The organism is Jejuia sp. G7-7 (assembly GCF_055808955.1).
Genome location: NZ_JBVVSZ010000002.1, coordinates 2,018,500 through 2,222,577, shown reverse-complemented (window position 1 = coordinate 2,222,577; position 204,078 = coordinate 2,018,500). Strand labels below are relative to the sequence as shown.

The window sequence follows — 204,078 nt, the reverse complement described above, 5'->3', positions numbered from 1 at the left end:
GAAAAGTACCCCAACGAAAATCTTGACCAAATTTACTTGACCCATCCCTTCTTACAAATCCAGAAATTAAATACTTCCCTTTATAATTATATTGTAATCTACCCAGAAAACCTACATTCTTCCTCACATAATTAGGGCTAAAACCATTGCCAGTTGCGTTTAAGTTAGAAGATGCGAAAGGATCTTGGGTTGCACCATCAATAACAGATATTTCATTATTAGTAATACCGTTACGAGAAGCTCTGACAGATTGAAATGTACGTTCATCAAAAGACGCACTAGCTACAGCATTAATACTATGATCACCAATTTTCTTTTTATATGTAAAGAATCCATCCCAACTAAAAACATTCAATCTTGAGGCAAAAGTAGAAGCACCACTAAATACAGGGTTCTACATCTATCGCTCCGGTTTCTATATCTAGTAACTCAAATCGCGGTCTAAAAATATTTCTTATTACACTTGAAGTATTTGTTCCTAGTCTAGTAGTAAAGTCTAAATCATCCGTAATTCTTCTCTTTACACTTATACTAACATTAATTTTATCATTTCTCTCATTATCTCTTCGCTTAAGATTTTGTGCTAACTGATTAAGTGGTGTGGTAACACCTCCATTTCCTTCTTCAGACAAAAAGACATCAGAATCAAAGTCAATCAATGGAAAGTAAGGCTTATAACGAATTGCATTTGTAATTAAACCATTAGTCGAGCGTGTTCTATCTTCAATTATAAAACCTATACTTGTATTAATATTCCAATTATCTGTTTTATATGTTGTGGTAGCTCTACCGTTGTATCTTTTAAAATTAGATCCTATTAAAACACCATCAGTATTTATAAGTCCTCCAGAAACATTATAAGTAAACCCCTTATTTCCACCTGACACTCTTATGTTATAACTTTCAGTTTCTGCATCATCAACTAGAACTAAGTCAGTAAACACATTATCATTAGCCAACCATTCTGGTCTATTGGGTCCAGGGCTAAATGCTGTTAAACCAAGGCCTGTTAGATAATCGAAATGTTCTGTTTCAAAATACAATTGCTCTTGAGCATTCATTAATGGAATATTTTGTTGTAAACGTTGTACACCATAAGAATGATCAAATCCTACAACCATTTTACCTTCCTTACCCCTTTTAGTTGTTATTAAAATTACACCAGCAGATCCACGCGTACCATAAACGGCAGCAGACGCTGCATCTTTCAATACATCGATAGTCTCAATCTCATTACTACTTAATCGAGGATCTCCCTCTTGCGGAATACCATCAACTACAAATAGTGGAGTATTAGAGCCTGATAACGAGGTAATACCCCTAATTTGAATGCTAGATTGTTCTCCTGGTTCTCCAGAATTAGCAGTAATATTTACACCCGCAATTTGCCCTTGCATAGCATTAGCTATATCTGGCGTAACAAACTGCTCAATATCATCTGATTTTACCTGAGCTACTGCTCCTGTAATCTCTTTCTTTTTCTGGGTACCATAACCAATTACGACAACTTCTTCAAGATCTTCAAGGTCTGATTCCATTAAAACATTTATTTTACTGTTTGTTACTTTCAGATTTTCATCAACCATACCTAAGTAACTAAACACTAGCACATCGCCAATGTTAGCCTTAATAGTATAATTACCATCAAAATCAGTTACAGCTCCGGTGGATGTGCCTTTGATAATTACCGCGACTCCTGGTATTGGTAATCCATCTTCTGCACCTTTTACGGTTCCGCTTACTGTGGTTTCTTGTGCATTTGCATTAAAACAAAAACTCACAGAAATAATTAAAGTTAAGAGTAAAATTTTACTCCAACTTTGTTTCGTTTTTAATTTGTTTAGTTTCATATAAAAGAGTTTAGATAATTGAACTTGATTTTAAAATCAAGTTGATTTTAGTTTTCATTGAATTTAGTTTAGTTTTTATTATTGGTTGTAGTATTTAAGATTATTCAAAGCTTAAATTGGGTAATGAGTTATCTGTTTTAACAATATTTTCTGGAGCTACATCTCCCATGTAATTGTTATTATTTAATATTATATTTTTTGAAGATTTTATTTTAATTACTGAATTGTTGGGATGTAATTTTGGAAATGTTCCAGAATTGGTGATTGTATTTTCAGTAAATTTTAATCCGTCAGTATTTGAAACTTCTAATATTAGGTTATCAAACTGATTAAAAGTATTGTTAGATATCTCAATATTTTTAAAAGCTATATTTTCATTATCATCATCAGTAACAAAACGAATTACACCTCGATTATGTCCTCCATGTTGATTGTCTTGAAATACGTTATTTCTAATAATAACATTTGCCGCATTTCCAGATTCAAACCAATGCCCGCTTTCAACTGGTATTAATATGGCCTCCATTTCTGTACTAAAAAAATTATCTTCAATAACCGTATTTACAGGATTAGATATTAAAAGACCTCTGGCACGGTTGTTACTTATTTTGCAGTTTTTAACTAATAAATCTGGGTAACCATCAAGGTTTTCAATTAAATCACCTACTCTTAAATTCTCTGGAAGTTTATTATTAATAGTAATAATTTGATACCTACTATTAATATATTGTACGTCTTTTATTGTTGTTTTTTCATAAGGAAAAAAGGAATCTTCTAACCTAACAATGCCTAAAGTCTCATTTGGTTGACCGATTACGAAACCTTTTTGTTGATGATGCATCATTCTCACACCAATTTTGTTATCACCTAAAATATCTACTATTTTTTGATAAGTTCCATGCACATTTGTTGCATCATCTAACTGATTATTGAATGTACAGTTTTTTAAAACTACTTTACCACTACAACCTACAAAATGTGTTGCATCAGCTGTGGTTGAAACCATTCTTCCATTTGAAGGTGTAATATTAAAACTATCTAAAATTATATCTGAAGAATTTTCAGCAATAATACCCATCCCTCCTGCATGATGAACATTGAGGTTTGTTCCATTAAAACCTTTGGTATGTGATACTCTAAAAGCCGGAGCAACTCTATTAAAGCCTTGTTCTCCTTTCATAGAAAGAATCATTCCCAAAGGAGGCATAGCTTTTCTATGATTATGTACTCTTACCAAACCTGGTTTTAATTCTTCTACTCGAATCTTATTCTCAGCACCAATGTCTTTAAACTCTGGTGCTCGTTTGTCATAAGTGTATTTATATTCTATTTTATCAGTATTAAACCTAATCTTATTTTTAGCTTTTGTAGAAATCCCAGTATAAGCCTCTGTATGATATGCAATTGCCTTTCTTTCAGGATCATAAAGAATAGATTGTCCTATGGTATGCTCATAATATGGCTTTATGAAAATTAATTGATCATTACGAATTTCGTAGGGATATTCATCTGAAATTTGCATATCAAACGTTTTATTTTCTTCATCTCGATCTACAATCAAACCTTCACTATGAAATGCATCTGCCCAATCTATTGATAGATTTTTTACCGTAATATTTTCACTTTCACTAATTAAAAATGGTATCATGATGCCGTGAAAAATGAAAGTTGATCCTTGCCCATCAATTGTTAATTTTTTAAAATTATCAATTGGAAACGGAGTATTTACCATTAAATCACAATGATTTGATATGTAAACAAAATTTTCAAATCCTTTATCAGGATAAAAATGATAAGTTCCTTTTTCAAATTTAATTACTGAAATAGGTTTTTCATTAGCCAATAAAACGCGTTGTAAAACAGCAGAAGTAGCATCTTCGGCAATACTAGAATCAAACGTTACAACTTCTCCATCACTCACTTTTGAGAAACAACTTGTGGCAGTTATTATTAATAAACCTGTGAAAAATAAAATAGTTTTTTTGAGTTGATTAAAATTCATAGTTGTAGCCGATTTTAGATAATGTAAATATTGTTATTATTAGCAATTGATATGTGCGCATGCGTAAATTAGATGTCTCTTTTGGTACAAAAGACATATAACTGTTGTTCAAAACACAAATTACTAAAACAAACTAATAGATTACTGTTTTAATAATTTTTGTATGGGATTATGAAATCTCTGCATGATTATATAGAATGTAGAAGATTAAAATTGGATATGATTATTATTTATTTTTCTTCAATGAATTTTTGTAAAGCTTAGTAAATTTTTTATACCCAATTTCTTCTCCAGCCAACATTCTAGTATAGTCTTCAGGATATTCTTTTTTTACAAATTCTACAACTTCAGGACCTTTGGTTATTGTTGGGTCATACTCATTACTAACTGGTGTCATTAAAGCATCATATCTTGCAGTTTCTTTACGTAACTTTTCTAAAACTTGTGAGTAATCTGGATGCGTTGCCAAATTATTTAATTGAAAAGGATCGTCTTTCATATTATACAATTCCTCTTTAGGTTTAGAAGGCTCAAAAAATGGTTTTGATGTTCATTCAACTTTCCTTCTTTATATAATTTTCGCATAACATGAACTGCGGGTCTGTAAAACTCTAGATAAGCTTGGTGTGCATCATAAGATACATCTGGCATATCATTTCTAATATACGCCCAATCTTTTGACACTACTGCTCTTGATTTTTCTTCTATTTCATCCCATAAGTCTCTTGCACCATAAGTATACTCTCTATTAAAATCTTTTGAAAACATAGGCAGTCCAGTCATAAAATCAGGTACATCAATACCTGCAAAATCAATAATTGAAGCTGTAATATCCGTTGCACTAACTACATCTTTTCTAACCTTATCCCCCTTAATATATTTACTTGGTCCATATACAATCAATGGAATTCGTAAGCCTGGATCTTGTAAATATCCTTTTCCACGAATGTTGCAGCGCCCGTTATCTCCAATAAAAATAACAATGGTATTATCTGTCATTCCTTTGTCTTCCAATTCTTTAAAAATCATACCAACTTCATCATCCATATATTCAATTTGGTCTAAATACTTAACCCAATCTAAACGAATCGCTGGATGATCTGCCATGTAAGGAGGCATTTCAACCGTTTTAGGGTTTATAGGATGTTTTGATTTATTTCTAATACCATCCCACCAATCACCACGATGTGTTACTACCAATTGGATTTGAGCAAAAAATGGTTCATCAGTTTTCTCGAAAGCATCAAACTTATCAAATAAACCAAATTTTTCTTTTCCATCCCATTCACCAATAGGTTCATGCTTAAAATTAACATCAATTTTTCGTCCTTTTTTCATTACAGCATGGTTACCTAGGATTGTTGTATAACCGGCATCCCGCAATAATTTTGTAAATGGCTTAAATTGTGAATCTAAAGGAACTTCTCTATTACTTCTATGATGATGTGTATTAGATTTTACCTGATGCACACCAACCATCATAGCAGAACGACTTGGAGAACATATAGGATTGGTTACAAAAGCATTATCAAAACGAATACCTTCTTCAGCCATTTTATTTAAATGTGGGGTTTTAACATTTGGCAGACCATAGCACTCTAAATCTGTACTCATGTCTTCTGCCATTAACCAAATGATATTAGGTCGTTTAGTGTGTGTTTTTGCTTTAGATTTAGCAACATATGATTTCGATGTATCCTTACATGTATGTATAGCTACACTTATCAGTACTATTAAGCTGACTTTTTTTAATAATTGCATTTTTATTGGTTTAACTCGTTTTTGAAAATACCTCCTGAAAACGGATAGTTTTCACTATAAGTACTTTGTTGCTTTAAAACTATGTTTGCTTTCTTAACAATTTCTGGGTGTAATTTAGAAACATCGAATTGCTCATATTTATCTTTAACCAAATCGTATAATTCGGTATGATAATTATCTCCATATCTCACAGCTTTCCAATTTCCAATTCTTGTAGCTTGTCTAAATCCTTTTACTGATCTTCCTTCGTGAATTTCCCAATACAGAAACTCATGCTTTTTTTGAGGTTTCCCTAAAAGTTCTGGAAGTATTGAAATACCATCTGTATTTTTAGGTGCTTTTGTTCCAGCAACCTCAGCTAGCGTAGGCATAATATCATAAAACGTACTTGGGTGATTGCTTACAGAACCTTCTTTGATTTTATTCTTCCAATAAGCAAACATTGGCACTCTGACACCTCCCTCGTAAACATCTCTTTTAAAGCCTTTTAACCCCCCTGAGCTATTGAAAAACTTATAGCTATGAGGCTTCTGATCTGTTGGTCCATTATCGCTTGAAAAAATAATCAGCGTGTTTTCTAACTCTCCTCTAGCTTCTAGTTTAGAGAATAACCTTTTATTTGTGCATCCAACATGGTTATTCTTGCGGCGTGACGACGCTCTATTTCTGGCCATTCTTCAATTTTATCACTATACAAATCTGTTTTACTTAAAAAGTATTCATGTGCATGTGGTATTCTATAAGACATGTACAAAAAGAATGGTTTATCACTCGCCTTTTTATCTAAATAATCTAAAGCAAAATTGGTTCTAAATTCATCTAAACACTTATAATTGTTATAGTTGTAAAAAATTGAATCTTCAGAATTATTAACCCAATGTACACGCTCATCAATCTCATTACCTTTTGCATCTTCTCCCCATTGTTCTTGCACCGCATAATCAAAACCTCTTCCTTTAGCCCATGTCGAAACAGCTTCTGGAATACCCAAATGCCATTTACCAATCATAGCAGTTTGGTAGCCAGCCATCTGCAACACTTCTCCAATTGTAGCTTCTGATTTTTTGAGAGGCACTCTATTCCATTTTCCATTTATAACACCTTTGTTTCCTCGTATGCTAAGATGCCCAGTATGCAATCCTGTCATTAAAACAGCTCTAGATGGAGAACATACTGAAGTTCCTGCATAAAAATCTGTAAAGCGCATCCCTTTTGATGCTAATTCATCTAAAAAAGGAGTTTTAATTATTTCTTGCCCAAAAGATCCCAACTCCCCATAACCCATATCATCAGCCAATAAAAAAATAATATTAGGCTTATCTATGTTTTTAGAGGTGTTTTCTGTGAATACTTTTTTCGTATCATTAGTTTTATCACTACAAGCCAGTAAAATAGTTACAAGTAATATCAATAAAATATTTACAACTTTTTTAATTCTATAGTTATTCATTTTAAAGTAACTTTTTTGAGATTATTTGTAATTCCATTAATTTGAAATTAAAAGTATTCTAGATTCGTGCTTTTTCAAATTGAATGAAACAAAATTATTTTTAAGGTTTACCTCCGTATTATTTACAACATCCCGAACTTTAGCATTTTTACCATACCCAATTTTAGTAATATCGAAATTAAAACCATTCAGTTTATTATCCTTCAAACTTAACACCAACAAAGCCGACTTACCATTTTTTAGCTTCTTATACCAAACTTGAGATAAACCGTCTCTTTTAATAAGTTTTCCTTGTTCAGTTGGATCTTGGTTAATCATTATTAAATCTTTATTCAACAATAAATTCTTTTCAAAATCACTCATATTTCTGGGGTCACTACCTATAAATAATGGAGAAGACATGATACACCATAAACCAAAATGAGAAATTTGCTCTTCTTCATTTAAACCGTTTACTCCAGTAACCATCATATCTGGATCATTCCAATAGCCATTTCCAGCAGCGTCAGCAGCATGATTATTAATTTCAGCAATGTCTAAAACACTAAAGAATCTATGGTTAATGGTATCTTTATGAAAATATGCACCCTTATGAATACGAGATTCAATATCGCCAGTAGTTCTGGCCATGTTACATGTTTCGGGATACCAATCTCTGTAAGAATATGCACTTATACTAAATGCAATATCTCTTCCACAGTTTTCTAATAAATTTTGCCACTTTTTGTATGTAGCCTCAATGGTTTCTTCAGACCAGCCAGATCGGTATTTTGTGCAATCCGTACAGGGATCAAAATGTTGTTTACATAAATCTAGCTTTATAAAATCTAATCCCCATTCTACAAATTGTTTAACATGAGTCTCTTCATTATTAAAACCACCTACAGCATCGCCGCCGCAATCATGAGAACCAGGTACCACATGAACTCCAAATTTTAGGCCTTTAGAGTGAGCATAGTCTGCAAGCGCTTTTATTCCGTTTGGAAATTTCTTTTTATGAACAAGTAATTCTCCTTTTTCACCTAACTCTGTTGATCTCCATCCGCCATCAACAACAACATATTCATAGCCAGCATCTTTAAGTCCTGTTGCTACTATGGCATCAATAGTTTCTCTTACTACAGTTTCGTTAATATTCTTTTTGCCAAACCAATTCCAGCTGTTCCACCCCATTGGCGGTGTTGGTGCAAGATTTAAGATTTTATTAGGTTTGGAAACGTGTTCTAAGTTATGATTTACTTCATTATTTCTATTCTGAAGACAAGAAGTTAATACAAAAGAAAAAAACACTTAAAATAAAAATAGGTTTAGTTAGCTGGAAATTCATTTATTTGTTAAAAAGGTTAGAATTTAAATATACAATTTAATTACAACTACCATCTATAGGTTTTGTTACTTGCGTACAACCTCCAATGGCATTTATAGGAAAAATAAAAAAGTCTTTTTGTTCAAAATCTATATTAGTTTTAGTTATTTTTCCAACAATTACTTCATAGCAACCATCATTAGCACCTGTACAACCTCCTTCAGCAGCAGCATTATCTCTTACTGCTCCAATAGAATGACCTGGAGTACTTTCTCCATCGGGGTTTTGACATTTTAAAATAAGCTCTTTTCTGTCATCACAATCAAAATATTTAAAATCCTTTCCTTTTATTTGAGCTCCTTCTCCTCCTGTTACTTTAATATCTCCAATAAAAGATCTACTATCAAAAGTGCCTTTGTTCTCTATAAGACCTGGTTTGTTTCCAATAAAACCAGCTGCTATTTGAACAGCATGTGTAGAATTAATAGACACAATTCCTTCAATATCCACGCGTCCTTGATCTACACGATGAGGCGACATATTAAAAGCAGCATCCCCACTTCTTGAAGTTATATTTCTTCCAACTACATCGTCTACACTAATTTTATTTACTTGATTTGTAGCTGCCGCCCCAGTTTCAACTCTTAACGTTACACCACCTTGTCCGTCAAGGTTTTGATACAATACACTTTTACCCGATTGCATTTGCACAACACCATACCCTACATGCATTCCAGTCATTACAATATCTTTTACAACACCCTGTCTTGATACTTCATCAACATTATTACTAGCAGGTAAATTAAGAACGATATTAGAAAAACGGGAATAAGAATCTGTTAAACTCATTCCTGAGAACTTAAAATTTTCTACATTACCAAATTCAACAAATCTTACTCCACCATAATCGCCCTCAGGTATATCTGCTTTAAACCAAGTATTGCGATCTTTGTTGTCTTCATCTGTATTTGTAATAGCAACATTTTCTACGTAAAAATCTTCACCCACCAAAAACATACGCAAATTTTTACCAGATGGCCATCCTACTAAATTTGGTTTTATGATTACATCAGCATCTATTTTAAGATGAATATTAGATTTCAATTCTACTTCTGTAAAACAATATGTGCCCTTTGTAATTCTTATAACACCTCCTCCATTATTGGATAATGAAGTTATTTCTTGATTTAAAAGCGCACTATCTTGTGCACTACAGTTACCATTTAAATTAGCAATTACTTCTATTGAAGGAATTTTATTTTCATAGAATCTATCCTCATTATCTGTTAATCTATCTGTCGTTGTTTCTCCATCATAGACTAAACTATTTTCTTCTTCTTTTTTCTCCTCTTCTTGCTCCTCTTCTTGCTCCTCTTCCATTTTTACATCATCATCATTAGATTCTGATGAACATCCAATAAATACAGATAGAAAAAGAATTATTAAACATATTCTAAATAGTTTTAAACTATAACATTTCATATTCATTATTTTATATAAAGATGAATAAATAGAAAAGACAAAATGTTTTCTGGAATAATAAAAATGTAGTTAAGGGTAAATATGAATTCTATCTAAAAATATTTTTTCTTAAAAACGAAGTCCATTACCCTCAATTAAAGTATCAAGTTTTAACTTTAATTCTTGAGCTTTCTCAGGTTTATACTCAATAATATTATTTTGTTCTGCTGGGTCTTCCTTTAAATTATAAAGTTCTGGTGGCGTTTTCTTTTACGCTTTTTTGGTCCTTTAATATACTTCCAATCTCCAACTCTAATAGCACGCCTTGTTCTTGTTTCTTCTAACATATAAGGTAAACCAATTTTATCAGTACCCAAATAAGCTTCTATAGTATTACGACTATCTCTAGCTTCACCATCAGGAATATCTTGATTCAATAGTTTTGAAAAAGAGCCTATTAAATCTATTTGACTCACTAAGGCATTCGATTTTCCTGGACGAATCTTTGCTGGCCATTTAATGATAAAAGGCACTCTTGTTCCGCCTTCGTAAATTTGATATTTCCCTCCTGTGTAAATACCAGAGGCATCATGCCCTCTATCATTTTCACCTTCAGACCTAACAATTGTTGTTCCATCTTCATATCCATCATCATAGGTAGGTCCATTATCACTAGAAAAAATTACAATGGTATTATCTGCTAACCCATTTTCTTCTAGTGTCTTTAAAATTTCTCCAACAGCCCAATCAAACTGCACCATAGCATCACCTCTATAACCTAATATTGTTTTTTCTTGAAAACGTGGATGCGGTGCACGTGGTACATGAATATCTTGTGCTGCATAATACAGCATAAAAGGTTCATCTTTATGATTTCTGATATATGTTTTTGTTCTTTCAACAAAAGTATCTGTCATGGTTTCATCATTCCAAAGTGCAGATCTCCCTCCAGACATATAACCTATCCTTCCAATACCTCCTATAATACTATTATCATGACCGTGAGTGCTTTCATAGTAAGTCATCGCCTCTCTATTGGTTTTACCATCAGGGTATTGCGTACTACCTTCTATTTGTACATCTTTTAATTTTCTGCTTACATAAATAGAATCGTTTGCATCGTAGTTTAATACTTTATGACCATCTAAATAGACACAAGGCACACGATCGTTGGTTGATGGTAACAAGAATGAATAATCAAATCCAATTTCTAAGGGTCCTGGTGATACTTTTCCGTTCCAATCTGTAACTATATTTTTCTCTCCAATGCCTAAGTGCCATTTACCAATAACCCCTGTAGTGTAGCCTGCTTTTTTAAATAGCTTTGGCAACGTATATGCGTCTGTAGAAATGGTTAAAGGTGCATTAGGTGGCAAGATATTTATGTTATCTCTAAATCCATGTATACCTGTTAAAAGTGAATACCTACTTGGAGTACAGGTTGCTGCAGAACAATGTCCGTCTGTAAATTGCATCCCCGCTTTAGCTAACTTATCAATATTAGGTGTTGGAATTAGCTTTGAACCATACACACCTACATCTCCATACCCAACATCATCGCCATAAATAATAACCACATTTGGTAATTTTTCAGGAGTTACTTCCTTTTGTTTTTCTTGAGTTTTACAGTTAAATAATAAAACTGTAAATGCTATTAAAAATATTATTTTCCTCATTGGTTGGTTAGTTATAGTTTTCAAGTTGATTATCTAATTCTTCTACTCTTTTTTGCTCTTTTTTGCTTAATTTTTTACCCGTATCTATTTTAAGATGTAAGCGCTTAAGCTCGTTTAACTCTTGAGTTCTTATTGGAATATTAGGGAATGTTACATTAAAGGTTACATCTATGGTATCCCTTTGTTTAATAGCTCCATTATCTTCTGCTAAAACTTGAAAATCGAACGTTTTTTTAGTTACCAAAACCATATTAGAAATATTCTTTAGGTACAATTCTTTAAACTTGTAATGCATATCTCCTGATAAAGAATCTATCGTGAACATTTGTGCATGAACAGAAGGAATAATTCTGTAAACCAACTGTTGGTCTTCATCTTCATCAGTAGCATTAACCTTTCCGATATGGTATTCTATATCTTGATATTTGTAATCGTAATTAATTACATATTCATCTTGATTAAATTTAGGTTTTTTGTTCTTAGTTCCTAATTCTTCTGGAGTTATGCCATTTTCACTATCAAGTTCCATTAAAAAAGCCATGAGTTCTTTATTTTCTTTTTTGCTTAATGTGTTTACTTTGGTATGGACTTCAGCTAACTCGCCTTCGCCATTATTAAAAACATCATCTAATGTTTCAGCAGACCCATCGTGTAAATACGGTGCACTTTGCCAAATACTAATTAAAGTTGGCGTATCTATACTACTTAGCTTTTTATTGAGCCTATTTCCACTATTCTCCGTAATGGTTCCTACATCGTGCATAACTCCAAAACCACTATCTGTAAATGTTGGTCCAGAATGGCAGGTATAACATTCTAAATCGATAAAATGAGAACGCCCTTTTTTAGCAGCTTTCGTCATAGTGCCATTATCTTTTCGGTATGGACTTTTAGGATAATCTGAAAGAGATGTTACATACTTCGCTAAATTATCTAAACCAACATGAAGCCCAGATTTACTTGGAAATAGAGGTTTGTGTGCTCTTTTACAACATCATAAAGGAATCCTGTACCTTCATTTAAATCTCTAATTTGATTATCAAAATCTTGAACCTCATCAAAATTTGCAGACCAATGTAAGGTACCATGTTTCATACCTTCTTTACCTCTTAAATCGATAGTATTTCTTAAGCCTTCTCCAAGACTTGACAAGTCCCAAACACGTCCATCATGACTGCCATCAATATGGCAACTGCCACAACTCATATAACCTTCTCGAGACAAGTTGCTAATATTTGTTTTATTGAAAATACGCTTTCCATCTAAAACATCTGGATGCATCTTTTCATTAGTTACTGTTCGCCATTTAGTTAAATATTTTAATTCGCCATTCGGCTGAGATTCGAAAACAGCAATACTTCTAGATAATTGATTATGAACATACAAACGTGACCCATTACCATTTGCTACTAAACCTTTAGCACCTTCTCCATAAGTATTAAAAATAGATTGATTATTTGGATTAAATGCATCAACTGAAGTTATGGTTTGGCTTCCGTTAGTAGCCACATATAATATATTACCAAATGCATTGTAAGTTGCGCATGTAGCAAAATCACTATTATCTAAATCTAGACGATTATCGTCAATTTCAGTTTCGTTATCTAGATCAATATTAATTACAGTACTTCTTACAGTATGGTCGAAAATCAAAGGATTACCATCACGTTTTAATCCTCTAAATAAATTATCTTTTTTCGTTGGAATCCATAATGATGTTTGCTGCGGATTTACAGCCATAGCGCCTAAATAGTTTGGATATCCTCTACCATTTGACAAACCATCTTTTAGCATAGTTGGCTTTAATCTATGATTGAATGTAACCTTCCAATTTTTTAAATCTACCCATTGCACACGCCCTCCTTTTTGGTTGGATGCGATAAGTTGATTGGCAACTACAATGTTTTTCTTTGGAATAAAAGATACGTGTCTTAAAGGACCTTCTAATTTGATGTTTCTTAACAATTTATATGTATCCGTATCTATTTCTTGTAAAGTATTAGTTGCTGATAATGCTACATAAGCAAATTTAGATTTGTTATTTACAGTAAGCCCGTAAGGCGCAGACCCATACCCTAACGATACTGTTTTTAGATGTTTTCCCGTTTCTAAATCATGTACAAAAACAGCATCGCTTTCAGCACAACTTATCCATATTTGGTCATCTTGCTTAATTAAAGACGTTGGCTCATTACCTGTTGACTTCTCATAAATGATTTTACCTGTTTTTGGATTGAACGCTGTAAACGAATTATTATCTGGGTTTACCACATAAAAGCGATTATGATCTTCATCTAAAAGCAATGTACTACTTGAAACTGGTAAGCTATTTCCTAATGGAGTATATACCACTTGAACCGCAGAACTTTTTATTAATTTGTCACTACCTTCTTCCTTCGTAGTTAATGTAATACTATAATTCCCTGGTTTAGAAAACACTTTTTTTACAGATGCTTTTGATGAAAATGGTGTGCTTTTACTCCCATCTCCAAAATCCCAAGAATAGCTAATTTTAGACTTTCCTTTATTGCTTATTACAGCTTTAATAGTTAATTCATCGCCTACTTGTTTTGGTTTATCAACTACCACTTGCGAACTGTAATCTACAATTTCTGAACCCGTTGAAAATTGTGTTACCAAGGTATCAGCTTTAAAAGTGTTACCAACTAAATCCATAAGGTTAGTAGTCACATATACTTCGTAACTCGTATTCTTCTTTAAGGGTTTATTTGGAATAGCATGCACAATACCCATACCGTGACTAAAACCACATACTACTATTTTATCTGTACCTTTTTCTTTTACATAAACAGCCCCATTTTCTAAACACTCGTTGTCTATAAAATCTGAAAAAGAAATTCCTATTTTACCTAAAAGCGACACATTTTTTGTTCCGTTTTTTGGATAAACACTTCTAACTTCTGGGTCTTTTAAATCAGGTTCCATTTGATGCACACCAATATTCAATTTACTTTCTACTTCATGATCTGAAGTTACAATTACAAGGTTCCCTAATGGAGAAACAAAGGCATAATCGTTAGCAGGTGGATGTTGCGGTTCTACTCCAATAACAAAAGACGCCTTATCATCTTTTACATCCCATCGTGAAAGTCCAGGATAATGCCCAACAAAAAAATTATCATCTTGAAGGTACATGTATTCTGGTTTAAAAATTTTATCCGTGCTACCTAATTCAATTTCTTTGATATCCAAAGGATCTGTAAAATCATAAGCCAACATTTTCGATATCTTATCTACATTTTTTTCTCCAGAAAACGCACCGTTATAAAAACGGTCTCCATATAAAATACCTTGATACCCTATTTTAATTGGATGATGATTAATCAAATTAGGCTGCTTCGGATCGCTAACATCCATTAAAACCATTTCTCCTTTAGCAGTTGCTACAGCAGCTGGAGAGAGCACCAACATATCGCCAATAGCATGAACAGAACGTATGGTTTGATTGTATAATTCATTTTTTCGTAAATGCGATAATAATTTAGGTTCCTTCAAGTTTTCTGTACTAATGATGAAAAATCCATTCGAACCTGTTGGCGCATATACATATTTTCCACCTACCCATGCAGGCGCAAACGTAAATCCATCATATACTGTAGATTTTTCAACTTCTGGGAATTGATAACGACATACTACTTTTGGTAAAGTTTTTGGATCTTCGTCATACAAAGGACCAATATCTAAAATTAAAAAGCCATTGTGGTTTTTACCTCTATCTGAAAACAACATCATGTCTTTATAATAGTATAAACCATGATGTTCTCCTAAATCGCCTAAATAATGCTCTGTGCCCTCAACATGATATATTTCAGGATAATCTCTGGAATCAAAAATGGAAAAAGGATTTCTGGGATCATCAATATTATATGCAGCAAAAGCACCATCTCCTATACCGCCTCCAAAATCAAAACTCATTGGTGCTACCATTAAACCTTTATGGTAACCAACTGCACTTACCGCTTTCCCACAATCAATCCATGATAGAATTTGACCTAAATCTTCTTTATTATATTTTTTATTGAACGGTGCATGAACTTTGTTTGGTTGTTTCTTTAAGATGTTCTCAACAGTTTCTTGAGGTTCTTTATCTGGATATAAAACAAATGCTGAAAGCACCAATATTCCTAAGCAAATAAGAATTTTTGAATAGATATTAAAAAATATAGCTTTTGTCTTCATAAATTATTTTAGAGTTGATTTAAAAAAATCAACTACTTTATTAAGTTCTTCGTCTTTCTTAAAAAACGCATGTTTTGCACCTTTTACAATTATCAATTCACTCTTCACATTAGCCTTCTTAAGTTTTTTATCAAGTAATACACTCTGATTAAACGGTACTAATTTATCATTATCGCCTTGCATGGTAAGAAACGGTGGGTCATCTTTGGAAATATAATTTATTGGACTTGATTGTTTAGCCAACTCGGGCTTTTCATCGGGAGTACCTCCTAAAAGATTTGTAATGTTTGGCACATCCTTTGTTCCATTTTGTATGTTTAAATCGTTTACGATTTTAATCATATCTGAGGGACCAAAAAAGTTACAAACTGCTTGAACACGACTAGACACATCGGTTACTCCAACATGACCTTCCAACTCTTTTGTGTTTCCTGTAAGACCTGCAAGTGCCACTAAATGTCCTCCTGCAGAAGAACCCCATAGTCCAAAATTATTAGCATCGAAATTATACTTAGCTGCATTTTTCCTTAAGAATCTTATAGCAGATTTTGTATCATGAATTTGGGCAGGAAAAATATCATAACGACTTAAACGATAATTGATTGATGCCATTGCAAAACCATGTTTTAAAAGAATGGAATGCGGTCCAAAATCTTCTTTAGATAACTTATTCCAACCGCCACCATGTACCCAAATTACTAATGGCATTGGTTTATCAGACGTATACTTTTTTGGGAAGTATAAATCTAGTGTTTGCGTTCTATGACCGTTTTCAACGTAAGGGATGTTTTTATATATTTTCACATCCTTTGGAATGAAAGCACGTGTAGCATCAATTCTATTAGCAAATTTATGATACGCTTTAAATTCTTTTTCATTAAGTGCACCGTCTATGTTTTTATCAACATGGTCGACATAATCTAAATTAAACTCGGCTAATTCATTACCTTTTAATTTACCATCGTTATTAAAATCGAAATCAGCAAAATCAGTTTTAGCTTTTTTTATAGATGATTTGACAACTGGCGTTAAAATGATATTTCTATATTTTACAGCAGTATGATCCCCTTGAAAATATATTGGCCCTGGTTTTGTGTCGTCTGCGCTTAAAGCCCCTTTAGTGGCACCTTCTATAGGCAGGTTATCAATAACTTTCTTTCCGTTAAGTATAACTGTTATATGCTGATTTACCAAAGTGATATCATATTGTTGCCATTGACCGCCTTCAATTCCTGCGTTTTCTGACGCTATAATTCGAGCAAAAACAGAACCAACACCTTGATAACCCTGCATACGACTATCTCTATCTACAACTTGAACTTCATATCTTCCTTTTAGATAAATACCACTATTCCCTCCTTTTGGCACGTTAAACTCAAGCTTTAAATTAAAATCCTCGAATTCTTGTTTTGTTCTTAAATTCCCATATTTAGAAAAAGGTTCAAAACTTAATTTTGGTGTTTTATTTACTAACTCTCCATTTTCTGCAACCCAACCGTTTTTCTGATTAGGATTAGTGAGTTCCCAACCTTCTATATTTTTACCATTAAAAAGGTCAATTGGTTTTTCAAACTCAATGTCATCTAAATTTGGTTTGAAAGGTAATGGAGGTAATCGTTTCCCTGTAAAAGATTCTTGTATTTTAGAACCATCTTTTAATTGATAATCTGCAATAATCTGTATCTCATCTCCATAAACAACAGCTCTATTTTGAATAACTACTTTTGCTCCTGTTGGAGAACCACCAACATATTTAGGTTTGCCTACAGAACTTTTACGTTTGAAATAAAGTGTGTCTCCAATTACCTTAATATCAAAAATTTTATTTGGCTGACCAACAGTCCAAATTTCAGCATTAATTTTAGCAATATCACCTTTTACTGAAAACCACGCAGGATGACCGTTAGGTAAATCTAAAGCCCAATTACTAAAAAAATCTGTTGACTTTTTTTATTCTGACATGAAGTTAACACAAAAAAGACTATAGTAAATATTGTAATTTTCAAAACAAATATGCTATTCTTCATAAAAGGGATTTTTTTAATATTTAAAACTATAAGGATGTATTAATCTCTATTTTTGAAGATTTTAATCCCTCAGATGATGCCTTCAAAATAATTTTCCCAGTTTTACCTTTTTTAGACCGAATAATAACAAGAGCTAAACCATTAAAAACTTTACGTTCTTTAGCTTGAAACGATTCATGATTCGTAGGATCTCCATTCCCAATTGCAATGATTTCACCAGGACCTTCAACAGTATACTTCACGCTATTATGAGTCTTTGGTACAGTTGTTCCTTTTTTATCAGCAATTGAAACTGTAACAAAAGATAAATCTTCTCCATCAGCTTGAATACTATTTCTATCAGCTTTTAAAGTAATCTTTGAAGGTTTTTTGGTGGTTTTGACAGTTTGTTCAGCCCATTTTTTTCCATTTTTGTAAGCTACCACTTTTAAAGTACCAGATTTGTACAACACATCTTTCCAGATTAAGCGGTATTGATATTTTTCTTTTTTCTTTTACCTAAGGATTTTCCATTTAAGAATAGTTCAGCTTCATCACCAGAAGTATACACAAATACTGGAGTAACTTTACCTACACGTTCTTGCCAATTCCAATGTGGCAGAATATGTGCCATAGGGAAATCTGGTCGCCATTGTGCTTGATATAAATAGTATCTATCTTTTGGAAAACCACATAAATCTACAATCCCGAAATAAGAACTTCTTGGAGGAATATTACCACCCAGTTTTTCAAGTTCGGCTTTCATTCTTGCTTTTTCTGCTGGGTCAGTAAAGTTTAATAAGTTCGTTTTATCCTTATTGTAAGGCGTTGGTTCACCTATATAATCAAAACCTGTCCAAACAAATTCGCCAATCATAAACGGATATTTTTCTTGAGCTTCAAACTCTCTATCAACTGGATATGCCCAATTTGGAGCCGAATAATCATAACTACTTACTTGAAAATAACCACCGTTACCCTCTTTTTTATTCTCATAATTTACTGGAAAAAAATATTCACCTCTTGAGCTAATTGTTGATGCAGTTTCACTTCCATATAACGGCATATTTGGATTGTTTTTATGAAACTCCTCATACATGTGCGGTTTGTAATTTATACCGTGTACATCAGTTGTTTTCTGAAAACCGTTGGTTTGTCCTTCTGGTCTACTATTTCCAAATGTTGTTGGTCGTGTTGCATCTTCAGATCGGATAATATCTGCTAAAACTAGTGCTATCGGTGCGTCCTGACCTTGACGTAACTCAATCATTTCATTACCTGTACTCCACATAATTACTGAGGGATGGTTACGATCTCTACGAACCATAGCTCTTAAATCTCTCTCATGCCATGCGCCAAATAACGTGCTATAATCGTTGTCTACTTTCTTTTTATTCCAAACATCAAAGGCTTCTACTTGCACTAAAACTCCCATCTTATCACATAAATCTAAAAACTCTGGTGCTGGCGGGTTATGAGCTGTACGAATGGCATTCGTACCAAATTCTTTTAAAATTTCAATTTGACGTTCCATTGCTCTTATATTAATGGCAGCACCCAATGGTCCTAAATCGTGATGTTGACAAACACCATTTAATTGAACACGCTTTCCGTTTAATAAGAAACCATCGTCTGGTGTGAACTCTATTGTTCTAATACCAAATGTTGAATTATAATCATCAACTGCTTCACCATCATGAAAAACAGTTGTTTTTAAGTTATATAAATTTGGCTGTTCTAAATTCCAAAGTTTTGGGTTTGAAACTTCAATATTAGATTCGTTTCCAGCTTTTACTTTTTGTTCTGCTACTTTATTAGAACCAAAAAACACCTCGTGTAAAACCTCAACATTACTATCAGCATTTTTTAAATCTGTTTTAATATTAACAGTAGCTTTATCTGAAGCTATTTTAGGTGTTGTAACAAAAACGCCCCATTGGTCAATATGAATTGGATTGGTTTTTACTAAGCGTACATTTCTGTAAATCCCTCCACCTGGATACCATCTTGATGAGGCTTCTTTATTATCTAATCGGACTGTAATTGTATTATCCTCACCTATTTTTACATAGCGTGAAATATCAAATCTAAAAGACGAATATCCATAAGGCCATTCGCCCACATAACCCCCATTTACCCAAACAGAAGTACCAGACATTGATCCATCGAACTCCACATATACTTTCTTGCCAGCATCTGTAGCAGGAGATTTAAAAACTTTTCTGTACCATCCAATTCCTGCCCAAGGTAATTTACCTGTTTGATTAGGTAAATCAGCTCTAAAAGGACCTTCAATCCCCCAATCGTGTGGTAGATTTAATACACGCCACTCAGAATCATCAAAACTAGGTTCATCTAAATCTTTAGGTTCTTTTTGTATTGAACCATCTGGCATATTTCCAAATCTTGCAAATTTCCAATTATCGTTAAAATCTTTAATTACTCTAGATTGAGAAAACGATATATTAAAGATGAAAAAAACAGCCATCAAACTAAACCATTTTGCAATATACTTTGTTGAAAAATCCATAAATAAACTTGTTTTAATCAGTATTATAATTTTTTACTTAACTCAATATCAATAAACCTAAATCCTCCTAAAGGGATTTCAATATCTAAAGTTGAATCTGAATTTAATTTAAACTCTTCTCCACTTAAAATATCTTTTATTTTTTTAACTTTTATCTTATTGATTTTGACTTTTGCTATTTCTTTATTTGGATTAATATAACCGTTTTCTACAATAGTTAAACGCAATTGTTTTGGCCCTACTTGAGATACTACCCAACCTACATTTCCATCAACATTTACTGGAATTAAAGATGCACTTTTCTTAATATCTTCTTCAATAACTTTATAATAGGCTTCTGGTGTATATGTTTCTTTACCATCAGCAGACATATAATTTTTTCCGTTAGTATGGTATTCTTTCATTTTACCTTTATACCAAGGATGAATATTTTCAGTTAAAGGTTTTCTAACGGCATCTTTATCTGCAAAAACACCATGTTGTGGTGGCGTAATTAATACCATTCCGTTATTATATTTCGGAATAAAATTTAATCGTCTTTCATTTGCACCTGCTGCGTATTTTGAAAAACCCCAGGCTGTTAAAGGTGCCCCAGGCCATGTTCCGTTTAATCTACTAAATGCATAGTCATCTAAATTATCTCCACCTTTCTTGAAAAATGTTAACCATTTTACATTACTAGGCGATTCTGTATAGGTTTCATCTGGATTATTTATACTTAGATGCACTGGTGAAAAACTTAAAATATCTGAACGCTTTGGCACATAAAGTGCACCCTCAGCAATTAGATCCCAAAGCAGGCTCATGTATTCTTGATCTACTGGAAAATTATCAATGTATTGAGCACCGCTAGATATGGTGTAAACCATAGTTCTAAGAAAGTGATTTGGTAATGTTTGGTTTGAATGCTGACGCAAACGATCAAAACTAGCATTATCTCTTGCACATCTTCCTCCCCAACTATCAACTGAACCACTTGCCCAAAGTCCTAACCTTGAGGTAAAGCTTAGTTCCATAGATTTATCTGTAGTTTCTTCCATGGCAGGCACAAAAACATTTGCATATTCTCCATTAACTAAAGGCTTCCACATTGGCGTATAAACATCTGCTTGCCAAAACAAATGCTTGTTACGCATAAATAAATTACCATTTCGTTTAGAAGCATGTTTGGCTAGTGGCCAGTAAAGATTATCCATTACGTAATTAAATTCTTCAGAGGAATCTACTACTTCCGGATAAATAAGTACTGTTTTATTTCCATTACCAATATCCATTCCCTTCATTGTAGTTTCTACTTGAAACATAAATGGATCGTTACCATGTCCTCCCCAATACGAAATTCCTTTTCCATTAGATTTCTCGTGCTTCTTCTTGATTTTTTCTAGAACTTCATCTTGGGTAAGTATGTACTTCATCCTACGATCTCGCTTTTCCTTAAATTTCTCACTAGTCATAGCAGAACGATCCCAATTTTCTTTATCAAAATTTCCACCATTCAAGAAAATAGGATTATCAAATTCAGCTTCAATACGTTCAATATTTTCTTTAGCGTCAGGTTTTTTCTGTTTTCAGACATAAAATAAACATCTGCAGATTCCTTTTGATACTTAGGTTTTTTAAATTTATACAGGTGCTTTTTAATCGTTTTTGTATTAGCTAAAATATCTTGAATCTTCCCTGGAGGATTTAATTTTTTGAATTCTTTTTTCCATGATTTATTATCAAAATCAATAATATGAATAGCGCTACCGCCACTTTGAGCACTTGCTAAAATTAGTTTATTAGAATTTGGATCTTTATATATATCATTGAAAGAAAATCGAGTAGGTATTAACTCAGCATTCATTTCTTTATTTCCAAAATCAGAAATAATAAGATTACTTCCTTGTATTACGATATAAGCTTCTTTACCATTATCATTAACAACTTCAGGCTGAATAACACGATACATACCTCGGTTTAAGGGTTTTTTATCTTTTATCTTATTAATATCAAATACTGATTGACTGTTATTTTTCGTATCAATAATTGAAAAATAATTCCCTTTTGCTTTAGCACCAACGCGTCCCATTAGCACTTCGCTATTACCATCCTTATCTGCATCTACAACTCTTAAATCTCCAAATGGCCCTCTTTTTTTCAATTTAATAGTTTCATAAGGTAATGGCTCTAAAACTTTAAAAAAGTAAACAGAACCCGGACCACTCATACTATTTTGCACACCATGTACAACTAGAATATCTTCTCCATTAGCTAATTTAGCTGGTCTTAAAAAGTTTGTAATATGAAGGTTTTTAGGTGGTAATTTTTTATGATTTGACTTGGGAGCAAATGGTTTTTCAATGGAATAGGTTTTTGATGCCAATTCCTGAATTAATTCTCCTTTGGAAGACACATAATAATAACTATTATCATATCCTCCACAAACAGTATAAGCCTTACCTTCTTTTTTTACGACACATACTGAGTACATTGGCGCTTCATTTTGCTTGAATTTCCAAAGTAGTTCACCTTTATTATTTAAACAATATACTGAACCATCTGCATTAGCAGCTAATATTTCATCTACACCATCCATATCAACATCGCCTGTCCAAATATCATGATTCATGAATCCAGACAGTTTGTTTTTCCAACGAATTTCGCCATCGTATCCTACTGCTAAAATAGTACCCTCGTAGCTTGTACAAGCTACATAAGTCCCTTGTTCGTCTATCGCAGTTCTTACTTTTGTTATGGTATATTTTGTATCGATGCTTTTAATAGCGTTATCAAAATTATTTGTGATAGCAAATAAACTATTGTTTAAAACAACAATTAACAAGCAAATTTTCCCTAGTGCATTAATTTTTATCATCATAAATATTCTTAATTATGCATGCAAATTACACTTCTGATTTCTATAAAGTGTTTTTCTTAGTTCAATTAGTGTATCTATTGGTAAATAGACCGAAGATGTTTAATATGTAATATCTATAAATCTTAGAGAACCAGATGGGACAACTAATTTTAAAGTTTTATTGCTTACATTAAAATTATTATTACTGAGTATATCCTTTACTGATTTTGGTTGCTTATTTTGAAATGTAATTTTTACTTCTGTATCTTGTGGATTTATATAATTTGGGTCAACTAAAATGAGTCTACTATGATTTTCATCTAATTTAATTAAACTCCATGAAGCTCCTAAAATCAAAACTGGTAAGTTTTTTCACCTTCTAGAACAACCTTTTTTATTGTATCTCCAAATTGATTAGCTGGTATAATTTCATCTTCATTAAAGCCCACCTTTCCATTAGACACAAAATATGGCATATCTTTTTTTCTAAAGAAGACTTTAGCTCTACAGGGGCAATTGGCACCATACCATGAGGCATTTTTGGCATGTAATTTAACCACCTGTACTTTACGCCTAATGCCACATTAGAAAAATCATGTTCGGGAATATTAGTACCCGCCCAATGCATTTGACTTACTGAAAAAACGGCATTATCGTCATCCTCATTGTATTGTTTTAAATTATGATGATTATCAACAGTATGCACTAATTTTTCGTCCACATTTTTAATTAAATGCCATGAACTTATTGATTGAATGTCTTCTTTTTCAACAATTGGAAGTACTCCTGATTGCATCATTGCAAACAAAATATTAAGCCCAGGATGTTCAACAAAATCACTTGTGGAAACCACACCATATCTAGCACCATAAGCTGCCATCATAACACCTTGTCTTAGATACGGAGAAACAGAATTTTGACCACCGGGAGATAAAGGTCTCCAACTTGTGGGATTATCATCAATCAGTCGCATTGCAAAATCGTCAACATAACCCGCTGTTCGCATTCCAACGCGCCCTACTAAATTTAAATCTTGAATTCTATTACTGGTATCTTCTGAGGCAGGTACAAGAAAATCGTTATACTTTCCAGAGAAAAACATCTCCTTCCATAAAGGTAAGTGTGAAGTTGCCGCCCAAAACATATTTTTATATCTAAAATATAACTTTGCTCGATTATTTTTTCTGATAGCTTTTGCTAATCTTGGAAGATATTCTTCTACAAAGTGAATGACTCTTGGGTCTTCAACTTTATCCATCTCTGCATAAACAAAACCATAACAAGTATTTGGAGCTACTTCTAAAATTTTTTCTAAAGTTTCTATTTGAATATAAAACGGATCGTTTCCATGACCTGCCCAAAATGTGAAAGGTTGTCCGTTGGCTTCAAAATCTACAGCCATTTTAATAATTTCTTCTCTTGTATCTTGATATTTACCGCGCTTATCCTTTTTTAATGCAATTTTCCCTAATTTTTCTACTAAATGTGAGCGATCAGTTGATTCCTTAGGTGATTTTTGAATTACAAATTTTAATTTCCCGCCATCTAATTTTTTTATTTTAGAGTCAATTTTTTCTTTTGTAATCATTACCCATTCTTTCTCTGATGGTTTTTGATAAGAAGGGGTTTAAAATTTAGTATTTGCTTGTATAACACATTTAAGTTCTGTTCAACCTCAAGCATTCTACCTTGCTTTTCGTGTTTAGTATTCCACCAATTGTTTTCTTTCAAATCATAAAAACAAATGGTATTCCCACCATCAACAGTACCTGCTGCAATTAGTTGATTTGATTTTGAATCTAAAGCAAAATCACTAAATACCATGTTTCCATATCTTGATCCAGTAGACTGAATAAGATTTCCTTTGCTATCTAAAACTAATACTATACCGCCATGTTGTAACATAATTTCTTTTCTACTAGGAATAAATTTTCCTTGAGAATGTGCGTAGCGTTGTGTCTGTTTTTTATTTCCTTGATACTTAGCAAGCACATTAAAATTAGCGTCTAATACAGTAAAAAATGGTTTAAACTTATCATCTCCAAAAAACAAAACATCCTCTTTTTCATCACCATTAATATCAGCAATGTTAATATCTGTTACCATTGCTTTCTTGAGGCTCTTTAGCCTTTCATCTTTATCTTTTACGCTTTTTATTACAGCTTTAGATTTGGGATCAATAAAACCCATAAATTCCCAACGAAATTTATCATGTATGTATGTCATTAAAAATAGTGATTCTTCGTCTTTATCTAAAAAATTACCTACTTCTATCTTCCTAACAACACCTTCAATTTTAGTTTTTGAAACTAGCTCACCATTCCTATTTAGTTCATATAAATAATAATCATTTCCTCCCGCAAAAATTTGAACTTTAGCATTATTCTTAACTACAGCGACTTCAGAAAAACGCACTTTATATTTAGGTTGATACTTCCATAATAGTTTTCCTTCACTATTATAGCAATAGATATTTCCATTAGCGTTTGCAGCTAGCAATTCATCATTACCATCGTTATTAATATCAGAAGCTTCTATCTCAAATAATACAGCAGGTGCATCTGCGTTCTTTCTCCATATCTCCTTTCCATCCATTGTATAACTGGATAAGCTTCCATCCAACTCACCAACAAACAATACACTTTCTCCATTAACTTCCGCAATAATAGTATGACGAATTGCATTTCCTGAGGTAGTAAAATTTTGAGCAGACATACTTGAAATACTCATAACCACAAGAGTTATAATTATTAAAATCATTTTAGAGTAAGCATTATTCATAATAACAGTTGTTATTTTTATTTTTTCATTGTAGACAGATACATTTCTTCTAACCAATTTAGAGCTGCAGTAGTTAATTCAGTTGGTGCTATTTTATGACCAGCTTCATGGCTAAATAATTTGATAATAGCATCATGCTTCTTTAATGTCGTGCTATCTTTTTCAACCCACCTATTCGCACCTTTATCTTTCTCTCCATTTAGCATAGCCACTTTTAATCCGTCTTGATAATCCTTATCTTGATAATTATTACCTCCTAGCCACCCACCATATGCAATGATTCCCTCAAATTCTTCAGACCGTCTTGTTGTTAATTGGTAAGCCCGCATAGCCCCACCTGAAAATCCTGCCAAATATATTCGAGATTTATCATGAGGTATGTTCTTTAAAATATCATTTAGTACTTCATCTTCCATTTCAACTTCTAGTACTTCATCTTTCATGCCGTTTTTCAACTTATCACATCCAACTAAAAGCCACCCTAGTTTTTCTGCACTAGGCTTCATTTTATGTAATATAGAATTACCTCTACCTTGAGGGCTAAAAGCAATAATAATTGGCAACTGCTGTGATAGAGTTAAATTTGAAGGCGTATAAACATGATACATCATTTTCGTAACTCCTTTCGCCTTAAATTTAACTATTGATTTAGGTTTTAGTTGGCTGATATTTTGAAATTCGTCAACATCCAATCTCTTTTGGATTTCAAAAAATGCATTTGCGAAAGCAATCCCTAAAAGTTCTTGCCCTTTTGCATTGTAGTGCACATTATCTGAATGTTTTGGAAAATCACTCCAAGAAGTATCTGTTGATGTTTCAATTAGTTTGGAATAATAATCTTGGTAAGCAAACTGAAACATTTGTTTTCTAACCATTTCCGCACCTCCATCTACTCCATATCTTGAGTTAATTTGACCTAAAACAAAAGGCATTTCAGGGACACCTAAATCTGTTCTGTAAGCCCTTATCAATTTCCTAAGATTATTTTTATAGCTTTTGCTGACTCCTTTAAAATTGCGTCATTTTCACCTTGCATCCAAGCTAATCCAAATATTTCATAGGATTTATTTTGGCTTTTTAAAAGCTCTAAATTCTTATTTATGTCAGAAATATGAAGTTCATATAATTTCAAGTTTTGTTTAAACTCTCCTTTTTCGACAGCTTTTGCTTTTGTTTCTGACCAATCTGGATTCCAAGCACCATAAAGTGCTGTTCCGCCTTGCGAACGTTTTATAAGTAAGAACTCTTGATTTGGATAAGACTCTGCTAATGTTAAACCCAACAATAACTCTGGACCAAAACGTTTTTTGAAATTGTACTTTTTATTTGGTTTATTATCGTAATACGACAAGGTTTTGCAGGTTTCCCATTGAAACTAAGCTGCACTCTGTGTGATACTTTCTCAATTCGTTCTTTAATTGAATCACTTAAATTATCATAATTCCCTCCTCCTGCCATATTTGATTGCCCCGCTAATAGCACAACCTGCATATGGTTATTAGGCTTAAACGAATCTTCATTTTTGTTGATTTTACAAGAAGAATTACATAACACAAAGATTATGATCAATAAAAAAATCTGATTTACTTATCATAAATATAAATTATTTAAACCCTATGTTTTTTTTAATCTTTAACGTTTTTTAGACGATTTATCTGCCTTAGTAAAATTAGTCACATCTCCATCGTAACTATTTTTAGAAAGTTCTATGTTCTTGCAGTTCGTGAATTCAAAAGATAAGTCTCAGGATATTGCGCAGCATTATTTTTGTTTGTTTAATTTTATTTCCTTTAAAAATTAGACCATCTAACCTATCTGCCCATATAATTGTATTGTTGAACCCTTCTATGATATTATTTTCGAAAATAATATTACGGTCATATATTTCTTTTTGGTTAAAGCTTTTATTTAATTTTGGAGACACCCATAGCACACTATGATCAATACCACCATGTGCGCAATCTACAAAGTGGTTATTTCTGATGATTACATCTTCTACAGCTCCAGATTCATACCACTTGAAGGTTTCTCCTCGTAAACCTATTGAGGACATATCAGAAGAAAAATAATTATCCTCTATCACTATTTTAAGCGGGGTTTTAATCATTAAATTTCTAGCTCTGTGCTTTGTAATTCTACAAGCTCCTAATTGTGTAAGTAGGATTCCAAGTTTTATTTTCTAAGATGTCTCCCTTTGATAAATTCTCAGGTAATTTATTTTTGAATTTTAATTCTGAATATTTATCGTTAATAAAGTTTACATGTGCTACTTGATTAACAACACCCCTAGACGGGCTTGGTTTTTGTATAAACCAAACGTCATCACCAGCAGCTGCAAATTCAAAACCAGCTTGTTCAAAATGCTGCAATGCAATTCTAACTGTTTGGTCATCTACTACCTCATCAATAACCACATATGTACCATGAACATTAGTTCCATCATCTAACATTCCTTCAATACGACAGTTTTCAATTAATATATCGCCTTTACAATTGGCAAAATGAGTAGCATCAGCAGTACTAGAAATATATCTATTTGAACCATCTCTTGTATAAACTCCTGAGTTTAATATTTGAATATTATCGGTACGCTCAAATAAAAACGCCATTCCTAAAGCAAAATGTACAACTACATTGTCATAAATTACATTACTACAATTCACAGTTTGAAAAGCAGGTGCATACCTATTCAATTCTTTTCCTCCTTTGGCTGCTACTATAGCTCCAACTGGAGGGTAATGCATCATATTTTGATAAAATCTATAAACACCATTTTCAAGTTTTTTTACTTTTTCGGGGTTAAGATGTAATCCAAAAGCACCATAAAAAGTTGATTTCGTTTTTGGGTCAAAACAATGTGCATGCCCTAGTTCGTGAAAATTGAAACCATCAATATTTGGAAATGAAATTTGATTATTTTTAAAATTCCAAGAGTAGCCATCAGTTGATGGTTTTACATCAAACCATTTTTCGTTTTGGTTAACTTCCAAAACTTCAGCTTCAAAAATAAAAGGAATGTCCCAGTCTATGGACACATTTTTAATATCAATTTTATTACAATGTTCAAATTGAAATGGTGCCATTCTTCCGTGGAAAATAAACTCGGAGTCATTACCTTCAACTTCAACAGAATTAAAATTTTCAAACCTCAATCCAATATGTGTTATAGCCATTGCCGTGATTAGTAATAAATGAAAATTTACTAAGCGCATATTCGGGTAGAAATTTATATATCCTTTTTCAAAAACAAGCTTTATATCTTTTTCTTTTGCATTTTGAATCGCTTTTCTAACAGTTGAAGTAATATCATTTTTACTATGTTTTATATGTATCAGCTCTAAGGCGTTAACTTTTACAATCGTACAAAATATGATTGCAAAAAAGAAAACTCCAGGTTATATTTAATATTCATTTTGAGGTTTTAATTAAAGATTAACACCTGTCCCTTGCATGGAATTATCATGATCCCACATAATGAGCCAAGGGTCTGAAGGTTTCTTTTGAAATTTTTTTAATTTAGCTTTCATCGATTCTAAGACCTTTACATAATTTTTATCTACAGCTTAAATTATTAGTTTCCAATGGGTCATTTTCTAAATTGAACAATTCAAATTCAGGTCTAAACAAGTAATCGTTAACCGTACGAGGCCCAAAGTTTTCTATATCTTTTCTGTAAATTGATTGCCATGTTGAAGCTGCCCATAAATCTGAAGCAAATGGATATTCCAATCGCCATGCTATATTCCAAATCAGTTTATAATTTTTATCAATTGCTACACGCATGGGGTAATACATGGTAATTTCATGAAACGTGTGTGATGCATAAATCTCATCCCATCCTTTTGAGTTTTCATTCTCTATAATATTCTTAATTGACTTTCCATGAAACTTAGTCTTATCGATAGCTCACATTGGCAAAATCTAAAATTGTTGGTGTTAAATCTACCCAAGAAATTTTTGCAGTATTGGTAATTCCTTTTTATTAGACTTTGGGTTTTTAATAATACAAGGTCAATTTTATACCTGGCTCATAAACAGTCGTTTTTGCTCCTGGGAAAGCCATACCATTGTCTGAAATATAAATTACAACAGTATTATCTAATTTCCCTGCATCTTTTAAATGTGCCATAAGCCTACCAAAACCTTGGTCTATTCTTGAAATACTTTGGTAATATTGAGCAATCTCTTCACGGGATTGTTTTGTATCTGGCAAAAATTCTGGAACCAAAACTTCATCAGGACTATAAGTTATTTGTTCTACACCTTTATAGCCTTCTTTTTTATTTCCAAAACTATTGGCGTATCCCATTCTTTTGGTTTGAATGGATGCCCCCTATGTGGATCGTCAGTACAGAAATATAAAAAGAATGGTTTATCAGAATTCAAAATATTTTTTGAAGCATCAGCCATTTCAACTGTATTTCTGGGATCTGCTTCTAAAACTTCATCAAATTTATAAACTGCTTCTGGAGCTACATGATATTTACCTATTCTAGCAGTAACATAACCTGCTTGCGTTAACCTATTGGGTAATGATTTTATATTATCATAGGTACTAAAATGATGATAATCATGTACATGACCATAAGAACCAGTAGCATGCCCATATAGCCCAGAAAGAATTACAGATCTGCTTGCTGCACAACTAGCGCTAGTACAATAGGCATTAGTAAATTTAACACCTTCAGAGGCCAATTTATCTAAGTTTGGCGTTTTTATAATAGGATTACCATAACAACCTAAAGCATCTAGACCATGATCGTCTGACACAAATAAAATAATGTTTGGACCAGAACTTTTTGATACTTCTGGTTTAGTTTCTTTTGAATTTGAACAAGCAAACAGAACACATATAAACAATACACAAGTAATCCTTAATAATTTATTCATCACGACTTTAAAATTTATTATTTGAAATATCTTTAACTTCATTTTTTTGAGAAGTAATGCTTCTCCCATTTCAATCATAAACAATATATTATTATTTAAATTGATTATACTCAGGGTTAATTTCAGCATTTTTAAAACGAGGCCTATCTTTCCACATATCATAAGTTGCTTTAAGTTGTAGTACTTCCTCTGGGTATTGTCCCTTATCATCTGTTTCTTTTATCCAACTTTCTAATACTTCTCGGTGAGTTTTCAAAATTTCATCATAATCAGTATTTCCAGCAAGGTTATTCATTTGATGCGGATCCGCTTTTAAATCGTATAATTCTTCAACAGGGCGAACACCAAACCAATGCTCTGCTTGGTACTCTGTTAATTCCCCTGCTTTGAAAGCTATTTTAAAATCTTTAACTATTGGCTTATTATCTCTATAACCTGCTTGTAACATTGGTCTATTTGGAAAATAATTTCTAATATATCTAAAATCTTTTGATGCTACAGTTCTTATTCTATCTATTGTATAATCACATCTGTCTCTTGCTCCAATGACATAATCAACTTTACTGTAATGATCTGCAAATAAATTTTGACCATCTAAATATTCTGGTAATACTGCACCTCCCATAGCGAGTGTTGTTGCAGAAACATCAAGTAGAGTCACTAAATCGTTTCTGACTTTTCCTGCTTCTAAAGCAGGATGTTTTCCTTTTACCATAAGCGGTATTAACATACCACCTTCATAACAAAATTGTTTGTGACGTAATGATGAGTTACTTCCATGGTCTGAAAAGAAAAATATAATTGTATTTTCTAATTCTCCATCTGCTTGTAGCTGCTTTAGAATTTTTTCTACTGTAACATCAGAACCTCTGTTAGCATTATAATGTTGTGTCCATGCTTTTCTTTGCGAAGGTATATTCGGAAAATAAGGTGGCAATGGCACGTCATTAGTTCCTAATTTTTCACCATCCCTAACATACTTATAATCCTTTTTCCCACCCATTATTTGAACTTGACCGAACCAAGGTTGATTTTTATCTGGTCGCGCACTCCATACATGATTAGTAAAAGACATATATTCATGTGCTTTATTTCCTTGCCAACCGTTCATCCCTGCTTTATAGTTTTCTTCAGTTCCAACATCATATAATGCACGCCTGTCATAATGAAAATTATAATCGTCTTTACCACTATTAAAAGTAAAGTATCCTGCATCTTTCATTAATTCGGGTATTGTTTTTACACCTTCTGGTAATTGTATTCTTAAATCATTTGGTACAACAGTACCATCTGTAAACCTGCTTGATCTGTGATTATGAGTACCTGTTGTGGTTTGATAAATTCCAGTAATTAATGCAGAACGGGCAGCAGAACAAACTGGAGCACTTGCATAGGCTCTTTTAAACAATACGCCTTCACTTGCAAATTTATCTATTACAGGTGTATGTCCTGCGTTTATCGAATCTCCATAACACCCCATGAATGGTGATAAATCTTCAGCTACTATCCAAAGGATATTTGGCTTTTTAAACTCTCTAACTTTATCAGGACAAGAGAACAATAGACATACAAATGCAAGTAATAAAGTTGTTTTTAATATATTCATTTTTAAAGTTTTATAAGTATTTATTATTCTAATAATTTTTTTATTGAAAATCTTATGTTGTTTTCAATAATAGCATTTCGTATTTATTGTAACACATAAGGTTTTGGTAAATTTAAACCTGGCTCATTGTATTTCTTTAGCTGTTTAAACAATTCAGTTTGCATCATTTTAGCAATATCTGAGTAAGCTGGGTCATTGTAGAAATTAATTAATTCGTCTGGATCTTTTTCTAAATCGAATAAATAAGGTGATTCATTTTTATCAATAACCAATTTATATCTATCATTAACACCAGTTACCCACCAACCACCAGATTTGGCGTAATATGTAATTCTATCACTATTAACTTCTTTTATATTATTTATAAAATCTTCTGAAGTATCTAATCCATGAAAAGACGCATTAGTTTTCACATCCATTAAACTCAGAATAGTTGGTACAAAATCAACATTAGTATATGCTGTATTAATTACTTTTCCTGCAGGTATTTTATTAGGGTAGCGAATTACAAATGGAATTCTGGCAGATGCTTCATAAGGCACTCCTTTATTTCTTCTATTATGTTCAAAAAACATATCACCATGATCTGATGTGAATACTACAATGGTGTTTTTAGTAAGCATATTATCTTCTAAAAACTGAAGTATTCTACCAACACTATCGTCAATATGACTTACCATTCCTAAATAATCAACTAAAGCTTTATTATCATTCTCAAAAGATTTTTTACCAATCGTTTCATTTTTAGTTTTATCTGTTGCCCAACTTGGTTTTATTGCCACATACTCTGGCGCCATTGTTTTTGGTGCTTCAAATTTTAAGTCGGCATACATATTATTATAAGGTGGTTTAGCTACATCTGGGGTATGTGGGTCCGGTATAGAAAGCATAACCGCAAATGGTTTATCTTTATCGCGTTCTAAAATCTCTAAAGTTTTATTTGTGAAGAAATCAGTTAAATGAACCACTTCTTCTTTAGGAAATTTGGCGGCCACCTTTTCATTAATTCCTCTGAATTTACCATCTTTAATATGAAAATATGGGGCGTGTCCACCACGCATCATAAAACGATTATCTTCAAAACCTGCCTTATACTTTATTCCAAATGTATATTTATCATGCCCTGCCAAATGCCATTTCCCAACATAAGATGTAGAGTACCCTTGATCTCTTAAAATGGTTGCAAATGTTGGAATATCTTCTCTAAGATGAAGTCCATTTTTAGGTGCCCCAGTAGCTTGCGGATACAAACCCGTAACTAGAGATGCTCTAGAAGGTGTACAAACTGGAGACGATGCATAATAACTGGTACTTATAGCGCCTTCATTTGCTAATTTATCAATATTTGGTGTTTTTGAATTGTTTCCTTTCCCAAACAAAAGCTTGTTCCTCTGCGAGTAATTTTTGATAACAACTTAAAGTTCTGAAGTTATGTTCATCTGTATGGATTACAATTAAATTAGGCTTCCTTATAGATTCTGTAGTTGTAGCTTTACTTTCTGATGAAGATGAAACAGGTTTTGTTTTACAACTTAAAATTAGAATAAAGGAGATGATGATAGTTAATGATAAAATTTTTGTATTCATAATTACTTTTAATTATTATCTGTATATCTATAACTCAAAAACAGAAGTTAATTCTTTTAGAAAAAATCTGAAATTATTTGCTTAGATCCTTTTTCATATTCCCATAAGTACTCTCCAGTTTTATCAACGCATTTTTGTCCATAGTGATGCGGTAATACCGAAACTAAAGGGTATCCTATTTTAGTTTTATACATTTCTAAATGTCTTAAAAACTTTTCCTCTGTAATAGATTTAGTATCATTACCACCTATATGGTCTAAATTAATACCACGTCCTGGTGATGAATTATGAGTTACTTTATAATGTGTTTTCACTCTTGCAGGCCAATCATATTTATCATTCAGCCACACATCATTAGTTCTATTAACGTCAGAATATTTAGTAAAGAATATATCAGGCACATGAAATTCTATTTCTATATGCTCGTCAATAGATTTTGCTGCTTTGTATAAAGCTTTATGAATATGAAGCATATCTGATTTTGTGTTGTATGACATATCAATTTTAAACTTCATAACGCCCATATTATAGAATCTTGATATTACCTCAGAAGCATATTCAAATATATCAGCCTTTGGGTTCAGCCATTGTATATCATCTTTTCTTGAGCCATCAGAACCCTGTTTAAAAGCACCCATTAATTCAGGGTGTTTTTTAGCAGAGATACTATCTTTATGAATTTTAGGAAAACCTATCCACAATCCTGGAGTAAAACCTTTGTTTGCAATCATATCCATAGTCTTACTAAAATCAGGGAATTTTTTGGGATCAGGAAACCAAGACCCAAAACCAGAGTTAATAGTACCCGTGGGAAACATTCCCCAGCCATGATCTAGTGTCATTTTTCCTTTAGGGTAACCAAAAGCAATAATTTTATTTAAATATTCTTTCACAAATTCATGGTTCAATAAATGAAATTGCTCATGCCGTTTAGTTGCCATATACTTTTGCTCAGACCATGTGCAATATTCAACATCTGCCCAAAAATTAGGGTGTTGGATAATGGGTTTAAAACTTAAACGTTCCATCATCACTCTGTTGTAAGCTTTCCAAGCTTCATCTCCATCCCCAGTTTCATCGATAAAAAGTTCTTGCCCTTCAGGCAAACTTACTGTTAAGGTTTCCTTTCCATCAAAACTAAATGTAGAGTTTTCAAAACCTCTAGTTGTTGTAAAACCTATAAACTTACCTTCGGCATCAATTATTAATGGTGAACCAGACATACCAGATGCTGGTATAGTAAATGGGTTATGTACAAATTCATTTGACAAATAATAATATGCGTCTCCCCTTTTTGATTAGGAGTACCAATACTGTTATAGGGGCAAAATAGAGGTGCTTTTACTTTAAAAGTAACTTGATCACCTTTATCATTTTGTGGTGTTTGATTATTGCTCGAAATTATTTGAGAATGAAGCGGTAAACTAGCCATTGCTAATCCACCCAATCCTGCAGTTTTAAAAAATTCTTTTCTTTTCATTCACCTATTTAAATTTCAAGTACTGAATTTGGAGGTAACGGTATATTATTATGTTTTCTCCATTCTACCAATTCTATTCGCATTTTTTCTGCAATCTCTGGCTTTTGTTCAATTAAATTATTACTTTCATTTGAATCTACCTTTAAATTATATAATTCTAATTTACCATTTGCTAAAAACTGAATGAGTTTATAATCGCCTTTACGGATAACTGAACAAGTTCCATGTTTCCATTGACTTGCCAAATGCCAAAATAAAGGTCTGTTTTTAAATAATTCTGTGTCGCTCTGAAATAATTCTGAAATCGAATTCCCATCCAAAATACCATTATAATCTATATTTGCCAAATCCATAAAAGTTGGAAATATATCCAAACAAGTTACCGCAGCTTCTGTACGTCTTGGTTTTACCTTTTCAGGCCAGTTAACTAACATTGGTACTTTTATTCCACCTTCATAAATATGCCCTTTAGAACCTCTAAGCAAATTATTTCTACTTTGTCCTCCATTATAACCATTATCGGAAGTTAAAATGATAATTGTATTTTCTCTTAAACCACTTTTATCTAAAAAGTCTATCAGCTTTTATGTTATCATCAACAGACTCCACCATAGAGGCATACCCCGCATAAATATCTTTTCGTTTTTTATTTTTTGCAATTCCTTGACCTGTTAAGGAATCAACAGGTTTATTTAAATATTTTTGAAATAATTCTTCAGACCTTGCTCTTATTGGCCTATGTACAGCATAGTAATTTAGGTTAATTAAAAAGGTGAATTTTTATTTGAATTCATGAATTCTATAGCCTCATCAGTTAACCTATCTGTTAACCAGTTATCATTTGGCTTTTTATCAATAAACGGATTGCTAAAAGGAGCCCAATATCCACCAGCCACACTATTATAACCACCTTCTTCAAACCCAGGATCACCTCTGAAAGTACCTCCAATATTCTTTATAAAACCACGTCCCTCTGGATAAAACTTCATTATTTCTGGTGTTTTGTGTACTTTAACCCAGGAATAGTCTCCTGGTTCTGGTTGGGTTAATTTTTGTTGTATTGGAAATTGCATCGCTAATTCTTTCTCTGGATAAGGTCCAACGATATGATACTTTCCTATATGAATAGATTTATATCCTGCTTTAGCTAATGGCTCTGCATAAATTGGATGGTCTTCACCAACTGTCCAACGCGAAAAATATTTTCTTCCGCAGTTCCTTTTTCTAATACTGGTACTGTATAAACTCCTGTTCTAAAAGATTGCTGGCCAGTAAAAATTGCCGTTCTAGATGGTGAACATGTTGGATACATATAGGCATTATCCAAAACTAAACTTTCTTTTGATAGAGCATTCATTGCAGGTGTTTCAAAATATTTAGAACCATTGAACCCTACATCTGCATATCCTAAATCATCAACTAAGATAAAAACAATGTTTGGTAAAAGATTATTATTTAACTTTTTACCGCGATTTTCTTTATAATTATCACACCCAAAACAAAAAAGAAGTAACATTAGAAAAGGGGCTATTCTTAAATATATCATTCCTAGCAGTTTTATATATTATTTAATCACTTTCAAGCTTAAGATTATTTCTGTAATCATTAAAAGCATTAACCGTCATAAGGTAAAAGCAACAAAAATGTATCTAATATTTATAAAGCCGAAATAAATATATTTCGGCTTTTACATTCAATTGTAAAACTAATTTACTGTGCTTTCTTTCTCTGTTTCGCCAATTTCCAATCTACATCTTGAGCTAATTCCTCCATTGTAATCTTACCATCATTATTTTTATCAGTCCCTAAAAATTTCAAATCAACATTCTTTGCTGGCTCTCCCGTTTTTTTTGCTTTATCTTCTTGAAATTTAACCCATTCTGCCTTAGTTATAAAATCATTTCGATCTGTATCCATCCAACGAAACTTCTTCTCTACTTGTGATGATGGCGCTTTTTTTACTACTTTTTGTGCCTTTTTAACTTTTTTTAAATCTTTAGACTTTTGTTTGGCCTTTTTCCAATTAATAGGTTTAATAAATTCACTAAGAACAAGTTTACCATCATCATTAGAATCTAAACCTAAGAACATCCCATTAACGTCAAATGACTCACCTTTCTTAGTTGTCTTTCCTTCATGAAATGCTATCATTTCTTCCATTGAAACTTCTTTATTATTATCGGTATCAACTTTAGCAAACTTCTTTTTCATTTTTTCTTCTTTCTGAGCATTTACCTGAATAGCAAAAAACAATATTGAAAAGATTAATACATTTTTTAAAATCTTCATAATGATATTTTTGAATTAATTTATATACCATAAATTTATTATTAAGCTATATAAGTGTTGCATTTCTGAGTAAACCAAATGTATCTCTCAATAATAAATTCATTTTCTTATACTTTCAGAAGGCATAATTAATATCTATACTAATCATAGAATCTTCTTCATTATCAACAAAAAAAGATTAAAAACATATTTGGTAATAAAAAAATAGAGGTTTAAAAGCTATCCATCAAAATAACTTTTAGTTATTTTGAATTTAAGTTATCCTTAAAGACTTTGCTTTTTTTAAAACCTAAACTCAAAAAAATGTAAGCCCGCATAGAGTTTTAAACTAAATGATAAATATATTATTGGTTACCAATATTTTCGTTTTCTCTGTTTATAGAAGTATATTTCCCAGGAGTAACACCAAACTTTTGTCTAAATACCTTTGTGAAATGTGTGCGACTTTTAAATCCTGTCATTTCAAAAGCCTCATTAACTGATACTTGTTTTTGAGATAAAAGATATGCTGCCTTTTTTAACCTATAGTTTTTTAATAATTCGTAAGGGGTTTGGTTTGTTAAAACCTTAACTTTTTGATAAAAATGTGTTCGATTTAAATATAATTCTTTTGCTAAAAAATTGAGATCTAAATCTTGATTATCTAAATTTTCCTCAATCAAACTATACAGTTTTTCTAAAAAAGCATTATCGTTTCTATTATTTTTGTTGTTTTCCTTAGTTAATGGAATACCAACTTGGTAACGCTCTCTTAGTTGTTTACGGTTTCTAAGCAATGCTTCAACTCTAGTAACTAAGCGTTGAATATTAAATGGTTTTTTAATGTATGCATCAGCTCCATCACGAATCCCTTTAAGGTGGTCTTCAATATTTGCCAATGCGGTAAGCAAAATAACAGGGATATGACTGGTTTTTAAATCAGACTTTATTTGAAGACATAAGTCTAAACCATTCATTTCCGGCATTTGAACATCACTTATCAATATATCTGGCCATTCTTCTTCAAAAGCTTCTAAACATTCCTGTCCATTTCTAAAACTTTTCACTTTAAAAAAACCTGAAAGTATTTCTGAAACAAAATTTCTCATTTCTGGATTGTCCTCAGCATAAAAAACTAAAGATTCAGAAAACTCTCCAGTAGTTTTTACATTTGTTATATTGTCTTTCTTAAATAAGTGATTATCTACTTTAATCTCTTTTTCATCTGGTAAATAAATGTCTTTATACGTTTCTTCTTCTAAAAGCTCTTTAACTATTGGTAAACGAACATTTATAGTGGTCCCCTCATCTAACTGACTTTTAGCCTCTATAAACCCATAGTGCATTTCTACTAATCTTTTAGAAAACGTAAGGCCAATTCCAGAACCTGCTGTTAATATATTTTCTTTTTTGTGCGACCTGTAAAACCTCTCAAAAATATGATCTAAATCGATAGCATCAATACCTTTTCCTGTATCAATAATTGATACAACTAAATCTTTTTCATTGGCTTTAAAAACGATCTTAATTGTGTCATCATTTTTAGTATATTTAAAAGCATTACTTAAAAGATTATTGAAAATTTTCTCAAGCTTATCCCTATCGGCCGATACCATCACAACATTATCCTCACCCTCAACTTTTAACACTTTAGAATCATTTTTAGCCATTACACTAAAATCTCCAATAACTTCATCTATAAAGGAATTGAAATTAAACCTAGAGTAATTCATTTTTAAAGCTTTCGCATCAGTTCTCCTAAAATCTTGTACCTGCTCTATAAGTTGATGTATTTTTTTAGATTGTCGTTTCATTAAGCTAAGTTTTTCTCCTATATCAGGATTGCTTCCAAAACGCTCTAACAAAATATTCATAGGGCTTGAAATTAATGATAATGGGGTTTTAATTTCATGAGAAATATTTGAAAAAAACCTCAATTTTTCTTCGTTAATTTCCTTAACATTATCAATCTCCATTTGTTCAATCTCTACTTTATGATTTAAAGCTTGAATTTTCAAAATAACGCGAATAACTAAATAAATAAGAAGAAGACCCAAAAGTATATATAAAAAATATGCTAAATAAGTATTCCAAATAGATGGTATAATTTCTATCTTAAGTTTTTTTGGCTGCGTCCATTCATTCAACGAATTTGATGCCATAACAGTTAGTTCATAATCTCCAGCTTGAAGTCCGCTGTAATAAATAGTTTTTTGACTTGATGGTAGCACTACCCAGTCTTTATTTATTCCGGATAGCTTATATTTTATCAAGTGATTTTTATCATTAGAAAAATGTAAACTAGTTAAATCTACAGAAAACACATTTTCGTTATGCTTTAAAAATATTTCATCTAATACACCTATACTCTTAGGTAATACAACTCTACCATTTAATGTATCACCAGGCATTATCTTTTTATTAAAAATCTTAAAGTTCTCAAATTGTAATTTTGGTAATTGTTCTTTGGCATTAATGTCTTTAGGGTTAAAATAACAAACCCATCTAGACCTGATAAAACCATAGTACCGTTATCTAATTTTTCACTTGCAAACCAAAAATCCTCGAAAGGCAAACCATCAGATTTATTGAATTTTCTAAATTCATTAGTCTTTGTGTCAAATTTATTTAGACCAATGTTGGTAGGTATCCATAGATTAGAGTTTTCATCATATAGTATATTTTTTACCACATTGTTTGACAATCCACTTTTTTCTGCGAATGGTATAAACTTAGGAATTGAATCACTATTAAGGACTTTACAAATACCACCTCCTTCAGTCCCTACCCATAAATCCCCATTTGGCAACCTAACTATTGAAGACACAAAATTACTCGATAAAGAATGTTCATCATTTTTATCATTGACAAAATTATGGATAACAAGTTCTTCAATAGAAGCATCTTTTTTGTTAGTTATTCTGAATAATCCATCAGTATCAGACCCAATCCATATATAATTATATCTACTATCAGAATAAACACGCCTTGGTAAAGCCATTCTATTGTCTTGAAAAAAAGGATTGTTATTTAGATTTTCAACTTTAGTAACATTATTGTAAGCATCTAATGAAATTTTATGAATTTTGCTATTTCCTGCAATCCATATATTACCATATCTATCCTCAGAGAAAGAACGTATACTAAAGTCTGGTGCCTCATTTAGATTACTAAATTCTACTTTTTCATAATTTCTATAGCCTTCCTTAAATCTATACAAACTAGCTTCACGTGAAATGTGTATCCATATATTTTTCCTTGAATCTAAAAAAACACCGCCAACATTTTGCTCTTTATTAATTGGCAAGTCGAAAGGAAGCTCCTCAAATTTTTTGAGTTTACTATTGAAAACTGACACACCACTAAACCTAGCAGATATAAGAGCATGATTTTTACCAAACGAAGTAATGTGAGTAATACTATTAGACCCCAATCCAAAGTCATAATTCATACTTATATCATAACTTCTAAAAGGACTTTCTTTTATATTGAATTTGTAAATACCTTCATTAAATGTTGCATACCAACATATGTTTTGAGATGTTAAAAGAAACCCACTTGAGCGTAATAATTTTAAATTATCACTAAAACCACTAACTTTTAAAGGAAACTCGCTTTCTATTGCATCTATACTATTAACTTGAATAATACCTTCATTTAATTCGCCTAGCCATAATTTACCAGAACCATTTAGCATTATGCTGTTAAACCTATATCTTTGTAATAGTACTTTTTCAAGTTTGAAATTATCATAATTTACTTTATTATAATTAACTAATGCTATTCCTCTAGCTAATGCCACTAAAAGAGTTTCCTGAAGTTTTTAGTATAGCATTTGCATTTGTTACCTGATCCTTTAATATATGCTTGAATTTTTTCAGAAAAATCAAAAAGAAGAAGCCCTTTAGATGTAGTAAAAATATATGACTTTTTTCCTATTGGGACCATATTGAAAAAAGCTATAGCATTTCCAAATTCCCCAACTGGTGGTAAATACTGATTCAAAAAATTAGAATCCTTATCAAAAACTAATACACCATCACCCTCTGTTAAACATAATATTTGATTTGATGATTTATCTCCAAAAATTTTTCTAATTACAGGCCCTTTAAGTGTATTACCTTGCTCTTTATTTGAATATATTTTTGTAAATTCTTCATTTACAAAATTATATACTGTTATGCCTTCATCAGTTCCAATCCAAAGATTATGGTTATTATCCTCATATAAAGCCCTAATCCTATTACTTGTTAATATATTTTTATCTATTGTATTTTTAAAAGTTTGAAAATTATATCCGTCAAACTTATTAAGCCCATCATATGTTCCAAACCACAAAAAACCTCTAGAGTCTTCAAACATCGAAGTAACACCATTATGTGCTAAGCCCTCTGAAATTGTATATTTCTGCGAATACTTAATTATATCATCTTGAGCTGAAACATTTATGCAATAAAAAAGTGAAAAACAAATTATGAGAAAGATTCTATGCATATGGCTAATCTATTCATTTTAATTGAAACTAAATTAGTTTATTTTTTAAAAGGTATGTTTCCCATTCCTTTAAAATTTCTTCATCTGAAGCATCGATACTTAATCCTTTTTTCTTAAAACTTTTTGCCAAATAATCATGAGAACCTTCTTTCGCCTTTTTTGTAGCTTCAACTGACTCAGCAATCATGTTTTTTTCGACTACTTTTAATTTAGAATCTAAAACAGAAAATAATTTCTCTTCTATATTTTTATGTGCTTTAATACCCGAAAGATTATTAAATTCATTTGGATCTTTTGATAAATCATATAATTCAAACTCTGGACGCTTTTCTGCCATAAGTAAATTATAAGGATGTTTCAAATGTCCGTTTTTATGTAAAACTTTATACAACGTGAACGCTGGATATTGTAATTTTTTATAGGAGGTTAATTGCATATATGGCAACTCTGGCATTCTATTCCATATCAACTTATATTTTCCATCTGTTATTGAACGAATATCATCAACCGCATCTCCACATCGTTGTCTGAATCCAAAAACATAATCTCTTTTGTCTCCATCAAAAATATCTTTACCATGCATGTAATCAGGGATATCAAAACCAGCTAACTTTATCGAACTTGCTGTAACATCAACTAAACTAATTAGGTCTTCTCTAACCGTTCCAGCCTTTAAATTTTTAGGATACCTAACAATTAACGGAATAGCTAATCCTCCTTCATACAACCATTGTTTATCTCTTACATGTGGACGTCCATGATCTCCAAATAAAACAACAACAGTATTATCAGTCAACCCTTCTTTTTCTAATCTATCTAATATTTTACCAACTCTTTTATCCCCTATTTGAACGCTTTCAAGGTATTCTGCCCAATCTGCACGAATCAATTCATGATCTGGATAACACTCTGGCAAAGTAACTTCACTTGGGTTAATCGGGTTTGTTTTATCATTAACAAAAACACGATGTGGTTCATGTATTTGAACTTGTGCAAAAAACGGTTGCCCTTCTTTTCTTTGATTCCAATCTGTACCATCAAAAAAATCAGAACCTAAAAAATTATAATCTTCCTTACCCTTTTTAGTCATTTTTTTTGCAGAACCATTTGTACAGAAATAGCCTTTTTTTAAAGATATCCATAACAGGAACAATACCTTCGGGCAAATCAAACATTTCCATTGTTCTATGATTTAATACGTTAATGGCACTTGGATACACTCCAGTAATTTGTGAAGAACGACTTGCTGAACATACTGGTGCATTTGAATAAGCATTAGTATAACGCACACCTTCTTGTGCTAACTTATCCATATTAGGAGTACTCACATCTGGATTACCATAACAACTCAACTCTCTACCTAAATCATCTAAATTTATCCATAAAATGTTAAGTTGTGATTCTGTTTTTTTAGTTACTTCATTTTTACAATTTAATAAACTAATTGAAAACAATAAAAAGATTGAAAACTTCCAGATATTTTTTTTAAGCATATTAGTATTTATTAGTTTTAGTTATTTTGGTCTTTAATGACTTACCATTTTTATTTATAGCTACAATATATTCAGCATCCTTTGGCACTATTATTAGACCGGGGTTTACCTGTTCAACTTTAATAGTTTTTCCCGAAGCTAAAGTCACTTCGTAGCCTGTAATTTTTTCTGGAACAATTATCCTAACAGCAATATTATGATCTCCTTTCACGGCTCCTAAAATATTGAGTTGTTCTGGTGCATTTTCTTCAGTTAAAGTTACCTGAAACTCATCTGACCAAGGACTATATCCTTCTTTAAGTATTCTCCTAACACGACCATAATAAGTACTTCCGTTTTTCAAATCTCTTACACGAATTGCCCCAAGTACAGGTCCTCTTACTGTTTTGTTATACTTTCCAGTTTTACTTCCATATTCAACCTCTAGCCCTTTATCTCCTTTCAAACTTGTAACGCCTAACATAAAACTTCTGTCTAATGGCAATACCTTTCTAACTTCAGGGTTTTTAGCCTCCGGGTATATAGGTAAAGGCAACTTCTCGCCTGTTGCTAGATTAAATTTAGATTCTGCTACTGTATAGCCATTATTAGAAATTAATGAAACCACTAATAGTTTAGTGTTTGAAGCTGTCCATTTTATGGTTTTCCGAATAGCCTCACTATCAGGTTCAATAGCATCAAGCTTATAAATACTTCCGTCTAAAACGTTTCCATTAACGTCTAGAAGTTCGTAAACCCAAGAATAACCTTTAAGGATAAATGCTGGTAACTCATCCCAAGCTCTAGGCTGGATAACTATTTCTGCCTGTTGTTTTTCAATTTTAGCATCCATTGATTTTACTGGTTGTTGAATTCTAGACATTTGATAGTAAAATTTCTTAGGGTTTCTCCATATATCAACAATTCCCCAATCTCTATTTTGACTAGCTGGTGTTCCTTTATGGTAGCTTCTATAGTCATTAAACGTCCAATGAGAAGCACCTATTAAATAAGGTTTTTTCCAAGTTCTTTCCAAAGCGCAGTAAAATCTACGTTATGATTTAATGATTCATCTCTATCTTGTCCAAATTCAGTAAAAAATACTGGTAAATCTGGAATGCTATCATGAATCATTTTTAGTTGCTTTATTTTAGCACCATCTTTACCATACTTGTTGGTAAATAAGATGTCAACACTTTTACTATCCAAAAACTTATAACCTCTAACTGGGTTATTACCAAAAGCTTGATCATGGATATTTGCGTAGTATCTTGTATTGTCTAATTCTTTTGAAAGCGGACGCATTGCTCTTACATAATCATCGGCAGCTTGTCTTAATTCGTTTCCTGGAGACCAACCGATAATAGATGGATGATTCCAATCACGATGTACCATATCTGTAAATATATTTCCAGGATAAACACTTAAAGCTTTATTGGCATCTTCCTTACTGTACATAGGGGCACGATATACCGTTTGCCAAATTGGTATTTCAGACCAAATCATATAACCAACCTTATCGCAATAATCTAATAATTCTGGCGCAGATGGTGCATGCATAATCCTAGAAAAATTGGCTCCAGAACGTTTCATCAGGTCTATATCAGCTTTCACTAAATGCAGCGGTTCTGTATTTCCATAAGCACGGTGGTCGTGTACACGATTGTAACCAAACAAACGCACTTTCTCACCATTTAAATACATGCCATCTGGCTTAATATCTATTTGTCTTAATCCAAAATGTTCCTTTAAAACATCTTTAACTTCACCTTGAAATGAAAGCTTCGTTTCTAAATTATATAGTTGTGGATCATCAAAATGCCACATTCTAGTTTGTTTAGAATTTAAATAAATTTCAGTTGAAAACTTAGATAAACCTTCAGCTTTTGCTTTTCCTGAAATTAAAAAAGCTACATCGTCTAATTCTTTTATGGTCCCTATAATCGATATTTTTTTTGCTTCACTTGTACTATTTTCAACAGTAACATTTAACTTAACATATCCTGTTTTGGTTATAACATCCAAACTAGGTTCTATTTTTTGACGAATAATTCTCAAGTCATTGTAAGCCTCTAAATAAACATCTCTGTTAATACCTCCCCATTGATACCAAGCACCTAATTTATGCTCGTTATTCGCTTTTAATTTTATTGTTGCTTTTTCTCCAGGATACACATATTTACTAATATCAAACTCAAAAGGTAAATAACCGCCAACATGTTGCCCTAAATAATTATTATTCAACCATACATCGGCAATATCATAAACAGCATCAAACTTTAAAAAAATACGTTTACCGTTCCAATTTTTTGGTATTGAAATTTCTTTTTGATACCATGCGTCCCCAATATAATCAGCATATTCAGTATAAGTGTTCCAACTAGCTGGTACTGGTAACATTTTCCAATTGTTCGTTTTTATCTCGGTACTATCAGCAAATTGCCAATCGCCATTAAGAGAAAACCTATCCGCAGAATTAGCTTTGTTTTGCGAATATACAGCAAACGAAAAGGTCAGTAACAATACAATTACTGCACTTGTTAATACCTTAATTTGCTTCTTAAACATCCTTTTAAAATCTCTTATTATTCGTTCCATTTTTTATATGCTTCTTTTAGTTGATAATAAGCTGCCTTTTTATTTCTATTTTCATCTACTATACCCCATTCTCTAAATCCTGATTTAGGTGTGCCCTTATATTTACTTCTATAATCATTATAACTCCAAATAGAAACACCAGTAACAAAAGGCAAATTCCTTAATCCCTCAATATCTTTTACTAACTCATCACTTAGTTTTGCGTCTGGAGCTGTTCCAATTTGCTTTCTTCCTATCTCAGAAATGAATATAGGTTTTTCAGGGAATTTTTCATGAGTAAGTTTTGCCAATTCCACAGCTTCACCATAGGTATTCATGGAAATAAAATCTATTTTTTCATAGGGTTCTTTTCCTATTTCACCCTTTCGATAAGTGGTAATAGTTACATAGGTCTTCAATCTTACAGAATCCAATTCCTCAACATAATCAAGCATAGAATTAACATAACTGTATTGTGCTTTTGTTAATACTTTATCCTTCCATTCTAGTTCTGGATCTCTTAACTCATTACCAACACTCCAAGCTACAATACTAGGATGATTAAAATCTCTTTCAATCATCTTTTTTAACCACGTTTTGGTTACTGGATTATTTGGAAATGATTGTGGGTCGTCTGCTCCCCAAACAGGAATTTCTTCAACTAATAAAAAACCAATACTGTCACAGAATTTTAATATATTTTTTGAAAGTGGCGCGTGCATTAACCTTGAAAAATTACATCCCAAAGATTTAATATCCAACAGGTCTTTTTTAATCAATTCATCTGGCTCTGTATTACCATAAAGCGGATGATCATGAACTCGGTTAACACCATTCATTCTCACCGGATTATTATTAAGATAGAATTGTTCGCCATGTACTTCAAATTTTCTAATACCAATTTTATCTGAAATTGTTTGGTAATCAATACCATCAACTTCAAGGGTACTAGAAACTTGATATAAATTAGGATTATTAAAATCCCAAAGTTTATAATCTGACAGATTTCTTTGAAATGAAATAGTATTTATAGCGTTAGAATTTGCTTCAATTTTGAATGATATAGTATCAACCAATACATTTTCAATTTCTGGTTTAAGTGAAACATATACTGACTTAGCACTATTGTTTTTAACCTTATACTTTATATTGAAATTCACTTTTTTAACTTCAAAATCAGGTTCAGCAGTAATATGTTGATAGATTAAGCTAACATTTTTTTTAGCTTTAAGCGAAACATCTCGACTAATACCTCCCCATGGCCACCAAGCACCTCTTTGGTAAGTGTTGTCAGCCATAACGGTAATAGTATTAGTTTGATTATAATCTACTTTATCAGTAATATTGAATTCAATTGGTAGGTATCCACCAAAGTTTTCTCCCAATAAAGTTCCGTTTAACCAAACTTTAGATGTTTGGTAAATAGCTTCAAAATTTAATAGAATCTGATTTTCGCTCCAATTTTGAGGTATTTCAAACTTTTTTGATAATACCCTTTACCAACATATTTAGAATAGCGTTCTCGGGTATCCCAATTTCCAGGAACAACAATAGTATCCCATTTAATGATTGTATTAAAAAGTTCTTTTTCAGTTAAATCATTAGATGCTAAAAACTGCCAAGTGCCGTTTAAAGAAAACACTTCACTATCTAATGTAAATGAAGTACTCTTGTTGTCACATGACAATAACAACAACGTAATAATTACAATTCCAACGTTTTTCATTTATAATATATTATCAGTATTATTTTAAATTTATTCAGCTTTGAAAGAAATGACTGCGCCTCCGTTTTCAGCTAAATCAATATTTAATCTTGTGTTTTTAGTAGCTTTTGAAGCGCCTTTAGTAAACCTTGTTACAAGATTGTATTGTGGCTCAAATTGTCTTGGGTGTAAACCCATAGTATCAAATTTTTCAGATTCTAAATCATCTTTAAAAATTTCAACATTATAGTTTTGTGCTTCTAAAAATTCACAATCTATTATTACCTGTTTCCCTTTCCCGTTACTCATAACACCTAAATACCAGTCTTTTCCACTTCGTCTTGCTATAATTGCCATTTCTCCAATTTTACTATGAGGAAGCACAATAGACTCCTCCCAAACTGTAGGAATCTCATCTATTAATGGTAGTGCTTGTTTTACTTCCTTAGCTTCTAATAAATAATCCGTTCCTTCCGCAATGCAGTTAAAAGGCGTATAAAAACAAACTAAAGTAGCCAATTGATGCGCCCAAGTTGTTTCGCCTGGATTTGTGAATCCAATAGGTGTATAATCAGCATGCCCTGTTACATATCTAGTAAAAGGCAATGCTGTATTATGAGATGCTGTAATATTTCTTTCGTTTTTTATACCATTAATTTCCATTCCACGAATACCCTCTCTTGTAACTTCATTAGGATAGGTTCTATATTCTCCAGAACTTTGTTGGCAGCCATGGAAATTAACCATCAGCTTACGTTCAGCACATTTTTTTAATAGATTTTCATCAAAGTCAATAAGCTGTTTGGTTTGCCCATTCATGAAATCAACTTTGATACCTAGTGCTCCTGTTGATTTTACACTATCCAGAAAATGGCGCATGACTTCATAGTCATTCTTTGGAAAATTAATTTCTATTGAATGTTTCCAAAGGAAAATACCAATACCTTTATCTTCTGCGGTTTTGCACAATTTAGTTGTCGTTTTCCATTTATCTTCCCATAGTTCCCAGCCTTCATCAACCATAGAATAATCTAAACCTAATTTAACAGCATCATCAACCATTTGCATTTCAGCAAGAAAAGTTGCATGTTTTTTAGACCACCAATGCCATACAGCCGTCCCTGGTTTAATCCAACTTCTATCAGCAAACAATTCTGGGTCTGGTTCTGGATTTAACGCAGGTACCATTACATTGTTAACCAAGGCATTTAAATCATCTGCTATTAAAATACAACGCCATGGTGTTGTAATATCTCCATCAATCTCAAATCCCGCTTCGCCTTCTGTGAAATTACAAGCAAAGGTATTGTTACCTATAGCTTCCAAACGTATACCGCTATAATTATACAACGCAGCCTCAGCCAATAAAGCATAACCACCCTGCGGTAATTCTAAGGTTAAAGTTAATCCTTGAACTGGTCCTTGCTTAGACACCGTTTCCATTTTTGAAATATCTTCTTTAAACCATTCTCCTGCATGAGATTTCAATTTCCAACTGCCTTTTCTTTCAAAATACCATACTTTAGTATCATCAGGAATTTTAAACGAGGTCATTTCTCCTGCTACTTTTTGTACATCCGACCCAGGAACTCTATACCGATAAGCGACTCCCTGATTAGAAACTTGCACATCTAAAAACCATTTAAAACCATCTGCTTCTGTTAATTCAAAAGTTGTTTTATTAGCCTCATAAACGCCTTTGCTTTTCATCCCCAATAACGGAAATTCTTCTTTTACATTTGAAGTTTCTAGTTGTTTTATTTGAGAGTTAACGCCTAACTTTTTTCCGTTAACGGTTATACCAATTGCTGAAGAATCTATAACAACGTTTTCCTTTGAAACTATTTTATAACCAAGTTGACTATCTTGAAATTTGAAAACGTGTACTAAGTTTGTACCACCTGTTAATTCAAATTGATTTTTTGGCGTATTCTCGCAAGATACAAGTATTATGATGAATACTAAAGACCATAGGAATGATGAAATAGCGTATTTTGAAATTAGATTTTTAAATTTAAGAACCACCTTTAATTTATTTAGTTTATGAATATTTATTAACTACAAACAACTTCAAAAATTGATGCTGCTACATGCACAGAAGGATGCTTCGTCTCAATAATTAAACCTTTAGTTTTTATTGGATTTTCAAATGAAAGCGTATTAATTGTTTGATAATTACCTTCTACTTTGAAAAGCACTTTATGGTTACTATCTCTAATAGTGTAATCTCTTAAACAGAAAGGTACAACTTCTTCTGGATGTCCCATTAATGTAGATTCCATCGGGTGGTCGTAATCTGGGTCTAAGAATAATTTAATCTCAGAAACCTCTTTTTCTTCAACCCAATCAATTCTAAGCGTTGGATTATTATCACTTAAATCTGAAACCCAAGCATTAATTTCTGTATTTGGTCTTATATAACCATTACCTATATTTGAACTTTCAAAAGCAGTAATTGCGGGCGTGATTTCCATAGCAATATTGTGACCATTAGGACGACGTTGCGGTATCCAAAATTCAAATTCATCAACGCCAATATTTGCTGGAGGTGTTTGTTTTCCATTATTTGAAACAGCTTTATTTACGCTATTAAACACAGATAATACTCCTGTAAAACGCTTGTTACTATTTTTAAAATTCACTTTAGAATTAGATATGAACGTTACAAATGCATATTGATTTTCTGGAGTTGATGCTTCAAATTCTATAGTAACGAACTGCTCTCCTTTTTCAAGTTGAATTTTTTGCTTTCTAAAACAACTTCTGGTGTGTAATTTTTAGCTTTTTCAGAAGTTCTTAATTGCACTTCAATACTAGTAGCCTCATCAGCTTTTAACTGCACTTTAAATGCGTATTTTTGATTCGCTTTAAATGGTAATAACTGTGCCGCTGATATTGCTAAGTTTGACCATTCGCCATCAAAAGGAATTTTAGATAATTTTAAAGTAGAAGATGCTTTAATCGAAGCCTCGTTAAGTAAATTCGTAGCCTTTTGAATTGGTACATTCGGAATACTTTGTCCTATTAAGTTTAGTTCATTTTGAAGTTCTTTAATTACTCCATTTTCTAAAATTTCAGCAGGATTAATTTTTTTCTCTTTACATAGGTACGCCGCCATACCCAAGGCTTGAGCACATAATCCTGTGGTAGCCATAACTCGAGTTGATCCAAAGGCTACGTGAGTTGCACTTATAATTCTTCCTGCAAATAACAGGTTATCTATATCTTTACTTACAAATGAACGGAACGGAATTTCATAAATACCTTTAGAGTGCCATTGTGTGCACCCTGAAAGCTCACTATATACACCATCTGCTGGATGTAAATCTATAGCCCAACCACCATGCGCAATAGCATCATCAAACTCTTTTTGATTGATAACATCTTGCTGCTTCATCATGTACAAACCTTCAAAACGTCTGCTTTCACGTTTTCCAGGAACAGTTGCCACCCATTCTAATGTCATGTTTTCTACACCTTCAAATTCTCCTGAATTTTTAATATAATCCCAAACACCATAAATAACTTTCCAAAGTTCATATTTAATTTCTTCTGTTTCATGAATTGTGTCATGACGTCCACCATATTCAAACCACCAGAAACGACACCCTTTATCATCTTTGCCAATAGATTTATATCTAGGAATTGTTGTTTCAATATCTTTTATAGCATACGATGGCGCTACATATTTTACAGGTTTGCCTTCATCTTTACTGTAGAAATACATCGAGTGTCCTAGAAGTTCTCCATAAGATTTATCTGGAGCAAAAAGCTCTCCAAATTCTTCTTTAGCTTCTGCACCCATTCTGAAACTAGCACCTGCTTTAAATGAAACGATACCATCTCCTGATGCATCACAAAACAGCGGTGATTTTATATTATACTCTGTTGAATTTTGAGAATTAAATGCTTTAACAGATTCTAGCGTGTTATCATTTTTCTTTTTAACATCATAAACACTTGTATTTAAAAGTAAGGTAATATTGGCTTCGTTTAGTACTTTCTCCAAAAGTACAGTATCAAAAATTACAGCATTTCCTTCTTTATTTCTGTACAAATTCTCAACAAGAATTTCATCCATAACACCACCTTCGCGAGACCAACGATTATTGTTACCCATGTGAGATGTAGCACCTAATATCCAAAGACGAACTTCTGAAGAAGCGTTACCACCTAAAACAGGTCTGTCTTGAACTAAAATCGTTTTTAATCCTTTTCTAGCGGAAGTTATAGCGGCACATACACCTGCAATTCCTCCTCCTATAACAACAAAATCTACATTAATTAATTCAGTCTTGTTATCTCTTAAACTTTTACTAAATGATTCTATAATCATGAATTTTTTCGCTATTAAAATTTAATTTCTTGTTTTATTTATCACATAAAGCCCTAATAATAACACAGCAATTCCCATACTTCCCACAAGTATTTGTGCTGATTCGCCAATAAAAGACAATATTAAAATTAGTAACCCTGTGAATGCAACACCAATACCAATAACACGTGTTCCTTTTTTATTACTACCATCAGCAGCTTCTTCTGGCTCACTTTGCTTAATTAATCTCAGTACTTCATAAGCTTCATATTCGGAAGTGTCGCTTTTTGATTGCTTCAACGCTATTTCAATAATAGCCAATAACACTATTGGTATTCCCATACCAACAACCATTTCCATAGCTCTTCCTAAAGTAACACCTATTAAATCTGGTGCAAAAAATTTAAAGAAAGCATTAATCATTAATGAAATAATAGTAACTGCTAGAACCGTTTTACCTGTTTGTCTTTTAGAGAATAATGCCCATAATGGTGGTAAAAGCATAGCACCTCCTGTTAATGCTGCTAAACTCATAACCACCTCAACAATACCTCCTAATAACGGCACTAATAAGGCGATAATAATAGTTATTATTCCTAGAGAGATTGTTGCAATTCTAGCTATTCTGACTAACTTTTTATCGCTTGTTTTTGGAAATAAGTTTTTATAAATATCGTTTGTTAACACCCCAGCCGAGATGTTTAAAGTAGTATTTACTGAACTAGATGTAGCAAATACCATACCTCCTAACATTAAACCAAGCATCCCAACTGGTAGTACTTCTTTACACATTAGTAAATAAGCACCTTCATCTGCTAATGCTCCTAAATCTGGATTTAGGACTCTGTATATCATAGGTGGAAGCATCCAAACTAGTGGACTAATGGTATATAATGCTCCAAACAACCATCCTACTTTTTTAGCATCTCTTGGTGATGCCACGCTTGTATAACGCTGTACATAAGCCCAGTTTCCTGCTATAAAGAATAAATTATAAAGCCCAAAAGCAAACATAAAAACCCATGAATATTCGTCGTTAGCGAACTCAAAAAAACGTTCTGGAGCTTGTGATACAAAATTATCTATACCTCCAATTTCATCGAATGATAGTGGCACCACAATTAATACCGCGGCTGTTAATACTATAAACTGTAAAACATCTGTAACAATTACCGCCCATAAGCCACCTACTGCAGTATAAACTAAAATAAGAATACCCAATACGATAACGCTAGTAGAAATAGGAATACCTGTTGAAACCTCAACAATTTTTGCTACAGGATACAAAAATGCCCCAGTAGTAAAAATAGATATTAAAAGAAAAATATAGGTATATGTTTTTTGAGTTGATTTCCCGAGTCTATCTGTTATAAATTCAGCAGCGGTTAACGCTTTTGTTTTTTGCCACTTAGGGGCAATAAAAAATCCAATAAGAACACCTGCTATGCACATCGTCCACTCGAATAGTTACAGCTACCCAACCACTTGAATACGCTATTGACCCCCAAACCACAAATGTTCCTGCAGAAAAGAAACTCATAAATAAAGATAAACCACTCATCCACCAAGGTAATGCACCTCCTGCGGCAAAGTAAGATTTCATGTTTTTTCCTGCTTTAGAAAAGCTCATTCCACAGATGAAAACCAAAAGCGTGAAAACTATAATTACAGCAATATCAATATTTGACATAGAAGTTTAGTTTAGTTAGTGTCAGCAAGTAAATCGAAATACTTTAAACTGACAAATAAATACATCAATACAGCTTTGGAAACGTTTCCAATTTTACGGAAACGTTTCCGAAATTAGAGATATTTATTGTATTTTGTGCCATAGTATAACAGTATAAACCGCTAAAAATGAAACATATTACCATTAAAGATGTTGCAAAAAAGTTAAATGTTTCTATTTCTTCAGTATCTAGGGCGTTAAATAATAAGCATGATATAAAAAAAGAAACCCGTGAATTGATATTAAAAACTGCGGATGAAATGGGGTACACGCCTAACTTAATTGCTAAACATTTAAGTGAACAGAAATCTTATATTATTGGTGTTGTGGTTCCTGAATTAATGAGTGACTACTTTTCACAAGTTGTTATTGCTCTTCAAAATTTTTTATCTTCAAAAGGTTATCAATTAATAGTGATGCATTCAGATGAAAATCCAGAATTAGAATTAAAAAATGTAAAAACCTTAATTCGTAATATGGTAGATGGATTAATTATCGCACCAGTAGTTGAAAACACAAATAAGGCTTTTTATTTAGAAAAACTAAAGCAAGATTTTCCTATAATTTTTATGAGTCGAGTAAGCGAAGTATTTCCAGCTTCAAAAGTAATTTTCAACAATGTGAAATGGAGTTTTTTTGCTACTGAGCATTTAATACGCCAGAATTACAAAAGATTTATCATTTATCTGGTTACAAAGAATTAAGCGTGACTAAAGAACGAATTTACGGTTTTGAAAAAGCATTGAAAAAACATAAAATACCTAATGATCGCTATAAAATTATTGAAACAGGTTTAAAAGCTGAGGAAGGCATGGAAATTATTGAAGACCTAATTTTTAATCAAGATTTACCTAATGCCTTTTTTTGTGTAAACGATTTAGTAGCTCTTGGAGCTATAAAAAAATTGAAAGAAAATGGGTATAGAGTTCCAGAAGACATAGCTTTTATGGGGTTTACTGAAACCCGAATGGCTGAGTTAGTAACTCCCCAATTAAGTAGTGTCAAACAACCTACATATAAAATGGCTGAAGCTGCTGGCAAACTGTTATTAGAAATTATAGATAATAATGCAACCGAAATAAAAACTATTGTTTTGAATGGAGAATTGAATATTAGAAGTTCATCTGTTTTATCATAACTGTGTTTCAGCAGAATATTTTATATAAATCTCTAGTTTTGGTTAATACTTTTTATTTTCAATTACTAAAACTATTTAGTTCTTATAACTTAAAGAAAATGTATTACCTAAAAAGTATACTACCATTCAGCAAAACTTCCATCTTCACGTCTCCAAATAGGGTTAGACCAATCATGACCTATTTTTTGTGCTTCTCGTAACCTATCTTCATCTATATCTACACCTAAACCTGATTTTTCAAACAATTCTATATAACCATCTTTAATATCAAACAACTCAGGATTAGTCATATAATCAAGAATATCATAACCTTTGTTATAATGAATACCTATACTACTCTCTTGAATAATTGCGTTTGCTGATACAAAATCAACATGTAAACAAGATGCTAAAGCAACTGGTCCAAGAGGACAGTGAGGAGCTAAAGTAATATCATATGCTTCTGCCATAGTAGCAATACGTCTTACTTCTGAAATACCACCTGCATGGCTTAAATCTGGTTGAATAATATCTACTACACCTTGATGTAATATTTCCTTGAAATCCCATCTTGAAAACATACGTTCACCAGTAGCAATAGGTATACTTGTATATCCATATAAGTGCTTTAAAGCATCATTATTTTCAGTTAAAACAGGCTCCTCAATAAACATAGGTTCATAAGGCGCTAATTCATCAATCAAACGCTTTACCATGGGTTTATGAATTCTACCATGAAAATCTAAACCAATATCTAAATCATAACCAAACTCTTCTCTTAGTAGTTTTATATTATTAGATACTGTTTTAACATCTTTTATAGAAGACACCCAATCCATAGCTCCTGTACAATTCATTTTTACAGCTTTAAAACCAGCTTTTACCTTTTCATGTGCCTGCTCTAAAACTACATCTGGGTTATCACCACCAATCCAACAATACATTTTCATTTTATCACGTACGGCTCCTCCTAAAAGCTCATATACTGGTACATTTAAGTGTTTTCCTTTTATATCCCATAATGCTTGATCTATTCCAGAAATTGCACTCATTAAAATTGCGCCTCCCCTATAGAATCCACCTCTGTATAAAACTTGCCAGATATCTTCAATTTCATTGGCATTTCTACCAATAATAAATTTTTCTAATTCTTTTACACAAGCAGCTACAGAATCTGCTTTACCTTCAACAACAGGTTCTCCCCAACCAATAATTCCTGATTGGGTAGTTATCTTAAGAAATAACCAACGTGGTGGTACTTTGAAAAATTCAATTTTGACAATTTTTAAATCGTTCATATATTTTTATTTGTTATTTTTTGAGCGTTACTAATTTAAGCTTTAAAATCAAATATTGAATATTAAAGACTATTATAAGTATCACAGAGTTTTTTATTTGTTCCCCTGAGTATAAATCATTTGGCCAGTCATAAAAATAAATACGTGTTTGGGATAAATAATATATAGTTTTAGAAAGCTAATAAATTATAATTTGATTTTTATTATGACCAATAAGAAATATTAATTATACTCAGGGGAACAAATAAAAAACTCTAAAACACATAACATAAGTAATGTATTCAGATTTTTACCTAAAACTAATTAATTTCTTATTTTATGAAAACTGTAATGATATTAGGGGGAACAAAAGGGGTCGGTAAAGAGATTCTAAAATCCTGTTTAAAAAAAGGGTATAATGTAGCTTTTTGTGGTAGAAACGTAGAAAGAGGAAATGAAATCATTGAATCTTTAAAAACGGAAGACAAACTATACTTCCATAAATTAGACCTAAATGCCATTGATGAAATTGAAAATTTTGTGATACAAACTATTAAAAGATTTAAAAGCATAGATGCCCTAGTTTTATATGCTGGAATAACTCCTGTTGCTTCTATTATGGAAACTGAAGAAGATATTTATGATAGTGTTTTTAATGTAAATCTTAAAAGTCCTTATTTTTTAATCAAACATGTAATAAAAAATATGAAAGATTTCAACACAGGTTCTATTATATTTTTTGGTTCTGCACACATGGATTATGGGCAAAAAGACAGAACTGCGTACGCACTTACTAAAGGTACACTTTATACGTTATCAAGACACATTGCACATCATTATTCTGAATATGGTATTCGATCAAATTATATAGTAATGGGTTGGACAAGCACTCGAAGGAGAATTAAAATTAAGAGAAAAAGAAGGTGTTAGTGTAGAAGAATTAAAACGTAAAGCAGCCGAAGAACTGCCAATGGGACGTATGTTGTCTCCTTCAGATCCAGTACCCGCGGTAATGTACTTAATTTCTGATGATTCTGCTATGACAACAGGTTCTAAAATAAGAATAACTGGAGGTGAATATATATAAGATTTTTATAATATGATCCCATCCTTAGTTTTTCATTCAGATTCTGAACTTTTAGAAGGTCCTGTTTTTGACAAAAAAATAATCATCTATATTTTGTATCTATATTGGATTGTTTGGTGTATTGTTTTGATCCTAAAACCAAGGAGATTTTAAGTATGAAACTTGATTCTCCTGTTAGTTGTATTTATTTCTTAGAAAGAAAAGTAATTTTAGTTTCTTCAAAAAATGGCTTTTTTAAAGTAGACTTCAATACCCTACAACAAGAGTTTACTTTTCAACTTGATATTGATAAAGCAGTAAGATATAATGACGGAATTGAAGATGCAAATGGAAGAATAATAGTAGGAACCATGGGTTATCCTGAGGTTAAAACAGGAATAGGTAATGTATATTCATACTACAAAGGTAACTCTAAAATAATTATCGCCAACACAACTATTTCAAACGGCTTAGCCTTTTCGCATGATAATAAATCTCTTTATTTTATTGATACACCAACTAAAAAAGTAGCAAAATATAGTTACAATTTAGAAACTGGTAACGTTGAGTTTCAATCTTATATTATAGAATTTAAAGGAGAAAGTTTTCCGGATGGCATGTGTATTGATAAAGATGGGATGCTCTGGATTGCGGAATGGGGAGGCGCGTGTATATCTAAATGGAATCCGTTAAATGGAGAAAGAATAGACGAGATAAAACTACCAAGTAAAAATGTTACTTCATGTTGTTTTGACAATCATTCTAACTTATATATTTCAACCGCAAAGGATGAAGATGGTAATGGTGGAGGATTGTTTTATATTAATTTAAAAAAATAGTTTGGATTAAGCTACGCTTTTTCAATGTAAACATAATATGCTACGTTTTCTTCACCTTTATTATTAAAGAAACTAGCATTCATTTTTGTCTTCCCAGGTAATAAATGCAAATTAAAATCTGCTGATTTTTCAGTTCCTGATACATTTATTGTTTCATTAATTTGATTTTCAATTTTTACAGTTGCCTTTACGTAATTTAGGTTTACACCTTCTGGTAGCCCTTTTTCCATTCCTGGAACATCTTCTATTGTAATTGGAGGAATGGAGGTGTTTATTGATAAATCAGATTCTATTGGGTAACGTCTTAACGAAATTTTATAATCTCCTTCTTCTTTAATATCAATACTCCAATATCCAGAACCTTTTGCACCTTCTCTAATGTAGAACTGATTCCAAGGTTGTTGTCCATTTTCTGCATGCACATCATGAGATGTAAGTGTTATGGGATTCTCTTCTTCAATACCAATTTTGAAATAAATTTCTTTATCAAAATCTACTGAAACTTGTTGCCACCAACTTTCATAAAAATCGCGCATTGCTTTAACTTTATCTGGATTTTGTTCTGCTAAATTATTTTTTTGCCCTTTATCTTCTTTAATATTATATAGTTCTGTGCCATTTACCAGTCGCCATTTATTTTGCATCACAGAAGATTTTCGCCACTTTTCTGGAACCTGTACACGTTGAGAATCGGTAATAAGCATACGGTCGTTTTTTTGTTCAGGGTTTCTTAACATCGAGACTATACTTTGACCATCAATAGGCTTATGATCTTTTGGTAGTTCTATACTACACAATTCTGCTAATGTTGGCAAAATATCAATTTGCGCAGTTAATGTATTAATATCTTTGGCTTCAGCTATATCTCCATTTTTCCAATGGATGAAAAATGGAACGCGATGTCCGCCCTCATATTCACTCCCTTTAGTACCTCGCATTTCTGCATTATAACCTGTTATTCTACCTTTTTTATTATAAAATCCTGAAGAAGTTCCATTATCAGTCATAAAAATTAGTATAGTATTATCAGCAATATTTAATGTTTTTAGTTTTTCTCTTTAATTTTCCAAAATTATCATCCACATTAGTAATCATACCATAAAACCGTTTTTGAGTATCTGCCAAAACTGTGTTACTCAAATCCTTATACATATTATAGTACTCCAAAGGTACATTATATGGTCCATGGGGTGCGTTTGTAGCTATATAACAAAAGAATGGCTTTTCTCTATTACTTTCTATAAAATTGATAGCCTCATCGAAAAACACATCGGTACAATACCCCTCATATTTTTGAGGTTTACCATTATGAAAATAAGTATCATTAAAATAAGTATTTCCCCAATAGTCTGGTGTTTGGTATACACCACCGCCACCATGCATTACAGTTTCTTGAAAACCTCTATCCTCTGGCTTAAATGGGTAATTATCGCCTAAATGCCATTTTCCAAAAGCACCCGTAACATAACCGCCTTCAGCAAACATATTTGCCATTGTTTTTTCTTCTTCTCTTAACAAAGACCAACCACCAACGGTATGCCAAACACCAACACTATTTGCATATCTACCTGTCATTAAAGCAGATCTTGTAGGTGCACATGTGGGTCCAACATGAAAATCTGTAAGGTGGTAACTTTCATTATAAAAACTATCAATATTTGGTGTTTTTATGACTTTATTTCCGTGTGCACCAATATCTCCATAACCTTGGTCATCAGTTAATACTAAAATCACATTTGGTTTTTGTTTGGTTTCGCTTTTTGAAGTTTTTTTATTTGAACAACTTAATAAAAATAGAGATGCTATTAAAAGACTAAAATGTAATTTCATTAACAAGATGTTTTTTGATGAATTAAAGTTTAAAAATACTTAGAATTTAATAAATTTTAGAACCAAACGATTATATTAGGGCAACATATGAATTGGAATTGTAGTTTTTACTCGTTTTATTCATAATATTACGAATATCATTTTTATATTAGTTACTCAAAAAGTTCTTAATCGATAATTTAAATATTGAATTCAAATAACAAAACCAACAGATGGCATCAAAATTTTCATTTCTGCTATTTTTTATAGTAGCACAATTATTTACCTCATGCGATTCTAAAATAGAATCTATCACGCCACCCAATATTGTTTGGATTGTTTCAGAAGACAATTCAAAACACTACATGGATTTGTTTGACGAACATGGTGCTAGCACCCCTAATATTGAAAGACTAGCCAACAATGGTGTAATTTACACACGTGCCTTTTCAAATGCTGCTGTATGTAGTGCAGCTAGATCTACTTTAATTGCTGGTTCTTATGGTCCTAGATTAGCAACGCATTACCACAGAAGGTTAGAGGAAGTGCCGATGCCAAATGGCATTAAAATGCTACCATATTATCTACGAAAATCTGGATATTACACTACCAACAATGCAAAAGAAGATTATAACATTGTAAAATCTGATAGTGTTTGGGATGATTCTTCTAAAAAAGCAACTTGGAAAAACCGTAAGGAAGGACAACCTTTTTTCCATGTATTTAATATTGGCACAACACACGAAGGTAAACTTCATTTCACAGAAGAAGACATGAAGAAACCTACAAAAACAAACCCAGATGCTGTGTTTGTACAACCAAACCATCCGCAAACAGATTTATTTAAATATACCAATGCCTATTACCATGACAAGATTAAAGAAATGGATGTAGAAGTTGGAGAGGTAATTAATGCACTTGAAAAAGATGGATTACTTGAAAACACATTTATCTTTTATTATGGAGACCATGGTGGCGTTTTACCTGGGAGTAAAGGCTATATAAACGAAACGGGAGTTCATGTTCCTTTAGTAGTTTACATTCCTCCTAAATACAAAGATTTAGTTGCTGAAAAACCTAACACAAAAGCTGAAGGGTTTGTAAGCTTTGTGGATTTTGGACCAACAGTTTTAAATTTAGCAGGAGTTGCTATTCCTAGTGGAGTTGATGGTAAACCTTTTCTTGGGAAAAACGTTTCTGCTAAAGAAGTTGCTCAAAGAGACGAAACTTTTAGTTATGCTGATAGATTTGATGAAAAGTACGATATGGTTCGTGCTGTTAGAAAAGGCAAGTTTAAATATGAAAGAAACTATCAAACTTTCAATTATGATGGTTTAATGAATAATTATAGATATAAACAATTAGCATACCAAGAATGGCGACAACTATATGATGATGGCAAATTGAACGACATACAATCTCAGTTTTTAGACCAAAACAACCTGAGCATTTATATAACGTTGAAATAGACCCTTACCAAACAAATAATTTAGCTGATAATCCTGAATATTCTCAAGTTTTAAAAGAACTACGTGAAAATTTAAATACTAGAATTAAGGGAATGCCAGATTTGTCTTTTTATCCAGAGTTTTATTTAATAGAGCATGCTTTTGATAATCCTGTAGCTTTTGGTCAGAAACATAAATCTGATATTGAAAGTTATATTGAAACTGCAAATCTTTCTTTATATGAATTTGATAAAGTTGAAGATAAAATCATAGAAAATTTAAATTCAGATGACCCTTGGCAGCGTTACTGGGCCTTAATTACCTGTAGCAATTTTAATAAGGAAGCGAGTCCACTTACAGCAAAAATTAAAACTATTTCAACATCTGATAAAGAAGCTATCAATAGAGTTCGTGCAGCTGAGTTTTTAGGTTTAATTGGCTCACAAAGTCCTGTTAAAGTGATGACAAATGCACTTTATGATGTTAATGATCCCGCAGAAGCGTTGTTGATTCTAAACTCTATGGCGTTAATGAAGGACAGCCCTTTTAATCATAAATTTGAAATAGATACAAAAAAATAAAAAAGGATGTGCTTAGTGACAAACAAATTAAGAGACGTATTGAGTATTTTAATTAAACGATAGTTGTCAAATTGAGTTCAGTCAAAGTTTTATATTTTGAAAAACCGAAGTATTTTGACTAGACTCAATATAACATTTGGACCTAAAAATTGCGTTTTAAATTTAATTTATTTAAAAGGAAATAACTCAGATTCTGTTCTAGAGCTTTCCATTAAAAGTTTCATCTCTTTTACAATTTCTGGATGAGCATTTGCTATGTTGTGTTCTTCAGCTATATCTTTTGAAAGATCAAATAATTCAAAATCACCTTGATTCTTTTTATTAATAGCGTACCATACGCCTTTCCAATTGCCTTTTCTTATGGATTTCCGTCCTCCTTTATGACTGAACTCCCAATATAAGTACTCATGTTTTTCTTGATTGCTTTCTCCAAATAAGGTGGGTAAAAAAGAAATTCCATCAGTATTTTCAATAGATTCAGAATCCACTATATCTGCAATAGTTGGCATAACATCCCAAAATGCAGAAATATGATTAGATTCGCTACCATTCTTTATTTTACCTGGCCAAGACACAATAAATGGCGCTCTTATTCCTCCTTCATATAAATCTCGTTTTACACCTCTTAAACCTCCAGAGCTGTTAAAAAAATCAGGATCGGCACCGCCTTCAACATGAGGCCCATTGTCGCTTGTAAACATGATAATCGTATTATCTGCAATTCCTAATGCTTCAACTTTTTTCATAATTTGACCAACATAAGCATCTGTTCTACTTATCATGGATGCAAAAACAGCATATGGTGTTTCTTGTGAACAATATCTGCTCAATACCAAATCTGGGCCATAATCAGAAGACTTTTTCAACACGAAATGGTGTTTCTTTAAACTTACCTAAGTATTTTTTTAAAATAGAATCATTTGGAGAGATTAGCTCTGCATGAGGTAAAACAATCGGAACATAAGCGAAAAATGGTTTATCCTTATTTTTTTCAATAAATTGAATTGTTTCTTCTTGAATTTTATCTGGAGCATAAGTTACTGTATTAATCCAGTCATTTCCTTGCAAAGAATCTTTATCTCGATTTCTCCATAAATAAGGCGGATAATATCTGTGTGCCATTCTTTGGCAATTATATCCATAAAACTCATCAAAACCTTGGTTATTTGGATCGCCTTCTGAACCAATAAAACCTAATCCCCATTTGCCAAATGCGCCAGTTGCATAGCCCTGTTTCTTTAATACTTCGGCTATCGTTAGAGAATTAGCTGGTAAAGGTGTCTGCCCTTCATATTTTAATTCTTTATTACCACGTATTGGTGTATGCCCAGTATGTAAACCAGTCATTAATGAAGATCGAGACGGAGCACATACAGTAGATCCACTATAATGTTGTGTAAACTTCATGCCTTGAGAAGCTAGTAAATCTATATTTGGTGTTTCAAACTTCGTTTGACCATAACAACTTAAATCTCCATAACCCAAATCGTCTGCAAGTATGTAAATTATATTAGGTTTTTTTTGGACTATTTCAGATTTAGGCTGTTCTTTATTTTCTTTACAAGACAAAAAAGAAAGTGCAATTAAAATTAGAAATCTTAAGTTTAGCATAATCATTAATTTTATTTAAATGTTTATTCGGAAAGTTCCCTAATATACATAAAAAAACCGCATAATAATTTTATTATCATGCGGTTCAAAATTTTTAAACATATAGTTATTATTTCAATTCTAACTGTTCAATTTTATCGTGACCTTTACCTCGTAAAGTTTCAAAAGTTTTCACCAATTCAGCTAGTTTTTCTGGGTTAGATGCTGCAAGATTATTTTGCTGACCTACATCTTCTTTTAAATTATAAAGTTGAAAATCTTTGTCATTACCTAATTCAATATTAACTTGAGTATTAACCGCAGGTGCATTATAAGGAGGAATCATTAACCAATCACCACTTCTAAGCGCAGTTCGGGAGGTAGCTTCAATTACTAAATTTTCTCTTCCTTTTTCACTTTTACCTAAAAATGCATCCAATAGGTTTTTACTATCGGTTGAATTCTCTTCTGTTCCAATAAGTTCTGCAACTGATGCTAATAGATCCATCTGACACACAATAGCATCCGACACTCCTGGTTTAATTGTACCTTCCCAATACGTTATAAAAGGTACTCTAGTCCCTGCTTCAAAAAGACTATACTTTCCACCTCTTAAACCTCCTTTAGGATCGTGATCGCCAACTTTAGTGTCAGAATCATCAAAATAACCATCATTTAAAACAGGCCCATTATCACTAGAAAAAACAACTAATGTGTTTTCTAAAATCCCTTCTTCTTTTAGAGTTTTCATGAATTCACCAATACACCAATCTGCCTCAAGAATTACATCTCCTCGTGGCCCCATTCCAGATTTACCAACAAATCTAGGGTGTGGTGTTCTAGGTACATGTGGTTGTTGCATTGCATAATATAAAAAGAAAGGCTTGTCTTTATGAGATTTCACATAGTCTTGCGCTCTCACTAAAAAATTATCAGCCATATCAGTATCAGTCCATTTTGCAGCCTCTCCACCTTTCATGTATCCAATTCTTGGAATGCCCTTAACAATACTATTATTATGTCCGTGATGCCATTTCATTGTTAACATTTCAGGATTTGTAATAGCTGTTGGTTCCCCTTCAAAATTATTTTTATAATCAACTTCAATAGGGTCATTTTTATCCAATCCTTCTACATGTCCATCTTTAATATATACCGTTGGAACTCTATCTTGAGTAGCTGCAAGAATATAAGATTTATCAAATCCAACTTCATTTGGACCAGGAGACACACGTTCATTCCAATTTACAACTCCTGTACCTAAACCTAGATGCCATTTACCAACTATAGCGGTTTGATAACCTTCTTTTTTAAGTAGTTTTGGTAGAGTTTTTTGGTCAGTACCAATTAAAAGCGGTGCTGTGCCAGGTAATATTTTAGCATTTTTATTACGCCAAGGATACATTCCTGTAAGCAATGCATATCTACTAGGAGTACATGTTGCAGATGATGCGTAGCCATTTGTAAACTTTACGCCTCCTGATGCTAAAGCATCAATATTTGGAGTTTGTAATTGTGTTGCGCCATAAGAACTTAAATCTCCATAACCTAAATCATCAAGGTAGATAACTACTATGTTTGGCTTTTTAGCAATCTCATTATCAGAAGAGTTTTCTGTTTCTTTTTCTTTTTCTTTACAACTTATTCCAATTACCAAAATTGAAAATAATAGTGCAAAATGTTTAAATTTTCTCATGTTTGTTTAGTCGTTAAATAATAAAATTAAGTGTGTAAAATACGTTAAAAATTTTATTTAGTATACTCTGGAACTGCTTCTTTTTCCCAGTTTAAAATATCACTCTTAAGTCTTGTCTCTATTTCTAAGTCTTGACCTATTAAATTATTTTGTTCACTAATGTCTTCTTCAATATTAAATAATTGAAATTTTCCGCTATGGTATTTAACCAATTTCCAATCTCCAGAGATTACAGCAGCATATTGATCTTCATAACTTCTAAAGAAATAAAGGTTACGCTTATCAAAATCTTTTCCTTTTAAAATTGGTATTAAACTTACACCTTGTATGTTTTCATCTTTATATTCTTTACCTGAAGCTATTTCTATCAAAGTTGGAAATACATCAATAGATTGAACTGGAATTTTAGTTTCTGAATTCGCTTTCGTTATATTGGGATAATTAATCATAAATGGTACTCTTGCCCCTCCTTCTCCTAAAGTATTTCCACCTTTTTTGCCACCACTTAATGGTGCATTTGAATAAGCGCCTCCTTGGTCTGAAAGTACTATCACAACAGTATTATCATCAATTCCTTTTTCTTTTAAAGCTTTCCTAACTCGACCTACAGATTCATCCATAGCTTCAACCATAGCAGCATGGTGTGCATACTTTCCTTTTAATCCTGCATCTTGATATTTCTTCAATAAATCTTTTCTTCCAATTGAAGGACCATGCACAGAATAGTACCAAAATGAGAGCATAAACGGTTGTTGCTTGTCATAATTTGTTATAAAATCTACAGCCCCATCGGTTAGAACATCTGTTAAGTAATCGCCTTCCTTATAATTTTCCATAAAATTATTTGGATCACCTTTTTTGAAAAACGGGTAATAATAACTTTTTGGATGTCCATTGTCTGTTGTTCCAAATTCAGCATCAAAACCTTGATCAGTTGGATATTTGCCTTTGTGACCAAGATGCCACTTACCAACAAACATATTATAATAACCATATTCTTTTAGCTTTTCTGCATAGGTTACTTCTTCTAGTGGCAAATAATTTATAGATGGGCGTTTCATTGGATCTTTTGGCCAAATGTTATACTTTGGACTAATAAAATGCTCTTCTTCTGGAATGTGTCTCGTCATTTCCAACCGTACCGCTTCTTTCCCTGTTAACAAGGATAATCTACTCGGACTACAAGTTGGTGTTGGAATATAAGCTCGTGTAAAATCTAAGCTTTCTTTTTTGAATTGATCTAAGTTTGGCGTATTGAATGTTGAATTTCTATAGCCAATATCAGACCACCCATAATCATCTATAAATAATAAAACGATATTTGGTTTTTCATTCTTTTCTGTTTTTTGAGACAAACTTTTCTCAGATAGTTTTTTCGTTTTTTCTTTACATGAAAAAGATAGTGTTAAAAGAATACTTAAACTGATAAATAATAATTTCTTAGATTTCATTCTATGTTCTTTAATTTAATTTTTATGGTAACTGAATAACTCGTTTAATCCTCAATAATTTCAACAAAATATACTTCTAAAGGTTTTAAAGTAGGTGTTGCACTTACAGTAATTCCTTTTATTAAATCTTTACATTTTATAACATTACCTTCTTTTAATGAAATACTTATTACTGTATCAGACTTTCCAACATTTACAACGGAAAGCACATTGTTCCCAGCTTCATTTTTAACGACTCTCCATATACAACCTTTTGTATCTAATTCATTTTTTTCTGAAATTATAACTTCAGATAAACTATTTCTTTCTTCTAAAAGCGATAGTGCTTTTGATTTTATTTTTGAAACCGAATTTAGCTTTATAAGTGTACCTTTACTCTGGTTTAATACTTCTTTTAAAGGCTCTCCATATTCATTTTTCTGCAAACTCTCTTTATCTACAATTACAACACCTCCTCTATCCAAACACATCTGAATAGCTTGTAGTTCATCAAAAGTTACAAATGGAGTTTTATGTATTATAATGATATCCCAATTATTATCTTGTTTTTTGATGATATTTTCTGTTGCAAAACCTATTGGAGTACCTTCAAAATTTAAGCTTTCATAAAGATGAAATAAATCATCCATATGTGTCTTTTTATTAATGGCTGAAGTTTTAGAGTAAAATATGCGCAACGGTTTTCTTTGACGTTGCATTGCCATAATTTCTTCAGAATTAGAATTCAAATCAATTAATGTTGTTGCAACCTCATTAGTAACTCTTGGTTGTTGGTTATTTGAACCTGCATAACCTTTATCATTTATAGCCTTTTTAGAAATAGAACCATTTACTTCTCTTGGCCAATACCATATTTGACTTGCCGTCATACCATAACTATGCGCTAACCAAAATGCTGCTCTTGCATATTTTGGATTTAAGTACAAATCTCTAGACCTAACCGTTGACAAATAATGTAACTCTGAATTAAAATTGATTTTATTTGGGCTTACTGACTTCATAAAATCATAGCCCATACATAGTTCGCGCCATTCAAAAGCGTAATGTTCTTCCCATTCATGTGGTGGTCCCCACATCCTTTTGTGCTGCGCACCGGAATCGTTTCCTATAATCCCACTCAAATCAGTTAATGCTTCTAAATCAATACCATGAATCCTTTCATTATTTGTCCAAAGATTTGGCATTATTTTCAAATGCACTTTTGCCTCAGGATCATGCTTAGTTACTTCGGATTTTAAGAATGCATACCAATCCGTAACTCTATCCATATTAAACCTAGCCCAATCGTACCAAATTGGTGTACCTCTATGAGCAACACTTAAAGGTATACTAATTGAAATAGCATCAAAATTTGCAAAGTTTGTTTTCCATACTTTATTTAATGCACTTATGGTTTCATGCTTATTTTCTAACCAACTCTTAAACTTGATAATTGTAAATTCTGAAACACCTCCTGATGCCCATGGTAATTTTTCTTTCTTAGGGAATTTATGTGTAAAAAAATGAGGCTCATTACATAGCATATATCCTAATTTGGTATATTTTTTTCCTGCCATTTCTGGTACTAAACCTCCTAATAATTTTTGCTGAAGTTCTCTTGCTCCAGGATTGTCAATATCGTAAGTAGTATAAGTATCCTCTCTCATACTAAAATTTGGCCCAAACTTTTCTTTAGACCATTCTGGAACGCCTTTATGATTCATAAAAATAAAACCTAAGTTACCATCTGGTTTAGATTTTAATGTTTCTAATCTATTTCGGTTAATTGTTCCATCTTCTATGGATACATAAGAAGGAGCAATAAAAAAGCCATCTAGATTACCATGATATTGAGTTAACTTTTTAACTTTTGGCTTCCAAGTATAACTGGCTACAAAAACTGGACGATTGTTAAAGGTTAACTGATCATTATCTACTGTAATTTTTGCCCAATCTACTTTTGGGCTTGGTTTTCTAAATATCTTTTTTCCAATTAATAAATTTAGATTTTCTGTTGCTCCATCTAACATTAAAATAATATCTTCTCTTTCAAAATCGGCTAGATTATTAGCCATTTTAATGGCATCTTTTTTAAAGGATGGCACTTTTTTGAATAGCTTTAAATTTGTTTCAACATTTTTCTCATCCCAATCTGCAAATTCTAAAAATATTTCTGCAGTTCTTATTGTTGTTCTTTCTTTTAAAATATCAATTCCTTTTTTTCTGCTTTTTTAATTAGTTGCTCCAGTTCTTTTATTTTCCTTTTGACTTGACTTTTTAGCGATACCGTATTTGTTGATTTTATTTGTGTTGCAACTTGTATTCTTTTATTACTAAGAAATGCCTTCGCAAAAGCAATTCCTAAACGCTTTTGACCTTCGGTGTTATAATGCAGATTATCAGAATGCTTTGGATAATCAACCCAACTAGGATTTGTAGAAGTTTTAACTATAGACGTAAATGCATCTTCTTTTGAAACATCTTCAATAGCTTTCCTGACTATTGAAGGTCCTTCCTTATACTTTCTAGGAAGCAAATTCACTTGCCCTAAAACCATAGGCAAATTATATATTGACAGCTCTTTTCTATAACTAGCAATCAACTTTTTAAGATTCATTTTATAATTTGATGCTGTAATAGGCTTATTAGTGTCTGATTCTCCTTGCATCCAAAACAAACCAAGAATATTATAATCTATTTTATCTTTTTCTAAACTTTGAAGATGTTGTTTAATATTTTGAATATGAGTACTAAAAAGTTTTAATTTTTTTCTGGTGTCTCCACGTTCAGCAATTTCTGATTTTTCTGCAGACCAATCTGGATTCCAAGCACCATACAAAGATGTGCCTCCAACTGCTTTTTTTATAAATAGAAATTCTTTTTCAGGATAAGCTTCAGCAAATGTTAAACCAATAAAAAGTTCTGGACCAAAATGCTTTTCGAAATTATATTTACCCATTTTAGCAGTATAATACGACAATGGAACAGGTTTTTTTGAGGATTATTCGAAGTACTCAAAAGTACCCGTTTAGATACTCTTTCAATTCTTCTTTTAAAGATTCGTCAAGTTCATCATAATCACCATGACCCGCCATATTAGATTGTCCTGCAAGTAAAACAACTTGAAGAACTTTTTCTGCTTTTTGTTGGCAATTTACAGGTAAACAAATTCCTATTATCAATAAGATTGTAGTTGATATTTGTAATATGTGCAACCTTCTATTCCTTGAGCTTAAATGCATCATTAAAAGTTTATTTTTTTAAATTTTTAAAGCCCTTGTTTCTTTTTATTTTCAAGGTTTTTCTTGAGACCCTATCAGCTTTAAGACTTTTTACACAATTACCTTTATATGAATTTTTATAAATTTCGACATTTATACAATTTTCTAAATCAAACATATGAGCATTAGGGTATTGTCGCTTTTCTGTGGAGGTTTGTATTATTGAGTTGCCTCTAATAATTAAACCATCAACTCTATCAGCCCAAACAATTCTATTATCAAAGGTTTCAATACTATTGTTTTCAAATATAATATTTCTATCATATTGAATGGTTTGATCAAATGTTCTTCCTAAACGTGGCGATACTTTTAAAACGGCATGTTCTGAACCACCGTAAGCACAATGTACAAATTGATTATTTCTAATAATAACATCTTCAACATTCCCAGATTCAAACCAAAAGAATGTTTCTCCTCTCAACATTACAGAAGACATCATAGAGGACAAATAATTATTTTCTATTACTATACGTTTTGGCGTTTTTATAATAATGTTTCTTGCACGATGTTTTTTAATAGTATTTCCACGCATGGTAAATACAGGATTCCATGTTTTATTTTCGAGAATATCACCAGGTTTTAAACCTGAAGGTAAATCATCTACAAAAGTTAAATCGGTAAATTTTTCATTAATTACATTAAGAGATTTCAATTTACCTTCTGAAGCGCGCTGTGGATTTGGGTTTTGTATAAACCAAATTTCATCTCCAGTTCCAGCAAACTGAAAGCCCATTTGCTCAAAATGTTTTAAGGCAACCCTTACTGTTTTACTATCAATAACTTTATCTACCTCAACATAGGTGCCATGAACGTTTGTACCATCATCATACATACCTTCTATTCGGCAATTTTCAATTAAAATATTACCCTTACAGTTTGCAAAATGAGTAGCATCGGCAGTTGCAGAAATCATTCTATCTGAACCTTCTCTTATATAAATTCCAGAGTTTAAAATGTTGATATCTTCTGAACGTTCAAATAAAAACCCCATACCCAAAGCATGGTGAATAATCACATTTTCAAAATCTATATTTTGAGATCTCCTCGTTAAAAAAGCTGGTGCATACCTATCTTTTTCTCTATCTCCTTTGGAGTTTAACACAGCTCCAACTCTTGGAAAATGCTTTAACCCTTTTTGATGCATACGCAAATTACCATTAGGCAATTTTTCAATAAAATTAGGATCTAAGTGCATATCCCAAGCACCGTAATCAACCGCCTTCGTCTCTTTGTTATGAGGCAAAGTGCTCCCTAAACTGGTGTAAACAAAACCACCTATATCAGGGAAAACAATTTTCCCTTTTTTTAATTTCCATGAAAACCCTTTTGTATAAGGCTTTAAATCAATAAAATTTTCTTCCTTATTAACAGCAATAACATCACCTTGAAATGCAAAAGGAATATCCCAATCTATAACTAAACTCTTAACGCTTACTTTTTTACAATCCTCAAAAACAAATGGTGCTAGTGCGCCATGAAAAATAAATTCAGACCCTTGAGCATCTATCTCAACAGAATTAAAGCCTTCAAAATTGAAAATTATCTTCTTGAAACCATTACCGTGATTTGTTATATATAGATATTTCCCAAGTGCATAGTCTGGATTAAAACTATAAATTCCTTTTTCAAAAACTAGTTTTATATCGGTATCAGTAGCATTTTCTATAGCTTCCCGTACTTTGGAAGTCATATCTTCTTTTTGATACTTGAATTCTATTACTTCAATAGCTTGAATAGTTGAAGGTATCCATAGCATTATTAAAACTATAAATTTTAGGAAATTGTTTTTCATAATAAATATGATAAATATGAAATAATTATTTTAGAAATTTTTTAAATTTAAGAATTTAAAATCTGTTAAATAAACACCAGTTTACCCAACTATGTTAATTATTTACCCTTAAATTTTGATTGTTATATAAATATGACATAACTAATTTATATGAAGTTTCTATAAATCTAGTATTCTAGGATCTTTAAATTGTCTCTCTAGATAAATAAGTACGTTTTTAAGAATTTCACTAATTGCCTTTCAATTTAGTGAACCCAACAATTAAATCGCCTTTAGTAGTTTCCCCAATCATTTTAAGTGTAAAATTTCCTTTGTTTAAACCATTTCCAGAACCATCAAATTCAACCATTAGATTGCCCCTTTTACATTTAGTTTTAACAATTTTACAACCTTTACCAAAATTAACTACTTCTGATGCTCCAATCCTAAGCGATTCTAAATCAATATCTTTTTGAGCATCAAATCCATTTTCCGAGAGAATTAAGATTTTTATCTTTTTAGTATCTGCAGTTACTTTTTCTTTATTTAAAAGTTTAATTCTCTTATGAAGCGTTAGTGGAATAACTATGTTTTTTGAACTATGATTATCTCTGGCCAAATCATTAGCTTTTGGCACATCAATAACTGCTAGGGATAAATGTGTTGCTCGACCAAATTCATCCTGAAGAATATGAGGACGCTCTAATTTATACCAATGCGTTCTTGTACCATCTACATATGAAGTATTATCTGGTGTGTAAGCTGTACCTAGATTAAACTTCCAGTTTATGCCATCTGGCGAACGTAAATAAATAGCACGATAATCCCAAAACGCATTTATTATCATATGAAATTGAACGTCATCCTTCCATATAACTGGATCTTCATAATTAGAATTTCTATATTTTTCAGGGATAATTGGGTTGCCTTGAATAGGCTTTGTTAAAATTTTATATGGTCCTAAAGGATTTTTAGTATCACTAATCATCATTGCTCCTGCTTTAGAAACCAACAAAAACCGCCCATCATTTAGTTGTACTCCCGATAAATTTCTATAGTATCTATAATTAAGTTCTGGTTTATCTTGAGATGTTTCTGTATCTACCTTAACAACACCCAAACGTTTCCATGGTCCATTCATAGATTTTGAAGTAAACAAAGTAGCTTCCCAATTGATTAATGAATATAATAAATAAGTACCATCATTTAAAAGGATGATATCTGGGTTATGCCCAAAACCATTTTCATAATTATAAGCAAATTCATCTATAATTTTATACGGCCCTGTTGGTAACTCAGAAACCACATGACTGACAGTTGAATTAGGCCATTCCCAATGTCCTTTTGTAGCATTTGCAGGCCAACGGGTTATACACATATGATATTTACCATCTTTATCTTTTACTGGTCTTCCTCCCCAATAACTCCATTCTGAGTCCTCAATACCATTATCTGCATCACGAGGAATAACTCCTTTTGCACCCCAAACGTTATCAGTTAATTTATTATGAATAGGCATTGGTAAAATTAAGTCACTAAACGACGTTCCAAAAACCGCTTTTACTTTTGCTTTAACCATGCTGGAAGGCTTACTTTTATTACCACTATGGTCATGAGCATAAATTACATATGAATTTTCTACTCCTTTGATTGGTGTAAAATCTACATAAAAATTCTTTTTAACATCATGGGCAATTTCCCGAAGGCCATTACCATTAGCATCTCCTCTATACACAGAATAACTTGCCACGTCATTGGCTTTGCTTTTTGTCCAGCTAATTTTTACTTCAGTTTCAAAAATAGCTGCTTTAGGTTCAGTTGGATGTACTGGCGCAATTTTGTCTGTTTTTTTAATTCTAACTTTATTAGATCCTGATGATTCTTTTATATCGAAACGGGTTACCACATAAGTATATTCAATGCCATTTACTAAATCTTCATCTGTAAAAAACGTTTTTTGAGTTTCCGCTAGTTTAACATAACCTGTTCTTTCATTCTTACAACGATACACATGAAATTTACTCTTTTCATTTGAAAGAATATCATCCCAAGTTAATTGAATACCTTTGTCTGACACTTTAGCTATTAACTTTGGCCCTGATTTTTCAGGAGCAAGGATAGTTATATTCACGTAATGCAGATATACTTTTACATCTTCTCCAGAATAAAAAGTGGCCCGAACAAAAGGTAAGCCAGCTTTTTCATCTTCTTCAGTTAAAGTATAATTACCCTTAAAATGTTCTATTATTTTATCTGAACCTTTTAGTTTTACTTTCTCTGCAAGAATTCTTTCATGTTTACCAAAAACTAGACTTAAGGTAATTGTACCATTACTTATATATTCTAAATCTGCACCAAAACTCCAATTTAAAACGTCTCCTGATTTAGGGTTTTGATATTCTTGATTTGTATTTAACACAACTGATTCTGCGATACCCAATTCATTCATAGAAAATAAAGATCCATTATGCAATCCCATTGGTGCTTTACCTTTAATGATTTTTGTAGTCCAATAAGGCGATTGTTTTTGAGCTCTCCAATATGCCCAAACAGCATTAAAATCTCCATCGTTGATGTTATGGCGTGGCGCATTATCTCCTAAAATTACAATTTGAGAATGTATATTTGAAAATGAAAAAAATAGAAATAAAAGAATTAGAAATCTATTACACATATAGTATAAGTATAAATTCAATATTTAGTTAAAAAGATAAAGGCTTTAATCCTCATAAACGAGAAACTGTTCCACATCAGTTAAAGTGTTCATAAATGCAATTATATCTTGCATATCCTGCTTACTTAGGTTTAAAGATGTATCAGGCAAGGTTTGATTTTTAATAGCAACACCCATTCCTGCTCCACCTCCTCTGTTATAAAACTCTAAAACTTCTTCTAAAGTTTTAAAAGCACCATTATGCATGTATGGTGCAGTTTCAGAAACATTACGGATAGTTACTGTTTTAAAGGAGTTTTCATTATCCTGACTAAGTCCATTATTTATACGACCTAAATCGTCATCCAAAATAGGGTTTAGTGTATCAAAACTTTTAGTTACTCCCAATACCTCAGATTCTGAATCTAAATAAAAAGGTGGGATAGTCCCATTAAATACGGGAGCAAAATGGCAAGTACCACAAGCTGCTTTACCCATAAATAAGTTGAATCCTCTTTTAGCTTCTTCTGGATAAGACTTAACCTCGTTCCGAACATATTTATCAAACTTACTATTAAAGGATTTTAATGAGTTTACATATGCTGCAATAGCATTGCTTATAGAACGTTGATTGATATCTTTCTTGGCAATACCACCGTAAGCATCTTTAAACATCTTTTTGTACTGACTGTCTTTTTCAAGGTTTTTAGCTATGGATTTAAAGTCTGTATTGAACTCTAAATTATTATCAATTACATGCCCTACTTGACGTTCTAAATCATGGGACCGCATGTCCCAAAAATAACGTTTAGAATACCCTATATTGATTAATGTTGGCGAATTTCTTTGAGTAAAAGTACCAGGTTTATTTGTGATACTCTTAGCTAATCCGTCGCTAAATCCACGGTTAGGATTATGACAAGTAACACATGACATTTCATTATTTTGCGATAAACGTTTATCATTAAATAGCTTCTTACCTAATGCAATTGATTTTTTATTATCAAATGACAAATACACAAAAGGAGAGAAAAACTCTCTGTTTAAAAAATTTGAATCGAATAAATTTTTAGCTTTATAATCTTGCGCATGACTTTTAAAATGAAACAAAGGTGTTTCAATTAAATCTTGGTATTCTCCCAATTCTTTGTACAAAGGATTAATAATTCCCTTCAAAAAAGCCATTCTATCAAAGGTCTCAAAATCAGTATTGTTTTTCAAATATTTTTTACCCTTCGCAAATAAACGCTTTATAGCTTTATAGCTTTGTTTGGCTTTTGGTTTGGTTAAATCTTCTAATTCTAGAAATGTTTTTTCCATATTCGAGAAACTAATATAGCTTTCTTCAATGGCATTTACTGACCCAGGAGTATCGAAACCAGTTAGTCCTAAATTAAATATCCGTACCATTCCTGAACGTAAACATTCTATAATTTGACTGGTTTTTAAATGAATTGGAAAATGAACGTTTTCAATAAAATCTACACGTTCTTTTAACTTTTTTGTTAAGAACTGTATATGCTCCAGAGCTTCTTCGGAATAATCATCATATACAGCTTCATCTAAAGCTTGTAAACCACTAGGCTGAATAACTTCTCCAGCTTCATAGTACTCGCTTACTTTAGGTAAAGGTGCACCGTTTATATATGTACTTGCATAGGTTGTTTGGTAATAGTCAAAAATAAATTCGATAGCTTTATAAGCCAGTCTTGTAGATTCTACTTGATTTTTTAGTTTTTTATAATCAAGTTTAGACTCCGCATCCTTTGCAAGTTTACTTAATACATCAACTTCTTCCTTAAATTTTTTAAAATCTTTAGTATGAATTTCTGATATTACTTTTGAAATATTTTTTTCTTGATACGATTGGACACTTACATAAGCGGAAAAAATTAAAACGCAAAATGCTAATGTCAGTAATAGAATGAGGGTTTTCTTCATATTAATGATTTACTCCATAAAATTAAACATTGTTTTTATAAATATTATAAAGTTATTCTCTTTTCTAAATCTTTAGCATAAAAAAACCTCAAAAGTTTTCACTTTTGAGGTTTAAAATTACATACTTACAATATATGCTATTTTTTCTCTATTACAATTCGTTTGGTTTTAAGGATTTTACCTTTGGTATCATTGATACGCAATAAGTATAATCCTTCCGACAATCTATCCAAGTTGATTTCTTGTTTTTTGGCATAATTACCATTTAAATCTATCTTCCTAACTAATTGTCCTACCATATTATATAGTGTTACTCTTGTTTCTTTACCTTGAAGCGCAGTAACATCCAAATAAAGTTTGTCTGAAGCTGGGTTAGGATAAATATTTATTTCTCCAATAACTGTTTCCTCTATACTAGAAATTATTGACTCTTCTTCCAATGGTTTTGATACAGCTGTTTTAGAAGCACCTCCACCAACACAACTTGTAACTAACACATCATCAATAAATATTCTATCACGATTACCAGATGCATCACACCTTAATCTGAATTTAGTGGAGCTAGAGAAAGGTCCAGAAATAGTTTCATTCTCATAATATCTAATATTATTATTAAAATGAGTACCCCTTGCCCAATCACGGATAATAGTATATGATGATCCTCCATTGGTAGAAACTTCCAAGAAGAAATCTTCATTATTTTCCATACTTTCAGGATAGAAAGAGAATTGGAATGACACCTCGTTGTACGAACTTAAATCTAAATTATCAGTTGTCATTGAAGAACTGCTTCCAGAATTATCTCTTATTCTGATACTATAAGTTCCTGAATTTGGATATTGAGAACGTCTTGCACAATCACTTCCACCATCATTCCAGTTTCCAAATCCACTTTCAAAGCCATCAAAAATAATGTCTCCACATGGATCACAAGCTCCTGAATTAGCATCTGGCACACAAGGATCATTATCATCGGCATCTTGTGCTGCACAATAACCATCTCCGTCGTTATCCATGGTTGGTGTTCCACTACATCCACAATTAGCATCGTATGTATCGTTAATTGTACAAGCATCGCCATCATCACATGCAGTCCCTATTAAGGCATCATCTTGTCCTGGACATTGGTCTTCATTATCACAAACACCATCTCCATCACTATCTGCTACTGGTGTTCCTGAACATCCACAATTTGCATCGTAAACGTCATTCTCAGTACATGCGTCACCATCATCACAAGCTGTTCCTATTAAGGCATCATCTTGTCCTGGGCATTGGTCTTCATTATCACAAACACCATCGCCATCACTATCTGCTACTGGTGTTCCTGAACATCCACAATTTGCATCGTAAACGTCATTCTCAGTACAAGCATCGCCATCATCACAAGCAGTTCCTATTAAGGCATCATCTTGACCTGGACATTGGTCCTCAGTATCACAAACACCATCGCCATCGGTATCTGGAAGCGGTGTACCACTACAACCACAATTTGCATCGTAAACGTCATTCTCAGTACAAGCATCGCCATCATCACAAGCAGTTCCTATTAAGGCATCATCTTGACCTGGACATTGATCCTCAGTATCACAAACACCATCGCCATCGGTATCTGGAAGCGGTGTACCACTACAACCACAATTTGCATCGTAAACGTCATTCTCAGTACATGCGTCACCATCATCACAAGAAGTCCCAATTAAAGCATCATCTTGCCCCGGACATTGATCTTCGGTATCACAAACACCATCGCCATCTGAATCAGCAACTGGAGTTCCTGAACATCCACAATTTGCATCGTAAATATCATTCTCGGTACAAGCATCGCCATCATCACAAGCAGTTCCTATTAAGGCATCATCTTGACCTGGACATTGGTCCTCAGTATCACAAACACCATCGCCATCGGTATCTGGAAGCGGTGTACCACTACAACCACAATTTGCATCGTAAACGTCATTCTCAGTACATGCGTCACCATCATCACAAGAAGTCCCAATTAAAGCATCATCTTGCCCCGGACATTGATCTTCGGTATCACAAACACCATCGCCATCTGAATCAGCAACTGGAGTTCCTGAACATCCACAATTTGCATCGTAAATATCATTCTCGGTACAAGCATCGCCATCATCACAAGCAGTTCCTATTAAAGCATCATCTTGACCTGGACATTGATCTTCGGTATCACAAACACCGTCACCATCACTATCAACATCAGGTGTGCCACTACATCCACAATTAGCATCATATACATCATTTATTGTACAATCGTTTCCGTCATCACAAGCAGTTCCAATTAAGGCATCATCTTGTCCTGGACATTGGTCTTCGGTATCACAAACACCATCTCCATCACTATCTGCTACTGGAGTTCCTGAGCAACCACAATTTGCATCGTAAACATCATTCTCAGTACAAGCATCGCCATCATCACAAGAAGTTCCGATTAAAGCATCATCTTGACCTGGACATTGATCTTCGGTATCACAAACACCATCACCATCACTATCTGCTACTGGTGTTCCTGAACATCCACAATTTGCATCATAAACATCATTTTCCGTACAGATGTCTCCATCATCACAAGAAGTTCCTATTAAGGCATCATCTTGACCCGGACATTGGTCTTCAGTATCACAAACACCATCACCATCACTATCTGCTACTGGTGTTCCTGAACATCCACAATTGGCATCGTAAACATCATTTTCTGTACAGGCATCGCCATCATCACATACTGTTCCTATCAATGCATCGTCTTGACCTGGACATTGATCTAATGTATCACAAACTCCATCGCCATCGGTGTCTGGAAGTGGTGTACCACTACATCCACAATTTGAATCGTATGTATCATTCTCTGTACAGGCATCGCCATCATCACAGGCTGTTCCTATTAAGGCATCGTCTTGTCCTGGACATTGATCTTGCTCATCACAAATACCATCGCCATCACTATCTGGTAAAGGAATTCCAGAACACCCACAATCTGTATCATATACATCGTTAGCTGTACAGGCATCTCCATCATCACAGGCTGTTCCTATTAAGGCATCATCTTGTCCTGGACATTGATCTTCAGTATCACAAACACCATCGCCATCACTATCTGCTACTGGTGTTCCTGCACAATCACAATTAGCGTCTAAGACGTCATTTTCTGTACATGCATCACCATCATCACAAGTTGTTCCTGCAGAACATCCTTTTTGAATTGTAAAATAATCAGCTATTGCTCCATTATCTCTTATAAATTTTAAATTTAATTCGTTCCCATCAACTTCAAGTATACATGATCCTAATTGGTTTAGAGATATATTCATAGCATTATGATCTAAACTTCCTCCAGAGGTTTTCCCTGAAGAACCTGCTGTGATATAAACCGCACCTTCTGGATCAGTAGCATCTTTTACATAGGCTCCGCTACCATCAATTCTACCATCTCCATCTCCTGTAGCTCCAACCGTATGAGTATTTGAGTTGAACGATCCTGAATTACCATAATGGCCATTTAAAAGAAAGAACGCTCATAAGAGTGACTATGGCCATTTAAAACTAAATCTACTCCATTAGATTCTAACATTGGTAGAAAGTTTTGTCTCATATCTATAAGGTTAGATTCAGAATCTGAATCATGCGACCCTTTAGTATATGGAGGGTGGTGCCACATAGCAACAATCCACTCTTGAGTTGTATTTTGAATATCACTCTGCGCCCAATTATACATGGCGCCTCCTACAGACCTACTTGTGTCATATGAATCTAGAATGATAAAGTGTACGTTACCATAATCAAATGAATAATACGCCTCGGTTCCAGAAGCTAAACCACCAGATTCTCCAGCGGTAGGAAAAGTAAAAATATCATAATATGGTCCTGTTTGCGAACCCGAATCTGCACTATAACCATCGTGGTTTCCTAAACACGACCATGCAACAGAATTCTTTAATTTATCCTCATACATGTTTTCAAATACGGCGTTCTGATATTCATTATCTGTACCACTATTATAGGCATTATCACCTAAAAACAAAATCCCATCAGTAACATTAGAACCTATATAATTATAGTAAGCATCTCTTACATTTCTCTGGTTACTATTAGCAGTTCCTGGGTCTCCCAATGCCCAAAATGTAAAAGGTTCAGAAGAACCAATTGTTGGATGTGTTTTGAAATATACATCATTAGCGCTAGAAATTAATACTGCACTAGAATTGGCTATTTCATAATAGTAAACTGTATTAGATGTTAGTCCTGTAATTTCAATTTCATGCTCTGTTTTTGGTACTAAATCTGAAGCAGATTGAGTAAGATTTCCTAATGAAGCCCCATAATTAACAACAGACTCGGTTGGAACTTCAGTTCTCCATTTTATAACCATACTCGAAGATGTTCCCTTTTGAAGATAAGGACCTCTTTCAACATTAACAGCTCCCGGAGTTGTAGTTGACCCACTTAACTTGAAATTGAAGCTTATATCTGAACTTGTTGCATTAGTTTGATGAATCTCAACTGCCAAAACATTTGTGCCAACTACTAATGTATTGGCTATAATCTGAGATATCCATGTAGTTTCATCTGCACCTCCTACGGTTGCACTAGCATATGTTTGGTAACCCCAAGAACCTGGCATATTACTAGTCCAAACTAGTGTCCCATTTAGGTATACCGCCATACCATCATCTCGAATGGCTTCCATTTCCAAAAAGTCATATTGACTAGGATCAGTTACTGTAAATGACTTTCTAAAATATGTTGTTGGATATTTATTAGTTGAAGAAGGTCCAAAACTTACTGTTGTTGCTTCTCCATCTCCATAACCTAATTCTGCATTTCCAGAAGCCCAGGAAGAATCGTCAAATCCTGTACCAGACCAAGATGTTCCTTGATTACTACCATCATCTAAATATTTCCATACTTCATCAGCATCTACAATATCATTTGAAACTGGTGGGGCAGAAAATCCAGTCATTGTAAAATTGAAACTAATATCCGAACTATTTATACGCTGTTGATGTATTTCTACCGCAACAATATTATCCCCAGCCACTAAGCTATTAGTAACAGTTTGCGTAATCCAAGTAGATTCTGCAGCGCCAGATATTTCAGGGCTACTTGCAAATGTACTTGAAGTAATAGTACCTGCTGGCATATTATCTCGCCATACCTCAGTACCATTAATATAAACAACTATTCCATCATCTCTTATTGCTTCTAGTTCTAAAAAGTCAAAATTACTTGGATCTGTTACATTAACAGTTTTCCTAAAGTAAGTAGTTATATATTTATTATTGGGGTCTGGTCCAAAACCTAATGTAGTTGCTTCGCCACCATCTCCATAGCCCAATTCTGCGTTTCCAGAAGCCCAAGAGGAATCGTTAAAACCTGAGCCGGTCCAAGCGGTGCCTTGATTACTACCATCATCTAAATATTTCCAAGAATCACCAGCTAAAATAATATCATTCCCACTAGGTGGTGCAGCATCTTGCGCAGTTAATTCAAAATCAAAACTTAAATCTGAACTACTAGCACTACGTTGATGTACCTCAACTGCCAAAACATTAGTTCCTGACACCAATGAATTAGCAATATTTGTAGATACCAAAGCATTATCAGACCCTTGAGTTGGTGTAAACGTATTATATGTAATAGTTCCAGTTGGCATATTTACACGCCATACTTCTGAGCCGTTGAGATATACAATTGCACCATCATCATAAGTAAGGTCTAAATCTAATGATGAAAAAGCAGCAGGGTCAGTTACATTAAATTCATGCCTTACATATACTGTGTATGTATTACTATTAATAACTGTAATCTCATCGCCATCTCCATATCCAAGATGCGCGTTTCCTGATGACCACGATGAATCATCATAATTTAAATCGTTCCAATCATCACCACCTTGATCAGAGGGTTGATTTTGGTTGTCATAGTAAGACCACGAAGAGCCATTGTTAATAAGCGTAGTTTGTCCAAAAACAGACATACTAAAAACACTCAGAAAGAGTATTAAAAGGTTGGTTTTAAAATAGGGTTTCATAATGGTTGGTTGGTTTTAAAAGTGTTATAATTTATTTCATTTTAATAAAATTTCTTTTGCTATTATACCATCTAATAATTTTTTCATAAAAGTGGTGTTTTGTATTCTTAGGGGAGTTTATAAAAATATTCTTTTGCTAAAACAAGACTTTCTTTTGCTTTAACTGTATTATTATCAAGTACATATAATTCACACAACTTAAAATACGCACGTTCTTTTCTGGGAAAAATAGATACTATTCTTTGTTGTACTTCAATAGCCTTTTTATAATCCTTTTGCTTTAAAGCCAAATCAATCAATTTATCCTGCAAACTTACTATACTTCCAAGTTTGATTATACCTGCTTCAATAATTGCTATGGAATTGCTGTATCCCATTTCGAGTGTTTAAATTTTCCCATGCTGTTGCGGCTTCAATGTAGTTCTCTGGAAAAGCCTCCTTAGTATGCTTTAATAAAAATTCAAAAGTAAGTGCAGCGCTATTGAACTGTTTTAATTTCATTAAAGATTTGGCTTTCACTCTAAGCACACGAACATTAGTTGGCTCATAAATCAAAACTTTATTACAATAATTTAAGGAAGCTTCGTAATTATTAAGCCTATAGAAGTTTTTAGAAAACACTAATTGTTGTTCAGAACTTAAAAGTCCTAAATCTTCAGATTTTTTTAAATCGCTAATACTCTTTTGATACTCTTCGTGTTGAAAATAAAGTTTACCTCTTTTGAAATATAGGAAGGAACTGTCAGGGTGAATTTTAATCTCTTTAGAAACCGCAATAATCTTCTCATCTAAATCACCATGAGGGAATACATTTAGACAAATAAGAAAAAAGAATAAAAAAGATACTATTTTTAACATACTGAACTTACCCCCTCAAGTAAGAATGTACAATTTAGATAAAAAAATCTAATTAACAGACTAATTAAGTGAATTATTTTTCTTTCATTATTAAGCATTTAATCGAAATTTCATGTAGAATAACGTATAAAAGTAAAATTAGCTTAATATAGAAAATGTCATAATATACTGATTTTCTGATATTTAAAATAATCACATGTTCTAAATAAATGTATTTCATCGCTTTTTTTGCATTTCATGGAGTTTTTAATTCTAAAATTATATATTTGTCCCAACCGAATTTATAATTTAAATGATATACCTACTAAAATCAACTATAATTTACAGCTGTAATAAAGTCAAAATAATTTTGACAATTCTACTAGTTAAACTCTGTAGTTTCTTTTGCACATGGTGATTTGACTCAACGAATAATTGACAAAACTGCTGAAATTACGGAAACCCCAAATAATGCTGAACTCTACTATGAGCGAGGTTACCTATACCAACAACACAAAGAATTCAGCAATGCATTAGACGATTACATAAAAGCTGAAAAATTTGGGATATCTGGTAAATTAATCTTGTTTAGAAAAGCACAATCCTATTATCATAACAACGAATATAAAGCAGCTTTAGTTGAAATAAATAAATTCACAACTATTGATAATATTGATGTTAAGGCGAAAAAACTTAAGGCGAAAATATTTTTTGAACTTAAAGAATACAATAAAGCAGTAATGTTATATGATTATGTTACTAAAAACATGATTGATTTTAGACCTGAAGATATTGTTGAACATTGTACAATTATACTTGCAGAAGATAATAATAACTACAAAAAGCACTTAATGTTGTTGAATATGGTCTTGATAAATTAGGAGAAGACACTTTAACCTTAAGATTGAAAAAATTGGAGCTTCTAAAAGCTTCAAATAAAACTGAAGAAACTATCCAAGAATATAACTATTTCATTAAAAAATATAACAGAAAGGAATTCTGGTATTACAAAAAAGCAAAATATTTATTGGAAGGCAATAATGTTATCGAAGCTAATATAAATCTACAATTAGCAAAAGTAACTATAGATCAACTAAATGCTAAATTCCAAAAAGTAGCATCTGTATCACAATTAAAAGAACAAATAAAAAATTTAGAAGAAAAAATTAATTCCCTAAAATCATGATAAAAAAACTACCCTTATGTTAATGATGCTGTTTACAGCTATTTCATTTTCGCAGACATTAAACATTCCAATTACAAGTTCTAGCACCGGTTCAGGTGAGGAACGTGTAAGTGATGGAGATGTGAGTACCTCAAGTTCAGATTTAGAATTTTACCACGACGGCTCTACCCAGCAAGTTGTTGGTCTGTATTTTGAAAATGTTACTGTTCCTAAAGGTGCTACCATAACAAATGCCTATATTCAATTTCAAGCCGATCAAGAAGGTTCTGGAAATGTAACAGTAAATATTGAAGGTGATGATAGTGATAATGCTTCAATTATTGATACTAATGATGATTACAATATTTCTGGAAGAACTCCAACAACGGCTGACGAAGATTGGGCAATTGCTAGCTGGGTTGGTGATAAGGATCAGGCTACTGCAGATCAAAGAACACCTGATATTAGTTCAATAGTTTCTGAAATCACCTCACGAAATGGTTGGTCCTCAGGAAATAATATGGCATTTATGTTTACAGGAGTATCAAGATCAAGCGGAGCTTGGAGAGAAGCAGAAAGTGGTTCTTCAACTGGCGAACCTATATTACACATTGAGTATGTTGTTCCTCCTAATGAAATAGATGTAACTGGAAATGGAAATTCTATTACAAATGGTGATACTACTCCAAGCGCTTCAGATAATACTCAGTTTGGCTCTATAGGAACTGGACAAACACTCACTAAAACTTTTTCAATTATAAATGAAGGCGGTTTAGATTTAGATTTATCTGGAAGCCCAATAGTTGCTATTAGTGGAGATTCTCAATTCTCAGTAACTACTCAACCTAGTTCATCAACGCTAGGCAGTTCAGAATCTGTAGATTTTGTAGTTGAATTTGCTCCAACCGCTACAACTACATACAACGCTACCATTTCAATTGAAAATGATGATTCTAATGAAGACCCCTATACTTTTGATATACAAGGAACTGGAGCTACTCCAGTTATAGATTTAGATGTTTTAGGAAATGCTACCTCTATAACTGATGGAGATGACACTCCTAGTGCTTCAGATGATACCGATTTTGGATCTATATATTCTTTTGTAGAAAGAACAAGAACATTTACAATAGAAAATACAGGTAATAGTTTATTAACTATTTTCTTCTGTAGTTAGCAGTAATTCAGATTTTACAATTTCAAGTAATCCTTCTGCAAGTGTTGGAATTGGAGCATCTACAACATTTGATGTTACTTTTGCACCATCTAGCGTTGCAACAATTTCATCTACAATTACAATAAATAGTAACGATCCAGACGAAAGCCCATTTACTTTTGATGTAGAAGGACAATCGACTAATCCACCTACTTTTCCAGCTACTATTAGTGCTGGTAATGATTGGTTTTATTTAGATGATGGTAGTAACCAAGGTACTGCTTGGAGAGCATTATCATATGATCATGCTGGATGGGTTGAAGATGCAACTGAAATAGGTTACGGAGACGGCGGTGAAGCTACAACAGTTGGATTTGGTCCAAATGCAAATAATAAATACCCAACAACATATTTAGAAAATATCTTAACATTGCAGATGCTAGTGTTTTTAATAGTATAGATTTAGAAGCTATTAGAGATGATGGTATGGTAGTATACCTAAATGGTTCTGAAATATGGAGAGATAATATGCCAGCAGGAACTATTAATTATGATACTTACGCTAGTAGCCCTGAAATTTCAGGAGCTGCAGAAACTACTTGGATTACTAATTCTGTTACTTCTACTAGTTTAGTTACCGGTATTAATGTTGTTACTGTAGAGATTCATCAGCAACGTCCTAGTAGTTCAGATATTAGTTTTAATTTTAAATTTACACCAAGTGCCTCAACAGTTCCTTCTTCTATTGTAGAACGAGGTCCATACTTACAGAGTGGTACATCAACTAGTGTAATCGTAAAATGGAGAACCGATAATTCAACTGAATCTGTAGTGAACTATGGTACATCATTAGGTTCGTTATCAATGAATGAAACGGATGCTACATTAAAAACTGAACACGAAATAACCCTTACTGGTTTAACACCTAACACAAAATACTACTTTAATATTGCCAACCTTACTGAGGTAATTTCAGAGAGTGTTAGTGGAGAAATGTATATAATTACTGCTCCAACTATTGGCACAAAACAATTTACTCGTGCTTGGATTTTAGGAGACCCTGGAACAGCTAACACCAACCAGAGAAACGTACGTGATGCTTATTACGACTATGTTGCTGCTGCCACAACAAACACCGGGAAAACTGATATGATGCTGTTCTTAGGTGATAACGCCTACAATAGCGGAACAGATACGGAATATCAAAATGCATTTTTCGATATTTATGATGAAATGCTTCAAAAATCTGTAGCATGGTCTTGTTTAGGAAATCATGATGGTTATACTGCCGATTCTGCAACTCAATCTGGTCCGTATTACGATATCTTTTCATTCCCAACTGCTGCTGAGGCTGGCGGAACTGCATCAGGTACTGAAGCCTATTATTCTTTTGACTATGCAAACATTCACTTTATCATTTTAGATTCATATGAAACTAGTCGTTCAGTTGGAGGAGCTATGTATAATTGGGCTGAAACGGATATCCAAAACACTACTCAAGATTGGATTGTAGTATTATTCCACCACCCTCCATATACTAAGGGTTCACACGATTCAGATACTGAAACTGAACTTATTCAAATGAGGCAAAATTTCATGCCAATGCTTGAAAGCAATGGTGTAGACTTAGTTTTAAATGGTCATAGTCACTCTTACGAGCGTTCTTATTTCCTAAATGGACATCATGGTACATCTGGTACTTTTAACTCTGGTACGCATACCGTTGGTACAACAGGAAGTGGTGACGGAAAAACTGATGGAAATGGTGCTTATGCAAAAACAAATCTTCAAACAGATGGTGCTGTTTATATTACCACAGGTTCAGCTGGAAAAATTACAGGTTCATTAACACAACATAATGCAATTTATGCTGCATTATATCAATTAGGATCATGTATTATGGAAGTTGAAGATGATGGTAGTGGCGGACAAAACTTAACAGTTAAGTTTTTAAGAGATAACGATGTTATTTCAGACTATTTCACGATAAACAAAACAGGTTTAACACTTTCAAATGACGAAACTAAAACTGTTACTAAGAGTTTAACACTTCACCCTGTTCCAACAAAAGACATATTAAACATTAGTATTTCTTCAAAAGAAAGCTTTAAAGGTGCTAAGTTTTATGATGTTCTTGGTAAACTAGTTAAAGAAAGTACAAACCAAACTATTAACGTAAGTAAGTTGAAAGAAGGTATGTATATAGTAGAAATAGCAACCGATCAAAAAACTTACTTCAAATCAATTATAAAGGAGTAAGTCAAAAATTAAACATATCAAAAGAACCTACAATATTTTTATTGTAGGTTTTTTGTTTTTAAATAGCTCATTTCTAGGTTGAAAAAATTTCAAGAATACTTTTAACTATTTATCAAACGTAAACTAAACACCTAAAAATCAATCATATAAATTTAAAAAATGTATTTCATCGATTATTTTTGCGTTTCATGGAGCTAAGTAATATATTTGCTTCAAATAATTAGTCCCAAACTAAAATTTAACCGCTTATGAGACCAACAATTACTCTCAGGAAGTTACTATTCGCTTGCACATTTATGTTTATTTGTATAAGTGGATTTTCGCAAACAATTAGTGTAAACATTACAGATGCTGATGGTGGAGATGATGCAGAAGAAGATATAAGTTCTGGAACAGTAGATTTAACAAGTTCAGATCTAGAATTTTGTAATGATGGATCTGACCAGTTAGTAGGTATTCGATTTCAAAACGTAAATCTACCTCAAGGCGCAACAATTACTAGTGCTTATATACAATTTGATGTTGATGAGGCTGAAACTGGAGCATTAACAATAGACATTGTAGGTATTGATGTTGATAATGCAGCTCAATTTAATACTACAGCTTTCAATATTTCAGACCGAATAGATGGAGATATCTCAAATGGCACCTCAGCTACTCAAACTTGGTCTCCACCAGATTGGGGTACTGTAGGTCTAAATGGAGTTGACCAAAGAACATCCGACTTAAGTGCTATTGTAAAAGAAATAATTGATAGACCTGGATGGGCTTCTGGTAACGATATGGCATTTGTATTTTCACCAAACTCTGGTTCACCTAATATTAGAACAGCAGAAGATGGTGATAGTGGAAGTCACTTTTTACAATTAAATGTAGCTTATACTGTTCCACCTTCAAGAGAAATAAATATATCAGGTAATAATAATACTATTCCAGATGCTAGTACAACCATTTCAACAGTTCTTGATACAGACTATGGCACAGTAGCAATTGGTAGTCCTGTAGCTCATACATTTACCATTCAAAACTTTGGAGGTGCAAATTTAACATTTTCTAATCCTGTAATTACAGGTCATACTAGTGATTTCACCGTAACTGCTAATCCAACATCTCCAGTAGGATCTGGTAGTAATTCAACGTTTACTGTTACATTTAATCCTACTACCGTTGGGACAAGGTCTGCAACTGTTTCAATAGCAAATAATGATTCTGATGAAAACCCATATACTTTTGATATACAAGGCTTAGGTGTAACTCCTGCTCCAGAAATTAATATTACTGGAAATGGGATTGACATAGCTAATGGCAGTACAACGGCGCTAACTAGTGATGACACCAATTTTGGTGCTTTAGATGTTACTACTGGAACAAATACAAATACCTTTACTATTGAAAATACTGGAACTATTGATCTAAATTTAACGGATCCAAGTCCATTTATAACAATTACTGGTGATACTGCAGATTTCACACTTACTGCAAACCCCAGTACTCCTATTGCAGCTTCTGGAAGCACTACTTTTAATATTACTTTTAACCCAACAACTGGAGGAGAAAAAAATGCAACTATCTCTATAGCTAATGACGATTCAGATGAAGATCCATATACTTTTGTGGTGCAAGGTGCTGGAGCATTAGTTACCGCAGGAGGCTCTTGGAGTTATCTAGACAACGGTACAGACCACAACCCTCAATTAACAAATACAGCTTTTAACTATGCTGCTTGGGCAACAGGCAACGCTGAGTTAGGTTATGGTGATGGAGACGAAGCTACCGTTGTTAGTTATGGACCTAGTGCAGGTGCTAAATATCCAACAACATATTTCAGAAAATCATATACTGTTACTGCTGCTGATGTAGCTAACGCCACTTTAGTTATGAATGCTATTAGAGATGATGGTATGGCAGTTTATGTTAACGGAGCATTAGTTTGGGCAGACAACCTTCCCGCTACTTGGGGATATTTAACTTATGCAACCGGTTACTGAGGTTTCTGGTAGCGCAGAAAGCACCTGGATAACAAAAAAATAAACAATCCTTTTTAACCCCAGGAACATATGAAGTTGCTGTGGAGATACACCAACAAAGAGCTAATAGTTCTGATATTAGTTTCAATTTTGAAATGTATACAAATAATGACTATGTTGCTCCAGTAGCTCCAGAAATAAATATAACTGGTAATACTACCAACATTCCTAGTGGAAGCACTATTACATCAGTAGCAAATGATACCGATTTTGGAGGGTTAGATGTTACAACTGGTACAAGCACTCATACTTTCACTATTGAAAATATCGGTACTGCAACCTTAAACCTAACGAATCCAAGTCCGTATATTACCTTAACTGGTGATACTGCTGATTTTACGCTTACTGCTAACCCTAGCACACCAATTGCAGCCTCAGGGAGTACAACTTTTGATATTACTTTTAACCCTACTTCTCCAGGAGGAAAAACTGCAACTATTTCAATTGCTAATGACGACTCAAATGAAAACCCCTATACATTTATTGTTTCAGGAGCGGGAGCAATAATTAGTGCCGGAGGATCGTGGAGCTATCTAGACGATGGCACAGACCATAATCCTCAACTAACAAATACAGCTTTTAACTATGCAGCCTGGGCAACTGGTAATGCAGAATTAGGCTATGGAGATGCTCCTACTACAGTAGTTAGTTATGGGCCAGATGCTAACAATAAATATCCAACAACTTATTTTAGAAAATCATATACAGTTACCGCCATTGATGTAGCAAATTCAACTTTGGTAATGAGAGCTCTAAGAGATGACGGTATGGCTGTTTACGTAAACGGAACATTAGTTTGGACAGATAATATGCCTACTACTTGGACTTATTTAACTTATTTAACAACACACGGCCTTTCTGATGTTTCGGGATCAGAAGAAACTACTTGGATTACAAAAAAGTATCAAACCCTTTTTTCGGTTTACCTACAGGCACTTATGAAATTGCTGTAGAAATTCACCAGCATAGACCTACAAGTTCAGACTTAAGATTTGACTTTGAAATGTATACAAACAACGATTATGTATTTATGCCACCTACTTCTCCAGATAGTGACGGAGATACCGTAGCTGACTATATAGATGCTGATGATGATAATGATGGTGTTCCCGATATTATTGAAGGTTGTCAAAGTAGTCAATTTGAAGATTTAAATTCTGGCGGAGGATCAGAAGAGTCAATATTATCAGATTTTCCTTTTTCTAAAAACCTTGACAATGGTAATCAAATAGACTATAGCATAACAGGTACTTTTAATGATATTACAAGTTATAATGCTGGAGAGCAAGGATGGTCTATCAGAGTTAGTGGTCCTGCTACTTCCGGAACTATGACCATGGATTTCGTAACAGATGTTGATGATTTATTTTTTAAATTGGTAGATTTTGATGAAAATGAGACATGGACTGTTGATGTTTATGACGACACTAATACTTTAATTGACCTAACTGCAATACCAAATATTTATCATTTGGGTTCTAATGTAGCCCATGCTGGCAATACTTTTAGTGATAGTGTAGGCGGAGGAGGTACAAATTATGATGGCGATAGTGTTGCTGATGATGCAAATCACTCTGTATATTTTTACTTCCCTGGCGTTAGCATAAGTAGAATAGTTTTCACAATTGAGCAACCAAATGGCTCAACAATTAGAGTTGCAGGTATGCAATATTGTATTGTGGATACTGACGGAGATGGAATAGACGATACAATTGACCAAGATAGTGATAACGACGGTATACCAGATTTGGTTGAAGCTGGAGGTTACGACACAGTAGGTAATGGTATTGTAAATGTTTTAACTGATACCGATGGTGATGGTTTAGCTGATATTTATGATAATGACTCTGCTAACTATAATACTTTCGAAACCTCAACAATTAATTTTGGAGATTTCGATGGAGACACTATAGAAAATCGAATTGATTTAGATAGTGATAACGATGGTATTTTAGACATTATCGAATCAGGTCAATTTGATACTAATGGAGATGGTCAAATTGATGGATTTACAGATACAAACGATGATGGATACCATGATGCATATGATGGTGCTAGTAGTAGACTTTTAACCGGACCTGATGGAAATGCTGATGGTGTTCCTGATAGTTACCCTAATCACAATACAGATAATACTGGCTACCCTAGTTTTATAGATATTGATTCTGACGATGATGGTATAACTGATAATACCGAAGCGCAAGCAACTGGTTCATACGTTGCCTATGGAACTACTGATACCGATGGAGATGGTATTCCTAACGCATTTGACAATTCAGGAAGCTTTGGAGGAAATGGCTTAACACCTATAGATACTGACCATGATTGTATTCCTGATTATTTAGATACAAATTCTGATGATGACCCTGAAAATGATAGTATTGAAGGACATGATACTAACGGTGATGGTGTAGTAAACGGAAGTGATTCACCAAATGCAGATACTGGTCTCTTTACAGGTACCGATACAGATGGGGATGGTTTAGATGATGGATTTGATAATAATGATGCAACTTTTTTAGCAACAAATTCAAGTCTTCAAGCTACATCTCACCCAATTGCAGATGGCATGCATGACAGAGATTGGAGAGCTTCAAATTCTCCAATAGATTTTGATGGTGCAAATGATTTTATTGACTTTGGAGATAATCATGACTTTACTGGTGCTTTCTCAATAGAGGCATGGGTATTACAAGAAAGTTCATCTGGTTCTGAAGCTACTATTATGTCTAAAAGAGATGCAAAGTCTGGTAACGAAAGAGGTTACCATCTAGTAGTGAACTCAGGAAATTTTGTCAACCTAAAATGGTATGATAATTCAGGTTCAGCATTAATTGATATTACATCGTCTCACGCAATAACAAACAACAAATGGCATCATGTAGCAGCAACTTATGATGGAGGAACAGCAAGAATATATATTGATGGTATTGAACTTGCATCTGGTTCTCCTTCTGGAGCACCTACAAACGGGACTGAAAAGTTTATGATTGGAGGAATGTATGATAGTGATAACCCATGCACAAGTGCAACTAACCATTTTGATGGATTTATTGACGAAGTTCGTATTTGGAATGTAAGTTTATCAGCTACTCAACTTCATGAAATGATGAACCAAGAAATACAAAATAACGGAGGTACTGTTCAAGGAAGTGTCTTAAATAATGATATTTCAGGAAGTTTATCTTGGGCAAGTTTAACAGGATATTATCCTATGAATACTGGAATAGCTGTAGATCAATCGACTGCTGCATCATCTCATGGTTTTCCAAAAACATAACAACAACACAACCACAAACTGCTCCATTACCTTATACAACTGTAAGAGACGGAGAATGGACAGACAATACAGCTACAACACCATGGTCTCAAGGAAACTCAGTTTGGAGTCACCCTGATGCCCTAGGAATAGATGGATCAACAATAATCGATTGGAATATTGTAGTAACTTCTCATGATATTACATCAGGAGATAAAGATATTACAGTTCTTGGTTTAATAGCAGACACCCCAGGTACTACGCTTACAATAGCTGATCCAATAGAGCCACAAGACGAAACTAATTCTGGTCAGAGTTTAAGAGTTACTCATTATCTAGAAATGGATGGTGATATAGATTTAGTTGGTGAATCTCAATTATTGCAAGACGAAGGTAGTGTATTGGCAACAAGTAGTGCTGGTTCTTTACAAAGAGACCAACAAGGAACTCAAGATTTATACACATATAACTATTGGTGTTCTCCAGTTGGACTTAGTAATATTTCTACCAACAATACAGCATTTAATCTCAACAATAATATTCTAAGAAATGGTACTGTAAGCGCAACACCTAATGACATTACCTTTATAACATCAAACTATGATGGAAATATTTCCGGTACAGATATAGATATTGCTGATTTTTGGATATGGAAATATGCTAACTTACAAGCTGATAATTATGCGGCTTGGCAACATATCAGAAGTGGTGGTTTGTTGAATGTTGGCGAAGGATTTACAATGAAAGGTGTAGCAAGTTCAGGAACTTCACATGCATCAACACAAAATTATGTTTTTGAAGGTAAACCCAATAATGGAGATATTACATTACCAATTACAGCAGGAAACGAGTATTTGGTAGGAAACCCTTACCCATCTGCATTAGATGCTGATGAGTTTATTAAAGATAACATTAGTAACTTGGAAACAGATGGAAGAAATTCTAGTGGAAATGTTATTAATGGCGTACTTTACTTCTGGGATCATTTTGCTTCTGGTTCTCATGTTCTAAGTGATTACCAAGGAGGTTATGCAACTTACACCTTAATGGGAGGAGCTGTTGCTATTAGTAATGACATAAGAATTAATAATTCTGGTAGTATCGGTACAAAAACTCCCGGTCGATATGTTCCTGTTGGACAAGGCTTCTTTGTGTCAGCAATTTTAGACATAGACCTTAATAATGATGGAGAAGATCTAGATATGGATATGACTCCAGATCCAGATCCTAACGATCCTGCATTAACTGAAACCATTGATGGTGGAAATTTAATATTTAAAAATAGTCAACGTGTATTCCAAAGAGAAGGAACTGCTGCTTCAATATTTTTAAAATCCGGAAAGACAAAAAACAAGAACCATATTACTAAAAACACTAATAACGATGAAAGGCAAAAAATAAGATTAATGCTCGATTCTCCTAATGGGTATCATCGTCAATTATTGGTTGGTGCCGATGAAAAATGTTCTAATAATTTTGATATGGGCTATGATGCACCACTAATTGAAACCAATAAAGAAGATATGTATTGGGTATTCAATAATTCTAATTTTATAATCCAAGCTGTTAATAATTTTAATCAAGACCAAGTTTTACCTTTAGGTTTAAAAATTGATAAAGCGGGAATAGCGACTATTAAAATTGATGCGCTTGAAAATATAAGTGAAGGAAAAAATTATTATTCATGATAAGGTACTTGGTACTTATAAAGATTTAAGTGAAGGAAAGTTTGAAACTTATTTAGAATCTGGAGAACATAATAATCGTTTTGAGTTAGTATTTGCAAATTCACTTTTACTATCGTCTGAAGATGATGAACTGAGTGATAATTTAAATATTTACTTTACTAATGATACTAAAAATATTGTGATTCTTAACCCTGAATCTTTAAACATAAAAGAAGTAAATCTATACAATATTATTGGTCAGTCAGTAAATAACTTCAAGATTAATTCTGATGAAACAGTAATAGAACACCAAGCAAAACAAATAAAATCTGGTGTTTACATTATAAAGCTTCATACTGAAAATAAAATTATCACAAAGAAAATACTAGTTGATTAGTTATAATTTAAGTACGTAGTAACAACAATAAAAGCAAGTTAATATCTTATAAAAAAAGAGATTAACTTGCTTTTACTATTTAGAACAATATGAAAAAAAGTTGAGTTACTTTTAGTTAGAACAAGCCCAAATCTACCGTTTTCTAAACTCTACTTCAAGGCTCAGAGGGACCCTTCAAGGCTTCCTTACTTCTGAGATTAAAGTTTCAAGTGCTACTTTTTCTTGCTCGCCAGAAACCATTTTTTTAAGTGTATAACTATTTGAGGCTATTTCTTGTTCTCCCACCAAAACAACAAATGGGATATTCCGTTTATTGGCATGGTTCATTTGTTTTTTCATTTTGGCCGCATCTGGATATAATTCAGCATTAATACCTTGAGAACGCAGTTTTTTAATAGCTTTTAAACTGAACAACGCCTCTTTTTCTCCAAAATTGATAAACAGTACATCTATGTTTTTTGAAACCGTTTCTGGAAACAGACCTAATTCTTCCAATACCAGATAAATTCTGTCCAAGCCAAAGCTAATACCAACACCACTCATATCTTTCATTCCGAAGATACCAGTAAGGTCATCATAGCGACCACCACCACCAATAGAAGCCATCTTTACAGTTTCCGGAGCTGCAACTTCAAAAATTGCACCTGTATAGTAGTTTAAACCACGAGCTAGTGTAACATCCAATTGTAATTTGGCTGTTGATAAGCCTAATTCAGAAATAGCGCCATCAATAAAGGCTAATTCTTCAATACCTTTCTTACCTTCTTCGGAAGATGATAAAATAGTTTTTAAGCTTTCTATTTGAGATTCAAAAGAGCCCGATAACGTAAATAATGGTTGTAATTTTATAATACCTTCTTCTGAAATACCTTTAGTACGCATTTCATCTTTTACCTTCTCCTCGCCTATTTTGTCAAGTTTATCAAGAGCAACAGTAAAATCAATTAATTTATCAGAAGCGCCGATAACTTCAGCAATGCCTGATAATATTTTTCTGTTGTTTATTTTAATGGTAACACCCTTCAGTTTTAAAGCAGAAAATACGGTATCATACAATTGAATAAATTCTACCTCCTGCCATAAAGATTTACTTCCTACCACATCCGCATCACATTGGTAAAACTCTCTAAAACGCCCCCTTTGGGGCCTGTCAACACGCCAAACAGGTTGAATTTGATAGCGTTTAAATGGAAATTCTATCTCGTTTTGGTGTTGCACTACGTAACGTGCGAATGGAACGGTTAGGTCGTAACGGAGGGCTTTTTCAGAAATACTCGCTGTTAATTTATTTGAATCCTTTTTGGTATAAGCTTCAGAATTTGCTTTAGATAAATAATCCCCAGAATTCAAAATCTTAAAAATTAACCTATCCCCTTCATCTCCATATTTACCCATTAACGTATCAGAGTTTTCAAAACTTGGTGTTTCAATAGATTGAAATCCGTAGGTTTCAAAAGCTCCACGAATGGTATAAAAAATATAGTTTCGTTTTGCTACCTGTTCTGGATTAAAATCTCTTGTGCCTTTTGGGATGCTTGGTTTTTGAGCCATATTCAATTACCTGCTGGGGCAGGCATTTCTTTTTATTGATTATAGAAAATACTGTTTATTAAAACCTCTCCATACAATAACTAATGGAATAGTGTGATGAGGAGTTGCAAAAATAACAGTTTATATTAAAATAGATTCCTACCTACGCAGGAATGACAGAACTAATTTATGATATCATAAAAATAACTGTACAATTCTCCTTTAGTAATTGAAGCTCCTTGTTCAATCATTTTAAATTTGTCTAAATTTTTATCATCAGTATATGCTTTATCTGCTTGTAAAAATTCAACAGAATCATCCATTAAATTTTCACGTAACCAACCATAACCTTCTTTTGTAGTGATATCAATGTCTTCATTTTTAACATTTACTACAATAGCATGCATGTTTTTTTCATCTAAATGAAATAAATACATATGCTGAGGTGCAAAATGCTCTAAATACTTTGCTTGATTTAGCACACCTTCCCAAATTAAATCGCTGAACACATCCAGCTCCATTTCAGCTAAATCTGGTTTATTAGCTTTTAAATTTGTCCATTCATCAGCAGTTATAGATTGTGTTGCTAAAAAGTTGATAAACTCTTTATGTAATTCTTCAAATTGTTCTTTAGATAATCTGGCGTATTTCATAACCCAAAATTAAGTTTTTTAAATGAGTTTCATAAAAAAACCGTTTAGAAGTACATCCAAACGGTTTTAAGATACTATTGTATTTGAAAATTATGCTTGTGCGATAACTTCAAACGGTAAATCTACAGATACTTCTCTGTGCAATCGAACTACGGCATTATATTTACCTAAACGTTTCACATTTCCACCTGCAACCGAGATGAATTTTTTATCTATAGCGTGTCCTTCTTTTTCTAAAGCTGCAGCTAAATCGATGTTATTTACTGAACCAAATAACTTATCTCCAGACCCTACTTTAGAAGCTATCTTAATTTCTAATGCTTTAAGTGCTTCAGCAGTTTTATTAGCATCATCAACTATTTTCTTTTCTTTAAAAGCGCGTTGCTTTAAGTTTTCTGCTAAAACTTTTTTAGCAGAAGGTGTCGCTAACATAGCTTGACCTTGAGGAATTAAAAAGTTTCTACCATAACCGTTCTTAACTGTTACAACATCGTCTTTAAATCCTAAATTTTCAACGTCTTGTTTTAATATAAGTTCCATTGTTATGATTGTTTTATTTTAATAAATCGCCTACGTAAGGCATTAAAGCTAAGTGACGTGCTCTTTTTACAGCTACAGATACTTTTCTTTGATACTTTAATGATGTACCCGTTAAACGTCTTGGTAAAATTTTACCTTGCTCGTTAACAAAACCTAATAACCAGTCTGCATCTTTATAATCTACATACTTAATACCAGATTTTTTGAAACGACAATACTTTTTTTGCTTGTTTGTCTCTATATTAAGCGGAGTTAAATACCTGATTTCTCCGTCTTTTTTTGCTTTTGCTTGTTGATCTATAGATGCCATACTCATGCTTTTGCTTTAAGTTTTTCTCTTCTTCTCTCTGCCCAAGACACAGCATGCTTGTCTAATGCAACAGTTAAATAACGCATAAAACGCTCATCACGCCTAAACTCTACTTCTAAAGGCTCAATTACCTCTCCAGCAACTTGGTACTCAAATAAGTGGTAAAAGCCACTTTTCTTGTTTTGAATTGGGTAAGCTAACTTTTTAAGCCCCCAATCTTCTTTGGATATCATCTTTGCGCCTTGAGAAACAAGAAAATCTTCGTATTTCTTTACTGTCTCCTTTATCTGATCGTCAGATAAAACGGGATTTAAGATGAAAACAGTTTCATAATGATTCATAAAAATCTATTTATTTATTAAAAATTGGATGCAAAAATACTTATTTTCATCATATTACGCAACAATTTAATTATTAATTATTAGACTTAAATTAGTTTAAAAAATAATCACTTATATTAGAACTAAGCAATTGTTAATATTATGTTAAAATAGACGCTTTAACGATGTTTTTTGGTTTTTAACCGAATTATTCGTACTATTGTCGATATCTTAACCGAAATAATATAAATGTTATGACTTTAAACTGTGTAGTAGTAGACGATTCAGCGATACAACGTCTCTCTATAGTTAAGTTAGTGGAGAATCATCCATCACTAAACTTAATTGCAGAGTACAGTAGCGCTCTCGAAACAAAAAATGGTTTAAATACGCATCAAGTAGACTTAATTTTTTTAGACATTGAAATGCCAGCGCTAAATGGTTTTGAACTTTTAGACGTATTGAACAAAAAACCCCAAATTATCTTTGTAACCGGTAAAACTGAATATGCTTTTAAAGCATTTAATTATGACGCTACCGATTATTTACACAAACCAATTACTAAAGAACGCTTTAACACATCTGTTGAAAAAGCTCTTGAACAACATAAATTAACACTAGATTTCCATGAGGAAGAAGGTGAGCATATTTTTGTAAAGAGTAACCTTAAAAAACGTAAAGTTTATATTAAGGATATCAAATGGATTGAAGCTCTTGGTGATTATGTAAAATTAGTTACTGAAGAAACAAGCTTAGTAGTTTTATCTACAATGAAAGCTTTTGAGGCAGAATTGCCCGAAAACAAATTTTTAAGAATTCACAAATCTTATATTGTTAATCTTGATAAAATAGATAGATTTAACAGTAAGAATGTTGAAGTTGGTGCTTACGAAATTCCTTTAAGTAGAAATAAGAAGACTCAACTAGTTGACGCATTAAATAATATTTAATCTTACAACTAATATTTTAAAACGAGATACTGATTCAAATCAGTTCTAGTTCAATAAAGAAGTTTTTTAATAAATTTCACTAGAAGTTATCGACATTTAAAATTATTTTTAACCGACCGAAAATCTTTAATACTAAAGAAGCTATTGTTAATTTTAATGATAGCTTCTTTTGTTTTTGATAAAGATTGTTGCTTGGGAATTTTGACTAAAATATTTTTATAAAATTGATTACGAATTCTTGATACAGGTGGAGATTCTGGTCCCAATACATTATCATTAAAAACTTGACGCAACGATTTCACCAACCAAATTGAAGCGTTTTCTACCCGATTATAATCTTTATGCTTCAATGTAATTTTTATTTGCTTGTAAACTGGCGGGTATTTATAATTAAACCGTTCATCCATTTGCTCTTTAAACATCAATTTATAACTATTTGAAGATACTTGCTGCAAAATATTATGATATGGATTATAGGTTTGCACCAAAACTTTTCCACGTTTATCGGTTCTCCCTGCCCTACCAGACACTTGCATTATGAGTTGAAAACTACGCTCGTGTGCTCTAAAATCTGGGAAGTTTAGCATATTATCTGCATTCATAACACCTACCAACTTTACATTTCTAAAATCCAAGCCTTTTGTAAGCATTTGCGTACCTACCAAAATATCAACTTCTTGTTGTTCAAAAGCTGTGATTATTTTCTCGTAACCATACTTTCCTCTTGTTGTATCCAGATCCATACGAGCTACTTTATAATCGGGAAATAAAATTTTAACCTCTTCCTCTATTTGCTCAGTACCAAATCCTTTATTATCTAATTCTGGACTACCACAAGCACTACATTTTTTGTGCATTGCAGTATTGTAACCACAATAATGACAACGTAATTGATTTCTATATTGATGAAACGTTAAACTAACATCACAATTTGGACATTGTGGTGCATGTCCGCAAGTATTACATTCAATAATTGGCGAAAAACCACGACGATTTTGGAACAAAATAATTTGATTGTCTTCAGCAAGTGTCTCCTTCATTTCCTCAATAAGCCTATCACTAAAATGCCCTTTCATTAGCTTTCGTTTATGCTTATCTTTAATATCTACAAGTTCAATTTCTGGCATTAAAACATTATTAAATCTGTGGTTTAACTCAACAAAACCATAACGTAACTTTTGAGCATTAAAATAGCTTTCTAAACTAGGTGTTGCAGAACCTAACAATGTTTTTGCATTGTGCATATGTGCTAAAACTATTGCCGTATCTCTGGCGTGGTAACGTGGCGCAGGGTCAAATTGTTTGAAAGATTGTTCGTGTTCTTCATCTACAATAATTAACCCCAAGTTTTTAAAAGGTAAAAATATAGACGAACGCGCTCCTAAAACTATTTGCGCTTTAGCGGAATTTTGTAAAACGTTGTACCAAGCTTCAACACGTTCATGTGATGAATATTTAGAATGAAAAATAGCCACCTTCTCACCAAAATAATTTTGCAAGCGACCGACCAGTTGCGTAGTTAAAGCAATTTCTGGTAATAAATACAAGACTTGTTTTCCAGAATTTAAAACATCTTCAATCAGCTTTACATAAATTTCGGTTTTACCAGATGATGTTACACCATGTAATAATGTAGTATGATGGGTTTCAAACTCAGTTTTTATTTCTAATAATGCGTTTTCTTGATGTTCGTTTAGTTTTTTAGAATCCTCATTGGCTTCTCCAAGAAACTCAACACGATCTGTTTGAATATGATATTCTTCTAAAATAGTTTTATCAATTAATGTTTTTATAATTGAAGATGAAGCAGCACTTTCAGAAATTAAGTCTGATACTTTTACTGGTTTTTTAGTTTTAGAGGACAGCATAAATAACGTCATAACTACCTGTCTTTGCTTATGCGCTCTATCCAAATCACTTAATAATTTTTTAAGATTTTCTTCAGATGAATAATTAGCACTTAATTTCACGTAGCGCACCAATTTTGGTTTGTATTTTTCATAGACTTCTTCTTGAACAGAAATAGCATTTTTATCGATTAGCCTTTTAATTACAGGCAACACCGTCTTTTTATCCAAAATACTCATCACATCTTGGATTTTTAATGACGATTGATGATGTAAAGCCTCATAAACTAAAAACTCATCATCTTTTAAATCTACATCTTTAACTTGGTCATTCGTTTTTGTGATTACCGTTTCACTTTCTAAGATAAAAGCACTTGGTAATGCTGCTCGCATCACATCTCCCATAGTACACATATAATACTTTGAAATCCATTCCCATGATTTAAACTGAATTTCATTCACAAGCGGACTTTCATCTAAAATCTGATGAATATCTTTTGCATCATAAACTAACGGTGCTTCATTATGAATGCGATACACTAAACCTGTATAAATTTTTGATTTTCCGAAAGGTACAGAAACGCGCATGCCTTGCTTTAGATAATCAGCTTCTGCAGCAGTAATACTATATGTAAATAGTTTTTGTAGTGGAATTGGTAATATGACATCTATAAAATACTCCATAAATTACTTTCGCTTTCGTAATTTATTTAAAGATACGTTCAACTCATATCCTAAGAGTAAAATATTGGAATTCATCCACAAATAGAATAGTAATATTAATAACGCTCCAATAGAACCATAAAGTTTATTGTATTGACTAAAATTTTCAATATAAATACCAAATAAATAAGAGGTTAATATGATTAAAAGCGTTGTAAACAAAGCGCCAACTGAGAAAAATTTTGATTGTCTCCCTTCCTTCGTTCCAAAATAATACAATGTTGCAGTTGCCAGATACACCATAATTACAAAAAACACATATTTAGCAATATCAAACCAAAATACACCATCAGCATCTACATCATAACCTCTATTTCTAAAAAACCACAATGCTTCTTCTATCACATAAATTTGAAAATATCCTAAAACAGCTATAGTTAATATCAATAGAAAAGCTAATATTAAAGCGATACCTAGTGCAAAAATATATTGTTTAAAAACGTTACGTGTTAATTGTTCGTGGTATGAATTTTCAAAAGCTGAAAACACCGCATTTACGCCATTTGCCATTAAAGCAATTGACAAAACAAATACAGAAGACAAGAGACCTCCACGTTGCGTTTGTTCTATGTTTCCGAAAATATTCTCAAAGAAAAAACCTGATGTTGTTGGTGGTAAAAACGATTCTAAAAATGCCAAAAACTCTAACTTAAAACCATCAATTGGAATGTAAGGAATCACAATAAGTACAAACAATAAAAAAGGGAATAATGCGGTAAAAAAACTAAATGCGATAGCACTTGCTCTGGCTGTTAGCGCACCTTTAACAATACCTATGGCATACAATTCTAATAAATCATATAACGATAAACCTTCAAGACCAGGTAGTTTAATATTTTCTAAAAGCCTGACTAAAATATTTACTACTGGAATAGTATCTAATCTGTCTCGGATTGGTTTTGCCATTAATTGCTAATAATTTTCAGGTAGAACTTACTATCATGCAAGTTAAAAAATTAGTCGCACTAAAGAAGAAATTGTTTCAGAAATAAAAAAGAATAAAAAGCTATTTAACTGCTTTTAAACTTAAATCCATGTTATGAACAGAATGCGTTAAAGCACCACAAGAAATAAAATCTACACCACACTCAGCATAATGCCTAACAGTAGCTTCATTGATGTTTCCAGAAGATTCTGTAAGGCACTTATCCCCTATCATTTCAACAGCTTTTTTTGTGTCTTCGTAATCAAAATTATCAATCAAAATACGGTATACACCATCGCTTTGTAGAATTTCTTCAACCTCGGTTAAATCTCTAGCTTCAACCATAATTTGAAGATCTTTACCTGTTTCGTTAAGATATTCTTTGGTCATATCAATAGCTTTTGTGATACCTCCTGCAAAATCAATATGATTATCTTTTAGCATAATCATATCATATAAAGCAAACCTATGATTATCTCCTCCTCCAATTTTAACAGCCCATTTTTCTAAAACTCTAATACCAGGAGTAGTTTTACGTGTATCTAAAATTCTTGTTTTTGTACCTTTAAGTAATTCCACGAAACCTCTGGTTTTAGTAGCAATTGCACTCATACGCTGCATTGCGTTTAAAACTGTACGCTCTGCCTTTAAGATTGATTGAGAAGGTCCTTCAACATATAACACAATATCACCAAAAGAAACTGGTGTACCATCTTCAATTTTAACTTCAACCCTTAGCTTTTTGTCTACATATTCAAAAACACGTTTAGCAAAAGCAACGCCTGCAATAACACCTTTGTCTTTTACCAAAAGTTTTGCTCTTCCACGAGCGTTTTCTGGAATACAAGCTAACGAACTGTGATCTCCATCTCCAACGTCTTCTCTAATAGCATTTTCTATAATATATGCTACTTCTTTTTCAAAATACTCTTTGGTTATCATACTAAGGAATTTCAGCAAAAATAATAAACGGAATGTTAAATTACGAATTTTTTAGTTTTAATGCTTTAAAATATAAATTTCGTAAAAAAGTAAATTGTAATTTTGCCCCATGACAATAAAACTTATCGTAATTGGTAAAACTGATAATAAGGAACTTATAGCTTTAATTGACACTTATAAAAACCGATTAAAGCATTACATAAATTTTGATTTAGATATTATTCCGGATCTAAAAAAAACAAAAAACTTAAGCGAGATTGAGCAGAAACAGAAAGAAGGCGAACTTATTTTAAAAAAATTAAACGTTACTGATACTTTGGTACTTCTTGACGAAAACGGAAAACAATTTGACTCTGTAAATTTTTCAGGGTATCTACAGAAATATATGAATTCTGGTATCAAGCAACTAGTTTTTGTTATTGGTGGCCCTTATGGATTTTCAGACGATATCTATAAGAAAGCCAATGGAAAACTCTCTCTTCTAAAATGACATTTTCTCATCAAATGATACGATTATTTTTTATAGAACAGCTGTATCGAGGTTTTACGATTTTAAAAAATGAACCTTACCACCATAGGTAAATAGTTTTCAGTCTCAGTTTACAGTTCTTACTCAAATAAAAAAAGAGAGCTAATTTTTTTTAGCTCTCTTTTTTTCGGTCATTGGTCCCCCTCCTTCTGCCATTTTTTTAATGCGTCTTAAAAACTTCCTTGCGTTTCTTCAATTGTCTTTCTAAATCACTAATGGTTTCTCTTACTGACACTTCAAAATTATGCTCATTGGATGTTGCAAAAATTCTAGGTCCGGGTAAACTTAATTCTATATTACAAATTTTTCCAGCATTGTGTTCTTTTTCATCTTGCTTAAAATAAACCATAGCTCCAATCAAAAACTCATATTTATTAAATAATTTCTCTAATTTTTCTTTTGTGAAATCTGATAATGTTTCACTTACATCTACACCTACATATTGAAAATTTACTGTCATAGTCTTCCTGTTTTAAAATTTTAAATTCTTTACTAAAGATACAATTTATAACAATTATCCTTAATGACTTAAATCATAAAAAAAGTTTAAAATTTTTAAAATTTTGAAAGCCAATTTATATTTATCCGTCTATTATTATAGAAATCAATAAACTATGAACACTCAAACAGCAAAAGATATTATAATTTTTGATGGCGAATGTAATTTATGCAATGGAGTTGTAGGTTGGCTTTTAAAGCTTGCGCCTTCAGAACTATTTCATTTTGTAGCATTTCAATCACCATCAGGTCAAGAACTTTTAAAGATTCACGGTTTTTCAACACAACAATTAGATACAGTAATTTTAATAGACAAAGATGGTTTAAAAACACATTCTGATGGGTTTTTAAAAATAATCTCTAAAATACCAAAATGGCAACGAGTTGCGGCTTTATTAGTCTTTATTCCAAGATTAATTCGCGATTACATATACAAATCAGCTTCTAAAAACCGGATAAAATGGTTTGGAAAGTCTAACACTTGCACTATAAGTTTTTAGCATCAAAGAAATAAAACTATTTTTGATCATTAAAACAATTATCTATGCATTTAGTATTTGCTACTAACAACTTGAATAAACTAAAAGAAGTACAAGCTTTACTTCCACAAAATATTGAATTACTAAGCTTAAAAGATATAGAATGCTTTGAGGATATTCCAGAAACTCAAGATACTATTAAAGGTAATGCCATTCAAAAAGCAGAATATATCAAGTCTAATTACGGATATGATTGTTTTGCAGATGATACAGGTTTAGAAGTTGATGTATTAAACAAAGCTCCCGGAGTTTATTCTGCGCGTTATGCAGGCAAACAGAGAAATGCTAACGATAACATGAATTTACTACTCCAAAATTTAAAAAAAAATCTAATCGAGATGCACAATTTAAAACTGTAATTGCACTTAGCATAAATAATAAAATTGAAACTTTTACAGGAAGTTGTAAAGGTGAAATTACTATATCTAAATCTGGAAATAAAGGTTTTGGTTACGATCCTATTTTTAAACCAAATAACTATGAGCTTACTTTTGCTGACATGGATTTAGAATTGAAAAACAAGATTGGACATCGCGGAAAAGCCACAAAAAAACTTATAGAATTCCTAAATAAAATTTCTTAAAAAAATATAAAATCTGTATTGGCTATTCGCCATGATTATCTTATTTTTATTCGATGTCTGAAGAAGAAATCGAAAAAGAAAACGCAGCCATCGCCAAAGCTTACAAAGAGCTACTCAAAGTAAGCTATACAAACCTGTCTGATGATGATAAAAAGCTCATCCGTAAAGCGTTTGAAATTGCCTTAGATGGTCATAAAACTCAGCGTAGAAAATCTGGAGAAGCTTACATTTTCCATCCTTTAGCTGTTGCAAAAATTGTAGCCCAAGAAATTGGTTTAGACGCTACTTCAATTGCTGCTGCGCTTCTTCATGATGTAGTTGAAGACTGCGAAGACTATTCCATTGATGATATTGAACAATTATTTGGTGAAACTGTTGCCAGAATTGTTGACGGATTAACAAAAATTTCGTCTTTAAGTAAAGAGCAGGATATGGATGTATCCTTACAAGCTGAGAATTTCAGAAAAATGTTATTAACGTTAAATGATGATGTACGGGTTATCATTATAAAAATAGCAGACAGACTTCACAATATGCAAACCATGGATGCTATGCGGCCTGACAAACAGGTAAAAATAGCATCAGAAACCTTATACATTTATGCTCCTTTAGTACATAGAATAGGGCTTTACAACATAAAAACTGAACTTGAAGATTTAGCACTTAAATATACTGAACCTGAAGTCTATAATGATATTCTTCATAAAATAAAAGAGAGTAAAGAAGAACAGGATAAATATATTGAACAATTTAGTTCGGTTATTCAAAAATCTTTAGACAAAGAGGACTTTGATTACACCATAAAGGGCGACCCAAATCCATTTTTTCAATTCGACGAAAAATGGTAAAACAAGGTGTTTCGTTTGATGAAGTATATGATAAATTTGCCATTAGAATTATCTATAAATGTGAAGAAGAAAACGAAAAATTTTTAGCATGGAAAATATATTCCATAGTCACCGATCATTTTAGACCCAACCCAATCCGACTAAGAGTTGGATTTCTCTAAAAGGAACAGGTTACGAAGCTTTACACATTACCGTTATGGGCCCCAAAGGTAATTGGGCTGTACAGATACGTAGTGAGCGTATGAACGAAATTGCAGAAAAAGGCTATGCTGCTCATTATAAGTATAAACAACAAGGCGAAAAAGGAAGATAATTTAGAAAGCTGGATTAGTAGGCTACAAGAAGCATTAGAAAACCCCGATATGAATGCTGTAGATTTTGTAGAGCAATTTAAACTAAATCTTTATGCCCAAAGAAATATTCGTTTTTACACCAAATGGGGAATTAAAATCACTTCCTACAGGAGCAACATCGCTAGATTTTGCATTTCATATACATACAGAGGTTGGTATGAATACACGAGGTGCTAGAGTAAATGGCAAACTAGTGCCTTTAAGTCATGAACTAAAAAGCGGAGATCAAGTAGAGATCATTACTTCAAAAACTTCAAAACCAAACGCCAACTGGCTAAACTATGCAACGACAGCAAGAGCAAGGTCAAAAATTAAATCTGCTCTGAGAGAAGACCGAAAAACAATAGGAGAAGAAGGCAAGGAAATTTTAAGACGTAAATTAAAACAACTAAAAATTACACTCAACGAATCTTCTGTCAATGATTTAGTGCGTCATTTTAACTTAAAAACAAGTTTAGATTTATTTTATCGTGTTGGAATTGGTTCCATAGATAATACAATGCTTAAGGATTTTGCTTCCTCTAGAAGTAATGTTTTAATGAGTTTTATTAAAAACAAAATTTCCAGAAAGCAAACTATTTCTAAAGATCAACTAGAAAAAGAAGAAGTAACTTCTAATTATGATTCTTTAGTTTTTGGTAAGGAAGAAGAAAAAATTAGATTATAAATTATCAAATTGTTGCAACCCAATACCAGGCGATACAGTTTTTGGTTTTTTAACAGTTTCTGAAGGTATTAAAGTTCACAAAAAGAATTGCCCGAATGCGCTCAACCTACAATCCAATTATGCATATCGTATTATGGGTGCTAAATGGATAGATTCTACTCAACAAGAATATGCTACTGAGATTACCATTTCTGGAATTGACCATCTTGGATTGGTTAACGATATCACAAAAGTTATTTCAGACAATATGCATATAAATATGAAAAGTTTGAGTTTTGAAACAGATGATGGTTTATTTTCTGGAAAAATTAAGGTTGTAGTAAAAAATAAAGCTTTACTTAGAAAAATTTTAGAAAAACTTAAAAAAATTAATGGTATTGATAAGGTATCAAGAGTATAAAAAGTGTAAATTTGCGTCGCAATTATGAGTTCAAATACAGATAGCAAAAACCAAGAGATTGTAAAAAGTGTTTTTACCAGCTTTCTTGAATCCAACGGGCATAGAAAAACGCCCGAACGATATGCTATACTTTCAAGAAATTTATGATAGTACTGAGCATTTTGATATTGAGTCACTTTATCTCAATATGAAAAACAAAAAGTATAGAGTATCTCGCGCTACACTTTACAATACTATTGAATTACTTTTAGAGTGCAAATTGGTTAGAAAACACCAATTTGGTCAAAACCAAGCTCATTACGAAAAATCGTATTTTGATAGACAGCACGATCATGTTATTTTAACTGATACAGGTGAAGTCATCGAGTTTTGCGACCCTAGAATTCAATCAATTAAAAACTATAGAAGAAGTATTCGATATAAAGATTACTAATCACTCAATTTATTTTTACGGAAACCGAAAAACTCCTGAAACTGATCAGGAAAACTAACTGACTTAATTTTTACAATGGCAGTAGATTTACTACTAGGACTACAATGGGGAGACGAAGGCAAGGGAAAAATTGTTGACGTATTAACTAAAAATTACAATATTATAGCTCGCTTTCAAGGTGGCCCAAATGTAGGGCACACTTTAGTATTCAATGGAAAAAAGCATGTTTTACATACAATCCCTTCAGGATTTTTCATGACGATGCAACTAATTTAGTTGGTAATGGTGTTGTTATAGATCCTGTTATTTTTAAAAAAGAATTAGACAAACTTGAAGAGCAAAGATATTGATTACAGAAAATCATTGCTGATTTCAAGAAAAGCGCATATCATATTACCAACACATCGTTTGTTAGATGCAGCAAGTGAAGCTTCAAAAGGAAAAAGCTAAAATTGGCTCTACTTTAAAAGGTATAGGCCCAACTTACATGGATAAAACTGGTAGAAACGGTATTCGTGTTGGCGATTTAGAATTAAGCGATTGGAAAGAACGCTATAGAGCATTAGCCGATAAGCACGAATCTATGATTGCTTATTACAATGTTGAAATCGAATATGATTTAGCAGATTTAGAAGCAGAATTTTTTGAAGCTGTTAAAGTATTGAAGTCGTTGAAGTTTATAGATTCAGAAGAATTTGTTTATCAAGCTCAAAGAAATGGTAAAACAATTCTTGCTGAAGGCGCACAAGGCTCTTTATTAGATATTGATTTTGGAACATATCCGTTTGTAACTTCAAGCAACACAACTGCAGCTGGAGCATGTACAGGATTAGGAGTTGCTCCTAATCAAATTGGGGATGTTTTTGGGATATTTGAAGCTTATACAACCCGTGTAGGTTCTGGACCATTTCCAACAGAATTATTTGATGAAGATGGTGAAACTATGGCACGAGTTGGTCATGAATTTGGTGCAACTACAGGACGTCCAAGACGTTGTGGTTGGTTAGATTTAGTGGCATTAAAATATGCTTGCCAAGTTAATGGTGTTACAAAATTAACATGATGAAGGGTGATGTACTTTCTGGCTTTAAAACCGTATGTACAGCTTATAAATATAAAGGTGAAGTGATTAAGCACTTACCTTATAATATTGAACCAGAAAATGTAGAACCTATCTATACAGAGTTTAAAGGTTGGAGCGAAGATTTAACAGAAATGTCAGAAGCGTCCCAATTACCAAAAGAATTAAACGATTACATAGACTTTTTAGAAAAAGAACTAGAAACACCAATTACTATTGTTTCTGTTGGTCCTGATAGAAAGCAGACTATTTTTAAGAATTAAAAGTCTTAAAATATAAAACGCTCCAAAATTAAAACTTTTGGAGCGTTTTTTCTAAATCTTTCCTTGAGTAAATACCAAAACATAAATGCTCCATAAGCAAATATTAAGAAAAGCCTTTAAACCTACTAATCTGCATGCGTCTTGGCAAAAATATAAGCGGAATCAATACCGCAGCGAACCCTAACATCCAAAAAATATCGTTAGATAATATTTGAGGTTCGGTTACTTCTATTGGCTTTATTAGAGATGTTAATCCTAATACAGATGCAATATTAAAAATATTAGAACCTATTAAGTTACCCAGAGAAATTGCTTTTTCCTGTCTTGCCGCTGCAATAACAGAAGCCGCTAATTCAGGAACACTAGTACCAATCGCTATTAAAGACACACCTATTACAGCTTCAACTAACGCCAATGGATCTTGCAATTTCCTTTGAGCCTTCTACAAGCCATTCACTACCAAAATAAGGTGCTAACGCCCCTATTAATAACCAAATAATTATTTTAAAACTTGAAACAGTAGATAGCTTATCATCCACATCTTCAACAACTGTATCCTTTTTAGCGCTTCTTATTAAAACGAATAAAAAAATAATGAGCGCTATAAATAGTGTTGCGCCTTCATAGGCAGTTAATACATTATCGTTCTTTAAAAAGTAATACAAGGCTAATGAAAATAACATCATTACTGGCCAGTTCAGTTTATAGAATGACTTGTCTACTGCAATTGACCCAACCATAGCGGTAACACCTAACACTAAGCCAATATTAGCAATATTAGAACCTACTACGTTATTAATTGCTATTGCTGGAGAATCTGTTAAAGCAGCTTGGAGACTTACTAATAACTCTGGTGCTGATGTTGCAAATGACACCCACCGTCATCCCAATTACCATTTTTGAAATTTTGAATTTAAAAGATAACGCCACAGAAGAACGCACTAGATACTCACCTCCTACTACTAATAATATAAACCCAAAGATTACCCAAAGCAAACTCATAAATTATTTTTTAGCGAAGATAATATAACCTTTAAGTATTTACGATTTTTGATTTACGATTTTTAAACAATAACAGAAAATAAAAAAAACAGTTCCATGCTTGTTTTGCATTGGAGATTGAGACATTTGTTGAAACTACTTTTGTATTGCTGCATCTATACAACACAAAAAAGCGATTACCTAAATAGTTATACTCATGAGTTCATTAATTTAATATATAAATCAACGAATAAAGCTCGGCCCTTTTGTTATCGCCCAAATTACAAATAAATAGTTGTTATTTAAGAACTGCAAGTAGCTATTATTAAGTAAGTATAAATTAAAAAACAATTACAAATAAGAATTATTTTCTCTTATAATAAGATGAAATGGAGAAAAAACACCTTTTTTCTATAAAAACCCCCTAGGCTTTTAAAAAAACATCTAAAAACCACCTACAATTGTTTTAAATTAAAACACAAATAAACATTTTAAATATCATTTAAAAACAAAACTCAAGGCAGTCACATAAATACCGAAATCAATTACTCTTTTTTACTTACAAATACACATTCAAATGCATCGATTTTCATAAAAATATTTGGTGACCATATTGGTAAATATATATATTGAAAAAACATTGATAATATTAACCCTTAAAACCTAAAAATATGATAACACTTGCCAAATTTGTAATTGATATAATTCTAGTAATTATTTCAATGTTCTAAACCAAAAAACATGTAAAACTTAGTCTAGAATAAGTTTTACTATTTTTACAAAAAAAGATTTAACAAATTCATGAAAAAGCAAGTTTTTAAATTTTTAGCAAAGGTTAATGAAAGCATCCTCACCAAGTTATTCCAAACAAAAACTAGATTTAGCTAATGCCAATAAACTACAAATGGCTATAATTGGTTGGAGATGGTTTATTACTAAAAATACCTTAAACTAAAAATTTTTAGTAATTTAACACAACCATACTCAACATTTAATTTGTTCTATTTTTATAGGTATATTTGAGGCACTATTTTCTTTATAAATATATCTCCCCTTTGAACTTAAAAAAGCATTACAATAGTGTGTTTGTTTCATAGTCTTTTTATGCGGACTATTTAATATTAATTCTCAGGTCTTGCAAAATGATGTAATCTTTGAGCGTTTAGGAACATCAAACGGTTTATCACAAAATGATGTAAATTGCATCTATCAAGACAATCATAGGGTTTATGTGGTTTTGGAACTCATGACGGACTTAATAAATATGATGGTTATAATTTCACAGTATATAACCCAGATCCAAACAATCCAAAAAGTATAAATAGTAATTTAATATTTGCTCTAACAGGAGACATTAAAGGGAACTTATGGATTGGAACTTCAGGTGAAGGACTAAGTTATTTTAACAGAAAAACTGAAACTTTCACACAATACTTATACAACCCTGAAGACCCAAACAGTTTAAACGGAAATAATGTTCAAAACATCTTAGTTGATTCTAAAAATAGACTATGGGTAATTACAACTCAAGGATTAAACGTTGCTGAAATAAAAAAAAATGAACCTGTTTCATTTAAGCGTTTTAGTTTAAAAAATTCTAAACCTAAACCAACCAATGTATTATGCATTTTTGAAGACAGTAAAGGTAAAATATGGATAGGCACCAATAGAGGGTTATTTTCACTAATTGAAAATACAAATGGTTTACTCGATTCTTTTGAATTAAAAAGCGCAAACAATATTTTAATTAGAAGCATAAGTGAAATTAAAAATGGTGTTTTACTACTGGGAATTTACAATGGTTTTTTTTCTTATAACATTGAAGCAAGCCAACTAAAACGTATTTTTAACAGTAATACCTACATACCCTTTAATAGCGTTCTTATTGATAATAATACCATTTGGGCTGGTTCTGATAGAGGTTTATTCAAATTTCAAACGACCGACTCTTTAAAAAACCTTAATCTAGTAAGCCAGTATGTATATCATCCTCAAGAAGAAAATTCATTAAGTAAAAACATCATAAAATCACTATTTAAAGATAAAACGGGAATCATATGGATTGGCACTAATGGTGGTGGCATCAATAAACTTGATCCAACAAAAAACCCTTTTTACATATAAAAAGCAGCTTAAATCCACAGAGTTTAAGTTATGATAAAATTAGATCGATTTATGAAGACAGCTATAACAATTTATGGATAGGTACAGAAGGAGGTGACTTAAACATGCTTCCAAAAGAGATGGTAGTACTTCTTATTTGGGGTTTCAAAAATTCTCTGATATCCAAAAAGCCTTTACCATTACAGAAGTTCAAAAAAATGATAAAAAAATCCTTCTGGTTGGAGGAGAAAATTATAGCTCTCTTTACAGTTAGATATAACCGATGTAAACAATATTAAGCAAACAAATTATTTTGATTTTAGTGCGTTACCAGGCAGTATTTTTTCAATTTTTGAAGACAGCAATAATAATCTTTGGGTAGGAACTATATAATGGTATAAATAGATGGCTCTATGATGAGATTTCTAATACTTACAAAAAGGTTATTTATCTTACAATGAAAGAGATTATTTAAGTATTCCCAGTAATATCATAAGAAATATTCTGGAAGACAAAAATGGTAATATGTGGTTTGCAACAGGAAAAGGACTATCTATGTTACCTAAAGATGAAATTTCTAAAGAAAATCCAAAGTTTAAAATTTTTAAGCATTCTCTAGATGATAAAAACAGTATTAGCCACGTGACTATATTTTAGAATTATTTGAAGATAGTAAAGGTACACTTTGGATTGGTACTTTTGGAGGAGGGCTGAATAAATATATTCCTCCAACTGAAAATATACCTTCCAAATTTATAAGTTATAAGGAAAAGGATGGCTTACCTAATAATGTAATAAAAGGTATTCTTGAAGACGACAATACAAACCTTTGGATTTCTACCAATAAAGGGCTTTCTAAATTTAATCCAGAAAATGAAACTTTTAAAAATTATGATGTAAATGATGGTTTACAGGATAATGAATTTCAAGAGTTAGCTAGATTAAAACGTAAAAATGGCGATTTAATTTTTGGAGGAACAAATGGTTTTAATGTGTTTAACCCTGAAGACATTAATGACAACACCTTAGAGGCAGAAACAATAATTACTGGCTTTTCTGTATTTAACAAAGCTGTTAATGTAGGTGATACAATAAATAACAGAATTTTATTAAAACAACCAATTAGCCAAACAGATCATATAGAACTTAAATATAAAGAGAATAATTTTTCTTTTGAATTTGCAGGTTTACATTATTCTGCTCCAGAAAAAAACAATTTCCTATACATGTTAGAAGGTTTTGACAAAGATTGGATCTATACTAATTCTAAAAAAAGATTTGCTACATACACCAATTTATCTCCTGCAACGTATACTCTTAAAGTTAAAGCATCTAACAATGATAATGTTTGGGATTCTACACCTTCCACATTAAAAATTACTGTAGCCCCACCCTATTACCTAACCAAATTAGCTTTTTTGATTTATGGGTTAATTTTAGTAGGTCTTTTATTGTTATACCGAAGGTTTACAATAATAAAAACCTCTAAAAAACATGCCATGGAACTTGAGCATATTGAAAAAGAGAAAAATGATGAACTCCAGAAAATTAAACTAGAGTTTTTTACCAATATTACTCATGAATTCACAACACCTTTGACGCTAATTAAAGGGCCCTTGAAATTTTTGCAAAAACAAGGCAATAAACTAGACAATGAGGTTAAACAAGAGCAATACAAACTCATGCAAAAAAATACTGATTATCTCTTGAGGCTAATTTCCCAACTATTAGATTTCAGAAAAATTAATCAAGGAAAAATGCGTCTAGTGATGCGAAATAGTAATATAGCTAACTTCATAAAAGAAGTTAGTGAACCTTTTCAGTTTATGGCTAGAAAGCAACAAATTGCTTTTTAAAATAGAAACAGCAAACAAAAACATCAAAGCTTGGTTTGATCATGATGCTGTTGAAAAAATTATGAATAATCTATTATCTAATGCCTTCAAATTTACTCCAGAAAACGGTATTATAAATGTTAGTGTGTCTGAAATAAATGGTTCTGAAAAATCGAATTTAAATAGTGGTTTAAACTACATAGAAATAAAGGTGAGAGATACTGGAGCTGGGATGGATGAGGCTAAAGTTGCTAATATTTTTAAGCGTTTTTTCTCAGAAAAAAATAAAGATAAAAAAAATTCAGATGGTATGGGAATTGGCCTGGCTTTCACTAAAAGTTTAACAAAACTGCATCAGGGCTCTATTATTGTTGATAGTAAAATTAATGAAGGCACTACTTTTATAGTAAGACTACCCAAAGATAAAAAAGCATACATAGATATACCAGAAATTACCTGTAAAGATATAACAGAAAGTGATTTTCATGTGCGCTCTTCAGAATCTGATTCCATAGCAATAAGTATTAACGACGAAATTGTTGACGAAAGCCTTTCTAAAGATAATAATGAAAACCCAACCTTATTGGTTGTGGATGATAATGAAGATATTAGAACATTTATTAAACAAGCTCTCAAAACAAAGTATTCAATCTATACTGCTGAAAATGGTGCCGATGCTATAGAGCTATTACAAAACATTAGCCCCAAAATTATAATTACTGATGTTATGATGCCAATTATGGATGGTATTGAGTTTTGTAAACACATAAAAAGCAAAAAAGAAACTAGTCACATTCCTGTAGTAATGCTTACAGCAAAATTATCTCAAGAAAACGAAATAATAGGCTTAAAAACTGGCGCCGATGCTTATATAAGAAAACCTTTTGATATTGAATTATTAGAACTTAAGCTATCAAATATTTTAAAACACCGTGAAGAATTGAGAAGTAAATTCAATCTTGACATAACTCTACAACCTAAAGAAATTACAGTAACTTCTGTTGATGAACGTTTTTTGAATCAAGCTATTGAAATTGTGGAAAAACATATGATGAATACCGATTTCAATGTTGAAATGATGGTAAAGGAAATGGGCTATAGTAGAACAAATCTATATAAAAAATTCAAAGAAATAACAGGTTTATCATCGAGTGAATTTATCAGAAATATTAGATTAAAACGTGCAGTTCAGCTCTTTGAACAAAGTGACTTATCAGTAAAAGAAATTATGTACATGACAGGGTTCAACACCTCATCATACTTTGCTAAATGCTTTAAAAAACAATTTGGTGTAAAGCCTAGTGAATATATTAAACAGAATAAAAATAAAAATCAATAAATACCAGTTTTAGTTTTACTATCTCTAGTTTTATTATATTTTTCAAACAGGCTTTTTACTTTATTTTTGTATAAAGCATTTTCAACCAAATTATTGATTTCTTTCTCTTGAGGGTTTTCATTTAAATTGAATAGAGCTATTGGTGTTCTAATAGAGTCTGTTTTATCTTTTTTATCAAATTTAATAATGAGTTTCCAACCATCTTCTGTAATCATTGCTTCCTTTCCAGTACCACCTTGCGTTATTAAAAAATCATGAGGTTGTGATGATTTTTGTTCCAACAAAATTGGTAATAAGCTTGAAGAATCCATAGCATTATTTGCTTCAATTTTTTGATGGGTAATATCTGCTAAAGTTGCCATAATGTCTATCCCCAATACTTGAGCATTGGAAACAATATTTCCTTTTATTTTACTTGGCCACCATGCGATTAGAGGAACTCTAGTTCCTCCTTCATAAGGCTGGTTTTTACCTCCTCTGTAGATACTAGATGACTTATGTCCAGAATTAAGGGTTTGCTTAATCTGTAATCCACCATTATCTGATGTAAAAACAATTAACGTATTATCATAAACGCCTTGTTTTTTTAATGTTTGAATTAGCATTTCCATCTGAACATCCAACTCTTTAACCATATCTAAATGATTTGAAGGTGTTGTACCAGCAATTTTAGTTCCATTTATTTTTTTTGAAGGTGTATGAGGTTTATGTACCGCTTGTGAGCAATAGTAAATAAAAAATGGTTGTTCCTTTTTACTATTTCTTGCAATAAAACCAACTGCTTTATTAATCAATAATTTACCTGCATTAAAAGGATTCCAATTACTATCCCCCAAACCTTCTTTTTTATCTAATCTAAATCCATGATTTTTTGCATACTCCTGTGTAATGAGTATTATTTCTGAATCTTCTTGAAAAGGTTCCATAATACCATTTTCATATGCAGCATAAGGTTCAGCTTGAATTCCTGCAGGGTACATATAGCTATAATCAAAACCGTTTTGTACTGGGCCTTTGTCAATAACTTTAGAAATATCAACATCTAATTCATGCTTAAGCCTGGGGCTTCTGTAAACTTCGTCTGGATTATCTTTTCTTCCAAAATCCATCCCAAAGCCCCATTTTCCAAAAAATGAAGTTTTATAGCCTGCATTTTTCATAAGTTTTCCCAAAGTAAGTTGATTTGTTTCAATTGGCGATGGTTGGTAAGATCCCCAAACTCCCCAAAGGTGCATAGCTTCTATAACAATGGTTACCCGTCATGATTGCATAACGTGTTGGTGCACATAATGCAGCCGGAGAATGAGCATCAGTAAACATCATCCCTTCTTTTGCCAATTTATCAAGAGTAGGTGTTTCAACAATTATTTTACTTGAGTGTAATTTTCTGTAATGTGATATATCTCCTGTACCAATATCATCAGCAAGTATAACAATAATATTAGGCCGTTCTTGACCGAAACTTAAAATGACATTAAATCCTACTAAAAAATAAACTAATAATTTCATACTAATCTTTTAAAATTAACCAATTGAGATTTACAATTTTTGTTGCTCCCCATTCTGATTTAAAAACGACAACTATGTCTTTAATTCCAGTTACTTTTCCTTTAATATCTGTTTCAATTGTTTTCCAATTGTTCCAACCACCAGTAAACTCAACTGGAAACTCTGCTATTAATTTTCCTTTTGGATTACTCAGTCTAACTTCAAAACTTCCAATCCTTTGTCCACAAGCAACTCTAGCCTTTATAGTTTTTGCGTCTCCATTTCCAAAATCTACACCGCTAAATCTTACATTACTCATCATTTTTGTATCACATACCATCCAACCTCTAGGTTCATTACCACCAACAAAAGCTGTTTTTGCACCAGAAATTTCATTATACCTATCAATTTGTATAGTATCATTTATCTTCGGATTTAATATACCTCTTAATGTTGGTTTTACTTTTTTTATACTACCATCCTTTTTAAACTCCATATAATCAGCACGAATAGAACGCAACTTATTATACCCACTTACATCCCACCAATGATAAAATAAAACCCATTTATTATTATATTTTACAACAGAATGATGATTTGTTCCATTATCAATATTATCCATTATTTTTCCTGAATATTCGAATGGTCCTAACGGACTATCACTTGTGGCATAAGCAATGGTGTAACCTTCGTCTGGAAAAACATGTGCGAAAGTTAGATAGTATTTATCATTATACTTTAAGGGAAATGGACCTTCCATATAACCTTTAGGCAAACCTTGAAGTTGGATAACTTCTCCATCAATCTCTTTCATGTTGTCCTTTAGCTTGACAACTTGGAGCGTTTTACCGCTAGCAACATACATATAAGCTTTTCCATCATCGTCTATTAAAAGCCCAGGATCAATTCCACTTACTCCTCTTATATAATTATTTTCCCATTTAAATGGCCCTGTAGGTTTTTTAGAAGTCCCTACACCTATTCTTCTAAATGCAGATTCGTCTTTTGGAGCAGCAGGATAATAATAGTAATAAGTATCCCCTTTTTTTATGCAATCTGGTGCCCACATACCATAAGAATTTTTTTCCCCAAGGCACTTCATTTTGATCTAAAATCACCCCATAATCCTTCCAGGTATTACCATTTTCTAAAGAAAACATATGATAATCTGGCATACAGAAACGAGGTGCTTTAACATCTTTATCAGGTACAATATCATGAGATGGATAGATGTATAATTTCCCATCGAAAACACGAGCAGTAGGATCTGCTGTATAAATATGTGTTACCAAAGGGTTTTGAGCATTTACTTTAATTAGACTAAAGCAAAAAATTACTAGAATTACTATTTTTCTCATCTCTATAATAGTTAATTAATGTATTATCAGTTTTAAATAAATAATTAAAAAATTAATTTTATTTACTCCGTTATAAAACTAAAAACTTGTGATTTAGAGTTGTTGTCAGCATCATCTTTAGTAATTACTCTCCAATAATATGTAGTGTTTGCGGTTAACGAAATATTACTGATTTTGTTGGTGGTTACATTTTCCTGTTGTACTTGTGCTGGAGGGTTTACGGTATCTAAATACACATCATATGCTGCAATATCATTATCTATATCGCTACCAGTCCATTCTAGTGTTACGGTTATAGTTGTTGTTGCGCCTGCATTTGGACTTACAACCTCTGCTGGAAAAGGAGCATAATTGCTAATACCTTCTCCTGCATTGTAAAATTTCCATGTTTCACTTGTGGCAGTTGTAGTAGTTTTGTTTGATTTTGATACCACATGCCATGAATAAGGTACACCTCTTAATAGTTTCACACTTGTAACAGTGTTATTAGTAGTGCTTTCTTGCGTGGTATTTGTATTCAGGTTTTTTATAACTACAGTATAGCTTGTTGCATTATTCGCCTTAGACCATTCAAACCTTACATTGCTTTCGGTAGCCGAAACTATATTGCCTTGGTTGCATTCTTCATTTTTTGTTGGAGACAACAAACTTGTAGCTTCTGGAGGCACAATTTTATCTCCATCATTACCATCTCCTGGAGAATCACTTCCGCCACAATTAAATAGTATTAAGGTTAATGCTAGAATTCCTGTGTATATATAATGTCTTGACATAGTTTTTTATTTTGAAATTTTTATGGCTTTTATTTTTTTAGAAACATCTTTGGTTTCTACTAAAATGATATACATTCCTTCATTTAAAAAGCTTGTATCCAATTCTATTATATGATTGGTAGGACTATGTGTTTTATCGTAAACCAAAGCACCTAAAGTATTATATATTTTTAGCGATGCTTTATCCTCTAAACCTAAATCGATGTTTAAATGATGCGTAAAAGGATTTGGAGATGCCACAATCTCATTAAAGAAAAGAGTGTCTTCAAATTTACCTTGGCAATCTTTTTCTCCTTTTATTTTAATGCTATTACTACCTGATTGTAAATAGAGTTCTATAGATGTATCTGTAGTGGTAAATTGCTCTCCATTAAAATTGATTATGTAACTATCACTACCATTTAAATTGTATGTAACACTTTTGTTATTTGTGTTTAGTTTGCTGGTTACTGATAAAGCTTCTGGCTCAGAAATAGACACCTCATATTCTGTTTTAATATCTGGGTTCGTTTGAGAACTGATTACAATAGTATACGTCCCTGAAGCTAACCCTGTAATATTATAACTACTTGAAAAACTATTAGAATCATTTAAGCCGTTACCAGTTATGGTAACATCAAAAGGTCCAACAGCTAATGGATTTAATGTAATTATACCGTTTGTTTGATTTGGACATGAGTTACTAGTACTTTGAACAGAAGCCAAAGCTCCAGTATCTGGAGTGTTATCATAAAGTTCTACTGATAATATCAAAGAACTTACCCTTCCTCCAGAGTCAGGAAAAGTAATGCTCACAGTATTTGATGCTTGTAAAAGTGTTGCCGAAAATGGAATTTCTATCATTCCGAAGAAGTCATCTCTGTTAGCTTGATTGTAACCCTTATAATTGTCTGGAACATCGATAGTATTACCATTTACTTTTATAATTGGTTTCTTGGAAACATTGTGTTTTCTACCAATACCCATACGAAGTTTAGCAAAACCGTTACCAATTGCAACATTATCAAAATTATAAAGTAGTTCTGAGTTAGCTACTATAGGCTGCAAATGTACCTTTGTATAGTACTTTACTTGTCTTAGTGCATTGTCAAAAGCTATTGGATTACTAAATGTATATTCCAATATTGCCGTTTCTCCTTTAATTAAAGATATAGTATTAGGTGCTGCTGTAACAGTTTCAATAGACATTTCTGGCATTGTCTGAGGATAAATTTTAAGTGCTTTAATCTTCACATCAACTAAACCAGCTATACTCGATAACATATTTAAATTTGCAGTCTGTGTATTATCATCTAAATTATTTAAAGCTAAAAACATCTTATTGTTATCCACAAAAGCTTGCACCTGTATATCAGGATTATCGCTTTGAATCATAACACGTTTTCCTTTTACATCTTTCCAAAGTTCGTAAAAGTGAATTCTAGGTGTATATTCCCAACCTGCAGGAGTTGGCTCTCCGATATTTGTAGGTTTGAAAAGCACAGCCTGATAAGGTTGATAATTATTTGCTGCTGTAATATGCCAAGTGGCTTTTCCTGTGATAAAAGGTATAGAATTCACCAATTTATCTTCTCTTTCAAATAGGTTAAAAAGAAGATGATTAATAGATTGCACGGTTTGGACACTTGCAATATCACTATAGTCATCGCCGTAGCCTTGCTCAATAGCTCCATATTCCGTAATTGCATGTGGCTTAATGGCATCCCATTTTACATAACTATAGTTTTCGATTAAATCGAGAATAGCTTCTGAATTACTTCCCGAACGTTTAGAATCTTGACCTGTTACATTAATGCCATCATATAAATGTGTAGAAAAAGCAAACATATTTTCTCCAGCTGTATCCATGAACATTTTCATATTATCTTCCCAATGTCCAAAATCATTTAATTCCATAGATGGCCATGCACTAGAATAGCCTATAACTTTCATATTATCTAACGCTGGGGTTTCATGAATTCGTTTTGCAACCTCATTATACAATAGTGCCATTTGAAGTTTTATTCTATCATTTTCAGAAATACTCCAAGGGCCTGAATAAAAATCTTTTGCGTGCACAAACGGCTCATTCATTAGTTCAAAAAATTCATTTCTACCACTCTGATCAACAAAATCCTTAAAGTATTCTACAGCCCAATTACCCGCATTTGAAATATTTATATTATCTACAAAAACATTTCTTGGGTGTTCTGTCGCTACAAAACCTTTTTTCACTTCTCTTAAATCATCATTTCCAATTTTTTCAACTGGATAAACACCAACAGACCCTGTTTTGTTTTTAGCAAAATTATAAGGTCCCCAAAAACCACGACCACCAGTAACATTGTATTCTGTTTTAAATGTAGTATGTTCAACATCTGAACTGGAGCTATGCATTGAAAAATATTTAGCCCTATCCAACTCAGAGATATTACCAACAAAGCGTTGACATTTAGGGTCTATTTTTATTGTTACATCTTGCGCTAATGACATAAGCCCATGCAATAAAAAAATAAAAATGAAACATATTTCTTTTGAAAAGTGTAGATATTTTATCATAAAAAATTTAAGTTAAGTTCTCTAATATGTAAAATTAATTACAACAAATAATGAAACCTCAAACAAATGTTTTTAGTTAGACCACTAATGGTTAGATTACATATCTATCTTAAGTATTTATTATTTCATACTTTGATAAAATTTGATTTAATGAAGAATACTTTATTTTACTTAATGTATAAAATAGGTTGTCATAAAATAAAAAAAGCCTGTTTGAGAACAAACAGGCTTTTTCCTTTAAATAAATCTTAATTATGGTCGTTCGTCTACATATAGTACGCGAATATCATCAAAATAAATAATACCTCCTCGGTTGTATCTAATATAAATTTCATAATCATCTCCAGTAGCTGGAGCAGCCCATTTTTTACCCCTCTGTGAGTAGTCCATTCACCAAGATTTGAATTTCCATTATTACCTACATTAGTCCAAAACTGTGTTTGAGTTTCTCCTGCTCTTTGAATCCAAGGGCCAAACATTACAAAATTACCAACTTCCTTATAGAATTTAAATTCTAACTGCACTTCCCTACCTGCTTCTAAAGAATATTGATCTACTAAGTTTTGAAATGCAGACCAATTACCATCAGCAGTTCCTTCAAGTTTTAAGCTATACATTCCGCTAGCGGCTTGTTCAGTTGAAGGTGTAATTGTTGTAGTTGATAAATTACCTGGATGCGCAGTCCAATTAACCCCTCCATCTTCAAAATCATAAACTACTGCTTCATGCTGAAACATGTTAACAGTTTCGTTAAATGGCTCTGGGCTTCTAGTATCTGTAGATAACAGAGTTCCAGTGCCTGTATATTCTATATTAATAACATCATCTCTATAGATAGTCTCATTAAACATCAAATCTAATATCGTTGCATCTTCTGCATTAATTGATAAAATAAAATTTGTGGTTGGTATACCATTCAATGTAACCGTAAAATACTGTTCTTGACCTGTAAAAGGAGCAAACTCTCCGTTAAATGGAATTTGAATTAACTGATTCTCCAATTCAGTAATCGCACCAAACAACTGAAATGGTTGAGAAGATGGTATTACTTTTATTGGCGCAGGAATATTATATATATCCCAATCTGCAGGAATATTGTTCCCTGCTCTTCTCATTTGTACTTTGTTATTTGCAAAAACGCCTAGTTTTTTCATAACAATTGATGGGTTTTGTTCCTCAGTTAATGAACCTCCAACATTCCATTCCCAAGTATCAGGTCTTCCTTGTGTAGTTACATCGAAAAACTCTAAAGAATCTCCTGCTTCAACATAAATTGTATCATTGCTTTGGTGGTTAACTACAGCACCCTTTTGCTCTACTCTAATAATAGGTACAATAGTATCATAGACATCTACTACAAATGTTTTTTCAATTACCCATTTATCAATAACTTGCTTAGCCTCTATTCTAAGACCATTTGGCCCTCTAAAAGTTACTTTTTCAGAGAAAATATTAATAAGCTTTACATGGTTATAACCAGAGTTTCTAAACCAAACACTAACTGTTTTATCATCTATTACGCCTGAACCAATTATTTTATCATCAAATATTGAATCTTGACGTTGAATTGGATGATTCAAATAATAATTACCAGACTCTATCTCCCATTGATGACTTAGTGCATTTTGCGATAAATCAGCGAATGTGATGTAATCATCCTTATTTGTTAAAAGAGTATCCGGCCAATTACTATTTGGGGAATTAATAAACCAACCTACATCAGAGAATGAATTAGGAGCTTCATATTCATCATCTTTATTACAGCCTGTAAAAATGGCAATCATAAAAAGTGAAAATACCAACAGGTTTAACTTTAAATTATATTTTTTCATATTTTAAATTCTTAAATTTTTAATTGTACCAATCTACTTCTAGTTAGCATCATAAATTTTAGGGTTAGCCGTTTCTTCACTATTGGGAATTGGCCAATAAGCATGTGCACTTTCAATATAATTTGCAGAAGCTTCTACAAATTCTGTCCACTTATCAGTCCATGGTTGACCATTATCTTGTGCTGTTGGCTCGTCACTTAAGATTGAGCTCCATCTCCATCCACTCTTGCCATCTTCTTGCTCAAACCTGTAATGATCTCGATAGTATTTTCGCTGTGATAAATCTTCAAACCTTTGCTTTGTAATACCCCAACGACGTAAATCTATTGTTCTGATGGCATGTCCTTCTGCAGATAATTCTAATGGTCTCTCTACGTACATCAAATGATCCATTAAACTAGATGCTGAATATTGAATATCATCATGATCATTAAGCGGATATTCTCCTGTACCACTCAATCCAAGTAGTCTTACTCCTGAACGTCTTCTTACTCTGTTAATATAAACCAATGCTTCATTAACACCTCCATCATTAGTTCCTCCTTGAATTAAAGACTCAGCATACATCAAATATATATCAGCCAGTCTTATTAATCTCACATTAACACCAGATCTAGGCGTTACATCAGAAATATCTCTTTCGTTTTCTGCAATATCCCAATTTGTGAATTTTCTCCAATAAGAATGTTCTGCATTATTATATCTCGCTCCTTGTGCTGAAGTAAGCAAATAATACTCAGAATCTAAATCGTCAACTAAAGCAATTGAGGCTGATGTTCTTAAAGAGAAAACTCTTGGAACAGTTTCCATAACTTCCTCGCCATTTTCGTCTAATTGAGGTAACCCATTATTCTGTCTAGCAACTCTTGTTACAGTATTTCTAGGGTCTTGCATATCTAAGGGGTCATTTCTATATTCTAAATTCAACCAAAGTGCAGGATATACACTTCTCCATCCACCCACGGGACTGAAGGAAAAATTTAATCCACTTGAGTTTTGTTGCTCTCCCCAAGGGCTTGGTTCATTATTTTTAAATCCAAGCGAGTACCCTATTTCTAAAATAGATTCTTCGTTAAATTCATCTCTAGTAGTAAAGTTACTTGCTATATCAGGAGTTAATGAATATGGATAATCATCAATAATTGTTTTAAAATACTGAGCTGCCATTGTATAGTTTCCATCATATAAATAACTTTTACCTAACAACGCTACAGCTGCACCAGCAGTAAATCTTCCTTCCTGTCCATTAACTGGTTTAAGTCCTGCCAAATTATTCATTGCAAACTCCAAATCAGCTCTAAAGAATTCTTGAACCGTTGCTGATGGTTGTACTGATTGATAGTATTCCTCAGTATCCTGAGGTACAAAATCAAAAATTGGAATTGAACCATTATTGAAACTTGAATGTAAATAAAAATAAAACAGTCCTCTTAATCCTCGTGCTTGAGCAATAAGAAGATCTGCCTCTTCTTTTGTTGCTGCATCAAAATCCGGATACAAATTTTCAGCTGCTTCTAAAACCTGATTAGCTCTAAATATCCCCTTGTAAAGTGATGACCACTTTGAATTTGGTGCTCCAGATGAATTATTAAATGTTTGTAGCCAATATACATTACTTGTATTTGGACGACCCCATCCTGGAAAAGTCATGTCAGACCTATTTAACTCATCTACAATTCTTAAATTACTTTCATCTTTAAATCCATTATATACGGCATTAAGTCCTACATTAAGGTCATTAAATGTTTTCCAAAAACTATTTGTGGAAAGTTCTACTGGGTTAGTTTCTTCTAAAAAATCTTCGGCACAGCCGAACATAATTACTGAAGTTACTAACAAAAAAGCTATTTTTTTAAAGTTATCTTTTTCATAATTTCGAGTATTTGTTAGTATTATTTTTTGAGTTTTTCATAAAATTACATTTTTTTTGATTAAAAGCCAAGTTGTACACCGAATCTAAAACTAGAACTAATTGGGTAACTACCTCTATCTAAACCTCTGGTACTAAATCCATTATTACCAACCTCAGGATCAAAACCTGTATAATTAGTTATAGTAATAGGGTTCTGTGCAGACAAGTATACTCTAATGTTTGAGATACCATGTTTTTCAATTGCATCTTTAGGTATTGTATATCCTATTGCAATGTTTCTTAACCTTGCAAAAGAACCATCCTCTAACCAAAAATCTGTGTAACCTCTAAAATTCTCGTGATCTCTACCTCTATCAGAAGGAATAAGTGATGTCGTGTTTTCTGATGACCATTGGTATACCAAATCTTGATGTGTTCCTGCTTTATAAGCATAAGCTCTACTACCATTCATAATATCACCTCCAATAGCAGCATACCATTGCATAGCAAAATCAAAACTCTTGTATCTTGCGCTGAAATTTAATCCTATTTCATAATCTGGCAAACCATTACCAGTAAACTTTCTATCATCTAAATTAATAGTACCGTCACCCATATCTGGTATGCCATCACCATCAGAATCTACTGTTGGCGAATCAACATATCTTAAATCACCCAAATTAGCTGTACCTCCCACAAGAGGGTTATAGGCATCTAACTCTTCTTGAGTAGTAATAATTCCATCTGTTTCAATTAAAAAGAAAGATGCTGCAGGGAAACCTTCAGCAACAACAGAAACTAAATCTTCATTAGGAACACCCTGAACTACTTGAGAATTATTTAGATAAACTATTTTATTAGAACCACTCATTCTTGTAACTAAATTATCATTATTAGTATATGTTGCTCCTAAATTCCAAGAAAACTTTCCTTTATGCTTATAATTTAAACTCCATTCCATTCCTTTATTAACCATATCACCAACGTTTACAACTACGGTAGAATTTCCACCAGTTCCAACACCAGTTGTTGGAGGTACGATTAGAGGAAGTAATAAATTTTCTTTATTTTCCTTATAAAAATCTGCAGAGATATTTATTTTATTCTTAAATAACCCCAGTTCAAAACCTGCATTTCTAGAAATAGAGGTTTCCCACTCGCACATTTGGGTTTGCAAAACGTTCTTGAATTGCTCCTAAAAGAATATTATCTGTACCCTCTGCACCAAAAACAGCATCTCTATCAATACCAATTGTAGCTTGATTGCTGTATGGTTCAAAACCATCATTACCTACTTGACCATAACCTGCTCTAAGTTTAAGTGAGGTAGCTACTCTTTTTAGTGGTTGCCAAAATGACTCATCAGACACATTCCAACCTATAGAAGCAGATGGAAAAGCCCCCCATCTATTAGCATCACCAAACTGTGATGAACCATCACGTCTAACTGCTGCACTTAATAAATATTTTCCTTTGTAGTTATATTGTAGTCTTGTCATAAAACCTATTAAATTTATGGTTCTATTATTCCAACGACCTCCATTATTACCAACATCTGCTCCACCAATTGCTCCACCTAACTCAGTTATTTCATTACTTAATAAATCTCTTCTATCTGCGAAAGTACTTTTAGCAAATGAAGACTCTGATGAAAATAATCCTGTTAAATTAAAGTTATGATTACCAAAACTCTTTTTATAATTTAAAATGTTTTCCATAGTGTGTTTAGACCTTCTAGTGTAGGTTTCTCTAACACCCGATAATTGTGACGGTGGAATTAACTCACCTTCTTCATCATATCTATTAAACTCTGGATTAATCAAAACTCTAGTACTATTAGAGTAATTCATACCAACTCGTAAAGTATATGAAAAATTATCTGTAATGTTATATTTGGCTCTTAAATTAGCATCGAAACTATCTACATTATCTCTATCTGATTGTAAAAGACGTAATAAGTTATTTGAAATAAAGCCTGCATCATTAGAATTTGCAGGTCCTGGGAAAAATATCTCAGTTGTATTAGGATCAAGCTCCTGATTGTAAGGATTATACCTGTACGATTGCAAAAGTAATTGCCAAGGTTCTCTATCTCTTTCTTCAACCCTGAAGCCCATACCAGTAGCTATATTCCATTTACCCTTTCTATATTGTGTATTAGCCCTGATATTAAATCTTTCATATTTGGAATTAATTAACATTCCATCTTGCTTAAAGATTGAAGCATTAATATTGTATGTTAACCCATCTTTTCCTCCAGAAATACTTAAATTATGATTTTGAATTGGCGAACTATCGTTTTCAACAACCTCAGTTAAATTCGTATTGTTTGTTAAATTATGCGGAGCCTGAGTTATAGGCGTCCATGTATTTCCAAAAAACGTACCGTTAAGAGAATTTCGTCTTAAGTGAAAAGCATATAAAAAATCTTCGGTTCCCATTATAGGTAAACCAGAAGTGATTGACTGCACACCATACCAAGTATGAAGATTCACTTTCATAATACCTTCTTTACCTTTCTTAGTAGTAATTAAAATCACACCATTAGCTCCCCTTGTACCGTAAACTGCTGTAGATGCAGCATCCTTAAGAACATCAACAGTTTCAATTTCATCAATACTCAATTTAGGATCACCATCAAAAGGGATACCATCTACAACGTATAAAGGTGTGTTAACACCAAAAACAGATCCAATACCACGAATAAGAATGTTAGACTCTGCACCAGGTTGACCACTTGAAGCAGTAACATTAACACCTGCTATTTGTCCTTGTAATGCAGTACCAATATCAGCGGTAGCATTAAGAGCAAGAGCTTCTTTTTTAACCTGACCTACAGCACCTGTAATTTCTTTTCGTTTCTGTGTACCATATCCTACTACCACAACCTCATCGAGTGCTGCAGCATCTTCTCTCATGGAAACATTAATTTGGGTTTGCCCACCCACTTTAACATCTTCATTTACATAGCCTAGATAACTAAAACGTAATGTTCTATCAGTATCAGCGGTTATTTCATAATTACCATCAAAATCCGTAACAGCGCCTTTGTTAGTACCAATCACAATTACACTAGCTCCAGCTAGCGGTACTCCATCACCTGTTACTTGACCTTTAATAGTTACAGTTTGTGCTTGAAGCGCATTTATACTCAATGAGAGAAAGAACGCAATTAAACAAGCCTTGATTTGCCATGTTGAAACAGGCTTTTTTTCAAGTAGTTTGATTTTCATATTTATTTAGTTAAAGTTTAGTTACAAATATTGTGAAATGCTTAGATACTTAAGGAAACTTATGTGTTTATAAATGAAACATATGTTCATCTCCTTAACATTTTATTAACAATCATTATTTTTAAATTACTGAAAAACAGATATTTATGAATTTTGTTTAACTATGATTTGATTATATTAGACATGATTTTTGTTAATTTTTTAAGAAAAAATCTCTTGAAAGATTTAATATTCAATTACCAAAATTTAAGCTATTAGTTTAAGAGTCGTCTATTCAAAACCATTTGACATTAAACATGTAAAACTTGATTGTTAATATTGTGTTAAATATATGTATATTTTATTAATATCATAAAATTGTTCTTAAAAAATTTATAAAATCAAAAAATATAAAATTTCATGATACGTCTCTATATAGTTTTTTTATTTATTGGTGTCTATTGTTATTCTCAAAATACACCTCCAAATATTATATTAATAGAATCTGATGACCAAAGTAATGTTGCTGTTGGCGCATATGGCTTTGGCACTATTAAAACACCAAACATAGACCAAATTGCAGATTCAGGAGTTTACTTTACCAACGCATATAATATGGGGTGTTGGTCGCCTGCTGTATGCATCCCTAGTAGAACAATGCTTTTTAATGGGACTTATTTATGGGAAGCTTCCAAGATTACTAAAAATAAAACACCTGGATTATCATTAACTGAACGATTAAAAAATTCTGGATATACTACTTATTTTACAGGAAAGTGGCATGCCTTAGGAAAAAGTCCTAAAAATCAATTTGACCATTTCGGAACTATTTTACCAGGACAATTAAAAACTTATAACTCTCCAATAGGTCATTATACAGATGTTGTTGGTAATGAAGCTGTTTCATTTATAAACGAAGCTTCAGAAGAAAAAGAACCATTTTTTTTATATGTAGCATTTAATGCGCCACATGTGCCAAGACAAACTGAACAGAAATATTATGATTTATATCCTTCTAAAGACATTGAGTTACCCCCAAGCGTGAAGGAAGGGCCTCTCCATCCTCATATAAAATATAATTATACCTCAGCACCGCTAAATCCTAAAACAATGCAGAAACGTTATCAGCAAAATAATGCTATGGTAACACATATGGATGATCGGATTGGAGACATTTTAAACACTTTAAAAGATAAAGGACTTTATGAAAACTCTATCATAATTTTTATGTCTGATCACGGTATCAGTTTTGGCGAAAACGGTGTAGCTGGTAAAGTCTGCTTGTATGACATTAGTGCAAAAGCGCCTTTAATAGTAATGGGGCCTGGAATTTCAAAAATAAAAAAATCAATCAACGCTTATATCTTCAGGATATTTATCCCACTATATTGGATTTGATTGACGCCGAAATTCCAAATTATATTGATTTTAAATCTTTAAAGTCAAAACTACAAACTGAAAATTCAGAAGAACTATACGAATCTATTTACTTAGCTATGTTTAATGACCAACGTGCCATTATTAAAGAAGATTTTAAACTTATTTTATATCCAGTTGCTAAATCTGCAGAATTATACGATTTAAGTAAAGACCCTTGGGAAACTAATAACTTAATTAAAAAGAAGTCTCTTAGTTCAAAAATTAAATTACTAACCAAAGAAATGGTAAACTGGCAAGAAAAAACTGGTGACACAATAAATATTAAGCAGATATATTCGAAACAATTTTAAATATAAATACATGAAGAAGAAACTATTGAAACTATCTATAATTCCAGTATTGATGGTATCGAATTTGATGACGTCGCAAGATATTGTTGATATAAATTTTGATATTGAACACACCGTTAACGGTGTTTCTGAATTTGATAGAGCAAAATATATGATACTTCACGCAGGTGTTGACGATAACGAATGGCCAAACGATCAAATAAAAGATCAATTTTTAATAGACTATGATGTTTACTTAGGAAGAAATAATGGCTCTCTACCATGGTTTTTGTCACAAACGGAAGAAGACCCAGACAAACCTGGTTGGCCTAGTGTAGTTGATTTAGAACAAGAAGGACAACGTATAAAAACTAACTACATAAATAATACTAGCATTCATAAATACGAAAATAGGACAGCACGTTATATGATGGGTGGTCAAGAAGTTATGTATCCTAACGGAAGTAGACAAATTGGACCTAATGGAAAAAAATGGACCATGATTAAAGATGGCTATAAGCCTATTGCTGAATATTACGCTCAATATTTTAAAAACTTCTTTGGGAACGGGGGTACAACAGGACAACCTTTACCAACATATATTGAAGTATCTAACGAACCTTTTGTGAAGGCTAATAGTTTAGGTACCACCCGTGCAAACATTACAGAAATGCACAAAGTTATTGCTAAGCGCATAAAAGAATTAAATCCACAGGCAAAAATTGGAGGTTATAGTGCAGCTCACCCAGCTTATGAAGCTAATAATTTTGGACATTGGGAAGCTAACTGGAAACTTTTTATAGACAATGCTGGAGAGGAAATGGACTTTTTCTCACTTCATTTATATGATAATGTGCAGGATAATAAGGGAGGAGGGCAATATAGAGCAGGCAGTAATGTAGAAGCTATTTTAGACATGGTAGAACATTATCAAGTTATAAAATTAGGGCAACGTAAACCTTTTTGTTTATCTGAATATGGCTGTTTAAATACTGAGGGAGAATTGTACACCAAAGAACGTGACTGGGCGAATTTACGCGCATTTAATGCCATGATAATGCAGTTTTTAGAGAGACCTGACATTATTGAACAAGCATTGCCTTTTATGATTTTACAAGCCAATTGGTGGTCGCCAAACACCAATAATGGCCAACATCCAGATGCTAAATATGCCCACCGTTTATTTAGACAAAAGAAGGAACTCGCAGGAGAAATAGGAGATGAATATGTATACACAGAGCTCGTAAAGTTTTACCAACTATGGGCAAAAGTAAAAGGTAGGCGTATCGATACAAAATCAAGTAATCTTGATACTCAAATAGATAGTTATGTTGATGATAAAAAAGCCTATGTTATTATTAATAATATGCACCAAGAAGCAAGAACCATAGATTTAGCAGTTAACGGATTTGGAGATGCAAATATTGAATCTATTTTAGTTAAGCATCTTCATGCTGAAAATGCTGGAATTCCAGCTTTAGATGAAACAACCTTGACAGCTGCAATTGACAGAATTGATATTGGAAAACAAGCAACAATAATTTTAGAATATACGTTTGATAAAGCTTTAGTAATCCCTGATGCATCTGAAGAAAAAAATATTTTGCCACAACCTATAATCAAACTATTAGTGCAAATCAAAATGTAAATTTTGCATTAAACAATGTTGATGTTAGCAGTACATATGGCGAAGCTATTTTGAGATTAGGCATGGGAAGAGTTCATGGCAAATCTTTAAAACCAATTTTAATTGTTAATGGCACAACAGTTGAAGTTCCTGATAATTGGCGCGGTAATGACCAAAATGGCAGAGACCTGTTTTTTGGAGTTTTAGAAATTGAAATTCCTTATAACTTATTACAATCAAATAACACTATTACACTTAACTATCCAGATTCTGGTGGACGAGTTAGTAGTATTGCCCTACAAGTACAAAGTTTTAGTAAACAAATTACCCGTAGCCAAGAAATTTTTAAACTTGCTCAAAACAATTTCACTATTCAAACCAATGGAGAAACTTGTTTTAATATGAATAACGGTATGCTTAGTATTTCTGCTTTAAAAAACATTAATTATGAAGCTTCGTTAACAGGGATTAATACGAATAACACGTTTACTCAAAATACTTCATTCGAAAGTCTAGCTCCTGGAAATTACGAGTTATGTATTACAATACCTTCGGAACAAAACTACCAACAATGCTATGACATAAATATTCCTGAAGTTGAATCGCTATCAGTAACCAGCAAACTAAACACAAATAACAAAAGTGTTACATACAATTTAAATGGTAGTGATAGTTACATAATCAATTTTAATGGAGAGCAATTTACCACTACAGATACATCTATAGAACTCTATTTACAATCAGGTAGTAATAGCATTAAAATAAAAGGAGAAAAAGATTGCCAAGGTAAATTTGAAGACACTCTTTTCTTTAATGAGATTGTGGCATCTCCAAATCCTTTTACGCATCATTTAAACATCGATTTAGGTTTAGAGGATAAAGCATCGCTAAAAATATATAATACTTTAGGTGCTTTGGTTTACGATAAAACACATAGTCCTACCAATCATATAATAGAATTGGATACAAGCTTTTTAAATGAAGGAATGTATATCATTTTAGTAGAAACCAAAGATGTTTCTAAAAAAATAAAAGCCATAAAAATTTCAAAATAAAAAACTATGTCAAGACATTATATATACACAGGAATTCTAGCATTAACCTTAATACTATTTAATTGTGGCGGAAGTGATTCTCCAGGAGATGGTAATGATGGAGATAAAATTGTGCCTCCAGAAGCTACAAGTTTGTTGTCTCCAACAAAAAATGAAGAATGCAACCAAGGCAATATAGTTTCGGCTACCGAAAGTAATGTAAGGTTTGAATGGTCTAAAGCCGATAATGCAACAAGCTATACTGTAGTTATAAAAAACCTGAATACAAATACCACGCAAGAAAGCACTACTAATAACGCTGTTACAAGTGTGAAACTATTAAGAGGTGTACCTTATTCATGGCATGTGGTATCAAAATCAAACAAAACTACTACAACTGCCACAAGTGAAACATGGAAATTTTACAATGCAGGAGAAGGTATTAGCAATTATGCTCCTTTTCCAGCAGAGGTTGTAAGTCCAAATGCAGGCGCAACAACAACTATAACCGTAACACTAGAATGGACTGGTAGCGATATAGATAATGATATTGCAGCATATGATGTGTATTTAGATACCGTAAACCCTCCAGCACAAGTACAACAGGAAAATGTAACCACCAACAAAATCAGTAATATTTCGTTAACCGCAAACACTACATATTATTGGAGAGTAATTACTAAAGATGATGCTGACAACAACTCTAAATCACAAGTTTTTAGTTTTATAACGGAGTAAATAATTTTTTGTAGAAATTTTGAATAAATAAAAAAGTGAGTTAATACATATTGACTCGCTTTTTTGTGACCATAACAAGATTGAATATCCTTAAAAAGCTCCGCTTTTAAAATAAAAAAACTCCACTTACAAACTCAAGCAAGCTTGGTTTGACGTGAAGTCTTAATTATTTATTCGTGACCATGGCAGGATTCAAACCTGCAACCTCTTGAGCCGTAATCAAGTGCGCTATTCAGTTGCGCCACATGGCCTTTTTAAGTGGCTGCAAATATACATTTTTTATTAAAACTCCACCAAATTTTATTTCAAATTTATAAATCATTATTTTTGGATATGACTCCAAGCCTTCTACACGAAAAATTCCATACAATATTAGATGATACTCTAATAAAAGAAATAGCAACTATTGGCAAAATAGCTCATTTTAAAGCCAACGATATAATCATAGATATCAATCAACCCTTAAAATTCATTCCACTATTAATAGAAGGCAACATCAAAATACTTCGTGAAGATCAAGAAGGTAACGAACTCCTTATTTATTTTTTAGAAGCTGGAGAAACCTGTACTATGTCACTTACCTGCTGCATGGGTACTACAAAAAGTAAAATACGAGCCGTAGCCGAGAAAGACTCCACACTCATAATGATTCCTGTTCAAAACATGCAAAAATGGTTTCACGAAAATACAAGTTGGAGAAACTTCATCCTAGAAAGTTACCAAACCCGTTTTGACGAAATGCTTGAAACCATAGACAACCTAGCTTTCATAAAAATGGACAAACGTCTTCACAAATATCTCATCAACAAAACAACGCTTCACAACTCAAAAATAATCCATATTAATCACCAAAATATTGCCGAAGATTTACATACTTCACGCGTTGTAATTTCCAGACTTTTAAAACAACTCGAAAACGAAAACAAAATAAAACTCAGCAGAAGTAAAATAGAAGTACTTTAAATAATTTGGGCGCTACCACAAGGGTCGGGCTTTCCGTTACAAGTCCTCGCGCCTCCTGCGTCGTGCTGTGGGCTTTCCTATGCAATCCCTAGCGCACCTATCCGTCTAAGTCTGTTCATATTTTATTACCTTTTACATGTTGTTAAGTAACATTTATTACAATAAAAAATAAACCTTCAATATAAATTCGCGTTAAAATTAATAACTATGGAATACATTTTAAATCCATGGCCTTGGTATATATCAGGCCCATTAATAGCCATTGTTATGGCACTCTTACTCTATTTTGGCAAAACCTTTGGTATGTCATCAAATTTACGAACCATGTGTACAATTGCTGGTGCAGGGAAATTTACCGATTTCTTTAATTTTAAATGGAAAGATCAACTCTGGAATCTTACTGTAGTTTTAGGAGCAGTAATTGGAGGATTTATAGCAGTTCAATACTTATCAAATGATAGCGGTACTGATTTAAATCCAGCTACAGTTACCGAACTTCAAAACATGGGTTTCAACAATCCTGGACAAACATTAGTTCCAAACGAAATGTATAGTTTAGAGGTATTAGCATCACCAAAAGCAATAATACTTTTAGTAATTGGAGGTTTATTAGTAGGCTTCGGAACACGCTACGCAGGTGGTTGTACATCTGGACATGCCATTACTGGACTAAGTAGTTTACAAAAACCATCTTTAATAGCTGTAATTGGATTTTTTATTGGAGGACTCATTATGACTAACTTTATTTTACCATTAATTTTTTAAAAGCATGAAAGCATTAAAATTCTTATTAGTAGGTATATTTTTCGGTATTGTTTTGGTAAAATCTGAAGCTGTTTCTTGGTATCGTATTTACGAGATGTTCCGTTTTCAATCCTTTCATATGTATGGCATTATTGGTACAGCTATAGCATCAGGAATTCTCTTTTTACAGATTTCAAAAAGAGGCTATATAAAAAGCATAAAAGGTGCAGATATTTATGTACCAAAAAAAGAAAACGGATTAGTGCGTTACATAGCTGGAGGCATCATTTTCGGGTTTGGCTGGGCGCTAATAGGTGCTTGTCCTGGCCCAATGTACATCCTTTTAGGCTCAGGTGTTTGGAGTATGCTCATCGTAATTGCGGCAGCCGTTTTCGGAACATTCATTTATGGACTTTTAAAAAACAAATTACCTCACTAAATGGATACCACGCAAGTGTTTGGTTATATAGGTGCTCTAATAGTAGGCTTAGTACTTGGGTTAATTGGTGGTGGCGGTTCTATTTTAACTGTACCATTATTAGTTTACTTATTGGGTTATAATCCAGTAGTTGCAACAGCATACTCTTTATTTGTTGTTGGCACTTCATCAATGGTTGGTACATACCAAAAATACAAAGAGGGTTTAGTGGATTTCAAAACAGGTTTAGCATTTTCATTTCCATCATTTGTCGCCGTTTACTTCTCTAGACGTTATTTAGTTCCTAACATTCCAGAATCGCTTTTTACAGTAGGTAATTTTAGTTTAACGAAAAGTATGGGCATCATGATTTTTTTGCAATTATCATGATCATTGCATCATATTCAATGATAAAGAAAGACAAACCAAATGAATTACTTTCTGCAAAACAACCTTATTACAAAACTTTCATCCAAGGTTTAATCATAGGAACTATTACAGGTGTTATTGGGGCTGGTGGCGGTTTTTTATATGTTCCTGCATTAGTACTTTGGGCAAAAATACCGATGAAAAAAGCAGTTGGCACATCATTAATAATTGTGACCATAAACTCATTAATTGGGTTTACTGGAGATGTACAAACTTTAGATATAGAATGGGTATTTCTACTTATGTTTACAGGAATTTCTATTACAGGAATTATTTTAGGAGTATTCCTTTCAAAGTTTATAAGTGGAAAAAAGCTTAAAAAGAGTTTTGGTTATTTTGTTTTAATGATGGCTACCTACATTATTTACAAAGAGTTAAAATAATTTTAAATGTGATATTAGTTACAAACTGGATTACTTAGGTTTTGTAATTTTGAATTAATAAAAAATCAGAGAATGAAAATTGAACAAATATATACAGGGTGCTTAGCTCAAGGTGCATATTACATTGAATCTAATGGAGAAGTTGCTATTATTGACCCATTAAGAGAAACACAACAATATGTCGATAAGGCTGAAAAAGAAAATGCCAAAATTAAATACATTTTTGAAACTCATTTTCATGCAGATTTTGTTTCTGGACATATAGATTTAGCAAAAAAAACTGGTGCTACTATTGTATTTGGTCCAGGTGCTGAGACAGAATATGAAATTTATACTGCAAAAGACAATGAGACATTTACACTTGGAAATATAACCATTAAAGTATTACACACTCCAGGACACACCTTGGAATCTGCAACATACCTTTTGATAGATAAAAACGGAAAGGAACATGCTATTTTTTCAGGCGATACGCTTTTTTTAGGTGATGTTGGTAGACCAGATTTAGCTATTAAATCTGATTTAACTAAAGAGGATTTAGCTGCAATGCTGTATGACTCTTTAAGAAAAAAGATAATGATACTTCCAGATGAAACCATTGTATATCCAGCTCATGGCGCTGGTTCAGCTTGTGGTAAAAATTTAAGTAAGGAAACTGTTGGTATTTTAGGAGAACAAAAGAAAACCAATTATGCACTAAGAGCAGATATGACTAAAGATGAATTTGTAAAAGAAGTGCTTAAAGGCATTGCTCCTCCTCCACAATATTTTGAAAAAAATGCCATGATGAATAAAACAGGATATGATACTTTTGAGGATGTTTTAAATCAAGGAAATACATCTTTAAATCCTGAAGATTTTGAAGTTATTGCAAATAGAGAGGGTGCTTTAGTTCTAGATGTAAGGACTGAACAAGAATTTGCTCAAGGACATATCCCTAATTCAATATTTATTGGTTTAAACGGTGGTTTTGCACCATGGGTTGGTGCATTAATTACAGATTTAAAACAACCTATTTTGCTGGTAACTCCCGAAAGTAGAGCCAAAGAAACTGTAACAAGATTATCTCGAGTTGGTTATGATAATACATTAGGCTATTTAGAAGGAGGTATTGATGCTTGGAAAGCATCAGGAAGAGACATTGAGACGATTACATCTATTTCTGTTGAAACATTTGAAAATGATTTTAAAACTAAAAACATAAATATTTTAGACGTTAGAAAAGATGGCGAATATAAATCTGAACATTTAGAAGGAAACAATGTACAGCATTTTGCTCTAGATTTTATTAATAACAACATGAACTCTATCAACAAGAACAAAAAATACTATTTACATTGTGCTGGTGGTTACCGTTCTATTATAGCAGCTTCTATTTTAAAAGCAAGAGGATTTAATAATTTAGTGGATATATCTGGTGGTTTTGGGGCTATAAAAAATACGGATTTACCAACTACTGATTATGTTTGTCCGTCTGAGTTATAATTTATCTAAAAAACATAAAAAAGACCTGATAGCTTAAAAAAATATCAGGTCTAATTAATAATTTATAATTTAATCTCTTTAAACTATTTCTGCACTTAACCCTGCTTCAAGAAGCATAGAACAGCGTGGTTTCAAATCGTCATACAAACCTGTTTTAACAGTACATTTTCCTTTATAATGGACCAATAAAGAACATTGCTCTGCTTGTTCTGAAGTATGGTCGCAAGCATAAATAAGTGTTTCTATAACGTGGTCAAAAGTATTAACGTCATCGTTATACAAGACTATTTCATTTTGAATTTTCACTTCTTCTTCAAGTAATAATTCTTCTGATATTTTTTCTTTTGTACTCATAATTTCAATCTTTTTGGGGAAAAATCTTGTACTAATTTAAAAATTTTAATGATACCCAATTGTTTCTTTCCAATTTTTCTTCAAATTTTAACAGATGTTTTTCACATTCTGCTTTAATCATCGGAATATCATCATTATAAAATCCGCTTAAAAACAATGTTCCGTTTTTATTTAAACAAGAGACATAAGTTGCCATATCCTGCATTAAAATATTACGGTTTATGTTGGCTATAATAATGTCGTATTTATTTTTAATGGCTGATGCATCTCCTTCTATAACTGTAATATTTTTACAATTATTGCGCTCCACGTTTTCGAGACTATTTAAATAACACCAATTATCATAATCTATAGCATCAATGGGTTTTGCGCCTTTTAGCTCAGCTAAAATTGCTAAAACACCTGTACCACACCCCATATCCAAAACCGATTTCCCTTCAAAATCGTTTTTTAAAATATGCTGGATCATCATGTGTGTAGTTTCATGATGCCCTGTACCAAAACTCATTTTTGGCTCAATTATTATATCGTATTCTGTATCGAATTTATCGTGAAATGGGGCGCGTACTGCACATATATTATCAACTACAATAGGATTGAAATTCTTTTCCCATTCTTGGTTCCAGTTGGTTTGTTCTATGTCTTCAAAAGTGAATGAAATTTCAAATTCATCAGAGCTTAGAATGTTAATATTTTCTAAAATATTCTTATTCCACTCTTCTTTTTGAATGTATGCTGTTACACCATCTTCGTACTCTACAAAGCTTTCAAAACCTGCATAACCTAATTCGGCAATCAAAATTTCTACGGCGGGAACTAATGGAGTTACTTTAAAGTAATAACCGATATAAACAGCGTTAGACATTTTATTATTAAGCTAATTTGGCGGATAAGCCCGCGTTGGCGATTGTGGAGTAAAGCCCACAGCCCAATCCCGATAGCTATCGGGAGAGGTGCGAAGGCTTGTAAAAAACATTTATGCTCATGAATTCCTAAGTTTCAAATAGAAATGCATGAGTAAAAGCTCAATCTTTATTGGGGTAACGCCCTAATTATTTTTTTATTTAAAACGCACTTACAATTGCAAAGAAATCTTCAGCATTTAATGCAGCTCCACCAATAAGTCCACCATCTACGTCTGGCTTTCCAAAAATTTCTTGAGCGTTTGCTGGTTTAACGCTTCCGCCGTAAAGGATGGAAACATTGTTTGCAACATCAGCACCATATTTATCTGTTAACGTTTTTCTGATAAAGGCATGCATATCTTGCGCTTGCTCTGGACTTGCAGTTTCACCAGTACCAATGGCCCAAACTGGCTCGTATGCTAATACTATATTTTTGAATGCAGAAGCTTCTAAATGAAACAAAGCGTTCTTGATTTGTGACTCTACTACTTGTTCTTGATTTCCAGATTTTCGGTCTTCCAAAACTTCGCCAAAACAGAAAATAACATCCATTTTATTTTCTAAAGCAGCATCTACTTTTTTTGCTAATAAAGCATCGTTTTCTCCAAAATATTCTCTGCGCTCTGAGTGGCCTAAAATAACCGTTTTTACACCTATGGCCTTTAACATTTTTGGAGCTATTTCTCCTGTGAATGCTCCACTTTCTGCAAAATGCATGTTTTGAGCAGCTACTTTAACTTTAGATTTTTTAGTTTCTTTTACTACGCGTTCTAAATTTACAAACGTTGGTGCTATGATAACTTTGGTACCTTTTACTTTGTTTTTCTTAACTAGTTTAGCAACTTGTTTTGCCAGCTTTTTAGATGCTGATAAATCATTGTTCATTTTCCAGTTTCCTGCTACGATGTTTTTTCTCATGGTATTGATTTAAATTTCTTGTAAGAAAGTATTTTAGATTCTTTTATTTATACTATTTCAAACAAAAATACTTAATTTTTCAGAGCTTTTAGCAACTTATCATCATCAGCTTCAATAACATCAAATACAACGATTTCGCCAGCTTTATTCAATACCATATATCGAGGAATCCAACTAATATTTACAAAATCGCCAAATGCACTTTTTTTACCAGATTGCATATAATAGTGTTCGCCTTTTACATTGTATTTTTTTATACCTCTTTTCCAAGCTTTCTCTCCTCTATCTAAAGAAAAGAATAAATAAACAACATCTTTGTTATCATCTTGAAGCGCTTTTACTTTTGGCATGCCTTTAATACAATCGCCACACCAAGATGCCCAAATATCAACAACTATGGTTTTGCCTTTGTGTTTTTCTAAAATGGATTTTATAGTTATTTGATTACCTTCTAAAGTTGTAAAAGTATCGTTTAATACTGCTTCTGTAAATTTTGTTGGCTTTTCTGTGTTACAGCTTAGTAAGCCTATTAACAGCAACAGTAAATAACTTATTTTTTTCATAACATTCTAAATTCTTATTCTAATTTCACTTTTGGATCTAACCAAACATAAATTAAGTCGACTAAAATATTAATCATTACAAATAATGTTGCAATTACTAAAACAGCACCCATAATTACTGGTAAATCTAAAGTATTTAATGAGTTTACAATTTCTTTCCCAAGTCCGTTCCATCCAAAAATATACTCTACAAATACAGCTCCTGCTAGCATAGATGCAAACCAACCTGAAATTGCTGTAACAACTGGATTTAACGCATTTTTTACAGCGTGCTTTTTTATAATTTGAAACTCGCTTAAGCCTTTTGCTCTTGCTGTTCTTATATAATCTTGATTAAAAACTTCTAATAATGAATTACGCATTAATTGAATAACTACTGCCAAAGGACGAATCCCTAAAACAATAGCTGGTAGTATTAAGTTTTTCCATTTAACGTGCATGTCTTCTCCAAAATCGTCTAATTCATAAAGGCTTCCTGTCATTTCTAAATTGGTATACTCATGTAAAATATAACCGAAAAACCAGGCGAATAAAATGGCACTAAAAAAAGAGGGCACACTCATCCCCAAAGTACTTAAAATTTGTATGATTTTATCGAGCCATTTGTCTTTATACAATGCTGAAATAATTCCTAAAAAAACACCAATAATTATAGCTATGATTATTGCAGAAACTGCTAAAACAAATGTATTTGGTAATGTTTCTGCTAAAACTTGGGTTACTTTTTTCCCTTGTTTGGTAAAGGATTCTCTCAGGTAGGGAAACTTTAAAACCGTTGTTGTATTTCCTATTGAAAATAATTTTGTAGCAGTATATTTATTCTGACTTAAAAATGTGTAATCATCTTCATTTTTTGAATGAAACGATAGTGGTAATAAATCATTTATATAATAAGCGTATTGCGTACCGATTGGTTTATCGAATCCGTACTTTGCTTTTACTATGGCAAGTTGCTCGCTATCTTCATTTTGCCCCATCATCATTTGCGCCGGGTCTCCAGGTAGTATATTGAATAAAAAGAAAATGACAGTAACTACTCCAAATAATGTGAGTATGGCGTAGAAGATTTTATTTATGAGATATCTAATCAGTTGTAGTTATTAATTATAGTTGATGATAATTATTTTTCATTCGACTTAAGGCAACTCCAAATTCTCCAAATCATTCCAATGTACTTTTTGTTTCACAGTTCCTTTATCTAATTCTATAATTCCAGGATTAGAGCGCACAACTGTTTTAAGTGCTTTTTCATCACATAAATACCATTCAAAATCTAAATTATAAGTTTTATTCACATATTGTTTAGTCTCATTGCCCGAAGCTGTTAAACCAATAATCTTATAATTATTTTTTCTAGCTTCATCTTGTAAAATTTTTAACTTATAAGCGCCATCTTTCTCAATTTTTTCTAAGCTATAAGATACTACAACTATTAAGTTTTCTTCATTTAAATAGTACTCGGTAAAGTCCTCATCATCACCTTCAATAGAAAAATCTACAACTGGAGGCGTATAGCCTTCTTGGATCACTTTAGTATCCACACTTATAAAATCGCCTTCAACTGATGGATAAGAACCATTGGTTGTAATCACTTTTTCTTCGCCATTTATATTGAATTTCCAAGCATATTCTTGAATTGGTTTTGGTGCATCTTCGGGAATCATCATGCCTTCTTTTATATTCTTTCCAATGGCATAAGCTCTAAAATCAATAGCTGGTAAATGCATTAAAACATGGTAGCCAAACCATAAACTCACTATAAAACCTAGTAATGCTAAAATGGTTGTTTGCAGCTTTCCAAAAACTGGATTTATATATTTTACACCAATAAAAAGCACTATAATTAAAACCAAAAGCACTACATCTTTCCCAAAGGATTCCCAAGGATCAAGTTTTAAAAAATCTCCAAAACAGCCGCAGTCTTTCACTTTTTCAAAATAAGCTGCATAAAAAGTTAAAAATGTGAAGAAAACAATCATTAAAAGCAGACTCCATACTGTAAATTTGGGTTTGTAGCCTATCAAAAGAAACACACCTAAAACAACTTCAAACACAACAACGAAAACCGAAATCAGTAACGCATAAGGTTCTAAAGATGGAATATTCAGTACATCAGGACTAAAATATTCCTGCAGTTTATAGGAAAATCCTAAAGGATCGTTCAACTTTATAAATCCTGAGAATATAAACAATACGCCTACTAATATTCTTGATATACTTACTAATGCTCTCATGCGTTTGCTTCGTTTAAATGAATCATTGCAAAAATTGCATAATTAATCATATCTTGATAATTCGCGTCAATACCTTCACTTACCAACGTTTTACCTTGATTGTCTTCAATTTGTTTTACACGCAATAACTTTTGTAAAATCAAATCTGTCAAGCTACTTACTCTCATGTCTCGCCAAGCCTCGCCATAATCATGGTTTTTATCTTCCATGAGCTTTTTGGTTGTAGCTACTTGTTTTTCGTATAAATCTTTTGCTACCCCAACCGACATATCAGGTTGTTCAACAACGCCTTTTTCTAGTTGAATCAACGCCATAATGCAATAATTTATAATACCAATAAATTCGCTTTCTTGTCCTTCGTCAACTTTCTGTACATCATTTTGTTGCAAACCTCTAATGCGCTGTGCTTTAATAAAAATTTGGTCTGTAAGTGATGGTAATCTCAAAATCCGCCATGCGCTCCCATAATCACTCATTTTTTTACAAATAAATTTTTGCAGGTATCTATTACGGCATCATATTGTTTTGAAGTATCTTGCATAAATAATATTGATTTTGCGTAAATTTCGCATAAATAATTAAAACCTTCAAAGTTTAAGGTTTAAAGTTTTAAACTATATACAAACACTCTAGCTAATTGTATTAATGACCATAAATTGTAAAGGACAGCTTATAGATTTATCAACCCCTAAAGTCATGGGTGTTTTAAACGTTACACCAGATTCTTTTTACGATGGAGGCGCTTATAAAGATGAATCTTCCATTTTAAATCAAGTAGAAACTATGCTAACTGAAGGCGCCACTTTTATTGATGTTGGAGCATACAGTTCTAGACCAAATGCAGACCATGTTAGTGAAACCGAGGAGTTACAACGTATTCTACCAATTGTAAAATTAATTATTAAGCAATTTCCTGATACTTTTTTATCTGTAGACACTTTTAGAAGTGAGGTCGCTAAACAATGCGTACATTCTGGAGCTGCCTTAGTTAATGATATTTCAGCAGGAAAACTTGATAACGAGATGCTAAAAACTATTGCAGAATTACAATTGCCTTATATTATGATGCACATGAGAGGTACGCCACAAACCATGCAACAATTTACCGTTTATGATGATTTAGTAAAAGATATTTTATTCTATTTCTCTGAAAGAATTTCAGCTGTTAGAGATTATGGAATTGTTGATGTTATTATAGATCCTGGTTTTGGATTTGCAAAAAACCTACAACAAAATTTTGAATTATTAAACAAACTGGAATTATTCAAAATGATTAAAAAACCTTTACTAGTTGGCGTTTCAAGAAAGTCAATGATTTATAAAACTTTAGAAACTTCTGCTCAAGAAGCTTTAAATGGTACAACAGTTTTAAATACTATTGGCTTACAAAAAGGTGCTTCTATTTTGCGGGTTCATGATGTTAAGGAAGCTATGGAATGTGTTAAGTTGGTTCAATCTTTAAATTCTTAAAATGAAACAAATACTATTTTTATTTTTAGTGGTTTTTTGTTTTTCCTGCGGAAATAAAAAGGTCTTACAATTACCAGAAATTAATCATTCTGAAATTACAGATATTAAAGATGTGTCTCATGCATATTTGTTTTATGACGAAACACAACCTGATAGCGTAAAACTCAATAGAAAAAATTTAATAAGCACTACAAACTGGTTAATAAATGTAGATAAACGCCTGACTTTAAAACAGGCTATTCCGCATATCAAATTTTTGCAAGACAAAAAGAAATCTTCCAGTCATAAAAATGAAAAGGCTAAAAATTATTTTACTTGTCATGATTTGAGTCAGAATAATTTGGGTTTTTTAGAGTTTTCGGATATAGCCTATGAAGATTACGGATTCAATCATATTTTAAAAAATACTAAGGAGCGCAATTGGACACCAATAATTGTTCACGTTGAAAGTGCAGATAAGATATTCTTCTTATTTATTGCAAAGGATAAAAACCCTAAAACCAATACTTTAAATCTTAAAAATGATATTGAAAATATATTAAAACGTAGCACAGGAATGATGAAAATCATCCTCAGCATTAACAAAAATATATCCTTTCAAGATTATATTAGCATTAAAACTCAGTTAACAGAATTAAAAACAGAAAACTTGGAAATTTTAGAACAGGAAAGAATTTATTAACTCTAATTTCTTAAATTTACAAAAACCCACAAACCTATTGAACATTTTTGAAGACATCTTAAACTTACGTCCTGTGGACTACATAGATCTAGTTCTTGTTGCTTTACTGCTCTATTATGTTTACAAATTAGTTAAAGGTACAGTTGCTATCAATATTTTTATTGGTATCATTATTATTTATGGTGCTTGGAAACTGACTGAATTCCTGGATATGCAATTGCTCACAGGTATTTTTGGCGGTTTTATGAAAGTAGGTATTATTGCCCTAATCGTAGTTTTTCAACCTGAAATACGGAAGTTTCTGCTCATGGTAGGTTCTACTAATTTTAGCAGACGTCGTAAATTTTTACAGCAATTAAAGTTCTTAAAAACTGAGGGCACTAATGAAACCGATGTAGATGCTATTATATCGGCATGCAGTAAAATGTCAATGTCCAAAACAGGCGCTTTAATTGTTTTTGAACGCAATAACAATCTTGATTTCTTATCAGAATCTGGTGATGAAATGAATATTAAAGTCACACAGCCTATTATAGAAAGTATTTTTTTAAGAACAGTCCGTTACACGATGGCGCCATCGTTATCAGCAATAATGTTGTAAAAGCTACTCGTGTTATTTTACCTGTAAATAATGAAAAACACATACCACAACGCTTTGGTTTACGTCATCGTGCCGCCATTGGTGTTACTGAAAAAACGGATGCACTAGCATTGGCTGTAAGTGAAGAAACAGGGCATATTTCCTATTTTAAAGATGGAGAATTTGTAGTTTTTGAAGATACTACCGAGCTCAATAAAATGATTAAGAAAGACTTAGCCTAAACTTAGCATAATTTAAGCCACAGCCTCTTTCAAAAACTGAACTTCATAAAGATTTCTGTAATACCCATTTTCTTTTTTAAGAAGTTCTTTGTGTGTGCCTTGCTCTACAATTTCGCCGGCATCCATAACCAATATTTTATCAGCTTTTTTTATGGTTGCTAAACGGTGTGCAATCACTATTGAAGTTCTTCCTTTTGTAATTTTATCAGTAGCATTCTGAATGAGTTGTTCAGAATAAGAATCTACAGAAGATGTAGCTTCATCTAACACCAAAATACTGGGGTTAGTAACATAAGCTCTTAAAAACGAAATCAATTGGCGTTGGCCAGAAGATAACATCACACCACGTTCCTTTACATTATATTGATAACCACCAGGAAGCGAATTTATAAACTCATGCACACCAATTGATTTTGCGGCATCAATAACTTGTTGCTCAGTTACATCAGGGTTGTGAAGTGTAATATTATTCATGATTGTATCTGCAAATAAAAACACATCTTGCAATACCACAGCTATTTGCGTTCTTAAAGAAGATAATGTCACATCTTTAATGTCTAAATCATCAATAGCAATTACACCATCTTTAATTTCATAAAAACGATTTAATAAATTAATAATTGTAGATTTTCCTGCACCAGTAGCTCCAACAATAGCAACAGTTTGTCCTGCTTTAACACCAAAAGAAATACCTTTCAAAACAGGTTCATCTTCAACATAGTTAAAAATTACATTTTTAAATGCTATATCACCTTTAAAATGTGCAGCTTCATGAGTACCGCTATCATCAATTTGTGATGTTGTGTCTAAAACCTTAAACACTCTAGTTGCGGCAACCATTCCCATTTGAAGCGTGTTAAACTTATCTGCTATTTGTCGTAGTGGCCTAAATAGTTTTGGAATAAATAAAATAAATGCAAACAACACCCCTTGAGATGCTGTACTTTCTAAAGCATAACTCAACCCTCCAAAATACACCACTAAACCAATAGTAATGGACGATGATAATTCAGCAATTGGAAAAAATATAGAGTTATACCAAATGGTTTTTAACCAGCCTTTTTTATGACGTTCGTTAATGGCTCTGAATTTCTCATTCTCTATAGCTTCTCGAGCAAATAGTTGTAAAATTTTCATACCAGTTAAACGCTCTTGTACAAAAGAATTCAAATTAGAAACTTCTGTACGTACTTCTTCAAAAGCCTTTTTCATATACTTCTGAAACAATCGTGTAGCGTATAGTACTATTGGTAACATTGCAAATACAATCAAACTCAAACGCCAATTCATGTAAAACATGGCTCCAGAAACGACAACCATTGTCAGTAAATCTTTAAAAATCTGGAATAATCCTTGACCAAAAATATCTGCAATACGTTCCATATCGGTAACAGAACGAGTAATTAAAACTCCAACTGAAGAATTATCATAGTACTTCATTTTAAAACGAAGCAAATGATTAAACAATTTTACACGCACATCTTTAACTACATGCTGCCCTAACCAACCCGAATAATAAATAAAAACTAACGTAAACAGAAACTCTAAAAACAAGAGCACTACCATAATAATTACAAACCATAAAAAGCCTTCAGCTACCTTATTGGTCAAATTCTCATCAATAGCCTGCTGCAATAAATAAGGTGTTGCAACACCTAAAACTGCTATAATTAAAACAGAAGTAAACACCGTTGCAAACACCGTCTTATAAGGTTTAATAAACTTAAATAAACGTTTAAACAGCGTTACATCAAATATTTGTTCTTTTTGTTTCGTCATTTATAATTTAATAGTTTCAGGATAGCTAACCTTGGTTATATACAAGCCGTGTGCAGGTACGGAATATCCAGCTTCGCTCCTATCCTTAGATTTTATAATGCTGTGCAACTGGTCAATCTCTAGTTTCCCTAAACCAATGTTTATAAGTGTCCCCACAATAGCTCGCACCATATTACGCAAAAAGCGGTCGGCAGTAATTTCAAAATGCAATTCATCATTTTTAGCAAACCACGCTGCGTGTTTAATATCACAATTATACGTTTTTACATCGGTATTCGACTTAGAAAAGCATTGAAAATCTTGATACTCCAATAAGATTTTCGCAGCGATATTCATTTTCGCCACATCCAAATCCTGCTTTAAATAATAAGTATTTTCAAATGTAAAAACGTTTTTTCTAATACTTATCCGGTATAAATAACTCCGTTCGGTAGCATGAAACCGCGCATGTGTATTAGGCTTCACTTCAAAAACTGAAGTAACAGCAATATCCTTCGGTAAAAAAGAATTCAGTCTATACACCAAATCTTCAGTATTCAAAACAGTTTCCGTATCAAAATGCGCAAACATTTGTCTGGCATGCACACCAGTATCCGTTCTGCCGGCCCCCATAACACCTATGGTTTCGTTGAGCAACGTAGACAATCCTTTTTCTAAAACTTCCTGAATCGAAATCGCCGTAGGCTGAATTTGCCACCCATGATACGCGCCGCCGTTATATGAAAGTTCTATAAAATATCGCAATGTGTGTTAACCCTTTTATGAAATAACAAAGATAGATAGTTTTAATAGTCCTACATCAACCTTAATCTTAATTAAATATTAAAAAATAGAATACCAAGACATACATTATTGAAAGTTTCAATAATGTATGTCTTGGTATTTAAAAGTGAATAAAAAAATTATTCTTCATTTTTATTTAATGGAGAGTGGTGTTCATGAACTATTCTCCAACCTTTTTTTGTTTTCAAAAACAGCAAGGTCATTTGCTCACTAATTTCAGCAAGGTCTTCTCCAAATTTTAAATGAAAATTAGTGTGTAATGTAACATTAGCAACATCGCCATAAACTACTATTTTTACATCATTAAAATCAAGTTTTAATATCTCTGTAACAGAACCAAATACACCTCTTTCAAATTTTTCGTTTTCTTCTCCACCGTTTCTTAATTCTCCGTTTTTAAACTCCGTAAATTTTGGACCATAGGCATGATAAGAAATGAGCTTGTCTAAATCTCCATCTTTCACACTTTTCCCTATACTATCTAATGTTAATTTTACTTCTTGTATAGCTTCAGGAAATTCATTGTTTAATAAATCAATTTTCACTTCTACTGCTTCTTTTTTTCTTCTTGTTGTTTACATCCTGTGATTAGAACTCCAAAAATCACAAAAAACATTAAAGTTAATTTAGTTTTCATAATACTTTATTTAATTGGTTAATAGCCTTTTAGAAAGGTACAACATTTATACTGAAGCAATGATTGGACATATATAGGCTCTTTAAATAATTTCCAAAATTTTAGACCAATTATCAATAACTTTACAAACAAAAGTTTAACTTAGGTAAACTGAAATAAATTCAGAACAAGTGACCAAAATACTCCTGCTTTCAGATACACACGGTTATATAGACAATGACATCTTAAAGTACGTTAAACAAGCTGATGAAGTATGGCATGCTGGCGACATTGGCTCTCTAAAAGTTACCGATTTTATTAAAGATTTAAAACCACTACGTGGTGTTTATGGCAATATTGATAGTGCCGATGTTAGAGTTGAATTTCCAGAACATAATCGATTCATATGCGAAGATGTTGATGTTTGGATCACACATATTGGCGGCTATCCACCAAAATACAATATGCGTGTTGCAGAAACAATTAAACAAAATCCGCCACGATTGTTTATTTGTGGACATTCACATATTCTTAAAGTAATGCCCGATAAAAAATTAAATCTCATCCACATGAATCCTGGTGCGGTTGGCAAACATGGTTTTCATAAAGTTAGAACTATGTTACGTTTTACTATTGATGGTAAAAAAATCGATGATTTAGAGGTTATTGAATTCCCTGTTAGACATCCTAAAACTAACAGTCCCTCCTAAATCCTCCCCAAACAAAGTGTAATTGCTTACAGTTACAGCATATCTTTATTGAAAATAATTTGTATACTTTTTATTTAACTGAAAAACTCCTTCCCTATAGGAAGGTTGGGAAGAGCTTTTTGTTTCCCTTATTCGAAGGGATTAAGAGAGGCTTTTTCACCCAATTAGTTGTAAATTTGCAAACTTATTTAAAAACAGAAAAATAGTATTAGATATGAGTCAAGTAAAAGAAAATGATACAGTAAAAGTACATTACACAGGAAAATTAAGCAACGGTCAAGTTTTTGATAGTTCCTTAGAAGGAGAACCATTAGAGGTTACTCTAGGACAGGGGATGCTCATTCCTGGTTTTGAAAAAGGTATCGTTGATATGAAAGTAAATGAAAAGAAAACAATTAATATTCCTGTGGCTGAGGCTTATGGCGATGTGCAAAAAGAATTGTTTTATGAAGTAAAAAGAGAACAATTACCACAAGATATGTCTCCAGAGGTTGGTATGGGACTTGCTTCTAAAGATCAAGAAGGTAGAGAAGTACAATTTAGAATTTCTAAGGTTAATGAAGACCATATTATTGCTGATGCTAACCACCCATTAGCTGGACATGATTTAACATTCGATTTAGAACTTGTTGAGATAAAATAACAACAAGTTTTTAGTACTTATTTAAAAGCCTGAATTTATTTTTAGGCTTTTTTATACCCAAAAAAGCAGGAGGCAGTTTTGCGCCTTCGGAGTAATTAAGTGGAAAAACACAAAGATTGAAACTTGAATTTGGTGGATGGGTGCGTTAGGTAATAGAGTTGCATCCTTTTTTGAGGCACGAGAAAAAGATATTGAGGAAAGTCCGACTCTTTTTAGGTGTAACGCCATAAAAAAGCCCAAGATCTTCACCTTGGGCTCACGCACTAATACTACTAAGATGTTAGGTTTAACGTAATCGATCTACAGATTTTACGAGATCTTCATCCTTCTTAATGGCCTTATTGGCTAATGCCAAAAACACGATAGAAATAATAGGAAGAAACATCCCAATACCTTTCTCTGAAACTACTGTTTCTCCAGATAAATTTAGAGATAGATAAACGAAAAATCCTAGTAAAAAAAAGTTTAATATGATGTTAAGTCGCCCCAATACGAACTGAAGCTTCCTGTTTTTAAACATAAATACGGTAATTAACGATAGTACTCCTGATACTATGAACGCTGCAAAATATGGCAATTCGTCTTTAGCAAAAACCGTAGTACCATCATTTGTAATCCATAAATGAACCACAAAGATAAGACCTAGCGAACTTATAGCTGCTAATAATAAATAAACACTTTGTATACGTTGTAACATTTAAATACAAAAATAATTGATGGCAAAAATAATAGTTTCTTTATTAATTTGGGAGATTAAATTAAAATAAAGTTGTATAATTGCAGTAATAATTCACAACAATCGGTATAACAGATTGTTAATTCTTCAGAATAAAATTCATTTTTTTCAGAAAAACTCAAGTTTATATTCAATATAATAGCACCCAATTAAACATTTATGTTTGAAATTTCACAATTAAAAGAAAAGAAACTCGCTGAATTACAGGAGATTGCAAAGAAATTGAACGTTCCAAAATATCGTTCTCTAAAAAAATTAGATTTAGTTTATCAAATTCTAGATCAACAGGCTGCCGACCCTAAAGCTGTAAAAGCTGTTGTTGCGCCACAAGCTACATCTGAAACAAAAGCAGAAACTTCTGCTGAAAAACCTGCTAGAAAACCTAGGCAACGCGTTCAGAAACCTGCAAAAAACGATCAACAACAAAACAACGATCAGGCTGCAGATCAAAAACCTGAAGTTGAAGTTACACAGAAAGCTGAAACTCCTCAAAAGAGAGAAGATAAGAAACCTGTGCACAAGCCAAACCCAAGACCACAAAACGATAATCATAAAAAACCAAACCCTAGGTCTAATAATCATCAAAACAAAAATCAAAATAGAAATCAAAAAAACGGAAATATCGATAAGGGTAATAAAGATAATAGAAACCGTTACCGCGAGCCTGATTTTGAATTTGACGCAATTATTGAAAGTGAAGGTGTTTTAGACATCATGCAAGATGGTTATGGATTTTTAAGATCTTCGGATTATAATTACTTGTCGTCTCCTGATGATATTTATGTATCGCAATCGCAAATTAGATTGTTTGGTCTTAAAAAAGGAGATACTGTTTTAGGACATGTACGTCCACCAAAAGAAGGCGAAAAATATTTCCCACTTATTAAGGTTAGTAAAATTAACGGGCAAGACCCTAATGTGGTAAGAGACCGTGTAGCTTTTGAGCATTTAACACCATTGTTTCCTCAAGAAAAATTCAATTTAGCAGAACGCCAAAGTACCATTTCTACAAGAATTATGGACTTGTTTGCACCTATTGGAAAAGGACAACGTGGTATGATTGTATCGCAGCCTAAAACTGGTAAAACCATGTTATTAAAGGATGTGGCAAATGCAATTGCGGCTAATCATCCTGAGGTATATCAAATGATATTATTAATTGATGAGCGACCTGAAGAGGTAACTGATATGCAACGTAATGTTCGTGGAGAAGTTATTGCTTCTACTTTCGATAAGGAAGCTCATGAGCATGTAAAAATTGCCGACATTGTACTTGAAAAAGCAAAACGTTTAGTTGAATGTGGACATGATGTTGTAATTCTTTTAGATTCTATTACACGTTTGGCAAGAGCTTACAATACTGTGCAACCTGCTTCTGGTAAAATATTAAGTGGTGGTGTTGATGCTAATGCGTTACACAAACCAAAACGTTTCTTTGGTGCAGCTCGTAACATTGAAAATGGTGGTTCTTTAACCATTATTGCTACGGCACTTACCGAAACTGGTTCTAAAATGGACGAAGTTATCTTTGAAGAATTTAAAGGAACTGGTAATATGGAATTACAATTAGATAGAAAAATATCTAATCGTAGAATTTTCCCTGCTATCGATTTAACATCTTCAAGTACGCGTCGTGATGATATATTATTAGATGATAACACCATTCAACGTATGTGGGTAATGCGCAAGTATCTTGCAGATATGAACCCTGTTGAAGCTATGGAATTTATTAACGATAGGTTTAAACAAACTAGAAATAATGAAGAGTTTTTGATATCCATGAATGGGTAACAAGAAAACTAACTAATTAAACTATGCCTCAACAGAAATGTTGAGGTTTTTTTGCTTAATACTTTACCAAAAATTAGAAGTTTTTTATATTAGTCCTTAATATTTAATAGTATTTAAACTTAAAATGAACCAAGAAAAAAATCAAAAAATAAAGGAAAAACAATAGGGTTAATTATTGGAGTCCTCGCTTTTGCAATAACATATTTTGGAGTAAAACGACTATTCAAAAAAGATTTAGCAGATGAGTTAAAAATAGCCGCAATTGAGTTGAACAAGCAAACACCAATGGAAATTGATGCATATACCAGATTAGATAGTGCCACAACCATAGGCAAAACCAATTTCATCTACCATTATACTTTAAGAGATCTTGTAAAATCTGATGTAAATTTAGAAGAAGTAAAAAATTATATAGAACCAAGCGTAATTCAGAACGTAAAAATCAGTCCTGATTTAAAAGTGTATCGCGACAATAATGTTACTATGAATTTTAAATACTATGATAAAAATGGTGTTTTTTTTACAGAGATATCTGTAACACCAGAATTATACAATAGTAAATAAAATCAGATACTTTCTTTCACATGTTTAGCTTTTTAAAAATTATTAAAGGATTGTATAAGCATTACATATCTCTGATTTTTGAATAAAACAGTTATGCAAACTATGTACAAAACATATGCAAACGTGGTATATTATGTGCAAAACAACTAATTCCTATAAAATGACCTAAACACACGCTCATAATTTTACTATTAATTCTATATTTGAAACTTACCCAAGAATACAATAATGAGCAAAATTTTTATTAGAACACTTTTTACCATTTTTTTATTAATCCCATTTATTTCTATTGCTCAATCTGAGGAAAAAGAAAGTATAAAATTATTTGTAGAATGTAACTGCGATAAAAACTATATAAGACAAGAGATTAAAAATATTAGTCATGTGCGAGATCAGGGTTTGGCAAATGTGCAAGTTTTTATTTATGATATTGGTAATGCTAGTGGTGGAAGAACGTATAGACTTGAGTTTACAGGTACGTCGTCATTTGAAGGTATAACTAATGAATTATCATTTGATTCTAATGCAAACATGACGTCAGATGATGTTAGAAAAAGATTGGTATGGCGTATAAAAAAAGGATTGTTAAAGTATATTTTAGAATCTGATATTGCCAATAGAGTTACATACCGTATTAAAGGAAAAGCCGAACCCAAAGAAGAGGAATATTATGACCCGTGGCACAACTGGATTTTTGAAATTTACGGTGAAGGAAAATTTGACAAAGAAGCAAGTCGTAAAAGATTTGAGTACAAAGTAGGTTTTGAAAGCGATCATGTAACGGATAAATGGCGTATAAGAGGCGATTTTCAAATAAGCCAAAACAATAGTGAGTTTATTAGAAACGATCAAGAATTCACAAGTAAACGAGAGCGCTATTTTGTTGCGGGAAGTGTTGTTCGTAGTCTATCGGACCATTGGTCTGCAGGTATATTTTTAAACGCAAGAAACAACACGTTTACTAATATAAATTTAGCAGGAGCGTTTTCTCCAGCCATAGAATATAATATTTTCCCATATAGTGAAGTACTTAAAAGAGAAATCGTTTTCGCCTATAAAATTGGATATATACATAATGATTACATAGAAACCACAATTTTTGGCAAAAATCATGAAGTAATCTTCAATCACTCATTTGATATTCAATTACGTTACAGACAGCCTTGGGGGAATATATATTCCAGAATTAGAGCATCTACATTTTTAGAGGATTTCTCTAAAAACAGACTTCAAGTTAATAGTAATTTATCGGTTAGAGTATTTAAAGGTTTTTCGGTAAGATTTTCCAGTAATCTGGAGTTTATAAGAGACCAGATTAATCTTCCAGCAGGCGATGCTTCATTAGAAGATGTATTATTACAACAAAAGCAAATTGCTACTGATTTTGAGTTAGGTTTTTCGGTAGGAGTCACCTACACCTTTGGTTCTGCATTTAATAATATAATAAATACTAGGCTTTAAATATTTTTGGGCGTTACCACAGGGGTCGGTCGGGCTTTCACTACTCTCCCGATTATTATCGGGATCAAATATGCCGTTCAATCCCTAACGCAAATTGTAACTAAAAATTAAATTTAATAACTATTCAACAAATCTCTGTACTCTTTTAAGTCAGCAATATTAGATTTGTTGTTTAAATTTCTAATGAGTGAAATTAAATATTTAAGACTTTCAACTGGGTTAGTATCAGCCTCTATAACAACTCCTTCTTCCTCAATAGGTTCATCTCCAAGAATAGGTATTAAAAACGACTCGTTAGCTTCAATATGCTCGTAAGTAAGTCTCAATACTTTAACAACTAAAGGTATTTGAGCTTCTAAAGCATATCCTCTTAATTCTTTTAAATCTTCAATTAATACATCTGTATTAATTCCAGACTTATCTAAATTTTTAAGAATTTTATCTATTAATTTAATTGCTTTTTTATTTTCCAAAAGAGTTTTGTGTTATGAGTTATAGATTTTACAAATTTAATTTTTTAAAAAACTTTTCACACTATAAGAAGGCTAAAAAAATTAATAAAAAAAGTTTTTATTTAAGAGGCATTTTCAATATTAAAAATGATATTACTTTTCTAAACTTAACAACTCAACTTCACTAAAAACTGATCCATCTTTCGGTTTTAAATTGCGTAATAACTTTATTTTATCAAGTTCTACCTTTTTAGAATCGCCAGCAAAAGCACTTTTAACATATTGAACTATATTAAGTATATCTTGATCTGTAAAATCAGGGTTATTAGCAAGTCCGGGCATTGTAGTGTTCAATTCGTATAATTCTCCATTTACATGAATTGGCCCTGATAAACCATGTAAGATTACCAAAGCCAATCTATCAGTAGAGGTTTTTATATATTCAGAGTTTTTTAATGGAGGTGCTAAATTAGCAATACCTTCTCCTTCAATACCGTGACATGTAGCGCAGAGGTTTCTATATATTTTATACCCCGCAGTTCTTATATCAGTACCAACATGTTTTTTAGTATAAATAAAATTCTTTTTGTTGTTTTTTATATTTGAGATTGTTGAAAGTAAAGTGGAGATGGAGGTACTATCAATCTGTTTGCCTTTTAAAAGCATTTTATAGATTTCTTCTTTACCTCTAAGGCTATTTACCAATGCTTCTTGATATATCAAATCGTTTTTATGTTTATTTGACAATTCATATACTATTGGAAATATTTCTTCTGATGAAAACTGCATCCAATTTCCTAAAGAACTTAAAATATAAAAGTCTATCTCTGGATTGTTACTAAAAATTAATTTTTTAATTATTTTTAGAATTGAATCTAAATGGTGAGTACTAGCAAATTGTTCAATTAAAATAAGTCCATGACTTATTACTTTGCTATCACTATCAGAGTCTAGTAGTTTCTCTAAAACCGAAAAATCTAAAGCATCTAAACCGTTTAAAGTATGTAATGTATGTATTTGTGAAATAGGAGCTTCTGTATTTTGAAGCATTTCTTTCAATATAGGAATTACTTGTTTTTCATTTTTAAAAATCAATAATTGTTGTGCTCTATCTCTTAACCATCCATTTGGGCTACTCAATAATTCAACAAGTTCAGAACTATTAGCTTCTTCTAAATTCACTAATTTACTTGAAGTGTTATTTTTTGGTACAACTCTTAAAATTCGCCCCATACCTATTATCGTATCGAGTTGTTTTTGCCTCATATGTTTTAACAAATAAGGTGTCATAAAAGCTTTGTCTTGTATGATACCACGATGCATATCAACAACATACAAATTTCCGTCTGGACCATTATGTAAGTTTACAGGTCTAAAACCTTCATCTGTAGATGCAATAAATTCTTTATTCTTTATGGCTTGTTTTGCGCTAACAGTAATACCATCAAACTTTAAAACATTTCGCTTTACAAGATTTGCTTCAGGAGCACAAACAAAAGCATTTTCTATATAATCTTGAGGAAATTTATTGCCTCTATACACCAATGGACCACATGCCGAAGTCACATTTACCAATAAACTATCTTTGTCTAAAACCCCTTTTCTATAGCCTCTATTTACAGAAGTTGGGTGTAATGGGTATACTTTTTGGTCTGGTGTTAGCTTTTTTCCAATAGCAGATTTTGGTCTCAAATATTCATTTTTAATAAGTGTATTTGGTAATACATAATCCCCAATTAATTGGGTTGAATTTGTATTGTAATAAAGTCGTCCAAAATTATCTTTAGTAATTCCCCATTGACCCCGCATAGTTGTAGGTTCCTTTAACCATACTTTTCCTTTTCTCTTATATCGAAAATTAGACTTTGCACTATATATCCAATTATCAATATGTAATAACAATCCATTTGGTTGATGCTCTACATTTCCACCATCAGAATATAAAGAATCCACTAATACTCTGTTAATAGGTTTATCATCTTTTATATCTACAAACCAAAGATTTGGGGGTTCAGCATACAGAAGTCCTCCATATACATGAGCAATTGCTCTAGGTAAGATAAGACTATCTAAAAATATTTTTGAATGATCTGTTATCCCATTATTATCTAGATCTTCCATTATAGAAATAACACCGTTGGGTATATCAGTTCCTGTACCTTCAAGGTTTTGCATGTATCCTTTCATCTCTACAATCCACATACGCCCTTTATTATCAAAATCCATAGCCACAGGTGCTTCAATAAAAGGTTCTGAAGCAGCAACATCTAGTTTAAATCCAGCTTCTATTTGATAGTTTTCGAGATTAATTTTTGGCTCTTCATAAGTTTTGGACTTGCAAGAATTTATTGAAAGCGCAAAAACAAATAATGCAAATAAATTAAGATTATATTTTAAAAAGATATTTAAATGAAGATGCATTAATAAGGCTTTTAGAAAATTATATACTTTCTTTTGTAAAATTGAGAAATTAATATCTAAATTAAGGACACTTTTAATCATAGTTCTACATATATATTCAAAAAAACTTATGTAACAAAAAAAACCACTCTGAAAAGAGTGGTTTTTAATATTGTATGTTTTCTAACTTATTAAAGTGCAGCAACATGTTTTGCTAAACCAGACTTCAAGTTAGCCGCTTTGTTAGCATGAATTACATTTTTCTTAGCTAATTTATCTAACATAGAAACTATTGAAGGAAACATTTTTTCTGCTTCTTTCTTATCAGTTAACTCTTTCAATTTTTTAATTGCATTACGAGTCGTTTTATGCTGATACTTGTTAGTTAAACGTTTTGCTTCGTTACTTCTAATTCTTTTTAATGCTGACTTGTGATTTGCCATTTTGTTTTTTCTTAATTTTTTAATTGTAGCCCGTAGGGGAATCGAACCCCTCTTACCAGGATGAAAACCTGGCGTCCTAGCCGATAGACGAACGGGCCATTTGTTTTAAAGTCCGCAAATTTAACTATAAAATTAAACTTGCATTAATCTTTCAAATAACATACAATGTTTCCATTGCGGATGCAAAAATACAACTATTTTTAAATGTTGCAACAGTTGACTAAACTTTTTTAAAAAAATTAATCAATACGCTTTGGCAAACAAAACACGCTTGTTTGAAGGTGCTCCAGAATACACGCAAACCCCTTCTTCTTCCTTGGAATCTAGAGGTATACAACGTATTGTGGCTTTAGTTAATTCTTTTATTTTATCTTCAGTTTCAATTGAACCATCCCAATGTGCAGAAATAAATCCACCTTTTGTTTCTATTATTTCTTTAAATTCTTCAAAAGTATCTACTGATGTTATGTGTTCTTCTCTAAAATTTAAAGCTTTGGTAAATAACGATTTTTGAATTTCTTCTAATAAATCTTCAATTACAACACTAACTCTATCCAATATAACTGTTTCCTTACTTAATGTATCTCGTCTGGCAACTTCAACAGTTTCATTCTCTAAGTCTTTTGGTCCAATAGCAATTCTAACTGGAACGCCTTGTAATTCATGCTGTGCAAATTTTGCTCCGGGTCTTAAAGTATCACGTTTGTCAAACTTAACAGAGATATTTCTATCTTTTAAATCACTAATAATATCTTCAGCAACCTTTCTAATAGCTTCAAACTGTTCTTCATTTTTATAAATAGGAACAATAACTACTTGATATGGTGCCAAATTAGGTGGTAATACTAAACCATTGTCATCACTATGTGTCATAATTAAAGCACCCATCAAACGTGTAGAAACACCCCAAGATGTTGCCCAGACATAATCTTGTTTACCTTCTTTGTTGGCAAATTTCACATCAAAAGCTTTTGCGAAATTTTGGCCTAAAAAGTGAGATGTTCCTGCTTGTAGCGCTTTCCCATCTTGCATTAATGCTTCGATACAATAGGTATCTTCTGCTCCTGCAAAACGTTCACTTTCAGATTTTACACCTTGAACCACAGGAATAGCCATAAAGTTTTCAGCAAACTGAGCATAAACGCTATTCATTAATTTGGTTTCTTCAAGAGCTTCAGCTTTGGTTGCATGAGCTGTATGTCCTTCTTGCCATAAAAACTCAGCTGTACGCAAAAACAAACGTGTGCGCATTTCCCAACGCACCACATTAGCCCATTGATTGATCAACAAAGGTAAATCTCTATAAGATTGAATCCATCCTCTATATGTATTCCAAATAATAGCTTCACTAGTTGGACGAACTACTAACTCTTCTTCTAATTTTGCTTTAGGGTCAACACGTAACTTGCCTTCATTATCAGGATCGTTTTGCAACCTGTAATGTGTTACTACAGCACACTCTTTTGCAAAACCTTCGGCATTTTTTTCTTCAGCTTCAAACAAACTTTTAGGTACAAATAATGGGAAATAAGCATTTTCATGACCTGTTTCTTTAAACATTTTGTCCAATTCTGCTTGCATTTTTTCCCAAATCGCATAACCGTAGGGTTTGATAACCATACATCCTCGAACTGCAGAATTCTCCGCTAGGTCTGCCTTGACAACCAATTCGTTATACCATTTTGAATAATCTTCTGCCCTACTAGTAAGTTTTTTGCTCATATTATGTTTTTGGCACAAATATTGTGATTATGTTAAATAAAAAAATAGTAGCGCAAAACTAACTATTTTTGTTATGTTCAACAATTAAATTCAAGAGATATGCAAATTAATAACTACTTAAAATCAAAAATGCAATTCGCAGCAGTCCTAGGGTTGTTTTTCGGATTAGCATCTTGTGGTTCTTATCAATACGTTGGTGTTGATAGTGATGGTATTTACGGAGACACTAATAATAATAATAATACGCAAAATCCAGAAAATGTTGTTGTAACAAAAAATGGTAACGCTAGTGATTATTACCAAAACTATTTTAAAAACAAAGCTCAAGAATATGAAATCGCTACGGATAATGGTGCCATATTTACTGATATTGATAGTTATAGTAGCGAACAAGATTACGCTGTAAATGATACTATATATAATGATTACCAAGGTAATGCTGGTTGGGGACAAACCAACAGCAATGTGGTAATTAATTTCCATGACAACGGTTGGAACAACTGGGGTTGGGGATGGAATGATCCTTGGATTAACGGTGGTTTTGGCTGGGGAGGCTGGAACAACTGGGGATGGAATAACTGGGGTTGGAACCGATGGAACCGTTGGGGCTGGAATACTGGCTTTGGCTGGGGAGGCGGTTGGAACAACTGGGGATGGAACAATTGGGGCTGGAATGCTTGGTGTCCTCCTGGAGGGTTTTACGGAAATAATTTTTACGCAGGTGTAAACAATAGATTTTATAATAGAGGTGTTGCTTTTAATAATAGTAGAAGAAGTAGAAGCTCGTTAATTGGAAGAAACTCAAATAGTACTTTAAGTAGAAGAAGTAGTGTTGCTAATAATAGAAGAGCCTCATCATCAAGATACAGTACTTCAAGAAGAAGTAGCGTTGCAAGTAATAATGGCACTTCAAGATATAGTACGTCTAGACGTAGTAGTGTTGCCAATAGCAATGGTAGAACTACAACAACAAGACGTCCTTCATCGCCTACTACGATTAATAGAAATTCAACTGTAAGAAGAAGCAGTTCAAGACAGCCTTCTTATTCTACTAGTAGATCATCTTCTACAACCAGATCTTCTACTCCTATTAGAAGAAGTTCATCTCCTTCATATTCTAGAAGTAGTTCTTCATCTTCCAATAATAATTCTACTTATAGCAGACGCTCAAGTAGTAGCAGTAGTAATAATAGGTCCTATTCTAGATCATCATCAGGAAGTTCCAGATCATCTTCAGGAGGCTCAAGAAGTTCATCATCTGGAGGAAGAAGACGTTAATAGATTACAATCTCTAAGAAAAATAACATATGAAAAAGATATATTTTTTGTTCATAGGTGTACTATCTATGTCAACAATCTACGGTCAAGATTTAAGCGATGCACTAAGATATTCGCAAGATAATTTACAAGGAACTGCTCGTTTTAGAGCTTTAAGCGGTGCATTTGGAGCATTGGGTGGTGACATGAGTGCAGTAAATATTAACCCTGCAAGTTCCGCGGTATTTAGTCAAAGTCATGCATCTTTCTCTCTTGGAAATGCAGAATTAAATAACGATACAAATTACTTTGGAGGCCTTGGGTCTATAAACGATTCAAATTTTGATTTAACACAAGGTGGTGCTGTTTTCGTATTTAAAAATACAAGTAATTCACCATGGAAAAAATTCAGTATTGGTGTGGCTTATGACAGAACAAATAACTTTGATGACAGTTGGTTTGCTGCTGGCACAAACACAAATAGCGCTAATTTTAATAACTCAATAGCAAGTTATTTCTTTGATTACGCCAACGGATTACGCTTGGATGAAATATCTGCATTTGATAATGAAACTCTAAATCAGGCTTATGCAAATATTGGTAATGATCTTGGGTTTGCTCATCAACAAGCTTTTTTAGGTTATGAATCTTTTATTTTGGATCCCGAAACAAATGCTGATGATAATACAAATTACTTTATCAATGCCTCAGAGGGTAACTTTACTCATGATTACACATATGTATCAACAGGTTATAACGGAAAAATTGGAGTAAACATTGCAGCTCAATATGGAGATGATTTATACATTGGAGCAAATTTCAACTCTCACTTCATAGATTTTCAACGCTCAACACTTTTATTTGAAAACAATTCGAATAATCCTAATCCTCCTTCAGATGTTATTGATATCGATACTATCGAATTCGAAAATAACTTATCTACTGTAGGTACAGGGTTTTCATTTCAACTTGGAGGAATTTTAAAATTGACAAATGAATTTAGAGTAGGCTTAACTTATGATTCTCCAATATGGTATACGATTGAAGAAGAGACATCTCAATTTTTGGGAGTTGATGGTCTAGATAATGGTACAGATTTCACGCAAAATATAAACCCACAAATCACTAATATTTATCCTTCTTACAGATTACAAACGCCTGCAAAAATCACAACAAGTGCTGCTTATGTATTTGGAAAGCAAGGTTTAATCAGTTTTGATTATTCTCGTAAGAATTATGGTGCTACTAAATTAAAACCAGAAGCTGATTTCTCTGGCTTAAATGCTGATATTAGTGATATACTTACATCAGCATCTACCTATAAGCTTGGTGGAGAATACAAGCACAAACAATTTAGTTTTAGAGGAGGTTATAGATTTGAAGAAAGCCCATATGTTGATGGTATAACTGTTGGAGATTTAAATGGTTTCTCTTTAGGGTTTGGATATAACTTTGGGAATACAAAATTAGATATTACCTATGACCAATGGCAAAGAACAGATGAAACATCTTTATACAGCGTAGGGTTAATTGATACTACTACTATTGATAGACAAAACTCTAATTTAACAATCACGTTAGGTTTCAATATCTAATTGTATAGATAAACACATATTTAAAGCTTGAACCTAATAAAGGTTCAAGCTTTTCTTTTCATGTAATTTAAAGTGATTTTTGGAGACTAATAACCATATTAATTATTTGCTAAGGTCAAGTATACAAAACAGAAATGTTTATCTTTGCAAATTAAATTTTGATTGAATACTCATGAAATTTGATAACAACTTAGAAGATTTTGATGCTTTAGGAGACGAACATATTGGATCCTCGGAAAACACACCTATGCGAAGTGATGCCTTCAAACTTTCCAATGAAGAAAAGATAGATATTATAAAGGATGATGTTCGCCACATCATGGAAACACTTGGTTTAGATTTAACAGATGATAGTTTAAATGGTACACCAAACCGTGTTGCCAAAATGTTTGTTAATGAAATTTTTGGAGGTTTAGACCCTGCAAAAAAACCAAACGCATCTACCTTTGAAAATAAATACAAGTATGGAGAAATGCTTGTTGAAAAAAATATTACCGTCTACTCCACTTGTGAGCATCATTTACTACCTATTGTTGGCAGAGCCCATGTTGCTTATATATCAAACGGAACTGTGGTAGGGTTATCAAAAATGAATCGCATTGTAGATTATTATGCAAAACGTCCGCAAGTTCAGGAGCGTTTAACGATTCAGATTGTAAAAGAACTTCAAGAGGTTTTAAACACTAAAGATGTAGCTTGTGTTATTGATGCGAAACATTTATGTGTAAATTCCAGAGGCATTAGAGATATTGAAAGTAGTACAGTAACTTCTGAATTTGGAGGAAAATTTAAAGATATGGCAACACGTCGTGAGTTTTTAGATTACATTCAATTAGATACACAATTTTAAAACTTCACCTTAAAATAACTCATCAACAAACCAACATGCAGTTATACCAAACTAATCAAATCAAAATATACAACTCCCTTACTGGGCAAAAAGAAATTTTCACTCCAATAAACGAAGGACATGTTGGCATGTATGTTTGTGGTCCTACTGTGTATAGTAACGTTCATTTAGGTAATGTACGGACGTTTATGTCTTTTGATATGATATTTCGTTACTTAAAGCATTTGGGCTATAAAGTGCGTTATGTAAGAAACATTACAGATGCTGGACATTTAGAAAACGATGCAGATGTTGGCGAAGATAAAATCACAAAAAAAGCACGTTTAGAGCAAATAGAACCTATGGAAGTGGTGCAACGCTACACCGTTGATTTTCACAATATTTTAAATACTTTAAATTTTTTACCACCAAGTATAGAACCAACCGCGACTGGACATATTATTGAACAGATTGAATTAATTGGTAAAATTATTGAAAATGGTTTTGGGTACATCGTGAATGGTTCAGTATACTTTGATGTCCATAAGTTTAATGAAACCAACGAATACGGAAAATTAAGCAAGCGCAAACTTGAAGATTTAATTCATAACACACGTGTATTAGACGGACAAAGCGATAAAAAAAATCCACAAGATTTTGCACTTTGGAAAAAAGCAGAACCGCAGCACATTATGCGTTGGCCCTCACCTTGGGGAGATGGTTTTCCAGGTTGGCATTTAGAATGTACAGCCATGAGTACAAAATATTTGGGAGAAACCTTTGATATCCATGGTGGTGGGATGGATTTAAAATTTCCACATCATGAATGTGAAATTGCACAAAATGAAGCGGCAATTGGTAAATCTCCCGTAAATTATTGGATGCATGCGAATATGTTAGAATTAAACGGACAACGCATGTCAAAAACCACAGGTAATACTATTAATCCTGATGAATTACTATCTGGAAATAATGATAAAATGAGTAAAGCTTTTTCGCCAGGAGTTATTCGTTTTTTTAATGCGCAATCGTCTTACAGAAGCGTATTAGACTTAACTGATGATGGCTTGTTAGCAAGCGAAAAAGGCTTTTACAGATTGATGGATGGTATAAATTTGTTGAAAGACATAAAACCATCTAATAGTTCCACACTAGATGTTACTGCATGGAAACAGAAATGTTATGATGCAATGAATGATGATTTTAATTCGCCAATTTTAATCGCACATTTATTTGAAGCCGTAAAATATCTGAATCAAATTAAAGAAGAAAAAGCCACAATTTCTACTGAAGATTTAGAGGTTTTAAAAAACACCATACATGCTTTTGTTTTCGATGTATTAGGACTTATAAACGAAACAGAAAGTGCATCTGGAACTGATAAACTTGCTGGAGCGGTAGATTTACTGATTAAGCTAAGACAGGAAGCCAGAGCCAATAAAGACTTTGCTATGTCTGATAAAATTAGAGACGAACTGGCAGATTGCGGCATTCAACTAAAAGATGGTAAAGACGGGACTACGTTTTCTGTGAATTAAGATTTTTTGCCATTTATACGGATACAGAAATCCTCTGGGTATCAAAAATTAGACTCCTGCCTTCGCAGGAATGACAAGTATCATGCTAAAAAAAATATTTATAGCACCCTTTTTATTCTTGATAAAAGTGTATCAAACACTCATATCACCACTAACTCCTGCAACTTGTAGATATAATCCAACATGTTCCCACTATAGTAAAGAAGCTTTAAAAAAACATGGTTTGCTAAAAGGTGGTTGGTTAGCTGTAAAACGTATTTTTAGTTGCCATCCTTGGGGAGGTTCTGGTTATGACCCTGTGCCTTAAACTAAGGTTTTATAATGATCTTGTAAAAATTCTCCATTAACTTGGTTTAACAGCCGATAAAGTTCATTAAAACGAAACCCAAAATCTCAAACCATTTTAATTCTCAGGAATAGCTTTCAAAATCTCCAAAACAAATTTCCAATATTTTTGAGCTGATGAAATTTGCGCGCGTTCATCAGGAGAATGAGCGCCTTTAATGTTTGGTCCGAAACTAATCATATCCATATCTGGATAATTTTGCCCAAGGATTCCACATTCTAATCCTGCATGACATGCTGCTACATGAGGTTTTTCGCCGTTAAGCTTTTCATAAAGTTTTGTCATTACTTTTAAAATAGCCGAGTCCATATTTGGTGTCCATCCTGGATAATCTCCAGAGAATTCTACTTCGCAGCCTGTAAGTTCAAAAGTGGCCCGAAGCGTATTTGCTAAATCCATTTTAGAACTTTCAACTGATGAGCGCGTTAAACAACCTACTTTAATAGCACCTTCTTTTACTACAACTCTGGCAATATTATTAGACGTTTCGACCAAATCTGGAATATCAGCACTCATACGATAAACACCATTTAAAGCTGCATATATAGCTCTTGTAAAACCTTCTTGGACCCCTAAATCCATTATTTTATCAGGAGTATCGCATTTAGAAACCTGAATATTCAAATCAGGCTCCATGGTTTTCAATTCCTTTTTTATAGCGTTAGAAATCAAATTAGCTTCTAATAAAAAAGCATCTTCATGCATGGCGTCTATAGCTACTTTTGCTGTACTTTCTCTAGGAATGGCGTTTCGTAAACTCCCACCATCAATTTCAGAAATACGTAATCCAAAATTTTCAAAACCGTCAAATAACAAGCGGTTCATTATTTTATTGGCATTCCCTAAACCTTCGTGAATTTGCATTCCTGAATGTCCACCTTGCAAACCTTTTACAGTTATTTCAAAACCTATTTTGAATTCTGGAGTTTCTTCTTCATTGTAAGTTCTAGTGGCAGTTACATCAATTCCTCCAGCGCATCCTACACCTATTTCGTCATCTTCTTCGGTATCTAAATTTAAAAGGATACCTCCAGAAAGTAGTCCGCCTTTTAAGCCCATAGCTCCCGTCATTCCAGTTTCTTCATCTATGGTAAACAATGCTTCTAGTGCTGGATGTGGAATATCTGTGCTTTCTAAAATGGCCATGATTGTTGCAACTCCTAATCCGTTATCTGCACCTAAAGTCGTGCCTCTTGCCTTAACCCAATCGCCTTCTATAAACATCTCTATACCTTGAGTATCAAAATCAAAAACAGTATCGTTATTTTTTTGGTGCACCATATCTAAATGCGATTGCATTACAACGGTGGTTCTATTTTCCATTCCTTTAGTCGCTGGCTTTTTTATAATAACATTTCCAACTTCATCTTCAATGGTTTCTAAACCTAAGCTTTTACCAAAATCTTTCATGAAATCGATAACACGTTCTTCTTTTTTAGATGGACGTGGTACTGCATTTAAATCTACAAATTTGTTCCAAAGTGCTTTTGGCTCTAACTCTCTTATTTCTGCGCTCATAGTTTCTTAATGTATCATACAAATATAGTGAGACCTTTTAGGTTTAAAAAACCTGAAAGTCCTAAGTTTTGAACACATTTTAGTATTTTTGAAATATGCTGAAGAAGAAAAAAACAATTATTGCGTTGTTGTTAATTCCACAATTTTTGATTGTGAAATTACTAGCCAATTACCCCGAATTTGTGGAGCAATATTACAGCGAAGGGCTTTACCAATGGATTTCTAAAGTGTTTAGGTATGTATTGGGTTGGTTACCTTTTTCGTTTGGAGATTTAGTATACGGACTTGGTGGTATCTACATCATTTGGTGGTTTTTAAAAAACAGAAAACGTTTAAGGAAAGATACTCTGAATTGGTGTATTGATGTTTTTGCGGCTGTATCACTAATTTACTTTGCCTTTCATTTGTTTTGGGGATTGAATTATTACAGATTGCCATTGCATAAAAACTTGAGTTTAGAAGCAGATTACACAACTGAGCAGTTGGTAAGAGTCACAGAAAAATTAATTACTTCTGCAAATACAATGCATTTAAACATCACAAAAAACGACTCCGTTAAGATTGATGTACCATATGATAAATCAGAAATTTTTAAGCTAGCTTCAAAGGGTTATACTAACATCAAAGCAGTTTTTCCTAATTTAGAATACAATCCGAAAAGTATAAAACAATCTTTGTTTAGTTATCCACTATCCTACATGGGGTTTAGCGGTTATTTAAACCCGCTGACCAATGAAGCGCATGTAAATGGGAGAATTCCAATATTTAGATTTCCAACAACCTCTTCTCATGAAATTGCACACCAATTAGGCTATGCTGCCGAAAATGAAGCTAATTTTATCGGTTTTTTGGCTGCTTCGAACAACGATGATATATATATTAAATATTGTGGTTTCTCCTATGGTTTGGGGTATTGTTTAAATGAAATTTACAAGCGCGATGAATGTCTCTACGAAGATTTAATTGCTGATGTAAATACTGGCATTTTAAAAAACTATGAAGAATCCCGTTTATTTTCAGATGCTCACGAGAATCCGTTCAAGCCACTTTTTAAACTGTTTTACAGCAATTACTTAAAAGCAAACAGACAAAGCAAGGGCATGGAAAGTTACAGTTATGTAGTGGCTTTGATTGTTAATTACTACGAAACCAATGCTATCTAATTACAAACGCATTTTAAATTTCTTATATTTATTATAAATTTTATAACTTGACTTATATTAAAATATTGGTTATGAAACACTTAATTACAATATTGGTTTTTAGCTTAAGCTTTTCTGCTACTGCCCAGCTTATTAAAATAGAACCAATGGAGTTACCATTATCTCTAAGTCTTTTGGAAAATCCGAATTTTCAAGATAGCTTTAATGGTATTAATTATTTAAAGAATGTTGCAAAACCATACACTTTTACCAGTTATGAATTAAATAGAATGCGTAATGAAAGGTTTTTTATTGACCTCAAAAGCCTAAATAAAAACTATACTTTTATAGAACCTTCTAGAATATATCTGAAAAAAGAGCTCCGTAAAGTTATGCTTAAAACACCTAGTGAATTTGGTCCTATCTCACCTAAAGGCTTCACTCTTTAGTTTACTCTATAATTTTCGCACCTTTTGGAGCATTAAACAATGAGGCCTCTGGCTTTTCTTTACTTAGCTTAATGTTTGTAAATTCTAAATCGCTACGTTTAGATATTGGCAGATTATTTTCAACGTTAAACCAAGTTAGGGTTTTTGGAAGTATTAAACCTTCTATATTTTGCCAATCACTATATTTGATAAATTTAATTTTTTTGCTTTTCGCTTTTGAAAAATAAGTCACCGTGTATCCTAACCACTCCATTTTATGGGTGTCTTTGTTGTAATAGACAATGTATTCGTCTTCTGGAGATTCTCCAACGCCACTTTCGTAAGCTATTTTTATTCCTGGATAGGTTTGTCCTTCAAATTCTAGTGCTTCAACATCTTCATAAATAATACCATCATCAGCTAAAACAAAAGGCATGGCGTAGAAATAAAACATTAAATTATAATAAAATTTTGGGTCATTATTATAAAATAGTGAATCTTGTTTTATCCATACATTTTTACCATTAAAACCTATTTTAAACTTATCGGTTTCAATTAAAGAAGCTCTACTTTTTAAATCTGTAATTGTTACTTCCTTTCCTTCTGGTATTTTCATTTCAAAAGTTAAACTATTCATAGTATTCCACTTATCAATTCCGCCATGAGCATCAAATACTTTTGAAATGTTATCTGGATAAATACTGGTAGTTATATCAAGATTTTCTTCTGAATAGTCTGCAGTTGGTTCGGTTTTGTTTTTACACGCGAAAATTGAAACTACAATAGCAAATAGGATGAAGTTTTTCATTTGTGGAATTAAGTATGATTTTAGTGTTTGACGAAGTTAGTACAATATAATTACATAAAATGATTTACTTTTGTTTCACTTTTATGAAACAGATAACTAGCTCTCAAAACACTTATATAAAACAACTTTTACAATTAAAAGACAAGTCGCGTGAACGAAAAAAAACAGGCTCTTTTTTAATTGAAGGTGCTCGTGAAGTTATGCTGGCTTTAAAGGGAGGTTACGAACTAGAAACGATTTTATTTTATCCAGAATTATTTTCTGAAGAACAACTTAACAACTTAACAATTCAACAACTCAACATTATAGAGGTTTCAAAAGAAGTCTATCAAAAATTGGCCTATCGTGAAACTACTGAAGGTGTTTTAGCTATAGCAAAGTCAAAGAGAAATCATTTAAATGATTTGATTTTTGAAACTAAAAATCCATTAATTCTTGTTGCTGAAGCTCCTGAAAAACCCGGAAATATTGGTGCGATTTTAAGAACTGCCGATGCTGCAAATGTAGATGCTGTGATTATTGCAAACCCGAAAACCGATTTGTATAATCCAAATATTATTCGCTCTAGTGTTGGATGTTTATTTACTAATCAAGTTGCAACTGGTAATTCTTCAGAGATTATAACTTTTTTAAAGGAAAAGCATATCAATATTTATTGTGCTGCATTACAAGCTTCTGTAGATTACCATACTCAAGATTTTAAAACACCAACTGCTATTATTGTTGGTACCGAAGCTACTGGTTTGAGTGATGCGTGGTTAGATAATTCAACTCAAAATATTATTATCCCTATGCAAGGAGAAATTGATTCTATGAATGTTTCGGTTGCTGCTGGTATTCTTATTTTTGAAGCTAAAAGACAGAGGGATTTTTTGTAAAACCTCAAAACACAAAAACTAAATTCCAAATACGTTATACTTTGGAATTTGTTTTCTTAATATTGGAATTTTATTTTATGACATCAACTACACTATTTTACATCATTATAGCTATAATAATTATAAACTTTATAATTGATAAAATTCTTGATGCGTTAAATGCTAAGCATTTTAATGATACGCTTCCTAAAGATTTACAAGATGTTTATGATGAAGCCGAATATAAAAAATCACAAAATTATAAAGCGACTAATTATAAATTTGGATTGCTAACCTCTACATTTTCTATCCTTTTAACATTAGGTTTTTTATGGTTTGATGGTTTTGAGGTTGTTGATAATATTGCTAGAGGTTATAGTGAAAACCCAATTATTGTAGCGCTCATTTTCTTTGGAATTATTATGATTGGGAGTGATATTTTAACCACACCATTTTCCTATTACAGCACCTTTGTTATTGAAGAAAAATTCGGGTTTAATAAAACCACCAAGAAAACGTTTTTTTTAGATAAACTAAAAGGTTGGTTAATGATGGCCATTGTTGGTGGTGGTATTCTCTCTTTAATTATTTGGTTTTACCAAGCTACAGGAAAACACTTTTGGCTGTACGCTTGGGGTTTAGTGGCTGTTTTTACATTGTTTATGAATATGTTTTATTCTAAATTAATTGTACCGCTTTTTAATAAACAAACACCTTTGGAAGAAGGGACTTTACGCGATAAAATTTCGGCATACGCTAAGACTGTTGGCTTTAAATTGGATAAGATTTTTGTTATTGATGGCTCTAAACGAAGCACTAAAGCAAACGCTTATTTTTCTGGTTTTGGTAGCGAAAAACGTGTAACGCTTTATGATACTTTGATTAACGATTTAGAAGATGAAGAAATTGTTGCTGTTTTGGCGCATGAGGTTGGACACTACAAGAAAAAACACATCATCTTTAATTTGTTTGCTTCTATTTTATTGACAGGGTTGACACTTTATATATTATCGTTGTTTATTTCAAATCCTTTGTTAACTCAGGCTTTGGGCGTTGATATTCCGAGTTTTCATATTGGGTTGATTGCTTTTGGGCTCCTCTACTCGCCTATTTCTGAAATTACAGGCTTAATTATGAATGTATTTTCTAGAAAGTTTGAATACCAAGCTGATGATTATGCTAAAAACACTTATAAAGGCGAACCACTTATCACTTCGCTTAAAAAGCTTTCTAAGAATAGTTTGAGTAACCTAACACCACACCCTGCGTATGTCTTTATGCATTATTCACATCCTACACTTTTACAAAGGATTGGGAATTTGAAGCAATAAAGTTTGTTGCTAACTACTTCATAATAAATACATAACTTTACATTATGTAATGTTTAAATAGGCTTCTAAAATGAATACTAGAACTTTAATTACGTTTTCAATCTTTATTTTGACCTTAGTTTCTTGTAAAGACTCTAATACTAAGCAACCTCAAGATAAATCAACTGAAAGACCAAATATTTTATTTATCATGTCTGATGACCATGCCTATCAGGCCATTAGTGCGTATTCAGATAAGCTCATAGAAACACCAAATATCGATAGAATTGCTAAAGAAGGCATGTTATTTACCAATGCCTGCGTTACCAATTCTATTTGCGCCCTTCTAGAGCTACAATACTTACTGGTAAGCACACGCACATCAATGGAAAAATTGATAATAGAATGCCTTTTGACACTACCCAAGTTACTTTTCCTCAACTATTTCAAAAAGCAGGTTATGAAACCGCTATGTATGGCAAACTTCATTTTGGTAACAATCCAAAAGGTGTAGATGATTTTATGATATTACCGGGGCAAGGCAACTACATAAACCCAAAGTTTATTACTCCAACAGGAGATACATTAATTACAGGTTATGTTACTGATATCATCACAGACTTAACAATTAATTGGCTCGATAAAAAAAGGGATAAAAAGAAACCTTTTATGATGATGTATTTGCACAAAGCACCTCATAGACCTTGGTGGCCTAGTCCAGAAAAATTTAAAAACTTTACAAAAAAACTTTTCCTGAACCAACATCACTTTTTGATAATTATTCTAATAGAGGAGCAGCTGCGGCTGCGGCAGAAATGAACTTACTTAACCACATGAAATATGGACATGACTCCAAAATAAGACCAGAAACCATTGAAAAAATGGGAGGCGTTCAACCTTATGTACCTCCAATGAATTGGGGTGGAATAGATGGATTTAACAGACCATATAGCAGAGCCAATGCTGAACAAAAAGCATTATACGACCCCGTAATTGATTCTATAAATACTTGGTTTATGAACAATTGGCCAACCATGAGTAATAAACAAAAAATGAAATGGAAGTACCAACGCTATATGCAAGATTATTTAGGTTGCATTTCCTCGGTTGATGATAATGTGGGCAGAGTTTTAAATTACCTTGATGAAAGCGGTTTAACCGATAACACAATTGTTGTTTATACTTCCGATCAAGGATTTTACCTAGGCGAACACGGTTGGTTTGATAAACGTTTTATTTATGATGAATCATTTAAAACACCGTTAATGATTCGCTGGCCCAATAAAATTACTCCAGCTACTACAAATGATGAAATGGTTCAGAATTTAGATTTTGCACAAACATTTTTGGAAGCGGCTCAAATTAAAGCACCAAATGATATGCAAGGTAAAAGTTTAATACCACTTTTAAAAGGTAATATAGCGCAATGGGACAGAGATGCTGTATACTATCATTACTATGAATACCCGGCGGTGCATATGGTAAAAAGGCACTATGGTATTGTTACTAAAGCATATAAATTAGCACATTTTTATTACGATGTTAACGAATGGGAATTATATGATAGAATTAAAGATCCTCAGGAAATGAAAAACGTTTACAACGACCCTGCCTACAAGAACGTAGTGAGTAAATTGAAGGAGCAACTAAAAGGGTTAAGATTGCAATACAAAGATTCTCCAGAATTGGATAAAAAATATTTAGAGCTTCATCTAAAAGGTAAATAAATCGAACTTATTTTGTAAAATTTTATCTTAAATAGTTTGAGTAATTTAACGCCACATCTTGCTTATGTGCTTATGCATTATTCGTATCCTAAGCTTTTGGAACGGATTGGGAATTTGAGGAAGTAGTTTTTTGTTTTATTTGATACTTGACTTTGTAAAAAATTTCAACTAACTTCGTTTAACGTCGGATATAAGTCATTAAAACGACGCATATCCGTAAAAACAGTTGTGCAACATTAACACTCAAACTTCACAAATTAAAGAATGGACTTGAAAAAAACGCGAATTGAGGGAATGAAAATCTTCAAAGTAAGTCCTGAAGTTATGAATAATGAAAGTGAAGAAACGAAGAAAATTGTAAAACAAGCTCTAAAAGAAAAGCCGCTTAAAATTTGGGAAAGAGAATTAAAACAACATAAATCTAATCTGTTAGTTTCGAATGAAGAAGGAGATGTGTTTCAGGCAACTACTTTTGTTCATAAAAAGAAAATATTCGCAGGTGTCGCACCGAATTTAATTCAAGCATACTTTGATATGGCTTATGAACAAATTCAATGGACTGATAAATATGCAGAAACATTTCATTACATAGCATCTGAAAAGTTTGACCGAATAAAATTTATAGATACACCAATATTTAATAGATTCATTCAATATAGAATTAGTTCAATCATATTTTTACATTTGTCAGTCGAGGCTTTTATAAACTATATTATACCAGACAATTTTATATACTCTAAAACTGAAACATCAAACTCAAATAAATTTCAAGAACAAATTACAAAACTCAATAAAGTAAATATTGAGCGTTGGATTAGTTTTAAAGAAAAAATAGAAGATGTTATTCCAGCATTGCCGAATACAACTTTTGACGTTAAAAAGAATAGCGATATAATTGGGCGAATACTTGAGATTGAAAATATTCGAAATGAAATTATTCATTTAAAAAGCAAAGACTCAAATTCAAATATGCACTATAAAAAAGTGTTTGATTTTGTCGCCTCGAAAGATTTGAGTAAATATTTATTTTCAGTCAAAAAGTTCATAAATATTTTAGAATCGGATTTTATAAAAATTGATAAGATTCAAGAAGATAACAATGTCAAAGAAATTTATATCGAGAAAGCTGAACATCTTCACATTGGAGTATATTTTGAAGTAATCAAACAAAAAGAAAAACGAATCGCAATTTTCATTGACAAATGGAAAGGACTTACTAAAGAAAGTGAGTATTTAAAGGTTGTTTTATCATACCTCAAACTAATGGAAGATATGAACTTGATAATGGATTATTTGGTAAGTGAAGAAAAAAGAAATTCAAAATAGAGATATTTAAGAATGATGAACAAATAAAATAACGTTGCACAACACTATATATAGCAAATTGGGCGATTAGTGCTTAATCCAAAAGTTCGTGTTTATTTGCAAAGTCGCCAAATCTTTTGATTTGGCTTTAAAAAGAAAAATTAAAACAAAACACAAAAGATTTGGCTTGTGGCTAAACCAAAAATAATCGCTTGTTTTCTGCCCAACTTGCCATATATTTAACGTTAAACGAACCTTCCCTAAAAAAAAACAGATTTCACTCTAAACCAAAATTTTGCAAACCAACCCGCGTTAGGGATTGCAGAGAAAAGCCCACAGCCTGACGAAGGAAGTGCGAGGACTTGTAACGGAAAGCCCGACCCTTGTGGTAACGCCCAAAAAAATAAAAAATTCAAATTCCAAAAACTAAATTCCAAATCCAAAATCGTTAATCGCCAATCTAAAATAATAGTGTATCTTTGCGCCTTGAAACTCAAGATGAGTTTAGAATTCCTCAGGGTGAGGATGTGTTACTGGAAGTTTAAGTTTAGTATGTCGATGCGCTTCTTTATGTAACACCACATAACAAAATCGCATACATTAAACAATAATGAGCACATTCCAAGATTTAGGTCTTAATGACGACCTATTACAAGCAATTACAGATTTAGGATTTGAAAAACCTAGTGAAGTTCAAGAAAAAGCAATCCCAATTTTATTAGAGTCTGAAACCGATTTAGTGGCTTTGGCACAAACCGGAACGGGTAAAACGGCGGCTTTTGGTTTTCCTATGTTAGAGAAAATTGACGTGGCTAGCAGAACTACCCAAGGTTTAATTTTATCGCCTACCAGAGAGCTTTGTTTACAGATTACCAACGAAATGAAATTGTATGGTAAATATTGTAAAGGACTTAACGTAGTAGCGGTTTACGGTGGATCGAGTATTACAGACCAAGCGCGTGAGATTAAACGTGGTGCACAAATAATTGTGGCAACTCCGGGACGTATGAAGGATATGATTAACAGACGTTTGGTTGATATTTCTAAAATCCAGTATTCGGTTTTAGATGAGGCTGATGAGATGTTAAACATGGGCTTTAAAGAGGATATTACTGATATTTTATCGCACACACCAGAGGATAAAAACACGTGGTTGTTTTCTGCAACTATGCCTCGAGAGGTATCTAGAATTGCTAAAAACTTTATGCACAACCCACAGGAAATTACTGTTGGAAATAAGAATGAGAGTACAAGTAATGTGTCTCATGAATATTATTTAGTAAATGCTAGAGATAGATACCAAGCGCTAAAACGTTTAAGTGATGCTAATCCTGATATATTTTCGGTTATTTTTTGTAGAACAAAACGTGATACACAAAAAGTAGCTGAAAAACTGATTGAAGATGGATATAGCGCTGGGGCTTTACATGGTGATTTGAGTCAAAATCAGCGTGATATCGTGATGAAATCGTTTAGAAATAAACAAATACAAATGCTTGTAGCTACTGATGTAGCTGCTCGTGGTATTGATGTTGATGATATAACACACGTAATAAATTACCAATTACCTGACGAGATTGAAACCTATACACACCGTTCTGGTAGAACTGGACGTGCTGGTAAAAACGGGATTTCAATGGTGATTGTTTCTAAAAGTGAAGTGCGTAAAATTAAAAGTATTGAGCGTATTATTAAACGCCAATTTGATAAAAAAGAAATTCCTGATGGTGCTGATATTTGCGAAGTGCAATTAATGTCTCTGGCTAATAAAATTCACAACACAGAGATTAACCATGAAATTGATAAACATTTAGATAACATTAACGAGCTATTTGCTGATACGGATAAAGATGAATTGATAAAAAAATTCTTCTCGGTTGAATTTACTCGTTTTTACAATTACTACAATAAATCTAAAAACCTTAACGTAGAAGAAGGTTCTTATGATAGTAGTGAAGGTAGAAGTAGAGGCGGTAAATCTACACGCTACTTTATTAATGTTGGTGGTAAAGATGGTTTTGATTGGATGAAGTTAAAAGACTTCCTTAAAGAACAATTAGACCTTGGTAGAGATGATGTCTTTAAAGTGGAAACAAAAGATAGTTTCTCGTTTTTTAATACTGAAAATGAACTTAAAGAGAAAGTATTAGCACATTTTACCGACTTTAAACACGAAGGCCGTTTTGTAAACGTTGAAGTATCTGAAAACCGCGGTGGCGGCGGAAGACGTGGAGACAGACGCGGTGGCGGTGGAAGACGCGATGGTGGAAAAAGACGTGAAGGTAGAAGAACTGATTCCGGAAACAATAATAGAGGCGGTCGTAGAAGCGAAAATAAATCTAAACCAAGACGTTCTAATTCTGGAGATTTCGCAGCTTCAAGGCCAAGACGTTCAAGACGTTAATAGTATTTAGTTATGGGTTTTAAAATAGACAAACGACGTTAAAACCCATGATTTAGGTATAGTTTTTGTTAATTTTTAGTCAAATTAAAACACTAACAACAGCATATTACTGTTTTGTTTAGTATTTTTATGTCATAATTGAAGTTTTACTAAAACGCATGAAGCATTATTTAAGCATTGTTATTTTTCTATTTGTCACAGCCATTACGCTTGGACAAGATGCGACTAGTGTTTTAGGTACTGTGATTAATTCAGCTGATGACAAACCTCTGGAAAGTGTAAATATTGTTAACTTAAATCAAGTTAAAGGAACCACCACAAACAACAAAGGGGAATTTAAAATTACCGCTAAAGTTAACGACACACTTCATTTATCTTATATAGGTTTTAAATCTATTAAGGTAAGAGTAACCAACGACTGGTTAAAATTTGGAAGTTCTAAAATAGAATTGACTGAATTAGCCCTAGCACTTGAAAAAGTGGTTGTAAACCAATTGAAACTAACAGGCTATTTAGAAGTAGACATTAAACAATTGCCTGCTATAAACGACAATTACCGTTATCAGATTTCTGGATTAAATAGTACTGGCTATGAGGCAAGCAAAAAATCTGGTCTAACCAAAGTTATAGGATCCATCTTCAACCCTGCTGATTTTTTACATCGTATGTTTGGTAAAAAACCAAATGAACTACGAAAGCTAAAAAAAATGAAAAAAGATGATGAAATCAGAAACTTATTAGCGTCTCGTTTTGATCGTGAAATGCTTACTGTTTTGCTTAATGTAGACCGCGTAGATTTAGATGAAATTGTGAGCCAATGCAACTACTCTAAAGGTTTTGTACAAACGGCAAACGATCTTCAAATTTTGGATGCCATTAGTGAGTGCTACGAAGAATACAAGTTACTAAGCCGAGGAAGGACTAATAGAATTTAGTGCTTTAATAAAATAGCTCCCCTTTTTATTATTTAATTGATTTTTGGACTATTGCTGTGAGTGTAACGCAACTCTATTCCCTTCTGTGTCAATAAAAACCCCCATATATCCATACTCTGGAGAAATATGAGTTTTTTGTTGCGTTATTTTCCCTCCTGCAGCCTCTATCCTATCCAATTCATTTTGCACATCATCACTCATGAAATATACCAAAGTTCCTTCTTGACTTGGAATGTAAGATTCTTGTTTGATTAAAGTTCCTGCTGCTCCTTCTTTCCCTTCGGTAAAAGGAAACCATCCCATTAATGTTGCCCCAAAATCCTGAATATCAATTTTAACATCAAATACGGCTTCATAAAACGTTCTAGCTCTATCCATATCTGAAACTGGGATTTCAAACCAACCTACCATGTTTTTTTTCATGACCCTTATTTTAAATATTGCTGCTTAAAGATAGTTATTTTTTCACTTCATAATAGCGTTCAACAATTTCATCATAACTTTTAATTGTTTTTTTACACCAATCCAATCGCTTTTCAAACACCTCATCTTCAGATAATTGCCAATTTACATTGGATTGCTTTAATTTGGTGGTTACATCTTGTAAAATGATAGCCGCAGATACCGAAATATTTAAACTTTCGGTAAATCCAACCATGGGAATTTTTAAAAAACAATCTGCATTATCTAATACTTCTTTGGACAATCCTTCTGTTTCTCTTCCAAAGAAAAAACAAGATTTTTTTGTAATATCAAAGTCATTCAAATTACAATCGTTTTTATGAGGCGTGGTTGCTACAATTTGATAACCTCTTTCTTTTAAGTTTGAGATACATGCATTAACTGAATTAAACCTTTTTAAATCTACCCACTTTTGGGCACCCATGGCAATTTCCCTATCAATCCTTTTAGAATTTTGCTCTTCAACAATACTAATTTCTTGTATCCCAAAAACATCACAACTTCTCATTACAGCACTTGTATTATGTAACTGATATACATCTTCTGTAGCTACTGTAAAATGTTTAGTACGTTGTGATAATACCCGCTTAAATTTTTGTTTTCGAGATTCGGTTAAAAAAGATTCTAAATGCTCTAAAAGTTTTAAGTCAGTCATGCTTTTACCAAAATTCGAATTTAATGAAAAAGAGTGGATTCTTGTATTTACAAAAACGACAAATAATAACTATTTTTATATTATGAAAAAACATATTGTAGTACTTACAGGAGCAGGCATGAGTGCCGAAAGTGGCATTAAAACCTTTAGGGATGCCGATGGTTTATGGGAAGGACATGATGTTATGGAAGTGGCTACACCTGAAGGTTTTGCTGCAAATCCTGAATTGGTGCTGGATTTTTACAATCAAAGACGAAAACAATTGTTTGAAGTTGAACCCAATACTGCTCATTTTGATTTAGCCAAATTAGAGACCAATTTTAAAGTAAGCATTATTACCCAAAATGTGGACGATTTGCATGAACGTGCAGGAAGCAAAAATGTAATTCATTTACATGGCGAATTATTAAAAGTGAGAAGTACTCATAATGTAAACGATATTCAAGAATGGAAAACAGATTTAGTTTTAGGAGATACATGTTCTAAAGGGTATCAATTACGTCCGCATATTGTGTGGTTTGGGGAAGATGTGCCTATGATTGAAAAAGCTATACCCATTTGCGAAACTGCCGATATACTAATGATTATTGGTACATCAATGCAAGTATATCCCGCAGCGGGATTGATGCATTATGTTCCTGAAAATACGCCCACTTATTTTATTGACCCTAAACCGAATGTTGAGAGCAAACAAAATTTGACTGTAATTGCTGATGTTGCTACTGTTGGGGTTAGAAAGGCGATTGAGGATTTTAGGGTTTAAGGGTGGATTTTGGAGAGGTTCGTTTAACGGTCTCGGCTATGAACAGTTGCGTGGGTTAGCATGGACTTTTGCAAGTACACGACAAGCTGAAAATTCCTACGGAATTTTGAAGATGAGCCTGTAATAGCAATTGTTTATAGCCAATGTTGGCAACAGTTATTTTATTTTTTAATTAGTTTTTTTGTCATCGAATAATTCCCAGATTTTACATTGATAAAATAAACACCAGAGTTGATTGAATTCGACAAGTCATTCAATTCTATATTTTGAGATGAATAGTTTTTTTGATTTTTATAAACAGTTTGGCCTAGTATGTTTATAATAGATATATTTAGATAATCATTTTCAAATCTTTTAGGAAGATTTAGATTAATCTTATCGTTAAATGGATTAGGATAAACCAAAAGTTCATCTTTATCAAAATCTTCAACACTTAATTCGGTATTTACAACAACATTAATTTCAGTAAATATTGATTCTCCACAGTCATTTACTTTTTTAGCTTTAAGTGTATGCATTCCTTCGGTATCCCATAAAACTTTCACTTTATAATAACTGGTATTATTATCTATTATTAATGTCCCGCCACTTTCTAATATCCATTCTGTTGTCGAAAATAAATCAACGGGAATTATATATTCTTCTTCTGTATTAATTAAAGTGTTATCGTTTCCAAATAACAATTCAGGTTCGGAAGGTACATATGTTTTTAAATTTTGAATAAAATTATACTCCCATAAGAAAATATTGTCTTCATCTTCTACATAAATGTTTGGGTAAGAACTATTATAATCAGCCCAAAACCGCTGAGACCAACTTAATCCATTGTCGTGAGAAAGATATAGGTTTCCACTATTATCAAGTATCATAAATGAATCAGCATCAATTACTTTTATTTTATTTATATAATATGGAATTTCTCTTTCAATAAGGTTTTGGTTTGGTATATCATAAATAAAAATTTTTCCTCCAGGATATCTAGGGTAGAAATATATTTTATTTAAATTACTGTAGTCAAATCTGTCAAATTGAAGATTATGCGAATATCCAGAAATCTGCGCCACAAAATCCCAAGTCACACCACCATCGTTTGTCTTATAGACAATAGGTTCAGAATTTGTAGAACTGCCGTATAGCATAAAATTGTTTTCATCTATAAATTGATACTTTCTTGTTGTCACATCACTAGGTGTTGGAATTAAACTCCAATTTATACCTTTATCTGTCGAATGGTATATATTTCCAAATCCAAAAACAAATAAATCATTTACTGACACTTGGGTAAGTTTACTTACAGAATAGTTTGTATCTGCTGGCAAATCGGTAATATTTAAAATAGGACCATCTGTCCAAGTTATTCCTTTGTCAAAAGATTCGGATATAATATAACCTTCACCATAATTGTATGGATTGGAATATCTCCAATGACTGATATAATCGCCTTCTGCATATAAGGTATAGCCAACAACATCGTCAGTTTCATAAACTTTTTTCCAACTAGAACCCTTGTCTTGAGAAATTAAGATTGATGAATGTGTAAAATTACCCCCACTAACAACCGAATATATATACTCATTTTCATTAATTTTTTTAAAATATGTAGCACTATTAGAGTTTCCTTCTCTAGGCGAACCACTATCAAGTTGAGTCCAACTAGCACCACCATTTGTAGTCTTAAATATGAATCTTCCCATACTAGGTGACCCTTGTTCTTTTTTGCCTACAGCAAATCCAACATTATCATTTGTAAAATATATGTCGGTTAAAAAACCATCTTGGTTGATATTAGCACTTTCTTCACTATCACTATTTATATTAACTTTTTTAATTCCATTTACAACATAGCTAGAATAATATAAGAAATCATTTTTTATTGTAAATGCCCCAGTAGTCCATTCAACATAATAATTTGTTTGTATCCAAGAATTCCCACCGTCAACAGTTTTGTAAATAGAACTGCCTCCACTTAAATATCCTGTCTGAGAATCTATAAATTGTAGTTTTTGAATATAAGAGTTAGATGGATTGTTTATTACCTCCCACGTTTCTCCACCATTAACAGTTTTATAAAAATCATTGCCTCCCCAAACGAAACCTGTATTTTCATTTAAAAATAGAATGTCTTTAGGGCTAAAATCTCCATAATCAATTGATGAAATATTTGATGTGATTTCAAACCAAGAATTTCCACCATCAGTTGTTTTGTATAAAAAAGCTGTATCATTAACTAAATAATCATCTATTCCGACTAAATACCCTATATTATTATCAATGAAATCAACTCCTGTAAAATTTTCCAGCCCAGTAATTCCCATTCTTCTCTCCCAATCGATTCCGTTATTATCAGTAAAAAGAATGATGCCATCAGCTCCAAAAATAAATGCTTTATTAGAGTCTATTAACTCTAAATCATTTAATGGTTTATAATAAAAAGCCTGATAATGAGGTAGCTCATACGTTTCCCAAGAAACTCCACCATCGTTAGTTGTAAGTAAAGAAGAACCTCCAATAACAAACCCATTGTTTTCGTCCCAAAACCTAATATCTGAAAGAGCACTTAACTTATTTTCAATGTATTGTCCACATTGAGAATACGAGTTGTAAAAAATTAAGAATATGATAATAATTGGTAATACTTTTTTCATTTGTAATGTTTGTTTTAATTGTTGCCAATGTTTTTACGGATATGCGTCGTTTTAATGACTTATATCCGACGTTAAACGAAGTTAGCAAATTTTTCGGACAAAATCAAGTCATAATATATTACAAAAATCTCCAAGAATTAAACTCTTGGAGATTTATAATTTTCTTTATAAAAATTTGTTATGGTTATTTAAGGCCAAACATTCAGGCATATAAATAATTATTGTTTCTCATAGGTAAGTGTCATAGTCTCTTTATCGTCCACAACACTTGTACCATTGTATTTTTCTATTTCAAAGCCATCCACAATAGTTGCAGTTACCGTATTTCCAGAAATTGTACCTACAATATCTGCTGATCCGTTTTCGATTGTTACAGTATTGCCAGTTTGTGTCCAAGTTGTTGTACGATCAAATCCGTTAAGACATCTGTGCGTTGGTTGAAAATTATCATCTACAGAAATAAAGGTAAGTCCGCTTACAATCCTCACGTTTCCGTCTTCCATGTTATCAATAAAATCGCCATCATAGCAATCTGTTTCCAGAAATAAATCTCTTGAGGCTGTTCCGTCTCCGTTAAAATCGAAAGCGCTTTCAATAACCAACGACGTTAATTTCCAAGTTCCCACTAATGAAGCATTTGACACTTCGTCGTCATTAGAACAAGAAAATAAGGTAATAACAGCTAAAGTAATTAGTAATACATTTTGAAATTTGGTTCTCATAATAGTAAGTTTTTTTAAATTATACCATTACATCGAAACACACTTAAAATGTCATCATTTATTTTTTATAAGAAAGCAAATCGCAACTAACCCTCTAATCTTTCTCTACAACCGTAATTGGTAAATCCTCTGTACCTGCATAAAACACTACAATTTCAACCGGTTTACGACCTTCATTAATACCATAGTGAATTTTATTAACTAGCTCAACAATAACATCGCCCTCTTTTAAATACAAGATATTTTTATCAATATCTACAACCTTTAATTTTCCTTTTAAAATGATTCCAGAATTTATTACGGGATGGTAATGTTTATGGAGTTTTGTTTTTGGTGGAATAGTAATTTTTAAAACGGTAATCTTTGGTGTGCCTTCTGGATAATTAGGAAGTGCATCACCGTTCCAACTTTTAGAAGTTTCGGCTAGTTTTTCAACTTTAATCTCTTTTAATTTTACAACACCGCAAGACGAAAGTAGAATGAATAGTGTGCATAAAATTATACTATATGTTTTCATTCTGTAAATGAATTAGATACTTTTAAAGATACAATTGATTAAAGAAAACAAGTCCAGATAACTATCGAATCAAACTAAAATGGCCTCTATACACCTTAGTATCTCCTGTATTATTAACCAAATTTATAATAAACCAATAATCATTAGTAGCGAGAATTTGGCCATTTAAAGTACCATTCCAACCGCCATTTAAAGGTTGTAATTGTTTTATTAATTTTCCGTACCTGTCATAAATTTTTACTATGGTATTCTGTAAAAATTCGCTACTCAGGCCTTTGATGTTCCATGTGTCATTATTTCCATCACCATTGGGTGTAAAAAACTTAGGGAAGCCCATGACAAATACTTTAACACCAACTGTTCCACATTCATTTTTATCCCTTACATAAACAGTATGTTCTCCTGCAAATACATTTTTAAAGTTGGGATTATCTTGAAATGGTCCAAACTCATTATCCAAAGCAAATTCATAGTCTCCAATACCAATATCAGAATCATCTATTGTAATAGTATTATTATTTGATAAATCCATGACTGTAATATCATCTTCATTTATAGTTGAAATTCCAGATGATTTAACTTCAAAAGCAACAGGAAACGATTCACAACCTTCACTTGATGTAGCTATAACTGTATATATATCTTCAGCATTAACATCGGCAGTTTCAGAGTTACTTATAATATCATTATTTGAATTCCGCCATTCATAACTGTACAATCCATTAGGGTTAAACGTGTTTAAAACGATTGAATTTCCGTTTAAACAAAACGTTTCGGATTGGTCTACTTCAAATTCTGGTCTTGGATGAACTGTTAGCACCAAATTAGGACCTATTCCAAAGCAGGCGCCATTATCTTCACTTTCAACGCGAACATATAGCGTTTCTGAAAAAGGAGTTTCGTTTATGTAATTTGTTGGATTCGTAATTTCATTTTTTTCTAATTGCGCATCAGATAAATTTTTGAAATAGTGCACAACTAAATTCTGCCCCGTTGGGAATTGATTAATAAAATTGTTTGAAACAGTTGATAGATCAAACTCATGTAATCCATCAATATCAGCATCATCATCACAATGTTCTATTTCTTGAATAAAATTTGAAGCTAATGCAGTTGTAGAAACTTCTAAATTAATTTCAGTAATACTATAACAACCTGTTGTATTATTTTCTACGCGTCCGTATATTACATTTGAAGTTTGATTGTTGAATGGTATTGGATTTAGTGAACTAACGCTTGTTTCTGCATCAATTTCTGATAGATGATACGTTATTGTAAAGTTGTTTAAATTTTCATTAGTTATGATATCATCTAACTCTTTCAAATTAAAATCTGTAAAACCGTCTGGAATACCATCTTCATCGCAATTTCTATAAACTACTAAAGGTTCTACAACTGGTACTGCATTTACTTTGATTGTGAAAGTAACATTACTATAACAGTTTACATTCAAAATATTTTCAATTCTAACAAAAATAGATTGCTCATTAACAATTGTATTCTGAAAATTTTCTGGTGCTGTTATAGGAATAGTTGTTGCAGGATTATCATAATACAATATATTAAAATCTGCTGCATCACTACCATTTAATAAGGTGGTTTCCATAGATGTTAAATCAAACTCAGAAAAACCGTTAGTATCATCACCATCTATCATTGAATCACAAACTTCAAGAGGAATTATTTCATTTGGTAATAACTCTACTACAGTTTTATATACAAACACCTCTACAGGTAACCTAGTAGTACTTTCACAACCAGAAACTGTTTGTGTAGCATAATATGTTGTATTATTATTCAGAGTAGTTGTAGCATCTAGAACTGCGCCACCGATGTTAGAATCATACCATATAATATCGTTTCCTGTTATAGCTAGATTAGTTAATGTAGCCATTTCAGAATCACAAAATTCTTGAACTGTATTCCCTGTTGGAGATGGTATACTTAAAACTGTTACGGTTACAGGAGTTCTTGTATTTGTTGTGCATCCATTATTAGTTGCATCCACATAAAATGTAGCTGTAGTATTAAGTATAGGTGTTGCGTACGATGAACCTGTTGCTACGGGAGTACCTCCTGAAGGAGTATTATACCAATTTATAGTGCCAGCAGATGCTATAGCGCTTAGGGTAGCAGAACTATCTTCACAAACTGTACTTTCAATAATACTTTCAATACTTGGAATAGGGTTTACTATAGCTGTTACTTGAGAACGTTTACCAGTAAAACATCCATTTACTGAAGCCATTGCATAATAACTTGTTGTAGCATTTAAAGTTGGCGTGCTAAATAAATCTCCTATAAATACAGGAGTTGTTGCAGTAGTACTATCAAACCAAGCTACATTACCATCGGAGGATGATGCTTCAAGTAAAACGCTTCCTGGGCCACAAATAGCTGGAGGCGCAGTAGTGCCTGTGATTTCTGGAATAGTAATTCTTGTACTTGCAGAAATATTAATAACTGGATCACCTGGCGTACCTCCATATTCTACAATATAACCTTGCGGGTGATATTCACTAGACGGGTTGGCATCTCCTGCATTTGGTAAATCATTCCATGATCCTCTATTACCAATATTTGGGCTAGTAACATGTGCATAATTTTCATCTCCAGGACCATTACTACAACAATCATTCGGTTCATTAGTATTCCAATTTGCGTAATTTGGGCTTGTTCCATTAATTCCTCCATTCCAAAAAATAGTACCAGCTTCAGGACCTGTCATCCATCTCCAAACCCCCTCGGTCTGTTCATCACTACCTCCTACCCAGCCAGCACCGGCAGCCTGTTCCCCTGAAAGTTGAGCTTCTTCATCTGATGTAATTGTTGCCAAATATCCCTTCAATCCAAAATAAGTCCTAGCATCTGCTGCAGTTCTAGCATTAGACCAAGTAATACCTAATGCAGGAACATATTCATAATAATGATTTGTTGATGGTAAATAATTAGCAGTCCCTATAGTAAGAGAGAATAATTTATCTCCTGGTTTAGTATTTATAGTACCTTCATAAACAACATCTCCAACTGCAGCAATAAGATCTGTATGATCCATTGAAATAGAACCACTAACCATCAAGCTTAACTTTCCTTGAAGTTGATCCCAACTTGCTGAAATATTAGGATGTGTACCTGTTAATCTCAAAATATCTTCTCCTAGAGTATAACCAGTAGATATTTGGATAAAAAAAGCATTGATTTCAGTACCATCAATATCTTCTATATCAAAACTAGTTGTAATGTTTAGTTGAGTTGTAGGACAGTAACTCTGATTTCCAGCAGCAATCAATTTAGGTGGGTCTTTTTGATCAACTTGAGACCAGCCTTCAAAAGTAAAGAAGACTGTTAATATTAAAAGAATTTTTCTCAAAGTATTCACTACAAAAATAGGTTAAGATAAAAGCACATCAATTTAGTAATAATCTACAAACAAATCATGGAATTTAGTTAACTACCACTATTTGTTAGTTTAACGAACAGATTAGGCTATTTAACTTGAACCAGAACCTCTTTTAATTTAGCTCCTAATTCTAAACTTCTTTTTCCGGGAGAAGCATTACCAATAGATATTTTTACATCGCCTTTAAATGGTATTTCTACTCCATTTTCATTAATATAAAATAGCGCTTCAGTACTTAAGTTAAAAGTTACCGTTTTACTTTCTTTAGCGTTTAAGTTGATGCGTTTAAAGTCTTTTAATTCATTAATTGGAACATCTAATTTATCATTTTGAAGTGAAATATAAAGTTGTATTACTTCATCTGCTTTGAAATCACTATCATTTTTGATATCTATTAAAATAGAAATATTATCTTTTTTAGAATGTCTTAATTTGGTTTTACTAACCAAAACATCTCCTAAAGGAAAATTTCGCATAAGACAATCCATAACCAAAAGGATATAGAGGATCTTCCATATATTTATAAGTTCTCCCATCCATGTTATAATCTTCATAATCGGGTAATTGATCTACCGATTTAGGAAAGCTAATTGGCAATTTACCAGATGGGGAAACATCGCCAAAAATAACATCAGCTAAAGCATTACCTCCTTCTTCTCCTGGATACCATGCATAAATAATGGCATCGGCAAATTCATTAATTTCAGATAAATCTATTGGGCAACCTGCAAACACCACAACGATAAGTGGTTTATCAGTCTCACCTACTTTTCTCAAATAATTCATTTGATTTTCAGGAAGTTGCATTGTGATATTATCTCCCATAACATCTGAAGCAATAGCTTCTCCTTCCTCTCCTTCTAAAAGCACACTAAATCCAACACCAACAATAGTAGCATCAGCAGCTTTAGCTTGTCCACTATACCAATCTATAGGGTTTTTATTTGGAGTACTTAACAAAGTTCCTGAGCGATATTGTAATCGTGTAGATGGCGATGTTTTTCTAACCACACCTTCAACAAGCGTTGTCATATCTGGACTTAATCCGTGATAATTACCAATTAATGATCTTACATCGGCAGCCAACGGTCCTCCAACATACACAAAGGACAAATCCTTCTTTAAAGGCAAAACATTATTCTTATTTTGAAGAAGTACTATGGATTTATGCCCCGCTTCTCTAGCTAAATTTCTATGTTCTTCATTATTTATTACTGAAGTTGAAATTTTAGTATAAGGGTTTTCGTCCCCATTATCAAAAAAGCCTAGTCTAAAACGTGTGGATAATACTTTTCTTAGCCTTTTGTCGATATCAGCCTCAGTAATTAAGCCTTGATCTAGTGCACCCAAAAGCGAATTATAAGTTTTTCCACAATTGATATCTACACCATTCAATATAGCAAGTGCAGCAGATTCTTCCTGAGTTTTAGTAACATTATGAAAATTATGAAAATTCTTTAATGCACCACAATCACTTACAATATGCCCATCAAAACCCCAATCGTCGTGTAGAATATTCATTAATAATTCATCACTACCACAACATGCTTTATCATTTGTTCTATTATAGGCACACATCACAGCTTCAACACCTGCATCTACACATAATTTAAAAGCTGGCAAATAGGTTTCATATAAATCTTTATCATCCACCACAGCATTAAACTCATGTCGCAAAGCTTCCGGTCCACTATGTACAGCATAATGTTTTGCACAAGCTGCGGTTTTCAAATATTTTGGATGATTACCTTGCATACCTTTAATAAACTCTGCGCCCAATGTACCTGAAAGCAAAGGATCTTCACCGTAAGTTTCTTGACCTCTTCCCCAACGTGGATCTCTAAAAATATTCACATTTGGCGACCAAAAAGATAGCCCCATGTATTGAATATATTTTCCGTTTCTAGACACCAAATGATTATTTATAGCTCTAGCTTCGTCTGAAATTGCATTACCTACTCGAAACATCATTTCTTTATCAAAGCTAGATGCCATACCTATTGTTTGAGGAAACACCGTAGCTTTTCCAGAACGTGCAACACCATGTAGGGCTTCATTCCACCAGTTATAAGCACTTATATTTAAACGTTTGATTTCTGGGCTATCATTTAATAACTGTGTTACTTTTTCTTTTACATCCATACTATTGATAAGTAGCTCTATGCGCTCATCAAAAGATTTAGTACTATTGTACCATGGCTCAGTATTATCCTGAGAATTTAATAATGTCATTGATAAACAAAAAAGAATGAAAATAATGCGTTTCATCTGAAATAAAGTTTAGTTTAAATAATGTCTATGAAATGTTAGATAAAAGTACGTAGAAACTTCAACTTCAATTAAAACAAATGGTCTTTTTTATGCAAACATTACTTAAAATTTAAGTTAAAAATTGGCAGGTAAATAAATGATATAATTATTGTAGATATGGTTAACTATAACCTTTATCAATTTAGTTTATTCTTCTCCTCAATCCACTTACTCATATACTTTTTACTTTGAAGTGCATGATGTTGCAATATTTGCCCTGTGAAATTATTGATTCGATTTCCTTTTAGGTTTTCTAATGATTGACTTAAAGTTTTTAAAAATCGCTTTTGATGTTCTTTTTTATTGAAGTATTGCTTTATAATTTGAAATCCATTTTTTTGTTTCTCCTTCCATAAACTTTGCTCTTGATACAATTGAATTGCCTTTTCAGCAAAGTTTTCTGGATTATTTTCAATAAAGCCACTAGCTATATTTGGTCCTGTAATTCCTTCCGCTCCAATTTCTGTTGTAACAGATGGCGTTCCGTTTTGCATCGCATCAAATAATTTACCTTTTAGCCCTGCTCCAAAACGAATTGGAGCCAAACACACTTTTGCTCGTGCCATAACTTCATTTGCATCTTCTGCAAAACCTTTTACTAAAAAACTTTCTTTTTCATTGTGTAACTGATTTACTTTTTGAGAGGTATATGCCCCATAAATATGCAATTCTGCTTTTGGTAGTTGCTTTCTAATGAGCGGCCAAATAGTCTCTTTTGAATACAAAACCATATTATAATTAGGTTCATGCAGAAAATTGCCAATACTTATAAAATGATTTCTGTTTTTAAAATCGGGAAGATTTTCTTTAGTTTTTTTTGAAATTTCATCTAACATAAAAGGCAAATAGAATAATAAAGATTCATCTACTTTAAATTGACTTTTGAGGATTTCCATTTCTGCTTTCGAAATTATCAAACTCAAATCGCACCTGTAAATGCTAGCTATTTCTCGTTTTGCAGTTTCATTGAACAAATAGGTTTTATCAAACGCTTTTTTGTCCTTAAATGCTTGATGTCTCCCTTTACGCAAGCAATGTAAATCTTCAGTATCTAAAATTTTTAAAGCATTTGGGCAATGCTCTGAAACACGCCACCCAAATTGTTCTTCCATCATAAAACGATCGAATATTACGATATTTGGATTCAACATTTTTACAAAATCATCAAAACTAGAATTATTTAATTCAATTGAAATTTGAACAACGCCAAGTGTAGTTAAATCAAAAGCATTGTCGCTTTTAGCACAAGGGCTTGCAAATGTAATCTCATAATTTTCAGAAAGAAAAAATTCAATAAGTTGTAGCATCCTACTGCCTGCCGCAGAACTTTTAGGTTCTGGCCAAACGTAACCAATAATTAATATTTTTTTTACCACTAATCCACAAATGTTTTATGATAATAATGTTCTTGAAATTCTATTTCGGATAGAAACAGTCATATTAATAACTGTTTTATGTTTTGCTTTCGCTTCCCCTATGAGGAAGAATAGGTTGGGTAGCATTTTACTGAGGCTTAGCCTCCAAACCATATTTTACCCGTACTAATTTTGCCCAATCTATTACCTCCTTAATTTGAGCATCATTAAGTTTAGCTTCTCCATGTGTCCAAGTATAAGACTTTAAAGGCATCTCTTTGTCTTCTACCATTTCAATTAACTCATCAAACTTATGGTCTTTTCGTTTTGTAGAATTCCCTTCCCAATTAGATACATTAAAATGCTTTTTACCATTTTTAATATGTCCTGCTAACCAATAATTTACTGGTGTAATAGAATTATACCACGGGTATTTGGTGACATCGCTATGACAGTCATAACATGCGTTTTTCAGAATTTGCTTAACATTACCTGGTGGGTTGGTTTCAGTTTCAAAAGCTGTAATTGATGCTAAATCTCCATTATTTTTTTCTGGTCCGAAAAATTGTGCTATTGCAAAAACAATCAAAAGCAATAAAATTATTTTTTTTAGTATTTTCATAAAATAAATCTAGACTTTAAAAATAAGAAAACCTTTTGACTACTGATCAACTTTATCAAGAATTAAACTACGTAAATCATTCTCGGGAAAAGCGTTTGTATTATGCCAATTTAGTGATTGACAACCCTGAGTTAGTTCCTAAATTACTGGATATTCTTTTTATGGTTGATGATAAAATATCGCCACGTGCCGCTTGGGTTTTGGAGTTTATGTGTAGCGATACTATTGAAACTATTATTCCATATTTAGATAATTTTACTGAGAATATGCATAAAGTTCATTTAGATTCTGCTGTACGTCCAGTTGCTAAAATTTGCGAGCTTTTAGCGAATGCCTATACATCAAAAACTGATAATAAAATAAAAAGTGTATTGACCAATATTCACAAAGAACGTATTATCGAAAACTGTTTTGATTATATGATTAACGATGAAAAAGTTGCCCCAAAAGCATACAGCATGAGTACTTTATTTTTATTGGGAAAAGATTATGACTGGGTATATCCAGAATTAGCTCGTATTCTAGAAGATGATTTCTCAAAACAAAGCGCTGCCTTTAAAGCAAGAGCAAGACATATTTTGAAGAAAATAAAGCAAAAATAATAGTAACTTAACTGGGTAGATAAACTACTACTTCTTGATAAGATAGACTTTAACGGGGTGCCAGCGTTAGGGATTGAAGTGGATAGCCCACAGCTTTTGCACCTTAGTGCAGAAGCGAGGACTTGAAACGGAAAGCGCGACCCGATAGGGGAACGCCCAAATTATTTTTTAATTAAACTAAGATTAGTATGAATTTGCTTTAATAACTTCGTGCTTCTTAGCTTCCTACTTCTAACTTTCTTTCCTATCTTTGCAGCCTAAATTTCACGACTTAAAAATCAAACCATAATGTCATTATCTCCACTTAACGCCATCTCTCCTATTGATGGTCGCTACAGAAGTAAAGTAAACGAATTAGCACCTTATTTTTCTGAGGAAGCTCTTATAAAATATCGTGTTTTAGTTGAAATAGAATATTTTATTACACTTTGCGAAATTCCTTTACCACAGCTTAAAAGTGTTGATACTTCTGTTTTTGATAGTTTGAGAGCAATTTATAAAACGTTTTCCTCGGAAGATGCTCAATCTATAAAAAACATTGAAAGCGTAACCAATCATGATGTTAAGGCTGTTGAATATTTTATTAAGGAAAAATTTGATGCTTTAGGTTTATCTGAATATAAAGAGTTTATCCATTTTGGATTAACCTCTCAAGATATTAATAATACTGCAATTCCTTTAAGTATTAAGGAAGCGATGAACGATGTTTATGTGCCAGAGTATTTTAATGTTTTAAATAAATTAAAGGAACTTGTAAAAGACTGGGCTGATATCCCTATGTTAGCAAGAACTCATGGGCAACCTGCCTCTCCTACAAGATTAGGAAAGGAAATAGAAGTTTTTGTTGTGCGTTTAGAAGAGCAGTTTAATTTACTAAATGATATACCAAGTGCTGCTAAATTTGGTGGTGCTACTGGTAATTTTAATGCACATTTTGTGGCATATCCAGAAATTAACTGGAAAACTTTTGGGAGCTTATTTGTTCAAGAAAAATTAGGCTTACAACATTCATTCCCTACAACTCAAATTGAGCATTACGATCATATGGCTGCTTTATTTGATGCTTTAAAACGCATCAATACTATTTTAATTGACTTAGACAGAGACATTTGGACGTATGTTTCGATGGACTATTTCAAACAAAAAATTAAAGCAGGCGAGGTTGGAAGTTCTGCAATGCCACATAAAGTAAACCCTATTGATTTTGAAAATTCTGAAGGAAATTTGGGTATCGCAAATGCTATTTTTGAGCATCTTTCAGCTAAATTACCTATATCAAGATTACAACGCGATTTAACTGATAGTACTGTATTAAGAAATGTAGGTGTTCCTTTTGGACATACACTAATTGCCTTTAAATCAACGTTAAAAGGGTTAAGTAAGTTATTATTAAATGAAAGTAAGTTTGCTCAGGACTTAGAAAATAACTGGGCTGTAGTTGCTGAAGCTATTCAAACTATTTTAAGAAGAGAAGGATATCCCAATCCTTACGAAGCTTTAAAAGGACTAACTAGAACCAACGAAAAAATCAATCAAAATTCTATTTCAAATTTTATTGATACCTTAGAGGTTTCTGATGAAATTAAGAACGAATTAAAACACATTACTCCAGGTAATTATACAGGAATTTAAATTATCTCTCAAAATGTTAAGCAATAAACAATCTATAGCACTTACTGGTTTAATGGCAGCTGGCATTTTCGTTTTTGGAGTGCTAGATGTATTAGACAACTTTCTTGTGCTTACCGTTTTAACATTGATATTTTTTGCTATAATCGTCAACTTGATTTACACTAATTTTAAATCTAAAGAAAAAGAAGTACACAATTACAGTAAAGAACAAAGTTTCGAAAATAAGTAGAACATCCATAAAATTTATAAATAAAAAAAGGTTTCCCGGCAAGGAAACCTTTTTTTAATTAACATTTTAACTAATATCAATTCTACTTAAAGAAATTCATAATATCTTGCATTTGAGTTTCGTTAACATTAGCCTTGTTTAGAGCTTCGGCTAAAGTTATCATCTTTTCAGGACTCATATCATCTCCTAATATTCTAACTAAAGCAAAACCCATATCGTTTGCACTACCAAATACTATAACCTCATCAGCATCATCATCATCTCCAATATATTTCACTAAAACCTTTTTACCTTTATCGCTAAACTCAATTAAATCTTGATACTTTTCTTGATTTAAAATGGATTTAACTTTCGTTATTTCGGCTTCATAAGTAACCATATCGTTTTCATTCACTTTATATCCTAAAAAGTTTAGTCGTCTTACCGAATTAAAAGCCTCTGTTTGAGCTTCTGTAAACTCTGTTTTATCAATATCTACCATCGAAATAGGTAAATCTTGAGATATAAAATTAGTTTGCTCTTGGTTATCTACAAAATAACGCTGTAAACTTGGTTCACTTTTACAGCCAATAAGTACAATACTCAAAAATGCTGCAAAATATATAATTTTAACTGTTCGTTTCATGATGATTGGTTGATGGATTAACACTAGTAATTACGACTTCTTTTTCTCTAAATGATTTCCTCCAGGAATGTTCATTTTCTGAGTTAATTTAGATATTTCATTCAAATCAATATCTCCAGTCATTGATACTACTACAGTTTCAATTTTACGTTGCTTACCGTTAATTTCAACTTTTTCTTCCATTACTTTGTCAATTCCAGTAACAAAAATTAAAAGTTCCTTTACGTGATCTACATCCTTACCTTCTTGCACATAAAACTTCACTTCAGTACCATCATCTTTCACTTCCATTAACTCTTCTAATTTACTAGAACGAGATTTTACCCACTTAGTAATATCAGCAGATATTGCTTTATTATCTGTAACAATAGTTTTAAAACTCGTGATACTCTTTACCATATCCATGTATGCCTGTGCTTCAGGGTCGTCTGTACTTACTCCAATTTTAGCAATCATTTGAAACATTTTTGGTTTAATGTTTACATACGTTACATCAGGACTATCGCTATATTTTTCAAACACATTTTTCTGTGCCATTCCTGTTAAAGGCAATAACATAATTGCCATTACAAATACTACTAATCTATTTTTCATTTTACTTGTTTTTAATCTATTTAAAGTTTTCATTTTGTTCGTTTTTTTACTGATTCGTCTTAAAAATTATACTTGTTGAATTCTCAATTTCATTTAAATAATTAAGAGTTGAAGCTCCTTTATTTACTTCGTCAAGGTAATTTACAGTAGACATCCCTTTATTAAAATGATTTGAAATCATCGCTAACGATTTTGTCACCTCGTTAAGCGCATCTTCTGGTTCACAATACGTTCCTACAAGATTTTCTTGACAATCATCAATAGGTGGTGTAAAGTAAATCCCCAACATAATAACAGCTACTGCTGCGACTGCAATCCATTTGAAATCAAATTTCTTTTTAGGTTTTAATGGAAGGTCTTTAGTAAATTGTTCCTGTTGGTTTCCCAAAAAATACGTAAACATGGGTTTGTAATGTTCTAAATGTGGCGCAACGTTGTCTTGAGAAAAATAGCTTTTTAACACTTGCTCTTCTTTTAGGCTTGTCTCCCCGTTTTCGTACTTTTCTAGTAGTTTTTCTATATTATTTAATACCATAATTATGTGTATTAGTTAATCGTTCTCTTATTGTTTTTCTTGCTCTAGATAAGGCAACTCTAACCGCTGTATTATTCATATCCAGCATTTTAGCTATCTCATCAAAATCATATTCCTCTATATCTCTAAGCTGAATTATCATGCGTTGTTGTTCTGGTAATTCTTGAATAATCTTTTCAACCCAACTAACACTATCATTTAGTTCAACCTGTTTTTGTAATGGCGTATTTTTTTCTTCATAATTACTATGTACAATTTTTAAGTTTTGTGCCTGTTTAGATTTTAATTTATCAAAACAAAAATTCTTTGTCATTGTCATAGAAAACGCCTCTACATTTTTATACTCTCCAATCTTCGCTTTATTGCGCCACAATTTCAGCAACACCTCTTGTGTAGCATCCTCTGCTTCTTCCGTCGAAACCAGTAATCGTTTTGCTAAACGAAACACCTTATCCTTAAACGGCATTACAATATTTAAAAACTCGTTCTGAGTCATTTTGGTTTGGTTTTGTTAAAAACAGCTTAGTTACGGCTATTTACTATTACGACGACCATGTATTTGTTTTGTTACAACACAATTAAAAAAATATTTAAAATAATGGCGTAACCCTGTCAGGTCGGGCTTTACGCTCCAAGTCCTCGCTCGTACCTCGCTGTGGGCTTTCCTCTGCAATCCCTTACGCGGGCAAGTCTGCAAACATCAATTCATAATAAACACTTCAGTTACATCAGCAATTACAATTCATCAATCGTTAATCGTTAATCGTTAATCGTTAATCGTTAATCGTTAATCGTTAATCGTTAATCGTTAATCGTAATTTTATAATAAATTTTTTATTAAACAATAATGTAAGTAAATTTAAGGTTTATAAGACTACTTATATAAATTGCAAAAAGATGAAAAAGTTAAACGCCCTAGTACTAATTACTGCTGCCCTATTTTTAACAAGTTGTTTTGAAGACAGAGATGACAACACCATACAAAGCGCCAGTATAAGCGACTTTGTTTGGAAAGGCATGAATTTTAATTATTTATACAAAAGTGAAATACCAAATTTAGCAAATGATAGATTTGCAAATAATACTGAATACACCGAGTATTTAGATGGCTTTCAGTCTCCAGAAACTTTATTTGAAAGTTTAATATACCAAAGACAAACAGTAGACCGATTTAGTTGGATTGTAGATAATTATTTTGAGTTAGAACAAGGTTTTAGCGGTATTTCTAAATCTAATGGTATGGAAGTTATTTTATTTAGAGCCCCCAATAGTACCACAAATTTTATTGGTGTTGTTAGGCTAGTACTACCAAATAGTGATGCTGATAACAAAAATGTAAAAAGAGGTGACCTCATTTATGCAATTAATGGTACTATGATTACCGACGATAATGCTTCCAATTTATTCAGTCAAGATGATTATACTATAAACCTAGGAGTATATAATGACAAAGGAACTCCTGAAACAACTGATGATACCGTAGATCCAAATAATGAAAATATTGTACTTTCCAAATCAGAATATACTGAGGACCCTATTTACATTTCCAAAATATTAGAAGTTCAAGGCGAAAAAGTAGCTTATTTAATGTACAACGGATTTACTAGAGGTTCTGAAAATGAACTAAACCCAGTTTTTGGAGAATTCAAATCGAACAACGTTCAACATTTAGTTTTAGATTTACGCTATAACCCAGGAGGCTCTGTATCTACAACTACTGCTCTAGCCAGTATGATTACAGGGCAATTTACAGGTCAAGTCTTTGAAAAATTAATTTACAACGAAAACTTGCAAAGTGAAAACACAGATTATCTTTTTGCTAACAGTTTAAATAGTGGTGCAATTAATAGTTTGGGTTTAGATAAAATTTATATACTAACTTCTATAAGTTCTGCATCTGCAAGCGAAGGCATTATCAATGGTTTAAAACCTTACATAAATGTTGTCCAAATAGGAACAAATACCAGAGGAAAAACGCAAGCTTCTAGAACTATTTATGATTCTGGTGTAGACAACGATTTTAGACGACAAGGAGCAAACCCAGCACATACCTATGCAATGCAGCCTCTTGTTGCCAATGGCTTAAACAAAAATAATGAAGCTGTTCCTGGCTCTGGATTAGTGCCCTCTGTTGGTTATGAATATCAAGAAAGAGCTTTAAACTTTGGTGTTTTAGGAGATGAAAACGAACCCATGTTAGCCTTAGCTTTAGCAGATATAGAAAGTTCTACAACAAAAATGTCTAAAATAAAATCTGAAGCTTTAGTGCAAAAACAATTTGAGCTTGTAACAGACAGTAACGAATTCAATCCACTTGAAGGTGGAATGGTAATCGATTAAACTTTTATTTTTTTGGCCAAACAAAAAACTTACTTTAACTGGAGTTCAGGAAAAGATTCCGCTTTAGCATTGTATCATTTATTGCAAGACAAAAACTATGCTGTTGAAGAATTAGTTACAACTGTAAATAGCCATTACAATCGTGTTTCTATGCACGGATTGCGACAAGAATTACTAATTGCACAAACCAATGCTTTAAACATTCCTGCTAGTATAATTGAGCTTCCAGAAATGCCAAGTATGGAAATCTATGAACAAAAAATACTTGAAACTGTTTCTAGATTGAAACAAAACGGATTTACACATTCTGCTTTTGGCGATATTTTTCTTGAAGATTTAAGAGATTATAGAGACAAACAATTAGCAACTCAAAATTTAACTTCGGTGTATCCTTTATGGAAAAGAGACACAAAAGAGTTACTAAACGAGTTTCTAGATTTAGGGTTTAACACAATAATTGTTTGTGCTAATTCAAAATATTTTGGCGAAGACTTTGTGGGAACAATTATAGATAAACACTTTATTGACAATTTACCTGAAGGTGTAGACCCGTGTGGAGAAAACGGGGAGTTCCATACCTTCTGTTTTGATGGACCTATTTTTAAAACCCCAATAAAATTTTCAATAGGAGAAAAAGTATATCGTGAATATGATACGCCAAAAACTGATGATTCTATTTGTGCTTCAGATAAATATGGCGTATGGTATTGTGATTTAATTCCAAAATAAAAGACCTGTCTATTCGAAAAATCAACAGGTCTTAAGTTTTGTCATTCTGAACTTGATTCAGAATCTACCATTATAAAATACTAGATCCTCAAATAAGTTCAGGTTTACAACTTTCATTGTTACAAATTCAAATTCAACCCTAAACTTACATTTCTACCTCTACTGGTATAGCCTAAAATTTCAAAATAATCTTCATTTAATAAGTTAGTTACAGTAGCAAAAAACTTCACTTTATTCTTCAGTAACTTATGGCTAAAATATAAATCGATTAAAGAATACGAACTTAATTCTTCATTCGTAAACGTTGAAAAATTAGTATCTGTTCTACTGCCTACAAACTGGTAATTTAAAGATGCGTAAGTGGTTTTAGAAATATCATATCCTAAACTTGCGTTTGCTTTATGCTTAGGCACCCTTAATCTCACACCATCTTTCAATTCAGTAAACGTATAGTTTGCGGAAATTGATAAATCTTTAACAACATCTACTTGGGCTTCTAATTCAAAACCATGAACAGTTGCATCAGTAGTTGCATTTTCGTAAGCAGTTGTATATATTATAGTGTTTTCTTCTTTTCTGTTAAAATACACACCATTTACACGAAACCCATTTTTAGTATTGAATTCCAAACCACCTTCTATAGTTATATTCTCCTCTGGATTTAAATCTGGATTCGCTCCAAAAAAACCAAATAACTGCGATAAATTAGGTGCGATAAATGAAGTTGCATATGACCCTAAAACCTTAGCATATCCATCATTAACAGAAAAACTATAAGAAGGGTTTAAACTATATACAAAATGAGAACCATACTCACTATGGTTATTAAATCTACCTCCTGCGTTTAAGTTCAATCCAAAATCTGAAACATAAACTATATTTAAATACGGATCGGTATTTGTAAAACTTTCTTCTGAAGTAAATAAACTTTTATAATCGCCATAGTTTAAACCTACAATTGTATAAAACTCATCATTAAAATTATACTTATTAAAAGCATCAATTACATAACTATCCGCTTCATTAGTTGATCCGAATGTTGAAATAGTTTCCCTATCAATCTTTGTATACGCAGCGTTTATTTGAAAACTTCCGTTATTGTAAGTTAATTTAGGAGATACCCCTACTCTTTTCTGTTGAGAAATATATTCGTCATTTGTATCAGAAAACGCAAATGTTGGTGGAGGAAATCCATCAATATCTGTTTTAAATTTATCATAACTAGCATAGGTGGTTATTTCAAAATTACCACAGAACTCATAGCCCAATTTTAAATTGGTATTATATCTAGAAAATGGATCTTTTTCAGCATTTTCAGATTTTGAAGCTGACAATCCATCTACATAACGATTCCCAAAACTTGCCAAATACGTAAACTTATTCAAAGTTCCATTAATAGCTACATTGTTAGTAAAACTAGAGCCATTATAATTCAAATCATCTTGGGTTTGATTTGTTCCAACAACTGTTAAAAAACTAGCTGAAATTGCATCCTTAGACGCTTTTTTTGTTGTAATATTAATAACCGCTGTAGCAGCAGCATTACCATACAATGTACTTGCAGCTCCTTTTACAATCTCAATAGATTCAATAGTATTTAAATCCATTAACCTTAAATCAAACTCATTTGAAACTAACGAAGGGTCGTTAATTTGAACACCATCAACAAGTACTAAAACTTGCCTGTTATTACCTCCTCGAACAAAACTAGAAATATTCTGTCCTGCTACACTTCTACTCCCATTTACCTCAATACCACTTTTGGTATTAATCAAATCAGAAATTGTTCTTCCCTGATTTTGTTCAATTTCCTCTTTTGAAATTTTAATAACCGTTTTACCAGAATTTTCACGTTTTAATGCAAATCGTGAATCTGAAATGACAACTTCTTCTAGTTGTTCTACTTTTGTTGAATCTGCTTGTTTTTCTTGGGCAAAACCAACCAATGAGAATCCTAAACATAGGAGTCCAAAAACATTTACTTTTTTCATTTTAATGAATAATTACTCGAGAATCGTATAGATCTATACGCAAACTTTTATCCCGAAAGTTTAACTTATTTGTTTTGAAAATGGCAGGTCTCCTGACTTGCGTCTTCATGTTGGTCTTCCCAAAGATTAATCTTGAGTGACTTGAAGTTGAACATGAAGCTTTATAGCTTACAGTTGCGGGAACAGTTCTGGAATTAATTATGAAATTGCACCAGATTCCCTTTTAATCCATTCAATATAAAACTGAACGAAACCAAATTTCGATGCAAATGTAAACATTCACTTTAATGTTTACCTTAAAACTTTAAATAATATTACTTTTGAAAGGATTAAAAAATTGAATTTTGAAAAAGCTTATTTTAATTTCTATATTTTATATCGTTTTCTCTTGTAAAGAAGGCAAAGGCACACAAAGGAAACTTGCTCCGTCAGATAGTCGAAAAATTGAATTGAAATATGCAAAGGGTTTTTCAATTACTGATCATGATTATTACAAAACTTTAGAGATACACAAGCCTTGGCCTAATTCAGAAAGTACATATAAATATATCTTAATAAATTTATTCAAAAAAGTAACACCAAAAGCGGTCAGTAGTCATGATACTACTAATGTTGTTACTGTTGGTATTATAACTCCAATTCAAAAATTAATAGTTACTTCAACAACCCACCTTCCAGCTCTTGAATTATTAGGAGTTGAAGAAACTTTAGTTGGGTTTCCTGGTACAGATTATATTTCTTCTAAAAAAATAAGAGCACAGATTGATAATGGGAGCATTAGGGAGCTTGGTAAAAACGAAGGTTTAAATACAGAAGTGCTTTTAGAACTAAACCCTAATTTGGTTGTTGGTTTTGGTATTGATGGAAATAATCGCTCTTTAGAAACCATAAAAAAATCTGGAATTCCTGTGATTTTTAATGGAGATTGGGTGGAAAGTTCTCCTTTGGCAAAAGCTGAATGGATTAAATTTTTTGGTGTTCTATATGATAAAGAAAAAGAAGCTGATTCTATTTTCAATACCATTGAAAAAGATTATTTAGATGCAAAAAAATTGGCGCTTAATGTAAAAACTAAACCAACAATTATATGCGGTGCTATGCATAACGATATTTGGTATCTACCCAACGGCACAAGTACAGAAGCACAACTTTTAAAAGATGCCAATGTAAACTATCTTTGGAGTGAAACTATAGGTTCTGGTAGTTTAAAATTGAATTTCGAGTCGGTTTTTGTAAAAGCAAAAGAGGCTGATATTTGGCTAAACCCATCAAATTATTCAAGCATAGAAGCTTTAAAAAATGGTAATGAAAATCATGCTATGTTCAACGCATTTCAAAATAAAAACATATATACGTTTACTAATACAACTGGAAAAACTGGTGGTGTTCTATATTACGAATTAGGTATGGCAAGACCAGATTTAGTACTCAAGGATTTGATAAAAGTTTGTCATCCTGAATTATTAAAAAATTATAAACCTTACTTTTTAAACATTTAGAATAGTTGGAAAACAAAAACACATATAAAATTTCATTTACTGTATTATTAATTGTTCTGATAATAGTGTTTTTTATTAATGTTAGTTTAGGCTCTGTATCCATCCCTTTAAAAGACATATTTAATAGCCTTTTAGGAAACCCAACAGAACAAGTCACTTGGCAACATATTATTTTAAATTACAGATTACCAAAAGCGTTAACTGCTATTATTGTTGGCTCAGGTTTGGGTATTTCTGGTTTACTGATGCAAACCTTATTCAAAAACCCATTGGCTGGTCCTTTTGTTTTGGGGATAAGCTCTGGAGCAAGTTTAGGAGTTGCTTTAGTCATTTTAGGTTCAAGTGCTTTTGGTGGTGTTTTAGCCTCACTTTTTATATCAAAATGGGGAGTTGTTGTTGCGGCAAGTTTAGGTAGTTTTTTAGTTTTATTGGCTGTTTTAGCTGTATCACTCAAAGTTAGAGATACTATGGCTATTTTAATTATCGGACTCATGTTTGCAAGTATTACTGCAGCCATTGTTAGTGTACTTTCCTATTTTGGTTCTGCAGAACAATTACAACAATACATTTTCTGGGGCTTTGGAAGTTTAGGTAATCTATCATGGGAAGATTTAACCATTCTATTGGTCATATACCTATTAGGTATTATACTAAGTATGCTTTCAATAAAATCTTTAAACACATTGCTTTTAGGAGAAAACTATGCTAAAAGCTTAGGTTTGAATATAAAAC

The 204,078-nt window shown here is 32.5% G+C and carries 171 protein-coding genes, 2 tRNA genes, 17 pseudogenes and 1 riboswitch (1 of these 191 only partly in view); of the genes and pseudogenes, 70 read left to right on the top strand and 120 right to left on the bottom strand.

Going from position 1 to position 204,078, the window contains the following annotated elements:
* From AC0L5U_RS20480 to AC0L5U_RS20240, 49 genes and pseudogenes are all read right to left on the bottom strand, one after another.
* Positions 1 to 355: pseudogene (locus AC0L5U_RS20480) on the bottom strand (SusC/RagA family TonB-linked outer membrane protein); the annotation flags it as partial.
* 25 nt (positions 356 to 380) lie between these two features.
* On the bottom strand, positions 381 to 1,850 hold the full coding sequence (locus tag AC0L5U_RS20475; protein WP_473418262.1) for a SusC/RagA family TonB-linked outer membrane protein: 1,470 nt from the start codon (positions 1,848 to 1,850) through the stop codon (positions 381 to 383).
* A 100-nt stretch (positions 1,851 to 1,950) separates the two neighbouring features.
* Positions 1,951 to 3,852, bottom strand: a complete 1,902-nt coding sequence (locus AC0L5U_RS20470) for a right-handed parallel beta-helix repeat-containing protein (RefSeq protein WP_473418261.1) — start codon at positions 3,850 to 3,852, stop codon at positions 1,951 to 1,953.
* Between the two features lie 226 nt (positions 3,853 to 4,078).
* Positions 4,079 to 4,351, bottom strand: a complete 273-nt coding sequence (locus tag AC0L5U_RS20465; RefSeq protein WP_473418260.1) for a hypothetical protein — start codon at positions 4,349 to 4,351, stop codon at positions 4,079 to 4,081.
* Positions 4,348 to 5,613, bottom strand: coding sequence for a sulfatase family protein (locus tag AC0L5U_RS20460; RefSeq protein WP_473418259.1), 1,266 nt, complete (start codon positions 5,611 to 5,613; stop codon positions 4,348 to 4,350). Before AC0L5U_RS20460 ends, AC0L5U_RS20465 begins: the two co-directional genes overlap by 4 nt.
* Positions 5,614 to 5,615: 2 nt before the next feature.
* Complete coding sequence (locus tag AC0L5U_RS20455) at positions 5,616 to 6,287, bottom strand: sulfatase-like hydrolase/transferase (protein ID WP_473418258.1); 672 nt, start codon at positions 6,285 to 6,287, stop codon at positions 5,616 to 5,618.
* Positions 6,209 to 7,063: a sulfatase-like hydrolase/transferase gene (locus tag AC0L5U_RS20450; protein ID WP_473418257.1), complete on the bottom strand. Its 855-nt coding sequence runs from the start codon at positions 7,061 to 7,063 to the stop codon at positions 6,209 to 6,211. Before AC0L5U_RS20450 ends, AC0L5U_RS20455 begins: the two co-directional genes overlap by 79 nt.
* 36 nt (positions 7,064 to 7,099) lie before the next feature.
* On the bottom strand, positions 7,100 to 8,353 hold the full coding sequence (locus AC0L5U_RS20445) for a glycoside hydrolase family 27 protein (RefSeq protein ID WP_473418256.1): 1,254 nt from the start codon (positions 8,351 to 8,353) through the stop codon (positions 7,100 to 7,102).
* A gap of 73 nt (positions 8,354 to 8,426) precedes the next feature.
* Positions 8,427 to 9,851, bottom strand: a complete 1,425-nt coding sequence (locus AC0L5U_RS20440) for a hypothetical protein (protein ID WP_473418255.1) — start codon at positions 9,849 to 9,851, stop codon at positions 8,427 to 8,429.
* A 218-nt stretch (positions 9,852 to 10,069) separates the two neighbouring features.
* On the bottom strand, positions 10,070 to 11,506 hold the full coding sequence (locus tag AC0L5U_RS20435) for a sulfatase-like hydrolase/transferase (protein ID WP_473418254.1): 1,437 nt from the start codon (positions 11,504 to 11,506) through the stop codon (positions 10,070 to 10,072).
* 7 nt (positions 11,507 to 11,513) lie between these two features.
* Positions 11,514 to 12,368, bottom strand: a complete 855-nt coding sequence (locus AC0L5U_RS20430) for a hypothetical protein (protein WP_473418253.1) — start codon at positions 12,366 to 12,368, stop codon at positions 11,514 to 11,516.
* 71 nt (positions 12,369 to 12,439) lie between these two features.
* A complete protein-coding gene (locus AC0L5U_RS20425) occupies positions 12,440 to 15,706 on the bottom strand; it encodes an Ig-like domain-containing protein (protein WP_473418252.1) in 3,267 nt (1,088 codons plus the stop codon).
* A gap of 3 nt (positions 15,707 to 15,709) precedes the next feature.
* Positions 15,710 to 17,266, bottom strand: a complete 1,557-nt coding sequence (locus AC0L5U_RS20420; RefSeq protein ID WP_473418346.1) for a 3-keto-alpha-glucoside-1,2-lyase-like domain-containing protein — start codon at positions 17,264 to 17,266, stop codon at positions 15,710 to 15,712.
* A gap of 493 nt (positions 17,267 to 17,759) precedes the next feature.
* Positions 17,760 to 18,185 (bottom strand): hypothetical protein, encoded by a 426-nt coding sequence (locus tag AC0L5U_RS20415; RefSeq protein ID WP_473418345.1) that lies wholly within the window; start codon positions 18,183 to 18,185, stop codon positions 17,760 to 17,762.
* Positions 18,186 to 20,107 (bottom strand): annotated as a pseudogene (locus AC0L5U_RS20410) (glycoside hydrolase family 2 TIM barrel-domain containing protein); the annotation flags it as partial.
* A 158-nt stretch (positions 20,108 to 20,265) separates the two neighbouring features.
* On the bottom strand, positions 20,266 to 21,741 hold the full coding sequence (locus AC0L5U_RS20405; RefSeq protein WP_473418251.1) for a hypothetical protein: 1,476 nt from the start codon (positions 21,739 to 21,741) through the stop codon (positions 20,266 to 20,268).
* On the bottom strand, positions 21,738 to 23,102 hold the full coding sequence (locus tag AC0L5U_RS20400) for an outer membrane protein assembly factor BamB family protein (protein WP_473418250.1): 1,365 nt from the start codon (positions 23,100 to 23,102) through the stop codon (positions 21,738 to 21,740). The genes AC0L5U_RS20405 and AC0L5U_RS20400 overlap by 4 nt, the downstream gene beginning before the upstream one ends.
* Positions 23,103 to 23,201: 99 nt before the next feature.
* Positions 23,202 to 23,438: a hypothetical protein gene (locus AC0L5U_RS20395; RefSeq protein ID WP_473418249.1), complete on the bottom strand. Its 237-nt coding sequence runs from the start codon at positions 23,436 to 23,438 to the stop codon at positions 23,202 to 23,204.
* Positions 23,439 to 23,475: 37 nt separating this feature from the next.
* Positions 23,476 to 24,669, bottom strand: coding sequence for a hypothetical protein (locus AC0L5U_RS20390; RefSeq protein ID WP_473418248.1), 1,194 nt, complete (start codon positions 24,667 to 24,669; stop codon positions 23,476 to 23,478).
* Complete coding sequence (locus AC0L5U_RS20385; protein ID WP_473418247.1) at positions 24,669 to 25,862, bottom strand: hypothetical protein; 1,194 nt, start codon at positions 25,860 to 25,862, stop codon at positions 24,669 to 24,671. Before AC0L5U_RS20385 ends, AC0L5U_RS20390 begins: the two co-directional genes overlap by 1 nt.
* A gap of 17 nt (positions 25,863 to 25,879) precedes the next feature.
* Positions 25,880 to 27,144 (bottom strand): annotated as a pseudogene (locus tag AC0L5U_RS20380) (sialate O-acetylesterase).
* A 447-nt stretch (positions 27,145 to 27,591) separates the two neighbouring features.
* Positions 27,592 to 27,969: a hypothetical protein gene (locus tag AC0L5U_RS20375; RefSeq protein ID WP_473418246.1), complete on the bottom strand. Its 378-nt coding sequence runs from the start codon at positions 27,967 to 27,969 to the stop codon at positions 27,592 to 27,594.
* A 28-nt stretch (positions 27,970 to 27,997) separates the two neighbouring features.
* The gene (locus AC0L5U_RS20370; protein WP_473418245.1) at positions 27,998 to 29,074 is read right to left on the bottom strand and encodes an alpha-1,3-galactosidase-related protein; all 1,077 of its coding nucleotides are present in this window, start codon (positions 29,072 to 29,074) and stop codon (positions 27,998 to 28,000) included.
* Positions 29,075 to 29,414: 340 nt separating this feature from the next.
* On the bottom strand, positions 29,415 to 29,645 hold the full coding sequence (locus AC0L5U_RS20365) for a hypothetical protein (RefSeq protein ID WP_473418244.1): 231 nt from the start codon (positions 29,643 to 29,645) through the stop codon (positions 29,415 to 29,417).
* Between the two features lie 214 nt (positions 29,646 to 29,859).
* Positions 29,860 to 30,171 carry a sulfatase-like hydrolase/transferase gene (locus AC0L5U_RS20360; protein ID WP_473418243.1) on the bottom strand — a complete coding sequence of 104 codons (312 nt, stop codon included), beginning with the start codon at positions 30,169 to 30,171 and terminating at the stop codon, positions 29,860 to 29,862.
* On the bottom strand, positions 30,120 to 30,752 hold the full coding sequence (locus tag AC0L5U_RS20355; protein ID WP_473418242.1) for a sulfatase-like hydrolase/transferase: 633 nt from the start codon (positions 30,750 to 30,752) through the stop codon (positions 30,120 to 30,122). Before AC0L5U_RS20355 ends, AC0L5U_RS20360 begins: the two co-directional genes overlap by 52 nt.
* Positions 30,753 to 30,843: 91 nt before the next feature.
* Positions 30,844 to 32,358, bottom strand: a complete 1,515-nt coding sequence (locus tag AC0L5U_RS20350; RefSeq protein ID WP_473418241.1) for a sulfatase family protein — start codon at positions 32,356 to 32,358, stop codon at positions 30,844 to 30,846.
* A gap of 83 nt (positions 32,359 to 32,441) precedes the next feature.
* Positions 32,442 to 33,737 carry a sulfatase-like hydrolase/transferase gene (locus tag AC0L5U_RS20345; protein WP_473418240.1) on the bottom strand — a complete coding sequence of 432 codons (1,296 nt, stop codon included), beginning with the start codon at positions 33,735 to 33,737 and terminating at the stop codon, positions 32,442 to 32,444.
* Complete coding sequence (locus AC0L5U_RS20340; protein ID WP_473418239.1) at positions 33,697 to 33,945, bottom strand: hypothetical protein; 249 nt, start codon at positions 33,943 to 33,945, stop codon at positions 33,697 to 33,699. The genes AC0L5U_RS20345 and AC0L5U_RS20340 overlap by 41 nt, the downstream gene beginning before the upstream one ends.
* A gap of 56 nt (positions 33,946 to 34,001) precedes the next feature.
* A complete protein-coding gene (locus tag AC0L5U_RS20335) occupies positions 34,002 to 35,168 on the bottom strand; it encodes an alpha-galactosidase (protein WP_473418238.1) in 1,167 nt (388 codons plus the stop codon).
* A complete protein-coding gene (locus AC0L5U_RS20330; RefSeq protein WP_473418237.1) occupies positions 35,150 to 35,425 on the bottom strand; it encodes a hypothetical protein in 276 nt (91 codons plus the stop codon). The genes AC0L5U_RS20335 and AC0L5U_RS20330 overlap by 19 nt, the downstream gene beginning before the upstream one ends.
* 8 nt (positions 35,426 to 35,433) lie before the next feature.
* Positions 35,434 to 35,958: a sulfatase/phosphatase domain-containing protein gene (locus tag AC0L5U_RS20325; protein ID WP_473418344.1), complete on the bottom strand. Its 525-nt coding sequence runs from the start codon at positions 35,956 to 35,958 to the stop codon at positions 35,434 to 35,436.
* 231 nt (positions 35,959 to 36,189) lie between these two features.
* Positions 36,190 to 36,498, bottom strand: a complete 309-nt coding sequence (locus AC0L5U_RS20320) for a hypothetical protein (RefSeq protein WP_473418236.1) — start codon at positions 36,496 to 36,498, stop codon at positions 36,190 to 36,192.
* A 74-nt stretch (positions 36,499 to 36,572) separates the two neighbouring features.
* Positions 36,573 to 36,971, bottom strand: coding sequence for a sulfatase-like hydrolase/transferase (locus AC0L5U_RS20315; RefSeq protein ID WP_473418235.1), 399 nt, complete (start codon positions 36,969 to 36,971; stop codon positions 36,573 to 36,575).
* A gap of 164 nt (positions 36,972 to 37,135) precedes the next feature.
* Positions 37,136 to 37,714 (bottom strand): EF-hand domain-containing protein, encoded by a 579-nt coding sequence (locus AC0L5U_RS20310; RefSeq protein WP_473418234.1) that lies wholly within the window; start codon positions 37,712 to 37,714, stop codon positions 37,136 to 37,138.
* A 344-nt stretch (positions 37,715 to 38,058) separates the two neighbouring features.
* The gene (locus tag AC0L5U_RS20305; protein WP_473418233.1) at positions 38,059 to 40,104 is read right to left on the bottom strand and encodes a hybrid sensor histidine kinase/response regulator transcription factor; all 2,046 of its coding nucleotides are present in this window, start codon (positions 40,102 to 40,104) and stop codon (positions 38,059 to 38,061) included.
* Entirely contained in the window at positions 40,104 to 41,495 is a 1,392-nt protein-coding gene (locus AC0L5U_RS20300; RefSeq protein WP_473418232.1) for a ligand-binding sensor domain-containing protein, read from the bottom strand. Before AC0L5U_RS20300 ends, AC0L5U_RS20305 begins: the two co-directional genes overlap by 1 nt.
* Positions 41,495 to 42,187, bottom strand: coding sequence for a ligand-binding sensor domain-containing protein (locus tag AC0L5U_RS20295; protein ID WP_473418231.1), 693 nt, complete (start codon positions 42,185 to 42,187; stop codon positions 41,495 to 41,497). The genes AC0L5U_RS20300 and AC0L5U_RS20295 overlap by 1 nt, the downstream gene beginning before the upstream one ends.
* A 28-nt stretch (positions 42,188 to 42,215) precedes the next feature.
* Positions 42,216 to 43,277, bottom strand: coding sequence for a sulfatase/phosphatase domain-containing protein (locus tag AC0L5U_RS20290; RefSeq protein ID WP_473418230.1), 1,062 nt, complete (start codon positions 43,275 to 43,277; stop codon positions 42,216 to 42,218).
* On the bottom strand, positions 43,270 to 43,680 hold the full coding sequence (locus AC0L5U_RS20285) for a sulfatase-like hydrolase/transferase (RefSeq protein WP_473418229.1): 411 nt from the start codon (positions 43,678 to 43,680) through the stop codon (positions 43,270 to 43,272). The genes AC0L5U_RS20290 and AC0L5U_RS20285 overlap by 8 nt, the downstream gene beginning before the upstream one ends.
* A 1-nt stretch (position 43,681) precedes the next feature.
* The gene (locus AC0L5U_RS20280; RefSeq protein WP_473418228.1) at positions 43,682 to 44,695 is read right to left on the bottom strand and encodes a hypothetical protein; all 1,014 of its coding nucleotides are present in this window, start codon (positions 44,693 to 44,695) and stop codon (positions 43,682 to 43,684) included.
* Positions 44,665 to 46,257 (bottom strand): glycoside hydrolase family 2 protein, encoded by a 1,593-nt coding sequence (locus AC0L5U_RS20275; protein WP_473418227.1) that lies wholly within the window; start codon positions 46,255 to 46,257, stop codon positions 44,665 to 44,667. The genes AC0L5U_RS20280 and AC0L5U_RS20275 overlap by 31 nt, the downstream gene beginning before the upstream one ends.
* Positions 46,245 to 47,681, bottom strand: a complete 1,437-nt coding sequence (locus AC0L5U_RS20270; protein ID WP_473418343.1) for a glycoside hydrolase family 2 protein — start codon at positions 47,679 to 47,681, stop codon at positions 46,245 to 46,247. Before AC0L5U_RS20270 ends, AC0L5U_RS20275 begins: the two co-directional genes overlap by 13 nt.
* Entirely contained in the window at positions 47,672 to 47,962 is a 291-nt protein-coding gene (locus AC0L5U_RS20265; protein WP_473418226.1) for a hypothetical protein, read from the bottom strand. Before AC0L5U_RS20265 ends, AC0L5U_RS20270 begins: the two co-directional genes overlap by 10 nt.
* 30 nt (positions 47,963 to 47,992) lie before the next feature.
* Positions 47,993 to 49,966 carry a glycoside hydrolase family 97 protein gene (locus AC0L5U_RS20260; protein ID WP_473418225.1) on the bottom strand — a complete coding sequence of 658 codons (1,974 nt, stop codon included), beginning with the start codon at positions 49,964 to 49,966 and terminating at the stop codon, positions 47,993 to 47,995.
* Positions 49,967 to 49,995: 29 nt separating this feature from the next.
* Positions 49,996 to 50,583, bottom strand: a complete 588-nt coding sequence (locus AC0L5U_RS20255; RefSeq protein ID WP_473418224.1) for a hypothetical protein — start codon at positions 50,581 to 50,583, stop codon at positions 49,996 to 49,998.
* 62 nt (positions 50,584 to 50,645) lie between these two features.
* Positions 50,646 to 52,277 carry an FAD-dependent oxidoreductase gene (locus AC0L5U_RS20250; protein ID WP_473418223.1) on the bottom strand — a complete coding sequence of 544 codons (1,632 nt, stop codon included), beginning with the start codon at positions 52,275 to 52,277 and terminating at the stop codon, positions 50,646 to 50,648.
* A gap of 21 nt (positions 52,278 to 52,298) precedes the next feature.
* Entirely contained in the window at positions 52,299 to 53,708 is a 1,410-nt protein-coding gene (locus AC0L5U_RS20245) for a sodium:solute symporter family transporter (protein WP_473418222.1), read from the bottom strand.
* Positions 53,665 to 53,946: a hypothetical protein gene (locus AC0L5U_RS20240; RefSeq protein WP_473418221.1), complete on the bottom strand. Its 282-nt coding sequence runs from the start codon at positions 53,944 to 53,946 to the stop codon at positions 53,665 to 53,667. The genes AC0L5U_RS20245 and AC0L5U_RS20240 overlap by 44 nt, the downstream gene beginning before the upstream one ends.
* Positions 53,947 to 54,113: 167 nt before the next feature.
* On the opposite strand from AC0L5U_RS20240, the pseudogene AC0L5U_RS20235 reads away from it, so the two are divergent.
* A pseudogene (locus AC0L5U_RS20235) lies at positions 54,114 to 55,123 on the top strand (LacI family DNA-binding transcriptional regulator).
* A gap of 119 nt (positions 55,124 to 55,242) precedes the next feature.
* On the opposite strand, the gene dgoD reads toward AC0L5U_RS20235, so the two are convergent.
* Positions 55,243 to 56,400, bottom strand: a complete 1,158-nt coding sequence (gene dgoD, locus AC0L5U_RS20230) for a galactonate dehydratase (protein WP_473418220.1) — start codon at positions 56,398 to 56,400, stop codon at positions 55,243 to 55,245.
* 318 nt (positions 56,401 to 56,718) lie between these two features.
* On the opposite strand from dgoD, the gene AC0L5U_RS20225 reads away from it, so the two are divergent.
* The 3 genes from AC0L5U_RS20225 (at position 56,719) to AC0L5U_RS20215 (ending at position 58,284) form a co-directional block, all read left to right on the top strand.
* Positions 56,719 to 57,309: an SDR family NAD(P)-dependent oxidoreductase gene (locus AC0L5U_RS20225; RefSeq protein ID WP_473418219.1), complete on the top strand. Its 591-nt coding sequence runs from the start codon at positions 56,719 to 56,721 to the stop codon at positions 57,307 to 57,309.
* Between the two features lie 40 nt (positions 57,310 to 57,349).
* Positions 57,350 to 57,466: a hypothetical protein gene (locus tag AC0L5U_RS20220; RefSeq protein WP_473418218.1), complete on the top strand. Its 117-nt coding sequence runs from the start codon at positions 57,350 to 57,352 to the stop codon at positions 57,464 to 57,466.
* Between the two features lie 116 nt (positions 57,467 to 57,582).
* The gene (locus AC0L5U_RS20215) at positions 57,583 to 58,284 is read left to right on the top strand and encodes an SMP-30/gluconolactonase/LRE family protein (RefSeq protein WP_473418342.1); all 702 of its coding nucleotides are present in this window, start codon (positions 57,583 to 57,585) and stop codon (positions 58,282 to 58,284) included.
* Between the two features lie 11 nt (positions 58,285 to 58,295).
* Here the strand turns inward: AC0L5U_RS20215 and AC0L5U_RS20210 are convergent, their stop codons facing one another.
* Entirely contained in the window at positions 58,296 to 59,291 is a 996-nt protein-coding gene (locus AC0L5U_RS20210) for a sulfatase-like hydrolase/transferase (RefSeq protein ID WP_473418217.1), read from the bottom strand.
* Between the two features lie 19 nt (positions 59,292 to 59,310).
* Positions 59,311 to 60,114, bottom strand: a complete 804-nt coding sequence (locus AC0L5U_RS20205; RefSeq protein WP_473418216.1) for a sulfatase-like hydrolase/transferase — start codon at positions 60,112 to 60,114, stop codon at positions 59,311 to 59,313.
* A gap of 212 nt (positions 60,115 to 60,326) precedes the next feature.
* Between AC0L5U_RS20205 and AC0L5U_RS20200 the strand changes: the two genes are divergently transcribed.
* Together AC0L5U_RS20200 and AC0L5U_RS20195 are read left to right on the top strand one after the other, a co-directional pair.
* On the top strand, positions 60,327 to 61,562 hold the full coding sequence (locus AC0L5U_RS20200) for a sulfatase family protein (RefSeq protein WP_473418215.1): 1,236 nt from the start codon (positions 60,327 to 60,329) through the stop codon (positions 61,560 to 61,562).
* Between the two features lie 92 nt (positions 61,563 to 61,654).
* A complete protein-coding gene (locus AC0L5U_RS20195; RefSeq protein WP_473418214.1) occupies positions 61,655 to 62,122 on the top strand; it encodes a HEAT repeat domain-containing protein in 468 nt (155 codons plus the stop codon).
* Between the two features lie 167 nt (positions 62,123 to 62,289).
* On the opposite strand, the gene AC0L5U_RS20190 is transcribed toward AC0L5U_RS20195, so the two are convergent.
* From AC0L5U_RS20190 to AC0L5U_RS20125, 14 genes are all read right to left on the bottom strand, one after another.
* Positions 62,290 to 62,988, bottom strand: a complete 699-nt coding sequence (locus AC0L5U_RS20190) for a sulfatase-like hydrolase/transferase (protein WP_473418213.1) — start codon at positions 62,986 to 62,988, stop codon at positions 62,290 to 62,292.
* The gene (locus AC0L5U_RS20185; protein ID WP_473418212.1) at positions 62,972 to 63,733 is read right to left on the bottom strand and encodes a sulfatase-like hydrolase/transferase; all 762 of its coding nucleotides are present in this window, start codon (positions 63,731 to 63,733) and stop codon (positions 62,972 to 62,974) included. The genes AC0L5U_RS20190 and AC0L5U_RS20185 overlap by 17 nt, the downstream gene beginning before the upstream one ends.
* A gap of 109 nt (positions 63,734 to 63,842) precedes the next feature.
* Positions 63,843 to 65,408, bottom strand: a complete 1,566-nt coding sequence (locus tag AC0L5U_RS20180; RefSeq protein WP_473418211.1) for a sulfatase family protein — start codon at positions 65,406 to 65,408, stop codon at positions 63,843 to 63,845.
* Between the two features lie 53 nt (positions 65,409 to 65,461).
* Positions 65,462 to 66,859, bottom strand: coding sequence for a sulfatase (locus tag AC0L5U_RS20175; protein WP_473418210.1), 1,398 nt, complete (start codon positions 66,857 to 66,859; stop codon positions 65,462 to 65,464).
* A gap of 44 nt (positions 66,860 to 66,903) precedes the next feature.
* A complete protein-coding gene (locus AC0L5U_RS20170; RefSeq protein ID WP_473418209.1) occupies positions 66,904 to 68,943 on the bottom strand; it encodes a beta-galactosidase in 2,040 nt (679 codons plus the stop codon).
* Positions 68,944 to 69,038: 95 nt separating this feature from the next.
* A complete protein-coding gene (locus AC0L5U_RS20165; protein WP_473418208.1) occupies positions 69,039 to 69,818 on the bottom strand; it encodes a sialate O-acetylesterase in 780 nt (259 codons plus the stop codon).
* A 34-nt stretch (positions 69,819 to 69,852) separates the two neighbouring features.
* Entirely contained in the window at positions 69,853 to 70,083 is a 231-nt protein-coding gene (locus AC0L5U_RS20160; RefSeq protein WP_473418207.1) for a hypothetical protein, read from the bottom strand.
* A gap of 7 nt (positions 70,084 to 70,090) precedes the next feature.
* On the bottom strand, positions 70,091 to 71,911 hold the full coding sequence (locus AC0L5U_RS20155) for an alpha-1,3-galactosidase-related protein (RefSeq protein WP_473418206.1): 1,821 nt from the start codon (positions 71,909 to 71,911) through the stop codon (positions 70,091 to 70,093).
* 229 nt (positions 71,912 to 72,140) lie between these two features.
* Complete coding sequence (locus tag AC0L5U_RS20150) at positions 72,141 to 74,564, bottom strand: hypothetical protein (RefSeq protein WP_473418205.1); 2,424 nt, start codon at positions 74,562 to 74,564, stop codon at positions 72,141 to 72,143.
* A 45-nt stretch (positions 74,565 to 74,609) separates the two neighbouring features.
* Positions 74,610 to 76,484, bottom strand: a complete 1,875-nt coding sequence (locus AC0L5U_RS20145; RefSeq protein WP_473418204.1) for a cytochrome-c peroxidase — start codon at positions 76,482 to 76,484, stop codon at positions 74,610 to 74,612.
* A gap of 137 nt (positions 76,485 to 76,621) precedes the next feature.
* On the bottom strand, positions 76,622 to 79,810 hold the full coding sequence (locus tag AC0L5U_RS20140) for a T9SS type A sorting domain-containing protein (RefSeq protein WP_473418202.1): 3,189 nt from the start codon (positions 79,808 to 79,810) through the stop codon (positions 76,622 to 76,624).
* 188 nt (positions 79,811 to 79,998) lie between these two features.
* Positions 79,999 to 82,530: a purple acid phosphatase family protein gene (locus tag AC0L5U_RS20135; RefSeq protein ID WP_473418201.1), complete on the bottom strand. Its 2,532-nt coding sequence runs from the start codon at positions 82,528 to 82,530 to the stop codon at positions 79,999 to 80,001.
* A 107-nt stretch (positions 82,531 to 82,637) separates the two neighbouring features.
* Positions 82,638 to 82,907 carry a hypothetical protein gene (locus tag AC0L5U_RS20130; RefSeq protein ID WP_473418200.1) on the bottom strand — a complete coding sequence of 90 codons (270 nt, stop codon included), beginning with the start codon at positions 82,905 to 82,907 and terminating at the stop codon, positions 82,638 to 82,640.
* Complete coding sequence (locus tag AC0L5U_RS20125; protein ID WP_473418199.1) at positions 82,876 to 83,388, bottom strand: tetratricopeptide repeat protein; 513 nt, start codon at positions 83,386 to 83,388, stop codon at positions 82,876 to 82,878. The genes AC0L5U_RS20130 and AC0L5U_RS20125 overlap by 32 nt, the downstream gene beginning before the upstream one ends.
* 398 nt (positions 83,389 to 83,786) lie before the next feature.
* Here AC0L5U_RS20125 and AC0L5U_RS20120 point away from each other — a divergent pair, with 398 nt between their 5' ends.
* The 9 genes from AC0L5U_RS20120 (at position 83,787) to AC0L5U_RS20080 (ending at position 95,297) form a co-directional block, all read left to right on the top strand.
* Positions 83,787 to 84,248 (top strand): tetratricopeptide repeat protein, encoded by a 462-nt coding sequence (locus tag AC0L5U_RS20120; protein WP_473418198.1) that lies wholly within the window; start codon positions 83,787 to 83,789, stop codon positions 84,246 to 84,248.
* Between the two features lie 32 nt (positions 84,249 to 84,280).
* Positions 84,281 to 84,553, top strand: coding sequence for a hypothetical protein (locus AC0L5U_RS20115; RefSeq protein ID WP_473418195.1), 273 nt, complete (start codon positions 84,281 to 84,283; stop codon positions 84,551 to 84,553).
* 22 nt (positions 84,554 to 84,575) lie between these two features.
* Positions 84,576 to 85,709 (top strand): choice-of-anchor D domain-containing protein, encoded by a 1,134-nt coding sequence (locus AC0L5U_RS20110; protein WP_473418194.1) that lies wholly within the window; start codon positions 84,576 to 84,578, stop codon positions 85,707 to 85,709.
* Positions 85,710 to 86,174: 465 nt separating this feature from the next.
* A complete protein-coding gene (locus AC0L5U_RS20105) occupies positions 86,175 to 87,947 on the top strand; it encodes a T9SS type A sorting domain-containing protein (protein WP_473418193.1) in 1,773 nt (590 codons plus the stop codon).
* 248 nt (positions 87,948 to 88,195) lie between these two features.
* Positions 88,196 to 89,935 (top strand): choice-of-anchor D domain-containing protein, encoded by a 1,740-nt coding sequence (locus AC0L5U_RS20100; protein ID WP_473418192.1) that lies wholly within the window; start codon positions 88,196 to 88,198, stop codon positions 89,933 to 89,935.
* A gap of 80 nt (positions 89,936 to 90,015) precedes the next feature.
* On the top strand, positions 90,016 to 90,927 hold the full coding sequence (locus tag AC0L5U_RS20095; RefSeq protein WP_473418191.1) for a choice-of-anchor D domain-containing protein: 912 nt from the start codon (positions 90,016 to 90,018) through the stop codon (positions 90,925 to 90,927).
* Positions 90,861 to 93,254 (top strand): LamG domain-containing protein, encoded by a 2,394-nt coding sequence (locus AC0L5U_RS20090; RefSeq protein ID WP_473418190.1) that lies wholly within the window; start codon positions 90,861 to 90,863, stop codon positions 93,252 to 93,254. Before AC0L5U_RS20095 ends, AC0L5U_RS20090 begins: the two co-directional genes overlap by 67 nt.
* A complete protein-coding gene (locus tag AC0L5U_RS20085) occupies positions 93,161 to 94,921 on the top strand; it encodes a hypothetical protein (protein WP_473418189.1) in 1,761 nt (586 codons plus the stop codon). The genes AC0L5U_RS20090 and AC0L5U_RS20085 overlap by 94 nt, the downstream gene beginning before the upstream one ends.
* Positions 94,896 to 95,297 (top strand): T9SS type A sorting domain-containing protein, encoded by a 402-nt coding sequence (locus tag AC0L5U_RS20080; RefSeq protein ID WP_473418186.1) that lies wholly within the window; start codon positions 94,896 to 94,898, stop codon positions 95,295 to 95,297. The genes AC0L5U_RS20085 and AC0L5U_RS20080 overlap by 26 nt, the downstream gene beginning before the upstream one ends.
* Before the next feature lie 174 nt (positions 95,298 to 95,471).
* Here the strand turns inward: AC0L5U_RS20080 and hisS are convergent, their stop codons facing one another.
* From hisS to rpsF, 5 genes are all read right to left on the bottom strand, one after another.
* Positions 95,472 to 96,848 carry a histidine--tRNA ligase gene (hisS, locus tag AC0L5U_RS20075; protein WP_473418185.1) on the bottom strand — a complete coding sequence of 459 codons (1,377 nt, stop codon included), beginning with the start codon at positions 96,846 to 96,848 and terminating at the stop codon, positions 95,472 to 95,474.
* A gap of 161 nt (positions 96,849 to 97,009) precedes the next feature.
* Positions 97,010 to 97,480 (bottom strand): DUF6495 family protein, encoded by a 471-nt coding sequence (locus tag AC0L5U_RS20070; protein ID WP_473418184.1) that lies wholly within the window; start codon positions 97,478 to 97,480, stop codon positions 97,010 to 97,012.
* Between the two features lie 90 nt (positions 97,481 to 97,570).
* The gene (gene rplI, locus AC0L5U_RS20065; RefSeq protein WP_473418183.1) at positions 97,571 to 98,020 is read right to left on the bottom strand and encodes a 50S ribosomal protein L9; all 450 of its coding nucleotides are present in this window, start codon (positions 98,018 to 98,020) and stop codon (positions 97,571 to 97,573) included.
* Positions 98,021 to 98,033: 13 nt separating this feature from the next.
* Positions 98,034 to 98,330, bottom strand: a complete 297-nt coding sequence (gene rpsR / locus AC0L5U_RS20060) for a 30S ribosomal protein S18 (RefSeq protein ID WP_473418181.1) — start codon at positions 98,328 to 98,330, stop codon at positions 98,034 to 98,036.
* 2 nt (positions 98,331 to 98,332) lie between these two features.
* Entirely contained in the window at positions 98,333 to 98,671 is a 339-nt protein-coding gene (gene rpsF, locus AC0L5U_RS20055) for a 30S ribosomal protein S6 (RefSeq protein WP_473418178.1), read from the bottom strand.
* Positions 98,672 to 98,904: 233 nt separating this feature from the next.
* Here rpsF and AC0L5U_RS20050 point away from each other — a divergent pair, with 233 nt between their 5' ends.
* Entirely contained in the window at positions 98,905 to 99,600 is a 696-nt protein-coding gene (locus tag AC0L5U_RS20050; RefSeq protein WP_473418177.1) for a LytR/AlgR family response regulator transcription factor, read from the top strand.
* Positions 99,601 to 99,679: 79 nt separating this feature from the next.
* Here AC0L5U_RS20050 and priA read toward each other — a convergent pair.
* The 3 genes and pseudogenes from priA to nadC form a co-directional block, all read right to left on the bottom strand.
* Positions 99,680 to 102,131: pseudogene (gene priA, locus AC0L5U_RS20045) on the bottom strand (replication restart helicase PriA).
* A gap of 3 nt (positions 102,132 to 102,134) precedes the next feature.
* Complete coding sequence (locus tag AC0L5U_RS20040; protein WP_473418174.1) at positions 102,135 to 103,076, bottom strand: YihY/virulence factor BrkB family protein; 942 nt, start codon at positions 103,074 to 103,076, stop codon at positions 102,135 to 102,137.
* A gap of 100 nt (positions 103,077 to 103,176) precedes the next feature.
* Positions 103,177 to 104,037, bottom strand: coding sequence for a carboxylating nicotinate-nucleotide diphosphorylase (gene nadC, locus AC0L5U_RS20035; RefSeq protein WP_473418173.1), 861 nt, complete (start codon positions 104,035 to 104,037; stop codon positions 103,177 to 103,179).
* Positions 104,038 to 104,146: 109 nt separating this feature from the next.
* Here nadC and rlmH point away from each other — a divergent pair.
* Positions 104,147 to 104,619, top strand: a pseudogene (gene rlmH / locus AC0L5U_RS20030) (23S rRNA (pseudouridine(1915)-N(3))-methyltransferase RlmH).
* Between the two features lie 107 nt (positions 104,620 to 104,726).
* On the opposite strand, the gene AC0L5U_RS20025 reads toward rlmH, so the two are convergent.
* Positions 104,727 to 105,026, bottom strand: coding sequence for an HPF/RaiA family ribosome-associated protein (locus AC0L5U_RS20025; RefSeq protein ID WP_473418172.1), 300 nt, complete (start codon positions 105,024 to 105,026; stop codon positions 104,727 to 104,729).
* 154 nt (positions 105,027 to 105,180) lie between these two features.
* On the opposite strand from AC0L5U_RS20025, the gene AC0L5U_RS20020 reads away from it, so the two are divergent.
* The 6 genes and pseudogenes from AC0L5U_RS20020 (at position 105,181) to AC0L5U_RS19995 (ending at position 110,231) form a co-directional block, all read left to right on the top strand.
* Positions 105,181 to 105,564, top strand: a complete 384-nt coding sequence (locus AC0L5U_RS20020) for a thiol-disulfide oxidoreductase DCC family protein (RefSeq protein WP_473418171.1) — start codon at positions 105,181 to 105,183, stop codon at positions 105,562 to 105,564.
* Positions 105,565 to 105,608: 44 nt separating this feature from the next.
* Positions 105,609 to 106,186, top strand: a pseudogene (locus tag AC0L5U_RS20015) (non-canonical purine NTP diphosphatase).
* A 53-nt stretch (positions 106,187 to 106,239) separates the two neighbouring features.
* Positions 106,240 to 108,454 (top strand): annotated as a pseudogene (locus tag AC0L5U_RS20010) (RelA/SpoT family protein).
* Positions 108,455 to 108,478: 24 nt separating this feature from the next.
* Positions 108,479 to 108,945 (top strand): annotated as a pseudogene (locus tag AC0L5U_RS20005) (Fur family transcriptional regulator).
* Between the two features lie 17 nt (positions 108,946 to 108,962).
* A pseudogene (locus AC0L5U_RS20000) lies at positions 108,963 to 109,337 on the top strand (adenylosuccinate synthetase).
* A pseudogene (locus tag AC0L5U_RS19995) lies at positions 109,303 to 110,231 on the top strand (adenylosuccinate synthetase). Before AC0L5U_RS20000 ends, AC0L5U_RS19995 begins: the two co-directional pseudogenes overlap by 35 nt.
* A gap of 103 nt (positions 110,232 to 110,334) precedes the next feature.
* Here AC0L5U_RS19995 and AC0L5U_RS19990 read toward each other — a convergent pair.
* A pseudogene (locus AC0L5U_RS19990) lies at positions 110,335 to 111,233 on the bottom strand (calcium/sodium antiporter).
* A 1,296-nt stretch (positions 111,234 to 112,529) separates the two neighbouring features.
* On the opposite strand from AC0L5U_RS19990, the gene AC0L5U_RS19985 reads away from it, so the two are divergent.
* From AC0L5U_RS19985 to AC0L5U_RS19955, 7 genes and pseudogenes are all read left to right on the top strand, one after another.
* A complete protein-coding gene (locus AC0L5U_RS19985) occupies positions 112,530 to 113,336 on the top strand; it encodes a ligand-binding sensor domain-containing protein (protein ID WP_473418341.1) in 807 nt (268 codons plus the stop codon).
* A complete protein-coding gene (locus AC0L5U_RS19980) occupies positions 113,333 to 113,614 on the top strand; it encodes a two-component regulator propeller domain-containing protein (RefSeq protein WP_473418340.1) in 282 nt (93 codons plus the stop codon). Before AC0L5U_RS19985 ends, AC0L5U_RS19980 begins: the two co-directional genes overlap by 4 nt.
* Positions 113,592 to 113,708, top strand: coding sequence for a two-component regulator propeller domain-containing protein (locus AC0L5U_RS19975; RefSeq protein ID WP_473418339.1), 117 nt, complete (start codon positions 113,592 to 113,594; stop codon positions 113,706 to 113,708). Before AC0L5U_RS19980 ends, AC0L5U_RS19975 begins: the two co-directional genes overlap by 23 nt.
* Positions 113,709 to 113,792: 84 nt before the next feature.
* Positions 113,793 to 113,972, top strand: coding sequence for a two-component regulator propeller domain-containing protein (locus AC0L5U_RS19970; protein ID WP_473418338.1), 180 nt, complete (start codon positions 113,793 to 113,795; stop codon positions 113,970 to 113,972).
* Positions 113,966 to 114,154, top strand: a pseudogene (locus tag AC0L5U_RS19965) (two-component regulator propeller domain-containing protein); the annotation flags it as partial. The gene AC0L5U_RS19970 and the pseudogene AC0L5U_RS19965, both read left to right, overlap by 7 nt.
* Before the next feature lie 153 nt (positions 114,155 to 114,307).
* Positions 114,308 to 115,171 carry an ATP-binding protein gene (locus AC0L5U_RS19960; protein WP_473418170.1) on the top strand — a complete coding sequence of 288 codons (864 nt, stop codon included), beginning with the start codon at positions 114,308 to 114,310 and terminating at the stop codon, positions 115,169 to 115,171.
* Positions 115,161 to 116,489, top strand: a complete 1,329-nt coding sequence (locus AC0L5U_RS19955; RefSeq protein WP_473418169.1) for a hybrid sensor histidine kinase/response regulator transcription factor — start codon at positions 115,161 to 115,163, stop codon at positions 116,487 to 116,489. The genes AC0L5U_RS19960 and AC0L5U_RS19955 overlap by 11 nt, the downstream gene beginning before the upstream one ends.
* Here the strand turns inward: AC0L5U_RS19955 and AC0L5U_RS19950 are convergent.
* The 10 genes from AC0L5U_RS19950 to AC0L5U_RS19905 all read right to left on the bottom strand — a co-directional run bounded on the left by AC0L5U_RS19950 (position 116,483) and on the right by AC0L5U_RS19905 (position 129,563).
* On the bottom strand, positions 116,483 to 117,661 hold the full coding sequence (locus AC0L5U_RS19950; RefSeq protein WP_473418168.1) for a sulfatase-like hydrolase/transferase: 1,179 nt from the start codon (positions 117,659 to 117,661) through the stop codon (positions 116,483 to 116,485). The two genes, AC0L5U_RS19955 and AC0L5U_RS19950, sit on opposite strands and share 7 nt — an antisense overlap.
* Positions 117,662 to 117,677: 16 nt before the next feature.
* Entirely contained in the window at positions 117,678 to 117,998 is a 321-nt protein-coding gene (locus AC0L5U_RS19945; protein WP_473418167.1) for a sulfatase-like hydrolase/transferase, read from the bottom strand.
* Between the two features lies 1 nt (position 117,999).
* Entirely contained in the window at positions 118,000 to 119,046 is a 1,047-nt protein-coding gene (locus AC0L5U_RS19940) for a family 43 glycosylhydrolase (protein WP_473418166.1), read from the bottom strand.
* Positions 118,964 to 119,335: a hypothetical protein gene (locus AC0L5U_RS19935; RefSeq protein ID WP_473418165.1), complete on the bottom strand. Its 372-nt coding sequence runs from the start codon at positions 119,333 to 119,335 to the stop codon at positions 118,964 to 118,966. Before AC0L5U_RS19935 ends, AC0L5U_RS19940 begins: the two co-directional genes overlap by 83 nt.
* Positions 119,336 to 119,397: 62 nt before the next feature.
* Positions 119,398 to 120,108 carry a hypothetical protein gene (locus tag AC0L5U_RS19930; RefSeq protein WP_473418164.1) on the bottom strand — a complete coding sequence of 237 codons (711 nt, stop codon included), beginning with the start codon at positions 120,106 to 120,108 and terminating at the stop codon, positions 119,398 to 119,400.
* Positions 120,109 to 120,114: 6 nt separating this feature from the next.
* Positions 120,115 to 122,580: a T9SS type A sorting domain-containing protein gene (locus AC0L5U_RS19925; RefSeq protein ID WP_473418163.1), complete on the bottom strand. Its 2,466-nt coding sequence runs from the start codon at positions 122,578 to 122,580 to the stop codon at positions 120,115 to 120,117.
* A 332-nt stretch (positions 122,581 to 122,912) separates the two neighbouring features.
* Positions 122,913 to 124,478 (bottom strand): hypothetical protein, encoded by a 1,566-nt coding sequence (locus tag AC0L5U_RS19920; protein ID WP_473418162.1) that lies wholly within the window; start codon positions 124,476 to 124,478, stop codon positions 122,913 to 122,915.
* Positions 124,479 to 124,517: 39 nt separating this feature from the next.
* Positions 124,518 to 126,317 (bottom strand): RagB/SusD family nutrient uptake outer membrane protein, encoded by a 1,800-nt coding sequence (locus AC0L5U_RS19915; protein WP_473418161.1) that lies wholly within the window; start codon positions 126,315 to 126,317, stop codon positions 124,518 to 124,520.
* Positions 126,318 to 126,409: 92 nt separating this feature from the next.
* Positions 126,410 to 127,495 carry a TonB-dependent receptor domain-containing protein gene (locus tag AC0L5U_RS19910; protein WP_473418160.1) on the bottom strand — a complete coding sequence of 362 codons (1,086 nt, stop codon included), beginning with the start codon at positions 127,493 to 127,495 and terminating at the stop codon, positions 126,410 to 126,412.
* Positions 127,467 to 129,563 (bottom strand): SusC/RagA family TonB-linked outer membrane protein, encoded by a 2,097-nt coding sequence (locus AC0L5U_RS19905; RefSeq protein ID WP_473418159.1) that lies wholly within the window; start codon positions 129,561 to 129,563, stop codon positions 127,467 to 127,469. The genes AC0L5U_RS19910 and AC0L5U_RS19905 overlap by 29 nt, the downstream gene beginning before the upstream one ends.
* Before the next feature lie 399 nt (positions 129,564 to 129,962).
* On the opposite strand from AC0L5U_RS19905, the gene AC0L5U_RS19900 reads away from it, so the two are divergent.
* From AC0L5U_RS19900 to AC0L5U_RS19880, 5 genes are read left to right on the top strand one after another with little or no spacing between them, the layout of a single operon-like run.
* Positions 129,963 to 130,940 (top strand): sulfatase-like hydrolase/transferase, encoded by a 978-nt coding sequence (locus AC0L5U_RS19900; RefSeq protein ID WP_473418158.1) that lies wholly within the window; start codon positions 129,963 to 129,965, stop codon positions 130,938 to 130,940.
* On the top strand, positions 130,937 to 131,272 hold the full coding sequence (locus AC0L5U_RS19895) for a sulfatase/phosphatase domain-containing protein (RefSeq protein ID WP_473418157.1): 336 nt from the start codon (positions 130,937 to 130,939) through the stop codon (positions 131,270 to 131,272). Before AC0L5U_RS19900 ends, AC0L5U_RS19895 begins: the two co-directional genes overlap by 4 nt.
* 10 nt (positions 131,273 to 131,282) lie before the next feature.
* Positions 131,283 to 132,899, top strand: coding sequence for a hypothetical protein (locus tag AC0L5U_RS19890; RefSeq protein WP_473418156.1), 1,617 nt, complete (start codon positions 131,283 to 131,285; stop codon positions 132,897 to 132,899).
* The gene (locus tag AC0L5U_RS19885) at positions 132,878 to 133,933 is read left to right on the top strand and encodes a T9SS type A sorting domain-containing protein (RefSeq protein ID WP_473418337.1); all 1,056 of its coding nucleotides are present in this window, start codon (positions 132,878 to 132,880) and stop codon (positions 133,931 to 133,933) included. Before AC0L5U_RS19890 ends, AC0L5U_RS19885 begins: the two co-directional genes overlap by 22 nt.
* Before the next feature lie 6 nt (positions 133,934 to 133,939).
* Complete coding sequence (locus AC0L5U_RS19880; RefSeq protein ID WP_473418155.1) at positions 133,940 to 134,650, top strand: hypothetical protein; 711 nt, start codon at positions 133,940 to 133,942, stop codon at positions 134,648 to 134,650.
* Between the two features lie 177 nt (positions 134,651 to 134,827).
* Here AC0L5U_RS19880 and AC0L5U_RS19875 read toward each other — a convergent pair.
* Positions 134,828 to 134,901: transfer RNA gene (locus tag AC0L5U_RS19875), tRNA-Arg, on the bottom strand.
* A gap of 82 nt (positions 134,902 to 134,983) precedes the next feature.
* Here AC0L5U_RS19875 and AC0L5U_RS19870 point away from each other — a divergent pair.
* The 5 genes and pseudogenes from AC0L5U_RS19870 to AC0L5U_RS19850 all read left to right on the top strand — a co-directional run bounded on the left by AC0L5U_RS19870 (position 134,984) and on the right by AC0L5U_RS19850 (position 139,072).
* Entirely contained in the window at positions 134,984 to 135,613 is a 630-nt protein-coding gene (locus AC0L5U_RS19870; protein ID WP_473418154.1) for a Crp/Fnr family transcriptional regulator, read from the top strand.
* A gap of 207 nt (positions 135,614 to 135,820) precedes the next feature.
* Positions 135,821 to 136,378, top strand: coding sequence for a YeeE/YedE family protein (locus AC0L5U_RS19865; RefSeq protein WP_473418153.1), 558 nt, complete (start codon positions 135,821 to 135,823; stop codon positions 136,376 to 136,378).
* A 4-nt stretch (positions 136,379 to 136,382) separates the two neighbouring features.
* The gene (locus AC0L5U_RS19860) at positions 136,383 to 136,796 is read left to right on the top strand and encodes a DUF6691 family protein (RefSeq protein WP_473418152.1); all 414 of its coding nucleotides are present in this window, start codon (positions 136,383 to 136,385) and stop codon (positions 136,794 to 136,796) included.
* Positions 136,797 to 137,587: pseudogene (locus AC0L5U_RS19855) on the top strand (sulfite exporter TauE/SafE family protein).
* Between the two features lie 72 nt (positions 137,588 to 137,659).
* Positions 137,660 to 139,072: an MBL fold metallo-hydrolase gene (locus tag AC0L5U_RS19850; RefSeq protein ID WP_473418151.1), complete on the top strand. Its 1,413-nt coding sequence runs from the start codon at positions 137,660 to 137,662 to the stop codon at positions 139,070 to 139,072.
* Between the two features lie 78 nt (positions 139,073 to 139,150).
* Here AC0L5U_RS19850 and AC0L5U_RS19845 read toward each other — a convergent pair whose 3' ends face one another.
* The 7 genes and pseudogenes from AC0L5U_RS19845 to AC0L5U_RS19815 all read right to left on the bottom strand — a co-directional run bounded on the left by AC0L5U_RS19845 (position 139,151) and on the right by AC0L5U_RS19815 (position 144,587).
* Entirely contained in the window at positions 139,151 to 139,426 is a 276-nt protein-coding gene (locus AC0L5U_RS19845) for an ATP-dependent Clp protease adaptor ClpS (RefSeq protein ID WP_473418150.1), read from the bottom strand.
* A gap of 31 nt (positions 139,427 to 139,457) precedes the next feature.
* Positions 139,458 to 140,291, bottom strand: coding sequence for a 50S ribosomal protein L11 methyltransferase (gene prmA, locus AC0L5U_RS19840; protein WP_473418149.1), 834 nt, complete (start codon positions 140,289 to 140,291; stop codon positions 139,458 to 139,460).
* 199 nt (positions 140,292 to 140,490) lie between these two features.
* Positions 140,491 to 141,249 (bottom strand): triose-phosphate isomerase, encoded by a 759-nt coding sequence (gene tpiA / locus AC0L5U_RS19835; RefSeq protein WP_473418148.1) that lies wholly within the window; start codon positions 141,247 to 141,249, stop codon positions 140,491 to 140,493.
* A gap of 71 nt (positions 141,250 to 141,320) precedes the next feature.
* A complete protein-coding gene (locus AC0L5U_RS19830; protein WP_473418147.1) occupies positions 141,321 to 141,812 on the bottom strand; it encodes a TlpA family protein disulfide reductase in 492 nt (163 codons plus the stop codon).
* Positions 141,813 to 141,826: 14 nt separating this feature from the next.
* Complete coding sequence (locus tag AC0L5U_RS19825) at positions 141,827 to 142,903, bottom strand: ABC transporter permease (RefSeq protein ID WP_473418336.1); 1,077 nt, start codon at positions 142,901 to 142,903, stop codon at positions 141,827 to 141,829.
* A 45-nt stretch (positions 142,904 to 142,948) separates the two neighbouring features.
* A complete protein-coding gene (locus AC0L5U_RS19820) occupies positions 142,949 to 144,046 on the bottom strand; it encodes a BT_3928 family protein (RefSeq protein WP_473418146.1) in 1,098 nt (365 codons plus the stop codon).
* Positions 144,043 to 144,587, bottom strand: a pseudogene (locus AC0L5U_RS19815) (DUF1599 domain-containing protein). Before AC0L5U_RS19815 ends, AC0L5U_RS19820 begins: the two are co-directional and overlap by 4 nt.
* A 104-nt stretch (positions 144,588 to 144,691) precedes the next feature.
* On the opposite strand from AC0L5U_RS19815, the gene folP reads away from it, so the two are divergent.
* The 3 genes and pseudogenes from folP (at position 144,692) to AC0L5U_RS19800 (ending at position 147,020) form a co-directional block, all read left to right on the top strand.
* Positions 144,692 to 145,516 carry a dihydropteroate synthase gene (gene folP, locus AC0L5U_RS19810; protein WP_473418145.1) on the top strand — a complete coding sequence of 275 codons (825 nt, stop codon included), beginning with the start codon at positions 144,692 to 144,694 and terminating at the stop codon, positions 145,514 to 145,516.
* A gap of 1 nt (position 145,517) precedes the next feature.
* Positions 145,518 to 146,198 (top strand): hypothetical protein, encoded by a 681-nt coding sequence (locus AC0L5U_RS19805; protein ID WP_473418144.1) that lies wholly within the window; start codon positions 145,518 to 145,520, stop codon positions 146,196 to 146,198.
* 37 nt (positions 146,199 to 146,235) lie between these two features.
* A pseudogene (locus AC0L5U_RS19800) lies at positions 146,236 to 147,020 on the top strand (diadenylate cyclase).
* Between the two features lie 12 nt (positions 147,021 to 147,032).
* On the opposite strand, the gene AC0L5U_RS19795 reads toward AC0L5U_RS19800, so the two are convergent.
* The 3 genes from AC0L5U_RS19795 to AC0L5U_RS19785 form a co-directional block, all read right to left on the bottom strand.
* Positions 147,033 to 148,799 (bottom strand): ABC transporter ATP-binding protein, encoded by a 1,767-nt coding sequence (locus AC0L5U_RS19795; protein WP_473418142.1) that lies wholly within the window; start codon positions 148,797 to 148,799, stop codon positions 147,033 to 147,035.
* Positions 148,800 to 149,543, bottom strand: coding sequence for a tRNA pseudouridine(38-40) synthase TruA (gene truA / locus AC0L5U_RS19790; protein WP_473418141.1), 744 nt, complete (start codon positions 149,541 to 149,543; stop codon positions 148,800 to 148,802). It lies immediately after the preceding gene.
* A gap of 158 nt (positions 149,544 to 149,701) precedes the next feature.
* On the bottom strand, positions 149,702 to 150,127 hold the full coding sequence (locus AC0L5U_RS19785; RefSeq protein WP_473418140.1) for a YybH family protein: 426 nt from the start codon (positions 150,125 to 150,127) through the stop codon (positions 149,702 to 149,704).
* Positions 150,128 to 150,389: 262 nt separating this feature from the next.
* Here AC0L5U_RS19785 and AC0L5U_RS19780 point away from each other — a divergent pair, with 262 nt between their 5' ends.
* Both AC0L5U_RS19780 and AC0L5U_RS19775 read left to right on the top strand, forming a co-directional pair.
* Positions 150,390 to 150,908, top strand: coding sequence for a metallophosphoesterase family protein (locus AC0L5U_RS19780; protein WP_473418139.1), 519 nt, complete (start codon positions 150,390 to 150,392; stop codon positions 150,906 to 150,908).
* A gap of 214 nt (positions 150,909 to 151,122) precedes the next feature.
* Positions 151,123 to 151,551 carry an FKBP-type peptidyl-prolyl cis-trans isomerase gene (locus AC0L5U_RS19775; RefSeq protein WP_473418138.1) on the top strand — a complete coding sequence of 143 codons (429 nt, stop codon included), beginning with the start codon at positions 151,123 to 151,125 and terminating at the stop codon, positions 151,549 to 151,551.
* A 286-nt stretch (positions 151,552 to 151,837) separates the two neighbouring features.
* Here AC0L5U_RS19775 and AC0L5U_RS19770 read toward each other — a convergent pair whose 3' ends face one another.
* The gene (locus tag AC0L5U_RS19770) at positions 151,838 to 152,248 is read right to left on the bottom strand and encodes a DUF4293 domain-containing protein (protein ID WP_473418137.1); all 411 of its coding nucleotides are present in this window, start codon (positions 152,246 to 152,248) and stop codon (positions 151,838 to 151,840) included.
* Between the two features lie 198 nt (positions 152,249 to 152,446).
* Here AC0L5U_RS19770 and rho point away from each other — a divergent pair, with 198 nt between their 5' ends.
* From rho to AC0L5U_RS19755, 3 genes are all read left to right on the top strand, one after another.
* The gene (gene rho, locus AC0L5U_RS19765) at positions 152,447 to 154,078 is read left to right on the top strand and encodes a transcription termination factor Rho (RefSeq protein WP_473418136.1); all 1,632 of its coding nucleotides are present in this window, start codon (positions 152,447 to 152,449) and stop codon (positions 154,076 to 154,078) included.
* Positions 154,079 to 154,345: 267 nt separating this feature from the next.
* Positions 154,346 to 154,642 carry a hypothetical protein gene (locus AC0L5U_RS19760; RefSeq protein ID WP_473418135.1) on the top strand — a complete coding sequence of 99 codons (297 nt, stop codon included), beginning with the start codon at positions 154,346 to 154,348 and terminating at the stop codon, positions 154,640 to 154,642.
* A gap of 228 nt (positions 154,643 to 154,870) precedes the next feature.
* Positions 154,871 to 156,103, top strand: a complete 1,233-nt coding sequence (locus AC0L5U_RS19755; RefSeq protein WP_473418134.1) for a DUF481 domain-containing protein — start codon at positions 154,871 to 154,873, stop codon at positions 156,101 to 156,103.
* Between the two features lie 113 nt (positions 156,104 to 156,216).
* Here the strand turns inward: AC0L5U_RS19755 and AC0L5U_RS19750 are convergent, their stop codons facing one another.
* From AC0L5U_RS19750 to proS, 5 genes are all read right to left on the bottom strand, one after another.
* Positions 156,217 to 156,576 (bottom strand): hypothetical protein, encoded by a 360-nt coding sequence (locus AC0L5U_RS19750; RefSeq protein ID WP_473418133.1) that lies wholly within the window; start codon positions 156,574 to 156,576, stop codon positions 156,217 to 156,219.
* A gap of 132 nt (positions 156,577 to 156,708) precedes the next feature.
* On the bottom strand, positions 156,709 to 158,976 hold the full coding sequence (locus AC0L5U_RS19745; protein ID WP_473418132.1) for a DUF7133 domain-containing protein: 2,268 nt from the start codon (positions 158,974 to 158,976) through the stop codon (positions 156,709 to 156,711).
* 170 nt (positions 158,977 to 159,146) lie between these two features.
* Positions 159,147 to 159,398, bottom strand: coding sequence for a 30S ribosomal protein S20 (gene rpsT, locus AC0L5U_RS19740; protein WP_473418131.1), 252 nt, complete (start codon positions 159,396 to 159,398; stop codon positions 159,147 to 159,149).
* Positions 159,399 to 159,424: 26 nt separating this feature from the next.
* Positions 159,425 to 159,496: transfer RNA gene (locus AC0L5U_RS19735), tRNA-Glu, on the bottom strand.
* Between the two features lie 145 nt (positions 159,497 to 159,641).
* The gene (gene proS / locus AC0L5U_RS19730) at positions 159,642 to 161,120 is read right to left on the bottom strand and encodes a proline--tRNA ligase (protein ID WP_473418130.1); all 1,479 of its coding nucleotides are present in this window, start codon (positions 161,118 to 161,120) and stop codon (positions 159,642 to 159,644) included.
* A 99-nt stretch (positions 161,121 to 161,219) separates the two neighbouring features.
* Here proS and AC0L5U_RS19725 point away from each other — a divergent pair, with 99 nt between their 5' ends.
* The 5 genes from AC0L5U_RS19725 (at position 161,220) to yidD (ending at position 166,646) form a co-directional block, all read left to right on the top strand.
* Positions 161,220 to 162,398, top strand: a complete 1,179-nt coding sequence (locus AC0L5U_RS19725; RefSeq protein WP_473418129.1) for a hypothetical protein — start codon at positions 161,220 to 161,222, stop codon at positions 162,396 to 162,398.
* A gap of 29 nt (positions 162,399 to 162,427) precedes the next feature.
* Positions 162,428 to 163,972 carry an OmpP1/FadL family transporter gene (locus AC0L5U_RS19720; protein WP_473418128.1) on the top strand — a complete coding sequence of 515 codons (1,545 nt, stop codon included), beginning with the start codon at positions 162,428 to 162,430 and terminating at the stop codon, positions 163,970 to 163,972.
* A 172-nt stretch (positions 163,973 to 164,144) separates the two neighbouring features.
* Positions 164,145 to 164,822 (top strand): GTP cyclohydrolase I FolE, encoded by a 678-nt coding sequence (gene folE, locus AC0L5U_RS19715; protein ID WP_473418127.1) that lies wholly within the window; start codon positions 164,145 to 164,147, stop codon positions 164,820 to 164,822.
* 35 nt (positions 164,823 to 164,857) lie between these two features.
* Positions 164,858 to 166,339, top strand: a complete 1,482-nt coding sequence (gene cysS, locus AC0L5U_RS19710) for a cysteine--tRNA ligase (RefSeq protein WP_473418125.1) — start codon at positions 164,858 to 164,860, stop codon at positions 166,337 to 166,339.
* Positions 166,340 to 166,421: 82 nt separating this feature from the next.
* Positions 166,422 to 166,646: a membrane protein insertion efficiency factor YidD gene (yidD, locus tag AC0L5U_RS19705; RefSeq protein WP_473418124.1), complete on the top strand. Its 225-nt coding sequence runs from the start codon at positions 166,422 to 166,424 to the stop codon at positions 166,644 to 166,646.
* Between the two features lie 96 nt (positions 166,647 to 166,742).
* On the opposite strand, the gene AC0L5U_RS19700 is transcribed toward yidD, so the two are convergent.
* Positions 166,743 to 168,203, bottom strand: a complete 1,461-nt coding sequence (locus tag AC0L5U_RS19700; RefSeq protein ID WP_473418123.1) for an aminoacyl-histidine dipeptidase — start codon at positions 168,201 to 168,203, stop codon at positions 166,743 to 166,745.
* A 152-nt stretch (positions 168,204 to 168,355) separates the two neighbouring features.
* Here AC0L5U_RS19700 and AC0L5U_RS19695 point away from each other — a divergent pair, with 152 nt between their 5' ends.
* Positions 168,356 to 169,366 carry a DUF3810 domain-containing protein gene (locus tag AC0L5U_RS19695; protein WP_473418122.1) on the top strand — a complete coding sequence of 337 codons (1,011 nt, stop codon included), beginning with the start codon at positions 168,356 to 168,358 and terminating at the stop codon, positions 169,364 to 169,366.
* 71 nt (positions 169,367 to 169,437) lie between these two features.
* Positions 169,438 to 169,794, top strand: a complete 357-nt coding sequence (locus AC0L5U_RS19690; protein ID WP_473418121.1) for a hypothetical protein — start codon at positions 169,438 to 169,440, stop codon at positions 169,792 to 169,794.
* A 1-nt stretch (position 169,795) separates the two neighbouring features.
* Here the strand turns inward: AC0L5U_RS19690 and AC0L5U_RS19685 are convergent, their stop codons facing one another.
* Complete coding sequence (locus AC0L5U_RS19685; protein ID WP_473418120.1) at positions 169,796 to 170,581, bottom strand: DUF6503 family protein; 786 nt, start codon at positions 170,579 to 170,581, stop codon at positions 169,796 to 169,798.
* 83 nt (positions 170,582 to 170,664) lie between these two features.
* Here AC0L5U_RS19685 and AC0L5U_RS19680 point away from each other — a divergent pair, with 83 nt between their 5' ends.
* The 7 genes and pseudogenes from AC0L5U_RS19680 to AC0L5U_RS19650 all read left to right on the top strand — a co-directional run bounded on the left by AC0L5U_RS19680 (position 170,665) and on the right by AC0L5U_RS19650 (position 179,119).
* Positions 170,665 to 171,459 (top strand): TrmH family RNA methyltransferase, encoded by a 795-nt coding sequence (locus AC0L5U_RS19680; protein WP_473418119.1) that lies wholly within the window; start codon positions 170,665 to 170,667, stop codon positions 171,457 to 171,459.
* 77 nt (positions 171,460 to 171,536) lie between these two features.
* The gene (locus AC0L5U_RS19675; RefSeq protein ID WP_473418118.1) at positions 171,537 to 172,769 is read left to right on the top strand and encodes a M48 family metallopeptidase; all 1,233 of its coding nucleotides are present in this window, start codon (positions 171,537 to 171,539) and stop codon (positions 172,767 to 172,769) included.
* Between the two features lie 70 nt (positions 172,770 to 172,839).
* Positions 172,840 to 173,567, top strand: a pseudogene (locus tag AC0L5U_RS19670) (sulfatase-like hydrolase/transferase).
* The gene (locus tag AC0L5U_RS19665) at positions 173,564 to 174,475 is read left to right on the top strand and encodes a sulfatase/phosphatase domain-containing protein (RefSeq protein ID WP_473418117.1); all 912 of its coding nucleotides are present in this window, start codon (positions 173,564 to 173,566) and stop codon (positions 174,473 to 174,475) included. The pseudogene AC0L5U_RS19670 and the gene AC0L5U_RS19665 overlap by 4 nt, the downstream one beginning before the upstream one ends.
* Positions 174,476 to 174,745: 270 nt before the next feature.
* Entirely contained in the window at positions 174,746 to 175,801 is a 1,056-nt protein-coding gene (locus AC0L5U_RS19660) for a hypothetical protein (protein WP_473418116.1), read from the top strand.
* Positions 175,802 to 176,390: 589 nt separating this feature from the next.
* On the top strand, positions 176,391 to 178,184 hold the full coding sequence (locus AC0L5U_RS19655) for a DEAD/DEAH box helicase (RefSeq protein ID WP_473418115.1): 1,794 nt from the start codon (positions 176,391 to 176,393) through the stop codon (positions 178,182 to 178,184).
* A 158-nt stretch (positions 178,185 to 178,342) separates the two neighbouring features.
* Positions 178,343 to 179,119 (top strand): carboxypeptidase-like regulatory domain-containing protein, encoded by a 777-nt coding sequence (locus tag AC0L5U_RS19650; RefSeq protein ID WP_473418114.1) that lies wholly within the window; start codon positions 178,343 to 178,345, stop codon positions 179,117 to 179,119.
* 48 nt (positions 179,120 to 179,167) lie between these two features.
* Here the strand turns inward: AC0L5U_RS19650 and AC0L5U_RS19645 are convergent, their stop codons facing one another.
* Positions 179,168 to 179,542, bottom strand: a complete 375-nt coding sequence (locus tag AC0L5U_RS19645) for a VOC family protein (protein WP_473418113.1) — start codon at positions 179,540 to 179,542, stop codon at positions 179,168 to 179,170.
* Positions 179,543 to 179,576: 34 nt separating this feature from the next.
* Positions 179,577 to 180,236: a TrmH family RNA methyltransferase gene (locus tag AC0L5U_RS19640; protein WP_473418112.1), complete on the bottom strand. Its 660-nt coding sequence runs from the start codon at positions 180,234 to 180,236 to the stop codon at positions 179,577 to 179,579.
* 82 nt (positions 180,237 to 180,318) lie between these two features.
* Between AC0L5U_RS19640 and AC0L5U_RS19635 the strand changes: the two genes are divergently transcribed.
* Positions 180,319 to 180,999: an SIR2 family NAD-dependent protein deacylase gene (locus tag AC0L5U_RS19635; protein WP_473418111.1), complete on the top strand. Its 681-nt coding sequence runs from the start codon at positions 180,319 to 180,321 to the stop codon at positions 180,997 to 180,999.
* A 161-nt stretch (positions 181,000 to 181,160) separates the two neighbouring features.
* On the opposite strand, the gene AC0L5U_RS19630 is transcribed toward AC0L5U_RS19635, so the two are convergent.
* The 8 genes from AC0L5U_RS19630 to AC0L5U_RS19595 form a co-directional block, all read right to left on the bottom strand.
* Positions 181,161 to 183,644 (bottom strand): T9SS type A sorting domain-containing protein, encoded by a 2,484-nt coding sequence (locus AC0L5U_RS19630; protein ID WP_473418110.1) that lies wholly within the window; start codon positions 183,642 to 183,644, stop codon positions 181,161 to 181,163.
* Between the two features lie 218 nt (positions 183,645 to 183,862).
* A complete protein-coding gene (locus AC0L5U_RS19625; RefSeq protein ID WP_473418109.1) occupies positions 183,863 to 184,366 on the bottom strand; it encodes a hypothetical protein in 504 nt (167 codons plus the stop codon).
* Between the two features lie 94 nt (positions 184,367 to 184,460).
* Entirely contained in the window at positions 184,461 to 184,883 is a 423-nt protein-coding gene (locus tag AC0L5U_RS19620; RefSeq protein ID WP_473418107.1) for a cupin domain-containing protein, read from the bottom strand.
* 61 nt (positions 184,884 to 184,944) lie between these two features.
* A complete protein-coding gene (locus tag AC0L5U_RS19615) occupies positions 184,945 to 188,253 on the bottom strand; it encodes an Ig-like domain-containing protein (RefSeq protein WP_473418106.1) in 3,309 nt (1,102 codons plus the stop codon).
* Between the two features lie 116 nt (positions 188,254 to 188,369).
* A complete protein-coding gene (locus tag AC0L5U_RS19610; protein ID WP_473418105.1) occupies positions 188,370 to 188,759 on the bottom strand; it encodes a fibronectin type III-like domain-contianing protein in 390 nt (129 codons plus the stop codon).
* Positions 188,725 to 190,551, bottom strand: coding sequence for a glycoside hydrolase family 3 C-terminal domain-containing protein (locus AC0L5U_RS19605; RefSeq protein WP_473418104.1), 1,827 nt, complete (start codon positions 190,549 to 190,551; stop codon positions 188,725 to 188,727). Before AC0L5U_RS19605 ends, AC0L5U_RS19610 begins: the two co-directional genes overlap by 35 nt.
* Before the next feature lie 179 nt (positions 190,552 to 190,730).
* Complete coding sequence (locus AC0L5U_RS19600; RefSeq protein WP_473418103.1) at positions 190,731 to 191,969, bottom strand: glycosyltransferase family 4 protein; 1,239 nt, start codon at positions 191,967 to 191,969, stop codon at positions 190,731 to 190,733.
* Between the two features lie 127 nt (positions 191,970 to 192,096).
* Complete coding sequence (locus AC0L5U_RS19595) at positions 192,097 to 192,570, bottom strand: heme-binding domain-containing protein (protein WP_473418102.1); 474 nt, start codon at positions 192,568 to 192,570, stop codon at positions 192,097 to 192,099.
* Positions 192,571 to 192,605: 35 nt separating this feature from the next.
* On the opposite strand from AC0L5U_RS19595, the gene AC0L5U_RS19590 reads away from it, so the two are divergent.
* The 3 genes from AC0L5U_RS19590 to AC0L5U_RS19580 all read left to right on the top strand — a co-directional run bounded on the left by AC0L5U_RS19590 (position 192,606) and on the right by AC0L5U_RS19580 (position 195,033).
* Positions 192,606 to 193,172, top strand: coding sequence for an adenylosuccinate lyase (locus AC0L5U_RS19590; RefSeq protein WP_473418101.1), 567 nt, complete (start codon positions 192,606 to 192,608; stop codon positions 193,170 to 193,172).
* Positions 193,173 to 193,460: 288 nt separating this feature from the next.
* Positions 193,461 to 194,804 (top strand): adenylosuccinate lyase, encoded by a 1,344-nt coding sequence (gene purB, locus AC0L5U_RS19585; protein ID WP_473418100.1) that lies wholly within the window; start codon positions 193,461 to 193,463, stop codon positions 194,802 to 194,804.
* A 13-nt stretch (positions 194,805 to 194,817) separates the two neighbouring features.
* A complete protein-coding gene (locus AC0L5U_RS19580; RefSeq protein ID WP_473418099.1) occupies positions 194,818 to 195,033 on the top strand; it encodes a hypothetical protein in 216 nt (71 codons plus the stop codon).
* Positions 195,034 to 195,115: 82 nt separating this feature from the next.
* Here the strand turns inward: AC0L5U_RS19580 and AC0L5U_RS19575 are convergent, their stop codons facing one another.
* The 4 genes from AC0L5U_RS19575 to AC0L5U_RS19560 are packed head-to-tail and all read right to left on the bottom strand — an operon-like array spanning position 195,116 to position 197,283.
* Positions 195,116 to 195,658 carry a DUF4252 domain-containing protein gene (locus AC0L5U_RS19575; RefSeq protein ID WP_473418098.1) on the bottom strand — a complete coding sequence of 181 codons (543 nt, stop codon included), beginning with the start codon at positions 195,656 to 195,658 and terminating at the stop codon, positions 195,116 to 195,118.
* A 30-nt stretch (positions 195,659 to 195,688) separates the two neighbouring features.
* Positions 195,689 to 196,252: a DUF4252 domain-containing protein gene (locus AC0L5U_RS19570; RefSeq protein ID WP_473418097.1), complete on the bottom strand. Its 564-nt coding sequence runs from the start codon at positions 196,250 to 196,252 to the stop codon at positions 195,689 to 195,691.
* A gap of 46 nt (positions 196,253 to 196,298) precedes the next feature.
* A complete protein-coding gene (locus tag AC0L5U_RS19565; protein ID WP_473418096.1) occupies positions 196,299 to 196,787 on the bottom strand; it encodes a hypothetical protein in 489 nt (162 codons plus the stop codon).
* Positions 196,774 to 197,283: an RNA polymerase sigma factor gene (locus tag AC0L5U_RS19560; RefSeq protein WP_473418095.1), complete on the bottom strand. Its 510-nt coding sequence runs from the start codon at positions 197,281 to 197,283 to the stop codon at positions 196,774 to 196,776. The genes AC0L5U_RS19565 and AC0L5U_RS19560 overlap by 14 nt, the downstream gene beginning before the upstream one ends.
* Before the next feature lie 401 nt (positions 197,284 to 197,684).
* Here AC0L5U_RS19560 and AC0L5U_RS19555 point away from each other — a divergent pair, with 401 nt between their 5' ends.
* Together AC0L5U_RS19555 and AC0L5U_RS19550 are read left to right on the top strand one after the other, a co-directional pair.
* Positions 197,685 to 199,127 carry a S41 family peptidase gene (locus AC0L5U_RS19555; RefSeq protein ID WP_473418094.1) on the top strand — a complete coding sequence of 481 codons (1,443 nt, stop codon included), beginning with the start codon at positions 197,685 to 197,687 and terminating at the stop codon, positions 199,125 to 199,127.
* A gap of 12 nt (positions 199,128 to 199,139) precedes the next feature.
* Positions 199,140 to 199,856, top strand: coding sequence for a Dph6-related ATP pyrophosphatase (locus AC0L5U_RS19550; protein ID WP_473418093.1), 717 nt, complete (start codon positions 199,140 to 199,142; stop codon positions 199,854 to 199,856).
* Positions 199,857 to 199,975: 119 nt separating this feature from the next.
* Here the strand turns inward: AC0L5U_RS19550 and AC0L5U_RS19545 are convergent, their stop codons facing one another.
* Positions 199,976 to 201,847 (bottom strand): TonB-dependent receptor plug domain-containing protein, encoded by a 1,872-nt coding sequence (locus tag AC0L5U_RS19545; protein ID WP_473418092.1) that lies wholly within the window; start codon positions 201,845 to 201,847, stop codon positions 199,976 to 199,978.
* Between the two features lie 65 nt (positions 201,848 to 201,912).
* Positions 201,913 to 202,120, bottom strand: a riboswitch (cobalamin riboswitch).
* 71 nt (positions 202,121 to 202,191) lie between these two features.
* Here AC0L5U_RS19545 and AC0L5U_RS19540 point away from each other — a divergent pair.
* Positions 202,192 to 203,346, top strand: a complete 1,155-nt coding sequence (locus AC0L5U_RS19540) for an ABC transporter substrate-binding protein (RefSeq protein ID WP_473418091.1) — start codon at positions 202,192 to 202,194, stop codon at positions 203,344 to 203,346.
* Positions 203,347 to 203,351: 5 nt separating this feature from the next.
* Positions 203,352 to 204,078: the 5' portion of a FecCD family ABC transporter permease gene (locus AC0L5U_RS19535; RefSeq protein WP_473418090.1), read on the top strand. It continues 305 nt past the right edge of the window; only the first 727 of its 1,032 coding nucleotides appear in the window; it begins with the start codon at positions 203,352 to 203,354; its stop codon lies off the right edge, out of view.

Coding starts and splice junctions, on each gene's coding strand:
- AC0L5U_RS20475 (WP_473418262.1), bottom strand. CDS start 1,850: ATGAAACTAAACAAATTAAAAACGAAACAAAGTTGGAGTAAAATTTTA.
- AC0L5U_RS20470 (WP_473418261.1), bottom strand. CDS start 3,852: ATGAATTTTAATCAACTCAAAAAAACTATTTTATTTTTCACAGGTTTA.
- AC0L5U_RS20465 (WP_473418260.1), bottom strand. CDS start 4,351: ATGAAAGACGATCCTTTTCAATTAAATAATTTGGCAACGCATCCAGAT.
- AC0L5U_RS20460 (WP_473418259.1), bottom strand. CDS start 5,613: ATGCAATTATTAAAAAAAGTCAGCTTAATAGTACTGATAAGTGTAGCT.
- AC0L5U_RS20455 (WP_473418258.1), bottom strand. CDS start 6,287: ATGGCCAGAAATAGAGCGTCGTCACGCCGCAAGAATAACCATGTTGGA.
- AC0L5U_RS20450 (WP_473418257.1), bottom strand. CDS start 7,063: ATGAATAACTATAGAATTAAAAAAGTTGTAAATATTTTATTGATATTA.
- AC0L5U_RS20440 (WP_473418255.1), bottom strand. CDS start 9,851: ATGAAATGTTATAGTTTAAAACTATTTAGAATATGTTTAATAATTCTT.
- AC0L5U_RS20435 (WP_473418254.1), bottom strand. CDS start 11,506: ATGAGGAAAATAATATTTTTAATAGCATTTACAGTTTTATTATTTAAC.
- AC0L5U_RS20430 (WP_473418253.1), bottom strand. CDS start 12,368: ATGACGAAAGCTGCTAAAAAAGGGCGTTCTCATTTTATCGATTTAGAA.
- AC0L5U_RS20425 (WP_473418252.1), bottom strand. CDS start 15,706: ATGAAGACAAAAGCTATATTTTTTAATATCTATTCAAAAATTCTTATT.
- AC0L5U_RS20400 (WP_473418250.1), bottom strand. CDS start 23,102: ATGATGATAAAAATTAATGCACTAGGGAAAATTTGCTTGTTAATTGTT.
- AC0L5U_RS20390 (WP_473418248.1), bottom strand. CDS start 24,669: ATGATTACAAAAGAAAAAATTGACTCTAAAATAAAAAAATTAGATGGC.
- AC0L5U_RS20385 (WP_473418247.1), bottom strand. CDS start 25,862: ATGAATAATGCTTACTCTAAAATGATTTTAATAATTATAACTCTTGTG.
- AC0L5U_RS20375 (WP_473418246.1), bottom strand. CDS start 27,969: ATGATTAAAACCCCGCTTAAAATAGTGATAGAGGATAATTATTTTTCT.
- AC0L5U_RS20370 (WP_473418245.1), bottom strand. CDS start 29,074: ATGCGCTTAGTAAATTTTCATTTATTACTAATCACGGCAATGGCTATA.
- AC0L5U_RS20365 (WP_473418244.1), bottom strand. CDS start 29,645: ATGCGTGTAGCAATTGATAAAAATTATAAACTGATTTGGAATATAGCA.
- AC0L5U_RS20360 (WP_473418243.1), bottom strand. CDS start 30,171: ATGGGATACGCCAATAGTTTTGGAAATAAAAAAGAAGGCTATAAAGGT.
- AC0L5U_RS20355 (WP_473418242.1), bottom strand. CDS start 30,752: ATGAATAAATTATTAAGGATTACTTGTGTATTGTTTATATGTGTTCTG.
- AC0L5U_RS20350 (WP_473418241.1), bottom strand. CDS start 32,358: ATGAATATATTAAAAACAACTTTATTACTTGCATTTGTATGTCTATTG.
- AC0L5U_RS20340 (WP_473418239.1), bottom strand. CDS start 33,945: ATGAATACAAAAATTTTATCATTAACTATCATCATCTCCTTTATTCTA.
- AC0L5U_RS20335 (WP_473418238.1), bottom strand. CDS start 35,168: ATGTCTGGTTCACCATTAATAATTGATGCCGAAGGTAAGTTTATAGGT.
- AC0L5U_RS20330 (WP_473418237.1), bottom strand. CDS start 35,425: ATGAAAAGAAAAGAATTTTTTAAAACTGCAGGATTGGGTGGATTAGCA.
- AC0L5U_RS20320 (WP_473418236.1), bottom strand. CDS start 36,498: ATGCAATTTCCAATACAACAAAAATTAACCCAACCAGAACCAGGAGAC.
- AC0L5U_RS20315 (WP_473418235.1), bottom strand. CDS start 36,971: ATGATATATTTAAGAATAGCCCCTTTTCTAATGTTACTTCTTTTTTGT.
- AC0L5U_RS20310 (WP_473418234.1), bottom strand. CDS start 37,714: ATGAAGATTTTAAAAAATGTATTAATCTTTTCAATATTGTTTTTTGCT.
- AC0L5U_RS20305 (WP_473418233.1), bottom strand. CDS start 40,104: ATGCCTGGTGATACATTAAATGGTAGAGTTGTATTACCTAAGAGTATA.
- AC0L5U_RS20295 (WP_473418231.1), bottom strand. CDS start 42,187: ATGCATAGAATCTTTCTCATAATTTGTTTTTCACTTTTTTATTGCATA.
- AC0L5U_RS20290 (WP_473418230.1), bottom strand. CDS start 43,277: ATGACTAAAAAGGGTAAGGAAGATTATAATTTTTTAGGTTCTGATTTT.
- AC0L5U_RS20285 (WP_473418229.1), bottom strand. CDS start 43,680: ATGCTTAAAAAAAATATCTGGAAGTTTTCAATCTTTTTATTGTTTTCA.
- AC0L5U_RS20275 (WP_473418227.1), bottom strand. CDS start 46,257: ATGGAACGAATAATAAGAGATTTTAAAAGGATGTTTAAGAAGCAAATT.
- AC0L5U_RS20265 (WP_473418226.1), bottom strand. CDS start 47,962: ATGAAAAACGTTGGAATTGTAATTATTACGTTGTTGTTATTGTCATGT.
- AC0L5U_RS20250 (WP_473418223.1), bottom strand. CDS start 52,277: ATGATTATAGAATCATTTAGTAAAAGTTTAAGAGATAACAAGACTGAA.
- AC0L5U_RS20245 (WP_473418222.1), bottom strand. CDS start 53,708: ATGTGCATAGCAGGTGTTCTTATTGGATTTTTTATTGCCCCTAAGTGG.
- AC0L5U_RS20240 (WP_473418221.1), bottom strand. CDS start 53,946: ATGTCAAATATTGATATTGCTGTAATTATAGTTTTCACGCTTTTGGTT.
- dgoD (WP_473418220.1), bottom strand. CDS start 56,400: ATGAACGATTTAAAAATTGTCAAAATTGAATTTTTCAAAGTACCACCA.
- AC0L5U_RS20225 (WP_473418219.1), top strand. CDS start 56,719: ATGAAAACTGTAATGATATTAGGGGGAACAAAAGGGGTCGGTAAAGAG.
- AC0L5U_RS20220 (WP_473418218.1), top strand. CDS start 57,350: ATGGGACGTATGTTGTCTCCTTCAGATCCAGTACCCGCGGTAATGTAC.
- AC0L5U_RS20210 (WP_473418217.1), bottom strand. CDS start 59,291: ATGACTGATAATGGAACTTCTTCAGGATTTTATAATAAAAAAGGTAGA.
- AC0L5U_RS20205 (WP_473418216.1), bottom strand. CDS start 60,114: ATGAAATTACATTTTAGTCTTTTAATAGCATCTCTATTTTTATTAAGT.
- AC0L5U_RS20200 (WP_473418215.1), top strand. CDS start 60,327: ATGGCATCAAAATTTTCATTTCTGCTATTTTTTATAGTAGCACAATTA.
- AC0L5U_RS20195 (WP_473418214.1), top strand. CDS start 61,655: ATGCCAGATTTGTCTTTTTATCCAGAGTTTTATTTAATAGAGCATGCT.
- AC0L5U_RS20185 (WP_473418212.1), bottom strand. CDS start 63,733: ATGCTAAACTTAAGATTTCTAATTTTAATTGCACTTTCTTTTTTGTCT.
- AC0L5U_RS20180 (WP_473418211.1), bottom strand. CDS start 65,408: ATGAGAAAATTTAAACATTTTGCACTATTATTTTCAATTTTGGTAATT.
- AC0L5U_RS20175 (WP_473418210.1), bottom strand. CDS start 66,859: ATGAAATCTAAGAAATTATTATTTATCAGTTTAAGTATTCTTTTAACA.
- AC0L5U_RS20160 (WP_473418207.1), bottom strand. CDS start 70,083: ATGATGCATTTAAGCTCAAGGAATAGAAGGTTGCACATATTACAAATA.
- AC0L5U_RS20155 (WP_473418206.1), bottom strand. CDS start 71,911: ATGAAAAACAATTTCCTAAAATTTATAGTTTTAATAATGCTATGGATA.
- AC0L5U_RS20150 (WP_473418205.1), bottom strand. CDS start 74,564: ATGTGTAATAGATTTCTAATTCTTTTATTTCTATTTTTTTCATTTTCA.
- AC0L5U_RS20145 (WP_473418204.1), bottom strand. CDS start 76,484: ATGAAGAAAACCCTCATTCTATTACTGACATTAGCATTTTGCGTTTTA.
- AC0L5U_RS20140 (WP_473418202.1), bottom strand. CDS start 79,810: ATGAATATATCTCTAAACCAATTAGGATCATGTATACTTGAAGTTGAT.
- AC0L5U_RS20135 (WP_473418201.1), bottom strand. CDS start 82,530: ATGAAACCCTATTTTAAAACCAACCTTTTAATACTCTTTCTGAGTGTT.
- AC0L5U_RS20130 (WP_473418200.1), bottom strand. CDS start 82,907: ATGGGATACAGCAATTCCATAGCAATTATTGAAGCAGGTATAATCAAA.
- AC0L5U_RS20125 (WP_473418199.1), bottom strand. CDS start 83,388: ATGTTAAAAATAGTATCTTTTTTATTCTTTTTTCTTATTTGTCTAAAT.
- AC0L5U_RS20110 (WP_473418194.1), top strand. CDS start 84,576: ATGATGCTGTTTACAGCTATTTCATTTTCGCAGACATTAAACATTCCA.
- AC0L5U_RS20105 (WP_473418193.1), top strand. CDS start 86,175: ATGGTAGTATACCTAAATGGTTCTGAAATATGGAGAGATAATATGCCA.
- AC0L5U_RS20100 (WP_473418192.1), top strand. CDS start 88,196: ATGAGACCAACAATTACTCTCAGGAAGTTACTATTCGCTTGCACATTT.
- hisS (WP_473418185.1), bottom strand. CDS start 96,848: ATGGCTCAAAAACCAAGCATCCCAAAAGGCACAAGAGATTTTAATCCA.
- AC0L5U_RS20070 (WP_473418184.1), bottom strand. CDS start 97,480: ATGAAATACGCCAGATTATCTAAAGAACAATTTGAAGAATTACATAAA.
- rplI (WP_473418183.1), bottom strand. CDS start 98,020: ATGGAACTTATATTAAAACAAGACGTTGAAAATTTAGGATTTAAAGAC.
- rpsR (WP_473418181.1), bottom strand. CDS start 98,330: ATGGCATCTATAGATCAACAAGCAAAAGCAAAAAAAGACGGAGAAATC.
- rpsF (WP_473418178.1), bottom strand. CDS start 98,671: ATGAATCATTATGAAACTGTTTTCATCTTAAATCCCGTTTTATCTGAC.
- AC0L5U_RS20050 (WP_473418177.1), top strand. CDS start 98,905: ATGACTTTAAACTGTGTAGTAGTAGACGATTCAGCGATACAACGTCTC.
- AC0L5U_RS20040 (WP_473418174.1), bottom strand. CDS start 103,076: ATGGCAAAACCAATCCGAGACAGATTAGATACTATTCCAGTAGTAAAT.
- nadC (WP_473418173.1), bottom strand. CDS start 104,037: ATGATAACCAAAGAGTATTTTGAAAAAGAAGTAGCATATATTATAGAA.
- AC0L5U_RS20025 (WP_473418172.1), bottom strand. CDS start 105,026: ATGACAGTAAATTTTCAATATGTAGGTGTAGATGTAAGTGAAACATTA.
- AC0L5U_RS20020 (WP_473418171.1), top strand. CDS start 105,181: ATGAACACTCAAACAGCAAAAGATATTATAATTTTTGATGGCGAATGT.
- AC0L5U_RS19945 (WP_473418167.1), bottom strand. CDS start 117,998: ATGAAATTATTAGTTTATTTTTTAGTAGGATTTAATGTCATTTTAAGT.
- AC0L5U_RS19940 (WP_473418166.1), bottom strand. CDS start 119,046: ATGTGGGCACCAGATTGCATAAAAAAAGGGGATACTTATTACTATTAT.
- AC0L5U_RS19935 (WP_473418165.1), bottom strand. CDS start 119,335: ATGAGAAAAATAGTAATTCTAGTAATTTTTTGCTTTAGTCTAATTAAA.
- AC0L5U_RS19930 (WP_473418164.1), bottom strand. CDS start 120,108: ATGTCAAGACATTATATATACACAGGAATTCTAGCATTAACCTTAATA.
- AC0L5U_RS19925 (WP_473418163.1), bottom strand. CDS start 122,580: ATGTCATTAGCGCAAGATGTAACAATAAAAATAGACCCTAAATGTCAA.
- AC0L5U_RS19920 (WP_473418162.1), bottom strand. CDS start 124,478: ATGAAAAAATATAATTTAAAGTTAAACCTGTTGGTATTTTCACTTTTT.
- AC0L5U_RS19910 (WP_473418160.1), bottom strand. CDS start 127,495: ATGTGCGAGTGGGAAACCTCTATTTCTAGAAATGCAGGTTTTGAACTG.
- AC0L5U_RS19905 (WP_473418159.1), bottom strand. CDS start 129,563: ATGAAAATCAAACTACTTGAAAAAAAGCCTGTTTCAACATGGCAAATC.
- AC0L5U_RS19900 (WP_473418158.1), top strand. CDS start 129,963: ATGATACGTCTCTATATAGTTTTTTTATTTATTGGTGTCTATTGTTAT.
- AC0L5U_RS19890 (WP_473418156.1), top strand. CDS start 131,283: ATGAAGAAGAAACTATTGAAACTATCTATAATTCCAGTATTGATGGTA.
- AC0L5U_RS19880 (WP_473418155.1), top strand. CDS start 133,940: ATGTCAAGACATTATATATACACAGGAATTCTAGCATTAACCTTAATA.
- AC0L5U_RS19870 (WP_473418154.1), top strand. CDS start 134,984: ATGACTCCAAGCCTTCTACACGAAAAATTCCATACAATATTAGATGAT.
- AC0L5U_RS19865 (WP_473418153.1), top strand. CDS start 135,821: ATGGAATACATTTTAAATCCATGGCCTTGGTATATATCAGGCCCATTA.
- AC0L5U_RS19860 (WP_473418152.1), top strand. CDS start 136,383: ATGAAAGCATTAAAATTCTTATTAGTAGGTATATTTTTCGGTATTGTT.
- AC0L5U_RS19850 (WP_473418151.1), top strand. CDS start 137,660: ATGAAAATTGAACAAATATATACAGGGTGCTTAGCTCAAGGTGCATAT.
- AC0L5U_RS19845 (WP_473418150.1), bottom strand. CDS start 139,426: ATGAGTACAAAAGAAAAAATATCAGAAGAATTATTACTTGAAGAAGAA.
- prmA (WP_473418149.1), bottom strand. CDS start 140,291: ATGTCTAACGCTGTTTATATCGGTTATTACTTTAAAGTAACTCCATTA.
- tpiA (WP_473418148.1), bottom strand. CDS start 141,249: ATGAGAAAAAACATCGTAGCAGGAAACTGGAAAATGAACAATGATTTA.
- AC0L5U_RS19830 (WP_473418147.1), bottom strand. CDS start 141,812: ATGAAAAAAATAAGTTATTTACTGTTGCTGTTAATAGGCTTACTAAGC.
- AC0L5U_RS19820 (WP_473418146.1), bottom strand. CDS start 144,046: ATGAGAGCATTAGTAAGTATATCAAGAATATTAGTAGGCGTATTGTTT.
- folP (WP_473418145.1), top strand. CDS start 144,692: ATGACCATAAATTGTAAAGGACAGCTTATAGATTTATCAACCCCTAAA.
- AC0L5U_RS19805 (WP_473418144.1), top strand. CDS start 145,518: ATGAAACAAATACTATTTTTATTTTTAGTGGTTTTTTGTTTTTCCTGC.
- AC0L5U_RS19795 (WP_473418142.1), bottom strand. CDS start 148,799: ATGACGAAACAAAAAGAACAAATATTTGATGTAACGCTGTTTAAACGT.
- AC0L5U_RS19775 (WP_473418138.1), top strand. CDS start 151,123: ATGAGTCAAGTAAAAGAAAATGATACAGTAAAAGTACATTACACAGGA.
- AC0L5U_RS19770 (WP_473418137.1), bottom strand. CDS start 152,248: ATGTTACAACGTATACAAAGTGTTTATTTATTATTAGCAGCTATAAGT.
- rho (WP_473418136.1), top strand. CDS start 152,447: ATGTTTGAAATTTCACAATTAAAAGAAAAGAAACTCGCTGAATTACAG.
- AC0L5U_RS19755 (WP_473418134.1), top strand. CDS start 154,871: ATGAGCAAAATTTTTATTAGAACACTTTTTACCATTTTTTTATTAATC.
- AC0L5U_RS19745 (WP_473418132.1), bottom strand. CDS start 158,976: ATGCATCTTCATTTAAATATCTTTTTAAAATATAATCTTAATTTATTT.
- rpsT (WP_473418131.1), bottom strand. CDS start 159,398: ATGGCAAATCACAAGTCAGCATTAAAAAGAATTAGAAGTAACGAAGCA.
- proS (WP_473418130.1), bottom strand. CDS start 161,120: ATGAGCAAAAAACTTACTAGTAGGGCAGAAGATTATTCAAAATGGTAT.
- AC0L5U_RS19725 (WP_473418129.1), top strand. CDS start 161,220: ATGCAAATTAATAACTACTTAAAATCAAAAATGCAATTCGCAGCAGTC.
- AC0L5U_RS19720 (WP_473418128.1), top strand. CDS start 162,428: ATGAAAAAGATATATTTTTTGTTCATAGGTGTACTATCTATGTCAACA.
- folE (WP_473418127.1), top strand. CDS start 164,145: ATGAAATTTGATAACAACTTAGAAGATTTTGATGCTTTAGGAGACGAA.
- cysS (WP_473418125.1), top strand. CDS start 164,858: ATGCAGTTATACCAAACTAATCAAATCAAAATATACAACTCCCTTACT.
- yidD (WP_473418124.1), top strand. CDS start 166,422: ATGCTAAAAAAAATATTTATAGCACCCTTTTTATTCTTGATAAAAGTG.
- AC0L5U_RS19700 (WP_473418123.1), bottom strand. CDS start 168,203: ATGAGCGCAGAAATAAGAGAGTTAGAGCCAAAAGCACTTTGGAACAAA.
- AC0L5U_RS19690 (WP_473418121.1), top strand. CDS start 169,438: ATGAAACACTTAATTACAATATTGGTTTTTAGCTTAAGCTTTTCTGCT.
- AC0L5U_RS19685 (WP_473418120.1), bottom strand. CDS start 170,581: ATGAAAAACTTCATCCTATTTGCTATTGTAGTTTCAATTTTCGCGTGT.
- AC0L5U_RS19680 (WP_473418119.1), top strand. CDS start 170,665: ATGAAACAGATAACTAGCTCTCAAAACACTTATATAAAACAACTTTTA.
- AC0L5U_RS19675 (WP_473418118.1), top strand. CDS start 171,537: ATGACATCAACTACACTATTTTACATCATTATAGCTATAATAATTATA.
- AC0L5U_RS19665 (WP_473418117.1), top strand. CDS start 173,564: ATGAACTTACTTAACCACATGAAATATGGACATGACTCCAAAATAAGA.
- AC0L5U_RS19655 (WP_473418115.1), top strand. CDS start 176,391: ATGAGCACATTCCAAGATTTAGGTCTTAATGACGACCTATTACAAGCA.
- AC0L5U_RS19650 (WP_473418114.1), top strand. CDS start 178,343: ATGAAGCATTATTTAAGCATTGTTATTTTTCTATTTGTCACAGCCATT.
- AC0L5U_RS19645 (WP_473418113.1), bottom strand. CDS start 179,542: ATGAAAAAAAACATGGTAGGTTGGTTTGAAATCCCAGTTTCAGATATG.
- AC0L5U_RS19640 (WP_473418112.1), bottom strand. CDS start 180,236: ATGACTGACTTAAAACTTTTAGAGCATTTAGAATCTTTTTTAACCGAA.
- AC0L5U_RS19635 (WP_473418111.1), top strand. CDS start 180,319: ATGAAAAAACATATTGTAGTACTTACAGGAGCAGGCATGAGTGCCGAA.
- AC0L5U_RS19630 (WP_473418110.1), bottom strand. CDS start 183,644: ATGAAAAAAGTATTACCAATTATTATCATATTCTTAATTTTTTACAAC.
- AC0L5U_RS19625 (WP_473418109.1), bottom strand. CDS start 184,366: ATGAGAACCAAATTTCAAAATGTATTACTAATTACTTTAGCTGTTATT.
- AC0L5U_RS19620 (WP_473418107.1), bottom strand. CDS start 184,883: ATGAAAACATATAGTATAATTTTATGCACACTATTCATTCTACTTTCG.
- AC0L5U_RS19610 (WP_473418105.1), bottom strand. CDS start 188,759: ATGCGAAATTTTCCTTTAGGAGATGTTTTGGTTAGTAAAACCAAATTA.
- AC0L5U_RS19605 (WP_473418104.1), bottom strand. CDS start 190,551: ATGAAACGCATTATTTTCATTCTTTTTTGTTTATCAATGACATTATTA.
- AC0L5U_RS19595 (WP_473418102.1), bottom strand. CDS start 192,570: ATGAAAATACTAAAAAAAATAATTTTATTGCTTTTGATTGTTTTTGCA.
- purB (WP_473418100.1), top strand. CDS start 193,461: ATGTCATTATCTCCACTTAACGCCATCTCTCCTATTGATGGTCGCTAC.
- AC0L5U_RS19580 (WP_473418099.1), top strand. CDS start 194,818: ATGTTAAGCAATAAACAATCTATAGCACTTACTGGTTTAATGGCAGCT.
- AC0L5U_RS19575 (WP_473418098.1), bottom strand. CDS start 195,658: ATGAAACGAACAGTTAAAATTATATATTTTGCAGCATTTTTGAGTATT.
- AC0L5U_RS19570 (WP_473418097.1), bottom strand. CDS start 196,252: ATGAAAAATAGATTAGTAGTATTTGTAATGGCAATTATGTTATTGCCT.
- AC0L5U_RS19565 (WP_473418096.1), bottom strand. CDS start 196,787: ATGGTATTAAATAATATAGAAAAACTACTAGAAAAGTACGAAAACGGG.
- AC0L5U_RS19560 (WP_473418095.1), bottom strand. CDS start 197,283: ATGACTCAGAACGAGTTTTTAAATATTGTAATGCCGTTTAAGGATAAG.
- AC0L5U_RS19555 (WP_473418094.1), top strand. CDS start 197,685: ATGAAAAAGTTAAACGCCCTAGTACTAATTACTGCTGCCCTATTTTTA.
- AC0L5U_RS19545 (WP_473418092.1), bottom strand. CDS start 201,847: ATGAAAAAAGTAAATGTTTTTGGACTCCTATGTTTAGGATTCTCATTG.